This is a genomic window from Jeotgalibacillus proteolyticus (genome assembly GCF_050107735.1).
Classification (GTDB): domain Bacteria; phylum Bacillota; class Bacilli; order Bacillales; family Jeotgalibacillaceae; genus Jeotgalibacillus; species Jeotgalibacillus proteolyticus_A.
In genome coordinates this window covers 1-228,286 of record NZ_JBNILO010000001.1, presented here as the reverse complement: position 1 = coordinate 228,286, position 228,286 = coordinate 1, and the positions used below count along the sequence as shown (strand labels likewise).

The following is a 228,286-nucleotide window of genomic DNA, read 5'->3' as shown; positions in this document are numbered from 1 at the left end:
TACAGCGAGTTTAACGAACGCGGCTATTATTTTGCTGATCCGTTTGTGGATTCTTTTACCGTGTACCTTGTCAATATGAAGGAAGCGGGAAACTCTTCCCGCGCTGAACATAATGAAGAACTGAGCATGCGGGAAACGGCAAAGGATTTAGAAGCGATCCGGATGGCGCTGGGCTTTGATACGTGGAGTTTTGCAGGTCATTCTACAGGCGGCATGCTTGGGTTGGTGTATGCAGCGGACCATACTCACTCTTTAAAGCGTTTGATGGTGGGTGGTGCAGCCGCTTCAAACAAGTATATGAATCACAAGGACAGTATTTACAGTCAGAAGAATCCAGAAAATAAAAGGCTGAAAGACATCTTCTCGATTTTGAATTCACCCCATGCAGCAATAGAGGAAATAAGGCTTGCGAGCAGAGAATGGACGGAAATGTCATTGCATGATCCAAGCCGTTTTGAAGCGTATTTTACCAAACCAAGCAGCGGGAAGGTCGTACCGAAACGGTTAGATTATTATTCTTATAAAGAACTGCCTAGATATGATATTCGACATGACATTACGCAAATCAAGACACCAACTCTTGTTTACTGCGGAACCTACGACGCTCAGTGCCCGCTCCCTTTTTCAGAGGAAATTCACAAGCTGATTCCCGGTTCCTCCTTCTATGAATTTGAAGCAAGCAATCACCTTCCTCATTTAGAGGAAAAGAATGAGTTTAAGAAGATGATTGGAGATTTTACTGGATTGGGATCAAAATAGTTTACTTAAATAAGAACAAATGTTCTATAATAGAGATAGATTTCTATGGAGGTGACGTGGATGAGGCCGGAGCTTACGAAAGAAACAAAGACAGAAGAGTTTTACGATTATTATTGGCTAAAGGAAGAACTGCAGCTATTTTGCCGGAAGCATGGACTGAGTGCTTCCGGGTCTAAACGGGAAATTGCTGAGAGAATTGAGACTTTTTTGCGGACTGGTGAGATCATCAAGCCAGTTAAAAGGTCAAAAACACCAAAGAACGTGGAACTGGATTTACACCTGGATACGGTCATTCAGGAAAACCATCGCTGCAGCCAACACGTACGAGCTTTTTTAAAAACTGTGATCCCGAACTTTCATTTTTCTACCTACATCCAGCAGTACTTTAAGCACAACTCCGGTAAAACGTATCGTGATGCAGTGAACGCCTGGCATGAGGAAGAAGAGCGAAAGAAAGATCCACAGTTTACGAAAACCATTGGACCTCAATTTGAATATAATCGATTCATTCGAGACTTTTTTGCTGATCCAGTGAATAAAGGGAAAAGCCGGGACGAGGCGATCCAGGAGTGGAATGAAATCAAGAAGCTTCCGGGAAGCAATACATATGGCTCAAAGCCGCAATCTATTTAATGGAGGAATCGACTATGGCAGCTGCCACTACTGCTCCTATCGTAAAGCTAGTACCTTTCAGTGAAACCTATACAGAGCAGCTTTCAGGTTTTTATCTTCCTAAAGACCAGCTGGAATTCACCAGTCTTCCTTTGGATAAAATTTTCAGCCCCGCTATATCCAAAGATACGCTACACATTTTAATCCTGAATGGTGATGAAGCAGCAGGCTATTATGCTCTTGAAACCGGCGAAAAACTTCATGCTTATTCAACCAATAAACAAGCGAGATTACTTACCTCCTTTTCCATCGATGCTAAGCATCAGGGAAAAGGCCTCGCCAAAACGGGCCTGAAACTCTTGCCTTCTTTTATGGGAGAAACGGCGCCAGAAGTGAATGAAGTGGTGCTTGGTGTAAACAAACGAAATCAAGCGGCGATCAATCTTTATTTGCAAACAGGTTTTATAGATGAAGGAAAGCTGTATGAAGGGCCTAAAGGAGCTCAACATATCTTGCATTTGAAGTTATAAAGGAGGCGGTCAAAGTGAAAGTATCCATCTATACGAATCAGATACGACGTTCACGACCGCTACGAGAATCGCTAGAATGGAATGATTGAATTTTAATGATGATTGTATCGAAACTTCTCTTAGCTTTAAATTTCAATTTAGCTTAAAAAAAATAAAGCCCCAGTACGACTTAACGTTCTGAGGCGGTATTACTTAATAATCAATAGTTGATTTTAGAAAAAATTGTTATAACCGTTTAAGGAGAGATTTTCTGCGTGTAAGCCAAAGCCTCTACGCCTTATGCTAGTCGTTTATTCTATCACGAATTTGTTCCATCCACTTTTCGAGCAGATGATAATAGGTAGTTAAGTTTGACTGAATAAGCATTGCTACCTCTTCATTATAGGTGTGAACTGTCAGATTTCGGTCATTGACCATTTTTAGCCCCAGGGTCGTTTCATCCTCTTGCAGCAAGTTAACTTCGCGACAGCTGCGGATCACCCCTTTGGGAGAGCCAAGCGACGTTACCGCTTCCTGCACAGGCTTCACTCCGCCTACTACCTGAAATTCTTTTCCGATGGTTGAGTCGTTTTGGAGGACGGAAACAATGACGCTTGCTACGTCTTCTCTTGGGATCTCGCCCCGCTCCACTTTTTCTCCTGCCGTAACAGTACCCGCTGCAGGATCATTTGTAAGTGCACCCGGATGAATAATGGTGTAGTCAAGGTCTGTGTCTCTCAGCCAGACATCTGCATAATGCTTCGCTGCCACATATGGTGCGAATGATGACGGTGCAGACTGAATCGCTTCACGGGTCATGTCAAACGAGGTGATCATGACAAATCGCTTCACGCCTGCTTTTTAAATTGCTTCGATGGTTTTCTCGTTAGTTATAATTCTTCAGCAAGGGGTTGAATAGCATGTTCCAACTCTGCTAGCAGGTATTGGATGCAGTCATTATCTTTGAATTTATTATCATATGCTAAATACACCGTAAAATCCTCTGCTTCATCCTCAGTTAAGGTTAATTCAAGACCGTTAATATTCAAAAAAGTTTCAAAAACAGTAAGAGCGGTTCTCTTATTTCCGTTTTGGAAAATATGCCCCCCTCTTGCTATGGAGTGGTAATAACAGCATGCTTTTTCTTGAATGGTTGGAAAGGCTTCTTTCCCGTACAGTTCTGTTTTCGGCCTATTCAGCATAGCCTCAAACCGGTCTCTGTTCTTTATACCGGCTTGATCGCTGTCATGATATAAGTCCATAATCGTATAATGAATAATCTCGATTTCTTCTCCCGTCAAATACTCAACAGTCAAACCATTCACTCCTCCGATGAATATCTATCGGTCTTTCAAATTTCGAAGTGCATTATCGTATTTTCCAATAGCCCTGTTCATCGCTTTCAGCACATCTGGGCGAATTCCTTTTGGAACGGATCGGTTTGCTTTCTTCATCACAATCTCGCCCCTTTCTTCATCATAATAAACTTCAATTTCATCACCTTTTGCCATATCCAATGCAGTCGCAATTTCTTTAGGAATGCCAGCAGACAAGCTATTCCCAACTTGGCTGAGACGACGAGTATAGCGCTTTTCTTTTTGAGACACACTATTCACGCTCATTTCTTATTAGTCTCCCTTCAGTTTTAACGAATGATTTTTATTTTAAACTTCATCTGTATATATAGTTATTATTATACTAACAATTATAGTACTGATTATCATCAGTCACAAGCAAATCAATCCCTCTATTTAAATTGAAAACAGTTATATTCTAGCCAATACACTGAAACAAACACCATGGCCATGAACAGTTTTGATCATCTCGCTTATGCCAGCGTAACGCTGCTCGTTTCCCGGGGTTTTGATACTCAATCCGTCATTCTGTCCTTTTCCTTAGTTGGATTGTTGATTGCTTTCAACATTTTATGGAGCGAGAAGACATTTAGAAAATACGTGTTTATGGTTTATCAGGAGGAAAAAAAAACCCCAGGATCTAAATCCTGGGGTTCTTACCTCATTCATTTTCTATTAAAGCGACGTTACCGCTTCTTGCACAGGCTTCACTCCACCTACTACCTGAAATTCTTTTCCGATGGTCGAGTCATTTTGGAGAACAGAAACAATGACGCTTGCTACGTCTTCTCTTGGGATCTCGCCCCGCTCCACTTTTTCTCCTGCCGTAACAGTACCCGCTGCAGGATCATTTGTAAGTGCACCTGGATGAATAATGGTGTAGTCAAGGTCCGTGTCTCTCAGCCAGACATCTGCATAATGCTTCGCTGCCACATATGGTGCAAATGATGATGGAGCCGATTGAATCGCTTCACGGGTCGTATCAAACGAGCTGATCATGACAAATCGCTTCACGCCAGCTTTTTTCGTGGCTTCAATCGTTTTCACCGCGCCGTCAAGGTCAATTAGCATCGTTTTATCTGGACCGGTTTTAGGACCTGAACCAGCAGCAAACACGACTGCGTCCACACCTTCAGCTGCTTCTGAGATCGAATCTATATCGTCCTTCTCAAGATCTTTCAGAACCGTTTCAGCACCAAGCTCCTCAAAATAAGAAGCCTGCTCCTGCTTTCGGATCATCGCTCTCGCTTCCAGCCCTTCCTTTTCTTGAATCATCGATACGGTATGCTTACCAACTTGTCCATTTGCTCCAACTATTAGTATCTTCATTTCCTTCACCCTTTCAACTGTTTCTATTTTTTATAGGATAACGTTTGGGTTTGGGGTGTGTCTAAGGATCTGTTTGAGGAAGCGGTTTTGCTTCTGTGTTTTTCTTTATAGAAAGACGAGCTGCTAGATCGGCCATACTATTTTAATAATTACTAATAGTCAATTTTTTTTGACACTTTTTTCTATTATTGTCGTCTATTAATATGGGGAGGTGAAAAAATGTCAGATCATACTCAAATAAAAATTACTGAAATTTATCAGATCCAGTCAGATAACGTATTTAAATACATTTACTATATGGTGAGAGATCAACATGTAGCTGAAGATTTAACTCAGGAGACCTTCATCAACGTTTATAAAAGCATTAACGAGTTCCGGCATGACTCGAATATTCTTACTTGGATATTAAAAATAGCAAGAAATGTAACGTTCGATTACTTAAAGAAAAAGAGGATCAAAAACTTAATTGATATAGATAGGTTGGTCAACTCTCTAAAAAACGAGCAAGAAACCTTAAATGAACTGCTCATACAATCTGAAGATGTCAGAAACTTATACCAGTCATTAAATGCTTTGAAAAAAGATTATAAAGAAGTTTTAATACTTAGAAAAATAAACGAATGTTCTATTAAGGAAACCGCTAACGTTCTTAATTGGACTGAAGATAAAGTGAAATCGATGACCTCACGAGCACTCATACAACTGAGAAAAGAATATAAGAAAGGGGAGGAAAAAATTAATGAGTCATTTAGATGAATTTGATGCCTTATTCAAGGATTTAAGAAATATCGAGCGATCAACCTTTGTCAAAGAACAATCATTAACTAATATTCTTCAGTCTAAAAGGGTGAAAAAGTCGTGGTATAGTAAACAGCGATTTATCATTCCCCTAACATCATTAGTTGCTTGTTTTATTGTTTATTTCTTCTTAAATACTTATTTCAGCCATGACAATATGGGTGTGAGTGAAGAAAAAGTCGAACTACATATTTCTTCAGTTATGGTTAAAACATCTCAGTCAGATTTAACTTTCGAAATTAATTCAACCACAAAATTAAACACTTTAGAGATAAATAATGATGATTCTTTTATGAATTCACTTGAAAATTTTATTAGTGAAGCAGAACAAATAACTACAGCACCTAATAAAAATTTATACTCATACGATTTAAATATCGTGTTAGAAAATAGTCAAGAAATTAAAGTGGAGATATGGGAAAACGGAGATGCATTGTATATGTATGACTTTAGTGAGGATAGATATTATTCCTCTACTGGTCAAAGTGCTTCTAATTTACACTCTATGTTAGTAAATATCCCCTATCTTCCTCAATAAAAAATAGTTTTTCATGATCACTAAGAGGGTGATTATAATGCAAAAAACCAAAAACGAAGAAAAGAGCTTTGGACAAAGGCGGCTCAAGCTCTTTGACAGGTTCGCTGTGCTGCAGGCGGGCGCTTTCGCAGGGGCGGCGTTAAGCCTTTCCAGAGCCTTGCCCTGTAAAGTCTCAGCTTGCCGTCAAATCCTACTGGAGTCACTACCTTTAGCTCCGCTCATCTAATACTATTAATAAATACTTCCTCATTTCCTGAAACTTTCTTGAGATTTGTCCGAGACTCCCAGGAAATCTAACTTAACAGATCTAAGACATCATAGTTAAAGTATTCAATATTGCGCTTTTGACTTGAGTCTTTAAAAAGTAAACCTAATCCAGCCAGCTCATTTAATACATTGCGAGCTGTTGAAGCTGCAATGTTAAAGTGTGCAGCCACTTGTACTGCTGTTGTATTGGGTTCTCTGAATGTATATAAATATACGTCCTTTTGAATAGGTCTTTCACATTTTTCAAGACCTTGTGCTGCAGTAAATTCTGCACGATCAATTAGAACGGTCAATTTGTCTGCCATGCGATACGAGGCATTTAGAAAGAACTTCAACCAGCTATTCCAATCCGGATTTTGTCATCTCACTCCATTTAATAAATGATATTAGCGTAAACGTCGTTTTTCAAGCTCCTCACTCACAAAGAATATAGGGCTAGCAATAAGTTTAGATTGAACCATGTAGCGTGCAATTAAAATACGGCCAAGACGACCATTCCCATCTAAAAACGGATGAATAGATTCAAATTGTGCATGTAAAATTGCCACTTTTAAGAGAGGGTGACTATCTTCGTCGATCACAATCTCATCCTTCATAAGGTGTTTTGTAGGTAACTTATCTCCTTAAGGATGCTTATTCGCATAGATTTCCCCAATTCTCCATATACGATTCCACTTCATTTGCCGGTACCGGAATATAAACAGCATCTTCAATCTTGTTCGTTGGACCAATAAAGTTTTGAATCTTACGGAATTCACCACGTGCAGCGTTTGTACCGCGGGCACCTTCCATGAGGAAACGATGAAGGTCTAAAATGAGGCGGGTGGTAATGGGATAGCCGATTTGGATGCGTTCATGTCCAGACATTAATGCATGTTGATAATTTGTTACCTCGATATGTTCCGATTTGGGATTTGTTTTGTGCGTTTGTTCAACCATATCTATAAACATAACCTGTGCACCTTCAATCCGGGTCGATTGAACAGATTCTTTTAATGCAAGGGTATTAATAAAATCACTTTTTAAAATTGACCTTTTAAATTTCTCATCCAGACGTCCCGTTTTTCCTGATATATCCGCCAATTTCATGAGTAATTCGTAGTCATCTGTTTGTTTAATGGAAATGGGTAATTTCTTGATTTCTTGTATAGCACTCATCCCATCCATCCCTTTTTTAGCGATTAAAACCATTTTAAACATTTTTATGTTATTAATATTACCATCTCAAGAGCGAATACTGCCCCCTTTAATGTTTTTATTTAACACAACTGTATTGACAAGGAATTATTTAAAGATTAAATTTAATACAGTTGTACTAAATAAATGTCCGCGAGACGCGTCTCTGGTATACTAGGTCTATGCCAAAAAAAGTAGATCACACTCAACGTAAAAAACAAATCGCTGAAGCTGCCTTTCAAGTCATTTTAAATGATGGGATCGAAGGAGCTTCTGCACGTAGAATTGCTGCGCAAGCCGGGCTTTCTCTCGGTGCACTGCGCCACTACTTTCAAACACAGGATGAGCTCCTGCACTTTGCAATGGAGGAAGTAAAGGCCGGCGTCGGGGAAAGAATGCAAGCGATTATAAACCAGCCAATTCCCCTTTTAGACAAAACTGTCGCTTTACTGCTTGAGCTTATCCCATTAAATGATCAATCCAAAGTAGAAATGGAGGTATGGTTAGCTTTTACGGTTTATGCCCGTCATAAGCCAGGCTTCGCTCTTCATGATGACCAGATTTACGCCATTATTCTGCACCTTCTTCATCATTTAGATGAATCGAAACTGTTAAAAGATGAAATTGACAAAGAGCTTGAGGCTGAGAAGCTATATGCTCTGACAGACGGGCTTGCCCTTCACGCTTTACTTGACCCTTCCCGCCTGAATCTGGACATGATCCAGAACGTTATTCGAAGTCAGGTTCAAGGGATCTGTCATCCCAATACCTAAGCTAGACCCTCTCGCGGACAGGATGAGGAGAAAGGAATGAACCAATCAAAACGGATAAGATTACTTGATATACTTCGCGGATTTGCTATTATCGGAACACTCGGAACGAATATATGGCTTTTTGCTCAGCCAGGAGATTTTCTTTCTTTACTGTCATCAGATGGCTGGCTGAACAATTTAGAAGCATTCTTTGCTGCTATTCAAACGGTACTGATCAATGGCAAGCTGCTTGGTTTGCTTACGATTATGTTTGGAATAGGCTTAGAGCTAAAATACCGAAAAGCTCAAAGAGACAAATTGCCGTGGCTTCCCTTCTATAGTTGGACGATGGCCCTTCTTTTTCTAGATGGACTGCTGCATTACTTTTTCGTGTTTGAATACGACGTTTTAATGAGCTACGCTTTTACTGGTATCATCGTAGCTTTTCTCCTGTCAAGATATGAAGGTTCGTTGAATTTTTGGTTGAAAGTTTCTGCTGTTATTCATATTATCGGCGTTTCCATCGTTTCCTTCCTTTGGATGTTCATTCTTCGTGATGATGCGCTCCTTGCTGAAATCGCAGCCGGGTTCAGCGAAGTGGAAGATCTCTATACAACCGGGACTTATGTTGAACAACTTTCCTATCGTATGGGTGATTTTATCAGCTTACGACTTGAAGCTATTGCCATCATCTTCATGAATATCACCCTTTATATTGCCGGCATTCGACTCTTTAGACACGGGGGTTTTGATGACAATGAAAAAGGAAAACGCATACGAAAGCGTTTGTTGCGATGGGGACTTGGTTTGGGGATTCCGTTAAATATGCTGCTTCTTGTCCCAGGAGGATTATTTGACTTACCTGTACGTTATTTGTTTGCTCCTATTCTATCTTTAGGTTATATTGGTCTGCTGGCTTTCATTCTTGAACGCGGCTGGTGGAAATGGCTCCTGGCACGCTTTGAAACGATTGGAAAAGCAGCTTTAAGCTGTTACGTTTTGCAAAACATTGCCGCCTCCCTCCTGTTTTACAGCTGGGGACTCGGACTTGCACCAATCCATAATGTGTATGCTATTTACGCCGCCTGGATCGGCATCAGCATTGGGATGATGGCTGCAGCTCACCTGTTTGTTAAATACATGGGAACCGGTCCGCTTGAGTGGGTGTGGAGGAAGGTTTCTTATATGCCTTTTAAGTAGGGTGAACTAAATTTATTGAATAATTTTGTGAAAAAATGCATTTAAACCAACGGGGATGGATAGCTCAAGAAAACATATAAGGGGTGAGATTAAATGAATATTAGACTTGCTGAAGCAAAAGATATTAATCAATTAATTAAAATGAGATGGGATAATACCATTGAGTTTGATGAGAGCAAAAAAGATGAGTCCTATGAGGGATTTGAAAGAGAATGTCAAACGTTCTTAGAAAATGCATTGAATAGTAGTCAGTGGTTTATATGGGTTGCTGAGGATAAGGGAAGAATTATATCTCATATTTACATAGAATTAATACAAAAAGTTCCAAGACCTGGCAGGGTTACTCATCCATTTGTATATATGACCAACGTATACACCATTCCAGAATATCGAAAGGGAGGCGTTGGAAGTAGAGTGCTAAGTACAATAAACGATTGGATAAGAGAGAATAAATTTGAATTTGTAATTGTATGGCCGAGTGATGAAGCTGGTGATTTTTACAAGAAAAATGGTTACGTTTATTGTACTGAGCCAATGGAATACTTTCCTTCTTGAAATCTTGTATTTTCTAAATAAGAGCCGTAAAAGGTCGTTATTTGTAGGAGACATAAAAACCAAACGGTACTTCAGGTCTTTGGAGGATAAAGACCTTTCCTCCAACTGACTTTGTTCCGTTGTCTTTTTTTAAGAAGTTTCTACACAACGATTAATCAGAAGTAATTCTTAAAAAATATCCATCCGGGTCAGCAATTTTAAATCCTCTCATATCCCATGGGTATTTTTCAACCTCCACTTCAATTGGATAACTATGATCGAGGCATCGCTGGTACACTTCTTCTAATTTTTCTACCACAATAATTAACTCAAAGCCGTTTCCTCTCTTATCATTTTTGGCACTGCGTTTAAAATAATGGTTATGATCTAAAAGAGTGTCAGAAGTGATGAGTAATGAAAAACAATCATAATTAAAGCGTGCAGAACGCTCATTCCTTCCATAAAGTTCTAATCCGATTATATCTTGATAAAATTTGATGGATTCTTCGATATCCTTTGTGTATAGTTCCACTCTAAAAAGTACAGTCATAATAATCGCTCCTTTGGTAATTTTCGACTTCTTTTATACTAGAGAGTTGGGCTATCTATTTTTATCGTCTCCTTCTTTTACTACTTCTACTTGTTCATCTTCCTTACGCTCCTCATGGAATTCGTTGTGATCCTGTCCAGAAATGTAATCAAAAGGGGTATAAAAGTTAGTTGGGGTTGCCTTTCTTACAAACATTTTAAATGCCACTATTAAAACAACAAGACAAATTAATACTAATAGAGCAGACATCAAAGCAGCAAAAATATACATTTTAAAACCTCCCAAAAATAAGAAGTAGGAAGATGGTAAAGCATTTTTCCTTTCATTAATAAAATGAGGTGATATCTCACTATGTCATTATCAATTATTAATAAGTCAAAATTGTTTTCGTGTACTCCATAAAGTCAACAAGACGATCCTCAATTACATTCTGCAAGATAACAAGATTCATTTTCTGGTAGTCATGAACGGCTGTTTTTTGGAAGACGACCATTGCTTTCATTTTTTGACTAAGTGAGGAGGTGATGACCTCTTCCTTTTCAAGAAAAGTAAACGCATCAGAACGACTTTGAGGTAAGCCAAGCCTCTTCTCAGCTATAATATGCATGGCTATGCCAATGCTAGCTTCACAAGCTCTTTGGAGATTTAAAATGATGGAATCCTGCTTTGTAATATTGTTCAGATTTGCCGGCTGATTATCGTATACTTCTCGAATCCGGTGAAGGCAGCGCTCAATGATACTGAATTTATTTAAAATAATTTCATTCCTCATTTATTACCGACCCACTTTCTTCGATCTCATCTTGATGGTATCAACCCTTGTTTTTAAGCTGCATTAAACTAACCCATAAAAAGTCTTCACCAAATAATTCATCTGGTTGAGTTATCTTTTTCATTGTCCTGAAATTAACTATATTGAAGTCATTTACAAACACTTCTTTCAATCGTTCTTCTGTGTAACCTATTCCTCCATTTAAGCTGCCTTTTTTGTATACTTCCCAATCCGGTGTATCTAAGGCTCCATCAGTATTAAAGCAAACAATTCCGAAGTATCCATCTTTTTCCAATGCTTTTTTCAGCATTTCAAGATAGGTTAATCTCCGATGTGGTGCTAAATGGTGAAACAGCCCACAATCATAAATAAAGTCATAGGAGCGTGGCTTAAACTCGAAGTCAAATAAGGAAATACAATGAAAGTCTATCTTGACTTCCTCTTCTTTAGCTCTTTCTTTAGCCCATTCAATTGCATTATATGAAAGATCCAGGGCATCTACCTTACAGCCTTTCTTAGCCATATAAACAGCATTCCTGCCCGGTCCGCATCCTATTTCCAAGACTCTTTCAGGTGCCAGCCCGTTAGTAAAATACTCTACAAGATTCTCATCAGGACCCTTATTTTTAAAAAACGGAATATCTTTCGTTCTATCCATATAAAAATCATCCCAAAATACCTCTGACTCTCTTAGGAATCCATCCAACATTTCATTCAAGTCTTGATAATTCAGGATTGCCTTTTTCAAGTAGATCCCCCCTTAGTAAAAGTAATCTCTCTAACTATTTTACTAAAGTTTCCATTCCAGATGTTAAATAGTCGTTATTTTCATTTGTTAAAATTGAATATTCAGTTAAAAACGCCCACTACTTGGCTTCATTTTTTACTTATACTTAACCGTGTACATCAACTAGTTTTTTGTTTGTTATTTGCAAGTAAGCGGCTTTCTGATCGTAATAAAGTAGAAAAGAGATAATACAATCCAGGTAATACAATTGCTGCCCCGACAATCATATATATATGACGTGTACTTAGTCCTAAAAACGTTGAGGAAGCAAACAATATTCCCAGCGGCATTGTCACTCGAAGGAAAAGTAATCGAACTGCACTTAGTTGTGTCAAACGATCTCTAGGCGATTCCCGTTGAAAAATGGCAGCACTCTGGGCATTAAATAACGGAAACAACATGCCCCCAAACAATTCACACAACCAGGCAAGAGGAATTGAATGCACAAAAAACAAAAATACAAATGAGAGGCCGCCACCGATCAAACCCAGGTACATGGTTTCATATGTTTTTGGTAATCTAGTCAGAAGGATCATACCGAGCGCATATCCAACTGGAAAAGCTCCTGAAAAAACGGCGTATTCCCAAGATTGCCCATTAAGTTCTCCACGTATAAAGGGGACACTCAATACTAACGTGGCACCAACTGCAAACTGTACCGTTGAAGAAAGAATAGTGAGTCGTAAAAGATGCGGATATTTAAAGAATGCCCTATAGCCTTCCTGCATTTCTGCCCACCAAAATTTCTTCGTCCAAGTTGCCGCTTTCTTTGTACCTAGTAGAGGGATTCGTGACAGTGCGAGATAACTTGCGAGAAACATTAAGGATGAAAAACCATAAATGAAGTGCATAGGACTTATTAAAAGGAATAAGGAAGTGACACCTGGTGCAATAAAGCTCATAAGTCGAATCGTTCCATCCAATAAGCCGTTAGCATCCACCAGCTCTTCCTCTTTACAAATTTCCGGTAAAATTGAAAATGAAAGACTTGCATAAATGGGTTGCATTAACCCTAATAAGCATTGTAAAACAATTAACCACAATATGATTCCTAACTCGGAACCAATAAAATAACCAAACAGCGGCAGCAGGTAAGCGCCCGCTCGAATTAATTGTATATTTTTAAGCATCTTTTCTTTCACTACATGATTCAAAAATGGAGCACTTATGCCTTGCAAAACTAAGGACGGAATAAAATAAACCAGCCAAAGTGCCCCCATCCATTCCCTTGATCCCGTTAATTCATAAAGCAATAATCCATTAATGATTGCCCCGGCAGCTCCACCAAATTCAGAAATGATTTCACCTGCCCAAAGTGCTTTAAAAGATTTTGAAAATCTTTTCATTTTTTCACTCCAAGATATTGGGTAAGCCTCTCTGAGAAAGAATTAATTTGAGCATAATTTACTGAATAAATGCCTTTTTCAACTTGAACAAACTTTGCAGCTTTTAATAACGAGAGTTGATGATGGAGCGTAGTTTTAGAGGTATTAAACTGTACGCTCAATTCTTGGAGTGATAATGGTCCCTTTACTAATTGATATAGCAATTTTAAACGAAGTTCATCCCCTAAAGCTTTATGACCACTCACCAATCCTGTTGGAGGAATTCCTGGTTCTGTTAAATACTCTTCTTTCAAAGGATAAAAAAAGATCTTCGTGTCAGGAGTGCGTTTTTCTAAAAGCCACGGTCGGTATGATACATGTGGAATCATTTTGACAGTCCAAACAGACGGTTCAGGGTGATATTTTACTCCGCCAGTCACTTTTTCAATTTGTTCAATCGGTTTTGTCAGATCCAGTGAGCGATTTTGTTTTTGCTCAAATTCAAGTGCTTGAGTCCACTTTTCCCATTCTTGTCGCTTACTTATCCAGTTGTACCATCCTTCTATTGTATTGACGGAAAGATCACAAATTTTCTGATATGAATATTGGCCAAGACTACGTATATATCCTCCTAAAAATTCGTGACCCTCAAAATACGAAGAGTACTTTTCAAAAGATTGACTTTCATTATATCGTTGAGCTGTTTCTTTTCTGACCGGCTCAATATCTCGGCTTTTATAAGGTAGAAGGATCTCATAAAAGCAGTCAATCGCAAGTTCTGTAAGCCCGTTCGAAAATTCTTGAATTGTAGAAGCAGAAAGCCTATTTTGAAGCATAATTAAACCATGCCAAAAATTAGTTTCCGTAATTTCATGAAGATTCTCTATTAAAGAACTAGGCATGGAATCCTTGTTAAATGACCAATTTTTATCCATATCAAATGTGTGTCTTAGTTGTTCATGCGTGTACCCAGAAATGCCAAGAATCACTTCCCAAACCGGCGACCAATCTACTTCTAAAGATATCGTTTCAGGTGTTTCAGGGTTAAAAAGCTGCTTCAAATTAAGGACCTCCTCAAAGTATGTTAAGTTAATTCTATAATAACAGAATTATTAATTCAATTTATTTCGAATTATATGATGGACTTACAAAGTTTTGTACATATGTTAATAATGTTTCCCTTTTTTATGGTCAAAAAAAAGCATTCCTTATAAAAGAATGCTCACCGTTTCTTGGCAAAGTAACCGTTAAAGGTTACTCCTCTTCCACAATAATTTCACTGGCAAATCTATTATTAATCTTATTATTCCCCCTTTATCAATCACCCATAAATACACGATAGGGTCTTGTACTTTGCTTAGAAATTCGTTTAAATCCTCAAATTTTTCAACTTCTCCACTAAATTTAGTGTCATCATCAATTAGAACCTGGTATGTTGGATAGGATGCTTCAGGATCAATACCGTCTTCTGCAACGATGATGCTATTATCGTTTACTTCAAGGATTGTCCCCTGGAAGTCAGCGTTGTACTTATTGTCATCTTCACGACTACAGCCAAGTAGTAAAAGAAATAACAGTGACAGGATACTTTAATATATTCTTTTTCATACTAATCTCCTTGTGAACTATTGCTGGATAAAGTATTAAGCTTTCTAATTCTCTTCAGAAAAATACATATCCGCATAATACTCGATCTCCTTATCCTTTCGTATAACAGACACTATTTTCTCAACAGCTCCAGGAGACAAAACCTCTGTTTCATTGAAATGGTTCGCAACGTTGGCTGCTAATTGTTTAAATTCCAGTATTGGACTTTGAAGCAGTTTTAGCAGCTGTTGTTCAATGAAATATTCATTTCCTTTTGGGTTTTCATATAAGCGAAATAGCAAGAAACCTGAGACTATGATAATAAAACCTCTATTATTGTTGCTCCAGTCAAGTAATAAACAGGATAGATTGGAATGAAGTATTCACTTAAAAAGTAAGCCAACCCTTGACCAGATATTCATAACACGGCAGCCAGTAAGAATATGTTTCTTCAACAACGGGACCCTCTTCCTTATAAAAATCCATTTTTCGGACAATGGATGTACCTTGTCAGCAAGACATTAGTGTTAGCGATGTGATCTGTCTGTTGAACGCATTTCCATATTAATAGTTTAAATATATCAAATTTTGAAAAATATAGTTTGATTTATATATGTATAGGATAAATATGTATTGTTCGACAAGTATGGTTAAGGAGTTCTGTCTGTATTATAGAATGGTAAATATTATACTTAGGGTCAATATACTCAAGACCCAGTTGTACATTTTAACCAGAAAGGTATAGATAACTTTAATTTAGTCTTTTTCCCCTATTACAAACAATTCTCCTGTGGTTTTAAAAACACTATAAAGATCCTTCTAGGGAGTGAACGATGAGTGTATAAGAATAAACAAAATAAAATTCCAGTGATTTTTGCCGTTATTTCATCAGTAATCACGAGTATCATTCTTCACTATTCATCAGCCCCTCCTATTCAAACTTTTGGTTATGTACTTGTTTTTGCCGCATTGATTCCATACCTAATTTATCGGACATTCTTCTACCGTAAATGGAAAAAACAAGATGAATAGGTACTTGGATTGAAATAAATACTTTAAAATGCCGTCATTAGTATACCGGTTTTTTTGTGGAACCCATTAAACACTTCAAATGTCTAACTGAAAAATCCAATTCAAGATGATTGGACAGACTCTGATCTTAATTCTCCGACTTACATCGTTCCAGACTCTTGTTATCAATTGCTCTATGGCTCCCATCTAGGATAAATGATACACATATTCTATTAATGCCATTTTATGCCCAAGTTACAATTGCCTCTCTCGTTTGAAACCATTAGTTGAATATGTTAATTTTAGAGTGATCATTCTATCTAAGGTGGTTAGCTGATGAGCAAAAAGAGACAGGATTTAGTCGAGCGTGCTGAAGCGCTTTTTTATGAAAATGGATTTCATGCGATTGGTCTTAAGCGGATTGTAGGGGAAGCAGGCGTTGCTTTGATGACGCTGTATAATCATTTTGATTCGAAGGAAGATCTGATTTTAGAGGTGCTGAATCAGCGGGGGGAAAGATATTTTTCCTATATGGATGAGGCTGTTTCAAAAGGAAAAGCTGAGGACGCAACTTCCATCGCCCGTTTATTGGCTGACTCACATATTCGCTGGCTGCGCTCTGAAGGCAGCAATGGCTGTATGTTTTTACGCGCAAAGGAAGAGTATTCATTTGAGAATCAACAAATTGTGAAACAGGTTGTTGCGCATAAAGAGTCGCTGCGATCCTTTTTCCTCACACATGGCATGACGGAAAAGAAGGCTTTGCAGCTGGCCATGCTGTTTGAAGGAGCGACTGCTTTAGCTGAAGTGCATGATCTGGACGACGTTGCGAATGAATTTACAGATCTGGTTCGTATGCTGTTTAAAGAGTAAGCTGATGAAATTGCTTATTCTTTTTTTTGAAGCGAAAGTATAATGATCGTTCTATCTATTAAAGGAGGTTACCCTTATGTGGAGATTTGTATTGCCGGGAATTGCGATGATTGGTGTCACATTTGCATTTGCCCGTTTTAGCTTTGGATTATTTCTGCCCCCCATCTCTGAAACATTGAATCTATCGGAAAGCAATGCCGGATTTGTCGGCTCGACTGCTTATGCAGCCTATTGTTTAGCGCTGTTGACTTCCTCTTATTTTATTCAGAAATGGGGTCAATTCCGAGTCGTTCAATTTGCCGGCTTAAGCGTGATTATCGGTTTATTGGGCATCGCCTTTTCACCTAACTTTTATGCGTTGGCATGCAGCACGTTTATCGCCGGGCTTGGGAGCGGCTGGGCGTCTCCTGCCTATGCTCAAGTGGCAACAGAATCATTTACGAATAAGGATCAGGACAGAGGCAATACCTGGATGAACAGCGGAACAAGCTTTGGTCTTGTGGTGACCTCTCCCATCGCTCTCCTTTTTACTGACCAATGGCGGCTCGCCTTTATTCTTTTTGCGGTTATCGCACTTGCTGTAACGGTTTGGAATATGCGGGTTCTCCCATCAAAGAGGCCTGAATCTGTCCCCACAGAAAAGCCGAAGTCGTTTTCTTTTGTTAAACAGGCAAAATTTTTACTGGCAGCTTCTTTTGTGATCGGTCTCAGTTCTTCCATTTTTTGGACGTTTTCAAGAAGCTACTTAACCTCCGTGCATGAAATGAGTGAAGGAGAAAGTGTCCTCTTTTGGGTCGTGATGGGCCTGGCAGGGATCATTGGCGGAGCTGCGGGCGGCTTGATCCAGAAGGCAGGCTTAGGTTCCTCTTATCGTTTGACGCTTTTGATGATGATGCTTGGCGTTACGGGCATTACTATTCCGAATTCGGTAAGCATCTACTTTTCTGCCGCTTTATTTGGCGCTGCTTATATCCTGATGACGGGCATTTTCATCGTGTGGGCATCGCGGATCTTTCCCAATCTCCCATCGATGGGCGTTAGTTTATCCTTTTTATTCTTAGGAATTGGGCAATCCCTTGGCTCATCCGTTGCAGGCGGCATCATCCAGGCTGTTTCGTACCCTTTCAGCTTTCTATTATTTGCCCTAATTGGACTTGTTGGATTGTTTGTTCGAGTGAAGCATTCTCATTGAAAAAACTCTGTCATCGCACAGAGTTTTTTTACTCATATATCCTATAAATCCCTACCAATGCACTTGAAGTTTATTGCCATCCGGATCAGTAAAGTGGAAATAGGCATGTCCTTTATCTTCTATTATATCCTCCACCTTTACTCCATTTTCTTTAAGGTGCTGATGAAATTGGGTCAAATTCGGACTTGTAAAGCCAATCATAAAGGCTGGTTCATTTTGAATGGTAAAATGGGCAAATGTTTCATCATCTGTTGGCACTAAGATAAGTAAGAAAGATCCCTCATTTAGTTTTAAAATCGCATATGGATCTTCCGTTATGCTGACTAACTGCAGCCCTAAAACATCGCTATACCATTGTGCAGATTTTTCTAAGTCTCTGACCGGAATTCTTATGTAATGTACTTGTTCAATAAATGATTTTGCCATGTTCACCACTCCTTTAGTCGTTTTGTTATATCCACTCTTTCCCATGCTTACGAATGAATGCAAGATCCTTTTGATAATGTTCATAATGTCCTTCATCGATCATTTTTTGAAACGCCGGATCTCCCTCTTTGGCTTTCCTTTGCATGGTTTTGCATACACCTTCGACCCGCAGCAATACCATCTCTAAAAACCCTTCTTCCATACCATCCATCCCGTAGGAATCAAAAAACAGCTTCACCCTTTGTTTGACTCGCGCAGCATCCTTTTCTTGCTCATAATAAACAGCTTCGCCTTTCTCAGAATGATGAAGTCTGCTTAACGGGACGCATGTATATAAGGTGTAGGCTATATCCCAAAGCCTGGGCCCGGGTGCTGCAAGATCAAAATCAATTATCCCGACCGGCTGTTCGTGATTAAAAATAATATTGTAAATAGCAAAATCGTTGTGGCAAAGCACTTCAAATGGTTGAGGCGTGTTGTCTATAGGCTGCTGGGTTTCATCAACGGGAAAATCACTTACAGCATCGTGATAGTCTCTGAGCATTTTTGCAATCCTTTTAAGCACATCATCAGACCACATATATTTTTCCAAAGGATAATTACCCGCTTCGCCCTCAATAAAGGACAAAATCTCTCTATTTCTATCATCTATGCCTAAAAACTTCGGTGAATAGCTGAACCCTTTGTTCTCCAAATGCGTTAAGACCTTGTGGACTTCCTCACTGTTTTCCTTTATGTCCCGCCGCACTGTACCGCCTAAACGGTAGACATTTGATACGTTTCCGCCGGATAGTAGTTCTTCCTTTTCGGGCTGATTGCTCATTTTATTTCCTCCCTGTTTATACAAAAATATAAGAAATGGGAATTTTCTTCTATCGTTTTTCTATCAAAAAATGACTTCTATCTTATCTAAATACTAGATAAAAATAGACAAATAGGTACACCAAAAAAAGCCCTGTTATGAGTTTGCCATTGGGTCGATAGCGCTCTATAAGTTTTTCTGCAAGTACGCCGCCAATAAATAATAGCGCTGCGGCGGGTAAAAAAACGATCATTTTAAACCATTCAGGCTTATTTAATTCATCCGTATAAGACAAGAGACGCATGAATATCGAGGTGGCGACAAATATGATATAGAATCCATGGAGTGGGTCAATCTTCTTTTCTTTATTATCTTTTTCAACCGCTGTCTTCATACCAGAAACCACCTGCCTTTCTCGGAACATGAAATCTATGATCCTACCGGAAATTTATAGCTGTGAGAATTAAAAATTTAATTCATCCTATCCCATGATGACTCGAATTTTTCAAGTGATTTTTTAAATCCTACTAATGGAGTAATACTTTCCAATCGGTCCACAATTTCTTTTGCACATTCTATCATCGAGTTGGTGCTTGTATTAATTTCGACATCGTAAAATTCTTGCTGATGGACAAAATTGAGCTGAGAAATTGCTTGTCCAATCCGGCGGTCTTCTCTGTATTGTTCTCTACGTTTTAGTTCGTCGACAGGACAATGAACTCCAACAAAAAATATTGGGTAATTATTAAGAGCACTATAAAAGTTTTTTAATGTTAGAGGATCATGGAGAATTTGATCGAGTATTAAATTAATCCCTCGATCTGAGAACATTGCGACGTTTCTATAATAAAAATATTCTGTTTCAACCGGTATTAGCCGCTCATTATCTCTATCTTCCATTTTTTCTATGACCAAATCATAATCATCTACGCTAAAAGCAAAAAAGTCAGGTAGTAACTTCGTTATTTCCTTTGCTAACGTTGATTTTCCTGAACTTGATACACCATTTAGAACAATAATCATTCCCTTTTCCACGAAAACACACTCCAATAACCTCAGGTATAGAATTACATTCTCTAAAGTTCAATAATAAAGTGTATATTTCCTGCTTATGTAAGTAAGCTGATTTCCCTTTAATTCAGGATGTAATGACAAACATTCGAAGAACGTCGGCTCCCGTTCATCTGTAATCATTTCATGGTCCTTCACACGTGCTTATTCCGAAAATGAATTTAAAATCGTTCCGCTTTTTCTTATGACGTTTAAACCCCTCTTTTGAATCTGCGATTAGAACTGTTTTTCCAATCCACATTCTGATATACATAGAATTGAAATTTATGGGTCCCTTTATTCCTTTCTCTTCATATTCCGTCCCATCTTCAAACTCTGTTTCAGTTCTTATCAGCCATGTATTGCCTATTCCAAACTCAATGTATTTTTTCATCCTCTGACACCTATTCATTCACTATTTTCAATTTCCATTCTTGAGATTGCCAGTTAACTAAAGAAGATTCAATTGAAAATACAATTCAAATAATCTCCATGTCCCCTGATCAGTTCAACCTCATCCCCAGATGAAATCCAGAAGAAACGAAATGTTAGTCCTTCTTCTTCCCCACCACCTGTTGGTTTATAGTCCCATTCATCCCCTGCATTTGACACAGATAGTTTATAGAAAAACCGGTTATGTATGGTACCATCACCGTTCTCCCACAGATCTTCACCAAGCAGCTCTTCAACTTGAACGTTTCTTAACCCTGTTTCTTCTTCAATTTCTCGTATCACAGCATGACGAGTGGACTCTTCCGCCTTGACAGTTCCCTTTGGTATTTGAATGCCCGCTTGAGGGATGGGGTGCTGAAAGACTAACACCTGTGTTTTGCCTTCTTTTAATCGAGTTACGTAGCCATAGGCTTTTCTTATTGGGATCATGTCTGTTTCTCCTCGCACTAATAAGTCATTTTGGGAGCTTTAGTTTAATAGATCAAAATCTTTTTTGAGAATTCCATAATGAACAAGGTCTATGTATTTGCCTTCTTTGACGACATGTTCCTTCAGGACACCTTCTTTTTTCATGCCGATTTTTTCAATTACTTTTCCTGAAGCAGCGTCCGAATCAAAGTATCGTGCAAATACTTTATTGTAGTTCTTCTCCATAAAAGCGAATTCGAGCATCCCTTTAGCCGCTTCGGTAGCATAGCCATTTCCCCAATAGGCTTCCCCGACCCAGTAAGCCATTTCTCCATTTTTAAATGTGGGATTGTTGGATAATGCAATCGCGCCAAGCAATGTTCCTGTCACTTTATCTGTAATCGCAAGTTCGTATGATTTGTTTTCATTGAAATGGTCAAGATGATGTTTTATCCAGGATAATGCGTCCTCTTGATCATATGGATAGGGCAGGTACAGTGTATTGATATACAAATTGTAGTTATGGCAAAGATTCGCAACTTCCGGAGCATCTTTTTCGTTGAACAGACGAAGAAGCAGCCTCTTCGTTTCGATTGTTTTTTCTTTTTCTTTGTATATCATTCTTTTCCCCATTTCACGCTATTGCATAATATGAAACTGTAATTCACCCTATAATAAATTTACAAATTCACCTTCGTCGCAGACCGATATTTTCCCGGTACAGAAATGCCTTCAATCAGATAATTCCTCATACCCATCGTCAATTCCTCCATTTTTTTACATCATTTTATCTATCACCTTACAAAACTTAGTCCTGGATCCAATTGATTTACACATAAGTACTGAGTAAGCGCAGCAAAAAAAAAACAGACCCGGAGGAATCCGAATCTGTGCTATTGTAATGCTCCGCTTCTTTCTCTTACCAGGAGAGTGGTTGGCAGCATAACGTGGCATCATCATTCATGACCCTGGAAACGTCGCCATGGACAATCCTGCTTTTACCGCTATATCTTTTAACGTCGCCATTTACAACCACCTGCCTGCTTCAACTCCCTGCGATCATCCCTATTCTTTAAGCTTGATTACTTTTGACTCAAATGGAGCGAGGTTTTCCCCACATACCTTTTGACTTGAACCGGTGTGATTCATTAGGAAAAGATGCTCATTACGCTTAACAGCCTCTGTTCCTTCCGGTGTTTCGATATGCCAGATGCCATGATGTTCAATTATGTCTAACGCTAATGGTTCAAGGATAGACTCATTTAATCCTGTTGCCAGGTAGTACACACGGCCCTCGCCCGTCCGGTTGACTGTAAGTGCAGCTTTTTCATCATAAAATTTATCACTATACTGCCAAAGCACTTCTGCTCCTTTAGGCGTCACCAGGTCTCTCCAGACAGTGCCGCTGCTTGTATGACCGGACTGATCTTTGACAGGTACAGATTGATGAGCTGCAAGAGCTTCTGTTTCATAGATTTCAATGCCCGCCAGTTCTGCTACAGGCCCTGGCAGTGTTTGTTTAAAATGAATATTGTTATCCCGATCCTTTAGTCCTGCCCGGAAGGAAAACAGGATGGTCCCTCCAGCTTGGGCAAAGTTATGCAGCTTTTTGGAGAGTTCGTCATCTATAATCTGCATAACTGGAACGAGTAAAACTTTGTATGATTCAAATGACCGGTCTGCCGGAATTACGTCAATAGAGGCATTATGTTTGTAAAATGGCGCATACAGCCTTAGCAGTTCTGCATTAAAGTCAAAGCTTGAACTCTGCACCTGGGCCTTCCATGACCAGATATTGTCGTAGTCATACAAAACAGCGATATCAGAATGAATTTTTTTATTTAACACTTCTTCATACGGCTGGATTTCGCTAAAGAGTGATTGCACTTCTTTAAACTTTCGGCCATACCGGTTATCCTGATCAACCACACCGAAGCAAAATTGTTCTGCCCCTTTCGTCATCCCTCTCCACCTGAAATAAAGCATATTGGTACAGCCATGTGCGAATGCCTGATAAGACCACATCTTTGCCTGGCCGGGTCTTGGCAAATATCCAATAACGTTATGCCCCTGCGCACCCATTAGTTCTTCTACGATCCAGTAATTCTGGTCTTTTAATCCTCTGTTAAAATCATGCGTCATGGCAATTCCTGCAGGAGCAATCGGCTCTGTCAGTCCGCCCCAGACCGGATAATTATCATAGGAGACAAAATCCATTGGCCGAACGTTTTCAGCATGGTCGAATGCTTTATCAAAAAATCCGCCGGAGACGTTGGTGGTGACCGGCTGATGTTCTCCGGCAAAGTCACGCGTAATGTCTGTCATTTTATGAGTAAACTGATTGACAGACTGAGAACGGAATCGTGTGTAATCAAGTTTTAAAGAAGGATTGTGTGTGGTTACAGTTGGAACAGGCATCGGAATTTCTGAGAAGCTGTTGTACGTCTGGCCCCAGAAGATCGTGCCCCACCGCTGATTCAGCGCATCCGTTGTTTGATATTTTTCTTTAAGGAACTGATGGAAGCCACTGTGGCACTGTTCACAAAAACACCAGTCACTGCCTTCATGGCCAAACTCGTTATCAATCTGCCAGACAACGACTGCAGGCTCATCTGCATAGTGTTTGACTACTTCTTCCGTTATCTTTGCAGCATACTTGTTATAGTCGGGCGAGTTAAAACAGTATTGTCTTCTTCCGCCAAAAGCCCGCACCTGTCCATATTCATTTTGGGATAGGATCGACGGATGCTTCGCCGCAAGCCAGGCGGGGAAAGTGGCAGTGGGTGTGCCGAACATAACGGACAACTCTCTTTTTTTTGCTTCTTCGATCACTTTATCAAAGAATGAGAAATCAAATCTGCCCTCTTCAGGCTCCATTAAATGCCAGGCAAATTCCCCGATTCTGATCATGTTAGCACCAAGCTCCTTGATGCCATCCAGATCTTTTTCAAGCATTTCTTCCGGCCAATGTTCCGGGTAATAATCGACTCCTACGTACACACTAATTCCTCCATTCAATTAAATCTTAAATGCCAACGCTTCTGGTTTTGTTAATTCTCTTGTGCCTCCTCCTACTTTAACTGTGTAAAAATCAGCTTCCAGTGAGGTAAGGCGGCTATATTCTTTTGCGACATTTGTCTTAAATGCTTCAATGTGCTGATCTTCTACGATAGTAACGGTGCAGCCGCCAAAGCCAGCTCCTGTCATTCTTGCGCCGACTGTCCCTTTTTGACGGTTCGCAGCTTCCACTAACACGTCAAGTTCATGACAGGAAACTTCATAATCGTCTCTTAACGATTGGTGGGACTGATTCATCCTTTCCCCAAATGAAATCAGATCATTTTCTTCGAGCCTTTTAACGGCGTCAAGCGTCCGTTCATTTTCAGTCACCACATGTCTGACGCGCTTCATTTCTTTATCTGTTAAAAGACTTCCAACTTGTTTAAGGTCTTCAGATGACAAATGACACAATTCCGTAATCGGGAATGCTTTCTTTAATTTTTCCAGTGCAGCTTCACATGTTTCTCTCCGCTCGTTATAGGCGGAGTCAGCCAAGCCGCGTTTTTTGTTGGTATTCACAATCACAATGGAGTACGTTCCAAGATCAAGCGGAACATATTTGAAATCAAGGGTTTCGGAGTTTAATAGCACTGCCTGGTCAAGGGATCCGAAGCCGACAGCAAATTGATCCATAATGCCGCAGTTTACACCGACAAACTGATTTTCCACACGCTGACTCAGCTTGACCAATTCCAATTTTGACAGACCAAGGTGGTGCAGTGTATTAAGAGCATGTACAGTGACAAGCTCAATGGATGCTGAGGAGGAAAGCCCTGCACCATTTGGAATATCACCGTAAAAATACATGTCATATCCTGTTGCTGGGAGCAGGTCTCTGCATTCGTGCACGATTCCTTTAGGATAATTGGTCCAGCCATCTTTTTTGTCCTTTACTAAATGGTGCCTATCGATTTTTATTTGTCCTGCTTCTGGAAAGTTTTCCGAATAAAAAAAGATGTTTGAATCGCTTCGCTCTCTGATCGCAAGATACGTGCCGATCTCAAGTGCGCATGGCAGTACATGGCCACCATTGTAATCGATGTGTTCACCGATCAGATTGACGCGGCCCGGTGCAAAAAATACGCGTACATCCTCCTCTTTCCCGGAAAATTCATTGATAAATGCGCTTACAATTGAATTCAAACCAATCATCCTTTCGTACACTCTTTGAACTTCCAGACAGCGGATTGAAAATCACCATAAAAATGTGTGTTTCCTGTTTTTACTGTGCCAGTGAAAAACGGCGGAATTTGCCAGCCGATATTCATTAGTTCATCTCCGCCGTATTGACGGTGTCTGCGATTGCTCCCTTCCTGCCATTCAACCTCATACGTTTTATCTGCGTCTAATCCGCTCAGTTTAATTCGTTTCAACCCTGCATTGGGCTGGGAAAGCATTCGGTAAAACGCAAGCAAGGCTTCTGATCGATCCTGAGATACCGTCATCCAGGCGGTGTCATTTCCTTCAAAAGGGCTGATCAGCCTGTAAAAATCACCAAACTGAAGCAGGGCTCTTTCTTTTTTAACTAACGAGATTTGTTCAGCAACCACCTTCCGAATGTGATCATCCATTTCCTGGGGGTCAAGCTCGTAACCGAACGCTCCAAACATTGCGGCATGAAAACGGAAGTCAATCGGGGTTACCCTCCCTGTCTGATGGTTAGGGGATGCTGATACGTGTGCGCCAATCGAAGATATTGGATAAACGAGCGAAGTGCCGTATTGAATTTTCAATCGCTCTACAGCATCTGTATTATCACTCGTCCAGGTTTGCGGCATGTAGTAAAGCATACCTGGATCAAATCTGTTGCCTCCGCTCGCGCATGATTCAAACAGTACGGACGGAAAGCTTGATGTAATCTCTTCAAGCACCCGGTAAAGACCTACTATGTATCGATGCATGACTTCTCCCTGGCGGCTGGCAGGCAGTACGTCCGAGTAGACTTCCGTTACGGTGCGATTCATATCCCATTTCACATAAGAGGCTTGGGATTCTCTAAGTACGCGGGAAATAGCTTCAATGATATAATCCTGTACTTCTGTTTTTCCAAGGTCCAGTACCATTTGATTTCTTCCCCGCGTATGGGGACGATGGGGTGCTTTTAATACCCAATCAGGATGCTGCTGATATAACCTGCTTTTTTGGGAAACCATTTCCGGCTCTACCCAGATACCAAATGAAACACTGCGGCTTCGCACATCATCCGCCAGGACTTTTAAACCTTCAGGCAGCTTTTTCTTATCTGCAGTCCAGTCCCCAAGAGAAGTCGTGTCATCATTTCTGCCTTCAAACCAGCCATCATCAAGGACAAATAATTCAACCCCGAGTTCACTTGCAGAGGATGCAAGATCCGAGATTTTTTTATGGTTGAACGTAAAATAAGTGGCTTCCCAGTTATTCAATAACACCGGGCGTTCTTTGTTCTTCCACTGTCCTCTGATTAAATGATTCTGATATAAGGAATGAAAGCTCTGACTCATGTTGTTCAGCCCATTCGCACTGTAGACGAAGACCGCTTCAGGTGTATAGAATGTGTCCTCGGGTACAAGTTCCCATTTGAAGCCTGCGGGATTTATCCCCATCATGATTCGCGTCGTGTCATATGTGTCGACTTCCACACTCCCACGAAAATTCCCGCTGTAGATCAGGTTCAGTCCAATGACCTCTCCCTCATTTTCTGAAGTGTTCGGTCTGGCCAGCGCTAAAAACGGGTTGTGCGAGGAGCTGCTGACACCCTTTTTACTGTCAATCACATGAAGGCCCGGCTTAAGCTTTGAACGATGCAGGTGACGCTCTCTTATCCATGCGCCGTCGAGCTGAATCGACTCATAGTTGTGATCCGGCAAATCGATGGAAGCGCTCATCAGCCGGTGGATCGAAAATGGTTCTGTCCCGGTATTATTTAATTCACAGCGTCGTATGATCACATTCCTCTGATGAAAAACCGTGTAAAATAACGTTAACTCAGCCTCGAGAACCGCATCTTTTAGCGTGATTTGCAACGTCTCACATTCTTCCGCTCCCCCGTAAACAGCAGGCATTCCATTAAGCTCAGGCTTCCCCTTTATGACTTGATAATCATGGTAGATAAAATGAGAAAGTCTTGAACCCTGTTTCTCTTCTAGTTCAATCGCGGGTTCTCTAAAGTCCGATGTCCCGTAAGAAGGATACTCCTGCCTCGCCCACTCCAATGTGAATCCGCTGTTTTTCAGGGGGAAATTTGCATTGCCAAGCGGTTCGTTCGGCATAGGTGCCAACCCTGAGAAGTCGGCGCGGTCCGATACTCTTTTTCCAAAATACGTTTGTTCCAGCTGGCCATTTTCAAGGAGTCTGATGATGTAGCTTACATCTTGTCCCTGTAAATGAAATTGTCTGTCGTGCGTAAAGATGGGCATGCCGAACACTCCTTATTTCACTGCACTTCCAAGCATTCCAGAGATAAACTGGCGCTGAAGGAGCAGGAAGAAAATAATGATAGGAATTGTCGCGATTGTCACCCCTGCCATTACCTGCCCATAATCGATTCGTGATAGACCGAATAGGGTGGATAGGGCAACCGGGAATGTGTACATATCTGTAGTCGAGAGCGCGATTAACGGCCATAGGAAACTATTCCACTGGTAAAGGAATAAGAAAATCGCTGTTGCTGCAAGGGCCGGCTTCATAGATGGAAGCACGATCCGGAAGAAAATTTTCCATTCCCCCGCCCCATCAATCCGGGCAGCTTCAATCAGCGAAGTTGGAAATGCCAGCAGATTCTGTCTCATCAGAAAGATGGCAAATGGATAAGCGAGATTCGGAAGAATAATCGCTTGATACGTGTTCAGCCAATTAAGCGCTGCCATCATTTTAAACAAAGGAATAATTGTTGCATGATAAGGGACCATCATCGAAAGCAGGAAAATGGTAAAGATCGTATTTCTTCCTTTGAAATTAAATTTGGCGAATGCATAAGCAGCCATCGTACAGATAAATAGCGCTAAAATGGTGTAGGTAGTTGAAATAAATAAGGAATTAAACATCACTCGCCCGATGCCAATTGATTCATTAAGATTGCGGATATTTTCCATCAGCATGCTGCCTGGAATCAACGTAGGAGGCTGGGTAAACATGCTTCCACTTGTGTTCGTCGCACCGATTGCGGCCCAGTAAAACGGAAACAGGGAAACGAGCGTTCCAATGACTAAAGCAATATATAGCATGATCTTTTTAATCGTCTTGTTTTTCTTCATTCCTGATCACCCGTCACTTTGAATTGAATAAATGTCATAACCGCAATCAATATCACAATTACGTATGCAATCGTTGAAGCGTAGCCGAAATCATAGAAGCGGAAGCCTGTTTGATAAAGGTACATACCGATTGTCAGCGTCGCATCACTCGGCCCGCCATTCGTCAGAACGAACGGCTCATCGAAAAGCTGCAATGTTCCGATGGTAGAAAGGATCGTTGTGAATAAAATAACCGGCTTCAGACTTGGAATGGTGATATGGAAAAATTGTTTAATCCTGCTGGCACCATCCATGCTCGCTGCTTCATATAATTCCTCTGGAATATTTTGAAGTCCTGCAAGAAAAATGACCATATTATAGCCGACCCATCTCCATGTCATGGCGATCACAAGGGAAGCTTTCGCCCAGAAAGGATCCGAGAGCCAGGGAATTCTATCCAGCCCAACTGCTGAAATCACCTGGTTCACTACTCCATCGTTCATCAGCATGATAGAAAAGATAATAGAGTACGCGACAAGCGACGTAACCGCAGGGAGGAAAAATGATACGCGGAATAATCCTTTAAATTTTAATAGGGCAGAATTTAGCAAACTTGCAATAATCAATGCCAGGAAAATCATCACTGGCACCTGAACAATTAATAGAATAAATGTATTTTTCAATGCTGTGATGAAAATATCATCGCTCATCAGCCGGTGGAAGTTGTCCAGCCCCGTAAATTCAAGATTGCTTCCCTGCCCTGACTGAAAGCTCAAAATTAATGAATAAATGATTGGATAGGCCATAAAAATAGAAAATAAAATGACTGCCGGTCCGACAAACATGTAAGGTATCAATGCTTTTTGTTTCATACTCTACCTTCTTTCATTCCTTCATTTAAACGTTGCAACAAACCGTTTTAATTAACTATGTACCTGCAGCAGCCCTGCATTTTAAAGCCCTGCATAATTGCTTTTGAATCGATTGGAGCGCTGGGGTTTCCTACCCGGTTACACTACAATTAGATTTAGCCCAGCATTCCAAAACCTAAAAATGAATAGAATAAGAGATTTAGCAAGACGTCCTGCTAAACCTCTTTTTTTGTCAAATTCCGTTAGTTATTGATTTCTCGATCTGTTCTTTCCGCAAGTCTTTCTGCTGCTGCTTTTAAAGCTTCAGCAGGATCCGTGCCATTAAACGAATCTGCTTGTGCTTTTATTGCTTCATCAAGACCAAGTGCGTAATCTTCGGTGTAGTAAGGTGTTTCTACATCAGCCATTTCATCAGCAAACAATTCCCAGATTTTCTGACCGCCGAAGAACTCATCTTCACTTGTAAAGATCTCTTCTTCATAAGCCGAATTCAGCGATGGGAAAAGACCGTAGTCTTCCATTGCAATGACTTGTGATTCAGGGCTTGTAGAGAAGAATTCAAGGAAATCATACGCTGCATCCTCGTTGTCTCCGCCTGAAGGAATCATCCAGCTAGAACCCCCAAGGTTAGACGCACGATTGCCGTCTTCCTCAAAAGCAGGAAGTAAGAATACGCCCCAGTCCCCTGCAGTATCCTTAGCCTGGTCAATAATTGTTCCGTAGTACCATGCACCAAATGGAATGGTTGCAACGGATCCATCGACTGTTGCAGAAACCGTTCCATTCCAGCCGTCTACTTCTTTAATCAGGCCAGCTTCTTCGAATTCCAATTGTTTTTCCATTGCCATCACGGCTTCAGGGCTGGTAAGGTCAATGTTTCCGTTCTCGTCAAAGTAATACGTACCGAGTTGATTTAACATCATACGGAATGTTGGGTCGTCATTAAACTTATCAAGCGGCATGGCTGCTACACCCGTAGCTTCTTTAATTTGCTTACCTGCTTCTAAAAAGTCATCCCATGTTTCAATGTCTTCCGGATTTACATTTGCTTCTTCAAAAATACTTCTTCGGTAGAACATTCCACCCGGTCCTGCATCAAACGGCATTGCGTAATACGAATCATTTACCGTGGCAAGATCCTGTTTAAAGGAAGGGAACTGATCCGCATTATCTTCAAATCCCTTATCTGAGAGATTTAAGAAACCATCCGGAAATGCCTGTGCATATCCGCCGATTCGATCATCTTCCACTAGAACGATGTCAGGCAGACCCACGCCTCCTGCTGCAAGTCCAGTAGAAAGCTTGTCATACACATCCAGCCGCCCAATATCCTCGACTTCAATTTTCACGTTAGGATTTTCTTCCTGATATAAAGCCATCGCATCTTCCAAGGCGCCAACGTTTACATTCCAGGCCCATGCAGTCAATGTGGTGTCTCCATCTTCTCCACCTGAACCGCTGCCCCCGTCTGTACCTGTACATCCTGCAAGCATCATTGCACCTGCAGCCGCAAATCCTGCTGCCTTCCACCATTTTTTCATTTTCTTTCCCCCTTGTTTAAAATGAATACCAGATGCGAGCGATCTTTTTTTCGAAACGATGACTATTTAAGAAACCGCTTACATTTACTCTTACTTTAGTAAACAATCAAAATTAAGTCAATGTTTTTTTAGTAAACCGTTTTATTTATTTTTACTAGCCACACGATTTATTCAAATCAAAAGAACCCATTTTGAATTACAAATGTTTAAAATGAGTTCCTTTAATGTTATGGAGTGAATAGTTTTTCAATTTAGTAATACTAGTTCTTGATAAGTAATAATATAGTTTCTTCTTGAATTAACTATCCTATTCTCAAGTTTAGAAGGGGATGTTTGTTAATAAAAACTTTTTTCATTTCAGTAAATCCTTTATTATTTATTTAATTAAAAATAGTAAAAGAAATAAAAAAAATAAACTCTCTCAGCAACCGAATGTTTACTTTCACATTTTTGCGACCATTTTCATTCAATCAATTGTCGTCTCCTACAGAAAGATTCTATGAATGTACTAAGTAAGATTTATTTTTACCCATAAACAAATGCAGAACTATAAAAAGTTCATATTTTCGAGTAGGAATCCGTGTGTCACTTTTTCTGCAGACTGCCTCCCTAACTGGACAATACCTGTGGTTAAAAGTTTTACTTTTCTTCCTCATTTCTTACCACTATTAACTAACAGCGATTTTCACTCAAACAAATCCAACGACAGCTGTTCACCGCCTGATGAATCCTTTGCTTTTTTCTTTCCTGGAAACTGCCGGCTTCCATGCTTTTTTAATTTGGTCTCAGCAATTTCTTTTGCATCTTTGGTTTGTTTGACCGACCAAAGTACGCTTCGTGCATGCTGATTTGCTTGTTGTATATCTACCATTGGTTCAGGATAACCATTCAGCTCCTGTCCACTTTCCCAGGGAGTGTGAATGAACTCATTTGAGACTCCCCGAAGTTCAGGGATATATTTTCTGATAAAAGCACCAGTTGGGTCATGATCAATCCCTTGCTTAATCGGATTATAGATTCTAATCGTATTAAACCCTGTAGTGGCTGCCTGCATTTGAACCTGACTATAGTGAATGCCGGGCTCGTAGTCTAAAAAAAGTCCTGCTAAAGCGTCGGCCGGTTTACGCCAGTCCAGAAGCATCGTATTACAGATAAATGACACCACCATCGCACGGGAACGAAAATTAATCCAGCCAATTTCATGCAGTGCCCGCATAGAAGCATCAATCATGGGGATGCCTGTCTGTCCTTGATACCAACGATCAAAGACCTCTTCATTCCATTTTTCACGAACCTCATCAAATGCTTTATTGATCGTTACATTGGTGATTTCCGGATCGTCCTCGATTCGTTGAATAAAGTGACAGTGCCAGTGCATGCGCGACATAAACATATTCAGGTGATTTTTATGCTGATCATCCTCCAGCTTTGCCATTGTGGATTGTGTTTTCTGCACAATAAACCGAACTGATAAATTGCCCCATGCGATATAAGGAGAGAGCCGGCTGCAGGAAATAGATGAGCGCAGCGGTTTTGAAATATGAAACTGATATTTCTTTGAGCGTTCGCGCAAAAAACTCTTAAATATATCCATGGATTCTCTTTCTCCGCCAACTTGTCCTGACCCAAGCAGCGGCCCGCTGACTTCAAGCTGGTTCAGGATATCTATATTATATGTCAGTGGTTCTGGTAATGCAGCTGGATCAACGGTAGATAAAACATTAGGGCTGGGCAGAACTTTTTCCTTCATAAAGGCTTTCCATTTATCATGAAAATCATCTCTCGACTTTAACCGTCTGACCACACCATAATGCTGATATTCATTAAACGTGAGTTGACGTTCTTTCATCCATTTATGTACACGCAAATCTCGTTTAAATGTCAGAGGAGTCCCATTTTCTTCGTGGGCATGAAGGACAAAATCGCCGTATTTAGCATAAATGGCCTCTAAAATCTCCTCCATTTCCCCAACAGCAAATGCTAAAGATCCTCCTTTTTCCTTAAACTGATTTTGGAGATCGTTCAGACTTTCTTTTACAAACTGAAAATGCCGGGCAGAAAGCTCTGACTCCAGCCAAATAGAAGGCTCCGCTATATACATCACCAGTATGGGCTGCCCTGACTTTAACGCTTCTGTCAACGGCTTATGATCATGTAATCGCAGATCTCGTTTTAACCATACAACCTCTAGCATAAGCCTTCACCTCCGCTCTTTTGTTCTATCTTTACCCTTGATTGTGAAAAATAAAACGAACATGTGTTCTTACGGTGTTCTCCATCTTGCACTTTTATTTCTCCATGCAAAAAAAGCGCCTTTTTTAAAAAAGCGCTTCAACGTGTTATAACTCTTTGCATTATTGTTCTTTGAGCATTGAATACTTTTGATACGCTTTATAGTAACTGCTCGCAAATAAAACAGCCATGAATGCGGGAAGCAGCTTCAGAATGACGAATGGAGTTTCAAAGAGTAAGGCTTTCCAGAATAATGAACCGTCCATACTCCAAAGTCCTTCATGGTATAAGCTTGAGTCGCTGTAAAGCATAAAAGAATAAGCCAAACATAGCGCACCCAGCATAAAGGAATAAGCCATTAATCGCCTATAATAGTTCCCCTTGGATTGGCGATCCGAAAAAATTTCGTTTTGCTCATTGTCTTCTTTTTGCCAATACCTTATACCGCTGAGCCCGGACCCTTTTAGATACATCCACCCGAAATCTTCATACATTGCTTTGTATTCCTCAAGCTTGTTTTTCGGTAAAGAATCCTGACAATCAAGCCGCAAAACATATTTTTTCTCTGTTTTTTCGAAGGTGTATACGCCCAAGCTGCTGATGTTTGTGCAGCGATAGCCTTTTTGCAATTGCTCATTCAGCCATTTTTCTTCTTTTTCAATGTTAAAAAACACTTTAACTTTTTTCATTTTATTCACTTCCTTCATACAAGGATAGGATATGTAGCAGCCTTTCCTGCTCCATTTTCAGAACGGCTTCTCCATCTGTCGTGATCTTATAGATTTTTCTCCTGCCTGAGTTACCAACCGATTCAATCCAGCCATGTTTATTCAGATTTTCAATCGCACCGTATAATGTGCCAGCTGCCAAAATAACGGTGCCCTTACTGATTTCTTCTATCTTCTGCATGACGGCATAGCCATGGTGCGGCTCACGCAAAGCCAATAAAATATAATGCATGGTTTCAGACAACGGTAATAATTTATGCTTCATACTCTCAACCTCTATTCAGTCCAACTATATAGTACAACTTAATAATAAGTTATTACAGTTCAACTGAATAGTCAACTTATTTTCAGAAAAATTTTTGGTCAATTTAAAAAAGTCGATTGCCCATATGTTTGGAGAATCGACTCTTAGTAATAAAATAGACAAATATAAATCTTCCAAAAAAAGTTAAACAGGAAGGATGGAGTGATTGTTTTCAATCCTCATTCTAAAATGGTTCATGATTCTTATTTGTTCTTCCGTACGTTTTTCTTTATCCCCATACATATGCATTAAGCTGTATTCGAACAGCTCTTTTAATTTAATAAATAGAGGAAGTGTATCTGCCATTTCCAGGGACAGGTCATGTTCCTCCTGGTATCCTTCGAGGAGGGCTTTCTTAATCTGTTGTCCAAATTCAATGATATTTCCTCCGCCCACAAACGAATACTCCATCGCACTATAGATCGGAACGGCCAAATCAAAAATATGATAATGCTTCTCGCAATCCTGGAAATCCACCATGGTTAAATTCAAATCTTGATCAACGAGTACATTTTCTAACCAAATATCGCCGTGTATCAATCCATAATTTGATTTATTCTTAGGGATTTTCTTTATCGTTGATACAAGTTCCTCCGCGATGCCTCTAATAGCTGATTCCTCTTCAGGTATGTAGGTAAGAAAGTTATATTCCTCATTATCATGCCAATTATTGATATAGCGTATTTGATGAGCTTCTTCAAACTTTTTTGACAAACGATGCAATTTTCCAATTTGCCTGCCTAACTCTTTTAAAACATTTGCATTCCACTGTTCTCTTGGCAGATGAGCACCAGGCGCGGCTTTATAAAGAACGGTTAAGATTTCATTTTGTTCAAGCGTTATCTTTTCTACAGCCTTCCCATTTAAAGAAGGTATTACTGGGGACACACCTAGTCCTTCTTTATATAAGAACTCCGTATACGCAACTTCTTCAGCTTGTTCATCAAAGCTTTTATAATTTGTTAATCTGCCAAAATAAACACCGTCTTCAGCAGCGCATCGAAACATCTGATTCTGTTACGGATTCAATTTGTATGATATTTACTGGATATACGTTGTTAAGTTGTTCACGTATTTTATGTTCCATATTAACCCCACTTTCTAACATCAAAGGAATGGGTTATCCCTTCATCTCCTTTATATATTCATTCTTTATAAATTCCCGACTTTTCCTCTAACTCTTTTATTCTTTTTTCCAATTCTTTTACTTTATTATTACTAGTAAATACTGTTGTAAACGCAATGATACCGAAATTGAATCCTATTATTCCAAAAATAAATCCCATGATTGAAAAAGTTTCCATAAAATCACCCGCCTTCTTTAACGTCTGAAATTTCAGTTATTATTAGAGACTGGGATAAAAGTGTCTCAGCCAAGTTGGCCGGTTCCCTGCGCTTCAGGTGGACGCTTTCCGCAGGGACGGCGCTGAGCCTTCTTGGGCTTTGCCCTGCTAAGTCTCAGCTTGCCGTCAAATCCTGCAGGAGTCGCCACCTTCCGCTCCGTTCACCTCTTACTATTTATTAATACTTCCTCGTTTTTTAAACTTTTTAGTTATGTCCCAGGTTCTATTTCAACCCCTACATCTCCTCTTACTTGATCAATGTGTCTTTTACCTATCTTAAATTTACATAAAGTTAGCCATAGTAAACAAGACGATATAAAATAAAAGAGGCAAAAAGCTAATCACTAATCCGATCTTTACCGTTTTTTTCATGAATGAAAGAATTGCTCCTATCAACCATACAAGTATGGGCATGAACCAGATAGGATTTGGAAAAGGGGTATCCGTATAACTTTCACCTATTCCTCCAGCTGCAAAAAAGGTAGAAAGAACAATGACAAAAAAGCCAATCACTGCATGGTGGCAAATACAATATACTTTAAATCCCACTTTTAATCACTGCTTTCCTTTCAACTTCATCTAACCCCCAAATATGCCTCAAAGAGTTTTTTCCATTTTACTATTTGTTTCTCTATAACCTACCTTTTCATATAAGTCCCGCGCTTTTTTGTTGTGGCCAAAAACATGAAGTCCAATACTTTTTATTCCTTTATCTTTGGCAAAGGCTTCAATTTCCTGCATAGCCTTTTTACCGTAGCCTTTGCTTCGGTGTTCTTCCCAAATAGTAATGTCATAAATAGATCCTTTGTCATTTAATTTAACAGCCATCCAAATGACACCAACTTCTATGTCTTTATCTATGGAAAATGGAAGCCGCAAGAGGCAATAATAAATGCCGAAAAAGAATTCACAAAGATATCTGCCCCTTCGTTCTCCAAAAATTCCTCAGGTGTTGGATTGCCTTTAGCTTGAGTGTCCGCAAAACTATTATTGCATCCAATTAGAAAAATAAACAAAATACATATAGAGAATAAGCTTTTCGCAACTTTCATTTGGTATCCTATTCGTACAAATTCACATACGAAAAACTTGAGAATAACAATTAACCCTGGACTCTCTATCCATTCATATCTTTTTGACTTTTGAACCTCGGTTTACTAAAATATGCACCGATAAACATAAATAGCAAAGCCGTTAGTATTCCAGCAGCTTCCTGATTAACCAAGACAGAAACCGGAATTGATATAGCAGCTAATATAAAAAATAATCTCATCAACATATGTGTACCTACTTTCTTGTGTTATCTAATACAAATATTTGTTTAATAAGCTTTTTCCATCAACTCATAAATCTCATCAAGTTCTTCAAGAGATACAAATTCTCTAGATGGTAGAAGGACACAATAACCAGGTAGAAACTGAGTATCTCCAATGGCAGCTAAGGCACTTCTCATTTTGCAATTAACATAGGATTTTTCCCACGATTATAATCTCCATCTTTCTACTTTTAGTTGTCATCCCAACTGACCTATAAAATTCAATAGCAGATGTATTTGCATCGTATTTCATAAGGGACTCCTTCGATAGGTAAATTAAACCATTTAAGTAAGTTTATCATAGTTTTTATATAGAAGCAGAATATTCTAATTTCAGAGACGAGACATAATATTTAATTCCTTCTTACTGACAAATAAAAAAGCATTCCTAAGTGAAGGAATGCATGAGATGCCGCAATTAAGGAGCTGCAATTGTACTATTTTCCAGGTGTATAAGTACAAGCAACAGTTTTGTCTTTCAATGATGTTTCCGAACTTCCATTGCTTTTGATCATCGAATTAAAGGTACCTCTTACAGTTTTTTCACTTTAAGCCCTAGTTAATTTAATAACGTATCACCAAGAAATGATATTACAATAACAATAACTGTTGGTATGACTATATTTAATAATGACTTTTTATAAGAAGTCCGGTTTTTAGAATCAAACCTTCGAATTATCTCAAAAACAATAAATCCTCCAATGATTAGGAATGGTTCTTGCCAAAGCTTCAACATTAGTTGATCCCCTCCTAATACCTAGAAGCAGCTAACCCTTTTTAGAACACTAATGTATTGGATCATAGACCATGTATATGGTTTTAATTACCTTTATTCTCTTTTTTGAGATGGAGATGGAGTTAAGAATCCAATCAAAACAACGATCATTCCAGCCACTCCAATTATAAAACCATGCTTCAGACCAGGTTCATTTTGAAAAATTATACCTGTTAACATTATGGCAATGCCTACTAACATTACTTTAATCGAAAAATTCATTCTTTTCACCCCTAGAGTCACTCTACTACAACCGAAAAATGCCTTCAATAAGTTCAGTTACGTCTATGGAATTGCTACTCATTTTTGCTAATTACAGTAAGGCACCCTTTTGTTTTTCTTTACAACCCTCTCTAAAAGACTTGCTAAAACCACTGAGTTTTACTCATTTAGTAAATAACCACCATACAATAAGAAAGATACCCGCTATTCCCCAAACTATGGACTGGATAGTCGTACTTTTCTTACTTCCCAAATTTCTTGTTACAAAAGCGAGAATAAATCCCAGTGTAATCAACCCCACCGTCATCCATAGTAATAAGTCCATTTTTATATCCCCTTTTTCAAATTACTCTGAACCCTGTCAGGTTATTTGAAGAAAGAATGCTGACTACTTCTAAAAATTGAGCGTCCCTTTAGTGGGAAGACCGTATGACTCTATCTTCTATAATTTAGGTTAAGGGGCTTAAACGCGTATTGGATAATGAAAATAGGGAGAAATGCAGCTATAATCCATGTTAAAAATGGAAAAGGAAAACTTGCGAGTAAAGAAACAAGAGTAATATAGATAACATCGAAGAAAATCACATTACTTTTCTTACTATCAGGCACTTTTTTTATATTTTTATGTACGATCAAAAACAAGCCTGCGATAGCAAATAGTATGAAATACCATAAAGGGGAACTTTCACCCGAAAGATAATACCAAGAATATCCTTGTGCCGCAATCATAATCAACAAATATCCTAAAAAGTATTCTTTTATAAACCACATCATGACCTCTCCTAATTCAAAAATAATCTAATTATGCTACCGTATTAAGGAATAACGTTTCCTAGCTGCTCTTTTATTGCTTAAGTCTTTACCCGTATCTTAAGCCAGTTTTAGCATTTTTTTGGCTCTGTAAAAATTTATTTTTGATTTTACTTATTAAAGAAGGTTACTACTATTATTGAAATCTTCTTCGTATAGATTTGCTTGTTAAACTAAGACTTTACATAATAGCTTCAAACAGTCTTTGATAACCAAAAGGCAAAACTAAGGCTACAAACGTTCCAACAAAAATGGATACAGCCATCATAAGTCTATATTTTCGTTTAGATATCTCATCTCTATTTAAGGCTATATTTAAAACCTTTATTATTGAATGAACAGTGATGAATATGATTACTGCCGAAAAAAAACTAATCAAAAAAACTTCCATACTTCTACTCCTTTCCAATTATCAAGCGGAATAAAAATCACTTTTTGCTTGTTTATGTCTTTCAATTCCTCTTTTCATACGTTCACATATGAAAAAATGTTTCAATCACAGCCTTCTCTCGGAACTAAGTCTAGCCATTTTATCATCCTATTCAATATCGCATTTTCTTCTCCTGTTCTTGTTGATAAGCGCCACTTCCCGCGTCAAGTAAAATCATTTTTCATATTCAATCCTTTTATCTGGTATCTCTGCTTCTTCCTTCTTATTAAATAACCTTGTTACGTTCTCAATGGCCTCACTTAATCTAAGTGTTTTATTTTCAGCTGGCAGAAGCTGCTTCTCTTCTTTTAGCTTAACATTAATTTCCTTTTTGATGATAAAAAAAACACTCAAATAAATGAATGCTCGTCCTGGGCCTCTTAGCTTTTTTCCAAATACTTTTAACTCTATAAATAATAAAGTAAAGCTTTTTTAACTGACACGGTGTATAAAAGTTAGTGGTACTATTAACATATCCCTGATAACAACAATACGTACGTTGCGATAGAAAGGATTCTGCTTAATGGATCGTTCTGATTTTACTCAAGCTCATATACAAGAGCTTTTTAGTTTTATCCATGATCATATTGACGACAAATTAACCTTAGAAGAGCTGGCTAAAATCTCTTCCTATTCCCCATTTCACTTCCACCGGAAATTTAAAAAGTTTATAGGCGAAACACCCAATGACTATATAGTAAGGATTAGATTAGAATTTGCCGCTCATCTTCTTTGGTATCAACCTGAAGTTTCCATAACCGATATTGCTTATAGATGTGGTTTTTCATCACCTTCTCACTTATCCCGGTCATTCTTAAAGTATTTTCATATGAGTCCAAGCAAAATACGGGAGAAAGGATATCCCTCTCAAATGGACAAAGCTCAAAACAGCAAGATTATGCAAGTTATTGATGATAATTCTCTTTATACTACTACTGAAGATCCCTTTTCTCTTCTATTAAAAGAACATATTCAATTGGAATCATTTCAGGAGTTCCATTTAAAGGTCATGCTTGAGGTAAATGGGTATGAAGCTGATGCATTAAAAAAGAGTTGGAAGCAGCTGGCGCTGGAAACGAAAGCAACTCAGTTTGTGGGTCTACCTTTAGATAATCCTTTTATTACCCCAAAAGAGAAATGCAGATATTTGTGCGGAGCCATTGCAGCTGATAGGTCCAATGAAAAACTGCATGTTGTTCCCGCAACGGATGCCTTAACAGTGAATATACCAAATCAAATGATGACGAGAGATGAAATCGATTTGTTGTATTCTGACCTTTACAATACATTCCCTTCAACCTTTAATGCTGAACTCTCCTGGGAGTATCCGTTTGAATTTGTTTATATGACTACCCAAGAGGGAGAGTTTGAATTTTTCGTTCACAAGATTTGTGTGCCCGTAAAAAAACGGAAGGAGTGATTTGATGGTTTGGTCAATTTTGCTTGGTGTACTTATTTATATCGTTATCGGAATGGTCTATTATTCTCCATTATTATTCGGCCTTAAATGGGTCAACTTATTAAACATTCAGGACCCAAAGCCAAACTATGGCTTATTGTCACTCACAGCCTTATTAACCACAATCGTCCTTTATGCTTTATTGCAATTTGCCGCTGCAGATTCTTTTGCAAGTGGGGCTTTAATAGGCGTTGCGGCAGGGATCATTGTTACACTTGCATATGCCAAGGATTTTTTATTTGGCCTTGGGACCAACACGAAGCAATCCCGAATGGTTTTTTTAATTGGAGCTGGCTATCATGTTATTGCATTATCGATTATTGGGGGAGTTATGACGTTGTTTTAAAAGACATTGGATGTGAGACACTCTGCCCTAAACCTCTAAAATCCTGTTCTCTAAAGTTGAGAGAACAGGATTTTTTTATACCTTTAGAAAAAGCTGCCCTATTACAGGACAGCTTCACAAATTAAGCAGCATTCTTCTTTTCTTCTGTCTTATTAATCACACTGGATCCTACAAGATCTCCTGTGACGTTTAGCATGGTTGCACCCATTCCAACGAGTACATCAATGGCCGCAAGCAGAGCGACAGCTTCCATTGGCAAACCGAGCTGGGCAAATACGGTCGCGATCATGACGATGCCGGCGCCCGGTACACCTGCTGTTCCGATCGATGCAAGCGTTCCGACGAGAACCACCATCAGCATTTCAGAAAAACCAAGCGGCTCTCCAACTACATTGGCTGCAAATACGGCTGATACCGCAATCCGTACAGCTGCACCATCCATATTAATCGTGGCGCCAAGCGGTAGGCTGAAGCCATATAGACTCTTGGATAGGCCGAGATTTTTTGCTGCATTTAGCGTGATTGGCAGTGTGCCTGAACTGCTTTGCGTCACAAAAGCAGTCAGCATGGGGGTTCTGGCCTGCTTGAAAAAGGCAGCTGGGCTGATTTTAAACAGGACCAGCACAAGTGTATACAGGACAATTTGAACCGCAATGCCCACATACAACACCATGACGACATTCCATAATTCAAGCAGAATACCGCTGCCCTGCGTACCTACTGTGTTGGCAACAATGGCAAATACACCGATCGGTACATATTGAAGGACCCCTTTTACAATGAAGAGTGTTGCTTCATTTAATCCATTTGCAACACCATAGACCTGCTCTCCCATTGCTTGTGTCTCTTCTTTTGATCGCAGATACGAAATCGCAATTCCAAAAAGTATGGCCGTGAAAATGATTCCCAGCAGATTAAATTCAGAGAAGGCTGTCACAATATTTGAAGGAACAATACTGAGCAGTACACTCACCACACCCGGATTCTCAGGCGCTTCAAATGTTTCGCTCGTATCAAGCGTCATTCCTGTACCAGGTGAAAAAAGTGATGCAACCGTCAGACCGACCATTATGGCTAGTGCAGACGTACCAGCATAATAAAGAAACACTTTTCCGCCCATACGACCAAGGGAATTCAGCTTTGTCTGATTCACACCCACAATTAGTGTAAACAAAATAAGCGGCAGAATTAAGAAATTCAATAGATTCATCAGCAGATCGCCAAGTGGTGTCAGGACAGATGCCTGTTCACCGAAAATAAACCCGACGGCTACACCGAGCGCAAGGGCAATCGTAATTTTCAAAATGAGTGAGGTTTTCAGATAGCCCTTCCAGATTTTCTTCAATACAATCCCTCCTAAAATGTATTATTTACGTTTACTTCTTTAAAATCAGATTAATTAGGTCGGGATTAAAGGTAATACAAATAGTAGGCTATTGTCAAAGGAGTTGCTTAAGGATCATCGACCGGTTCACTTCGCTTCAGGTGGAAGCTTTCCGCAGGGACGGCGCCGAGCCTTTTAGGTCGTTGCCCTGTAAAGTCTCAGCTTGCTGTCATCTCCTGCTGGAGTCGCCACCTTCCGCTCCGTTCACCTCATACTAAAGATATACATTGCTTCAATGTTACTCTTTTAATTTATGTCCTGTCCTATATGGAATTATGACATAGTGTTAATAGTTTTTTCATTTTCCTCAATTTAAATGAGAAAAACCCAAATAGACAGCATTTAAGATTAAAATAACACCAGTCACTAAACAAACTTTCGATGCCCCGGAAGCAGATAAATCTTTCTTATCACTATGTAAAAAATAGATGACCGAGACTGCGATTACAATGATGATCGACATGATAATGTAGGAGATTGTTTGGTACAACCAGGTGTACATGACGAAGTGAATCGCTCCTGCAGTGCTAAAAACATATGGAATCAGAGAATAGTGATGCCTGCGAAACATCACAATTAAGAGTGGCAGGCTTAATAACTGACTCATCGAAATAATGATTACCAGACTGTCGAGTTCACCGGTATCCGGTCGGTTCGCAAAAGCACCCATTAAAAACATGATGAATAGTGCGAGGGGTAAAGCCACCATCCCTTGAAATAATGTGGCAATCGCAGCAACAGAAGCGCGTGATTTTGTCCATACTACTCCGCAGATCATCCATGTCATCCCATAAGCAAATAGAAAGGGTGCTCCGGATACATTTGTTCTTGCTAACTCTTTTAGTAAATCCTCCATATTCTTCTCCTCCTTAATATATTTCTCATGAGGATGACTAAAATGAGATTCTTTTTATTAAACGACTTATTCCAAAAACTATAAAGATCATTGAAATTGGCATGGTAATAAAATCACTTATTGGAGTTAGTAAGCCCGCGAAAAATATGATGATACCTAAAATAATTAAACTGACATTCATAAATTTATCCTCTTTTTAATACAATCGCCAGAAAGCAGTGATGGTGTATAGAAACTCTTTTCAACGGAACCGCCAGATGAAAGCTATTTTTTATGTATAACTTCTTCCTACCATGAAACCTACCCTTATAGCTTAACATTCATTTCCTTTTCATTAACAAGTAAAAAAGCATCCCTTATCGAAGGAATGCACTGTTTAGAAAAAAAAACGACTATGTATTCTGTTCGTTGACCTTATTGTTTTTAATGAATATTCCCCACCCTGCCACCATTCCTGCTAAAGCACCTAGTACACTGTAGCGAAGGATAGACATACTATATTCGAAAACTGGGACATACTCTGTCGTATAACCACCGTCAAAAGGAGTCGTTACTTTGTAATCCACCAATAAAATCCCGAGGGCTAATGTAATTAAGAATCCATACATACTCCCTTTTCTAATGCTTTTCTCCATTTGATCATCCCTCATTTAATCTATTTATACTGATTTATAGCCATCCATATCTCGCGACTAGGTCCTAGTAGAATTCAGTAAACCAAGCGATATACCTTGCTCCCCAAATAAACAAAACTTGAGCCAGTAACGTCCCTAGCAAGCGTGATATTACCATCATTAAAGAAATACTTTTCAGCTTTTCGTAGCTTCCTCTTTGATTCACAACATCATCTGCCAGGACGGATATTTTGGGATCAATTAACAAAACCAACAGGATTGTTGCTATTCCATTAATCAAACCGGAAGCCATAATTGCGGTACCTGCTCTGTCAGGTACTAGTAAAGCAGCATATAGTGCAGCTAATACACCTATCGTATAGATTGCTGTAATAACCATATTTGCAACAAATAGACTGATGGGAATATCCTTAACCCTGGTATTCTGCAGGTAAGAAAACTTCGGCAGACTAAAATGAGTGATGCCGCGCTTTATGTACTGTATGGATAAGATTCTTTTCATCAAAGAAGGAACTGACCCTTTTTCCTCTGATAAATGAATGATCGCTCTTGAAAACAAGGCTATGAAAGTTGGCAGCAGAATAATTCCAAATAGCGTCCCAACAGTAGATGCACCAATAAGAATACGAAATTGTGCTTCTACAAACTCCAGCGTATTTTCCTTAGGAGCCGTATCAATTAGATTGCCGGTGAATGGCTGCTGCATCATGTTTGCTAACCTTGAGACGATCACCATAATGTTAAAAAGAGATAAAGCAGAGGCTATCATTTTAACTCTTGCACCTGATAACCTCACCGCATAAGCTAATGTCTCTACCGAATGGATGATAAAAATAAACAAAGCTATAAAAATGACTTTTTCACTTATGAGTTCCATTCAGTACCCTTCTTTTCATATTATTTTTTAGATTTAAAATAGATAATCTCCGGGTCACCCTCATCCAAGTTTTCCACTATCCCGCTTGTAATGAAACCATTCGAATCAAATACCTTCTGCATACTAATGTTAGAGCGATTAGTAGAAGAAAAAACTTTTGAAGTGGGAGATTGCCTCATCATATAATCCAACAATAGACTTGCAAATCCCTTACGTCTGTAAGATGGTGAAATGACCACGAGTGATACAAAAGCACAATGAAAGAAATTTGTTTCGTAGATTAAAAAGCCTGCTATCTCCTTGTCACATTTTGCGATTAGACAATTTCCAAGCTCAATAGATTTCTTGAAATAGCTTAACCTGCTTGTATTGCCAATAAGCTCTTTATCTATGCGAGCGATCATGTCTAGATCCTCAATATTAGCAATATGAACGGTCTTCATTAGTTTTTCTCCTTATTAATTATTCGGTTTGAAACTAGACCTGATCTTATGATTTTCCACGGAATCACACTTAAACTTCCTTATATCTTGCCAGCCATATACAAGTTCATTTAACCTTTTTCCTGAAACCTCTATCTCAATAATATCAATCTGTTTGGCACCAAGGGACTCGTAAAATAAACGGGAATTGTTTTCTTCTAATACTAAAACAACCATTGAAAATATTTCGTTTTGTATTAAATCTTCAATGATAGGATTTATTAATAACTTGCCTAATCCTTTCCTATGATAATCCTCTAAAATATAGATTGCATATAATTCACCATTGTAAGCAGGGTACTTGCTTGTTCTTTCTTTTCCACCATTAGAGAAACCAATTATTTCACCCTCATCCGTTTCAGCTACAAATACTGCTTGGTCTGCTATTATAGATTTCCATATTTGTTCTCTACTCTCATATGTCATTATGTTTAAGTACTCATCTGGCACAATGTTTTTATAAGTGGTTTTCCAGCAGTCAACTTGTACTTTTGCAACGCCTCTCGCATCTTTAATATGTGCTCTCCTTATATTCATATGCCTCTCGCTTTCTTTGCTCTCTTATCTTTTCGTTCTAAAATTATAGGAATAATATTCAGCAGGATTGAAGCAATGGTCAAAAACCATAATACCTTCTCCATGGTAGGCACTACATCCAATAAAGCTCCCATATCTTCCACCACTACCCAATTCGATACAAGACTGTATTCAGCGCAGAGTGTGAGGGCTGTAAATGATAATCCCAACGCCATTGCAAGCTTATAATCTTTTCCTTTTGAGAACAAATAAATATTTATCAATGTTGCTATGATTGCAATAATTCCGAAAATTATCCACATAACTAGACCCCCATCGTCTGTTTCTTCTACAACTACTTCCAAATTTCATCTAATTTATTGGAGTAAAAATCAATTGCGTTTTTGTAACCCAGTAGTTCATCGTCTCTGGTTGTATCTGTTAAGCAATTTAACAGCAACTCCATCGCACAGCTATGTTGGTTTAAGTTATATAAGGTCATCGCGTAAAATGTTTGAATGGCTTTATTGTCTGGGAATAATTCAATTCCTTTTAGAAATGTAGTTTCTGACTTTTTATATTCACCTAATGATCGATATGTACTTCCTAATCCTAATAAGGCACCCTTTAATTCCTTTGAAGGCAACCCTAACTTGATTGCGCGTTCGTAATAGGGCACTGCTTTTGATTCTTCTCCTAACAAATCAAAACTCCAGGCACATTGGTAGTTAATAGACGCTGCATCTGGAAAATCCTGAACCAGTTTGATCAATAGTTTATTTGATTTTATTAGATTTCTATTTTTTCTTAATTCAATTGCTTGGTTTAACTCTTTCTCCATCCATTTGCTCCCCTTCAACCAGTTCTTTAATTAATTTCCTGTCATCCTTTTAAGAGAGTATAAAAGATCATCTTTTAATCGATTTAATAATCATAGTAGTCGGGAATCTCCTTGCCTTGTATAGAGAATAATATTGATCAGAAATCTCTTCCTTTACCTCGTCGTAGTTACTTGAAACATCACTTTCAATGACGAATTCAATGGTAAATCCTGCTTTTATTAACTCATTTATATACGTGGCCATCTTTCTTGTTGGAATGACCACTGGGGCCTCCTCGCCCTTAAAGTTCGGATACTTGATCACCCCTTCATTCTGATAGGCACCTTCTAAATAAATTTGGCCGTTCCCACTTTTTAAATGAGCATATAGGGGATGATCCCAACTAAATATAAAGGAACCTCCCGGCTTCAAATAAGAGTGGATCAGTTCGAACGCAGCTGAAAGATTTGTCGTCCAGCCAATGGCATAAATTGAGTAAACCATATCAAAATAGTGCTTGGGCAATCCACAGGCCTCTTCCATTGGGGAGCAGAATAAATGGGCATCTAATCCTTCTAGCGTTTCTTTTGCTGTTTTTATTTGAGTCTCAGATAAGTCAATCCCCCATAATTCGCTGGCACCCTGATTCGTCATATATTTCAATGAATGACCGCTTCCGCAGCCGATATCAAGAACTTTTTTATTTTCAATTCCATCAAATAGTCGCAATTCATCTTCAGTTTGTGCAAAAGGACCATAGCTTGGCAATGCATCCTTCCCATTAAAATGATGAGCTACCTTATCCCAGCTATTTTTGTTTTGTTTAAGAATATCAGCTGACAAACTAATTCCCCCATCCAGCTCAACTATTTTTTCAGAGATAACTACTTATTAAGTCTTTTGTTAGCTTCCATCGTAATGAACTCCGGCAAATAGTTGGGAGTACATCCTTTCGCTACAGTTTCATCTTTGTATAGACCCGTTTTCTCACCAATTTCAATACAACATGCGCGATTCTTTTCATCATAAACGCCTATCCAGCCTGCGGTAAAATTCATGGCCCATTGAACTTCAGGTTCTTCCTGCCCAATAGTCGCTTCTAACGCAGATAGCAGATCTTCTGTATTGTCAGGCGGTGTTTGTCCAGTCCATCTTAATCGCGCTTGATAATACCAGAAAGCCCGCCTTTGAAGAGCAGAAGGACTATTTTCCCACGACTCCATCAATGCAATGTTATTCTTGTGTTTGGTAAGCTGATTGGCCATTAACCAATCCATTAAGTAATTTCGCTCATCAACAGTATGAGTCTGCATATCCTTATCAAGCTTATCTAGCACATCTTGTGAGAGAAGTGTTTTGTCCATAATTAAGATGGCTAATAGCCTGGGCAAATACCCTTCGGTTGACCAAAGTTCCATCGCTAGTTCGTGATCTTTTTTAATGTCTTTCGCGATCTTTCGTAAGTCTCCCAGCTTCGTTTTGCTATTGATTTGAATGAGAATATTTTCTGCTTTTGAAGAGCGTTTTTCGTTCATTTTAAATAACTCCTTTCTTGAGCTTTTCATAATATGTTTTTGATAGAATATCTCGTATAAGTACAACAACTTGTAGTAGAAGGTCAGCCATCTTTAGTATACTACTAACATTTACTTCCTTTTAATAAGATACGAAAAGAGCATTTCTTTTTTTCAAGAAATGCCCCCAGGTCTACTATTTTGGTCGATAAATTCTGAAATGCGAACCAATCATTATTCAAGATTAGCCCCATTCTTTAAAGACTTGATATCAAGATTCAATCTTTGTCGTTAAAACTTTACAGCTCGTGTAGCAATGAAAGTCTTGATATGCTTATCTAAAATTCTTGATCCTCCAAAATCGTCTTCGTAATATCCAGTGATAGCAAAGCCGACATCGATTTGACCCTGGATCTGGTCTTCCAAAGTATGCGCATACTCAATTGTTTGATTTGATTGAATGTACCCTTCTACATCACCTTCTGGCAGGTAATCAAGAGTGGATGAAGGTATAGAGTATTTAACATCAAGAATGCCTGTTCTTTCTTTCTCATCGTCAAAAATCCATAAAAGAGGGTTTGTGAATCCAGTGATCAGTACACCATTCCTCTTCAAAACTCTGTATGCCTCTTTCCAAACAAGGTGTATATCTTTAACAAACAAATTAGAAACTGGGTTTACAATCAAATCAAATGACTCATCCTCAAAGTCACTGAGATCTATCATATCACCTTGTACTGTTTTTAAAGATAGCCCATCCCTTTCTGCAACTTTCTGATCTTGTTCTAGCTGCTTCTTAGAAATATCAGTCACCGTAACGTCTGCTCCTGCTGCTGAAAGTACTGGTGCCTGCTGTCCTCCTCCGGAAGCTAAACAAAGAATTTTCAAACCCTTCAACGTACTAGGAAACCATTTTCTAGGCACATGTTTTTCAGTAGTTACAGTAATTCCCCAATCATCATTTTTAGCTCTTTCAATAACTTCAGTGCTTACAGACTTGGTGTATCTAGACCCCTCTTTCACTTTCTCGTCCCAAGCAGTACTGTTTTGTTTCGTTGTATCCATAATTAATCCCTACTTTCTAAGTTCCATTAACCTGCACTAGTAGTGAAAAAGCGATTGCTCTTGTTGAACAATCGCCCCAGTTAGTTTAAAAGTTCATTTACTTTCTTTTCGTCTTTTAAAGATTCTTGTATAAGGCCTTTTAGCTTAACTTCGTTGTCAATTTCACTGAATTCTATTCCATACAACTCTTGAAGGTTCTCCCGCGTAATTTTATACTCGTACACTTCTTCAACCATTTCAAAATCAAATTTTATCCAGTCCACATTTTGTATCAATGTAAATAAATAAGACGCATTGTTAATAGCAGTTTCTTTATCATCTAATCCTGAGTCGAACCAGTTATAGTTTACAGTAATTCCATAGGGTTCATCTTTTGTTTTGAGTTCTACTCCACTAAAATGTTTTGCGCCTTGTAAATGATTAACAGAATTAATTACTGCGCTGTTATCACCTACATATGAACCTTTATATTGGAATAAATCAACATCAGCATTATTATCACTTGAATTACAACCACTTAAAAAGAGCATTATCAATGATGAAATCAGTAAAAAACTATTCTTTTGCCTCAACTTCAATTCCCCCTTATGAAAAAAATCATAGAAATTGTTTAACAATTTTGTTCCATTATCGCAAGAAGCAGCTACTCTTGTTGAGCTATCGCACCCGATAGTTTAAGTGCATTTATTCACAAAGTAATCTTATTTCTATTTATGCATTACCTTTTTTCTTTTTCAAGTTTTTTATTAGGTAGATTCCTCCTATTATAAGAATTAGAATGATAACTACTGTAATAGCTCCAAATTGTAAAAAAGCCTTGGCTATTGCTGATAAGAAACTCATATTAACCCCCCTTAACAAAAGTATTGTATGTAAAATTATAACAGTGAAAAAAAAGGAAATAACAAAGAGTAAGGATTTTGATGTTTTGTAAAAGTACATATCAACAAAAAAGACTGTAATATTTAAATTTTTTTAGCTAAACTGCTTCGTTAGCGTAAGAAGCAGCGACTCTAGTTGAGCAATCCCACCCTTTAATTCAACAAGATTAACCCTAATAAAGCGTGTCGAGAGGATCACATTGTACTTCGTTTAGTAAACCATCGTTAATGTTGAAAAGGGAAAAACCAGACTTAAAGTAAATTTAATGTGAGCACTATATTTAGGGGCGCCTTGTTTTTTCTCAAAAGAATGAACATAGCTTATAAGTAAACTCATACCGATAAATAGTAATGCAAATCCTATCTTGTCATTTTGAAGCAACAAGGCTCTCAAAGCCATATAACCTATTAGAAAATAACCCATGTATCCCATTATCATTTGAATGTCCTGCTTCATATCTGCACCCCTTTGTCGTTATGACCGAAACCAATTATTCATTAAATAATGCAGTACAGAAATCCGTCATTTTGATGAACTCGTTATTTCTTAAAGCACCCTTTACTCAAATATTAAAATACTTCAGTCATTAAATTTCTTCGTATGATTAAGTTTATTAACTTCTATAATTAAACAAACCAATAAACCTGAAACAATTCCGAAATAGATCGCAAAAAGTGCTGTTTCATCTGTTGCATCTATTGCACTACCTATAAGAAGACAACTTATAAAACCAAGTAATCCACCAACAATAATTCCAATTAATATTCTTATTATCATATAAGCCCTCCTTATAGTCTTTTATTGAAAATTAATGCCTGTTTGCTTTAAGTACAGGATACATATGAATGAAGGAATGCTTAAACATTGTTCCCTTTTAATTTTCCGTGATCTTTTCCCAATCACTTTTGATTATGCTATAAACAAATAAATTATGTAAATTGCCGTTTAAATAATAATGATCACGTAATATGCCTTCTTTAAAAAAGCCAAGTTTTTCTGGTAAAGCCCTGCTTCTTAAATTATCTTCTGCACAGCTTATTTCAAGTCTATTTAGATCTAGCTTTCTAAAAGCATAGCTTGTTAGCTCCTTGATACATCTCACTACGATGCCTTTCCCTTCGAAATCAGGTGATAACCAATATCCGAAGCTTGTCTTCTTTGCCTTCCAGTCTATTTCAGGAAAAGCCACCATTCCAACAAGTTCGCCTTTATAGAAAATCCCAGCATTTATCGCAGTATTAGATGTATATTTATCTCCCCATCTTTCAATCGAACTCTGAACGTCTTCAACCGTCTTTTTGCTATCCACCCATGGCAGCCACTCTCTTAAAAAATCACGATTCTTTTCAACAATTTTAAATAGATCAGCAGCGTTTTCTTTCGTCAATATTTTTAGCGTAATTTCTTCATCAACAGTAAGCAAAACATGATTTCCTCCTATCCTTCATTATTAAAGTAATCTCAATTAATACACGATTCTGCCACGTTAATTGAAAAAGGTACTAAATCTTTCTCCGTTAGAAACGACTCCTAATGAAAAAGTGGTACAGAGAATTACTAAGAAATAGTTTTTTCTAAATTGGGTTTTCTTCCACAAAAACAGATTTGTAAAAACAATTGTTAAGAAATAAATTACACTTGCAATTATTGCTAAAATTAGAATGGGGATTAATAAACCTTTTTCTAGTGTAGGGTCTAATGTCCAGCCGAGAGCTTCTGCAATATACAGATAAAGTAACACAAATAAAACGAATATATAGTGAAATATGTACCCATAAAGGAAATTGAAGACTGCAGTTAAAGAAAAATATAAAATTATGTTCACCTTCCTACTAAATAACCTGCCTGTTTGTTTAATATGGCTAAATCCATTTAGCAGACCAGGCGACATAGTACGCAGCTGGAATAAATATTAACTAGGCAGCAATAGTTCCGACTAATTTGGAGCTAACCATTGTCAGAGAATAACTTTTCAAGTATATATAGTGACTCTGGTTATTCACTACTCTATCAGCCATTACAGAAGCTTTAGGGTCTACAAATAAAGTCAGAAGAATTGTCGCTATTCCATTAATTATTCCAGAGGACATTAAAGCAGCCTGAGCATAATCAGTTGGAACTAACATAGAAGCATAAATCGAAGAAAGAACACCTGTTGTAAAAACTGCTGAAATAATAACATTAATCAAAAAAAGACGTTTAGGAATGGTCTGTAAAGTCACTCCGTTAAGGTATGACCACCTTGGTATCCTGGAACATTTAATAATTTTCTTAACCCCTGATACATTGAATTGTTTAACAAATAACGAAACTATAGAACCACGCTCGTTTGATAGCTGAATAATTGCTCTCTAGTAAAACACCGATCGAAGTAACCCCGATTAAAATTCTGTATTGTTCCTCAATGATTTGAAGTTTATTTGTATCAGGAGCCTCTGCAATCAGCTTAGCAGTCAAGGGTTGCTGTAACATCGTTGAGGCCCTCGAAATGATCACTAGCGTACTGAATAAAGATAAGGCAGTAGCAATTAACTTCACCTTTGCCCCGGAAATTCTAGTGGAATACGCTAATGTTTCTATCGTCGTTACTACCAATAAGAATACTGATATTAATATGATTTTGTTTGTAATTAGTTCCATCTTTAGACTCCTTAGCGAAATGGTATTAAATGTATTATAACTTAAATTATTGTCTTTGGAACTAATTAACATAAATAATCTATTTTACCTAACCTGCGCCTTTAATCTAACATTACTTTCCTTTTGTTGGACAAAGAAAAAAAGCACTCCTGATTGAAGGAATGCACTCCGTTAGTTAAAGAAGAATCGATTACCCAACACTCTTTTACTACATTGATTCTCTAACTTTCTTAGAAATCATTATTACTTCAGGTTGTAAATCAATTGGTCTATACGTTTCATCAATACATTCATTCCAATATGAAAGGTGTTTTCTATCAATCATTTTCAGCGCTGCCATCATCCGAGGATCCTTCTTCCGTGTCTCCGCTGTCATCGCTATCAACAGTATCTCCACCGTTATCCTCCTCAGTGGTGCCCTCAACCTCTTGTGAATCAGCCGTTTCTTTTTCAGCGGATTAACTTCAAAAGTTTATCAATGTGATTTATGTTTTTTTCCACGTGAGTCTCCTCGTGGAAATTTCTAAAGAAATTTATGCATCGCATTTTTACTATTAGTATAATTTATGATCGATATATGTAGTTATAATCTTTAATGAGGCCTTGCTAGATAAACAGCAAAAAGAACGAAAATGATTCCAAGCACCATAAGAAACTTGTATAAAAAGTTCCGTTTCCACCGAGCAACACCAATAATATTTAAGAATATGCCAAGTATGAATGACATGATCATTATATAGAGTCCCAATTTACTCATTCCTTTCAAGAGTAATGATTCGTTCATGACGATTGGCTACATCTAAATCATGGGTCACTGTTATAATAGTAGTATTAAATTCTTTATTCATCTCAAAAAGTAGATTGATAATATTTTCTTTATTTTTTGAATCTAAAGACGCCGTTGGTTCATCTGCTAAAATGATTTGGGGATTCATGATGACAGCCCTGGCAAAAACAGCTCTGGATCGCTGGCCGCCAGAACACTCAAGCGGTTTTTTTTTCAGAACGGACTCAATTCCAATCTTAGTACTAATTCGTTTAAAGTGATCCTGGGCAGTTGGGTCTTTTTTAAGGTTCGCATATAGAAGGGGCAATTTGATATTCTCCTCTAAGGTCAACGAAGGTATGAGTGCGGACTCCTGAAGAACAAAACCAATTTTTCGATTGCGCCACTCAGCCAGTTTATTTTGTGATAAATCCTTAACAGAGGAATCAAACAGCTTATAGCTCCCTTGATAGTGTGTATCAAGCAGCCCCATAATATTAAGCAAAGAAGTTTTTCCCACTCCAGACTCGCCTATAATAGAAAGTCTTTCTCCAGGTTCAACTTCCAGCTCAAAATCTTGTAAGATAGAAAACTCTTTTTTCTTGAATGTTTTTTTCTGGATTTCCAGTTTAATTATACTCGTCAATTTAAAACCCCCACGGAGATCGGAATCCGTCTAATCTTTTTGATCGTAAGTTCAACAATCGTAAATCCAATCATCAAATCAATAAAAAGTACAATCAGTAAAGCAAGCCAATCCATACTTATTAAGCCAAATATTCCGTAAGTAGCAAACATGTTCTCTTTTCTTAACCAAAAGCCATATCTATTGAAAGCGGTTATTGCAAATAATAGCGCCAGATTAATAGTAATTAATAGTCCAAAATAACTATAAAAAATGGCTCTTAGTTTTGCATAACTTAATCCAACTACTAAATTGATCGTAAAATCTTTTATCATTAATCGAATACTTATCAAGGTATTCCAGGTGGCTAGACATATAATGACTATGAGTAAAAGTAAGGTGATCGTACAGATGATTTTGAGTGAATAAACATAATAATCTTCAAAGTATTTAATGTTTTCCTGTTGAGTAAATAAGTTGAATTCCATCCCTAGATTTTCCTGGATCTGTTTTTTAACATTCATTGCTTCCTCTTCTGTCGAATCAAGAAGCGCAATGTCCATCAGACCATTCACGTGGAGGTCAAGACCCGCACTTTGAACAAATTCTTCATTCACAGGGAGAATCATTGCAAAATTGAAGTAATTCTTTGAGTTGGGAGCATAAAAATTAGAACGATAAGTATTCTTCTCTAAGACTCCTTGAACGTGTAAATTGACTACTTGCTTGGTGACAGGGTTTTTAATCTTGATTGTTGACCCTATAGGGTAGGTTCCGGCCAGACCTGCACCTACTAAAACAGGTATTTGATTTTGATTTAAATGATAATTGAAGGTTAAGTGGTTTCCTTGGGATAATCCCAATTGATTGAGTTTATAAGCCTCTTCGTTGATATAGCTGAAAGTAACTTCCATATCATGTTCATTCTCTAATGAAGTAACAAAACCATCGACTTGAAGAGCATAAGTATAATTTTTGTCTAAATACTCATATAATTTTCTGGTTTTATCTACATTAATTGTCTCATCTTCCGTTTTACTATCCGGGTCTAGATTAGCAATAAACGTTCCTTCTCGATTCAGCATTTCTATTTGTTCATAACCTTGAAAAGTTGAAATAATGGAACGAGCAGCAGTAAAAGTAAGATAATTCGCAAGAAAAAGTAATAGGACCATTCCCAAAACAAGGATCCATCTTTTTAAAAAGATTCTTGTTATAAAAAATCGTAAAATACTCATTCTTTTTTCACCTGACCTGCACTTATTACTATGTACAAAATAAAAATAAAAACTAAGTAGAGATTGCTGGCTGCATTCAGTTCTAAATAGAGATTTAATAAAAGTGATAGTAAAAAACTAAACCCTACTATAGCTAGACTATTCAAGACATATCGGATGATAATATTTGCCATTGTATCTCCTACAAGTATTCGGCAAGATATTTCTGTTTTCTTTCGGTTTAAAAATTGATAGTGAAAGACGATGATTAAAAATGTAAGAAGAATATTTATTATAAGTTGATAATCAATAATACTTTTAATAAAAGTCTCTAAAATAAAGGGAACTTTTAAGGTCATTGTTTGTACATAAATAAATAATAAGTTTGAAGCAAAACAGATTAAGTAGATAGCAGACGCCTCAAAAACGTCGATAAATCTAAATAAAGAATATTTCATAAAGTACTCCTTTAAAATTGTATCTAGAAACTAGATTCACCTAAATACCAACTACGCAGCTGTAAAAACAACAAGTTATAATTCAAATTTTTTCGTACACACTTTGGGATTCGCTACTCGAATGAATGGTTATCCTTTCCTTTTTTATAATTAGATAATATCACCAATTTTATTGAAAAACAATAAATAATTATTAAATATTGATAAGTGATTTGATTCGAGAATCTTATATAAGGAAAACTCTTTTATAACTGTGGTTTTTAATATGATTGGAGAGTCATGAATTGAAGTATTAGGGAGTAAAAAAATGCGGAGTTGAAATAATAAATTTAGCTACAAGCAAAAAAGTAGTATTGCACTTACCCCATAAATTGATTTTGTGAATGTTGCAGTTGCAGAAGAATAACACGTTAAAGGAATAGGCAAACCAATAATTGTTTGACATAAAAACGTCTATTCTTGTTTCACAGTAAATACTCTCTCCTTAACTGATTTAACCCTTTCCCCATATTCTTTCAACATGAACCAATTGCTGTTCGTTGAATTCCATTCTATAAATATCGGGTTTGGACGTACTATGTAAAAAATTCAAGTCATAAGTGCTATCGAAATACCTCATCATTAAGGTCATAACAACACCGTGAGTACCTATCACTATTTCCTTATCTCTATACGTGTCTAACAGTTTTTTTAAAACGTTTATTGCTCTTTTTTGACAATCAGCATTTGATTCTCCTCCTTCGAAAAAGTAATTCATGTCTATAAACGACTCTTCCAATATTGGAAGTAGTTCCGAATCAGGTAATCTTCTTTCATTAGAAGAAAAGACCCTCTCTTTTAAATCCTCGAAGACTAAAACTTTCTTCCCGATCTGTTCTGCTATCTCTTTGACAGTCAAAATTGAACGTATGTATGGACTTGAAACAACTACTTCAATTCTTTTATCTTTCTTCAGTATCTTAGTTACTCGTAGAGCATCCTTAGAACCTTTTTCTGTCAATCCTCTTGTTCTTTCATTACCCTCTTTCGGCGATTCACCATGTCTCACCATATAAACCACTGTACTCAATATATCTCCCCCAACATGCGACTCATATTTTGTGCCATATCGAAACTTAGTTTCAAATAACCTTCCCTGTAGTTCAATACACAATTACTCCTCTTTGACTTTTTTAGGCTTTACTAAAAAAAGTAACAAAAAGCTTACCCACGAAATACTTATCAATATTACATATATCGTATTCCAAGTAGATTTTTCTTTCACTAGCGCTTTAACCTCACTAATCAGCAAAATAGAAATAATTATGAATGATAACCTATTTGCATTTAGAAGTATAAACCTCCTCATATTAATTCCCCCTTAACCTTAACTTCTTGTTACATTAACGCACCTGACTATTTTAACATTAATTTCCTTTAATTTTTAAAAAAACGTTTCTTTTTAAAGAAACGCTCACCGGTAGCTGAAGTATTTTATTTAACATACGAATTACATTTCATTGATTTGTTCCCATTCACTCAAATACATACGCTGCTTAATTTTGCGGGGGTTTTCTAGTTTACAAATTAACTCTAAACTGTTTCCGTCTGGGTCATTAAAATGAATTTTAGCGTGTGCATGTTCTTCTAGAGACATTACAAAAGGCTCAATGGGATCGAAACCAAAAGCCTCTCTTGGCTGACAACCTTTGCTTTTTAGCCAGGCAACTGAGTTTTTTATGTCTTCTACTGTTACTTGAAATGCAATATGTCTTATTGATGGATGATACTCAAGTTCTACTTTATCTGTTTCCCATAACCCCAACCAACTTTTATCTTTTTCAATCCATAGGAAAGCCAATTTGTCTTCAACCTTGTGATCAAATAGCAAACCAAGTCCTTCATAGAATTCAATTGAACGATTTAAATTACTTACAGGTAAATGTGCTTCGTATAAGCCTTTTATCATTATTAAACCCCTTTTATCGATTGCTCCCCTTAATTTAAGTACATATTTACAAAAAGTTCTCTATTTATTTCTCAATATAACTGATTGGAAGTGGAGTTTTCCGCCAACTGTGTCTTTAGGCACCACTTCAAAGTATTCTATAATAAACAGTTCTGATAACAATTCTTTTAAAGATGCATCATCATAAAAGGAAAAAAATCTTTTAGGAGTATAAGGGTCATCATCCCAAATCCCCTCTGAGTTCTCACCACCATAAACTCCTAAGTAAAATAATCCAGATGGTTTTAAAATCCTTTTTATTTCACTCAATACACCTTTAATGTCATCTTTAGGAACGTGCAGTAGGCAATTAAGACTCCAAATGGAATCAAAGTGGTGATTAGGAAAATCAAGATTGTAAAAGCTCATAACCGCAGCATTCAAGCCCTTATCCTTGCACAGCTTAATCATTTCAGATGATACATCGATACTGAATGTAGTTAATCCTTGCTCTTTAAAAAAAAGACTATCTTTCCCTGTCCCTGCTCCAATCTCCAGTAAATGACTATAACTTTCATTATGTATGTTATTCAAGAAAATCTCTCTTTGTTTAATCTTCCATTCGGGTATATCAGATGAATTTCGTTCAACTGCTTTTTTATTATATGACTCAGTAATATTTTTGGATAATGTGCTTTTCATTTTATTCCCCCTTTGGTTTATCTTTTTTACTAACCTACCGTTAGTTGTACAGGATTCAAGCTAATAAAGCATGTCGCAAGGATCGCATTGTACTTCGTTTAGTAAACCATCGTTAGTGTTGAAAGAATAAAAACCAGACTTAAAGTAAATTTAATGGGAGCACTATATTTAGGGGTGCCTTGTTGTTTCTCAAAAGAATGAACATAACTTATAAGTAAACTCATACCGATAAATAGTAATGCAAATCCTATCTTGTCATTTTGAACCAGCAAAGCTCTCAAAGCCATATATCCTAGTAGAAAATAACCAATGTGTCCCATTACCATTTGAATATGCTGCTTCATATCTTCCCCCTTTGTCGTTATGCCAGAAACTAGTTATTTATTAAATAATGCAGTACAGAAATCCTTCATTTTGAGGAACTTGGTTATTGCGTTAAAGCCCCTTTTTAGACTGATTTTCAAGACATAGAGATATTATGAAGTTAGACTGAATCCCAGTTGCACTCCAAGCGGAATTGAAGCCCAAGTGATCAGAATAGATATAAACAAAAATTTTCCTGGATTTTTACTTTTATAAATAAACAATCCTAGTAGAAACCCTAAAGCCCAAATAGGTAAAATTACAAAAAACTCTGGGGCTACCCAAGTCTCATCAGTATAGTTCTCTGATATCGTACCACCAGCAAAGAAAGTAGATATGAGAATAGCGATTAAACCACTGAACACCGTGTTAAGGACATATCCAACCTTTATTTTTTTCAAAAAATCCCCCACCTCTATCTAATGTACTGACAAACTTTTATGAAGTTTTATAAGTTTGAAAGTTGATTGATCATCTTTTCATCTTTTAAAGATTCCTGTATAACATTTCTTAGTTTAACTTCGTTGTCAATTTCACTAAATTCTATTCCATACCACTCTTGAAGATTCTCCCTCGTCATTTTATACTCGTATACTTCTTCAACCATTTCAAAATCAAAATGTATCCAGTCCACATTTTGTATCAATGTAAATAAATAAGAGGCATTGTGAATAGCTGTTTCTTTATCATCTAATTCAGATTCGGACCAATCATAGTTTACAGTAATTCCATAGGGTTCATCTGTTGTTTTAAGTTCTAATCCTTTAAAATGTTCTGCACCTTGTAATTGAATAACTGAATTAATTACTGCACTGTTATCACCTACATATGATCCTTTATATTGGAATACATCAACATCAGTATTACGATCATTTGAGTTACAGCCAATTAAAAAAAGCACTATCAATAATGAAATCAGCAAAAATTTATTCTTCTGCCCCAACTTCAATTCCTCCTTATTAAAAATTCACATATTTTGTTTAACCATTTTGCTCCGGTATCGCATAAGCATCCACTCTTGTTGAGCTATAGCACCTGTTAGTTGAATATAGCTTCAATCACGCTGTTCTTTTGTTGTAAATTTTAATTAAGGTTACTAAAATAGCAATGATAAAAGCGATGATACTATTAATTAATAAAAAGTATGCCACTTGTAAGCCGTAAAAGACTGCAAAAGGATCACGAATAATCAAAAGTGCCACTACGCCACCGATCCCCCCAAATGCAGCTGCTAATAATAAGATGATAAATGCGGCAGAGTATAAATTTCTCTTTTTCATGTAGGAAAGAACTGCGATAATATTTGCGGATACAATAAAAACAACCATAATGAATATCAAAAAACCGCTCATTTAACTCCTCCTATATGAAAATTTATGACCAGCCAAAATATTTCTATCTCTAACCTGCCCCGTTTGTTTAATAAGAACTTCAACAAAAAAGGCGGTTAATCCTTCCTGGACCAACGCACCCGTTAATTAACCATTAGTTAGCTTGCTCATTCTAAAAATAAATTTAAAACGAAAGGGTATATGAATTGATAAGTGAGAATGAAAAAAGCAATCAGGCCTATTACGGATATTAAAAATACCTTAACTTTTTTTATCCTTAACTGTACATAAGCAGATACCCAAACAAGAATTATAAATAACCCAATCATTGAACCCCAAACCCAATTATAAATGGGGTCACTTCCAGGGTCTGGTGCAGCAATGCTAAATAGTGGAGCTATACCGACAAGGGCTACCAATATGAATATCAATCCGTGTACCAAGAATACTGCTGCCTTAAACAATTAAACCACCCGCTCTCTCCAGTTTCGAAAGTTACCTAAGCTGCTTCTTTAGTTTAACATTAATTTCCTTTTTGAGAGTTAAGAAAAGTAGCTAGTGAAACAGTTTAACGACTTCCTTCGACTTACTTCGCTTTATAATTAATCGAAATATCTTTACTCAAAGAATCTGATATATTATCAAATCGATATTGAATTGTTAGTCGATTTGGTTCTTCCCATTCTAATTTATATGAACCATTTGAAAATGGTTTATATCCATTGTCTGTCTCAATGTCAGTTAAATACGTCATATATAACCCTAAGTTTGATAGTTGATACAGGCGGCCGTAACCTCTTTCAACGACTACAAATTCCTCTTGATTATCTGGAGAAGAAAACGTTGTGTACTCTTTCTCAAATAGTAGATTTGGCAGTGATGGTATTCCTATAAAAAATATCGCCAGCACGATTATAACTGCTTTAATAACTCTATCTTTAAACAGATGAGTAAAAGATGCGATCGCCACAATGATAAGCAAGTTAGATATTACATTATGACTAATCCCGACTGGTGGTGCCCCTATATATACCGATACACCATTTATTTGTAATGCTAGTAAGGTGAAAAGTAATAAAACACTTGTCGCTAACGTTATACTAGCCATCTTTATCGATTCTTTTCTGTTACTATTTTTCACTCTAAATCACCTTCGAACAATTTTTCGAACAGGAATAATTTACGGAACACATATCTTAACAATTTAACCTGTTAATCTTTACGCATCAGATGTGTGTACACTATTTGGAACGACCATCGATATCCTCCTAAAATTCACCCTTGTCTTTTCGCACATTCAAGAATCTCCTGATACAATTCTCCAATCATTAATCCCACAACTTACTCTCATACATTTTAACATTAATTTCCTTTAATGACAGAAAAATTACCTTTAAGTGGTAAGGTTGTAATCGATTTGTTCATCATTGTAGGAGGAAATCTCCTCGTTGATCACCCCTTCATTCTGATAGGATCCCTTCAAAATAAATTGGGTCATTTCGTTTTTCTTGTTTTTTTACTTTTACTATTCACCTAATTTCAAGCACTCTTTAGCGCTGAAGACAAACCCATCCTTTTGCAATAGAGTTCTGGAACCTGTCCCTTAGTCTCGTTTTAAGGTAGACTTCAAAGAAACCAGATGAAAAGGATGACCCTAAAAATGTATTTAACGGAACAACTTGCTCAGGAAATCGTGGATCGAACCATGGCGATTCTTCCCTATAATATAAATGTGATGGACCAAGATGGAAAAATTATTGGTTCAGGAGATCAGCAGCGCCTTTCAACAAAGCATGAAGCAGCGAGCGAAGTTTTAAGGAGAAAAAAAGCAGTTGAAATTGGATTTTCTGACACGGAGAACTGGAACGGGGTTAAAGAGGGAATCAATTTACCCATTCTTTTTCAAGGTGAGATCCTAGGTGTTGTTGGGATTACCGGGTCTCCTGATGTAACGAGAGGGTACGGAGAATTAGTAAAGATGACAACAGAAATGATTATTGAACAAGCCTATATGCAAAAGCAGTTACAGCTTGATGAACGAATAAAAGAAGAGTTTGTGCATCAGTTGCTTAACGGCTATAAGCTTGATGAAAATATATTTTTTGAAAAGGCTAAGGCGTTACACGTTGATTTATTGCTTCCTAGGGTAATCATCGTCGTAAAAAGCTCTTCTTTTGAGGTGGATCGAAAACAGAATTTAGAGCGAATGATCAACCATCTCCTCGAATCAGACGACCTCGCTGTTACCACTTATACCGGAGAAATTGTGATTGTTAAAGCAGTATCCATCAAGTATGACCGGTGGGAAAAGGAACGTACCATCAGTACGGTAGAAAAGTGGCTCGCGCACCTGAGTAAAATTGATCCTACCGTTAAAATAGCGATTGGAAATTATTATTCAACATTTAAACGTCTCGATCAATCTTTTAGCGAGGCGAAGGACACCCTAACCGTTGGAGAAAAGTTAACCCCAGAAAAGTATATGTTTGTATATGATGACCTTTCTATTTATGTGTTCATGAGTAAATTAGCAAAACAAATGGAAAACAACCCATTTGTTGAATTGATTCATAGGTTAAAGGAAGACGATGAGTCAGGACACCTTCAGATGACCCTGAAAATGTATATTCAGGAAAATGGAAAAGCGATAAATACTGCAAATAAATTATTTATCCATAGAAATTCCCTACAGTATCGCTTAGAAAAAATAAAGGAAATTACCGGCAAGGATTCTAGAAACTATCAGGATTTGTTTGAATTGTATTTCTCTCTTGTCATTAATACTTTAGTGAGTGAAGATCATTGAGTTGTTCATATGAACAAAAAAAGCGGATATGAATACGCTTTATTCTTTTCAACTGCACAATGTATTAAAAATATAAAACGCTTACAATGGGATGAAGATTAAGATTCATCAAGGAGGGACACCAATGGATGTTCAAGTAAGCGCTTTAGGTGCCATTGTAGGCTTAGTATTAGCAATTGTTCTTATATTTAGGAAAGTACCGCCAGTCTACGCTTTAGTAGGAGGAGCCATGGTTGGCGGCTTAGTCGGGGGAGCTTCTGTTCCTGAAACTGTCGATTTAATGATGGGGGGAGCTCAGGACATCATCCCCGCTGTTCTGAGGATTTTAGCAGCTGGTGTACTTGCAGGAGTTCTCATTGAGTTGGGTGCAGCTGCTTCCATTGCAGAAACTATCGTAATGAAAATCGGGGAGAAAAAGGCGTTATTCTCTCTAGCGATTGCGACGATGATCTTAACAGCTGTCGGGGTGTTTGTCGATGTTGCTGTCATTACCGTTGCTCCCATTGCTCTAGCGATTGCCAGCCGTGCAAATCTATCAAAAACGGCGATTTTACTCGCTATGATTGGTGGAGGTAAAGCAGGAAATATTATGTCGCCAAATCCAAATACGATCGCAGTATCAGAGGCTTTTGGCGTATCATTAACCTCGGTCATGGCGGCTGGAATCATACCGGCGATAGGTGGATTAATCGTCACATATATCCTTGCAAAAAGGTTAGTGAATAAAGGTTCGAAGGTATCACTTGATGAAATCACCCAAACAGATGGTCAAAAACTGCCATCTTTCGCGCTTGCCATTATTGCCCCGCTCGTAACCATTGTTTTACTCGCATTACGTCCGTTATTTGAGATCGTAATTGATCCGATGATTGCCCTTCCACTGGGTGGACTTGTGGGTGCGTTGGTTATGGGGAAAATAAAGTCGATTAATACATTTATTGTTTCTGGATTAAACAAGATGTCCGGTGTGGCTGTTTTACTTTTAGGAACAGGGACGATAGCCGGGATCATTTCGAATTCTGGACTTCGAAATGTTTTAATCGATGGGATTGACGTACTTGGATTGCCCACCTATATGTTAGCGCCAGTATCAGGTATCTTCATGTCTGCAGCAACGGCATCAACGACGGCAGGGGCGGCAGTTGCAAGCAGTGTATTTAGTACCACGTTAATTGAATTAGGTGTAGCAAGTCTTGCCGGGGCAGCGATGATTCATGCAGGTGCAACCGTCCTGGATCACCTCCCGCACGGAAGCTTCTTTCACGCAACTGCAGGAAGCGTGCTGATGAATTTCCAGGAACGATTAAAGCTGATTCCATATGAGTCACTTGTTGGATTAACGATTGCCATCATTTCAACACTCATCTTTGGCGTATTTAAGCTGTTTTTATAAATAAGGGAGGAATTGGTCATGAAAAAAATCGTGATTGCACCAGATTCATTTAAAGAGAGTTTAACAGCGTTAGAAGCTGCCAATGCCATTGAAGATGGATTGAAAGAAGTACTGACTGACGTCGAATTAATTAAAATCCCTATGGCCGATGGGGGTGAAGGTACGGTTCAATCATTAGTCGATGCGACAGGTGGCAAGATCGAGTATGCAACGGTAACCGGCCCTTTGGGAGAAAAGGTTCAAGCGTTTTATGGGCTGCTTGGAGACGGAAAAACAGCTGTCATAGAAATGGCCGCTGCCTCGGGGCTGGAGCTGGTACCTGTCCAAAAGCGTGATCCAATGTTTGCAACCACTTTCGGAACAGGTGAATTGATATCCATTGCTCTTGATAAAGGTGTGGAGCGGTTTATAATCGGAATTGGTGGAAGTGCGACCAATGATGGTGGCGCTGGAATGGTTCAAGCATTAGGAGGAAGATTACTAGATCAAGATGATGAGGATATTCCATTTGGAGGAGCAGGTCTGGTCAAACTCAGCCGAATTGACCTGACTACTCTCGACAAGCGCCTTAGTCGTGTAGCCATCGATGTGGCCTGTGATGTTGACAATCCATTAACGGGTCCTTTGGGGGCATCAATGATATACGGTCCACAAAAAGGAGCAACCAAAAAGCAAATTGAATTATTAGACGCTTATTTAGCACATTACGCGAACGTAATCAGTCGCGACGTGGGGAAAGATATTAAAGATATACCAGGAGCTGGAGCTGCGGGTGGATTAGGAGCAGGAATGCTTGCCTTTTTATCTGCAGACTTAAAACGCGGCGGGGATCTTGTGATCAACGAAACGAAACTAGCTGAAGCGGTTCAAGATGCAGATCTGGTCATTACGGGTGAAGGCGGCATTAATCATCAAACGATTCATGGGAAAACGCCCATTTGTGTAGCAAAAACAGCAAAGAAATATAATGTGCCAGTCATTGCTTTTGCAGGAAGTTTAACTAATAATTATTCAAATGTATATGACCACGGCATTGATGCAATCTTTAGTATAGTGCCAGGAGTGATGACGTTGGAGGAAGCGCTTGAAAGTGGGTATGAAAATTTAAAAAATACAGCCCGTAATCTTGCTGTGTTAATGAGGTAGTAGACGCAGGGGCCTCGAACAACTGGAAAAACCTGTTGCGAAAAAGCAGCAGGTTTTTTATAAAGGTCTGCTTCTATTAAAGTGCAGCTAGTTAACGGGATCAGCTTCTCACGCACCCGTTCGTTCAACCATAGCTCATGATTTAATAGATCTTATCTATAACAGTCAGTCAGTAAAAACTAGTTGACCTTAAATTACGTAACATTCGCTAGCTCAAAACATTTCTATCATCTAATAAATCGTTTTACAACTTGCTTATTCTAGCAATCTCACCAGCATTGTGTCCTACCCAAGCCCCGAAAAGTGGGAAATAAAAGCTGGGGAACTGAAGTGGTATAGGGTTAAATCCCAAGAGAATTAGATATCCTGCTGCAGACCCCTCACCCAAAACCCTGAAGATGACCGTTTCTATTATTTTATTCCGCTTCCATCGTTTCTCTCCCAAATGATTCTTATCAAATTCCTGTACACGTCTGCTCGTCTTCGTACCAATTGTTCTTCCCGTTGCAAGTGTGTATGCATTAATGGCTACCAATATCCATATCAGGGCAAATAATATTCCAATGATGAAAGTGTCGTATCCATTATCAGCTAATAAAGCAATAAGCATGATAAACAACAACATTCCGATATTGAATTGAATGAGCTGTTTCCTTTTTAAGCTCTTTACTTCTTTTATATCCCAATTAGCTTCATCCATCTTACCCTCCCTTTCAATTCGACAATCTATTAAACTCTATTTTAGGTTCGTTTAATAACTCTATAATCTCTTTCTCCATTATGCCTGTCATTTTATCCCTAACTTCCTTTTCAACGAAAGAAACTTACACCCGCCTTTTTTTGGTTACCTCAAGAGCACCCGCGACTAGAACGGAAGCACTCATTCCCAAGAGAAAAGTATACGGATTAAAATAGAGAGAATTTAAATGGATGCTTTTCCACCAGCTCCACCAGCTGCCCAACGGATAGTATAGCTCTTCTTTTATTGTAGATATAAAGTCTAACTGGTAGACAAAAGAAAATTAACTGATCGTAAAAGCAATGACCATGATGAATAGAATCAGCAATCTACTTTTTTGTCTTAGGGTATCCGCCATTTTCCTTGTAAGGACAACACAAAATGAGAGAAACAGGAGGAATGAAACAAAGATATACGGGATATTCGGGTTGCCGTTGCCAGAAATAGATTGTGGTGAAGGTGTCAGTAAATCATAGATAATATAGAAATTAAAGGCATGAAATAATATAGCTGTAAGGAGGATTACCGATTTAATCGTCTTTTTTGTTCCTTTACCAACATGATGGTTATGACTACGCCTGTCAGGAGAAGCGCAAATAAACTTAAGAGAATGACCTCAGCCGGTAAGTCCCCTATTCATCTCACCCTCTTATGTTCCTATTAAAACCCTAGTTCTTCTTTAAAGTTTAATGATGCATCTGGACGGCCATCCAACTAATATCGTACAGACAAGATTCGCATTTCATAATATTCAAACTATTTTTTCGTTAAGAAAATTAAAGTTAGAAATTATTCCTTAGTCAAGAAACTTATGTATTCATTTTTCAGGCACTCCAATTTTATTTATCTGTAAAATCATCCCTATATTAACACCTATCCAAACTCCAATAAACGGACCCGGACTAATAGGAGCGTCATATCTTTCATGGTTAAAATCTGTACTGAAGAAAAAAACGGAAATAATTACACCTAGTACACTGATGATGAGAATCTGCGCTAATCTATTTTGCTTCCAACGCTTCTTTCCCCAGTGTCTTTTGTCAAATTCCTCTAAACGTTTACTTGTTTTTGTCCCGAAAACCCTTCCTGTCACCAGGGTGTATATCGAAATAGCTACGTATATCACCATCAAACCTAAAATTATTCCAGTAATAAACGGAGAAAATACGTTTATGTCAAAATAAACGACCAGCACAATAATCAGCAGCATAGCAAGATTGTACTGGACTAGTCGTTTCTTTTTTAACTTCTTAATTTCTCGTAGCTCCCTTTGTGATTCTTCCATTATAATCACCCTTTCACAAGTTGATCTTTAAATTTCCTGATAATCAATCATTGGCAGTTACTCATTAAAATTCCCAACCGAAAGTCGAATGAAGAACATCACCCTTTCAGATCCTATTATTAGAAAATTTACTGCGTCTCGTTCACGTTTTCTCTAGTACGTATACAATCTACGCATTTTATACGATCCCCTCTTAAACTTATCCTACCATATAGAACTAGATTTGGTACAAGATACCTATTATTATATACGGATGTCCGTATCATCTTTTACTTCGTTTAGAAACACATCTGTTTTATAACGGGAGATCTTTGCGCTTAAAAACCACTAGTCCCACGAGGTAAAGGACAATGGCCAGTCCCCCCAGAATGAATAACTGCGCACCATACTCTCCGCCCTGAATAATGGCCTCCGAATCAAACAGCGTAATGATCGTGGCATTTTTAAGAATGTCCAGACTGTCGCTCATGCCGGAAAGCATATTCGCCGCGAAGAAAAAGACGGTCAGCCCGGCACCGAGCGCAAGGGAATAGCTTGAACGGTTAAATAAACATGATGACAAAAATGTAATGCCCGAGATGGCCAGATGCAATAGGAAGGATCCTGCAGTCAGCATGAAGAAGGTGTCAATCGGCAGCTCCCCCGGCTGAACCAGCTCTGCCACCCCAACCCCTGCCACAAAAATCAGTATAAATAGGGCGAGGAGTGAAGAAACAAAGTAAATGAGGCTTGTCACGGTGTATTGGGTTCGTGTGATGGGCATTGACAGATGGTACGCCATGCTGCCTTTGTCCACCTGCGCCGCGATCAGTTTATTTCCTATGATAATGGAATAAATCATGGCAAAGATGAGAGCAAAATTCCCGAAATATTGATTTGCCGTAAAGGCAATTAAGGTTGAAATATCGCCTAATGGATTGATCGGCGCATCCATGCTGGTTTGCGCAATTTCTTTCATCGTGTCCGGTGTGAAAACACTCATGATAATCCCAATCAGCAGCATGAGCGCACCCGCTATAATCGAGAAAACTTTTGCGTTTGATTTTATGAAGTGAATGAATAATGGCTTACTAAACATGGTCATTGCTCCCCTTTATAGAAGTTCATGAAATTATCTTCCAGTGAGTATTTCATTTCCCGAATGGACGTCACATTTCTGGCAGCCAGTGCTCGGATCAGGCTGTTTAGTTGACCATCTTCAATTTCGATCACGAGCTGCAAGCTGTCTTTTTGAATCTGTGAGATTTGAAAATGTTCCTGTTGAAAGGATTGAAAATCTTCCTGGTTTTGAAATGTTATGCTGAATGAGGTCTTCTCAGCGTTTTTAAATTCTTCGGCATCCATGATCGAAATGATTCTGCCTTGCTTAATCATGGCTATGCGGTCGCAGGTCCCTTCAATTTCCTCAAATAAATGGGACGACATCAGGATGCTTTTTCCCTTTTGTTTTTCCTCATGAATCAGCTGCACAAAGACCGATTGCATCAGAGGATCCAGTCCTGTCGTAGGTTCGTCCAGAATGAGAATTTTAGGATTATGCATAAAGGCACAAACGATCCCCACCTTCTGCTTCATCCCTTTCGACATCCGCTTAATGGGTGCGGAAGGATCCAGGTTGAACATGCGGATTAATTCCTCCGCTCTCTTCCTGTCATTAAGCCCTCGCATTTTTGCTGTATGCTCAATAAGCTGGGTGCCTGTCATATTTTCCGGAAATGCCATTTCTGCCGGCAGATATCCAAGATACTGCTGAATTTCCTTCGCCTCGTTCCAGCAATCCATTTGTAAAATAGCAGAGCTTCCGCTTTGTGGTTTAGTGAATCCAAGAAGGTGACGAATGGTGGTGGTCTTTCCTGCACCGTTTGGCCCAAGAAATCCAACGACTTCTCCTTCTTCTATTTGAAAGGAAACATCAAAAATACCCTTGTTGTTTCCATAATCCTTCGTAAGATGCTCGATGTTGATCGCTGTCATCTACAATCACCCGCCATTTCTTCTTTATTTATCCGACAACATGTCGTATGATTCAATTGTAGGGTGTACCAACGGCTCTATCAACCGACAGTTTGGCTTCAATGTCGGATTTAGCAGCACCATCTGGGAGGAACAACAATGAAAAAGAATCCAGCAATTACAGCACAAACAAGACAAAATTTAAATGATGCCTTCTGGGAACTGTATTGCACGAAGCGGATTGAAAAAATCACGATCAAAGAAATTACAACAAGAGCAGGCTATAACCGGTCCACCTTTTATGAGTATTTTACGGATGTGTATGACGTGCTGGAGCAATTGGAAAACCATTTAATTTTCAAGCTGCAGGAGATGCCGATGCAGCAGCTGTCTTCTTCAAGCGATCCATTTCAGCTCGACGCCCTGGTCCGCTTGTATTCTGACCACAGCGGCTATCTCTCCGTCTTGCTTGGAGATCACGGAGATCCTGCCTTTCAGCGGAGAATCAAAGCCAGCATGAAGCCGATGATGAAAGAAGCCCTTCTTGCACAAGGTGCCAAAGACGGCTATGAGCTTGACTACACACTTGAATATGCTCTGTCTGCGATGATCGGCATTTTAAGTTATTGGTTTAACGAGGATAATCCTCCTTCACTTGAAGAGTTAACAGCGCTGCTTGGAGAGCTTTCGAGTAGTGGTGTCATGGGAAAATTGATGGGGTTGAGAGATTAGCTAGTTAATCGTAACAGCACAAAAAAAGAGCTTGGGTGTCCAGGCTCTTTGCAAGAAGGAATTTTTTACAATCTGTAAAAAAATAATCGCCAAATGGCATAGGTTACGCCATAGGAGGCGAAATGAACGAGTCCATACAGGAAAAGATTTTCTTCCCGAAACTCACTAACTGCTGGAACAAAAATACGAATTGCATTCATCGTCGTGATCGTAAAAAGCATAAGAATACCTAATACGATCTTGCTTTTTTTCGAAGCGTGTCCAAAAATCCCTTGTTTCTTATTAGAAGATGCAACCATTACGATCCCTCCTTACACTATTGTAATGAAAAACTGGAACATCATTTTCTAAATCTGTAAGTATGTTATTCTAATTGCAGGTAAATCAGGTAGGCTTAGTCTTTCTAGTGATATTGATAAAACACGCAAGAATAAAGCTTATTTTTCTATGATGGGAGTTTATCATGCAAAAAATCTTTTCAATGCTTTTTAGTGTACTGGCTCTTTTGTTTTTAGTTGGAACATTTTTATTTCAGTATGAGTATTTGTTTGTAACTCGAATTAGTTTAATTGTATTTACAACACTGTATCTAGTAATTGAAATAAAAAAAGATTATTTCACAGAAAACAAAATGACCTTTGTGTTTATTGGTATTTTTAGCATACTTTCTGTAGCGGTAAGTATCATAGCAGACATTAGTTTGGAAAAAAATGTATGGAATAATCGAGTTTTCTTTATTCCCCTGTACGTTTTTATTCTTGTCGTTATTATGTACAAAGATTTGTATGATAAAAAGAGGCAATAAAACATTCGCGTAAAGTTCAAGCGCATTATAATCAGAAATGAGTATAGCTAGTAGTCGTTCTATTGATCATGATGAGATACTTATTAAAGATGAGATTGAGCTGAAAAAGAGTTTGACTGGTTTATATAAAGCTAGGAGTGAAGTGATTTAAATTTCAAAGATGAAGGAAAAACAGATGAAGGTTGCAGTCTCGATGTTTATGCTTGTGTTCTATTGATACGGTTATGGTGGATCTGAAATTCTCTAATTTCTTCGCTGCCAAGCATTATGACGTGGATTGTTTTGATCGTGATGAGGTATCTACGGTGAGGAGCACTGCCTATTTTATATCCTATAAAAAAACATTCTCCAGATCAGCAAAGGAACTAACCAGGTAAAGATCGTAAAGAGAACAGAGTTAAGTACATGAGCTTCTCTAAATTCACTAAGCGTTTCATTATAATTACCAAACGCAGTTACCGAGATTAAAGAAATGATAAATAGAATTCCTAATACAATCTTACTTTTTTTCGAGGCGTTTCCAAACATCCCTCGTTTTTTCTCAGAAGCCTGTCTCATGCTCATCCCTCCTATAAGTCCTATGCAGTTTGTTATATAATAGTCCTTATATAACCTTTTTTTCCATAAATAAACCAGAGTTAACGAGGTGAGCTAAATTATGAAAAGAAAAAGCCTTGCTGTCTTCACCAATATTTCGTTCATAGCAGCCCTTATCACATTATCTGTCCTTCCTCTTTCTATTTTTGCTTGATCTTTCACCTCACATAACGGATTAAAAACTATTCTGAGTATACTGGCGTTGACTGCTGTTTCAATATCCATAATCAGTATCCCGTTTAGTATTGTATCGTTATTTAGCAGAGAGCCAGTTTTAGAAAGAGCCTTCTCTTTATTTGTCAATATTTCTCCACTGGCAGTTCTTATTGCAGTCTTAGTCATTGAGTATATGGATGAATTTCACAAAATACCTGCTTGATAAAAAGTTTTTAACGTGAAGCCGTTTTTTAAATGCTTCTATACGATTATGAGTAAAGAGCCTCATCCACTTTGAATGAGGCTCTTTACTATCTACTCTAAACCGGTCCCCAGTTAATAAAGACAGCGAAAACGAGCATGGTGACTGCAATGAACGTCCAGATCAGAAGTAAGGGCAGCATCCATTTTGCCCATTTGATCCAGGACACTCCGGCAACTGCCAGACTTGCCATCAGCGGGCCTGAGGTTGGGAAGATGCTGTTTGTGAAACCATCTCCAAACTGATAGGCCTGAACGGCGATTTGCCGATTAACGCCGATCATGTCAGAAAGAGGTGACAGAATTGGCATCGCAATCATGGCCTGGCCGCTCCCTGAAGGAATCAAAAAGTTCATAACACCGTTGGCGACAAACATGCCGAGCGTAGCAAAAACCGGTGACATCCCTTCAAGCGGAACGGACAATGCTTGCACGAATGTATCCAGAATCGCCGCATTTTCCATGACGATCAGAATGGCGCGAGCCACCCCGATGATCAGTGCACCGTAGACCAGATTTTTACAGCCATCTAGGAATGTAATGGCTATTTTGTTGTAATTCATTCCTGCAATGACGCCTGATACGAGTCCAATGACAATGAAAAATGCCGCCATATGATCAATCGTCCAGGCGAACTCAATGGTCGCGTAAATAAAGAATAACAGCATAAGTCCAACAAATGAGAGAATGATTTTATGCCGGGCGGTAAACGGTGCTTTCAGGTCATCGCCTTCATCAGAGCCCTCATCCAGCACACCGATTAGGCTTTTGGACGGATCTTGTAGTATTTTTTTCGCGTAGGACCAGGTGTACCAGATTGTCGCGCCCACAATCACGACAAAAGCAATGACACGAAGCAGCATGCCTGAAAAGAGCGGCACTTCCGCGATCGATTGAGCGATTCCGACTGTATAAGGATTTAAAAATCCCACATTAAAGCCGGCAAATGTCGCACCGAATGTAATGGCAACTGCTACAATCGCATCGAGCTTAAGCGCTCTTGCGATGATGACCCCAATCGCGACGAAAGGAATAACAGAATTCGCGACTGCACCCACCGCTCCACCAAGTGCAAACAGCAATGAGACAAATGCGATCAGGTAAAACTCTTTTCCTTTTGTTTTGTTCACAGCACGCAAGATGCCGCCTTTAATGGCACCGGACCGCTCAATGACTTCAAATGCGCCACCTGCAAATAGCACAAGAAAAATCAGTCCGCCTGACTCTACCATTCCCATTTGAAGGGCGAGGAAAATGTCCATAAAGCCTGTTGGACTTCCATCCACCTCGCTGTAAGTTCCCGGCACGACCCTTTCTACTCCATCTGCCATTTCACGTTCGAATGAACCGGCTGGAACAAAGTAGGTCGCGATCACCGCTGCTAAAAGGACAAGAAATAGAATGACGTATGTATCGGGCATTTCCCATTTTTTCTTTTGTGGTTCATTTTCCTCAATCTTCGTACTCATCTACTTTTTATGCCTCCTTCTGTATAAGTAATCAATTTTTCTTTTCTACTTCTCCTTTTCACCCCTATTCTAGTAATCTCTTTGATTGATAAAAAAATTGATGTTGTATAGTATATAACTCATACTCTATTTTTGCAAAATTTAAAATAAAGTGTCAAATAAGCTGGAGGTTTGTCATGTTAGTTGAATTAAAGAAAAGATTAGAAGACTTGCAAACGGAAATGGTGGAACTTCGCAGGGATTTTCATATGCATCCTGAAGTTTCCCATGAAGAAAAACGGACGCCGGAAAAAGTGGCTGCTTATTTGAGCGAACTTGGAATTGATGTAAAGACGGGTGTCGGAGGAAGAGGCGTTGTTGGTTATTTAACTGGAGGGCGTCCTGGAAAAACCATTGCACTTCGGGCAGATTTTGATGCCCTGCCTATGCAGGATGAAAAGGATGTTTCCTATAAGTCAAAAGTGGAAGGCGTAACGCATGCATGCGGACATGATGTGCATACTGCTGCTCTTCTTGGCGCAGCTAAAGTCCTCAGTGAAAAGCGTGAGGAGCTTGCAGGGACGGTGGTATTTATTCATCAATTTGCAGAAGAAGTAAGTCCCGGAGGAGCTGAAGCCATGATTGCAGACGGCTGCTTAGAGGGAGTCGATGCGATTTACGGTGCTCATGTGTGGTCTGAAAATGATGTGGGCGAAATTCTGTTTCAATCGGGCTACACGATGGCTGCTGCTGACACATTTCATATCAACGTTCAGGGAAAAGGCGGTCATGGTGCACTGCCGCATTTAACGATTGATCCGGTGGTGGCGGCAAGTCAGCTGGTGGTGAATTTGCAGCAGATTCCAAGCAGGCGTGTCGATCCGCTAAAAGCCATTGTCCTCACAGTGGGTTCATTCCACAGCGGAAAAGCCGCCAATGTGATTCCGGATTCCGCGATCATTGAAGGAACGGTTCGGACATTTGATGAAACTGTGCGAAAAGATGCGGAGAAAATGATTACGTCAACTGCTCAGGCTCTTGAGATGCAAACCGGGGCAAGCGTTGAAGTAACGTACCATTTTGGTCACCCCGCTGTGTACAATCACCCGAAGGAATCCGATTCGTTAAAGCAAATGACAGAGAAGCATCTTCCCTCTTTTCATGTGAAGGAAATGAAGCCATTTATGGGGGCAGAAGACTTTTCATACTACCTCAAGGAAAGACCGGGCACCTTTTTCTTTGTAGGCGGACGAAATGAAGATCTTCATGCCAATTTCCCGCACCACCATCCAAAATTCGATGTGGATGAAGAGGCGCTAGGAACAATTGGAAAGGTTTTTCTGCTTACCTTAAAAGATCAAGATGTTATAGATTAATCTGCGTACTTCTGCATTCCAGAGTAGCTGCTGCTCTGGAATGTTTTTATAGGCGCTGAAACGCTTCCGGATAGTCAACGACCAGTCCGTCTTTGTCTACTGTAATTGTTGTTTCATAGTCACGGCACTGATACAGGAAGGTTCGATACTCTCCCTGTTCCCCTGTATAGGTATACACCTGCTCTACTTTTTGGCAGGTCAGTGCGGGTACGTCTATGTATAAAACATCAAGCTTTCTACTTTGCCCCGTTTCCCATAAAAACCGGTTGATGGGCAGTGTATTTGAAAACGGTGTGGCTGAAATATCAACGTCCACCACTCCCTCTGCATCTACGAGCGTGGCTCCGTCTTTACTCCAGCATCCTTCTCCATTTGAGGAAAGAGTGAGTGTTTTTTCTCCATGGTTAATCTCAACCTTTTGGACCGCCCATTTTGGGTCCAGTTGAAGATGATACGTGACAGAATAAGAGTATTCGGAAACAATTACACTGCTTGTTACCGTAACGCCATCGTTCGTTTTTTTGAGAAACGCTTCTTCCCGTCCGTTTGTTTCGAGATTTTTCCAAATGATTTTTTTCATCCAAATTCCCCTTTTAGCGAACTTTTACTTGCATGGATTTGCTTTAATGGTACCTTAAGATGAAGATACCGTATTAGACAAGTAAATGACAGATAAAAGGTACTTTTTGACATAAGCCTGCGTGCGCTTGACAATCGAATATGTTCCAGCTATATTTAGTTTAGTTAACTTAACTAAACTATTATTCTTGTGAGGTTTCTATGAAGCTACTTACTAATAAAAGATTTATTTTCACCTGGCTGTCCGGCATGTCTCTGACACTCGGATTTTCCATTTTCTTTTTAAGCATCTCCTGGCTGACAATTGATGTATTGAAGCAGCCGGGTCTTCTTGGAATTATTATGGCCGCCGTGTCACTTCCGCGTGTGGTGATGATGGTGTTTGGAGGTGTCTTTGCGGACCGGTTTCAAAAGAGCCGCTTGCTTTTCCTGACTAATCTTGCGCAAGCTGCTTTGATGCTCGCGATCGTGGGACTTCATTTGGCAGACGCCTACTCGGTAACCGCTCTCCTTGTGATTGCTGTGGTTTTTGGAATTTTAGACGGCATGTCATATCCGGCACTTTCATCTCTCATCCCTTCAATCGTGAAAAAGCAGGATCTTCAGCGTGCCAATTCACTCTTCCAGGGTTCCCTTGAACTTATGTTTGTTCTTGGGCCTTTCCTCGCTGGTGTCCTGCTGACGTTCGGCGGTTTCGCACTCAGCTTTGGAACATCTGCAGGATTGATCCTGCTTGCGGCTGTCCTGATTTTGCCGCGCTTGATCCAGGATGTGATTCCTGAATCTGCAACCTTGACGTTTTCAACGGTTATCTTTGATTTAAAAGAAGGAATCTCCTACGTCTCCCGGACGCCTATTTTGCGAGCGGGGACATTGGCAATTGCCATCGTTAATCTCTTTATTATGGGACCGCTGATTATGAGCATTCCCATCCTCGTCGGTGAACGCGGAGGAACGCCATTTGACTTGAGTCTTATTGAAGGCGGACTTGCTTTAGGTACATTTGTCGCAAGCTTCCTTGTTCTTGCGCTCCGATCTGTTCAGCGCGGGCGGTTCGTTTTTCGTGCACTCTTTTTGACGGTTCTGGCTTTCTTGTTTTATACGCAGGTCGAGTCCATTCCGCTTCTTGCCATCGCTTCAGCCATGAGCGGTTTTATGCTGATGCTGGTTTATTTGCCGGCAGTGACACTGATGCAGGAAAACAGCGATAAAAACAAGATTGGCCGTGTGATGAGTATCATGGCGCTCGCCGCCTCAGGACTTGAGCCAATCGCTTTTGCGGTCTTATCCGTACTCGTCGCTCTAGCTGTTCCCATTCAAACACTGCTTGTCGTCTTTGGGGGAATTGCCCTGGCCGCAAGTATTCTCCTCTTTGTACGAAGCGGCACGTTCCGAAAAGCGGCATAGATGAAAAAGGAAAGGAATGAGAGAGTTGAACCAGGATAAAAAACAGCGAATTCATCAAATATATCATCAAATAAATGAGCTCGATCTGCTATTGACACAATACTTTACGGACTTAAATGAATTTGAACTGACCTATCAGCAGGAGCAGGTGCTGATGCTTTTTAAGCGGCAGGATACGTGGACGACGACGGAGCTTGCGTTGCGTATGAACATCTCGAAAAGCGGAATCAGCCAGGTGCTCAAGATCCTGGAAAATCGCGGCTTTGTAAAAAAAGAAAAAAACCCGAAGAATCTCCGGGAAAGCTTTATCCAGCTAGACGTGCAGGGCCATGCTTTTTCTGCACGAGTCAATGAAATTGAAGAACGACTCACAGAGGAATTGTTCAGTGTTCTCAGTGATGAAGAAGTGGGTTCACTCACAAATTCGTTTCAGCATATCATCACGTATTTAACAGAGAAGAACAAAAGAGAAGGAAAGGCAGAGGAATAATGTGGGAGGTATTTTTTGAAACAATGGGACAAAAGTATCTGATACTCTATGATCGGCTCGCTGCGCTTTAGGTGGACGCTTTCCGCAGGGACGGCGCTGAGCCTTTCCAGGTAGGCCCTGCAAAGTCTCAGCTTGCCGTCATCTCCTGCTGGAGTCCCCACCTTCCGCTCCACTCTCCTCATACTATTTATAATTACTTCCTCATAAAATTTTATTGCCTTTCAACCCTCACACTCCCGTTCAAGCATTTGTGCTTTATTTAATTACTGGGGTCTTAATTCCCGCTGCCCAGTCCTCAATAAACGGGGATTGATGAGGATTAACCTCCTGTGGAATATCGTTTTTATGTCTGAAGCTGAGTTCCCTGCCTTCATCACTCGGCTGAAGCACACCGGTAAAATGGGTGGTGTGAAAGATGAGCTGAACACTGAATACCTTATCCCCATTCTCATATTGTGCCAATCCCTTTTCACCCGAATAGATGCCAAATAGCGAGACGTCTCTGATCGTCAGCCCTGTCTCTTCCAGCACTTCACGGATCAACGCGTCCTCTATCCTTTCTCCAATCGCCGCCGGGAATCCCCCACTGTCCGTAATCGGATCGCTTCTGAAACAGCGCACGCCCAGCTGCATCTTCAATGATGGCACCACACCCGACCGTTAGTAATGTTTTGTGTCCGATCATTTTTCTCATTGTTGCTATGTAGTCATTCACTTTTTTCTCCCACTTCCTTTTCCATTCTTTAAAAAAACATCAGCGACCAAGGAAGGAATTGAAAAAAGCTATAATAGGGTGAAGACTCACAGCTTCAATCAATTATCTTTGATGTATTAATCAAAAAATTGTTCAATAGCAACCGCAGCACACAGGACCTTTGTTCTTTTTGAAGATAGAAAGCGAGAAACCGTTCATATTTAGAATCGGCAGGCGACTTTTCTTCTTTGCTGTTACGCATTTCCGGTGATAAGTAATGCCTCTTTTTATCTCTTCTCTTTGCATTCTTAATACTTCGCGTTCCAACTGAACCTCTCCTTTTATCAATTATTTTTGATATATTAATGACTTATCATCAAATTATTTTGATCTAAACTCATCGTACAGTTTTCTGAATTTTAAGTCAAGATGTATGATCAACTTTTTTTGATTTAATGTAACTGGTAAAGAACCTGAGCAGCCCACAAGCCGCTCAGGTTTCTTTCTTCTATTTTTCAATCACCAATTTCCCTCGATGCTCCCCAATATCAAAGTCCTTCATCTCTTCTGCCTTACCGATCGTCAGTGTTTTCACAAGAACGTTTTGGCGGATGAGTTCTTCATTTTGACGAATGGCGTTCGTCAGTTCTTCGTCTCCGCTTAGTGTGATGTGGACGCGAAGATCGATTGGGAGGTCCTGTGTTTTCCGTTCGTCCTGTATGACGCGGATCAGTTCACGCGCAAGGCCTTCTAATCGAAGCTCTTCTGTGATCACGGTATCTAACATGACGTGGAAGTCTTTGCTTGCGCCCATGGAAAGTCCAGGGTCCGCGATGCGTTCTGGCTGAAGCAGGTCCATTGGGACATCAATCGCTTCACCTTCTATTAATACGACAGCTTTTCCTTCTTCTATCACATTGGCAGCCTCGGAATCGGTCAGGCTTTCAAGATAGGCTTTCACTTTGCTGACATTTTTTCCGAGTACAGGTCCTGCTGCGCGGAAGTTTAGCTTGATTTCCCAGCGTACAAGATCATCAGAGGATTGCTTAACTGTGAGCTGTTTAACATTCAGTTCATCTTTAATAATGTCACTGTATTTTTCAAGTGCTTTGCCCTGATCCGGATTGACTGGAATGACGGTCAGCTGGGACAACGGCTGCTTGGTTTTAATTGCTTCTGCATTTCGCACACCGCGGGCAAGTTCAACGACTTGAAGCACGGCTGCCATATCCTGTTCCAGTTCTTCATCTCTTTGATCAGGACTGCTTTTCGGGAAAAGTGCCAGGTGGACGCTTTCCCCTGTCAGATTCACATGAATGTCGTCTGCCACAAACGGGATAAATGGCGCGAGCAGCTGACTTACTTTCACAAGCACTGTGTGAAGTGTGTGATACGCTGCTTTTTTCGATTCATTCATGCCTTCTTTCCAGAAACGGTCACGTGAACGGCGGATGTACCAGTTGCTGACTTCTTCGATATACGCTTCTAGTTCTTTTGCAGCTTTTGTAAAATCGTACTGATCCAGTGATTCTTTTACGACTGCGGCCACAGCGTTCAGCCGCGAAATCACCCATCGGTCAAGCAGCGTTTTTTCGCCTGTATCTGCTTCGTTAAACTGATAGCTGTCGATGTTGGCATAAAGCGTGTAGAAGCTGTGCGTGTTGACGAGTGTATCAATAACTTTTGATTTTGCTTCCATCACGACGCGCTCTGAGAAGCGTTTGTTGTTCCACGGCGCACTGTCAGCTAAAAGTGCCCAGCGAAACGCATCTGCGCCGAATTGATTGACAAGATCCATCGGATTTAGTGCGTTGCCCTTACTTTTGGACATCTTGCGGCCTTCTTCATCAAGGATGTGGCCGGTAGATAAAACGCGTTTGTAGGGAACCTTGCCAGTGAAAAGCGTGGAAACAGCAAGCAGACTGTAAAACCAGCCGCGTGTCTGATCGATTCCTTCACAAATTACATCTGCCGGGAACTGCTTTTCAAATTGCTCTTTGTTTTCAAATGGGTAATGCTGCTGGGCAAACGGCATGGAGCCGCTGTCGAACCAGACATCAATCACTTCCGGAACACGGTTCATCGTGCCTGCACATTTTTCACATGTAAGCTGAACTCGGTCAACATACGGCTTATGAAGCTCAACGTCTCCGACATCTCCGATTGCTTTTTCCTGCAGATCGGCCTGGCTGTTTGGCGCATATTGATGGTCGCAAGTATCACAGATCCAGATCGGAAGCGGCGTGCCCCAGTAGCGGTTTCGACCGATATTCCAGTCCACCATGTTTTCGAGAAAGTTGCCAAAGCGGCCGTCTTTAATATGAGCAGGATGCCATATCACCTGCTGATTGTTTTGCAAAAACTGATCCTTCAGCTGGGTGGTTTTGATAAACCAGCTTTCGATTGCATAATACAATAGCGGAGAGTCACAGCGCCAGCAATGCGGATAGCTGTGCTCATACTTTTCTTTATGAAACAGAAGTCCTTCATTTGCGAGGTACTTCACGATATCTACATCGCAGTCTTTAACAAAACGCCCTGCAAACGGCGGGATGTCCTCAGTGTATCGGCCCTGTGAATCTACTACATTAAAGAAGGAAAGATTTTCTTTCTTCACTAAGTTGTAGTCATCTTCCCCGTAGGCCGGGGCAATATGAACAATTCCGGTTCCGCTCTCTGCGTTGACAAAGTCTGCTGTGACGACAAAATGACCCCGCTCTGGTTTTACAAACGGAAAGGGTGCGTGATACTCCAGGTCCTTTAGCTCGCTTCCTTTATGTTTGGACAGGATTTCAACTTCTACTCCCAGATTTTTTTCAGCCAGTGCTTCAGCCACAATAAAGATTTCTCCGTCTTTTTTCGCTTTCACATACGTCAGATCCGGATGAACGGCCAGCGTAACATTTGCGGGCAGGGTCCATGGGGTGGTCGTCCAGCCAAGGAAGAATTCATTGTCGGTGCCTTTTACTTTAAATTTTGCTGTGGCGGACAGATCCTTCACGGTTTCATAGCCTTGCGCTACTTCATGTGAGCTCAATGTTGTCTGGCAGCTCGGGCAATAAGGCGACACGCGGTGACCTTTTGTCAAAAGATCGCGGCCGTGCAGATTGCTTAAAATGTACCACACACTCTCGATGTAGCGGTTTTGCAGGGTGACATAGGGATCGTCCATATCGAGCCAGTAGCCGATCGCTTCTGTAAATTCGCGCCATTGCTTTTCATAATTAAACACACTTTTTTTGCATTCCTCGATGAATTTTTCCACACCAAAGTTTTCAATTTCCTGCTTGCCTGAAATACCGAGCTGCTTTTCCACTTCAAGCTCAACTGGCAGACCATGCGTGTCCCAGCCGCCTTTTCTCAGTACCTGATAGCCCTGCATCGTTTTATAGCGGGCCACAAAATCTTTAATGACGCGGCCGAGTACGTGGCCGGCATGAGGAAGACCGTTTGCGGTTGGCGGTCCTTCGTAAAACACAAAGGTCTCCTCACCTTCCCGTTCATGCATCGAGCGGTTAAAAATCTGATGTTGATTCCAATAGTCTTTGACGCGGTTTTCACGATCGACCGCGGCTTCTTTTGTATTTACACTGCGCATTGCTTTCACCTCAACCATTCAATTTTTTCAAGCAGTCAGCAGCAGAGACTTTTTTGCATTAAAAAAATCCGTCCCTGCTTCATTAATAAACAGGGACGGATTGGATCCGCGGTACCACCCATATTCCATGTGAAAATCACATAGCACTCGGTTAAAATCGGATAACGGCCGTCAGCCGGTTTTCCCTACTTCAAGCGTTTCAGGAAAACGTCTCAGAGATGATTTTCGGCTGATTCCCGCCGCCGCGTCCCAGCATTTCACGGCTCTCTTTGGGTCAGGTGTGTCAGCTTACTTTTCTCGTCATCGATACAATCAATTATTTCCAATATCGTATAACGAAATACCCCGGTTGTCAAAGTGCGTGCTGCACGTGGCTGATGTCGTGCATCGCTGATTATCGCTTTTTTTGAACAGGGATCCAGATTTCGCTTTTAAACGTTTGTGAGGTCAGATCTTTGTCTTCATTCCATAATATTTCCGGTCCTGCAATTTGTTGATACGTGGAGGATGGAAACCACTCGGAATAAATGCGTCCCCATACATCCTGCAGCGTATCCGGAAACGGTCCGATTGCCTCGAATACCGCCCAGGAGCCCTCAGGAACTTCAAGCTGTGTCAGGTTTTCAGGGCACGCTTTTGTTGTAGCCGCTCCGATATAATGGTCAAGCTCTCCTTTTTCATCCATTCGTCCTTCGGAAAAATTAGTTGAGGCACTCAGCAGGCCAAAAGGTGCGGTGTTGGAAAGACTTTTAAGCTGATTAATTGCTTCACCATCGATGCTTTCCCACATGGAAGCAATATGCGGATTCACCCCGCTGAAAATAATCGGAACTCTTTTTTGGATCCCCACAATGCGAAATGCTTCTTTTTGTTCAATTCGATAGTTCATTTCAATTCCTCCTTTAACGGATAATTGGAAGGTCATCCTCGGGTAGGCTTTTAATGAATGGACATTTTTTCTTGCTTCTGACGGTGTCGTGCCATGCATCTGTTGAAAAGCACGGGTAAACGAATCGGCTGAATTGTAGCCGTATTTCACTGCAAGGTCAATAATCTTTGCATTGCTGTTTTTTAGCTCAAACGCAGCGAGCGTAAGCCTCCTCCTGCGGATATATTCCGATAAAGAAATGCCTGCAAGAAAGGAAAACATTCTTCTGAAGTGATACTCAGAGCAAAGAGCAAGTTTTGCTGCTTCTTTTATATCTATTTCATTTGCAAGATTTTCTTCAATATACGCTAGCCCTTGATTCATTTCTTTTAATGATCCCATTAGTATGACCTCCTTGATCTAAAGAATAGCAGGAGCAGAATGCTTCCAACCGACTTTTCATGCACGATTATGCAGGTGTATTAAAGTGTGATAAATTTTCTCCAGTTCATTTTCAGTTCATATTAGACTGGTAGTATTCAGTTATCAGGAAGAGCAAAATAATACCTGATATAATGAACAGTCTAATTAGGAGGAATACGATGAAGCTAGTAGAAATTAAGCATCTAAATAAATCATATACCCTTTCCGGGAAAGAAAAAATACCTGTCCTTCGGGATGTGAATGTAAGCTTTGAAAGCGGTGAGTTTGTTTCCATTCTCGGGGAATCGGGCTCAGGAAAATCGACGTTAATGAATATCATCGGCGGGATGGACTCTGACTATGAAGGGGACCTTATCATACAGGGGCAAACGCTGAGATCGATGAATGAAAGAGAAGTGGATGCCTATCGAAAAGATAAAATCGGCTTCATTTTTCAAAGTTTTAACTTAATCCCCCATTTAACAGTGCTTGAAAACGTAACGATTGCGATGCAAATGATGGCGAAAAGCGAAAAAGAACGGACGAAGCGCGCGCTGGATATTTTAGGGGAAGTCGGCTTGCAGGATCATGTTAAAAAGCGCCCAAATCAGCTTTCAGGCGGACAAAAACAGCGTGTCGCCATTGCACGCGCTTTGGCTAATGACCCTGATATTATTCTGGCAGATGAACCAACCGGAGCACTGGATCAGGAAACGAGTGAACAAATTCTTGAAATTCTCAATTCCATTGCAAAAAAAGGCGTTCTCATCATCACAGTCACCCATTCAGAAAAAGTTGCCCAATTTGGAAGCCGCATTGTATCTGTAGACGACGGGCGAATCAAAGATGACCAAACTTCAAGAGAGCGCTACACTGCTCCAAGGGAAACCAAGCAGAAAAAAGGAAAAAGTTTAAGCATGGCGGCCTCATTTAAAATGGCTCTGCGAAATATGCAGTTAAAAGGAAAACGAAATGCGCTGGTGGCCATAGGAGGATCGATCGGAATTATTAGTGTTCTCCTTATGCTTGCATTAGGAAATGGTGTAACTGGCTATATGAATGATGAAATTAATGAGAGCATCAATCCACTGCTTGTCGATGTTGTGAAAGAGACTGAAAGCGCCGAGGAAAATGGACCTCCACAGCCGCAAATGGGCGGCGATCCGTTTACAAATGAGGAAATCGATCAAATCAATGAAATAGAAAAAATTGATCGTGTAGAACCCGTCACAACCGTCAATGGAAAAGCCACGATTGTATCCAATGATGAAAGCCATGAGCTCTCCTCACTTGGCACTGTGACCGATTCAATTTCTGAAGATGCGATTGAAACAGGATCATTACCATCACAAGATGAAGTACTGCTGACAGCCTCATTTGCACAAAGTATTTCCAGTGAGGATACGTACGAGTCGCTTGTAGGGGAAACCATTCAGCTGTTTGTCAACGAGATGGATGATACGAATCAGCCAGTCACCGTTGAACGTGATCTTGTTGTGTCAGGCATTTATACGCAGGAAAGTGCAGGACCGATAGCGGGAGCAGGGGCATTTGTTTCTTATTCAACGCTTGAAGCAGCTTACAACACCCAAAATTTAACCCTGCAGCCCACACAGATCAATGCGTACGCTTTCGATCAGGATGATGTGGAAGGCATAAAAGATGATGTAGAAGAAGCCGGATTTGTCAGCTCACCTGTTTCCGCTATGCTCGATCAGGTCACACTGTATCTTGATATGGCCACATGGGTGCTTGCCGGAATTGCAGGGATCTCACTTCTTGTGTCGGGTATAATGATTTTAGTAGTTCTTTATATCAGTGTGGTGGAACGGACGAGAGAAATCGGTATTTTACGGGCGATTGGTGCACGAAAAAAAGATATTCGCCGTATTTTCTTTACCGAGTCGGCACTTTTGGGCCTTGTGAGCGGTGTGATCGCCGTGACCGGTGCCTATCTTATCAGCATTGGGTTGAATATCTTTTTAGCAGATGCCTTTGAAGTTGAACTAATTCAGCTCACTCCGCAATACATGCTGTTTGGAATTGGAATCAGCACCTTGATCAGCGTGATTGCAGGAGTACTTCCTTCTTCAAAAGCTGCTAAACTGGATCCAATGGAATCGCTGCGATACGAATAACTCTTGCGGTAGAGTAAAAGAAGGGCATAATTAGATGAGCAGATGAGGGGAGGATGCTGAATGACCACGATTTTAGTTGTCGATGATGACCCGCATATTCTAAAATTAATTAAGCTTTATCTGGAAAATAGTCACTTCACAGTGGTTGAAGCAAAGGATGGGCAGGAAGCACTTGATCTTGTTGCCCATTCTAAGGTCGATTTGATGATTGCTGATGTGATGATGCCCCGTATTGATGGAATTGAATTAACAGAAGACATCAGAAGGTATCTGGATATCCCGATCCTTCTGGTAACAGCAAAAGGCGAATCAATCGACAAAGTAAAAGGATTTCAGGCGGGATCGGATGATTATTTAGTGAAGCCCTTTGATCCTGTTGAACTTGTCCTGCGTGTAAAATCACTCTTAAAGCGGTATAACGTTTCTTCATCAAAAGCAATTCTGCTGGGCGACGTAAAAATGGATCTTGATACATTAACGGTTTCTTCACCTGAAGAAGCCGTCCAATTAAAAAAGAGAGAATTTGAATTGCTTTTTATGCTAGCAGGGTCTCCCGGCCGGATTTTTACCCGAACCCAGCTAATTGAAAGCTTATGGGGGATGGATTACGATGGTGACGAACGGACTGTGGATGTTCATATAAAACGTTTGCGTCAGCGCATCCATTCTTTCCCGTCCTTATCCATCACGACTGTCAGGGGCCTTGGGTACCGTTTGGAGGACAACTAACGTGCTTAAAAAAAGTCTTCGGGCTCAAATTGTCAGTATTTTTATCGTTATCGTCCTGATCAGTGTCTTTATTTCATTTTTCATTGGCACATTGCTTTCGCAAAGAGAAGTGGCCATTGATCAGCCGGTGTTGAACATTGCACGGGACGTTTCTTCTCTTCTTGACCTGACAGAACCGGATCGCCGCGAGCAGGTAGCAGCGATTTTATCCCGCTATAATGTTCATATTGAATCGATACAGGAAGGAGATCAGCTGCCTTTTTCTCTAACTGAAGAAGAAGCGGCTCCCCTCTTTGCTTCTGAGGATCAGGAGCCGTTGTTATTAAGCAGGGGTGAAGGTCCTGTAGCTATCATCGGTGTCCCAAGTTTAGGAAATGAACAAGACTCCTTGCTCGTAAAGGTTGATTTTACAGGCTTTCTGCACATTATGCAGCGGATTTTGATTGGGGGCCTTTCGAGTGTCATCATTATTGGCAGCTTGCTTATTTTGCTGGCATCCCGCTATATCGTCGGGCCTGTGAAAAAACTGACAAACGCAGCAAAAGAAGTGGCAAAGGGAAATTTATCGTTTCGGCTTCATCATAAGAAGAAGAATGAGTTTGGAGACTTGATGGACAGCTTTAATCAAATGGCGGTTGAACTGCAGAAAATTGATAAAATGAGGGACGACTTTGTCACGAGTGTTTCCCATGAAATTCAAAGTCCTATCACTTCCATACGGGGGTTTACACGTGCCATTCGGGATGGCGTCATTCCCGTTGAAAGTCAGAAGGAATATCTTGATATTATTTATCAGGAAACCCTGAGACTCTCAAAGCTCAGTGATCATCTGCTTCGTCTTGCTTCCCTGGATTCCGATCATCATCCCTTCCATCCAGTAGACTATCCGCTCGATGAACAGCTGCGGAGAATCGTTCTCGTCTCTGAGCCATTATGGATGGAAAAAAATCTCGATGTGGAGCTTGACCTCTTTCCTTGCTCCGTTACGGCTGATCGTGATTTATTTGAACAGGTCTGGCAAAACTTATTGACGAACGCGATTAAATTCTCAAATGAAAACAATCAAATTATCGTGCAAATGGAACGTTCGGAGCAGGAAGTTCTAGTTCATATCAAAGATAACGGCAAAGGCATTCTAAAAGAAGATTTGCCTTATATATTTGACCGGCTGTATATGGCCGATCAAGCAAGAGGCCGGTCCGGTGAAGGAAATGGACTTGGATTGTCCATCGTCAAAAAAATAATCGAACTCCATAATTGTAAAATAGATGTTACAAGTGCAGAAGGAAAAGGAACCTGCATGACAGTAACGATTCCTGTTAAAACAGCTTCACTCAACTGACACTGCCTTTACATGGGCGGTGTTTTTTTTGTATCCCGGGAGTTTGTCTGAGGAGAGGAGTAAAGCGCTTCCTTAAATAACAAGTAATGATTCCGTATAAAAGCAGCTTTCCATTTTCTTTTTACAGATGTTTTTCCGGCGCGTTGCCTCTTTTACAAGTTCTTCTGCACTGCTAAATGCTTCAGAGGTATAGGTGACAACTGCAATAGAGATAGAGACCAGCGCGATTTCCTCAAACTGGCCTTTGCGGTTTTCTGCGTAAATGAAACGCTGCTGAACGTGCTCGTCTGAGTAAAAGGTGCGAATGAGGTCATTAAATTGTCTGATGATCGAGCTGCACGCAGGTTCATATTCCGCGCCTGGAATCATGACCACGAAATCATCTCCTCCAATATGACCGAGAAAACTGTCTGTCCGTTCAAAGCAGCTGCGAAGAATAGAGGCCGTTGCCTGAAGGAGTTCATCTCCCTTTTTAAAGCCATAGGAGTCGTTGTAAGCTTTAAAACGGTCCAAATCAATATACAAAAAAGTGAAGGGCTGCTGCTGCTCAACGGATGCGGCGAGGTGCTCGTCAATCAATGTATTACCTGGCAGGCGTGTGAGGGGATTCAAATAGCTGGCAAGCTCTGTTTGAATATCTGCCACTGTTGTCAGAAGTTTTTTAATGCTGACCACACCGTACACCGTTCCTTCTTTCTTCACTACGACATCGTCATACACTTCATGATCCGGTCGTTCCATCGCCCATTTGCTGACCTCGATCACGGATGCGAAAAAATCAACCGTCAAAGGAGAGGGATTGGCCAGTAATTCAATGGGTCGCTTTACATAAAGATTGTAGCCATAGCGGGTGCCCATTTTCTGATAAAACTTTGTTCGGGTCATTAAGGCAGGCTGTTTATCAAGATCCATTATCACAATGCCCTGCAAACCCGGCTCCTGCTGAAAAAGCTCATCTACTTCACTGCACATCGTGCTGCCCTTCATACAGCTGATCCCTTTGGCGATGTCCCCTATATATGCCCTCATTCGTTCATCCCTCTTTCACAGGAAATCAATTTTCATCCAAGTGCTTTAACCGGTCTTTCCTGCTGTATTGTCGGCGCTGTCGGCAGAATGCCCGGCTCAAGATTGATTTTTGGCTTGCCGAGTGCATAGCCCTGCCCGAAGTGAACCCCTGATTTTTGCAAATAAAGAAGCTCCGGCAGAATTTCAATTCCTTCGGCAATAATCTCTGTATTAGATTGCCCGGCAAAGTTCACTAACAGCTCGACCAAATGCTGCTGAGCCGGATTTATATGAATGTTGCGAATTAATGATTTATCAAGCTTCAGAAATTCCGGCTGCAGCGACAAAATCGTCTTTAAGCTGTTGTAGCCTGTTCCCGCATCATCAACAGCAATGCGAAAGCCCTGATGGCGGTAATTTTCAATCGTTCGCACAAACTGGCAGTAGTCCGTAACGGTCTCTTTTTCTGTCAGTTCAAGCACGACCTGGTCTGGAGACAAATGATATTTATTTAGCAATTCAAGTGTGTGACCGCTGCGATAAAAAGGATCCTCTAAAATCTGCGGCTGGATATTAAGAAAAATAAGCCCGCCGTTATACCAATCTGATCCCTTTAGTCCTTCCTCATACCGCTCAAGAGAAAGATTGCGAAGAAAGCGTTCAAACGCAAACACCTTTCTGCTTTTGCCAATATGATCATAAAATGTTTCTGTTGTCGGAAAAAGCCTCGTGCTTTTTGGCCGGTTCAATATTTCAAAGCCAATCGTTTCGCATTGAGTAAGCGATAGTATCGGCTGAAAAAAAGTCGTCATCTGCTCTTTTTTCATCAGCTCACGAAGCTCTCCATCCTTCTGGCTTTCCTTATAAAGATAGCTTCTATTCGCCTTTAAATATTTCATATAGTGTAAAACATCCCTAAGCCCATTCATCATTATAAACTCCCTTTACCCATACTGAATATCCCATGCTGTCAGGTCATTATAAGCTATGAGTTTTATTTTTCATGGGAGAATAAATTAAGATTTGGTAAATTTCGAAAAGGGACAGGCGCATGACAAACAAAAGGGGATGTTCTAAGGAGAAAGAACCTATGATACACTTATTCTATCATAATTTACCAGATATTTTTGTGAGTATTCAACCATTATTTTATAAGTAAGGGAGATATCCTATGACAAAAGCGCTGCTTGTGATTGATGTGCAAAAAGGGATGTTTAGACTAGGCGAAGAAGTAAATGAGTCAGATCATCTACTCTCAACCGTTAAAAGCTTACTTGGAAAAGCCCGCGATTCAGCCATACCTGTTATTTATGTTCAGCACAATGCTCCTCCAGGAAAACCCCTGGAAACTGGACAGGAAGGCTGGGAGATACATAAAGAGATCACCCCTCACCCAGAGGATACGATTATCCAAAAAACAACTCCAAACTCTTTTTTAAATACTTCATTAGAAGAGGAATTGATGAGGAAAAAGATTACCCATCTTTATATTGCGGGTATTCAAACAGAAGTGTGCGTGGATACCACTTGCCGCGCGGCTTTCAGTTTGGGGTACAAAGTAACTCTCCTATCAGATGCACATAGCACATGGGACTCGAGTACGCTGACAGCCAGACAAATCATTCATCACCATAATGGAGTGCTGAGATGGTTTGCAGATGTTCTTCCTTGTGAAGAAGTGGCGTTTGTGTAAAATACCCGGTCATAGTTATTGGGTTTAAGGTAACTGGATATTCTCATTTTAAACGCCATTCATTTTACTAGACTGTAAGAGAAAGGAGAATTGAACGGTGTACCTATTTGAGATCATGACCCAAAAACAGGCCATGGAAATTGCATACAATTGGCACTATGATAGAGAATACTCTTTTTACGATATGGAAGCCGATCAAGAGGATTTAAAGGAATTTATTGATCCTGTAAAGCGGGGAAGTTCCGTCTATTCTGTAATGAACCATCATGAATTGATCGGTTATTTTACTTTCACTCAAACAGATGCAGAGACGTATGACATTGGGTTAGGCTTGAGGCCCGACTTAACAGGGCAAGGGTTGGGTTCAGCTTTTTTACGCTCCGGTATATCATTTGGGGAACGCAGCTTTAATCCTAAACGATTAACTCTGTCAGTAGCGACTTTTAATCAAAGAGCTATCAAACTTTATAAGAATTTTGGTTTTAAAGAAACAGACATTTTCCTACAGGACACAAATGGGAGTACGTTTGAATTTTTTAAAATGGTATATGAGTACTGAAAAGTATTCTTCATATCAAATAGTTTATAGTTCATCCGAAATACGAGTGATTTGGTTGATCACATCTACAATATCATGATTGTCTTTAACTACAAATAAGTGATCTGCTTCCTCTTCATCGGGATCAATAACGTCGTGCAAATCCGATTCGCCCTGCTGTCTCAAGAGCACATCCTTGAAATTTGAATTAGGATTCCTGAAGATATTTGTGCTCCGATCGCTGCGAATAACACGCTCGTGGAGGATTTCATTCGGCAGATTAAAATGAACTATTATACGGACAAATTTATCTGGTCCATATATTTCTTCCAGCAAATATTTTCTGCCACTTTTAGTACGGTTTGAGTTGCACACGATTATATGTAAATCCGTATGTTCCTTTGCATAATCAACAATACATTTTGAGAGGGAGTATTTTAATAGATTAGGTCCATTTTGAAACTGCAACTTTTTATAATATGTATTGATAAATTCGGCATGGTTATCCTGATCCATTATGAAAGAGTTGTTTAACTTTTTTTCTAACTCATTGGCAAATATAGTTTTTCCACTATGCGTTTTCCCTACTGTAATAACCGCTAACCGCTTAATAATTCCCCCTTAAGATGTAAATATTTTAACTATATAGACTTAAAGATGAGCAGATATTATATTAAAACTCAAATTCAATAACTTTATTCATTTATGGAAGGGCAGTGGCTTCATCTCCCCGTGCACAAAATCTTGCCTTTAAGAGGAGATGAACCCGCAACATCTGAAACCTATCTGACGTTCTTATTCGCTTTTCTTTTCGCCATCTCTTTTTTGACCATCGGCACTACTTTTTCCTTCACGGTTCTTTGAACCTTAGGGTCACTCATTAGCTTTTTTATCTTTTTAATCATGTGGTTTCCTCCGTTCAAGCATTTTGCTTTCTATCTATCCATACCACAAAAGCCGGTCTTTTAGTCATCCGACTCCCTTTTCTTATGTTGAATCAGACAGAAGTCGAATGCTTGGGGATTATGTTGAAAAAATTTTCGAGATTTGTCATACGATTTTTACAGGTAATTTGAAGGCTATGTCGAATTGATAGTATAAGTGAACCTGCATCTATTCTAAACCAGATAAAGTGAGGCGAGCGTAATGTTCAACTGGATGCCGCATAAGGAACAAAGTGTGTGTGAAAAGAAGCTTACTAGAGTTATGAAGCGTTTGAAGATTGATTATTTTAATTTTAACTGGGATCGCAACAGCTGTTTTATTGAATTCACATACCACGATGAATCTTATAAGCTGAAGCACTCGATTGAAAAAGCGAAAAAGAGAGGCGTCATTTTAAAAAACGGAATGGACTGCCTGGTGGATTTGACGCAGTCGCTTGAGGATCTTTGCGGGATTATTGACCGTGGTACGTATAATTTTGAAACCTGGATTGCCGGTATGAAGCAGCCCGCTGCAAAGCCGGTGTTGCAGGAAAGAGTGCATATTAAATATAAATCGTTTGATCAGGAGCAGCCTGAATTCATTCAGAACGAGCGTTTGATTCCGTTTGCGTCGGGCTCAAACGCCAGTAACTTCGATTCACCCGGACAGGGCAGGCAGTTTAAACTGATTAAAAAGAACAGCAACTGAAAACGGGTAATTGGCTTACGCCATGAAAAAAGCTCAGAATAAATTCTGAGCTTTTTATTATGTAAACCTAGAACTGACTTTGGGAACTCCGTTCGTTTAAAATACGCTCGTATAGTTCGTCTGTTATGTCAGATGACGCTTGTGTGCCATCCACTATGATGTCCGAATCGGGTTTAATCGTTTTCAGCATCTCTACATACCCGCGCCTGCCTTGTATAAGATAATTTTCCATATCAAGCAGGATGTCTTTAGATGACCGGTCGGAAAAATCTCTTATCATCCGCCGCGCCATAGCGATATCCAGCGGAGTGTCAATGAATACAGCACAGTCAATCCATTCACTTGTCCTGTGATGTTTATACGCAAATGGATAGTCCAAAATAAGATAATCAAAGGCTTCTTTGCTGTCTTTAAGGTCTTGTATGAGTGGATCCAGATTCCACTCATTACAATCCGCTCCCCTGTCCACCCATTCTATTATATTTTGGGGACCTTCAAAATCATATTCATCGAAAAAGAAAACCGTTGAGCGCGGCAGTTTTGAAGCTAACTGCTTTGCTGCGGTGGTTTTTCCTCCGCCAGATACACCTGCGATGGCAATGATGTAGGGTTTCTTCACTGTTTTCCCCCTTCAGCCAATTTTCGTTAACGGCTTCCTATTATACCCTCTTTATCTAACAAGGTAGATTTCAACGGTTCCTTTACAGCTTTAAAAACGATAAAGTCCGGCCTCCGCAGATCTGATTTGAATGACGGGTATTTTTCCAGCATATGGTCAGAAGGTCTAGGTTCCACCACTTGCTCAAGTGTGAATCCTGTCTGTACGATCTGATTTACATAGTTTGATAGTGTGCGGTGAAAAAGCAGCATCTTCTCTTTTCCGCCAAGCGGCTGCTCGAACACTCCTTCATCAAAGTAGCGATCAACCTTCCAGAAAAGCTTTTCGCCTGATGGCGTCCTTTCCCAGCTGCTGACTGGTGTTATGAATGCAGGATGCAGGATGGAAAAAATGAGCGTTCCCCCTGGTGAGAGCACTTGGTACATCTGCTGCAGCGCTTTTTCATAGTCTTGCAGATCATGAAGAACCATATTTGAAATCACAAGGTCAAACTGCCTCTCTTCTAGAAATGACAGATTCTCGAGACTGCCGTGAAAATAGTTAACCGCCGCCCCGCTGATTGTTCGGTTCTGTGCAATTTCAAGCATTTTCTCAGAATAATCCACTGCCGTGACGGTTGCTCCCGCTTTTGCCAGCAATCTGCTTAAATAGCCTTCTCCGCAGCCGGCATCCAAAAGCTTTTTATTTTGTATATCCCCTGCAAGCTCCATAATAACCGGGTTTAAAAGGACTTCTTTATGTAAATCTCCAAGCTCACTATGTTTTTCTGCATAATCCTCTGCGAAATCATTCCATCTTCTTGCCGCTTCTTCCGACCCCATCTTGTTCATCGACCATCTCCCACCTTTTTTAAACCAAATGCTTTGAGCAGTTAAACAGCGAACAGTCCCATTTTGTCTCATCATGCTTCAAAATGGTGATGGAGGTATTTTCCAAAAGTGTTTCCGTGAATTGTTCAGGAAGAAGATGCTTCAATGTCAAACCGATGAGCCCGCCATGGCTGACGACCAGTATCTTTTTGCCATTATGCTCCTCAAGGATCTCTTCTATAAAATCTGCTCCGCGTTGTGCAACGGCTTCTTTTGTTTCAATGCCAATCTCCTGCTCACGCCAGTTGTCTCCCCATTGAGTCACCCGTTCGTCTAACGTCAGGCCTTCAATTTGGCCAAGATGCATTTCTCTTATGCGCCCATCCTGAATTGGTGCAGGCAGCCCTAATTTGTTCGCAATTGCTTCAGCTGTTTCTCTTGCACGTGATAAGTCACTTGAAATAACCAGATCCCATTTTTCATCTTCTGAAGCGATTCGTTCTGCCACTCGTCTGGCTTGCTCTCTTCCTTCCTCACTTAACGGAATATCCGAATGCCCCTGTGCCCTGCCTGAAGTGTTCCATTCCGTAACCCCATGTCTGATTAAGCCGATTGTTGTCATATTCATCTTCCTTTCTGCTTTATCATTTATTTCTGTCCTTATTTTACCATACGTGTTCCATACAGCGTTTAAGCCATGCTATAATTTAATGTAATTTTCAGTTATTTTTTACTGGAAATTTATACGTTTAGAATGGGGGAAATTATATGGAACCAAGTAAACCTGATACCTATTCTCCACCAAAACATTTTGTTTCTGCAGCCACCATCGTCCTGAATGATCAACAGGAAATTTTGTTAATTAAAGGTCCCAGAAGAGGGTGGGAAATGCCCGGCGGACAAGTGGAGGAGGGCGAATCATTAAAAGATGCCGCCATCCGGGAAACGAAAGAAGAGTCCGGTGTGGACATCGAAGTAGTAAAATTCTGCGGGATCTTTCAAAATGTGGACCGCTCCGTTTGCAACACGCTGTTTCTAGCGAGAGCGGTTGGCGGAAGCTTAACAACCTCACCGGAAAGCCTGGAAGTTGGATTTTTTCCAATAGAAGAAGCTTTAGAAATGGTGACCTTTAAAAATTTCAGACAGCGGATTGAATACAGCCTCAACACAGACTTGCAGCCTTTTTGCATTGATTTTTAGTTATGGGTGACTCAGCAGGATTAAGCCTCTTCCTGCCATACAGCAAGTCTCTGGATGAAGCATAAACGAACTTCATCTGGAGAACTGGTTTGTTAATGGTTTCTTTTTTGGAAGATTTCTTTAACAAATGCTTCTTTCCGATTAGTATATTCTTCAATTCCAGTGGACGCTGTTTTCAAGTAATCCAGCTTAATCTCAAGATATTTTTTTCGTGCCAGCTCGTTTGAGTTCAAATAATCCCGAAAGAAAAGTAAGTTGTTCCAGAATTCCTCTTGGAATTCGACTAAATGGATATAATGAGTTTTCTTCTCGTATGTTTCATTTGAAAATTTAGCAAGAACGATCTCGTTTGGCCGTTCTACTTTCAGCCTCAAAAACCCTGCAAGCTTTAAGCCTGCGAACAGGTCGTCCTCCACATTTTGTATATCGTTTACGCCAACAACCATATCCAGGACGGGCTTTGCGGCCATTCCTTTAATCGCCGTGCTGCCGATATGTTCAATGCGAGTTTCTTCAATCGCAGCGTTTTGCATGATCTCTTGTTTTATTCTGGTAAACTCCTCTTTCCATTCTGGTGTATAATCTTCCAGTTTAACTTCATTTCTTTTCAATCCAAGCTTCATTCCTTCATCCCCCTTTTTTAATGAACCACCTTCAATAATGTTAACATAAATTGCCCCCTTTTTATTCCAGAAAAAAGAAGCTAGAACAAAAGTGTCTCAGCCTCTTTGACCGGTTCACTTCGCTTCAGGTGGACGCTTTCCGCAGGGACGGCGCTGAGCCTTCTCGGGCTTTGCCCTGCGAAGTCTCAGCTTGCCGTCATATCCTGCAGGAGTCGCCACCTTCCGCTCCACTCACCTCTTATTAATTACAAATATCAAATCGTTTTTTTAAACTTTTTTGAGTTTTCCCCAATCTCCTGGCAAGTTATTAGTCGTCGTCTCGTTCCATTTCAAACTCCATTACTTCTCCTGTCTGGCCATTGATGTCGATTTCGTATTCATCATCTCCGTCTTTCATTTCGATCTCATAATGACCGTCATCCAGTTCAGATTTCACGATGTCGCCTTTTCCTTCTGTTTTAGCAATTTCCTCTGCTTCTTCTTTTGTGATCTTCACGTCTGCATTTGCTTGATCATCGCCGGTGCTGTCGTCATCATCACGGTCCACTTTCAGGACTTCACCAGAATTTGCGTCCACATCTACGCCCGCTTCTCTGCCATCCTCCCTTGTTCCATCTACCTCATATACATAGCGGCCGTCATCTTCATCCTTTTCCACTTTCGTGATCGTCAAGCCATCCACTTCTTCTGTCGCAATGGTTTCTGCTTCTTCCTGTGTCAGCTTAGCATTGCTGTCATCCCAGTTATTGTCGCTGTCAGCGAAGGCATTTACACCAAATGCACCCCCGCCAAGAATGACTGCTCCTGCGATTCCGCCAATTAGTAATTTGTTTTTCATGTTCATTTCCTCCTCTTGTGTGTTTGTTGTTTCTAGTTATAGATTACACACGCAAGATGAGAAACCACGGAGAGGAAAATGAGAATTTGATGAGAATTTAATCCTCCCAGCTGACAGACATGATTTCGCCAGTGATGGCATTGATCTGAACAGTTGCTTCAAGCTCATCGCTCCGTTCAATTTCCACGAGAAAATACGAACCATCTTCGTCGCTTTCATACTCCACATCATCGACCGTTCCTTCTATCTGCTCCATCGCAATATTGACTGCTTGATCTTGAGTGATGGGTTGATCAGAATCCTTTGGTTCTTTTGTATTAGAAGCTGGTTCTTCTTCAGAGGTTGGAGGATCTTTTTCCGGTCTGCTTTCTGACACGCGCTCCATGCCTAGTATACTGCCGTCATCTTCCGCCACTAAAAGTTCATAAGAGCCCGTTTCAAGTGTCATGGATACAAGATAGCGGTCTTCTGAGCGTTCTATGGCTGTAATTTCACCCTTGTACTGCTGCTCAACCTTTTGCTGGACTTCTTCAGCCGAAACCGTTTGTTCATTCTGCAAAAGCATTGCACCCTGCCAGATTAAAATCGTCAGCACGGCCACTCCTGCAATGGTTATACTGGTTTTTTTCAGTAAAGGACTCATTTCAGATCCCCCCTTGGTCTTCTTCCTTTTATTTGGCTATAGGCAGCAGGATGGCGGCGGTTGTTCCTTTTCCCTGCTCGCTGGTTAACATAATTTCCGCTTCAAGCACACGGGCTAATTCTTTTGCCAAGGAAAGGCCCAGGCCATATCCTCCAGATGTACTCGTTCTCGCTTCATCGACCTGGTAAAAACGGTCAAACACCTTTTTTACATGCTCACTTGAAATTCCAATGCCGGTATCTTTTATTTGGATTTCCACGAAGCCTTCAGTTCGAAAAGCATGAACCTCAATCTTTTCTTCACTGTACTTGTGTGCATTGTCCAATAAAATATACATCAGCTGCTTAAGCTTTTGAGGGTCTGTTTTGACCACCATCTCTTCCTCTGCGTGAAGCGTAACCTGCCGCTGATAAGCCCGCTCAAAGGAGGACGAAGCAGCTTCAAGAATGGGTGTCACCGTGTGATTTGAAAGAGTAACGCTTCCTTGTTCATCCTGCTTGGCTAAAAGCAGCAGCTGCTGGGTCAAATCCCTCATTCTCAAGGCTTCTGAATGAATGGCTTCCACCGATTCATCAAACAGTGCTTCATCGTTTTTACCCCGCCGCTTTAATAAACTCGAGTAGGATTCAATGATCGTCAGTGGTGTTTTTAACTCATGAGATGCATTGGAAACAAACTGCTCCTGTTTTTCATAATTCGTTTCCAGCTGCTCAATCATCTTGTTAAAGGTTTCGGTCATCTGGTCCAATTCGTCCTTTGAACTGGATGTGCGTTCAATTTGCTGGAAGCGTCCGCTGCTCCGGATGTCGTTCATGGTCCGAATCAGTGAAAGGATCGGGTTTGTAATGAGCTTGCTTAAAATTCGTGCGGAGATAAATAAGGGAATAATGGCCCCAATGGAAACGACCAACAGAACGATTCTCAGTACATTCAGGTTTTCTGCTGTAGCCTGGAGTGATTCTGTCAGCTGAAGCGCCGCGACATCTCCATCTGTCCAGACAATCGGAAGCGAAATAAACGCGTGGGGAATATCATTTATGGAGCGAACCTCAGCCCGCTCACCGGGATAAAATTCTGTCTCCTCCTCTGCCAGGCGCTGGCCGCTCCCGCCTGTCACTCTTGCATCTCCACGATCGTCTCCTTGCACAATCGTGATCATGCCGCGCGGTGGAACATATGCACGAAGTAAATCCTGCGGGGCTGCAGCGCTTTGAACAGCACTGATCCCTGCCTGCACCTGGTCTGCCTGTGCTTTTGTTTGCTCCAGTTCGCTGTCATACATAATGCGGCTGAACGAAAAATAAATGGCGGTATTAATTAAAGCAAGAAGGACAATAAATAATACCGTTGTAAACACATGAATTTTATTGGTCAGCTTCATCGCGGATCCTTTAACACGTAACCTACGCCACGAACGGTATGAAGCAGCTGCGGCTCATACCCTTTGTCGACTTTGTTTCGCACATAGCGTACATACACATCGACAATATTCGTATCGCCGTAGTAGTCATAGCCCCAAACATGATCTAAAAGCTGCTCGCGGCTCAGCACCTGCCGCTGATTTTTCATAAAGTAAGCAAGCAGCGCGAATTCTTTTGCCGTCAGCCCAATCGCATCTTCTCCGCGGAAAACTTCATGAGTCGTTTCATTTACCTTTAAATCTGCCAGCTGCATTCCCTCTTCTTCTCTTTTTTCAATTGGTGCTTTTGTGGATCTCAATGCTGCACGGATTCTTGCCATTAATTCTTCAAATTGAAAGGGCTTTGTGACATAGTCATTTGCTCCAAGATCAAGTCCTGTTACCTTATCCTCAATTTCACCCTTTGCTGTCAGCATGATCACAGGCGTCTGATCGCCGCTGTGCCGGATTCTCTTCAGCAGATCGACTCCATTCATTCCCGGCAGCATGATATCGAGTAATATCAAATCCCATTTTTCTTCCCTAAACCTCTGAAGGCCTTCCAGCCCGTCTTTCGCTTTCACTACGGTATAGCCTTCGTATTCAAGCTCCAGCTCTAACACCCGTGCAATTTTCTCTTCATCTTCCACAACCAGAATCGTTTGCTTGCTCATCTTCATCCCTCATTTATCTGGGTTCATTTTTTTGTCATTGCCTAAGCATCATTTTCCCTGCCCGTTCAACAAATTCAGACGAACATTTCCCAGGAAATTGTTCATTCCCCTTCTTTCGACCTTTGAGATTTACTTATACTATTTCCATTGTACAAGGTGAAAATGAGGATTTGATGAGAAAAAGCTTGGATGTGTAAAAAGTTTTCGTACCGGCGGTTTATAATTCTTGAAACAGAACTAATACTATAAACTAGATAAAAGATGATTTTAGTTGAAACCAAAGTCACTTTACCTTTTTTTACTTATTTACGTTACACTATAAGTGTAAATTGATGAGAGTACTTTTCTGCTAAACCATTCACAAGAGGTGACTACTATGGATAAAAAAGACCTTGAACAAAATTCGGAAGAAATAATTGAGGTCGTTACAGAGATTGATGAAGAATCTTGGAATGTCATAAAACGTCTTTACGATGGTACGTTTAAGGCGTTAGTTGATCGATGAAAAAGATATCATTTGAAGTGGCACAAGAGATTAATTAAATGGAACAAAACTATCTCAGACTCTTTGCCCGGCTCACTTCGCTTCATAAGGCCATAAAAAGTCTCAGCTTCCCGTCATATCATGCTGGAGTCGCCACCTTCCGCTACGCTCACCTCATACTAAGAAATATATTTCGCCTCATTTTAAAGCTTTTTTTCATTTATGTAGAAGCCTCTTTCTTTAGCAAAGATGATATCCTTGATAAAAAACTTTCTAAAGCAGCTGTGCGCTTTAATATATTCTTTTTCCTCTTATTATTCAATATTTCATCATTGAGGAATCCTTATGGTAAGCTTAAGATATCAGAATTTACCAATAAAGGGGGTTGAATGTGGAATATTCATTCTCAAACATCTTCTTTGGCTTTGTATTGCCAATCCTGATCATCACCATTTTTGTATTTTGGACAATCAAAATTTCCTATACTAATCGATTTCTTCCTTCCATCACTCTCTTTTTTCTATCTATTTTCGTCTTTCTGCTTCCTACAATTCTTGCTTATTTTGAAGTTATTAAGGGTTCTATGGGCTTTGCCGTGGCAATCATGAGTATTTATTATTCAGTTGCTTTGTTAATTGGAGTGGTGGTGAATCTCGTTGTACTTTTTACAATCAAAAAAAAGTAATCGTCCGGTTTAAGTGAGGTGAAAGCATTAATGGCTAATGTCGTTATTGAGGAATACAACCCGCAATGGATAATCCAATTTGAAGAGGAAAAAGGAAGACTTGAGTCTATTCTGAATGATAAGGCAATTTGTATTGAACATATCGGGAGCACTTCTGTGACTGGACTTGGTGCCAAACCAATTTTAGATATTGCAGTTGCTGTACATGCTTTTTCAGTGGTTCATGAATTCTTTGAGCCTTTAAGGCGGATAGGCTATGAATTTGTTGATCACGCTGCTTTTCCTGAACGACGTTTTTTCAGAAAAGGACCGTGGGGCGCTGGTACACATCATCTGCATATCTATCTTTTTGATGAAGAGCCGTGGAAAAATCAGCTTATATTCAGAAATTTTTTGCGTAAACATCCTGAGGTATTAAAAGAGTATTATCAATTAAAACTGCGGTTGTCCCAAGACTTTCAATTTGACAGAGCTTCCTATACGGAAGGGAAAACTGAGTTTATCCAGGAAATGCTGAGACAAGCAAAAATAGAATGTGGGAAATTTAATTAGATGATTAGAGCTTGTCCACCTTTCTATCAGGAGGGAAATTAGGATGAAGTTTGCTCCATGTCAGCGGATCAACGCTGTTATGACCCATTATCAAAAACCCTGGTTTTTTGCAGGGGGCTGGGCGATTGATCTTTATTTGGGAAGTGAAACCAGGGATCATGAGGATATAGAGATTGCTATTTTCCGAACCGACCAAAGATGCTTGAAGAATTTTCTGGTTGATTGGGAGTTTAAAAAAGCAATCCGCGGAAAGCTTGAGCCCTGGTATGGTGAGTTTTTATCTCTTCCTGTGCACGAATTGCACGCTCTTAACAGGACAACCGGAGAATCTATTGAGGTGCTGCTTAATGAATCCTCAGAAAATGAGTGGCTGTTTAGAAGAGATAGGACGATCACAACCCCCTTAACAGCCGCTATTAGCCAAACCCATACAGGTCTTCCTTATTTAAGTCCTGAAATTGTCTTGTTGTTCAAAGCAAAACACACTCGTGACAAAGACCACCAGGACTTCATCCTTGTAAAAGATAACCTTGATGACGAACAGAAAAGCTGGCTGTGTCATTCCATCCAGTCTCAACATCCTGGACATGAATGGTTAAGCTATTTACTTTAGTATTTTGATAATGAATGATTATGGAGACGATTACGTTGAAGAAAACTCTATCAAATGTTGTACGTAAGAAAAAGAAATTTAGTAAGGTTTTAATGGCAATTATGCTCACTGGCATAATATTTATTAGTCTTGCTGGAAATGGAATTTACTGGGCGTTTTTCGATATGGCACGTTTACCGGAAGGAGAATTTCTCACAGAGGAAACGTCACCTGATGGCTTGTATACATTAAAGGCTTATGTCACGAATGGCGGTGCCACTACTTCCTATGCAGTGCGTGGTGAGTTGGTTTTTAATAACAATGAAAACAAAACAAAAAATATCTACTGGAATTACCGGGAAGAAACAGCTCAAATTAGGTGGACGGATAAGAATACAGTGGTTATCAATGGTGAGACACTGGATGTGCCGGGGGAAATATTTGATTATAGAAATCAGTAAGAAACGAATCAGATACATTAAAAAGGAGGCTCTATTCTTTATGAAAGAATGTGAAAAATGCCAGACTACATTTACGTGGATTGACATTTATAAACTTCAGTGGAAGAAGAAAAACAGCCACCTACTTCGATGTCAGAACTGTGGTACAGAACACGAACAAACGAGATCTTCAAAAATTGCGTTTTCCCTTTTATTAGGATTAGCTTCCGGGACCGTTGTATTTCTTACTGCTTCATTACACTTCCTGATTAGTATATTATTAATCATTCTATTTTATATTGTTTTATCAGCTCTCTCGGTATTCATTATCGACTATCGCTCCAAGTATCATTCTAATTATAACAATGATTTTTAAGCTCAAGTAGTAACTACTCCTGCCACCTGACCTAATATCAAATAGTTGTTTATATAATACTTATCCGCTCCCGTACCTCTTTTCACATTTATCTGCGCACTGAGAAATCATTGCCGTTTGTTTATTAGGCTGAGATGACGAAGCTGTCCGCAGAAATGTAAGATTGCATTTCATCCAATTTCCATGCAGCCAACCTCGCCTTGGGTTTGATTCATGGGCGCGTTCTTCCTTTGTCCCCTACTCATCTACTCGCTCTGAATACAAGTTATTCTCCAACGCATACTCCAATGATTTATCCGGGACCAGGTAGCGGACACTCAGACCATTTAGAATCCTGGAGCGAATAAAAGCAGAGCTTGTCTCCACTGTTACCCCTTTACTCAGGAAATCAAATCTATCTTCATTTTTTGTGAGAAGAGCATCTCTTGCAATAATGTCAGACATATCAAATCCTTCTCTGCCCATAACTACAAACCTATTACTTTCAATTAATTCTTTACCGTACTCCCATGTTGGCAATCCAGGCAAATTATCGGCTCCCATTACAAAATACAACTCGTCGTCAGGGTATTTTGCCTTCAATGTTTTCATCGTAAAGTAAGTATATGAATGCCAGGCGGCAGCTTCCATTTCCGTGGCATCTGTCACAAATTTAGGATTATCCTCAATGGCTAATTCAACCATCTTCATACGATGGTGGTTTGCTGTGAGCTGTCTCCCCTTATCAATCCTTGTATCTGACGAAGGAATTAATAACATCTTATCAAATCCTCTTCTGTCTGCTATCATTTCCATGGAAACCATATGTCCTAATGTAATCGGGTCAAACGCTGAACCAAAAACGCCAATTTTCATTGTTCATTTCCCCTCTCCACTGGTTTGAATTTGCATCGGAACTTCTTTCAATCTTGGATTGCTGTTGAATTTCCTTCCCGCTTTCGCTTCGTGTTTCCCGTCTAATAATACATCATCTCCGGTAAATCCAATGTTCACCTTTAGTAAACTGCCTCCAACGCCATATACATCTACAGGCGCCTCTTCTTTTTCAAACCGTTTAATTTTATCAGACGTGAACCCGCCGCTTACGACAATCTGAACATGGTGAAGTCCTTCGCCATCCAGTGCTTCCCGCAATGCTTTCACTAAAGGAACATTGACACCGCTTGCGTCAAAGGAACCCAGCATTTCCTGGTTTCGGATAAAGTACTGATCCATCATGGTTTTCGACGTATCTATTCGAACTCCTTTAAGTTTTTGTCCGAATGCTTTCCCGACTTTCAGAGAATCCGTAATGACATCGTTGTTATAATCCACCAGGGCAATTAAATCGTCCTCATGGAATGTCTCTAAGTAGGCTTTTGAGGCTTCTACGATGTCACCATTAAATAACTGAATCATAGCATGAGGCATCGTGCCAAGACCTTATTCGCCCCACCATTCGTTCATGGCATGCGTTGCCTGAGCACTCATTCCGCCTATAAAGGCTGCGTATCCGTCCCCTGCCTGGTTGCTGAAATGGTCATCCCGGTCTCCCATGAAAATGACTTTTTTATCTCCCGCAGCTTTTACCACCCGGTACACATTTGTAGCAACGCTGGTTCTTCTTGCCAATATACCATCTATGACCCCTTCTAAGTAGCCAAACTGGTGGTAATGACCTTTTATAGTCAGGACGGTTTCAAAGGGACTGATGCTTTCTCCATCCTGCAGTGCGTAAATTTCCAGGTTCTCTGGTTCCTCTGCAAAGGTGTGAATAAGAGCGATGACTTCGTCCATTCCGCATAAAACGGCTTCTTCTTTTTGAAAAAACTGCATGGTGACGACTTTATCTGATTTGTATTTCTTCGCAATTTCTCTGGTTTTCAGGAAATAAACTGCTGAATACCAGCCTTCTCCAACCCGTTCATCAAAGTTGAATGTTTCGTTTGTAAGTCTCTCGATTTTCCCTTGTATTTTTAATTCAATTTCTTTTTCCATGTTCCCTCTCCTCCTATCAGTAATCTTTATAGGACTGGTCATAATTGCCTAATGGAAAACCAGGTCCATACGTTGCTGAACCCTTGAGCTTAGTCAATGATTTCGGTGTGAAAGCATAGCTTCATATGCTGCATCATCGTTTCTCCAAGGTCCGTGAACGTCGCCGCTCCTCTTTTATGAATGGCTGTTTTAAACCCTTCTGCATCTGCCCCTGCTACTGTTAGAAAATCACAGATATCCGTGCAAACGCCGGTAACATGTACCTTTTCAACATCTAGCTGTTTTAGTGTCTCAGCCAGATCTGTTTTGAAAAATGCATTATAGTTTGATTTCGGGACATAAAGAAGGTTTTCGTTTTCGGCATTCACTTTATACCAGTCAGTAAGCTCACCATATAACTGTTGACCTTCAGTACCGACAATATTATGAGGTGTCCATAGGTCAAAATGCGGGTCATCGGGCTGGTGAGCGTCCATCGCAACCACTACCACATTACCCTCTTCGAGAAACGCTGATGCTAACCCTTTAATGTAAGGAACAATTTCCTGTGCCGTTTTGCCGGCGGTGAGTGTACCTTTGTCTGCCACAAAATCATTACTCATATCAACAATTAATAGAGCTTCTCTTGCTTTACCTGTGTTCATTATCATCTTTCTCCTCTCTATTATGCTAATTAACTAAATGTTAATTAGTTATGCTAAAAAATTAGTAGAGTGATGGGACCGGCACTTCTTTGTCTACGAATTTGAACAATGCAGATGGCCGGTCTGAATAGCGCTGGGTCGTTTTTGGCATTCCCTCTTCAGTCAGTACGGGTTCAATAAAGCTTAGGTTTTTGATTTTTCTGGACCAGGCTGATTTACCTTTGATCGACGATTTGTCAGTAACAGTCAATAAGACATTTTGCAGCTCAGAAGCGATAAATTCTTTTGGCAGAAATTCTTTTGCTAATGTGGTTTGAATCATTTCTCTTTTAATAATATTAAAAGCATCTTTAATGATCCTTTCATGGTCAAACGCTAGATTCAGGGAATCAATTTCTTCCATACTGAATAGTTCAACCTCCTGGGCATCGTCATTGGCTTTTTTATTGTCCAGATACTGTTCTTTTACAATGGCGTAATGAGCATTGGAAATAATCCATCCTCTTGGGTCTCTGCCTGGTTGATCATACACTTGGTAATGCTCTAAATGGATATCCTTAACACTTGTTTCTTCTTCCAATTCCCGTACTGCTGCTTTAAAAGCTGTTTCATCAGGCTGCACAAATCCTCCAGGCAATGCCCACTTCCCGCCTTCTATGTTAGGATTGCCTTCATGATCTTTTGTGTGCCTTTTTATAAGCATGAGCTTCAGCACGTTTTTGGGTATTTTGGATCGCGTGTTCTTTTCAGAAACAATCGTGAAAACAGCTATGTCAGAGGTATACCCGTCCGGTGTCACATACTTTTCGGAGTCATATATTTGCAGAAATTCTTCTTCCGATCGATCGGTCAACGCCTTCACCCATCCTTCCTATTTTCTTCTAAAAGGTTTATCGAAGTATGCCTTGAACTAATTAACTTTTTGTTAATTAGTTATTTCCTATAGGTTACCTTATTTTTGTAATTCCGTCAATGAATAAGTTATCTAATTAATTCCTTTTCCAGACAGTCATGCAGTTTACCTGCCAACGTCACTTCCTTGAACTTAGTAAATCCCATCTTTGTCCAAAACACGACTGCTTTCTCGTTTTCTTTATGAACGGCCAGACGCAGGTTGTCTTTTCCCTGCTGTTTAATCAGTTGTTCGAGCTGGCGGTACACTTTTGTCGAAATGCCAGCTCCCTGTTTATCCGCATGAATCACAAACAAACTGATCCATGGCAGTTTGTCAGAAGGGTTTTCCAGGCAATAATCAACGAGCCCTATGTACTTTTCATTTTGCTTAACCATTAGACGGACAGTCTTCAGACGGTGCGATTCTTCATATTCATCCTGTATGTCCTGAAATTGGACTGTGGCTTTGTTTTTAGACATCCGATTATACGAAGGATTCGAATTCATAATGTCCACTTCAATCTTCCATTTATGTATGGTGTTTTCTTCAAAGCTGATCACGTGCATCCCTCTTCATAACGGTTATTTGTCCTGCATCATTTTCCTCTCTCTCCACTCATTCTCTAATATACTCATTTCCCACAAGCTCCAATATTCATTTCCCATGTTTCTTGCATCTCTCAGCAATCCCTCTTTTTTAAATCCGGCTTTTTCATAGCAGGAAATAGCAGAGGAATTAAACTCAAAAACGCCAAGGCTGACTCTATGTAAAGCGAGTTCGTCAAATGCAATTTTGAGGATTTCAATTATCATTTGCTGACCGATGCCTCTTCCTCTGACACTCTTGTCTCCAAGTAATACCTTGCCAACGCGGGCCGATCTATTTTCCCGGTCTATTCTCCCTAATGAAATATGTCCAATGGCATTTCCCGTTTCTTTGTCAGCAACGGTATAAATCAACGCATTAGAATCGTGCCCGTTTGCCTCTTTCAGATACTCATCCAGCTGCTTCTCATCTAATGGAAAACGAAATCCCGGTCCGCTCCACTGCATTAAAAAGGCCGGACTTTCTATCCAGCTTATTAGCTGCTGATAATCGGAACGGTTGAAAAATCTTAATTCAATCATTACAGCACCCTCCTTCATTCAACTTATACGCTTTGACGACCTATTTTATATGGCTTTTTCTGCAGGCTTCAACGATCTCTTCCTTTAATTGTTGACCTTTTCTTTCGTTTATTAAGGATTTTTCGACTTTTGCCCATCCGACGATGTATCTAAGATGCTCATCCTTCGTAAATAAATCTTTGTTCCTCGTATAAATCGGCTCAAACCACTCTGCTTTTTTTAACAGTTCTATATTTCTGAACACTTTTTCATCGCTTGGATTTCCGCGGATGAACATTGCCATGGACATACAAATATTAGCAACTATCTCAAGAATCACTTGATGCCCCCTTTTTTAAGCAGCCTTTCATAGTTAAATAATAACTTAAATAGGGAGGACGAAAAGCAAAATTCTCAAGATAAGTAACGAATTTAACATTGTACATAAGATTAGGTCTGGAGGATTCCAAGTCATCATCATCTTCCCAAGCCATATCCATATAGAATGGTAAATCCATCATTCCTTTTTTGCCTTTTTACTTATCTTGCATCTGCCGGTTCGTTTTTTACTGGAAATAGAGTATAATAAAAGGTACGTTTTTTTTGATTACTAAAGGTGGTAGGTATGCGATGAGTTTTCAATCTCAATCATTTACAAGCGGTATTGAAAAGCTGGAGCAAAAGCTTTTTCAGCAATTTATGCCGTCGAACCAGCAAGATGAACGCCTGATTCAAAAAGGGCTTTTCTTATATAGACAAGGCACCGTATATGACGGCGGGTATGATCCGTCTATGAATATGCTGCGTGCTAAAGTACGGGATGTGTATCAGGTGAATGTCCGCATTTCGCTTGATCCCGAGAAATCGAGCTCCTGCAGCTGTCCGGAGGAAAATTGGTGCCGTCACCGCATGGCAGTGTTTTTTAAATTTTATCAGCAAACTTCAAGCGTCAGTCAATGGATAACAAAATGGAGAAATCAAAAGCCTGCCATGATCAAGATTGAAAAGTCTCCACAGGCGTGGAAGCAGATTGTAAAAGAAGCAATCTCCACCATGAACTATTCACAGCTTCTTGAGCAGCCGTTTTTGTTTGATCATTACATTAAAAATGCACAGCTGACGATTCAAAAGAAAACGCCAATGGAAAAAGAATGGAAGCCTTTGTATGAGCTGCATTCTTCCTTTTGGCTGTTTATTTATGTTTCGCGGGAAATTCATTCACACAATCCTTCTGTCTTATCAAATGAAAGTGTGATGGAAATACTGGGAATGATTCTGGAGGAAATGGAAGATGCGCTGTCAGATCTGGCGGTGTATGCCCGTCCTTTTGCCTTTGATCCGTTTTTAGAGGATTTGCGTACGGGGTCTCATGAGCTTCTTGAAGCGATCTCATCTCCCGTTTCCTACTCGGTCTATTCCTTGCTTTGGTTTCAGCTTTTTACTTCCAAAGCGTGGAGAGAAAAAGAGCTCGACCGCATTTCTGAGCTTTCAGAAGAAAAAGATGAATTGTATTTTGCACGCACGGGTCTTGCCCTGCTGCTGATGAAAAACGATGTGTGGAAAGAGCAATTCCGCTTGTCCTCTCCTTCTGTCCTGCCTCATGCTGTGCGGTGGATGGAATGGATGATGTGGGATGACCGGATGGATGCGGCGGTGACGATTTTACAGGAGCTGCCGAAAAAAATCCCCGCTCACGTTGAAAAGTTTGAGACGGAATCAGAAAAAAGATCGTTTGCTCATTGGCTCATCCGCAAGCTTGAAACGGGTAAGCTGCGTTTGCATACGGCGGATTCCACCATTGCGGTTTATGAATCCCTGCTTCCTTACAGCGCACGCCATTTAGGCTCACTGCTGCTTGATGCAGGCCGTTACAAAGAATGGGTGGAGCTGGTGGACTGGATTGGGTTTACGCCGGAAGAACTGGAGCTTGCAGGATTTAAGCAGCTCATTACCAAGCGTCCGGATTTTGCTGTACCGCTTCTTCACCAGTGGGTTGAACAGCTGATCGCAGGCCGTCAGCGGGAGACGTACCGAAAAGCGGTGAGTTATTTAAAGAAGCTTAAGAAAATCTATACACAAAGCAATCAAACGCAAAAATGGGAGCATTATTTTGACGCCATCCTGCTTCAACACAGGCGGCTTCGGGCTTTTCATGAAGAATGCAGAAGGGGGAAGTTGATTCATGTGGATGAGTGAATACAAAATGATCGACGTTCAAAAGCTTTCAAATGGTCATTTTTCCCTTCAGGTTATCAATCACGATGGTGAGCTGCTGGAGCCGGAAGCCTGGCAGCGCCATCTTCTTTTATGGCATAAAGAAAGCTATCACGGAACGATGGTGAAAACGCACGAGGATGCGTCCGATCACAGCGTGGTGCTCGACAGCTGGGCGGTTCTTACACTTTTTGCGCAGCCAAGCTTTCATGGGCGTATCAATTGGGATTTTTCTCCCTCAGCGCAGTTTTTCTATGATGCTGCACCTCTTCTTTTTGAGTGGATTACAGAGGGCAAATGGCTGAATGAATGGCAGCCCCATGATGAAGAAACGGAAGAATCGTTTTCGATGGTTCTTGGCGATGATTTTTGGGAAGAGTGGACGGATATGAGTGGTGAAGATTCCACTCCCATACAAGAAGAAGCAAAAGAGCAAATGAACGACTGGTATCAGCAGGCGATTACGTATTTTTTTGAACATCACCACAGAAGCCAGGGACTTGCCAAACGTATATTCAATGAAAACCATGCCCTGACGCCTGAAGATCTGTCTATTTATTTTGATGAAGAAAAATGGGCCAATTGGGTGCAGGAAAAGGATCTCGTTTCCCCTTACCGTTTTGGCATACGATTTGAAGAGCCTGTGTCACAAGACGGTCTGTGGACCATGCAGCCATTCCTTCGTGACCAGCGACGGGCTGACTGGACATATGATTTAAACCTGGCACTCCCGCTTGAGCGTTCGCTTCCGGACCGGTGGAAGGGAGAAAAAGTTCAGATAGAAAAAGAACTGTCACGCTGGGTGCGCCTAATCCCTTATTTAAAAGATGAAGGTGTCTGGCAAACTGAAATGTCGGAAGAACGTGCGTGGCTGTTTTTAACAGAAGGCAGCCAAAAGCTTTTGGCGCTCGACGTAGAGATTCTTCTTCCTTCATGGTGGAAATCTATTCAGCAGTCTAATGTAGCGCTTAAAGCCGCCGTCAAAGGCGATCACAGCTACCGCCCTTCTTTTGTCGGGCTCGATTCGCTTGTGGAATATGACTGGAAGGTTTCCATTAACGGCAGTGATATGACCGATGATGAATTTAATGATCTTGTAAATGAGAAAAGACGTTTCATCCAGATAAACGGGAATTGGATTGCGCTGGATCCCGCGTTAATTATGCGTATTCAGCAGGCCATGGCCGATGCCAAAAAACGCGGCATCCGGATGCGTGATCTGCTTGAGCAGGAACTCGATCAGGCAGCAGGACATGAAATAGAATCAGAAGAGGATGATCTCCGCATTCAGTATCAGCTTAACCGCTCGATGAAGGCAATGCTTGATACATTAAATGACGTTGGAAAAATCCCGCTCATTCCTGCTCCTGGAGAATTATTGGGAACACTTCGTCCGTATCAGCAGCAAGGGTACAGCTGGATGCATTTTCTTCGCACCAATCACTTTGGCGCGTGTTTGGCTGATGACATGGGGCTTGGGAAGACCATTCAGCTCATTTCATACATGCTGCATGTCAAAAGGACCGAAAAATTGGAGACACCGTTTTTAATTGTCTGCCCGACTTCTGTCCTTGGAAACTGGCAAAGAGAAATAGAACGGTTTGCTCCTTCTTTATCGCTTCATTTGCATTATGGACCAAGCCGGGCTAAAGGAGATGGCTTCACCTCTGCGATCGATCAGGCCGACGTTGTGCTGACCTCTTACGGGCTGTGTCATGCTGACCAGGAGGAGCTTACCTCTATCCGCTGGTCCTCTGTTGCGCTTGATGAGGCCCAGAATATTAAGAATCCGCATACGAAGCAATCAAGAGCAATTCGTCAGCTTCAGGGGCTGCATCACATCGCACTTACGGGGACTCCAATGGAAAACCGGCTTTCTGAGCTTTGGGCGATCTTTGATTTTATTAATCATGGCTATCTTGGCTCGCTCGCTTCTTTCCGTCATCACTATATCGTGCCAATTGAACGGGATAGCTCGGAGGCACTTACTAAGAAGCTTCAGGGTAGAATCCGACCGTTTCTGCTGCGGAGGACAAAGAATGATCCGGCAGTCGGCTTAAATCTTCCTGCAAAAATTGAGCAGAAAGAATTTTGCCCGCTGACCACTGAGCAGGCTTCCCTTTATGAGCAGCTTGTGAAAGATACACTGGAAAAGCTTCCTACTTTAAGCGGTATTGAACGCAAGGGCATGGTGCTGCAAATGCTGAACCGGCTGAAGCAGCTGTGCGATCATCCTGCGCTATTTTTACGCGAGGCGGATCCTGAATATGTAACAGAGCGTTCTGAAAAAATGCTTAAGCTGATGGATCTTGTGGAGCAGATTATGGAAGCAGAAGAAGGCACTATTATTTTCACTCAGTATATTTCAATGGGCAATATGATCAAAGACGTACTTGAGAAAAAATATGGTGTCAATGTTCCCTTTTTAAATGGGTCGACGCCTAAAAATCGCCGGGACGAAATGGTTGAGCAGTTCCAAAACGGAACCTTCCCCATTTTTATTCTATCATTAAAGGCCGGAGGGACCGGTTTAACGCTGACTGCAGCGAATCATGTGATTCACTACGACCGCTGGTGGAATCCAGCTGTCGAAAATCAAGCTACAGACCGGGCATACCGGATCGGTCAGACGCGTTTTGTTCATGTTCATAAATTTATTTCTTCCGGAACCGTTGAAGAAAAAATTGATCTGATGCTTGAGAAAAAACAATCATTAAATGAGGAAATTATAAAAGGCGATCAGTGGATCACCGAGCTTTCGAATCAGGAGCTTGAGGATTTGCTTGTGTTGTCCCCGTAACAAGAGGAGCCCCAGTGAAATGCATCTGGGGCTTTTTTATTGCAGAGGAATGGATGGCACTCTGGGGAGGAGCTGCCAGTAATAGGGTCGTGCGGGTGTGTAGCGGGGTAGTTTATTCATATAGGGTTTATTGCGTGGATGGTTCAGGGATTATTGAAAGGTTTCGACATGAAGTGTTTGACTGGATGCAGGATAATGAGCTGGAGATTCAGCCGGTGAAAACGAGGAGCGCCTCGACTCTAGAAAACGCACGGATTCAGCAATGACCTCCGTGACATATTGTCTCGATCCTTCTTTTTCAAACGAACTGGTTTGAATTCTGCCTGTAACGCCGACAAGCGAGCCTTTTGAACAATATTTTGCCGTGGACTCAGCTGTTCGGTTCCAGATCGTGCAGCGCACAAAATCTGCTTCCTGTTCGCCCTGATTATTTTTAAATGGACGATTTACGGCAATCTGAACGGATAAAACATATTTTCCGTTTTGTGTAGCTCTCAGGTCCGGATCCTTCGTTAATCGTCCGACAAGCGTTACATGATTGATCATTTTTTTCCTCCTTTCTTAAGGCTGAGATCATCATACTTCACGGTTTTTGAATTGTAAAATATGGATTAGGGAGAATTCTCCCTAAAGATCGGAGTGAAAAATTCCTTTTTTTCTGACTATTTTAGGTCTTTTTACCTCGATGTCCACAAGGAAAATGGAAAAGAATGCGTTATAGCTTTTTTTCCGCGGCAGCCAATATGCTATAATAAAGCGTATAAAAGTTAGAAGGAGGCTTTAGGATGAAGACGTTTAAGCTTGTAAATCTAAAGATTGCCGAGGAAGACTCGGTCCGTTCCTTTCACCTTTTTGACGGCCTTATTATCAATAAGGAAGATGATAAACAAACGTGGATCCTCGAAGCTTTTTTAGAAGATACTGAACTCGATTATTTCAAAAATGCCCAGCAGAATCGTGAAGACTTAGAGGTCCTCGCTGTTATTTCAAGCGAAAAAAATGATCCTGCGTCTTTCTACGCCCACGTCCATAACGTGCGCCACATTGGAGATAAAATCAGTGTGCTTTTCACTGGAAACCTTCGCAATCAGCGGAACGAATACGCCGAAAATCTGCTTGATCACCTGGTATCGAAGTCTGATTTAACAGGGAACGACCTGCTGCATGAGTTTCGTACACAGATGAAGGAACGGCCAAGGCTGAAAAAGAGCTAAGTATTTAACACATTTCTGTCTAAAAACTTTTCTTCAATTCATTTTTGTCTTTTATCGTTACTTGTAATATGATCTTTAAACCATGTTTACATTTCCTAAACAATTTTTCGTTATCCTATAAGTGAAGCGAATATTCTTTAGGAGGTATACTTTATGCGTTTACGACAAAAATGGCATCAATTCTGGTATTTCAATTATAATTACTTGCTGGAAAGCGCGAATCGCAAATGGATCAAGTCCTACCTCTGCAAAAAATCAAGCTATCATGGAGGAAAGCTGGTTCAGCTTATAACATTTTAAACAAAAAGCTAGTCCCGTAACTGTAAAAGTAGTGTGATCTACGTCATATGAATCGCAAAGATAAGTGAGCAGAGAAGAAGGCTGCAACTCCTTCTTTATATAATGGCTGCATGAGACTCCATCATGCCCTGTCTGTGGAGAATTCAAGCTTCTAAAAGCGTCCACCTGATGACAGAGAAACCGGTAAAAAACCTGAGACAAGTGTCTCAGGTTTTTACTTTGCGGCTTATTACTCGTCGCGGTTGTCGCGATCTTCACGGTCTTTATTTTCTTCAATTACGTCTTCTCTGTTTCCTTCTTCGTCATCCACGATGCCATTATCATTTTCTTCAATGTTCTCGTTTAACGAGTTCTGGTCTTTGTCTTCCATCATATCCATGTCTTCTGTTTCACGGTCAAGTACGTTGTTGGTTTCGTTTACCGCATCATCCATCATGGATTCGTTGGCATTGTCGTCTTTTGCATTGTCGTCCATGTTACAGCCAACCATCAATGCTGCTGCAAGCAAAGAACCTGCAGTGATCTTAAGAAACTTATTCATGTGTGTCCCTCTCCTTTCGATTGGATTGATGACCAGTTGTCCGGTCTTCACGTAGTTTCTCCAGAGAGAGAGGGATTATGTATGGTTGACAGGACATAATAAAGACGAAAGCAGCCATTCTTTCATAGCGCTTTCGTCCGGCAGAATTATTTTATTGCGAACGTGATTTCCGTTTCGCAGGCGATTTCCCCGTCTACTGTTGCAGTTGCTTTCCCTTTTCCAATCGGCCCTTTAAAGCGGACAATTTCCACTTCAAGACGCAGCTGATCCCCAGGTTTTACCTGACGTTTGAAACGGCAGTTATCAATGCCGGCGAAAAAAGCCAGTTTGCCTTTATACTCTTCCTGTTTGAGCATTGCAACAGCGCCTGTCTGGGCCAGTGCTTCTACAATCAGGACACCTGGCATAACCGGATAGTCCGGAAAATGACCATTGAAGAATTCTTCGTTTGCCGTTACGTTTTTAATGCCCACTGCCCTCTTGCCTTCATCAATTTCAATGATTTTATCGATCAGTAAAAATGGATAGCGATGTGGAATAATTTCTTTGATTTGTTGTGTATTCAGCATAGCATTTCCTCCTGATTAAAGCAGATTTATTATTCAGTATCTTTTGTGACGATATCCATGATATGCGTCCAGGTTTCTTTCTTGAGCGCATCCTGCGGGTTTCCGTCACCTATCACTCCGTAGCCCACCATAAGTCCAAGCAGCAAGCATCCTGCAGCAAGGACCAATACGATGATCACTCGGACAAAAATCGGCAACAGACGAACCTGTACCCATCTAGGCGTAGTGCCGCTGCTGCTTTCTTTTTTTGCTGCCGCTTTCTCCTGCTTTGCTTTCACTTTTTCTTCTTTGGTTAGCCTCGGGGTCTTTTTCATTTTAAAATCTCCTTTAACGCATTCCGTTCACAAGACCGGACATCTGGTCTGAAATCGATATCGCTCTTGAATGAAACTGGTAATTTCTTTGTACCTCTATTAGGTCGGTAAACGATTGAGAAAGGTCCACATTGGATTGCTCCAAAGCTCCCTGTTCAAGCCCAATCTCACCGCGTAATGCTCCTTCAAGCTGGACCATGATTTCCCCAGGCTCAACGCCAAGCTCTTCACGATTGTCCGGCATACCCAGATAAACACTTGAGACGCGGTCCATCAGCTGCGGCCGCTGCAGATCAACGATTCCAAGTTCCACCAGCTGTTCAGTGCCGTTTGCATTCACGGCCAGGACACCGTTGTCTCTAAGCTGAATATCATTTACAGGTCCGTCAAACGTGATGATTTGATCGTTTTGATTGAGGATGGCATTTCCCTGTCCGTCCACAAGCATCACTTCATCATTATTAATAGGCGAAAAGAAAAAATCGCCTTTACGGGTATAGTTCTGCTCTGTGCTGCCCTCTGCATCCTGAACGAGTACTTTAAAATACTGGTTTTCCGCATTAAATGCAAAGTCCAGCGGGCGGTCGCTTCGCTGAAGACTGCCCTGCTGCCCGAGAAGCTGTGATTGAGCGATTCTTGCTCCATTCCCCATACGGACTCCAGGGGGTGTTAGACGCTCTCCTGTGTCTCCGCGCTGATTTTGAACCTGCTGCGTCAGCAAGGAATTAAAAGATGCCGTAGTCTGCTTGTAGCCAGTTGTAGACGAATTGGCGATGTTATTTGAAATCATGTCGAGCTGTTTTTGCAGCTGTCCCATCGTATTTGTGGCTGTTACCATTGTGCGGATCATAAAACGTCCTCCTTCACGTGCATTTAGTTCACCCGTCCGACTTCGTTTACCGCTTTTTCCATGCTGCGGTCATATGCCTGCAGGACCTTTTGGTTGGCTTCAAATGCACGGTAGGACGTCATCATATCCGTCATGGTGCGTGCACTGTCCACATTGGACCTTTCGAGAGACCCCTGCGAGACTGAAAAGGAAATTTCTTCACTAGCATAAGCATTTTCAAGCACTGCGTCATCAGGCGCCCGCAGGAGACCGTTTCCTTCTTTAATCAGATTCATCGGGTCTTCCGAATACGTGACACCGATTCTTGCCACATTCTGTCCATCCTGTGTCACCACACCATTTTCCTGAACAGTGAACCGGTCGTTTTGCAGTTCAATGCGGTTTCCCGCTTCATCCAGTACATAATACCCCTCAGAGGACGTTAAAAACCCTTGTCCATCAAGCGTAAAATTTCCGTTTCTGGTAAAACGGTCCGCTCCATCTTCATTTTCAAGGGCAAAAAAGATCGCTCCTGCTCTTCCAGTGTCTTCATTGATCGGCATATTCCCTTGAACAAGGGCTATGTCGGTTGATAAGCCGGTCTCTCTAACATCTCCCTGTGTAAAATGCGGCATGGTTTCCTGCATATATACACCCGTGTTCAAAGCGCCGACGACTGGGCTGTTTGACAGAGTTCCCCCATTTTGGGATGGTATCTTTGATTCGCCAAGGCTTGATAGCAGCATGTCGGGAAAAGCTCTCATGGAGGATTGGTCCGCCTTGAAGCCGGGTGTATTCACATTGGACATATTATTGGTCAGCATTTCTGTTTTTCTTTGTTGTGCGATCATTCCGGTCGCAACTGTGTAAAATCCTCTAAACATTTCTTCACCTCTTGTGTAGCTCACGTATTTTAGGGCTTGCTTATTTGGGATGACGAATATTTCTCCACTGATTCGTGCCTTTATTCTCACGCATCGCTCCACTGATATCGCGAGTCGGGCACTGCAGCAAAGCCTATTGATTAAAAACGGTGGCTCTTTATGTATCGGTCAGTTTACAGGTTTGTTTAGATGGACGTGCTCGGGAGGAGAACACAATCCTATCCTATTATACCTTGATTCTGTCGAAATGTGGATGGCTATTCGGGATGGTTTTTGCTTATCCGACATTAGATGGACAAACAAAAACCAGCCTTTTCGCTACCGCTTATCAGCCAATGCGCCGGTGAGGGATTTTGTCGATATTTTCAAGCATTACGCCTGTACCGATCGCAACACAGTCCATTGGGTTTTCGGCTACAAATACAGGAACTTTCAATTCTTCTGCAAGAAGCTGGTCGATTCCGTGAAGAAGCGCTCCGCCACCTGTCAAAATAACACCGCGGTCAATAATATCCGCTGACAGCTCAGGCGGTGTTTTTTCCAGCACGTTTTTCGCAGCCTGAACAATGACAGAGATGGATTCACGAAGTGCGCCTTCGACTTCACCTGATGTAATCGTAATGGTGCGCGGCAGTCCGCTGACCATATCCCTTCCCCGAATCTCGAGCTCTTCATGACGCGAATCAGGAAAGACCGTAGCGATATTTACTTTAATATTTTCTGCAGTACGCTCACCAATAAGAAGCTTGTACTCTTTTTTAACATAGTTTAAGATGTCTGCGTCAAATTGATCGCCTGCCATTTTGATTGATGAAGAAGTGACAATGTCCCCCATAGAAAGGACCGCTACGTCTGTTGTTCCGCCGCCGATATCTACGACCATATTGCCGCTGGGCTGAAAAATGTCCATTCCGGCTCCGATTGCTGCCACTTTCGGTTCTTCTTCAAGGAACACCTTTTTTCCGCCGCTTTTTTCGGCTGCTTCACGGATCGCTTTTTGCTCAACACTCGTGATGTTTGTCGGGCAGCAGATTAAAATGCGCGGCTTGGATAAAAACCCTTTTACGTTCAGCTTGTTGATAAAATGCTTAAGCATCGCTTCTGTCACATCAAAATCCGCAATGACCCCATCTTTCAGCGGACGGATTGCAACGATGTTTCCAGGGGTTCTCCCGACCATATTGCGGGCCTCTTCACCTACAGCAAGCACCCGATTGGTATTTTTATCAATGGCTACAACGGACGGTTCGTTTAAAACAATTCCTTTTCCTTTAACATGAATCAGCAGGTTGGCTGTTCCGAGGTCAATCCCAATATCTTTAGCAAACATTTCTTGTCTTTTCTCCCTTCTACTCTACCCGTACATATGTATCGATCTATTTTCCTAAGCGCTTTGGATTCCGATCAGCTTATTTATGTATGGAATGCGTGACCAGATAAGGCTCACCGCATTATTGCATGTAAGCATAGTCCAATAAGTATATATTACCACAACAAAGACAAGAGGTCATGAACCAAACAAATGTTTGATTCATAACCTCTTATCCCTTGTACTTTTGTTTTGTAGCTTGCCCGCCCCTAAGATGCCTTATCGATTTATGATAGTCGAGAATAATTTTTACTTCGTTGGCTAATGCCGGATTTAGCTCAGGCAGTCGCTCGGTCAGATCCTTGTGCACGGTGCTTTTAGATACACCAAAGGTTTTGGCAGTGACGCGTACGGTTTGTCTCGTCTCCACTATATGCTTTCCAACCAAGAGCGTTCTCTCCCTGATGTAGTCGTGCACTGCTCCGGCCTCCCACAGGGGATCAATCCAGGGGAGTGACCCCCTCCATTTGTCCCATTATATGCAGGGTGGTGACACAGGTATGCTTGATTTTTTCAGTTAATTTAAATCGTTTTCAAAGAATGTCTGGATACCTTTTTGGATGCGCAAAAAGACCGTATAATCCTTTAGGATTATACGGCCCTGCTGTGAATTATTCTGCAAATGAAACCGGATTTACTGCTACACCATCTTTATATACTTCAAAGTGAAGATGTGTGCCAGCTTCTGTGTTTAATTCACTTACACCAGCTTTAGCAATTGGCTGTGCTTGCTTTACCTGATCTCCAACTTGTACAGAGATGTCTTTAATTGCACTGTACTTTGTTACAAGACCGTCCGCATGCTGAATTTCCACTAAATTACCGACAAATGGGTCTTCCTGTACCAGTGTAACTTCGCCGCTTGACGCAGCCGTTACATCAAACTCTTTTCCATCCTGAACAATGTCAATTCCAAGATTGGTTGAGTAGCTTTGATTCACAACAACAAGTGATTCCTGCTGTTCCTCGGCAGATGCATCCTGATCATAAAAAGAACGATGAATTGTGATTGCAGATGGATCTACGACCGGCATTGCCATTTTTTCCGTTGGCTGATTAACTTCTGTTACTTCACCGTCTGATTCCTGAACCCAGTCGGTACGGTTCTGGTTTGTTGAAAATTCCTCTGTGACTGTTGCTACTTCTTTATCACCAGGACTTTGCAGCACAAAAACGGTGGACACTACAACTGCTGCACATGCCAGATATAAGACAGGCAGCGACCAGCGCTTTTTCATAAAACCTTTCAAGTTTGATTTTAGGGTAGAATTGTTTTTGTCTCCCTGACTCATTTTCATCACCTCAGCAACCATTTTGAACGGTTAAAGGAAATTCTATACATTGTCACAAAATTTTTCTTAAAAAAGTGTATCTCCGTGATACAATCCACTAGAATAACTTTCATTGAGAGGATAAGCTGCATGAAAAATTGGGTGAAGATTTTTTTTACCGCTCTGCCTTTTCTTTATATGAGTTTGATCTGGTTCCTTTCGAACCGGCCTTCGGATACGGTCTTTGCCTTACAGAATGAATCGCTTGATTTATTTATAAAAGAATCTCTGCATTTAGTGGAATTCGGGATTCTCCATTTTCTTTTTATTATTGCCTTGCTCGCCCACGGAAAACTGACCACTGCCACACACACTGCTGCAGCCGTTTTTGCCGCTTTTTACGGTCTCCTGGATGAAATTCATCAGGCGTTCGTTCCATCGCGCTCAGCGACGGTGATAGATGCAATTAAGGACTTAATGGGAGTAATTATCGTGTATGTGGTGATTCAGCGCGCTTATTTTTCCAAGAAGAATGGATGGGTGGCAAAAAGGCTCCAGGGATTTGAAATGTGGTTTAAAGCAAATTAAAAAGATCAAGCATTGGGCGCTTGATCTTTTTTTATTACCTCTGTGCAAGCAAGGAGGGAAGGACCGTTTCAACAGACGCAATTTCCACCCCTTTAAAATAGTGAGTTACGATCTCTCCGTAGGTTTTTCCTTCCTTCGCCATGCCGTTGGCTCCATACTGGCTCATTCCTACCCCGTGGCCATAGCCTTTCGTTTGGATAATGATAGAGTCCCCTTGCTGTGTCCAATGAAAATCAGTTGATCTTAGCCCGAGTTTTTCCCGAATATCTCTGCCGGTAAAGGTCTGCCCTGCAATGTCCACCGTTTTCACACGATGACCTGGCGTCCGTTCCATGACCGTTCCGATTTCTCCCTTGCTTAGCGTAATCCCGAGCTTTTCTTCAAATTCGCTTACCGGAATGGTGACTTCATGTAAAAATTCAGGTGCCACCGATTCATCCCAGCTGCTTTCAACTGATTGCAAATAAGGGATGTCTTCTGTCCAGTAGTCTTTAGCATTTTCAGTCCAGCCGTTGCTGGTAGAGAAGAAAGACGCTGTAATCGGCTTGCCGTCATATGTCAGTACTTCTCCTTTTGTAGCTGAGACTGCTTCAGCAATCTTTTCTTTTTTCCATTCAAACTCATCCGACCAGAGACTTTTTAGTTCTTTATCGTTTTTAAATACTTGATGAGCGGTAGTATCGGTAATGTCTGCTTTTTCCGGCAACCCTTCTGCACCGCCAGCTGCTATCAGGCGTGTTACATAGGTTCTTGCAGCGAGCGCCTGAGCTTTCAGCGCCTCTTCTTCAAAGGAAGCTGGCATTTCGCTTGCCACAACTCCTGCTACATATGTTTCAAGCTCGAACTCTTCTACTGTTCCTGACTGATCTCTGAAAACAGAAACGGTCAGTTCAGAGGAAACTGGAGCATTTTCATTTTCTTTCACTTCGGTGTCCTCCGTTTGTTCACTTGTTTTTTGTTCCTTCGACGAAAATGGGAGAAGGATTACAGCTGGGATAAGTAGCAGGATGATCATGTACGAAATTGGTATGATCCATAGCGGCTTCTGTTTCTTCAAATAACTCCCTCCTTGACATTTCTTACTCATGAAACTCTATGCGTACGGGAAAATTATAGAACACGAGACAAGCAGTCAAATAGAAGAGAAAATTATTCACTTTTATACGACTCCCAGCAGAAAAATAATAGGCTTTCAAACTAAAAAGCAGTATACACACGATGATACGTGTATATACTGCTAATAAGATTACGAGTATAATTGAGCATGCTATGAAAAAAATAGGATAAGTTCTTATGCTCGAACTGCTTCTTCTTCTTTTACTTGCACTTCTTCATTGATGCGTTCTACATCTGCACCAAGTGAGACAAGTTTTTCATGGAAATTAACATATCCACGATCCAAATGCTTCAGTTCTGTTACCTGTGTATAGCCGTCAGAAACAAGACCAGCCAAAATCAGTGCAGCGCCTGCACGCAAATCCGTTGCAGCTACTTCAGCTCCCTGAAGATCGCTAGGTCCTTTCATAATGACAGAACGTCCTTCTATTTTAACATTTGCATTCATGCGTCGGAATTCTTCCACATGCATAAAGCGATTTTCAAATACGGTTTCTGTAATCATTCCTGTGCCCTGCGCCCGAAGCATAAGAGCCATCATTTGGGACTGCATATCCGTTGGGAATCCAGGATGCGGCATCGTTTTAATATCGACTGATCTTAAATTGGGCTGTCCAATTACACGAAGGCCTTCATCTTCTTCTTCAACCGATACACCCATCTCTTTGAGTTTAGCTGTAACGGATGCAAGATGTTCAGGCACCGCGTTTTCAATCAGCACATTACCGTTTGTAATAGCCGCAGCAATCATGAATGTCCCTGCTTCAATACGGTCAGGAATAATATTGTGAACTGCTCCTGTCAGGTGGCTTACCCCTTCAATACGGATGGTATCTGTACCTGCGCCTTTAATTTTAGCGCCCATCTTATTCATGTAGTTTGCCATATCAACGATTTCCGGTTCTTTCGCACAATTTTCAATCGTGGTTGTACCCTCAGCCAGCGTTGCAGCAGCCATAATGTTTTCAGTTGCACCTACACTTGGAAAATCAAGATATATTTTAGCACCTTGCAGACGTCCGTCTACTTTTGCTTCAATAAATCCATTTCCTACTGTAACCTGAGCACCCATTGCTTCAAAGCCCTTAAGATGAAGATCGATGGGACGAGAACCGATTGCACAGCCTCCAGGAAGCGCTACACGAGCATGGCCGTTTCGTGCTAATAGAGGACCCATTACCTGAACGGAAGCACGCATTTTACGAACGTATTCGAAAGGCGCCTCTACTTCCAGCTGTTCCTGAGCATCCACGACAATTTTGTTTTCATCCGCAGAGTATTCCACGTCCGCATTCAAATGACGCAAAACCTCGTTGATCGTATTTACATCCGACAAAGCCGGTACATCTAAAAGTGTGCTTTTTCCTTCGCTTGCAAGTAAAGCTGCTGCGAGAATAGGAAGGACTGCATTTTTCGCTCCTTCTACTTTAACTGTTCCTTGCAGCGCATTTCCGCCGCGTACGATAATTTTATCCAATTGATTTCCCCTCCGCGTCTTAATTCTGTACTATTATTCATATTCAACATTAGCGGCTAAAGTGAAAATTGGTCGTCTTTTCCTTGTAGCCTGTCATTTTCTATTGGCAAGGTTGCAAGCAATCAATACATTTCATATACAAGTTATCTTGTAGTTTATAAAACTAAAACATCACAAATCATATCACTTTGAAACTCTTTAATACAAGAGAAAAAAGTCACGTCTTGCCTAAATACGTCGAAAATGACTGTCGAATTTTCACCGGGTTGTTTTATCCGCCCCGGTTTAAAACTCTCCACATCAATGCAATACATGAAATCTCTTATATATAGAGAGCTTCAATTTCTGATGAATTTTGTAATGACCCAATGGTTGAGTATTCCACCCATAGATAAAAATAAACCATTAAAGCATAATTTAATAGTGCAAAACAACACTTTTTACTTAAAAAATCAAATTTTTAAAATGAAAGAGCTTTCATTGTTCACAATTTATCTTTTACCATATATAAGGCAGCTGCTGTGCCCAGCTCGAATATGAAAGAAAAAAGTCTGCTACACTTGAACCGATTGCTACACTGAGTAAAATAAGCAAAACCCTGGCCTGCATGACTTTATTGACCCTGAGTGCCTTGTCAATCCGAAGCGCCTGAAGTGACCAAAAAGCTAATGCGATAAACGTTAAATGAATAATCATGCTCACTAAAGCCTGCTGTCCAAAAACATCCACTGGAATTTCCCCCTGTCACAATTTAAATAATACAAGATGCCTTCTCCTTCTTTTGGCTTGTTTCAAAGATGAGGGCAAATGTACCTTTTTAAAAATAAAAATACCGGCTCCATCCGAAAAGCCCATTGGCTGAATCCGGAATAAAGAGCCGGTATTGGAATACTGCTTGACATGCAACTGGAAGTGGTTCTCCTTATTGGGAAGAGCCAACTCTCTCTTAACTTTTTTTACCGATCATGCTGGTGTACTTCAATCCGGTTCATCGCACGACGAAGTGCCAATTCAGCTCGTTTGAAGTCAATGTTATCCTGGTTTGCTTGAAGGTTTTTCTCAGCACGCTGCTTCGCTTCCTTCGCACGTTCAACGTCAATCTGGTCTGCCGGCTCTGCAGCTTGAGCAAGGATGGTTACCTGCTCAGGACGAACTTCCAGGAAGCCGCCTGTTACAGCTACATAATCCGTGTGTCCTTCTCTTTTAAGTCGGACAGCACCAATTTCAAGCGGCGCAACCATTGGGATGTGCCCTGGTAAAATGCCAAGTTCACCGCTTTGAGCTTTTGTGCTTACCATTTCCACATCAGACTCGTACACAGGGCCATCGGGAGTGACAATACTGACTTTAACGGTCTTCATTTTTTCCCCTCCTGGTCCCTAATTATACCTCTACGCCCATTTTCTTCGCAGCTTCGATAACCTCTTCAATGCGTCCCACCAGACGGAATGCATCTTCAGGAAGGTGATCATATTTACCGTCAAGAATAGCTCTAAAACCAGAGATTGTTTCAGCTACTGGTACGTAAGAACCTTTTTGACCTGTAAATTGTTCTGCTACGTGGAAGTTTTGAGATAAGAAGAATTGAATACGGCGTGCACGGGACACGATCTGTTTATCTTCATCTTGAAGCTCATCCATTCCAAGGATTGCAATAATATCCTGAAGTTCTTTATAGCGCTGAAGTGTCTGCTGCACTTCACGTGCAATTGCGTAATGCTCTTCTCCAACGATTTCAGGTGACAATGCACGTGAAGTTGAAGCAAGTGGATCCACCGCAGGATAAATACCCATTTCTGAAAGCTTACGCTCAAGGTTTGTCGTAGCATCCAAGTGGGCAAATGTCGTTGCAGGAGCCGGATCTGTATAGTCATCGGCTGGTACGTAGATCGCTTGAATCGATGTAACAGAACCGACATTTGTAGATGTGATGCGCTCTTGCAGCTGACCCATTTCTGTAGCAAGTGTCGGCTGGTAACCAACGGCTGATGGCATACGGCCAAGAAGTGCCGATACCTCTGAACCTGCTTGAGTGAAACGGAAGATGTTATCGATGAAAAGAAGAACGTCCTGTCCTTGCTCATCACGGAAATACTCAGCCATTGTCAAACCGGAAAGGGCAACACGCATACGTGCACCAGGCGGCTCATTCATCTGGCCAAATACCATGGCTGTCTTTTTAATAACGCCAGAATCCGTCATCTCATGGAAAAGGTCATTTCCTTCACGTGTACGCTCTCCTACACCGGCGAAAACAGAGATCCCGCCGTGCTCTTGAGCGATATTGTTGATCAATTCCTGAATCAGTACGGTTTTTCCAACACCGGCTCCTCCGAAGAGACCGATCTTTCCACCCTTGATATATGGAGCCAGAAGGTCTACAACCTTGATTCCTGTCTCAAGAATTTCCGTATCAGTTGAAAGCTGTTCAAATGTTGGTGCCAAACGGTGAATCGGGTCGCGACGGGTTGTCGGCGCCAATTCCTCCGCTAAGTCGATTGCTTCTCCCAGTACGTTGAAAACACGTCCAAGTGTTACATCTCCTACCGGTACAGAGATCGGAGAACCAAGGTCAGTAACCTCAGCTCCACGCGTTACTCCATCTGTAGAGGACATCGCAATCGTACGAACTGCGTCATCACCAAGGTGAAGCGCAACTTCTAACGTAAGCGTCACATCGCCTTTGGCACCGACAGGCACCGTTAAAGCGTTAAAAATATCAGGCAGCTGGCCGTTATCGAACTTTACATCGATAACCGGACCCATTACCTTTTGAACGCGTCCTTTATTCATGTTTTTCCCTCCTAGCTTGCTATTTTATTAACGTATGGTTAAACGGAGGCGGGGTTGCCCTGATATCACAAGTACAATTTCCATATGAACAAACTGCGTTCATAAGGCCTTCATGCCTTATGCTTGCCGGGGCTGATCGGCCGCCTTCGCTTTTCTATTGTCCAGCTCCGGCGGCCAACCCCTCGAGGTCGTAAGTCATGACGTCCATGTGAACAAACTGCGTTCACAAGGCCTTCATGCCTTACGCTTGTCGGGGCTGATCGGCCGCCTTCGCTTTTCTGATTATTCCAGTGCGGCTGCTCCGCCGACGATTTCTGTGATTTCCTGTGTAATCGCGGCTTGACGTGCACGGTTGTAGGATAGAGATAACGAGTCGATTAGCTCTTTCGCATTATCAGTTGCACTTCTCATTGCTGTCATACGCGCAGCGTGCTCACTCGCTTTTCCGTCAAGCAGCGCCCCATAGATCAGGCTTTCTGCATATTGAGGCAAAAGCACTTCAAGAATAGCTTCAGCAGAAGGTTCAAACTCATAGGATGTCAGCTTGTTGGAAACAGAGGCTACATCTGTAAGAGGGAGAACTTTTCTTTCCGTTACTTCCTGAGAGATTGCACTGACAAAGTGATTGTAATACATATAAAGCTCGTCAAACGCTCCATCTGCATACAAGCCTACTGCCTTGCTTGTAATTTCCTTGATGTCAGCAAAGATTGGCTGATCTGGTAATCCAAGGATGCTATCGATAATGTTAACCTCTTTTTTCGCAAAAAAGTCGCGGCCTACACGGCCTACAGTCATGACCACATACTCATCTGTGCTTGTATGGCGGCTTTGGATTGCATTATAAGCAGCGCGCAAAACGTTTGAATTGTAAGCGCCGGCAAGTCCTCTATCCGATGTAATCACCAGGTAAGCAGTTTTTGAAACAGGGCGGGATACAAGCATTGGATGCGTTGCATCTTTCGCTCCTACAGCGATGGATGCTACTACTTCTTCTACTTTCTCCATGTAAGGGACGAATGCTTTAGCGTTCGACTCTGCACGGCTCAGCTTGGAAGCAGATACCATCTCCATAGCCTTTGTGATCTGACTGGTCTTTTTAGTCGATGTAATCCGGTTTTTTATATCGCGTAACGATGCCATTGGTTCTCACCACCCTTTTGGTTAAAAATGTGGATCCAGTGAGTTCTCACCGATCAACATGGTTTCTTTTATTGCCGCTTAGCGAGTTCGCTTACTCACTTTTCGCAAACGTCTTTTTGAATCCGTTGATTGCCGCTACCATTGCCTCGTCTTCAGGAAGACCATGAGTAGTGCGGATTTGATCCAACAAGTCAGTGTGGTTTGAATCCAACCAGCTGAGGAACTCGTTTTCAAAACGGCGAATATCTTTTACAGGAATGTCATCCAGGTGTCCGCGTGTTAATGAGTAAAGAATCATAACCTGCTTTTCAACCTTTAGCGGTTTATTCAAGTCCTGCTTCAGTACTTCAACTGTACGCGCACCCCGGTTAAGCTTTCCTTGTGTTGCTTTATCAAGGTCTGAACCAAACTGAGCAAATGCTTCAAGTTCACGGTAAGCAGCAAGGTCAAGACGCAGTGTACCGGAAACTTTTTTCATTGCTTTAATTTGAGCGGAACCACCAACACGTGATACAGAAAGACCGGCATTGATCGCTGGACGAACACCCGAGAAGAATAAATCAGACTGAAGGAAGATCTGTCCATCAGTAATTGAGATAACGTTTGTTGGGATATAAGCTGAAATATCGCCCGCCTGTGTCTCAACGAATGGAAGAGCTGTAATTGAACCTGATCCAAGTGTTTCGTTTAATTTTGCTGCACGCTCAAGCAAACGGCTGTGCACATAGAATACGTCACCAGGGTATGCTTCACGACCTGGAGGACGGCGTAGAAGTAGGGAAAGCTCACGGTAAGCAGCTGCCTGTTTAGAAAGATCGTCATATACAACAAGAACATGCTTGCCGTCTAACATGAAATCTTCAGCCATTGTGATTCCTGTGTATGGAGCAAGGTACAGCAATGGAGAAGGCTGAGATGCAGATGCTGTTACAACGATCGAGTAGTCAAGTGCTCCATGCTTACGAAGCGTTTCAACTGTTCCGCGGACCGTTGATTCTTTTTGACCGATGGCTACATAAATACAAACCATGTCCTGGTCTTTTTGATTTAGAATTGTATCGATGGCAACAGACGTTTTACCTGTCTGACGGTCACCGATAATCAGCTCACGCTGGCCACGGCCGATCGGCACAAGAGCATCGATTGCTTTAATGCCTGTTTGTAGCGGTTCGTGAACAGATTTACGCGCCATAACACCAGGTGCCGGGCTCTCGATTGGACGAGATTTTGATGTTGAAATTGGTCCCATTCCATCCACTGGCTGTCCAAGTGGATTTACTACACGTCCGATTAGCTCAGGGCCAACCGGAACTTCCATGATACGGCCTGTACGACGAACTTCATCGCCTTCTTTGATATCACGGTATGGTCCAAGAATAATAATACCAACATTATTTTCTTCCAGGTTTTGCGCCATACCCATAACACCATTGGAGAATTCAACAAGCTCTCCAGCCATGACGTTATCAAGGCCATGAGCACGGGCAATACCATCACCGATTTCGATAACGGTACCAACCTCTGTTACTTGAATGTCCGATTGATAGTTCTCAATCTGCTGTTTGATCAGCGCACTGATTTCTTCAGCTTTGATGCTCATGAATGTCACCCCTCATTTAGTGGATCTTATCGCTTTAATTCACGCTCTAAGCGGTTCAGCTTACTGCGCAGGGTTCCGTCAAAAATACGGTTTCCGATGCGGACTCGCATGCCGCCAAGCAGCGTTGGATCTACAATATTGTGAATTTGCAAGCTTTGTTTGCCTACTCTTTGTGCAAATGCCTGTGAGATGGACGCTTTGTCCGTTTCACTAAGCTTTGTGGCAGAGTGTACATGTGCTACTGCTGTTCCTCGGTTTGCCAGGGAAAGTTCAATAAACGCATCCGCCATAGGTGCGATTTCAGTTTCGCGGCGGCGGTCGATTAACATCGACAGTGTATTAACGACGTTGTGGGAAAGTCCGCTGAACGATTGATGAACAAGCTGTTTTTTTTGTTCTTTTGTTAATTTTGGAGATTGAAGGAGCAGGATGTAGTCAGGATTGTCACTTAGAACCTGCTGTACGGTACGCAGTTCAGACTCCACTGTTTCTACTTGTCCGTGCTGATTCGCAAGCTCAAAAAGAGCCTGGGCATAACGATTTGCGACTGTTGATTTGCTCATCGCAGATCGCCTGCCTTCGCAATTGTCTCATTGATCAGCTGCTGCTGTTCTTCAAGAGTCAATTCTTTCTCAATCACTTTCGATGCTACTAAGACAGATAAGGTAGCCACTTGCTCGCGAAGTGCGGCAACTGCCTGATCTTTTTCCGTCTCAATTTCACGAAGCGCGGTTTGTTTCAAACGCTCTGATTCTGCACGAGCTGCAGTAATGATCTCTTCGCGCTGAACGTCTCCTTGCTTTCGTGCATTTTCAATTAATTCCTGTGCGTCCTGACGCGCCTCTTTTAAAAGCTGACGCTGTTCTTCAAGCTGTTGTTTTGCTTCAACACGACTTTTTTCAGCCGCTTCAATTTCGCCTGCAATGTGATCTTCACGCTGCTTCATGATGCCCATTAATGGACCCCATGCGAATTTCTTTAGAAGAGCCATTAAGATAATGAACATTAACAATTGGAAAGCTATATCTCCGCCGTTAAAGCCCTCACCTGCTCCCAGAATAAATGCATCAAGTGTGAACACGCCCGTTTCACTCCCTTCAAGAGTCAATCATTATACGATGTATGGTCTATCTTTCTTTCTATTAAGAAAGATTATAGTCTGACTAAGATAAGAATTTTGCAGATAGGAGCGAGCCTTTTCCGCTGACTTCATGATGAAGGCGAAGAAAAGTTCTTCGCCTTTTGGATATTCTTACGTCTGTCGGACCTAATCGCCCGCTTCCGCTTTAATTAATTATTGACCTTGTACGATAAACGCGATTACTACAGCGATGATCGGAACGGCCTCAACTAGTGCTACCCCGATAAACATTGTAGTTTGAAGCATACCGCGTGCTTCTGGCTGGCGTGCGATACCTTCTACTGTTTTTGATACGATCATTCCGTTACCGATACCTGCACCTAGTGCTGCTAAACCTACTGCTAATGCTGCTGCTAAAAGACCAATTGAACCTGTCATTTGGGTAAATCCTCCTTGTATTGGATAGTAGTTTTTTTAAAAATTCATGTTTGTTCAGCGGACTGAACAGGTATTATATTTAATGGTCATGACTCACCTTGTGCGCCATATAAACCATCGTTAACATAACAAAGATAAATGCCTGAATTCCTCCGATAAAGACTGAGAACGCAAGCCAGGCAAGCGTTGGGACGGAAGCTGCGATCCAGCCGACGGCTCCGGTAGCTGCCAAACTTCCTGCAAGAAGTCCAAGTAGGATCTCACCTGCATAAATGTTACCGTAAAGACGCAAACCAAGTGTTAATGTGTTTGCGAATTCTTCAATGAGCTTCAGCGGGAAAAGGAAACCCATGGGGCGGAAAAAGTCTTTTCCGTATTCCTTGAAACCCTTCATTTTTATGCCGTAATAGTGCGTAAGCGCAATTACCATTACAGCAAGAGTCAATGTGATAACCGGATCAGCGGTTGGCGACTTCCACCATAATTCATGGTTGTACGTGATGGCAAACGGCAGTCCCAAAAAGTTGGAAATGGCCACATACATCAATAATGTAATCCCAAGAATATGAAAGCTCCCACCTGTTTTCCAATCCATATTGCTCTTGATAATGTTTCGTACAAAATCCATGATCCACTCCATGAAATTTTGCATTCCAGTCGGCTTCATTGCGAGTGCTCTTGTCGAAAGAACTGCGATAAGGAACACGATTGCACTTGCAACTGTCACCATTAGAATATTGGAGAGATTAAAGGTCAGCCCCAAAAAATCAACCAATGGCGCTTCATGATTCATTTATTTCACCTCTCTTCCCGCTTCTTATGTAGGATAATTTGCTGCCAAAAATAATCTATCATAATGACGAAATAAACCATCATTAATCCAAAGACAGTGGAAATCAAATGAATGAATTCCGGAAACTCCAGGGCGATTAACACCGCGATTCCTGCTGAGGCCATGCGAGAAAACGTCCCAAGTGAACGCACTTTTTTCCCTTCGTCAATGGCACGGTCAAACCGCTCCATTCTTTTTCGGATCAGCCAAAGATTAAAAAGGCTGAGAGAAGTTCCCAGGATAAGTCCGAGAAATACTTCCGGATACGGGGTAAAGCCCCATCCGAGAACGAAGATGGATAGCAAGTAAAATATGTACTTGGTATACCGTTGGAAATGCTGTTTAAGGTCAGGCATTCGACTACTCTCCTGAATAGAAATGATTTACTGTGCGAAGCATGGCGTAAATTCCAGTGGAAAGTCCAAGGAGCAGGCCAATAATCAAAAACAGCGGTTCTGTGTTCCATTTCTGATCCAACCACCTTCCGGCGAAAAGACCGACCAGCATGGAACCAGCTAGTTGTGACAGAATGGCAGAATACAATGCCATCGCTTGGTACGGACGTCTTTGATGACGCATAGGCGCATCCTCACAATCTGAGAATGGAATCGGGGTTCGGGTAAAATAGCATCTTTAAAAGAAGCGATATTCCGTTTCTCTAAAAGACTATGAAAACCTTATCATTATACCCTTTAAAAGCATACAATAGGCACTATTGTATGTCAACGAGTACTCGACAAAAAGTAGACACGATCACAAATGGAAGTTCAGCTGTTCACATTTTGGACAAAACGCACTTTAACTCACTAAAGGGGCCTGGCCCCTTTAGTAAGATGAAGGTGTAAAAAGCACTGTAAAATAAGGGTTTTTATGATGATCTATCTTCTCAGTAAACGATGGCTCCCGGAAGCTTTCTTCTTTTTATAGCAGCGAATAAATGGAAAAAAACACCTCTGAATGATTACCATTCAGAGGTGTTTTCAGCTTACTTTTCGACAGTAAACGGAGCGGGACGTTCGTGCAGCTGGTTAAAGTGAAAACGGATGGCTTCTGCGATTCTTTTAGAAGCATGACCGTCACCATATGGATTTGAGGCTTTTGACATTTTTTCATGGGCTTTTGAATCTGTCACAAGCTCTTTTGCCATACTGTAAATCTGTTCTTCTTCGATACCCGCGAGCTTAAGCGTACCGGCATCAATCCCCTCAGGGCGTTCGGTTGTATCGCGCAGCACGAGCACAGGCACACCGAGTGAAGGGGCTTCTTCCTGCACTCCACCTGAATCAGTCAGGATCAAGTATGCTTTTGAAGCGAAGTTATGAAAATCAATCACATCAAGTGGTTCAATCAAATGAATCCGATTGTCTCCCCCTAAGATCTCCTGTGCAATTTCCCGTACAGCAGGATTCATATGAACCGGGTAAACAACTTGTACATCTTCATGCTCATCTACAATCCGCTTAATGGCTCTGAACATATTTTTCATTGGCTCACCAAGGTTTTCGCGGCGGTGGGCTGTTAGCAGAATCAAGCGGTCTTCCCCAAGGTTTGTCAGGATTTCGCTTGTGTAGTCTTTTTGAACCGTCGTAGAAAGAGCGTCGATCGCTGTATTTCCTGTTACAAATATGCTGGATTCCGGCTTGTTTTCACGCACCAGATTTTCTGCAGACTGATCTGTAGGAGAGAAATGAAGATCAGCCATAACACCCGTAAGCTGGCGGTTCATCTCTTCCGGAAACGGAGAGTATTTATTCCATGTACGGAGTCCTGCTTCCACATGACCGACTGCAATTTGATTATAAAATGCAGTAAGGCTTGCCACAAATGTGGTGGTGGTGTCGCCATGGACTAACACCATATCCGGTTTGGTTTCCTTCATCACACGATCCAGCCCTTCAAGGCCTCTCGTCGTAACATCTATAAGCGTTTGGCGGTCTTTCATGATATTGAGATCATGATCCGGGGTAATATCAAAAATGTCCATAACCTGGTCCAGCATTTGGCGGTGCTGTGCTGTAACCGTCACAATCGGTTCAAAAAACTCGCTCTGCTTTTTTAACTCAAGAACAAGAGGCGCCATTTTAATTGCCTCAGGCCTTGTCCCAAAAATCGTCATCACTTTAATTCGCTTTGACATACATGCTCCTCCTTTAGTGAATTAACGCACAAAAAGGGCCAGACCCCTTCTGTGCGTTAATGTGTCAAACAATCACTTAGTACCGAATAAGCGGTCGCCGGCATCGCCGAGTCCAGGGACGATGTAGCCTTTTTCGTTCAGTTTTTCATCGAGAGCTGCGATATAGATATCGACATCTTCATGCTCTTTCTGAATTTCTTCGACGCCTTCTGGTGCTGCTACGAGGCAAAGGAACTTTATGTTTTTCGCTCCGCGCTTTTTAAGAGAGTTGATCGCTTCAACAGCCGATCCTCCTGTCGCAAGCATCGGGTCAACTAAAATAAAATCGCGTTCTTCCACGTCTGATGGCAGCTTCACGTAGTACTCAATCGGTTTTAATGTTTCAGGATCCCGGTACAGGCCGACGTGACCAACTTTTGCAGCCGGGATCAGCTTTAGAATTCCGTCCACCATGCCAATGCCTGCGCGAAGAATCGGAACGATGGCCAGCTTCTTGCCGGAAAGAACTTTTCCTTTCGCTTCGCTTACAGGTGTGTGAATATCTGTTTCTTCTAAAGGAAGATCACGTGTAATTTCAAATGCCATAAGTGTAGCGACTTCGTCTACAAGCTCACGAAATTCTTTTGTACCGGTTTTTTCATCGCGGATGTGCGTTAATTTATGCTGAATTAATGGATGTTCAAAAACATACACTTTTCCCACTGCTGCCACTCCTTTTATGTACTCTGTATTTTCACTTCTATTTATTATAAAACAAATCCTTACGAAAGTTACCATACTTCTTGCTAATTGACAAGATATCGCCTAAATTCAGGAGAATACCGCGCGAACTGACAGTGGTGCGGCCAAGCCTCTTTTGAAACAAAAAAGAGCGTCCTCACGAATCAGCTTTCTTGTTCGCGAGGACACTCCCTTTCTATTTTTAATTCTATATTTGCTTATTCATAGAGAGCAAAACGGCTAGTGATGGCTTCAACGTGCTGTGATGCTTCTTGAAGCTTCGCTTCATCTTCGTGGTTTTTCAAAGCAAATGCAATGATTGATGCGATTTCTTCCATTTCAGCCTCTTTAAATCCGCGTGATGTAACAGCTGGCGTTCCAATTCGGATTCCGCTTGTTACAAACGGACTTTCCGGATCAAATGGAATCGTATTTTTGTTTACAGTAATGCCGACATCGTCCAGTACTTTTTCCGCAATTTTCCCAGTCAGTTCAAGAGATCGCAGGTTTACTAGCACCAAATGGTTGTCTGTTCCGTCTGACACAATGTCGATGCCTTCTTTTTTGAAAGCTTCTGCCATCGCCTGCGCATTTCGGATGATTTGCTTAGAGTACTCTTTAAATGACGGCTGGAGCACTTCGCCGAATGCTACTGCTTTTGCTGCGATGACATGCATAAGAGGTCCGCCCTGAACACCCGGGAAGATCGACTTATCAATTTTCTTTGCAAATTCCTCTTTACATAAAATCAAGCCCCCGCGAGGCCCGCGAAGTGTTTTATGAGTAGTTGTGGTGACAAAGTGCGCATGCGGCACCGGGCTCGGGTGGTCCCCTGTTGCAACCAGGCCGGCAATATGAGCCATGTCCACCATCAGGTACGCGCCAACTTCATCTGCAATTTCACGGAATTTCGCGAAATCAAGTGTTCTCGAGTATGCACTGGCACCTGCTACAATCAGCTTTGGTTTGTTTTCAAGTGCTTTTTGGCGGACGTCTTCATAATCCACCCGCTCATCTTTTTCAGAGACCCCGTACTCAACAAAATTGTAGAGCTGTCCACTAAAGTTTACTGGACTTCCGTGCGTTAAATGACCACCGTGAGATAGATTCATCCCTAAAACGGTATCTCCCGGCTCAAGAATCGTAAAATAAACCGCCATATTGGCTTGTGCTCCGGAGTGAGGCTGAACATTTGCATGCTCTGCGCCAAAAATTTCTTTTGCACGGTCTCTTGCCAGGTTTTCGGCAACATCGACGTGCTCACAGCCTCCGTAGTAGCGGCGGCCTGGATAGCCTTCAGCGTATTTATTTGTTAAAACCGATCCTTGCGCTTCCATGACTGCTTCACTTACAAAATTTTCAGAAGCGATCAACTCTATTTTCGTGCGCTGACGCTTCAGTTCATTTTGCATCGCTTCAAACAATGCTTGATCCTGCTGTTGAATCTTACTCATTGTATGTGTTCCCCCTCATGTCCTCGGGACGGTTCCCGTCATTGGTCAAAAATCATCTTCATCTTATCATGTTTTTGATAGAGGGGAAATAGATTTCGAGAAAGGCGTGGAGGATGAAAGATTCATAGACTCTTTCCCAACAAGCAATTGGAGAGCACTGATTATAAATAAAAAACCTGTCCCTGCTGCAGGAAGTCCGTACAGCAGGGACAGGTCATGATTATTCGTATACGGCTCTTACGCCGCCAATCAGCTTCGGACGGGTTCTTGCGAGTGTTACGTGCGCTTCGCCGAGGGTGCGCTCTGAGACGCGAACAGGTACCGCTACGTGTTTTAAGTGCATACCGATAAAGGTGTCTCCAATATCAATTCCACCGTGAGCCTGAACATGCTCCACCATTACCGCATCCTGCATGTTCTTGAATGCATAAGAAGCCATCGCACCGCCAGCCTGCCTGACCGGAATAACCGTTACTTCATCATAGCCCAGAGATTCCGCAGTATTTCTTTCCATCACCAGGGACCGGTTTATATGCTCACATCCTTGAAATGCCAAATGAATACCGGTATCTTCTGCGAACCTTGTGAGTTCTGTATATAATAAGGAAGCGACATCATCTGTTCCGGATGTGCCGATTTTTTTCCCAATGACTTCTGAGGTGGAGCAGCCTACCACAAATAATTGGCCTGGTTTCAGCTGCGCCTGCTGCTGGTATTCGAATAAAATCGTGTTCAATTGCTCTTGCAAAGGAACCCCTCATTTCATTTAGAGTGTTGATTCGTAAGTGGCGATTTTGCCGATTCTTGTCTGGTGTCTGCCGCCTTCAAAATCTGCAGACAGCCAGATTTTCGCGATTTCCCTTGCCAAACCGGGGCCAATGACACGCTCGCCCATCGACAGCATATTGGTATCGTTATGCTCGCGTGTAGCCTTTGCGCTAAAAGTATCATGAACAAGTGCACAGCGGATTCCCTTTACTTTGTTGGCTGCAATGCTCATGCCAATGCCTGTGCCACAGATGAGGATTCCCCGGTCAAATTCACCGGCTGCCACTTTTTTTGCCACCGGAAGAGCGTAATCGGGATAATCCACGGACCCTTCACAGTCGCACCCAAAGTCCTCATACGCTATTCCCAATTCGTCCAGCACTTCAGCAATTTCCTTTTTTAAATTCACGCCGCCGTGATCTGATGCCAGTGCAACTTTCATCAAAAATCCCTCCTCTGCCTTAAAAACCCTGCGTTTGTTTTTCTATATTATCAACCAGACCGTCCATCAGCCTGTTGAGTTCTTCATAGGTTGCCCTGTACATATCAAGAGATCCGCCAAAAGGATCTGAAATATCCAGCCCTCTTCCTCCTGCGAATTCTTTCAGGGTGAAAATCCGATCCATCGCAAAAGGAAATTGATCGACCAGCATTGCTTTATGTGCACTAGTCATTGCAAAAACATAGTCTGCCCAGTGAACATCTGCCTGCGAAACGATTTGCGACCGATGGTTGTGAACAATGCCGTTTTCGTCCAATACATCCTTCGTTTGCTGGGAAGCCTGTCCGCCTTCCATTGCAAACAACCCTGCTGAACGCACGTCAATGGAGTCAAGCTTTTTATGTTTTAAAATGGCTTCGGCCATGGGGCTTCTGCATGTATTTCCAGTGCAAACAAATAAAATATTCATGGTTTTTCCTCCCGTGCAATGGCTTGCGATATAGCACTTCATTTGCTATCCATTATATCACAAAACCGGTGCCATTTCGCTTATTTAAACTGACTATTGAACTTGCTCCATTCAGGTTAGCGCCGCCATTGTAGATGCATTAAGCCCATGTTTTACTAGCATTGCCAGATTGGGATTCGCTAATCAGAAGCAGTCTCCACAAAAATACATACAGGATCTTAATCAGCCATTCGATCACATCTACCTTCTCATTTTGCGCTATACGAATGAAACTTCACCTCTAATTAAAAATCACTTATTTAAGCTTAACACTGTAAAATCTCATCGCTCTTGGGACCCCTTCTATTTCAAATCGTCCGCTCATGATTAAATGTCTCAGCCGGTATTCAATATACTCGTCGCCGATATACTGGTCTAAATGTCCGTACACTTCTCCGATCAGCCTGGCAGATTTAACAAATTCATCTTTTTGCAGCTTTTCAGCTTTATGAATAATCATCTGATCGTAGTAAGCTTCATCTACACTTTTGATTTCATGGCAGTTCCAGATTCTCAGCACTTCTTCAGAAGAGGCTAATTGCATCCACTCCTCTTCATAATGGCTGCGTTGCCTCTTGTTCAAAGGATGAATATGAGCGTTTGCATCAACGAGCTTCGTTAATTTTTCCGGGATCAACTCACCAGTATGCAGCGGAACGTACCCAGTGTCTGACGAAAGCAGGTGACTTGTCGTATCTACTAGAAAAATTTCATTCTTTTGCTCTCTTAACAAATACAGGACATATCGCAAGCCGGTTTGTTCATGTGCGTTTTCCCCTGCCCATATTTTAACTGCTGTTTCTTCGGGAATCGATCGTATTCTAGAGACTGTTTGGGTAAAACGGGACACGTAATTATCCAAATACTCTTCATCTGCTAGGAGATGATTGAGTATCCATTTATGTCTTTGTTCTATGCCTTCTTTTTCATGCAAATGCCAAATCGGACCAATGGAGAACAGATCGTCTACTGAGAGTACGTGTTCTTTTTCCTGCGCACCTTTCTCCTGCAAGATCCTTTTCACGCTGCCTGCTGCTGCGTCGCCAAATAAAATATGTACGGTTTCGGCCTTTTTTAAACGGTTTAGTTGGTTATCCCGATCGGCATGAATAAAAGCTTTGTACGTTTTATTCAAATCTGCCACAAACTGTTTTTCTGTATATTGATCTGTTTCCTCAAGCATATTGAGCCGGATAAATGTTTGAAACAACATCGCTTTCACCTCTTTTTCAGAAGCATCCCGGATTATTCTTTTTAGTTTATCCATCAAGTGTTTTCCTCCTCCACTCAGAAAAAACAGCTTGGGACAAAAGTGTCTCAAGCTCTTTGACCGGTTCCGCTGCGCTTCAGGCGGACGCTTTTTAGCAGGGACGGCGCTGAGCCTTTTCACGGCCTCCCCCTGTAAAGGCTCAGCTTGCCGTCATTTCCTGCAGGAGTCCCCACCTTCCGCTTTGCTCACCTACTACTAGTAATAAATATATCCTCTTTTTTAAAACTTTTTTGGGTTTTGTCCCAGCCTCTTTTCGACATTTAAAAATAGATGATGAGCATTACGATCAGACTGACAACGGTATATAAGACGAGACCGTAAAATATTCCACCTAAATAAGCATTATGTTTATTATCCTCCTGTACTTTTCCAACCGAAGCACTTGCTTGGAAGGTCGCTATTCTTGATAAGAAACCTCCGCTCCCGCTGAAAAAGAAAAAAAATACAGTCAGACCTAAACCGATAAAGAAACTCCATTCCCCATATGAAAAGGGTACCAGGGTGCTTGCTGCCCATACGATCAATCCAACTGCCACTGCTGTAATCAGTGACCAGGTAATTGTTTTTTTCATGCCTGCACCCCTTTTATCCTTCACTTGTTTCTTCTATTAATTCAGCATATTTACTTTCTTGCCGGATGACGCAGGAGCCTTGCCGCTGCTTTCGCGGATCAACAGCTTAGTTGGTATAACGATTTTTTTAGCAATCTGCCTTTTGGTAGAAATCTGATCGAGCAATAAATCCAATGCGGATTCACCCATAAACTCTGTGTGGACCTGTACAGTTGTGAGCGAGGGCTGTAAATATTTGGACATTTCAATATCGTTAAAGCCAATTATAGAGGCTTGCTCCGGCACTTTGACCCCCTGTTCATGCAACGCTCTCATTGCTCCGATCGCCATGGAATCACTGCCTAATATAAACGCTGTTGGACCATTTTCCAGCTTGAGCGCTTCCTTCGTTAAGGTATAGCCGTCCTCTGCAGTGAATTTCCCGGTCCAAATGAACGACGGGTTGAATTTTTGATGGAGAGTTAAGTACTCAATAAAGGTGGTTTCCCGCTCATCATGAATGGGCCTGTTTTCCTGCAGATATTCGTGTCCGCCAATGTATCCGATCCGGTCATGGCCAAACTGAATTAAATGCTCCAACACATTAATCATGGCTTTTCGGAAATCCACCACAACTGAATCCAGCTCATCAGTGGGTGAAAAATCTACTGCCACGATCTTGTCGCTCCATGTTTTAAAATACTGGATGTCTTCCGGACTGAACTTGCCAATCGCGATTAGCCCATCCAATTCATCCTGCTTGCTCATTCGGAAAGGCTGATCATTTTTGTAAAGCTTTACGAGGTCGACGCCTCGATCAAACCCCGCTTTTTCCACTCCAAGACGAATCGAAAGATAGTAGGGGTCTTCGCGCTCCTGCTCTTCGGAGTACCAGTAAATTAAGCCGATTTTCGCTTTTTTCCTTTTGCCCTGGACGTTTTTTCTTTTTATCGTCCGGTAATTTAATTCCTGCGCGATCGAATTGATCCGTTCTCTCGTTTCGTTAGTGACCGAAAGACTTTCATCCTCACTTAATACACGTGAAACAGTTGCCAGTGAAACACCTGCTCTTAAAGCTATATCTTTTAATGTTGCCATTTGCATACCCACCCGCCTGTTATTTGACCGTGAACGTACCCGTCGGTTTTCCTATCGCCAACATCAGCCAGCGAATCCATCCTGCTGATTTATATCATGTGCTAGATGAAAGGGATCCGCAAGGTAATCGCTTACATAATTCTATATTTTAGTAAAATAAAGTTCTCTCTAATAAACATTTTACTAAAAGAGCAGTCAAATGTCCAAAAAAATTCTAGCTGCTGCTAATTAGCTCTCTTACCGTACTCTTCGTTTTTCAAATTCATCTTATCAGCACAACCTGTTTTTAATGTATCTTCACCGCCATGGGAAAATCTGTTAAAATACAGGACAAGTACCTGCCCAAGAAAGGATTGGTTCGATGAAAAAACCCCTATCCATATTTCTGCTCAGTCTTGCTGCGGTTATAGCTGCCGGGGTCGTATATTTTGAGGCAAAACTTTTTAATGTGAAAGAGAAGGTGATGGAGCAAAACCCTGAAATTACGAGTGTCCAATCGATTGCGGTTTTGGGCGGCTGGGGTGAATGGTTCTCGGAATACTCTCTAGTAGTTGTTCAGGATCGGGAGACCGTTCGGGTGTGGACAAATGGGGACGGGAAACTAACAGATCAGCTGCCATTGTAAACTTCAGGAAACCGTTTCGTTTTTGCTGGACGAAGGCGAAACGGTTGTATTGGACTGTTTGTCTTTAATTTTCACAATCACTAAAATGACACTTCACTTTACGTATTCCTCACGCAGCATGCTCATCATTATTTCATCTGAGTATTCGTTATGCAGTAATATTGATTGTCTTAGGCGTCCCTCTATTTTAAATCCAGCTTTTTCATACGATTTGATCCCACGGAGATTGTGAGAATAGACTTCGAGCTGCAGGCGGTTTAAATTGAGTTTTTCAAACGCAAAATGCAGGGCGAGTGAAAGAGCCTCTGTTCCGTAGCCCTTGTTGAAGAACTCAGCCTGGTGGAGGGCAATTCTAAAGCCTGCTTTTTTATTTTCTTCACAGATATCCATAATGGACATATCCCCTATTAAACGGTCTGTATCTTTGAGGCAAATAGAAAAATCATGGCGCGTTTTGTCATGCAGTGTGCGGTTGTAATGGGCTTCGACATGCTCCATTGTAAAGTGCTTTGTTGTACCGGTCATGTAACGAATTTCGTCATTTTGCGTTGCCCGATGCATACTTTCAAGATCTTCTTTTTTTAAAGGTCTTAAATATATCTTTTTTCCGTTCACGGTGATTGCTCCTTTCTTAGCTGAGGTGATTTAAAAAAGAGAACAGAAAAGATCTGTTCTCTACATTTTCAGCGGCCGCTTAGCGTTTCAATAAATCGGGTAAACGCCTGTTGTCCTTCCCAGTCCCGCTTAAACACACCTGCATCTTCGAGGACTCTTGAAAAAACGATGCCAACATGTTTCCGCAAAACGTCCTGGATGTTCTCAGATGAGAGATTTTTTTCTACTGCCGCGATTTTTTTTGCCCAGTCAAGATGCTTTGCCGTCCGCTCATCTTCCCCTGCCTTATCGAGATTTCCTTCAACAAGGTAATTCCCAAGGACGGTCAGTTCTTCTTTTAATCTGCCAGGAAGAACGGCAAGGCCCATTACTTCAATCAGGCCAATGTTTTCTTTTTTGATGTGATGAACGTCTTGATGCGGATGAAAGATGCCAAATGGATGTTCTTCACTCGTACGATTATTTCGAAGAACGAGGTCCAGTTCGAATTTTCCGTTTCGCATACGCGCGATTGGAGTGATCGTATTATGAGGCTGCCCGTCCGACTCCGCATAGACGCCAACGGCTTCATCACTGTGTGCCTTCCATGTGTGCAAGATCAAATCTGCCATCTCGAGCAGGCGATCCTTGCTTTTTCCGCTTAATCGAATGACGGACATGGGCCATTTCACCGCACCTGCATTTACGTCTTCAAAGCCATCAATTTTATACTCTTTTTCAACTAGTGCCAGTGCCATTGGAAAGTCATGCTGCCCTCCCTGGAAATGATCATGGCTTAAGATTGAGCCCCCGACAATCGGCAAATCTGCATTGGAGCCCACAAAATAATGCGGAAACTGCTCCACAAATCCAAGCAGCCGGCTAAATCCGCTTTTAGAAATGCTCATGGGACGATGCTCGGAGGAGAATATGATGGCATGCTCGTTATAATACACATAAGGCGAATACTGCATAAACCAGCTTTCTTCTCCAAGATTTACAGGCATAATCCGGTGGTTATGGCGGGCGGGATGATTCACCCGTCCGGCGTAGCCCACGTTTTCCTTGCACAGCAGACAAAGCGGATAGCTGATCGCTTTTGCTTTTTTTTCTGCCTCAATCGTGGTCGGATCCTTTTCGGGCTTGGACAAATTGATCGTGATTTCAAGATCCCCGTATTCTGTTTCGCTGTACCAGTGCTCATTTTTTGCAATTCTGTCAGTGCGGATGTAATTTACCTGCTTGGACATGGAGTAAAAATAATCCGTAGCCTCAGCAGGCGAGGATCGGTACCGCTGTTGAAAGGCTTTCGCCGTCTCAGAAGGACGGGGCATAAAGCAATCCATTAAAGCGGCATCAAGCTGATCCTTTTCCGTAATGGTCGAAATATTTAAATCCTGCTGCTGCGACGCCCACTCTACGATGTTATTCAGAATCTCAACCGGGTAGTCAAGTGCTTCCTCCGGGGTTTCCACCTGTTCCATCGCATCTAAATGCAAAAGATTCAGCAGCCGGTTTCGAACATAGTCTGAGTCTAAAGGCTCGATTAGTTTCTTTTGCAAACCGAATTGAAGCAATCTCTCCAGCTGAATGAAAATAAACACAGGGTTCCCTCCTCTACGGTTTTAATTGCCTGCTTTGTAGCCCTCAGGATGCGCCTGATGCCAATTCCACGCGCTCTGAATAATATCCTGAAGCTCCGGAATTTTAGGCGACCATCCTAGCTCCTGTTCCGCTTTTGCAGAAGAAGCGACAAGCATGGCAGGATCTCCTGCTCTTCTTTTTTCGATTGCAGCGGGTATGCTATGTCCTGTTACTGCACGGGCCGCCTCAATCACTTCCATCACACTGAAGCCTTTTCCGTTGCCAAGATTATAAACGGCCGCTTGTTCAGGAAGGTTTCCAAGCTTTTCAATCGCAAGAAGATGTGCTTCCACCAAATCCGCTACATGAATATAATCGCGGATGCATGTGCCGTCCGGTGTTGGGTAATCATTGCCAAACACACTGATTTTTTCTCGCTGGCCAAGCGCTACCTGAAGAACAATCGGAATCAAATGGGTTTCCGGATCATGGTCTTCTCCCCGTTCTCCCTCAGGATCTGCTCCTGCCACATTAAAATAACGCAGGGAAATCGAGTGGATTCCGTAAGCGTCCGCTGACCATTTCAGCATTTTTTCAATTGCGAGCTTCGTTTCACCGTATGGATTTGTCGGCACGGTCGGAACCTTTTCTTCAATAATAGAAGATTCCGGCTCGCCATAGGTCGCTGCCGTTGATGAAAACACGATCTTCTTCACTTCATGCCGGTTCATGGCCTGCAAAAGAGAGATTGCCCCTCCAACATTGTTGTCATAATATTTTAGCGGGTCTGTCACGCTCTCACCAACTAACGAGTTTGCAGCAAAGTGAATGACAGCATCAATCTTATGAGCCTCAAACACCTGGTCAAGAAAAGCACTATCGCGAAGATCACCTGAATAAAAAGGCACTTCCGGGTCAACAGCTCCCTCGTGTCCTGTCTGCAGACTATCGAGCACAACAACCTTTTCCTGCCTGCGTTTTAATGCGAGTACGGCATGGCTGCCAATGTAGCCTGCTCCGCCTGTTACGAGGATTGTCATGATTCATCCTCTCCTTTCAGCTTTTTAACTTCTTCATGCCATTGCAAATTGATCTCTCGAATAATTTTCAAATCACATTTGGGCTTTCGGTCGTAGGTTAGTATGCCGTTGATCTCCTGCTCGACATCCGTCAGCTGGGTATAGCAATAGCCATGCAACGCCGAAGCATCCGAAACCGGTTCAAGCCAGACCGGCTGCCAAATGCCGGTTGTATTGGTATACCAGATCGATTCAATCTCTTCTTTCCAAAACTGCTTTCCGCGGGGAATGGTTTCATCACGAGATGGATCCTCCGCCCGCACAACAATTGAAGCCTGCCGATCGTTTAGTGCATGAGTAATATCAAACGAAAAAGAAGTATGCCCCCCTCCATGCTCTCCTGCGAGCTGCCCATTCACAAACACTTTAGCTCTATAATCGACTGCACCAAAATGAAGGATGATTTGCTTACTGCCCCATTTCTTTGGAACTTCAATCGTTCGCTCATACCAAACGACATCATGAAATTCCTGCTCATTAATTCCACTGAGCTCTGTTTGAAAAGCAAAGGGCACATTGATTTTTCTCGTCAGCGCAGAAGGATTTTGGTACCAGCGTTCCTTCATCCCAATATTTTTGTCATCAAATGCAAAGTTCCATTTCCCATTCAGGCCGTGCCACTCTTTTCACTGAAGCTGTGGACGAGGATATTCTGTTCGCAGCATAAAAAACACTCCTTTTTATTGTTCATTACTATTCAATGCTAATTTACTGTCCATATGTATCGGGTTTTAGCCCTGTACGTTTCTGAAGGCTCGAGCTTTGTAGATGGAAATGTCGGTTCATGAACGGCATTCGGAAAATTTTGTGTTTCGAGACAAAGGGCCATATGCTTTTGCGTCTCACATCCCCGAATCGTCATGTTTGCATCCATTTGATTTCCAGAATAAAACACGACTGCTTTCTGATCCGTTTCAATCGTCAAAGTCCGGCCTGATACCGGCTCTGTTACAATAATTTCCTGATTAAAATTCTCATCCAGCACAAGCGGGTGATCAAACCCGTTTCCGCCTATTTTTATTTGCTTATCATCAGAATGAATGCCCGATGCAAGCGTCTTTTTGCTTCTGAAGTCAAAAGCCGTTCCTTCAACAGAAGCCAGTTCGCCTGTTGGGATCAAGTTGTCTTTTAATGGAAGGTAACGGCTTGCTTTCAGCTGCAATTCATGATCTACTACCGATTTGCTAAGGTCTCCGTTTAAATTAAAGTAGGAATGATTCGTCATGTTAACAATTGTTGCCTGGTCGGTTGTTCCTTCGTATTCAACCTCGAGTGTATCATCTTCAAGCAGCCGGTAGACGACTTTTAATTCAAGTGTTCCAGGAAAACCACCTTCAAGATGAGGACTTGTACGCGTGAAGACAAGCTCCTGATTTTCACCAACGGTTCCCTTCCATATCCTTTTATCAAATCCCTGTTCTCCGCCATGAAGGGTGCTTTCCCCCTCATTTGCTTCGAGGTCATACGATTTCCCATTCAGCTCAAAAGCAGCCTTGTCGATCCTGCCAGCCACACGGCCAATCACAGCACCAAAGTATGGAGACTGAGTAAGGTACGGGTCAAATTCATCAAATCCGAGTACGATATTTTCATAGACTCCGTTTCGATTCCGTGCTGTCCACTTCGTAATAATACAACCGTAATTTAATACCGTTACTTCCATGCGATTGCTGTTTTTCATGGTGTATTGAATGATTTTTTCTCCATTATGTTCAGCCAATTCATGAGTTTTGATAAGATTCATTGGTTTCCCTCTTTTCAATTAAAGTAATTCCATTTTATCCTACTAATACCTTCTATGCCAAAATCTCATGAGCTCCTTCACCAACATTAGCTGTATAAAACGAAGCGTCCAGGCCGCATTTTTCTTTATAATGGTCATTTAACTGGTTCATAAAGTCTTTCAGATGTTTATTTTTAACGATTGCGATCGCACATCCCCCAAAGCCTGCACCCGTCATTCTGGCGCCGATCACTCCATCCTGCTTCCAGGCAAACTCGACGATTGTATCCAGCTCTTTTCCGGTTACTTCGTAGTCATTTTTTAATGAGCGGTGTGATTCATTCATTAAATGGCCGACCGCCTTCAAATCTCCTGACTTAAGCTGCTTCAGCGCTTTTTCAGTCCTTTCGTTTTCATAGATTACGTGGCGGGCCCGCTGAACAAGCGTTTGGGTTGAAAGATATTGCTTAAACTGCTCAAACTCAGCAGAAGATATTTCACCCAACGCATCTGCTCGGACATAGGTCTGCATTTCTTTTAATGCCTGCTCACATTCGGCTCGTCTTTCATTATATTTAGATGAAGCCAGCTCTCTTCTTTTGTTTGTATTGATAATGACAATCTGTTCATCTTGTAATTGAAGGGGAGCGTACTCATAATCCAACGTGTCGCAGTTTAACCAGATTGCATGGCCTTTTTTGCCCATCCCGATTGCAAACTGGTCCATAATCCCGCTGTTAACACCGATGTATTCATTTTCTACTTTTTGACACAGCTTAATTAATTCAATCCGGTCTATCTCAAATTCAAACAGTGTCTGAAGCATGACCCCTGTGGCTAATTCGATAGAGGCTGAAGAAGAAAGTCCGGCTCCATTCGGAATGTTTCCATAGAATAATACTTCAAATCCAGTAGTAATTTTCTGGCCATTTTCTAGTAAGAACTTCGTCACTCCCGAAGGATAATTCACCCAGCCTTTATTTTCATCATACTCAAGGTCGTCTAATGATCGTTCAATGACGCCCTCTTCCTTGAAATTCAAGGAGATCATGCGGATTTTCCGGTCATTCCGTTTCCTTGCCAATGCGTATGTACCATTTGTAATGGCTAACGGGAATACATTTCCCCCATTGTAATCCGTGTGTTCACCTATTAAATTAATTCGGCCCGGAGCAAAAAAGTATTGCTCTGCGTTTGTATGAAAATAGTCATTAAATGAGTTCCTCAGCGATTCCAGTTCCATCGCAAACCCTCCTTCATCTTTCTTCATCTCATCCGCTCATTTGAAAACGATTACAACTTCATTTTAAGTTAAATTCAGTTAAAGTCAATAAATATACTAATTTTTTTAGTAAAAAATATAGATAGATATATCTATTATCCATTCCTAATTCCTCTTCAGATCCTATATTACAAAAGAAGAAAAAGTAATAAATTGTCAGAAATATCGCTCTATTAATCTCTTAAGCTTTCTACTAACCTATTAATAGTTAATGCATAATCCAATTAATATTTTTAGTTAACTCTTTAATTAATTAACTAAAAATTAGTAAGGGGTCTTATAATAAATGTAATCGAAGAAATCGTTAACTCGCTGAACGATTCTCAGGAAGAGGTTCAAGTAGATATGCAGATTGTGCCGCAGTTAGAGAATTATACGAAAGTCATGTCAGACCCGGCAACGCTCAATACAGAAAGAGTTGAGCTGTCACGCCCTGAATTTGAATGGGAGACAAGAGGCGGTTCTCCATCCATCAATGAAGGTCCTCAGATTCTTGAATCCGAAGATCATACCCATATCGTATTTTCAGGAAGCGGCAGCTGGAGCGACTTTTACAACCTTGGAATTTTGACTGACCGTAAGGATTCTGATTTATTGGACCCTGCATCATGGAGCAAAAAAGAAGAACCTGTATTCCAAAGCGGCAATGGCGTTTTTGGACCTGGACATGCCTCTTTTACGAAGTCGCCGGATGATTCAGAGGACTGGATTGTCTATCATGCCGCCAAAGCTGAAGGATCCGGATGGAGCCGCAATGTACGCATGCAGCCGTTCACATTCGATGAAGAAGGCAATCCTGAATTTGGCGAACCTATCGCTGCAGACGAATCTATTCCTCTGCCTGCGGGAAGCGAGGAAAAAATATACAGGATTACTGGAGAAGAAATGGAGTCCGAAGCAGCGCGTGAAGAGGATCTTATTCGTTTGACTGCTGGAGATTCTGTTCAATTTAAATTTGATGCTCCTGAAGACGGGACGTATACTCTTTATCTTTATGGAGAAAATCAACAGGAGGTTTCATTAACTGGGACCATTCAGGAGGAATCACCTTTTAAAGTTTTTAAGGCAGCCAACGATGGTTCTGCCGAATCATTTGGCATGACATATACCACAGTCGAGCTTGAAAGCGGGTCAAATACCATTAATCTTGAGGTTCAAAGCGGAGATATTCTGCTGTATCATGTAGATCTGAGGGACTAAAAAGTTGCCAAAACGCATGAGGAAAAGACGGTCAGCTGAAGTAAAGAGCTGACCGTCTTTTTTAGGCAGAAACTTATTGTTCTTTCTCTTCCACACTACTAATCTCCTGATTTGTCAACGTCCCCTGATGAAAATAAAGCTGCCATCTGCCGTCGATTTTTTTCCAAATGGAACTGCGAAGCGTATTGCGCTGTGTAGTATGATTTGCTATAAGATAGGTGGAGAGCATCAGACTTTCTGAAAGAGGATGGATTTCGTATTGATGGATGGACATTTCGGCTTGTGATACTCCATCATCCAGACACTCCTGCTTTGTAAACATGCTGCCGGAACTGCCGATCTCAAAAAAGTCATCCGCCAGAATTTTGTCCAGTTCTTCTCTGCTTTTCCGTACTTCCGGATTAATATGCCATTCTTCTAGTTCTCTAAATTTACTTATTAATAATTCGTTCACGTATACTCCTCCTTTCCTCAGTTGGATTTCGTTCCCAGTCCCTTTTAATCCTTCTTTCATCTAAAAAAAGCCTCATGGGTTTCCCATGGGCTTATTTTAGCGGCTAACTCACCAGCATTCTGATGGCGATGCCTATTAAAATACTTCCGCCGATTACTTCACTGTAGCGGCCGACTGTATGTTTCAGTACTTGTCCTATTTGAAGACCGATTAAGGTCATAAAGCTCGCAAAAAAGCCAAATAAAATGACGGCGATCCAGGTTTCGGATTGATTGATGCCAAGTGAAATTCCTACGGATAAACTATCTACACTGACTCCAAATGCAAAGACAATCCAACGCACCCATGACATCATCATAACAGGGACCGTTCTGCCCACCATTCCAGAACGAATCATCTGCAGACCGACTGCAATCAGCAGTGCCACCCCGACCCAGCTGATGGTGTGAGAAAGCGCACCTCCAATTAAAATACCGATAATTGGCATAATGATATGAAACAGCCCAACAAGCATACTGCCGCTCCATTTTTTCCGATTGGTTACTCCCTGTGAGCCTATCGCAATACTTGCTGAAAAAGCATCCATCCCAAGACCAATGGCCAGCCAAATAATGAGGTCCACAACATCCCCCTCTCCCCTTGCACCTACATTGACTTTATGCGTTTAGCTGAAAATGAAGAACACACCAACTGCATTTCCTATAGCACTACATCTCTCTCAGGGAAGCTGTTTAGAATAATGTTTCAAAATAAAAAAAGCTCCTAAAATCAGAAGCTTGTTGGATCGTTCTTTTCAATCAGCCATTTATGACCTGCTGCTTTGACGAGACGGTTCATAATGGCAACCCCAATCCCTCTCAGTTCCACACTTTGCGCAAGGATAATGTCAACGGCTTCGTTATCAAAAGCGCGAATGCTATCGTAAAGTGAGTGAGCGGTTGTGGATAAATCGTCTTCACTTCCGCATGCCACCATAAAATCAGCCTGCATATGGCTGATCGTTTCCATGGGAGCCAAGAGACCGACTTTTTTTCCATCCTGCTGAAAGGATACGATGGTTTCCTGCAGCCATAGATCCGACCCTTTCGTGATATATAAAGGAGCCACCGGGGCGTAATGTGTATATTTCATTCCTGGTGATCTCGGCTGTTCGGCTTGTTCGTCCAGGGACGGGTCCACATCCACAGGACCGATGCAGGCTGTAAGCTGTTCATAGGAAATGCCCCCCGGCCGCAGGATCATCGGAGGTGTGACCGTACAATCAAGCACAGTGGATTCAACTCCTACACCGGTCTCCCCTCCATCCACAATACCTGAGATCCTGCCGTTTAAATCGTGATAAACGTGCTCTGCAGAAGTGGGACTCGGTTTGCCGCTCCGGTTGGCACTAGGGGCTGCAATAGGCTTTTGAGCAGCCTCTATTAAAGCAAGCGCGACTGGGTGATCAGGCATGCGGATGCCTACCGTATCCAGTCCTGCTGTCACCTTTTCTGAAAAGACGCCCTCTTTTTTTGTAAAAATCAGCGTGAGCGGACCGGGCCAAAATTGCTCAATCAGGGCTTGGGAAAGGTTATCCACATGCTGAACGAGATCGGAGAGTTGGTTGGTGGAGTAGATATGAACAATCAGAGGGTTATCAGAGGGTCTTCCTTTCGCTCTAAAAATACCGCTGACAGCCTGGTCGCTCGTTGCATCCGCACCAAGTCCGTATACTGTCTCTGTGGGGAAGGCAATTGTATGACCATCGCGTAATAATTGTGCTGCTTTTTTAATCTGTGGATAATCATTATTTTTATCCACATTTTTATCCACACTCCACATCGTGGTATTCATGTGAATCAACTCCTAAACTATTTTATAAATTTACGTTATTCTTTACGTTTAAAGTGAATTTTTTTAATATACTGTGGAGGTCTCTCAAATTATTAGTATATTATACTTGTTTTAATCAACAGTGTTGTCACAGTTGTCCACAAAGTGTGTATAACTTTCTCTGTATTGTGCACAACTTTGTGAATAAATCAGTTTAATTCTGACTTATCCACTAATTAACGAGCAAGTCCCATCCTTTTTGAAACCAGTTGACGATTATGGAATCTACTACCACTTCTTCGTCACGCAGATCTTTTTTAGGGGATAAGTCTGATTCACAGTCTTTTTCCTCCTCCACATCTGCGGCTTTTGCTTTTTTAATCAGTACTTGTCCACATAGATCCGGGAAAATAGAACACCACCAGTTTGTCCCCTGGCCCTCTCCAAGTGTAACGATCACTGTATCGAAGACACCTTCAGCATACACACCATCCTCCGTGTGTTTCTCAGGAAAACGGTGCTTTTCAAATCGCACAGTAGCAGAATAAGTAAAACCGTTTGCTTCTAGTTCTTGTTGAACGAGCTTTTCCCACTTTTCCACATGACTATCAAACTTTTCACTGAGTTCTTCTCTTTCCCACAGTTTATCTCCGGCAAGTGTTTGAAGAATTTGATCCTGAACAAGAAGATAAACCGATTCTTTTATAGCAAGATCCTGTACTTCGTCACTGTTGGCAAGTACCCGAAAACGGATATCCTGGTCTGCATGAGCTTCTGCTGTCTGCACTGGGACTAATAATGAACTTGATAGAATCGTTGCGATCAGCCACTTTGTTTTCATCGTCGTTCCTCCACAAGGTTTGTTACACGTCATTGTGGACGAACTTATTCTTTTTTAAACATGAGGCGAAAGTCGACAAAATACCATGCGATCTTTTCCATTTATATCATAGACGACCTCAACATGATCGTTTGGAAAAGATTCAGCGAGCAGCGCAGACACGATTTCCCCTTGCCCTGCACCAACTTCAAAGCCGACAAGCCCCGGCCGATTCATCCGCTCCGGAAGCTGTTCACACATTTTCCGGTACAGGATCAATCCTTCTTCGTCTGCAAAAAGAGCAAGATGCGGCTCGTGATCCACCACGACCTCAGACATCGACGTAAGGTCGCTGTGCGGAATGTAAGGCGGATTTGAAAGCACCAGATCGAAGGTTTGTTCAGGCTTTAAAGAAGAAAACAGGTCACTTTGAATCAACTCAATCTTTGCATTTAAATTTTCTGCGTTCTCTTTTGCTACACGGAGTGCATCATCTGAAAGGTCAGCCCCTGTCACCGTCCAGGACGGCCGTTCGAGCTTCAATGTCACAGCGATGATTCCGCTGCCGGTTCCGATATCTGCAGCTGTTACCTTTTGATCGGTTGCAAATATGGAATCACATCGCTCGAGTGCATAATATATCAGTTCTTCTGTTTCAGGGCGCGGAATTAACACATCCCGATTCACACGAAAAGTCCGGCCGTAGAATGACTCTGAGCCAATGATGTGCTGAACGGGAATTCCTTCAGCATGTTTCTGGATGGCCTCTTCAAAAAGGGAGAAATCTTCTTCCTCAACTCCCTCACGCAATTGCATATAAAGCTGGGTCCGGTCCAGTTTTAGAACAAATCGTAATAAAAACTCTGCAGCAAATGGCTCGCGGTTATGTTCTTCTAAATAAGAAGAAGCCCAATTAAGGGCCTCATAGAGTTTACAGGTTGTCGCCATTATTCATGGACTCCATTCTGGCTGACTGTTCTTCCATAATCAGCGCTTCAATCACTTCATCCATTTTACCTTGGAGGATTTGATCAAGCTTTTGAATGGTCAAGCCGATTCTGTGGTCGGTTACACGGTTTTGCGGGAAGTTGTAGGTGCGGATTCGCTCTGAACGGTCACCGGAACCAACGGCCGATTTACGAACAGCATCATACTCCGCCTGTGCTTCCTGCTGAAATTTGTCGTACACTCGGGCACGAAGCAGCTTCATTGCTTTTTCTTTGTTTTTGATTTGAGATTTCTCATCCTGAATGGATGCAACTATTCCTGTAGGAACGTGTGTTAACCGGACGGCAGACATGGTCGTATTAACAGACTGCCCCCCTGGTCCGCTTGAAGCAAATGTATCCACGCGAATGTCTTTTTCGTGGATCTCGATCTCCACTTCCTCAGTTTCGGGAAGGCATGCCACAGTCGCCGTTGATGTGTGAATACGTCCGCCGGATTCTGTTTCAGGAACACGCTGTACGCGGTGAGCCCCATTTTCAAATTTCATATGAGAGTAGGCGCCATTTCCATTTATGATAAAAATAATTTCTTTGTAGCCCCCAACACCTGTTGAGCTGGCTTCAATGACTTCAATTTTCCAGCCGCGCGATTCAGCATATCGGCTGTACATGCGATATAAGTCCCCGGCGAATAAAGCCGCTTCATCTCCTCCAGCTGCTCCACGGATCTCCATGATTACGTTTTTATCGTCATTCGGATCTTTAGGAATTAAAAGAACATGAAGTTTTTCTTCCAGCTGCTCAATTTCTTTAGCGAGCTCATTCACTTCTTCCTTCACCATTTCGCGCATGTCAGCATCAAGCTTCTCATTCAGCATTTCTCTGGCTTCTTTATGCTGCTGGTACACTTCTTTATATTGACGGTAGGTTTCAACCGTTTCAGTCATATCGGACTGTTCCTTTGAATACTCACGAAGTTTATTCGTATTGTTTACTATTTCAGGGTCACTCAGCAATTCATTTAGCTTATCGTAGCGGTCTTCTACCGCTTGTAATCGATCAAACATCTCTCTTCACCTCTTTAGTTAGTATATCCGATGGCTGATGGGTAGACAATGATTTTAACGGAAATGGGCGGTTTGCCTGATACTTCCGCTTAGCAAACTTTTCTTTACACGAAAAGAACTCCCCTGAAAAAGAGAGTCACTTTATAAAATAATCCGGTAAATAAACTGCTTATGTTTGAGGCCGCTTAAGAATTTTATACCCATAAGAAGGCAGCACGACAGATTCCGGTACAGGTTTTTCATCGAGCAAGTCGATATACATTTCTTTTTCAAGCTGGAGCGTCTGAGACTGATTTGTAAAGTTCATCAGAAAAATAAATTCATTTTCGCCATCACAGCGCTTTTGAGCAGTCACGCCATATGGAAGTTCGGTTTCAATGGTTCTTTTAATTTTATGCTTGCGGATGATAGACAGAAGAAAGTCAGCGTAAAATGGTTCCTGATTTCGTGACGCAGCATAATAGGCGGTTCCGTTTCCAAAATGATTCTCGGTTATTGCAGGGCGGCCCTGATAAAAATCTTGCTCATAATAAGCAATCGCTTCTGCTCCTTCAAGGTGGATCAATTCACACAATTCATGCGCTTCGTACATTCCCGTTAATCCAAGTGAATTATTGTCTGTCAAACTGATTTGATTTTTTTCATGATCATATAAAGCATCGATTTCTTCGGACCAGATGCCAAGCGTTTTGCGGAGTGGTCCGGGAAATCCGCCTAAAAAACAAAGGTCGTGTTCGTCCACGATTCCTGACCAGTAGGTGGTGACAAAAATACCGCCTGCTTCTACAAAGGCTTCTATTTTTTCTCCTGCTCCCGCCCTCAGCATATAAAGCATCGGAGCAATTACCAATTTGTAGCTGGATAAATCGCATTCCATGTCAATGATATCAACGGGTATTCCTTCGTCCCATAATGGTTTGTAATGCCGGCGGATCTGCTCCTCATAGTGCATTCCGCTATTGCGCGGACCCTGCGCGTCATTGATGGCCCATCTATTTTCCCAATCAAACAGAATGGCTGTTTCCGGCTGAACCGAGGTCCCAACGACCTCATCCAGTTTTTGAAGCACGCCGCCAAGCTGGGATACTTCTTGAAACACCCGTGTATTTTCGCTGCCGTAATGGTCTACAACCGCACCGTGCAGCTTTTCACTCGAGCCTCTGCTTTTGCGCCACTGAAAATATTGAACGGTATCGGAGCCGTGCGCCACAGCCTGTATAGACGAGAGCGCGTGCATGCCGGGCTTTTTCAGTTTGCTCACCTCCTGCCAATTCGTTGCACTTGGCGTACTTTCCATGAGCATGAATGGCTGGCCGTTTTTGATGGATCGCTTTAAATCATGAAGAAGCGAAAACCATGCAGCAAGCTTACTTTCGTCCCTTTCATCGTGCCAGGTTGGGTAGGCATCCCAGGACACCACATCCACCGACTCTTTAAATTTCCAATAATTAAGACCTTCATATGCTTCCATGAAGTTTGTCGTTACCGGCAGATCCTGACTGTGCTTTTTTAAGGCGTTCACTTCATGATTAAAAAAATCCAGGGTTTGGTCTGTCACAAAGCGCTTCCAATCCAGGTTCATGCCGTGCACAAAATTTTCACCATGCGGGGCAGGAGACTCCACCTGCGACCAGTCAGTAATTGTATGGCTCCAAAAGGTTGTCCACCAGGCATGATTTAACTCTTGTAAAGAAGTGTATCTTTTTTGGAGCCATTCCCGAAATGCATTCTGACAGTAAGTGCAATGACAATCTCCGCCATATTCATTTGAGATATGCCAGCCAATAACAGCGGGATGATTCCCGTACCTCTCTGCCAGTTTCGTGTTTATAACCTCTATTTTTTCCCGGTAAATGGGCGACGTATAACAGTGATTATGTCTGACACCATGTAAATTGCGCACTCTGTTTTTTTCTACACGGAGCACTTCTGGATATTTTTGCGACATCCAGGCCGGTCTCGCTCCACTTGGCGTGGCAAGAAATGCAAACAGTCCATTCTCTGCAAACGTATCAAGTACATGATCCAGCCATTTGAAATCAAATGTGCCCTCCTTCGGTTCAAGCATTGCCCATGAAAAAATGCCGACGGACATCACATTGCAATTAGCCAGCTTCATTAAACGGATATCCTCTTCAAACACCTCAGGATACTCAAGCCACTGTTCCGGATTATAATCTGCTCCGTGAAGCATCCTCGGAACCTTAGAACTTATCGGTGGAAATACTGTCATCACACTCATCCTTTCTGGTTAAAGCGCTTACTTTTTCCTTTTTAGCTCTCCCGTTAAAAGGGATTTATATGTATCTTTTTTTGGTTATCCACAAACTACTGTAAAATCAGTTTACCACATCTATCCTGTTTCTTTGTTTATCTTATTAAGAGGTACCTGTACATTCTTTTTTTACAAGAAAGATTTTCGCAGGCGGAAGGTAACGTCCGATGATTGATTGGGAACTTAGAGAAAAGAAAAAAGAACGGCATCTTCAAGCCGTCCCTTTTTTGATTTCTTTATTTTGAAGTTGAGGTTTGAGAAACGGTTACGCCTGTCGGAACTTCATGGTGGTGTCGGCAGCGGGGCTCATAGGCCTCAGATGCTCCTACTAATATGACCGGATCATCGTAGCCTGCCGGCCGGCCTTCAATCAGACGCTGCGTTCTGCTTGCCGGTGAACCGCATACCGCGCACACTGCCTGTAATTTTGTTACTTGCTCTGCCAGTGCCATAATATGAGGCACAGGTCCAAACGGCTCTCCTTTAAAATCCTGATCAAGACCGGCAGCCACGACACGGTAGCCCTGGTCAGCCAGCTGAGTAATGACATCTATGATGCCGTGGTCAAAAAACTGAACTTCATCGATCGCAATCAGATCTGCCTTCGCGGTTACCTGTTCAAGAATTTCAGAGGAATCCTCAACCGGTACTGCGATCACAGAGGCTCCATTATGGGAGACAATGGCCTCTTCACTATACCTGTCATCCAGTTTTGGCTTAAAAACTAATATATGCTGTCTGGCAAACTGTGCTCTTCGAACCCTTCGGATCAATTCCTCTGACTTCCCTGAAAACATACTGCCGCAAATAACCTCAACCCAACCTGTCTGTTTCATTACATACACCAGAAATCAGCTCCTTCCTTGCTGTTGCTCTTGCTTTACAGCACTAAAGGGGCCTGGCCCCTTTAGTGGTTTACATCACTGCCTATCTTTGCTCATGCCACACATCTTTAACTGAAAAGATCTATGTAAAAAAGAAAAGAATGAGCTCCTTGCTTTTTTTGTCCGCAGGAGTCATTCGCCTGTTGTTTCATTGCCTGTTATTCATTTTAAGGGCTTGATTATTAAGCGGCAAGGGGTTTTTTTGACCCTTTTCGACGTTGTTTTTCTTTATTTTCCCCAATTTGACCGTAAAAAAACAGGCAAGAAGTTTCTTGCCTGTTCTGATATTACTGTTGCTTAAGACCGTATTTTTTGTTGAAGCGATCAACACGGCCATCCGCTGCTGCGAATTTCTGACGGCCTGTGTAGAATGGGTGACATTCCGCACATACCTCAACGCGAATGTCTTCTTTCACAGAACCAGTTTCAAATTCGTTACCGCAAGTACATGATACTTTTGCGAGTTTGTAATTTGGATGAATTCCTGCTCTCATCTCTTTCATCTCCTTCCGCCCTGAACCATCTGGAACAGAGTAAGTACTTACTATACTACCATGTAGTCATGCGCTGTACAAGCACAATGCTTACATTATATCAGGGGTACATCGGTTAATCAATACAAGTTATTTATTTCGTGAGGAACCGTTGGACTGATGGGTCTTCATCTCGTCTGTCAGCGTATCAAAAAATTCATCATTAGTTTTGGACTGGCGCAGTTTACGCAGGAAACGTTCAGCGAAATCATGCGAATCAGACAGCGCACGACGGATGGCCCAAAGCTTGTCCAAATGGCCGGCCGGTACGAGAAGCTCTTCTTTGCGCGTACCGCTTCGTCGGATATCGATCGCCGGGAAAATACGGCGTTCAGCCAGGTTGCGGTCAAGGTGAAGCTCCATATTTCCTGTTCCCTTGAATTCTTCATAAATGACTTCGTCCATACGGGAACCGGTGTCCACAAGAGCTGTGGCAAGAATGGTTAAGCTGCCGCCTTCTTCAATATTCCGCGCTGCACCAAAGAAGCGCTTCGGACGATGAAAGGCTGCAGGATCAATTCCTCCTGAAAGAGTACGTCCGCTTGGCGGGATGACAAGATTGTAGGCACGCGCAAGCCGGGTAATGCTGTCCATCAGGATGATAACATCGCGCTTATGCTCCACTAAACGCATGGCCCGTTCAAGGACCAGCTCAGCTACTTTAATGTGATTTTCAGGAACTTCATCAAAGGTAGAGCTTACTACGTCCGCCTGAACAGAACGTTCGATGTCCGTTACTTCCTCCGGACGCTCATCAATCAAAAGAACGATTAATTCTGCTTCAGGATGGTTCGTGGTAACGGAGTTGGCAATTTCTTTTAACAGCATGGTTTTACCAGCTTTTGGCGGTGCAACAATAAGTCCCCGCTGACCAAATCCAACAGGCGAAACAAGATCCATGATTCGAGTAGAAAGGGATTTCGGTTGTGTTTCCAATGTGATCTGACGGTCCGGATAAAGCGGAGTCAGAGCAGGGAAATGAACACGTTCCTTTGAGGTTTCCGGATCATCTCCATTTACCGCTTCAACATGAAGAAGTCCAAAATACCGTTCATTCTCTTTTGGCGGGCGTACTTTCCCTGATACCTTGTCCCCATTTCTCAGATCAAATCTGCGGATCTGGGAAGCTGAGATATAAATATCCTCTGAGCTTGGCGAATAATTAATCGGGCGAAGGAAACCAAAGCCTTCCGATTGAATGATTTCAAGAACGCCTTCCATGAAAAAGAAGCCTTCCTGCTCTGCACGGGATTTTAAAATTGAAAAGATCAGTTCTTTTTTTGTCAGTTTACTATAATAGGACACCCGATATTCTTTAGCTAATTCATATAACTCTTTTAGCTTCATATTATCAAGTGACGACATTTTTAATTCTTCCATAAGGACACCACACTTTTTAAATTTTCAGTTCTCTAGCCATACGTTCTGCTGGTTTGGTAGTAAATAAGGGTAAGGGCGTGTTGCTAGAAGAAAAGAGGTTGAATGATTAAAACGTTGAAAAAACATGAAGATTTTTTAAGCCATATCTATTCTACCTTTTATTAGGCAGACAAGCAATCAAAAAAAGAAAAGAGCTTCGATTGGCCTGCAAATCCGAAGCTCGTGGTCTGTTTAGAAGGATGCTTTGTTTTTAAAAATGGATCTATTGCTACAGATAATGCCTATTCTTAACGGATAAGGACTGCATTATACAATACAGACTTGTTCCTTTTACGATTTCATTACAAGATTCGGTTTTTTATTTAAACTGTGATTTCCTTCAATAAATCGAACAGTGCCGGACTTGGCACGCATAACAAGGGAGTGTGTTTCACCGTATGTGGCTTTAAACTGAACCCCTTTTAAAAGCTCCCCGTCCGTCACACCTGTAGCAGCAAAAATCGCATCGTCCCCGCGCACTAAATCCTCCATTAACAGCACTTTATTAACGTCAAGATTCATGGCACGGCACCGGTCCGCTTCTTCATCATTTTGAGGAAGCAGTTTTCCTTGGATTTCTCCACCGAGACATTTTAAACCAACAGCTGCAATGACGCCTTCAGGTGCGCCACCTGAACCAAACAGGATATCCACACCCGTCGCATCAAACGCTGTATTAATGGCACCCGCTACGTCGCCATCTCCAATCAGTTTGATTCTTGCCCCTGCGCTGCGAAGTTCTTCAATGATTTTAGCATGGCGATCCCGATTCAAAATCGTTGCCACCACATCTTCAATATTTTTGTTTTTTGCTTTTGCCACTGCTCTAAGATTGTCCAATACAGACGCATTAATATCAATTTGACCAACGGCTTCAGGACCGACAGCGATTTTATCCATGTACATATCCGGCGCATTCAGCAAATGACCATGATCAGCTACGGCTAAAACGGCAATAGCATTCCATCCTCCTGATGCGACAATATTAGTGCCTTCAAGAGGATCTACCGCAACATCCACTCTGGGTCCATATCCTGTGCCAAGCTTTTCCCCAATGTAAAGCATGGGTGCCTCGTCCATTTCCCCTTCTCCAATAACAACTGTGCCTTTCATTGGAATGGTGTCGAATACGTCTCTCATAGCAGTGGTCGCCGCATCATCTGCTTCATTTTTTAATCCGCGCCCCATCCACCTTGCAGATGCAAGGGCTGCTGCTTCAGTTACACGAACAAGCTCCATCGATAAACTGCGTTCCATCTTTCCATCCCCTTTACCTTGTTTCTCGGGGATTAGTATAACACATTACAGGTCTAATGTGTCATACTTTTGAAGCTATTGATTTTTCACCTGTTCAAGCTCTTCTTCTGTCATGGCTTCACGCCAGATCACAGCGCCAAGTCCTGTAAGCTTTTCAATGAGGTCACTGTAGCCTCTGTCTATATGCTCAAGACCCGTTACTTCCGTGACGCCCTCTGCCATCAGTCCTGCAATGACAAGTGCTGCACCTGCCCGCAAATCGGAAGCTTTCACCCGGGTGCCTTGCAGTTTGGAAGGTCCATATACAATGGCAGAGCTTCCTTCAGTTTTGATGTTCGCATTCATTCTTCTTAATTCATCAATATGTTTAAAACGTGCAGAATAAATCGTATCGGTTACTAAAGCAGTCCCTTCTGCTTTTGTTAGAAGAGCCGTCATAGGCTGCTGGAGATCAGTTGGAAACCCTGGATAAACCAGCGTCTTGATATCCACTGACCGGAGTTTATCTGACTTTCCAATGTAGATGTCTTCATCACTTTCTTCAATCGGTACACCCATTTCCCGCAGTTTGGCTGTGAGGGACTCCATATGAAGCGGGATCACATTTTCAACCGTCAGTCCGCCTCCGGCCGCTGCTCCCAAAATCATATATGTACCTGCCTCGATCCGGTCCGGTATAATGGTGTGTCTAGTTCCCGAAAGTGAATTTACGCCATCAATTCGAATGATGTTGGTTCCCGCTCCTTTGATTTTTGCTCCCATATTATTTAACAGGGTGGCTACATCAATAATTTCAGGTTCCTTCGCTGCATTCTCAATCACGGTTTGGCCAGTGGCCCGGACAGCTGCAAGCATAATATTAATGGTGGCGCCAACACTAACCACATCAAGGTAGATTCTTGCACCTTTTAATTCATCCGCTCTAAGATATATGGCTCCCTGCTCGTTTGTAACGGTTGCTCCAAGGGCTTCAAAGCCTTTAATATGCTGATCGATCGGACGAGGTCCAAGATGGCAGCCTCCAGGCAGTCCAATGGCTGCTTTTTTAAAGCGTCCCAGCATGGCTCCCATCATATAGTAGGAAGCCCGCAGTTTTTTTACACGGCCGCTTGGCAATGGCATCGCAACCATGCCTTCCGGGTTTACATGCATTTCTCCGTCATTGACTGTTACCTCTCCACCGATTTCTTCGAGAAGCTCTTTCAGTGTCTGAACATCTGAAATATCAGGAAGACCTTCAATAACGGTTGGTGAATCAGCTAAAATGGTTGCTGGAATTAGTGCCACAGCGCTATTCTTAGCACCGCTTACTTTAATTGTGCCTTTTAAAGGGTGGCCCCCTTCAATCTTAAGTTTTTCCATCGTAAAGCTCCTTCCCCTGTTCCATTAAGCGCAATTGAGCCGGTTTTTATAGAACGGCTACATCGCGTATTTGATCGCACACTCGAGACTAAACTATCTTTTCCGTTAGTGTGCGCACTCTTCTTTCGAATCATGTGAAAGAATTGAGTAAACAGGTAAAAAATTTATTTCTGTTTGTTCCAGTCGTTTAAAAATGCTTCAATTCCTGAATCGGTTAATGGATGATTAAATAATTGCTTTAATACTTTTATTGGGCAGGTAGCAATATGCGCGCCATTTAGCGCTGCCTGGGTAACATGTTGAGGATGGCGAATGGACGCGGCAATGATTTCTGTGTCAATATCATGTATTGCAAAAATATCAGATATTGTATTGATCAGCTGCATGCCGTCATGTCCAATGTCGTCCAGTCTTCCAAGGAAAGGAGATACATATGAAGCACCTGCACGGGCTGCCAGCAGCGCCTGATTCGCATTAAAGATCAGTGTCACATTCGTTTTAATGCCTTTCTTTGCAAACGCAGCCGTCGCTTTTAAGCCGTCTGGTGTCATGGGGACTTTAACCGTAATGTTTGGGGCGATCTCAGCCAGTTTTGTTCCTTCTTCGATCATGCCTTCTGCTTCCAACGAGATGACTTCTGCACTGACAGAACCTTCTACAAGCTCCGTGATTTCTTTCAGCCGGTCATGAAACGATATGTTTTCTTTTGCCACCAGCGATGGGTTCGTTGTGACCCCCGACACAATCCCCCAGCTGTGTGCTTCTGTTATTTCATCCATATTAGCTGTATCAATAAAAAATTTCATTTTATCCCATCTCCCCTTGTTGGTTTACATAGTTCAAATTTTCAAAATACGGTATGTACAGGAAAAGCTGACCCTGTGAAATTGCCAGTTCTAATTGAAAAGGCATGGTTTTGCCATGCTTGTCCTTTATCCTTTAGTACCTGGTTTACTTCCCAGTGTCAGCTTTTATCCCTCAGTACGGCTGCAAACATTCATCTGCTGTTCGTGACGATGATGCTCAGCCCAACTGCAGTCCCCTGTATTTCTTATGCCTGGTTTGAAGAACCAAACTCACGCATTTTCCCTGCAACAGTCGTTTTAATCGCTTCACGAGCAGGTCCAAGATATTTACGCGGATCATACACTTCAGAATCGTTCGCAAGCACTTCACGGACTACTTTTGTAGAAGCAATCTGATTTTCAGTGTTTACGTTGATTTTTGCTGTTCCGTATGAAATCGCTTTTTGGATATCTTTTGTTGGAATTCCAGTACCTCCGTGAAGAACGATCGGAACTTGTGCTTCGCGGCCGATTTGTTCCATTTCAACGAATCCAAGGTTTGGTTCACCTTTGTAAGGACCGTGAACAGAGCCAAGCGCCGGAGCCAATGTATCAATTCCAGTACGTTCTACAAGCTCTTTACATTCAATTGGATCTGCATAGATCACGCCGTCTGCAATGACGTCATCTTCCTGTCCTCCGACAACTCCAAGCTCAGCTTCAACAGAAACGCCTTTAGAGTGTGCATACTCAACCACTTTTGAAGTGATTTCGATGTTTTCTTCGAATGGTCCGTGAGACGCATCGATCATAACAGATGTAAAGCCTGCATCAATTGCTTCTTTACATTTTTCGAAGCTTGAACCGTGGTCCAGGTGAATCGCAACTGGAACTGTGATTTTCAGATCTTCCAAAAGACCTTCAACCATTTTTACAACGGTTTTAAAACCGCTCATATAACGTGCTGCACCTTCAGAAACACCCAGAATAACAGGTGATTTTTCTTCTTCAGCTGCTTGAAGAATTGCTTGAGTGTACTCAAGATTATTCAGGTTAAATTGTCCTACAGCATATCCTTTTTCTTTTGCTGTATTCAACATGTCTGTCATTGATACTAATGGCATAATCGAAACTCCTCCTTGAAATATGTGTTTAATCACACACTGCTGCACAAAAAAATTTTCATGCACTCAGCATCTATTTTCCATAGTATCATACCAAAAGAAACAGCATTTGACTATGCTTGCGCCTCACCTGGTAAAAGAAACAAAATTCGGGATATTCCTACTTATCACCCTGTATGCTGTAAATATTTTTTTACAAGCTGTCGAATGTCCTCAATGTCAAAAGGCTTCGCAATATGCGTAAGCGCTCCCAAATCTTTCGCTTCCTGAATCATATCCAGTTCACCATATGCAGTCATAATAACAACTTTAATGTCTTCACGCTGTTTTTTCATTCTTTTCAGGATCTCGATTCCGTCCATGCCGGGGATTTTCATATCGAGCAAAACAAGATCCGGATGCTCATTCAGTAAAGAAAGTGCTTCGTAGCCGTTCGCCGCCTGAAACGTTTTATACCCCTCTTTATTCAGCACTTCATTTAACAAAATCCGAATGCCGAACTGGTCGTCCACGATTAAAATCTTTTCCTCCACGATCTCCCACCTCTTTAACCAGATTATCCCTTTTCTATGTATCTCTTTGTTTTTATTTTCACCCTGTATTATGGTACATTCTACAAATAAAGTACAGTTCCTTCTTTGGGGCTGGAATATGAGTAAAAACCTTATTACATAATTCGACAAAAATAATGGGGGAATGAAATTTATGTTAAAAATGTTTACCACGCAGCTATCGGGTCTTTTCTCCCGGCTGCATGGAAAAGAAGAACTGTTAATGGAGGATGCTGCCCGCCTTCTTGCTCAGGCTGCTGTCGGTGAGGGCACGATTTATATTAAGGGCTTTGAAGAAATGCAGGGTGTTGCAGAGGAAGCTCTGAACGGGGAAGAGCCGATGGCATGCGCCCTGCAACTCCAGAATGTTGAAGATCTAGATGGTGCTGACCGCGTGCTGATTATAACGAGGCGTTCTACAGATGAACCTGCCCTTTCGCTTGGAAAAAAGCTTCAGGACAAGCAAATTCCGTTCACTGTCATTTCAGGTGTGGTGAAAGACGCTGAAAATGATTTAACAAGCCTTGCCGATGTTCATTTAAATACTCAGCTGGTGAAAGGCATGCTGCCAGATGAAGATGGAAGCCGGTTTGGTTTTCCGTCCCTGATGGCTGCATTGTATTTGTATCATGGCCTCAAGTTTTCGCTTGATGAAATGATTATTGAAAATGAATAGACAAAAAAAGAGGTTGGGACAAATTGTCTCAACCTCTTTGACCGGTTCGCTGCGCTTCAGACGTACGCTTTCCGCAGGGACGGTTGCTTGAGCCTCTCCAGGCCCTTGCCCTGGATAGTCTCAAGCAACTGTCAAATCCTGCAGGAGTCACCACCTTCCGCTCCGCTCACCCTCTTACAAATGCTATAAACTGCATCATCTTATGACACCTATCACGCAGCTCTACTTTAATGCTGATTATCGTTTAAGTGTTGCCTGTACAAAATCCCTGAACAGCGGCTGCGGGCGCGTTGGACGGGAAGTGAATTCCGGATGGAACTGGCAGGCTACAAACCATGGGTGGTCTGCAAGTTCGATAATTTCCACTAAACGGCCATCCGGGCTTGTTCCTGAGAATAGGAATCCTTCTTTTTCCATTTTCTCGCGGTACTGGTTATTAAATTCAAAACGATGGCGGTGACGCTCGTATACAACTTCTGAGTTATACGCTTCACGTGCTTTCGTTCCACCATTCAGTTTACATGGGTAAAGACCAAGACGCAGGGTTCCTCCAAGATCTTCGATATCTTTTTGCTCAGGAAGCAAATCAATGATTGGAAAAGGAGTAACCGGGTTAATTTCTGCTGAGTGTGCACTCTCAAGTCCAAGTACATTTCTTGCAAATTCAACAGATGCCAGCTGCATGCCAAGGCAAATCCCGAAAAACGGCATTTTCGTTTCACGCGCGAAACGAATTGCTTCCATTTTCCCTTCAATTCCCCGGTCTCCAAATCCTCCAGGTACCAGAATGCCATCCACATCGCTTAACTCTTCTGCAATATTTTCTGCGTTCAGCAGCTCAGAATTGAGCCATTTGATTTCTACGTCTACATCAAATTGATAGCCTGCATGCTTTAATGATTCTACAACCGAAATGTAGGCGTCCTGCAGCTCCACATATTTACCAACGAGGGCAATTCTTGTTTTACCGGACAGATTTCGAACCCGGTCTACAAGTTCATTCCACTCCGTCATTTCAGGCTCACGCACATCAAGTTTCAAATGTTCGCATACGATGCTGTCCATTCTCTGCGCCTGCAGGGCAAGCGGCACAGCATATAATGTATCAGCGTCAGCTGCTTCAATGACTGAAGCTTCGTCGATATCGCAAAATAGAGCGATTTTATCTTTCATGTCTTGTGAAATCGGCATTTCTGTCCGCACCACAATAATATTCGGCTGGATTCCAAGGCTGCGCAGCTCTTTTACACTATGCTGCGTCGGCTTTGTTTTCATTTCACCTGCTGCCTTAATATAAGGGACCAGCGTACAGTGAATATACATAACATTGTCACGGCCGACATCACTCTTGATTTGACGGATCGCTTCAAGGAAAGGAAGTGACTCGATGTCTCCCACTGTCCCCCCAATTTCCGTGATCACTACATCCGCATTTGTTTCACGGCCCGCACGGTAAACACGTTCCTTCAGTTCGTTGGTAATATGAGGGATAACCTGCACTGTGCCGCCAAGATAATCGCCCCGGCGCTCTTTTTTCAAGACAGTAGAATAAATCTTCCCTGTCGTAACATTGCTGTATTTGTTCAGGTTAATATCGATAAAACGCTCGTAATGGCCTAAGTCCAGATCGGTCTCTGCACCATCATCTGTTACAAATACCTCGCCGTGCTGATAAGGACTCATCGTTCCAGGGTCCACGTTGATGTAAGGATCAAATTTTTGAATGGTTACATTTAACCCTCTGTTTTTTAATAGACGTCCAAGGGATGCAGCTGTAATCCCTTTTCCGAGTGATGAAACTACGCCGCCTGTCACGAAAATATACTTTGTCATGCTTTTTCTCCTTTCGATGATGCCTGTATAATTTAAAATAGGCTTTAACGCCTCATAATAAAGGTGGGAGTTCAATCCATATTGAACGAATAATGACCCGATCAACGTGCAATCGAGTCCTTTTAAAAAACAAAAAGCGCCCCCTCCTACGTTTAAAAACGCAAGGGAGCGCGAATATCTGCGATTGTTCCTTTTTCAAGGAGCCCAAATAAAATACTACCATCATTCGAAAAATAGTCAAGGATAAAAATAAAGACCTTGTCGAAAACAGGCGGATAAGCGGGCATTATTTATCTTAACGTAAAAAAGCAGAAGTGCATGTCCGCGCTTCTGCCGTGAAGGATGTTATTTATTCTCGTCGTCCAAATCTTCTTCGTCTTCGTCTTCTTCGTCCTCATCAAGGTCAAAGTCATCATCTTCGATCAGCTCTTCATCGAAATCTTCGTCTTCATCTTCATCATCAATGTCATCGACATCTTCAAGGTCGTCGTCAAGCTCGTCATATACAAGGTCTTCTTCTTCATCATCAAGATCATCGTAATCAAGATCTTCGTCTGCAAGTTTTTTCTTTTTAGACTTGGATTTTAATTTTTTCTTCGTCTGAATTTCACTTGTTACATGCTCATCCTCTACCTGATCAAGCGGATACCATGTACGAAGCCCCCACTGGTCCTCGCCGATTGAAATAAAACGGCCATCCATATTGAGGTCCGTGTAAAATTGAACCATGTGTGATTTTACATCTTTATCAGTTAAGCCGAGAAGCTTCTTCCACTCATTTAACATTTCCTTAAACGACATCGTCGCATGACGGTCGACTAATAGGTAATGAGAAACTTCTATAAAAGAATATTCGCGGACTTCTTCTTTTGTAAGACTTTTAAGTTCCATTCCCTGCAACTCCTTTTTATCAAATATGCACGTATACTTCCTTTATCAATAACGCCTTTTTTCCTCATTGAAAGCATATTACCCATTATAACCAAAGTATCAGCTAAAATGCCATACCTACCCTTTTAAATTATCAATTAGTCGCTCGACGATTTTCGATATTTATCTTTTTTCATTTCTAAGTATGCCATGTAATAGAGTGCAAAAGATAAAATCAAAAGAGGAATTGCGCCAAGCATTCGACTGTAAAGTGTAAAGGTGATGACGATCATGAGGATTAATGTTCCATAGTACATAAGTGTTTTCGCCATCAGGGCCACTTCCTTTTCGGCTGGGGTTAGATTCCCTTTATTATAACCGAAAAAAAAACACCTGACGCAGGAATTCACCTTTCGTCAGGCAATTTACGAAGATTTTACATATTTCGACGGTATTGGCCGCCTACTTCATAGAGAGCGTGCGTAATTTGACCAAGACTTGCCACTTTGACCGTTTCCATCAGTTCAGCAAAAAGATTTCCACCGGCAACAGCGGTTGCTTTCAGCTTCTCCAATGCTTCTGCCGTTTCTTTATTGTGGGCATCCTGAAACACTCTTAAGTTCGTGATCTGGCTTTCCTTTTCTTCTCTGGTCGCACGTGCAAGCTCCATGCTGTCCATTTCTTCTTCAGAAGGCGGCGTCGGGTTTAAGTAGGTGTTCACGCCCACAATCGGGAGTTCTCCTGTATGCTTTTTCATTTCGTAAAACATGGACTCTTCCTGGATCTTTCCGCGCTGATACTGTGTTTCCATAGCGCCAAGTACTCCTCCACGGTCGTTAATGCGTTCAAATTCCTGGAGGACCATTTCCTCAACTAGGTCCGTCAATTCCTCCACAATAAACGATCCCTGAAGCGGATTTTCATTTTTGCTTAAGCCGTGTTCTTTTGTAATAATCATTTGAATGGCCATTGCCCGCCGCACTGACTCTTCTGTAGGGGTTGTAATGGCTTCGTCGTATGCATTTGTGTGAAGAGAGTTGCAATTATCCTGCAAAGCCATTAGCGCCTGCAGCGTGGTACGGATATCATTAAAGTCAATTTCCTGTGCATGCAGTGAGCGGCCAGATGTCTGTATATGATATTTGAGTTTCTGACTGCGCTCATTTGCTCCGTATTTGTCTCTCATGACGGTCGACCAGATTCGGCGTGCGACTCTTCCAATCACCGTATATTCAGGATCAAGTCCATTAGAGAAAAAGAAAGAAAGGTTTGGTGCGAACGCATTAATATCCATTCCCCGGCTTAAATAATATTCCACGTACGTGAAGCCATTGGCAAGAGTAAAAGCCAGCTGGGAAACAGGATTTGCACCGGCTTCTGCGATATGATAGCCCGATATGGATACAGAGTAATAGTTGCGCACTTTATGATCAATAAAATACTGCTGAATATCCCCCATCATTCTCAGCGCAAACTCCGTTGAAAAGATGCAGGTATTCTGTCCCTGATCTTCTTTTAAGATATCTGCCTGGACTGTTCCGCGAACGACCTGAAGCGTTTCTTCACGGACCGTGGTGAATTCGTCCATTGTTAACGTTCGGTCCAGCTCTTCTTCTTTTTTCCTGACCTGCTGATCTATTGCAGCATTCATAAACATCGCCAAGATGATCGGCGCGGGACCATTAATGGTCATCGAAACGGATGTGCTCGGTGCACAAAGATCAAAGCCCGCATATAGCTTTTTCATGTCGTCGAGTGTGCATATACTGACGCCGGATTCCCCGACTTTCCCGTAAATATCCGGGCGGTGATCCGGATCTTCTCCGTATAGGGTAACAGAGTCGAATGCTGTACTTAGTCTTTTTGCGTCATCATCTTTTGACAAATAGTGAAAACGGCGATTCGTCCGCTCAGGCGTTCCTTCCCCGGCAAACTGACGTTTCGGATCCTCGCCTTTTCGTTTAAATGGAAAGACGCCTGCTGTGTAAGGAAAAGAACCTGGAACGTTTTCTTTGTATACCCATTTTAAAATTTCACCATAATCTTGGTATTTAGGAAGTGAAACTTTTGGAATGGACAAACCGGATAAGCTTTTTGTCGTCAGCTCCGTTACGATTTCCTTACCACGGATTGTGGTGGTGAATTTGTCTTTTCCGTATAATTCCTTTTGATCCAGCCATCCTTCAAGTATTCTTTTAGATGAGTCGGAAAGCTGATCCCACACAGTTTTTCTAAGTGATTCAAGCGGCTGAAGAGTCTCTTCTGCTCCGCCTTCTTCTTTCAGGGCGGCGATGGCACCTTCAAGCTGGAAAAAGCGGCGTGCGAGTTTTACCTGATTGTCAGCGGTTTGATGATAGCGCCGCACTGTTTCAGCAATTTCCCGCAAATAATAACGCCGGTCATTTGGAATGATAACATTTTGTTTTTCAACATCAGCTGTGGTGGAAAAAGCCGTAGTCCAGCTGCTTGAAGTCTTTTCGCTGATGGTGTGCATAAGTGCAGCAAAGAGAGCGTTGGTTCCTGCATCGTTAAATTGGGAGGCGATCGTTCCATAAACAGGCATGTCATCCAAGTCGCGATCAAACAGCATATGGCTCCGCTGATATTGCTTCTGCACCTGACGCCTCGCATCTTCAGATCCCTTGCGTTCAAATTTATTGATGACAATTAGGTCTGCATAATCGATCATATCTATTTTTTCAAGCTGCGATGGCGCGCCGAATTCACTTGTCATCACATACATTGAGACATCTGCTATATCGGCTATTTCCGCATCGCCTTGTCCAATCCCGCTCGTTTCTACGATTATAAAATCAAACTTCGCAGCCTTTACAACGGAGATGGCGTCACGAATGGCGAGTGAAAGCTCACTTTTGGATCCCCGGGTTGCAAGGCTTCTCATGTAAACGCGATCCGAAAAAATGGCATTCATACGAATACGGTCCCCAAGTAGCGCACCGCCTGTTTTTTGCTTAGTAGGATCAATGGAAAGAATCGCAACTTTTTTGTCCGGTATCTCATTGATAAAACGCCGGATAAGTTCATCCGTCAGCGAGCTTTTTCCCGCTCCGCCAGTGCCCGTGATTCCGAGTACAGGCGCTTGCTGTTCAATGGTTTTTACCTCATTGACAATGGTCTGCCATTGTTCCTTTTGATCTGTCTGCTGCATGCGGTATTCAGCAAGTGAAATGAATTTGGATACTACAGGCGTCTTTCCGTTTTGTAGTTCTTCAAGCTGATGGGTCATGTCTGCACTGACAGTGGAAAAGTCACATTCCTCAAGCATTTGATTAATCATACCCTGCAATCCATGCTGTCTGCCGTCCTCCGGCGAAAAGATGCGCGCAATCCCATAGTCATGAAGTTCTTTAATTTCACGCGGGATAATGACGCCGCCACCGCCGCCATACAGCCGGATATGAGGTGCTCCACGTTCTTTCAGCAGGTCAAACATATATTTAAAATACTCAACATGTCCTCCCTGATAGGAAGAAATCGCAATCCCCTGTACGTCTTCCTGAATCGCTGCATTCACCACTTCCTCCACCGACCGGTTATGGCCCAGATGAATGACTTCTGCTCCGCTTGACTGTAAAATTCTGCGCATAATATTAATCGACGCGTCATGACCGTCAAATAAGCTCGAAGCGGTCACAAAACGGACCGGATGAACCGGTTTATAAATAACGGGTTCTTTCATTGCCATGTTTACTCCCCCTTTTTCACTCCTGCCTGGTAGCCTGTAATGCCCGACAGCAGAAGCTCTGTTTGCCGCTGAATATATTCATCAATCGTGTAGGCATGATGCAGCGCCCATCTTCGGAAGCCCCACATCTGCCCCTGAACGAAGATGTTTTGCGCCAGAAGATGCACCTGCTTTTCTTCCATTTCAAGCTCACCCTGCTCGACGCATTTTTGAATTAAGGTTTCAAACATTTTTACCATTTCAAGCTCTTTTTTCAGTACGTAAGGCAGCGCATCCTTAGAAAGGGACTTTGCTTCCTGATACATCACAAGCACTTCATCCTGCATTTCATCCACTACTTTAAAATAGTGCGCGATGCCGAGCGATAAATTTGAAATGGTTCCTGCATTCAGGTCCATGCCATGCAGCTGCGCCCGTACCTCATCATAAATCCGGTCACAGACCAGATACAGCACATCTTCTTTAGCCCGAATGTATTCGTACAGCGTTCCGATGCTGAAGCCGGATTCACGGGCGATTTCTCTTGTCGTCGTCCGATGAAATCCTTTTTGCTTAAAAAGCGCCACCGCTCCTTTAATCATCTGATCGCGACGCATTTCCACGAGCCGTTCATCTTTAACCGACGACTGTACTTCACGCCGTTTCTCCAAGCGCACCCCCGCCTTTCCAGCTAAATTGATTTTCTTCCCTCTATTGGTTTTCAGGGCAATCCCTTACTTCGTCACAGTCCGTCCGATTACAAGACGCTGGATCTCCTGTGTACCCTCATAGATTTGTGTGATTTTCGCATCGCGCATGAAACGTTCAACCGGATAATCCTTCGTATAGCCATAGCCGCCGAATACCTGAACGGCTTCTACCGTTACTTTCATGGCCGTGTCTCCAGCGAACAGCTTTGACATCGCGGACTCTTTTCCGTAAGGCAGTCCTTCTGACTCAAGCCAGGCTGCCTGATACGTCAGCAGGCGGGAGGCTTCAATGCCTGTGGCCATATCGGCAATCTTAAAGGAAACGCCCTGGTTGGCAAGAATCGATTTCCCGAATTGCTCCCGGCCTTTTGCATAGTCAATGGCTGCATCCATTGCCCCCTGCGCGATTCCTACAGCCTGTGCGGCGATCCCATTCCGGCCGCCGTCAAGTGTCATCATCGCGATCTTGAAGCCTTCTCCTTCTTTTCCAAGGAGGTTTGCAGCAGGGACTTTCACATGATCAAAAATCAATTCGGTGGTTGGAGAAGAGCGAATGCCCAGCTTTTTCTCTTTTTTACCGACTGAAAAGCCCTCATAGCCTGCTTCCACAATAAATGCGCTCATGCCGCGGGTTCCCTGAGATGGATCAGTAACGGCAAAAATGATATACAAATCGGCTACTCCGCCGTTCGTAATCCACACCTTTGAACCGTTTAATACATAATGATCTCCATCCTTCACCGCTTTTGTTTTCATCGATGAAACGTCCGACCCCGCTCCCGGCTCAGATAATCCATAGGCGCCAAGCATTTCACCCTGAGCAAGTGCAGAAAGGTAATGCTTTTTTTGTTCCTCTGTTCCAAATTTAAAGATCGGCCAGCTGGCAAGGGAAAGATGCGCAGACAGTGTCACACCTGTTGATGCACATACACGCGAAAGCTCTTCAACTGCAATGACATACGCTAAATAGTCACTGCCGATTCCGCCGTACTCTTCCGGCCACGGAATGCCTGTCAGGCCAAGCTCAGCCATTTTATCGAAGATGCCGCGGTCAAAGCGCTCTTCTTCATCCCGCTCGGCAGCTGTTGGCGCCACTTCTTTTTCAGCAAAATCACGGACCATTTTCCGGATCATTTTGTGCTCTTCTGATAATGTAAAGTTCATGGTTTTTCCTCCTAGCAATCTCGTAAATTATTTTGTGACATGTTTGCTGATGACGATGCGCTGAATTTCACTTGTTCCCTCATAAATCTCACTGATTTTCGCATCTCTAAAATAGCGCTCAACAGGATAATCTTCTGTGTAGCCATTTCCTCCGAAAACCTGAACAGCTTCGATCGCATTGTTCATGGCGGTGGTTGATGCAAACAGCTTGGCAATGGATGCCTCTTTCCCGCACGGCTTATCCTGTGCTCTAAGGGAGGCCGCCTGATAAACGAGCAGACGCGCTGCTTCTGAGGCCGTTGCCATATCCGCTAGCTTAAACCCGATGCCCTGCTGCTGCGCGATCGGCTTGCCGAATTGGACACGTTCTTTTGCATAAGCACACGCCGCTTCATAGGCAGCTTCTGCAATGCCCAGTGATTTGGCTGCAATGCCGATTCTTCCTGTATCCAGGTTTCCAAGAGCAATCTTAAAGCCCTCTCCCTCTTTGCCCAGCAAATTCTCAATCGGCACCTTCATATCTTCAAAGGTTAGCTGTACGGTGCGTGAGCCATGCAGTCCCATTTTTTCTTCGTCTTTCCCGACAATAAAGCCTGCCGTCTCTTTTTCTACGATAAAAGCAGAAATCCCTTTTGTTCCTGCAGCAGGATCCGTAATCGCAAAAACAATATACGTATCTGCTTCTCCGCCATTTGTAATGAAGATCTTTGATCCGTTCAGTACATAGTGATCATCTTTTTTCACTGCTTTGGTTTTCAGGCTTGCAGCATCAGAGCCTGCGCCGGGTTCTGTTAAACAAAAGGCTCCCAGGTGCTCACCTGATGCAAGCTTTGGCACATACTTTTGCTTCTGCTCTTCATTGCCATAATAAAGTATCGGATTTGTGCCTACAGATGTGTGGACAGAAAGGATGACCCCTACCACCGCACTTACTTTAGATAGTTCATGTACGGCAATGATATAAGAAATAAAATCCATTTCAGACCCGCCGTATTTTTCCGGAACGGAGATGCCCATTAAGCCCAGCTTCCCCATTTTCTTTACGATATCACGGGGAAATTCCCCTTTTTCCATTCGTTCTATAAAGGGTGTGATTTCTTCGCGAGCAAAGTCGCGGACCATTTTTCTCATCATTTTTTGTTCTTCCGTAAATCTCAGTTCCATCCCCGGTTCCCCCCTGATGTTAGTCGTACACGTAAAAGCCTCGGCCTGTTTTCTTGCCCAGCCAGCCGGCTTTTACATATTTTCTGAGTAATGGACAGGGACGGTATTTGCTGTCGCCAAATCCTTCGTGCAGGATTTCCATAATGTATAAGCATGTATCAAGACCGATGAAATCTGCTAATTGCAGCGGACCCATGGGATGATTCATGCCCATTTTCATGACATCATCTATCGCTTCTTTCGTGGCCACTCCTTCAAAGAGGGTATAGATCGCTTCATTGATCATGGGCATCAAAATGCGGTTTGACACAAATCCAGGGAAATCATTGACTTCAACGGGTGCTTTATTTAATGTTCTCGTCATTTCTTCAACCGCCAGATAGACTTCATTTGCAGTGGCAAGGCCCCGGATAATTTCTACGAGTTTCATAACCGGCACCGGGTTCATAAAATGCATGCCAATAACCTTTTCAGGACGCTTCGTTGCGGCAGCTATCTCCGTAATCGGGAGAGATGACGTATTTGTCGCAAGGATTGCGTGAGCCGGTGCAGCCTGATCAAGCTTCTTAAAGATCTCCGTTTTTACTGTCATATTTTCCACAGCCGCTTCAATAATGATATCCGCAGCGGAAGCATCCTGAATATCAGTGGATCGGCTGATTCGTGACAGACAGGCGTTTTTTTCTTCCTCTGTCATGCGGCCCTTTTCTACGGAGCGGGAAAGATTCTTTTCGATTCCAGCAATGCCGCGCTCTAAAAAATCGTCTTTAATATCATTTAACGTTACTTCATATCCCGCCTGGGCACAGACCTGGGCAATCCCTCCGCCCATCTGCCCTGCACCAATAACCATTACTTTTTTGATCGTCATCAAATCTCTCCCTTCACTTCAATCAGAACAGCATCTCCCTGACCGCCTCCGCTGCAAATAGAAGCGATGCCGAGTCCGCCGCCTCTTCTTTTCAGTTCATAGGCAAGTGTCAGGATCACGCGTGCACCGCTTGCTCCAATCGGATGGCCAAGTGCGACCGCTCCTCCGTTTACATTTACTTTTTCAGGATCGAGATTGGCGATTTTCGCGCTGGCTAAAGCGACGGCTGAGAAAGCTTCATTAATTTCAATCAGCTTCACTTCTTCCAGGCTGCGTCCTGTTTTTTCAAGAAGTTTATTAATCACAAGACCAGGTGTTTGCGGAAAATCTTTCGCTTCAACCGCAACCTCTGCATGACCTAAAATCGTCGCAAGAATTGATTTGTTTTCTCTTTGTGCGCGCTCTTCACTCATTAAGACCATTGCACAGGCCCCATCGTTAATTCCCGGCGCATTCCCCGCAGTAATGGAACCGTCTTTATCAAATGCCGGACGCAAACCTGAAAGTTTTTCTAAGGAGGTATCGAGCCTTGGCGATTCGTCGTTTGCGATGGTCACAGGTTCTTTTTTGCGCTGGGGCACTTCAAGCGCTACAATTTCTTCAGCAAAGATGCCTTTCTCGATCGCTTTTCCGGCCCGCTGATGGCTTCGCAGCGCCCATTCGTCCTGCTGCTCTCTCGTCAGACCGAATTCTGCAGCTGTTGAATTTCCGTAGTTGCCCATATGAACATGATTAAATGAACAGGTTAATCCGTCGTGCACCATCATGTCTTTTACCGCCGCATCTCCCATTCTAAATCCGCTTCTTGCTTTATCCATAAAGTAGGGAGCATTCGTCATCGATTCCATTCCGCCTGCCACGATTAACGATTCGTCCCCTAAACGAATCAGCTGATCGCCTAATGTGACACTTCGCATCCCAGAAGCACATACTTTGTTAATGGTTTCGGTTTTCACTTCCCATGGTATTCCGGCTTTTTGCGCTGCCTGTCTGGAAGGAATCTGCCCCTGCCCTCCCTGAAGAACAGTGCCCATAATCACTTCATCTACTTCTGAAGGTTCGACTTTTGCACGCTCCAAAGCTTCTTTAATCGCAAAGCCCCCTAAATCTGATGCAGAAAATGAAGACAGACCACCTCCAAATTTTCCAAAAGGAGTTCGTGCCCCATCAAGAATTACCGTTTTCCCCATTGTTCGTTTCCTCCCTGTTTATAAAGTAAATTGACTGAGCGTTCGCTCATAAAGCGTTCAAAAGAAAAGGGACACCCTGCGTCCCTCGGTTATAAGAAATGTTTTGCTTCCGTTTTAATTGTAAGCGATTACATCATTTAAAAACAAGCAGGTTAAGCGAATTTCCGCTTAACCTCTATGATTAGGCAATGTCTACTTTCCCTGTTCCTATAATGCTTCTTTCCAGGAGTTCCGCTACGTCGTACGTACCGACCTCTTCTTCCACTTCTTTTGCTTTTGTTCCATCCGACAGCATCGTCAGACAGTATGGACAGCCGGAGGAGATGACTGAAGGCTGCACTTCAAGCGCCTGTTCAGTACGGGCGACATTTACGCGATGCCCTTTATCTTCCTCCATCCACATTAAACCTCCACCTGCGCCACAGCACATGCCGTTTTCCCGGTTTCGTTTCATTTCAATCAGCGTTACACCCGGGATGGCTTTCAGGATCTCACGCGGTGGATCATATACTTCGTTGTATCTTCCTAGATAACATGAATCATGGAACGTTATTTTCTCGTTTACTGCATGAACCGGCTTCAGTCGGCCGTCCTTCACAAGCTGTGCGAGGATCTCAGTGTGATGGTATACTTCTGCTTTTAAGCCAAAGTCCGGATACTCATTTTTAAATACATTGTACGCATGCGGGTCAATGGTGATGATCTTTGTAATTTCATTTTTTTCAAACTCGGCAATATTCGCGGTCGCAAGTTCCTGAAATAAAAACTCATTTCCAAGTCTTCTTGGCGTATCTCCGGAGTTCTTTTCCTTGTTTCCAAGAATCGCAAATTTTACGCCTGCCTCGTTCAGCAGCTTTGCAAAAGAAAGTGCGATTTTTTGGCTGCGGTTGTCAAATGAGCCCATTGAGCCGACCCAGAACAAGTACTCAAAGTCTTCGTCGGCTTTTTTCATTTCTTTAATCGTTGGAACGATGACATCTTCACGGGCTTCACGCCAGTTTTCACGCTCTTTCCGGTTCAGCCCCCATGGATTGCCCTGACGCTCAATGTTTTGTATGGCTCTTTGTGCATCCGGATCCATTTTTCCTTCTGTTAACACAAGGTAGCGGCGCAGATCGATTATCTTATCAACATGCTCATTCATCACCGGGCACTGGTCCTCGCAATTGCGGCAAGTTGTACAGGCCCAGATTTCTTCCTCCGTGATCACATCGCCGATCAGGCTTGGGTGATACATATCAAAGGCTGCTTCCTGACCTCCGCTCTCAGAGGCAGCTGCCACCTGATTGCCTTTTGTATTGGCAAAAGCAGGCACCGGCACCCATGGAGATTGAGAAGTAATCGCTGCGCCTGTAAAAGTAAGATTGTCGCGAATTTTTGTAATCAAATCCATCGGCGACAGCATCTTGCCTGTTCCGGTGGCAGGACACATATTTGTACAGCGTCCGCATTCCACACAAGCATATAAATCAATCAGCTGAAGCTGTGTAAAGTCCTGAACCTTCCCAACTCCGTAGGTTTCCTGCGTTTCGTCTTCAAAATCTATTTTGTTCAGTTTGCCCGGATTATCAATGCGGTTAAAATACACATTGGCCGGACCGGCAATTAAGTGAGCATGCTTAGATTGCGGAACATACACTAAAAACCCAAGCAGGAATAAAAGATGCGCCCACCATGCAACATAAAACAGCACAACTGCAAAGCCTTCACCAAGCCAGCCTGTAGCCCCTGCAATGAGGGAAGCAACCGGCTCCGTCCACGTTAAATCATGGTTCAGCCAAACAAGTCCTGCACCATTTCCGATTAAAACAGACAGCATTAATCCGCCAATAAAAATCAGCACAAGGCCTGATTTAAATCCCCTTTTCAGACGGACAAGCTTCTCCATATATCTCCGGTAAAACGCCCAGCCTACTGCCACCAGGATCATCAGGGTGACAAGTTCCTGAAAAAACGTAAATCCAGGATAAAAAATACCAAGCGGCAGATGCGCTCCAGGAACGAGACCTTTATAAATAAAATCTATCGCACCAACCTGCACCAGCAAAAATCCATAAAAGAACATAACATGAATGATGCCGCTTTTTTTGTCTTTGAGCAGCTTTTTCTGGCCAAATACCTGAACGATAAACTTCTTCATTCGCACTTTGACATTATTATCAAACTCAGTTTTCTTCCCAAGCCTAATGAATTCATACCGTGTTTTCACTAAATAGCCGAACAAATAAATTGCGTAAGCGGTTACAAGAATAAACGCAATCCAATTGATAATAAGCAATATATTCCCCATGATTGATGCACTCCTCCCCTTTGCTGCTAAATTAAAAAAATTCTGTCTATGTCTATTATATAATGAATGAGCATTCAGTCAATGTTTTTTCATTGATTTTCTTCTATCCGCTGCTTCATTTCACCTTGCTTAAAGACGTGTTTCAGGCTCCTTTTTCCCGCTGTTCCTGCCTTACATGGGCTGGATTCTTTTGTAATCTTCTGCTTAAGAGCTATTTTTGAAAAGAATGGGCATGCTAAAAAAGAGGAACAGGAGGTAGTCGAATGAAGGTTCTAAAAGTTTTTGCTATTCTACTTATGATTATTGGCTGGCTGAGGCTGGATTGGCTTATGGGCATGCATTCCCTTAAACGTAAGCGCAGATCCTCTGTTTATCCTTGGAGAAAAGGTGAAATGAATTTTTATGATGACGGAGTTGCATGGATGAAATCGCTTGAGCTTGACATCATGGAAGCAAAGCGTTCAATTTGTCTTTTATTTTATATTATAGAGCCTGATGAGGTAGGAAGACGGCTTTTTTCTCTATTGGAGGGCCGGGTAAAAGATGGGATTGAGGTTCGAATCCTATGTGATGCGCTCGGCAGTAAGAACATGAAAAAATGGGTTAAACCCTTGCAGGAAGCAGGGATTCATATTGCCCTCAGCCGCCCGCTGATTTTTAAAGGTTCCCTGTTTTCCCTGCAGCGGAGAAATCACAGAAAAATTGTCATCATTGATGGGGAAATCGCGCATGTTGGCGGCTTTAATATAGGGAGGGAGTATGTGAACCTGGATCCTGTCCTTTCTCCCTGGCGTGATTATCACCTCCGCATAACAGGCTCCGGTGTAGAAGATTTGCTTTCTGAGTTTCAGATTGATTGGCAAAGGGAGTTTAAGAAAACTCAGAATCACTTTGAGGCGGTTTCTCATGAAGCTAAAGGCTCTTTTTCTTATCAGATCGTACCTTCAGAGCCGGTCAATATGGAAGCCTTTATGCTGGACCTATTTGATCTGGCGCAAAAATCGATTTTTATTGGCACACCTTACTTTATTCCAACTGAGAAGCTCTTCTCTTGCTTAAAAAATAAGCTGGCACAGAATATTAGTATTACGATCCTTGTACCGGGCACACCGGACCATGCACTGGTTCAGCCTGCATCCTATCATTTCTTGAGAGAATTGATTGACCTTGGAGCGCATGTTTATCAGTTTGAGCATGGATTTTACCACGCAAAAGTGCTGCTGATTGATGAGAAACTTTGTGATGTGGGAACGACCAATTTTGATCGTAGAAGCATTTTAATAAACGATGAATTAAATGTGCTGACAACAGACCAAAGAATTATTCTTCAGGTTCAGCAAAGCATTCAAAAAGATCTGCAGCATTCAGTGCGCATTTCAAAGGATCAGCTAAAGCCGGAGGGAATCGGCGGCTCGGCGATGGAACTCGTTGCGCGTTCTTTTTCCCACCTTCTTTAATTTCTAATTAAAGAAGATGCTTTTAAAGTCTTTTTCCTAGCATGAAACATGTTGCCGGGCCGGCTGATTTAACAGGATCAGACTGAAAAGGCAAGTCTGCCTGCTGCCAGCCGTACTGAATATGCATTCTCTCCCATTCGAACGCAATTCCCTTTGATCCCACCGGCCATAAAACAGCTGTGTTGGGGTCTTTTGCTAACTCTGCGGCTTTTGACAGAGAAGCAATCTTATCAGGAAACATCAAAACCTCTTTTCCAACAAGCGGCTCTCCTTCTAATGTCCACTTCAGCTCTTGAGAAGGCTCGAAATGGCGGAACCGCTCACCGATGACGGTAACGGAAATGGCTGACTGAAGCATATTAACATTTGATTCTGTACTGCCGGACACGCTAACATCCGCCAGTCCCATTTCCTGAAGACCAAGGCTGATGCCATTACAAAGACCCTCCCATGCTTCGTTACCGCAGAAATTATTTAAAAGAACGAGTTTGGGCAGTGCACCGGCAGAAAGAGCATCCAGCACAGCGGTGCGAAATGAAAAGTACGCGACGGTCTCATAAGGAGCCTGGACTTCGTCCAGCTCCTTTTCGCCGATGCCGCCGCTGTTGTCAGTGGTAACCACCCAGTCATTTTTTCCTGCGTTCCATTGGACTGCATTCCTTCCGGTCATAGACGGTTTCATTGCTCTTCTTTAGGTGAGCGTTTACCGGTGCGAAAAACCTTTGCACTCCGTATATATTCCACATCCGCTACACCGTCTCTTGCATTAACTGCACGAGCACAGGCAAAAAGGTAGTCAGAAAGACGGTTCAGGTACTGCTGCGGCGCCGCTGGAAGTGCCGGATCTGCCTTCGCAAGCTTAACTGTCAGTCTTTCCGCTCTTCTCGTAACCGTCCGGGCAATATGCAGCGATGCAGAAGCGGCTGTTCCTCCGGGAAGCACAAATCGCTCAAGCTCAGGAGATTCGTCCATTAACTGGTCAATGCGGAGCTCGAGCTGATCAATTGCTTTGGCATCCAGCTTCCATTCCTTTTTCGAAGAAACATTCGCCAGGTCTCCCCCCGCATCAAATAGTTCATGCTGAATCGCTTCAAGGTCTTCCACAATGTCCTTGAACTTTGTTTTGTCGAGTTCTGCTACTGCCTTCCCTACAAAGCTGTTGACCTCGTCAATCGTGCCGTAAGCTTCCACTCGGATATCATCCTTGTCTACTCTCCCGCCTATCAGACTTGTCTGGCCTTTGTCTCCTGTGCGTGTGTAAATTTTCATGTTTCTGCCTCCTCCTGTTTTAGCTCTTCTCCTATACCATACCAGACTCGTGTAACTCGGCAGGACATTTGTGCGCTGTGTTGAAAGCACCAGCCTGAAAGATCCCGGGCCCTTCTCATGGTATGATCCAATGGTACAATTCCTTTTGACTGATCTGTTCCCACAAGCATGACGCTTCTCGTTTGGTTCTTCTTTTCCCATAGATTCAATTGATCAATCCAGTTCTTAAAAGCTTCCACAATCTCATCATCCTGTAACGGTCCATGGCATTGATGCAGCACCCAGTCTTCCATAGAAAACCACACTAAAACGTCATGCTGCAGTCCCTTTAATGACTTCTCAGGTGACCATTCCATTACTTTTTCATGAGGACGCTTTGTCCTTTTGAGCTCATCTTTTACCCATTGCTCCTTTCCGTTATAGGCACCGCCGATAATGAAGTGCATCTCTCACCCCTCCTAAAGGCTTCGCGATCAGCCCAATAGAGTGTCATTCCCTGCCCATGCAGCGGTTTCCAATCCCAGAAGGATTTTTTCTCAGGAGCAAGCGCTGTGAGCAGCTGTCGAATGGGGCCGCCATGTGAGACAACCGCTATTTTTTCTATGCCGTCCTGATAACACCATTCACGGATCATGTCCCATGCGGCTTCTATACGTTGGGAAAATTCAGCAAACGATTCTCCGTTTTCCGGGCGCATTTCCTGAGGGTTTTCCAGCCACATTGAAAAATCCTCTCTTTTGGATAATTCATCTGCCTTTTTGCCTTCCCAGCTCCCAAAATGTATTTCGCGCAGCCCTTTATGGTAAATCTTTTTATCATGAGGGAACAGAAAGTCTGCAGATTGTACACAGCGTTTCAAGTCACTTGAGATGATCCGGTCAGCTTCTGGACGGAACCTCTTTGTACGCTTGAGAAGCTCAATCCCTTCTTCAGCTACTTCAACATCTGTCCAGCCAATATATACCTTTTCAAGATTTTCTTTTGTTACCCCGTGACGATAGAGAGATAGCTCCACACCAGTAACAGACTCCATAATTCTCCTCCTTCTAATCCGGCGCCAAGCAGGTCACCGTTGATTCCGCCAAATTGTTTAACTGCAAAACGCCAAAGGATCACCGAAAAAATAAGAAAACCGGCCACCAGAAGGATTAACAGCTTCCAGTCCATCAAGCCAAATGCCAGCGCAGGGAGTACTAAGGCCCCAGTCCCCATGATTAGCGGAATTTTCATATGTTTGGGATGAAGCGACTGCCTTAGATAATAAGCGATACCCTCTTCTTTGGCGAGTGGAGCGGCAATTAGTAGTACGCCCATCATCACTCTGGATAAAATCGGGATCCAAATCAGCCAGATTACAGATTCCTCAAACTGACTAAAAAGATCTACTAGCAGTACACCTTTCGCCGCAAGCAGCACCACTAAAGACAGCACACCAAACGCCCCAACATGCGGATCCTTCAAAATATCTACTCGCTTTTCAAGGCTGCTGTATGAAAAATAAGCATCGCTTGCGTCTGTCCAGCCATCCAGATGCAGCCCGCCAGACCAAATGATAAATAAGACCCAGACAAGAAATGCTTTCATGAGCGGACTCATGGAAAATATAGATTCAGCTGCTTCGGCCGTTCCAACAATCGTCCACCCAATTATAAATCCGACAGCCGGCAGCATGCCAATCATCCACGGAACGGTTCGCTGATTTAGCTCTATTTCTTTGGTAATGGGCACAACAGTGAAAAACTGAAAAGACAGCATTAACCCTTTAAAAGTATTCTTCATACAGGCAGCCCCATGATTTCCCGGATTTTCTCCCAATCAAGATAAGGCTTCAGCTTTTCCGCCAGATCATCATACACATCTTCTTTAGGATCCTCTCCCATTGTACGGGTTAGACCTTTTGATACTCTGATTTCATTTAATAAATAGTTTCTTGCTTCTTTTTCGCGAAAGATATCGTGAAGATAGGTGCCGATGACTCTGTGCTCCGGTGCCCAGATTCCATCTTTTTCACCATTTTCATAAACGATCAGGGCCCGGGAAGAAAAAGAAGGCTCCACTATTGTTTTGCCTAAATGTATTTCATAGCCGCTTACGCTTACAACCGGCTGCTTCTCCATAGGAAGGATCACGCCGGTGCGGCGAATGACGGTCTTTTTTTCTTCAAAAATCGTTTTGGATGGAATCAGGTTAAAGCCTTTTTCCTGTAAATGAACAATTCCTGAATCCACGCCATGCGGATCGATCAGTTCTGTGCCCATCATCTGAAAGCCCCCGCATATTCCCATTATCCAGGCGCCATCCTCATGAAGCTGTTTCATCGCCTTCTGCCAGCCGTTTTGTTTCAGCTGCTTCAAAGAATGAATGACACTTTTTGTCCCGGGTATAATCAGAAGATCAGGCTGTGCGGTCAGCTCCTCAGGACGCCTTACCCATTGAAGTGAAACATCCTCTTCGTCCAACAGCACTTCTATATCTGTAAAATTTGAGATATAAGGAAGATCAATCACTGCAATTTTCAGCGCTTTGGACGGATCACCCCGCCCTGCTTTCAGTGCTTTGACGCCAAGAGAATCCTCCTGTTCAATGCCGTGATGAGAAAGCTTTGGCAGCACCCCCACCACCGGCAGACCGGTATGCTCTTCAATCCATTTTACCCCATCATCAAATAACGCTTTATCACCGCGGAACTTATTAATGATGATTCCTTTCACTCTGCTCCGGTCTTTTTCACGAAGCAAGGAAAGTGTGCCTGAAATACTGGCAAAAACGCCTCCTCTTTCAATATCTGACACAAGCAGAACCGGCACATCCGCCATTTCAGCAACCATCATATTAACCAGCTCCCGGTCGAGCAGATTCATTTCAACCGGACTTCCGGCGCCTTCTATTACGATGGCATCAAAGGATTCTTCAAGAGTGTTTAAAGATGTCTCAATTGCTTTCTTTGCTGTGTTGTAAAAGTCACTGCGATAAGACATGCCGCTTAATGAATCGACTCGTCTCCCAAATAAGACCACTTCTGATGCACGGTCATTTTGCGGTTTCAGCAAAATCGGATTCATCCAAACGGAAGCCTCAACTTTCGCTGCTTCAGCTTGAATCCCCTGTGCCCTGCCTATTTCAAAACCGTCCGTTGTGACATATGAATTATTCGACATATTTTGAGATTTAAATGGAACGGTATTTATACCGTCTTGGACAAGCAGCCGGCAAAACAACGTTGCGATCAGGCTTTTCCCGACATCTGATGACGTACCTTGAAGCATGATTCCCTTCAATCCTTCCACTCTCCCTTCCGGATCAGCGGAAGTCCCGCTTCCATTTCAATCGCGATGTCTGAAATGCTTACCGCCGCCTGATGAAGCTCCCCTATTTTCTTTTGATAAACAGCTGTCATGCCTTCAGTAAAGACCGGCTCCATCAATACTTCATTCGAGACGATAAAAAGAGTGTCCACTTTTTGTTTAATACAGTTAGCCCATTCTGTCCATTCGTCCATTAAAGAAAACAACCGGTCTTTGTGATCATGCCTGATTAATTCGTTCGTCAGCCAGGTTGTCAGGCAGTCCCAGACCACTACATCATTCGGGTTAATGGCATCGATCGCCTCTATCAGGTTAACCGGCTGTTCGATCGTGAGCCAGTGATCCTTTGAACGATCGCGCTGATGCCGCTCGATCCGGCTTCTCATTTCGGCATCAACCCCAACACCGGACGCAAGATAGACGAGCCGCCGGTTATATTCCCTTGCCCTGTGAAGCGCTGCCTGCTCCGCCCAGGTTGTTTTGCCGCTTCTAACCCCGCCGATAACGGTGATCATCCTTCCTGCTGCCATTTTTTCACCGCCTGCATAAACTGATCATTTTCTTTTTGTGATTTAATTCCCGCTCTGAGCCAGCGGCCCTCCAACCCTAGGTAATTTTCGGTGTGGCGAAGCACAATTCCCTTACCTAAGAGCCATTTAAATAAATGGGGTGTTTTTTCAGGGTCAGGCGGCTGTAATAAAAAATAGTTTGCTTTACTTTCAGAGGTGCGGAACCCTATAGTTCTAAAATAATCCAGGATCCGCTGACGCTCTGCTTTTATGTAAGATCGGGTCTTTTGCTGAAAGGCAGAATCCTGTAAAACCTCTTGACCTGCGAGCTGTGCGAGCGCATTCACATTCCAGTGCGGCAAAAGCGCAGAAATTTCACTAAGCACGTCTTTATTGCCGAGCACGTACCCAAGCCGAAGTCCCGCCAGACTGAACATTTTTGTCATGGATCTGAAAATCAGCAGATTCGGGCTGCCGGTCCAATCGCTCATGGAGTGTTCTTCCCCCAGCATATCAATAAACGCTTCATCCAGCAGGATCATCCCATTGGAACGTTCTGCAAGGCTTAGCCATTTTTCCAGAAGTTCAACTTGATAGACCATGCCGGTCGGATTTACGGGATTACAGATAAAAAGAGAATGTCCCTGGGACAGAAATGCTTCAATTTCCACTGAATCAACCTGCCAATTGGCGTGCTCATCTGTATAAAATCGTTGAAGCTTCGCGCCGTTTGCCAGAATGACTCGTTCATATTCACTGAATGCGGGATGGATGACACCGATCGTTTTGTGCTGCCAAAGCTTTGCAGCCACCATCATTAATTCTGCTGCCCCATTTCCCATCACCACCTGGTTTGCTTGGACGCGATGAAATGATGCAACTACCCGTTTCACCGTCTGTCCTTCAGGATCCGGATAAGATGAAATCACCTCAAACCACTCAGACCAGCGCTCTTTCATGATTGACGGCGGTCCAAGCGGGTTTGAGTTCTCACTTAAATCAATAATAGATGATGGAATGGGTAGATTCATTTTCTCATAAAGCGTCTGGGGATTAGCCCCATGGGAAGGCAATGACATACAGTATTCCCCCTAACCAGCAAATAAGTAAAAACAACATAATCGTCCGATTCATGATGAGCAGCGATTGATGAATATGATGAACGGTTAATTTGTCTGTTCCCAAGCCGATAATCGGCCTATTGGAGGGAATCCCCTGATAGGAATTCGTGCCTCCGAGCTTTATATTAAGCAGCAGCGCAACCGCTGCTTCACCCCACCCGCTGTTAGGGCTAGGGTGCTTTTTTGCTTCTTTAGGAAGTCTTTTGAATAAATCTTTAAGCGAGTGCACTGATTTTTTCATAGTTAAAAGCATCACCCAGCCCGTTATTCTCGCGGGCACCCAATTTGCTAGATCATCCATTTTTGCCCAGGCCCAGCCATAGTCATGAAATCGCTCATTTCGATACCCAACGATTGAATCACCAGTGTTAATCGCTTTGTAAAGCCAAATGCCAGGCGCTCCTCCAAGAAAAGCCCAGAAAAGCGGAGCGGTGATTCCGTCGCTGGTATTTTCGGCCACCGTTTCAACGGTTCCTCTGACAATCTCCTTTTCCTTGAGCTCGTCTGTATCTCTTCCGACGATCCAGGAAAGCTTTTTTCGTGCTTCTTGCAGATTCCCTTGTTCTAATGGCTTTGCCACTTCAAGCGCTGCTTCTTTTAAGCTTTTAGCTGCAAGTGCAGAGGTGATCAAAATAACTTCACTAAAAAAGCCTGCCAACCAATGAATCCAGTACGCAGTCCAGATTAGTCCACCAGTGAAAAATAAAACCAGAAGGAGAGCGAAAGCAAGATGCAGCACGCCTTTTGTTTTTCTGTATTTCCCTTTATTCCATTTTCGTTCTACAAATAAAATAAAAGACCCGATCCATCTGACAGGATGCGGCCAGGAAGGCGGATCTCCGATTATACGATCTGCCGCAAGTGCAAGCGTCATGGCAGCCAAATGCGCGATGATCATTTACGTGCCGCTCTTGCGTTTTCTGTAGACTTCAATGGCTTCAACGGTGCACTCAACGATTCCTCTTCCAATCATTTTACCGAGGGCTGTAACTGGTCCTGCGTACTGTACATATTCCCCCTTTTGAGTGGCTGCTACCAATAAACTGTCTGTTGAGGTGCCTGTTGCAAGAGTTTGTGTAATGGGATCTTTGACGTTCAGCTGCTGCAGCGCTTTTACTTTTGCTTCTGTAGCTGTCATCATCGCCTGAATAAAAGCCTCATCAGACAATTTTCCATTGACGAAAATCCAGCTGTTTATCGTGCCGGCTGTCTGCTTATCATTCCGCTGATGCGCAAGGGATACATCCACTGCATTTCCCACTCCGGCCGTAACGGCCACAACGATTGAGAGTTTTTCATGTTCAAACTCCCGGATCACAACATCTTCCACCACGACAGCGGTCATCATTCCAACTGTGTCTGCCGCACTCCATCCATTTTCATCCGCATAGCGGCACATATCCTCATAGCTGTCCGCACATTCATAATCCATCGGCACATGCCGGTTAACAAAGTGACGGTGCCAACCAAGTCCTGCACCAATGACAGCAGAAGATAGTGTTTTTAAGATGTGGGGGGCAGTTAAAAGAACGTGCTGGCTGCTCACCTGAAAAAGGTCTTTTCGTATGATTGAACTGCTTTCTTGACCATGCTCAGGCAAAAGCGTAATCTGAGGCTTTGGCAGCTCGGGATGGATCTGGGTCTCTACCCGCGCCTGATACACCTTTTCAACAATGTCTTTTTTCAGCACATCGCCTGGTGAAGAAAGGCGAACGGTTTTCCCGTCATGCAGCAGCAGCAGACGGTCGCAATATAAGGACGCAATATTCAAATCGTGAAAAATGGAGACGACCGTCAATTCATGCGTAGCAGTCCATTCCTTCAGTAAATCAAGCAGCTGTTTCTGATAGGAAAGATCAAGATGGTTGGTCGGTTCATCAAGCAGGAGCAGCTTCGGTTCCTGCGCCAGTGCCTGCGCTAAAAACACACGCTGTCGCTCCCCGCCTGAAAGGTCCTGAATCGACTGGTGCTCAAATTCGCTCACACCGGTCTGATTCATAGCCTCAGTCACCGCCGCTTCGTCTTTTTTTGTCCACGGCGCAAACATTCCTTTTTGGTGCGGGTATCTGCCCATGGATACCGTTTCTCTTACCGAATAATCAAACGTATGGCTGTGAAGCTGCGGCAGGACGGCGATTTCTTTTGCCAGTTGCTTAGATGAGTAGGCACCCAACTCTTTTCCCCTGAACGTAATGGCCCCTTCCTTTACTGGCAGAATTCCACTGATCATTTTCATCAGCGTTGTTTTCCCGCTTCCATTCGGGCCCAATATTCCGAGTATCTCCTGCTGTTCTACTTCAAAAGACACCTTTTCCACTACCGTCCGTTCACCGTATCCACCGCTTGCATCTCGTACATTCAGCATAGCTACCCTCTACTTTCCCGTCGCTTTTTAATCAAAATCAGTCCGAATACAGGTGCGCCAATTAATGCCGTAATCACACCGATCGGCAGCTCTGTCGGGGAAATAATGGTTCTCGCTGCTAAATCACAAACAATCAGCAGACTTGCCCCATTGATCACAGAAAGGGGAAGAACATGCCGATGATCAGCCCCCCATGCCATTCGGACCATATGAGGCACCACCAGGCCAACAAAACCGATGGTGCCAGATACCGCTACTGCCGCTCCTGTCAGCAAAGAACCGGATGCCAGCACGACATATTTTCTCAAACGGACATTCACGCCAAGATGCTGCGCACGTTCTTCGCCAAATGCCATGGCATTCAACTCCCGCGCATTCCACATCAACAGGAAAGACCCAATTATGAAAAAAGGCGCAATCAGACGGATATATTCCCAGCCGCGCATTGACACGCTCCCAAGCAGCCAGTTAATAATCTGCCTGAGTTCTTCTCCCGTTAACGCAATCATTAAAGATAAAATGGAGCCCAGAAAAGAACTGAATATGATTCCTGTTAAAATGATGGTTTCCATTTTCATCGACCGCTCTACAAAACGGGCAAACCCTAACACAATAAAGAGCGTTGCAAGAGCTGCTAAAATACTGACTACAGGCAGCGTAAAACTGCCCAGTCCAGGCAGTGTAATCCCAAAAAAGATCGTCATCACTGCCCCGACTGATGCCCCTGAAGACACACCCAGTGTATAGGGGTCTGCCAGTGGGTTTTTCAGCAAGCCCTGAAAGGAGGCACCTGCAATCGCCAGCGATGCCCCTACCAGCGATGCCAGCACTACCCGGGGAAAACGAATATCCACCACGATGGTTTTAAGCGTTTGGTCCAGTTCCCCGTGAGTGCCAAAAAGAGAGCCCCAAAATATCTGGAGCATCTCTTTTAAGGGCACTTGTACCGATCCTATCGTGATCGCCAGACAAAAAGCGATCACCAGGAAAATCGATGAAAGTGAATAGCCTATCCATACTTTATTCGCCAAAGACGTCCGGGTAGATGGCTTCAGCAAGCTCTTGTGCTCCTTCTACTAATCTTGGACCTGAGCGATTAACTGGGTCAGATGAAACCACGTGAAGATCTTCGTTTACGACTGCCTCCACTTCACTAAAGCCTCCGTGACCTGTCCATTGTGCAATCGGATCTTCTACGAATTCACCATATGTTAATACGACGGTTTCCGGATTGCGGCTTACGATTTCTTCTTCAGACAACAGCACAAACCCTTCCTGATCCTCTGCCACATTATCGGCTTGAATCAAATCAAGCATTTCCTGCATAAAGGTATTGCTTCCTGCCACATACACTTCCGGCAAGCCTGACACATCAATCAACACCTCTTTGCGATCTTCTTCTGAAAGATCAGCTGCCTTCTCTTCAATCTCAGCAAAACCATCCTGCATATCTGTTACGACCTGTTCTGCTTCATCATTTTTTCCTGAAATCTCGCCAATCATGGAAATCGTTTCATAAACCTGATTAAATGAAACGGCGTTTTCAATCACAACCACCGGAATTCCAGCTGCTTCAATTTGCTGCAAGCCGTCTTCCTGCATCGAATTTGAGTCATGCGCAAGAACGACGTCCGGCTCAAGTGAAATAATTTTCTCCACATTAAATTCCATTCCGCCTATTTTCTCTCTATCCTGCACTTCTTCAGGGTAGTTATCAAAATCAGAGACTCCTACAATTTCTTCGTCCAGTCCTAGTGCAAACGCAATTTCTGTGTTGCTCGGAATCATCGATACTATTTTTTCAGGCTGCTCCTCAATGGTCACTTCCTGGTCTCTGGCATCCGTCACCGTTACAGGAAATTCTCCTTCAGGTGCCGCCTCTTCTGTCTGCTCCGTCTCATTTTCTGTATCAGGCTCTGCTGCAGGCTCCGCATCACTGCAGGCTCCTAAAAGACCTAATGCTACAATAAAGCTGCTGATCCATTTCCAATTCTTCATGCCTTTTCCCCCTGTTTATACTCTCTTTTTTGCCATGCAGCGAATCGTAAAAGCGTCGTACATCAAAGAATATCCGCCAGTATCTTTGCCAGCCGTAAACACAAAAAAACATCTCACCGGAAGGAGATGCTGGGTTGCATAAAGAATCGCTTAAGCAAAGTGCTCAATAAAACGAAGCCTGCAACACCGGCCTATCCTCGTAGGCTGTCTGGTGTGATGAATGCAGGCAGGTTTCCTGGCTTAATGGCTCTGTTCATCGCCCCTTCCCATAGCGCAGTGCTACAGTGGTGACCGGCAATTCACTTCCATTTTACAGTGGCGGGACCGCGCTGGGTTTTCACCAGCTTCCCTTTTAACTCTTTCCTTAAAAAAAGAGCACCTGCATCCGTCCGTATCAAAATGTTTTTTCTATTAGCATTATAGCAAATATCGACAGATGAAGCACACTAATTTAAAAAGCGCTTGAAAAGGAGATCAGCTCACTTCCATTGCAGGCGTATTCTTATCGTTTAATCAGGAGGTGGCACCCTTTGATTTTATGGCATCTTCACGAGTTCACCATTCTTTTTACCACTTGAGCCAGAGCCTTAATTAGATTGTTTTCCTTTTTAAAGGCTTCAATATTCATTAAATACATACTAATTGTTAAAAAAGCTTGACTGGAGGTAAGGCCTGAAGCGCAGCGAACCGGTCAAAGAGCTTGAGACATTTTTGTCCCAAGCTCTTTGTTGTTTTCTCCACTCTTATTTTTTAATTTCAAGCGGGCGCAGGGATGCTTCGATTTCTTTGCGGCGGGGCTCTAAAAATGGCGGCAGCGCCAGCGATTCACCGAGGTGGTCCATGTCTTCGTCTGTTGCAAAGCCTGGCTGATCCGTCGCGAGTTCAAAAAGAATGCCATTGGCTTCTCTGAAATAAATCGAACGGAAATAAAAACGGTCTACCTCACCTGATGTCTGCAGACCGAAGCTGCGCAGACGGTCATCCCACTTATCATACTCTTCATAGGTTGGAATGCGGAAGGCAACGTGATGAACACTTCCTCTTCCCGGACGCTCCGGTGGAAGGTCCGGCCGTTCTTCAATATGCACTTCGGCTCCTGTGCCGCCTTCTCCAACAGACATCACCTGAATCGCGGGGAAATCTCCTGCATTTGATGCATATTCACCTGCTTTTTTAAAGCCAAGCACTTTTTCCAGTACTTCAATGGTGCGGTCTGCATAGCGCACCGTCAATGTGACGGGACCAAGTCCAACGATTGCATGCTCCTCAGGGATGCCAGCGCCAGTCCAGGGGATCCCTGGTGCTACCCCTTCTTCTCCGTTATCCGCTACCAGCATCAAGCGCGATCCCTCATTGTCTTCAAAATAAAGCGTGTCGCGATTCGCACGTTTTTGAATATCCTCATGCTTAATAGAAAGCTCTTCAAATCTCCCTTTCCAGTAGTGAAGCGAATCGGTAGTTGGTACACGGAAAGCCGTATTTGAGATACTTGAAACTCCCGGATACGTTCTTCCTGCCATCGGAATATCAAAATACGTCATATCTGTTCCGGCACTTCCTACCGCATCAGCGTAAAACAAATGATAGGAAGATGTACTGTCCTGATTTACGGTTCTTTTAACTAAACGCATCCCAAGCACACGGGTGAAGAAATCATAATTTTCCTCCGCTTGTCCTGTTATAGCAGATACGTGGTGAATTCCGGTTACATTCATAATTAGCTCTCCTTTTTAATTATCTTGAATTCGAGATGTTTAAATTGATTATAATATGCTTTCCCTTATAATGCAAGCAGTTCGATTAGTTGATGCATGAAAAAAAGCCGACCCCTCTTAAACGAGCACGGCAGGCTTGTTTCTGCACATATGAAAGGTTTGAACATTATTGGTTCTGTAGCTGATCAAGCGTCTCTTCTGCAAAATCATGATAGGGACTATGAGGAAGTGAGGATAATTGGGCAACCGCTTTTTCTGCGTAAGGAATGGCTTTTTCCCGCTGGCCTTTTTGAGCAAAACAGCGTGCACGGTAGCTGTCGATTGTATAAATCATCGCCAAATCAAAAGGGTGTGTGGCGTAGCTCGGGTGCTTAAATAAAGCAAACTGTTCTAAAGCCTCATCGATCATTCCTTTTCCGTAAAGGGCTTTTCCTTTTTCCAAATAGAAATAGCCGCCCATTTTATCTGTAGCTTCCTTAATTAATTTCTTTAACTCCTCTAAAATGGTTAATGCCTTATCATGATTTTTTGTATACTCATTGTGATAGTGCGCCTCAATAAACAAAGCGGAGCCCAACGTATCTTCATTATCTGTAAAAAGTGCGAACTGCCTTGACTTTTTAAGATAATGCTTAAAACTTTCTTCATCCATGTTTACCAGTGCATTAAATGCAGCTAACCGGTATATATCATCCATTAAATAATAAACACGTTTATGTTTCGAGTATTTAATAAGGCGGCTTAGCACTTCTTTCCCACGACTGTATTCGCCAAGGCCAAATAAAATGATTATTTCAGCATAATCCAATTCGATCTGCACGACAGGTTCAATGACGATGTTGTTCAAATCGTATTCTTTTTTAAATGTATGGAGATAGTCCAATGCTTTTTTAAAGCGCCTCATCTTCATATCTGCATGTAATAATAAGATTTTCGCTTTGAGCGCTTGATTGTGTAAAAGTAATGATTCATAAATCCGTATAGATTCCAAAATGGTGGTATTTGCTTCTTTAAATTTTTCTAGCACTAATAAGCATCTTCCCCCGATTTCATAAAGACGTCCTGTTTCATAGGTCGTGGGTAGTTTTTGTTTATATAAAGATTGAATCTCTCCATAGATCTTCTCGATCGGATATTTTATTTCTTCTATAGAAAATTCTTTTTCCGTTTCTTCAATTTGATTTTCTATTTGAACTAAAAATTGTTTAATTTCTTCAGTGGAACGTTCCTCTAATAATAGATGCACATCCACTCCAAGCTGACGTGCAATATGCGCTAAGCTTTCCATCGAGGGCTTGGCTTTGCCGTTTTCAATTAAACTCAGCATTCCTTTTGTGAGCTGATCACCCGCAACTTCAACCAGCGTCATTCCTTTTTCTTTACGAAGCTCTTTGATGCGTTCTCCAAGTTCATTCATGCTGCCACCACTGCTTTCTCTAAACTAACTACTTTTGTATAGTTTAATTATATTAAACTTTATCTTGAATTGAAAGAAGTAAGATGCTACGATAAGTTTAATTAAATTAAACTGTAAAAAATAGGAGATGAAATTGATGAGTGAAACTCAACGAATCAAGCGAGCCACCCGCAATCTTTTCCTTTTTACCGGAAGTGAATTTGTCGGAACAATCGGCGCTCATATTTATATGTTCGGAATCGGGTTATTTGTTTTAGGATTGACAGGTTCTGCTTCCAGCTTTGCCATCACGATGCTTTGTTCCATGATTCCCCGTATTATTTTTTCACCGATCGCCGGACACATTTTGGACCGTCTGCCTAAAAAACCTGTTGTAGTAGCTTCTCACGCTCTCATGACTGTGACGATGGCGATCGTTCTCATTTATACCTTACTCAACGGTTTGTCCCTGCCCGTTATTTATCTTACCTCCGCTTTTTTGTCTGTCTTTGCCACTTTTTCAGGAATCGGATTAACAGCTGCTATTGCGAACTTTATTGATGAGCCGCGTATACAGCGTGCAGTATCTCTGACCCAGTCCTCTACCTCACTTGCCAGTATCCTAGGACCCATTCTTGGCGGTGTGATGTACGGATACTTTTCAATTGAAGTTTTTTTACTTTGTCACGCTGCAGCGTATGGGATTGCCACCATTCTTGAAGCAAACATCCATTTTACTTTATTTAAAAAGCCTGCTGCAGAAGAAAATGCTTCTTTGGCCAATAATCATTCCATGTTTAGCAGCATTAAGGATGGAGCCATTTATGTAAAAAATCATCACGTTCTTTTCGCGATTATGACGGTAGCCCTTTGGGTGAATTTTTTCTTTATGGCAATGGCTGTCGGTCTTCCTTTTATTATCATCGAAGTGCTGCAGGCTTCTTCTCAACAATTAGGGTTAATTGAAGCAATGCTGGGAGTTGGTACCCTGTTAACATCCATTTTTATCGCAACTCGTCCTGAATTTAAAAAGCCCATCAGGACTATACGCGGAGGTCTTCTGTCGCTGGGAATCATGTTTGCTTTGATAGCCGTTCCATTGCTCGTATCCATGCCTGACTTTGGCTTTGTTGGTTTTTACATGGCAACCGGATTTATGATAGGTTTACTAATGGTGATAATTAACACGCCCATTATGGTTATTATTCAAAAAACAACTCCTGAAAGCTACAGAGGACGTGTATTCGGGTTACTGGAAATGCTTGCTACTGGCATCTCCCCAATTGGATTAGTCCTTTATGGATTCCTGTATGATGTTGTGTCCCCTCAATGGATTATACTCGCTTCTGCCGGGATGCTTTTCTCAGTCACATTATATGGCTTGCGAGCATCCAGGATAAAGGATCAGCCTCTCCCGGCAAATCCCGCTCTTCAGGAGGTTTCAGAAAGTCTATCATCCTGACCAATCGCTAATAAAGCACCTCAGAAGACAGATTTCACTTCTGCCTTCTGAGGTGCTTTATAGGGTTAAACGTTAATCCATAAATTCCACTTCATATTGGTTCACAATTTTTCCTTGAGCATCAAAGTAGGAAACGGGCAGAGTCTCCATTTCCTCCAGCGTTTCCGGCAGATCGAATAAAATCCAATAGCCCGCTCCGTCTTTTGTTTTAAATACTTTCGCTTCTTCATCCTTCAGTGACACTTTATCTGTGTTTTCATTGACTTTGGCATAAAGCAGCTTGGACTCTCCATCATTTTCAATAACTGTAGCGTAGTCCTGAGGGCGGTTGTCGCCAAAGCTGTGCTTCCACCCGAATACCCCTTTTCGAAAGATATTAACGCTGTTTTCTGTAAACACAGCTGCCACCGTGTGGTCCCTGTTGTATTCAATCGTATAGTCTGCTGCAGCTGAAACTTCAGCTGCCACGGCTTCTTCCGGGGTTTCAAATGTTCCGGCCATAGTTTCAATGATGGCCATAACGCCGTAAAATACTGAAAAGAAAAAGATAATGGCTAAAATCATTCTTCGCCTCTGCTCTTTCATCCGGTCCCCTCCGCTCTGTTTTTCTTACGTTCTAAAAGCAGCGTTCGCTTTGTTTTTTGATTATACCTCTTATTCTTTCCTGATCCTGTCGAAAAAAATCATAAAAAAAGCCGCCAAATGGCGACTTTTTTCATCAGGCTAATGCCTGTTCCAAATCTATGAGTAAATCTTCAATGTCTTCAATTCCTACTGAAATTCGAACCAAACCGTCCGTAATGCCCAGTTCAGCACGGCGCTCCGGAGGAATGGAAGCATGCGTCATTTTAGCCGGAAGAGAGATCAGGCTTTCGACAGCTCCAAGACTTTCTGCCAGCGTGAAGTAGCGCACTTTGTTCAATACAGCTTCTGCTTTCTCAGCACTTCCTACATCAAACGAGATCATCCCGCCAAATCCGCGCGACTGCTTTTGAGCAATCTCATGGCCGGGGTGTGATTTAATGCCGGGATAGTGAATTTTTGAAATGCCTTCGTGCTTTTCTAAGAAGGCAACAATTTCTTTCGCATTTACTTCGTGCTCTTCCATTCGGAGTCCGAGTGTTTTCAAGCCTCTAATTAGCAGCCATGAATCCTGTGGTCCAAGTATGGCTCCCACTGAGTTTTGCATAAAATGCACTCGTTCAGCCAGTTCACTTGAGTTTACAACGACCAGACCTGCTACCACATCACTGTGTCCGCCGATGTATTTTGTAGCGCTGTGAAGAACAATATCAGCACCATGATCAATAGGTGTCTGCCAGTACGGAGTCGTAAACGTATTGTCCACAATCGTCAGTAAATCGTGCTCTTTAGCCACTGCTGATACAGCAGCAATATCTGTTACTTTCAATAATGGATTCGTCGGCGTTTCAATGAATACAGCTTTTGTATTTTCCTGTACGGCAGCTGCTACATTTTCCGGATTACTCGTGTCAACAAACGTCGAATCAATGCCTAGCTGGTTTAACACTTTCGTCATGACACGGAAAGAGCCGCCGTACACGTCATCGGTCATAATAATGTGAGATCCTGCGCCAAACATCATCATGACAGAGGAAATGGCCGCCATGCCTGATCCAAATGCAAAGCCTGCGACCCCGTTTTCAAGGTCCCGAATCAATTCTTCCAATGCGTGGCGGGTCGGGTTGCCTGTACGGGAATACTCATACCCGTTGCGAAGTCCGCCAACGCCGTCCTGCTTATATGTGCTCACCTGATAAATAGGTGTAGAAACGGCGCCTGTGGCTTCATCGCCAAAAATCCCGCCGTGAATTAATTTTGTTTTTGGTTTCATATTCTAAATTCCACCTTCGTATATGTTCTGACTTAAGTACCGTTCACTGCTGTCGGCAAAAACGGTAACGATGTGTGCGCCAGGCTCCGCTGACTCTGCTTCCTTCAGGGCTGCATGAAACGCTGCACCTGACGAGCTGCCGACAAGAAGACCTTCTTTTGCGGCGAGCTCTTTAACCCAGTAAAAGGCATCCGCATCATCGACTGTGTGAATTGCATTAAAATACGACCGGTCCATGTAATCCGGTAAAAACTCCATGCCGATTCCTTCTGTCTTGTGGGGACCGTTTTCCCCGCCATTAATCGTTGAACCTTCAGGCTCGACAATTACGGTTTTAATCTTGCTGTTCTGCTCTTTTATATAACGGGCAGTTCCCATGAATGTTCCGCCGGTGCCAGCTCCTGCGACAAATACGTCTACATTGCCGTCCATGTCCTGCCAGATTTCAGGACCCATCGTTTTATAATACGTCATTGGATTAGCTGGGTTGCCAAACTGAGCAGGAGAAAAGGAGCCTTCTGTTTCCCTTACCAGCTCTTCTGACTTTTGAATGGCTCCCCGCATGCCTTTTTCAGTTGGTGTATTTACCACCGTCGCGCCAAGTGCACGCATCAGCGTTTGCTTTTCCACACTGAACTTTTCCGGCACAACAAACACTACCTGAAAGCCCCTGCCTGCTGCTGCAAGAGCCAGACCGATTCCTGTGTTTCCTGCGGTTGGCTCAATGATGGTGCCGCCGGGCTTCAGCTTTCCTCTTTGAATCGCATCCTCAATAAGCTCCAATCCAAGGCGGTCTTTGACACTTCCGCCCGGATTGAAGAATTCCAGCTTGGCGAAAATGCGTACACCATTTGGAATAGAAATATTAGATAGTTCAACGATTGGTGTTTTCCCAATCAAAGCTTGCACATTTTTTGCTACATTCATTTACGCTTCCTCACCAAAAACATCCTTCCACTCATCACGCTTCGCCAGCATGTCACGGGCAATTTCCTTCGCACCTTCTAAGCTGTGATTCGCTGCCCAGCCGCATTGCACTTCATTGCAGGCAGGCACTTCCGTGGCTTCGAGTACATCGTTTAACGTTTTTTCCAGCACGTCCAGAACTTCATCGTAGTTGTCATGATTGATGACAGATAAATAAAACCCTGTCTGGCAGCCCATAGGACCGATATCGATCACATTTGTCATATGATTGCGGATATTCTCTGCCATTAAATGCTCGATTGAATGAAGGCCATCCATTTTCATATGCTCTTTATTCGGCTGTTTAAAGCGAACATCGTACTTATGAATTTCGTCTCCGTTGTGTCCTGACGTTACACCTACAAGTCTTACATATGGAGCTGCTACTTTTGTATGGTCAAGGTTAAAGCTTTCTACATTCATTTTTTTAGTCATGGTTGATTCTCCCCTTTTCGCAAATTTAGTTCGTTGTCTTTATCTTATAGCTTCATTTATTCGCTGTACAGAGAAAGCCATTGAATTTAGCCGGTGAAATCCTCCGCTTTTTTAGCGTGGATCAGCCACACGTAATCATTTAGTTGAGTAAAGGAAACAGTAAAACCGGCTTCCTGAAACAATGCCTCCATGATCGGCTTAGTTGTATAATACTCCCTCTTTAAATCTTCAAGAAGGTTGATGTACCCTTGAGCCTCTACTTTTTCCCACTGCTTTTTGCGGGCAATGTCATTTTCGAACATCGTATCTGCAAACACAACCTGACCGTCCTCAGAAAGTACTTTTCGGTAGTAAAGCACGGCTTCTTTCTTTTCCTCATCAGTTAGATGATGAAACGCATACGTGCTGACCAGAGTTTGCACCGGCTCTTCAGGAAGCGGAAAGCTCGTGAAGTCGCCGTCCTCTATCTGCAGCTCTGGAAAACGCTGTTTGGTATGCGCTCTCATTGCCGCATTCGGTTCAATGCCCACTACCTTAATCCCTTTTTTCAAAAGCTTCTCTGTTAAATTCCCGGTGCCAACGCCAAACTCCACCGTCAGCCCCTGCGCTGCATCCGCAACTTTTTGCAATATAGTATCGTAGCCGGCAAATACTTCACGGTACTCCTCGTCTTTGCCGCTTACAGATTCATCATAGCTATCGATCCACTCATCAAAAATTTCTACAAATTCACGACCCATGATTTGCACGCTCCATTCAATTTTAAGTATTCTTACCAATATACTCGGAATAAGAAGGGTCGGTGCTTATTTTAGCAAAAAAGAAAGGCCCTGTCATCTTTCATGACAGAAGCCCTCTTATGGTTAATCCTTTTGGAAATCCTATGAGTAATCCTTTAAAGTACAAAAGGGGCCAGGCCCCTTTTGTACTTTAAAGCAACACACCATCACACTTTAAAAGGATGGCAGGCAGTGACGGTGAGGTAGCTGGACCATTCTTTTTTTGCCTGCTGCCATTCCACGGGATATTGTCCCCACTCCCACGCTGGTTCAAAGCAGCCATCTTGGGTGAGCTTGGCAGCGTACCAGTAGGCATTTTCTTCCACTACTTCCTCCAATTCGCTGTACAAAAATGACTGTTTCTGATTGATTAGTGCGATAGGCTGCAAACCGTATGATGACCATTGATCCTTGGAAAGAGCGAATATATCGTGCAGATGATCAGACATTTTTGCTATAATCCGCTGCTGAATTTCTTCTGTGTCTGTAAGCTGGGCAAGCCGGTAATAGCATTGAACTTCATGCATATCCCATTTTTCAATGTCGTCCCATCTCTTCATAACCAGCTGTTCCACTCTTTCTATTAGTTCAGGCGATATCTGGTCCCGATAAAAGTGTAGATAGCCCAGTATTTCTGCCGCCGGATTTCCAGGTGTTTTTTCAAAGGCTGTTTTGCCTGTTTCACTTACATTCCACCAGGGAGCCCTTGGTACATGATTAATAGTCGGTGGAACGATAGGCCAGATTCCCTTTTCACTGTCAAATTGCGAAGTCAAATACTCAAGTGCCTGCTTAATCATAGGGCGAGAACTGTCGACTGGCAGCTGGACGAGAAATTGAAGCGCTAAAGTCGTATTCAGGACTGAGGAATCCAGCAGCCGGCTGTCAGGTTCAAGTGCATGGCCAAATCCACCGTCTGCATTTTGATAGTGCTGCAGTGCGCGGACTACTTCTTCACCTGTTCCCTCCCCCTGCCGAAAAAAATGGAAGGCTCTATCCAGTTCGCGTGCCTCCCGTTGAATATATAAATGAATGGCTGTCACCTGATCCTTAGTTAAATGTTTAGCCAGTATATTCATCTAATCCCCCCTTTTTTATACTACTTCGTGAAAAATTGCTGGAATCCTTTTTTCTTACATCCTTCAATAACATGTTCTTCCAATAAGAAACAGCATTAAATCCAATGGATTCAATGCTGTCGGTCATTACATTTTGTCAGGTGCTTCCACGCCAATTAATTTCAGCGCGTTCTTAAGAGTCTGACGAACAGATTGTATTAATTGCAGGCGCGCCTTGGTGCGTTCAGGCGAGTCTGCATCGAGCACTTTGTTTGCATTGTAAAAACTGTGAAATGCCGCTGCTGTTTCGTTGATATACGTAGCAATTCTATGCGGTGTGCGCAGTTCGGCTGCATCTCCAACAACCTGTGGGAAGTCGCCAAGCTTTTTCAGCAGGTCTACTTCTTTTTCTGTGCCAATTAACGATAAATCAGCCGGTGTTGACAGGTCGATTCCTTGTTCTTCTGCCTGACGGATAATGCTGCAGATGCGGGCATGTGCATACTGTGCATAGTAAACCGGATTTTCATTGGATTGTGATACAGCCAAATCGAGATCAAAGTCCATATGTGAATCTCCGCTGCGCATCGCAAAAAAGTAACGGACAGCATCAAGACCAACCTCATCTACCAGCTCACGCATTGTTACCGCTTTTCCGGTACGCTTGCTCATTTTCATTTTCTCTCCGTCTTTATACAGCTGAACCATTTGAATAACCGCTACTTCAAGGTCATCACGATTATAGCCAAGCGCTTCGACTGCCGCTTTCATGCGTGGAATGTAGCCGTGATGGTCTGCTCCCCAGATATTAATTACTTTATCAAATCCACGTTCAAATTTATCCCGGTGATACGCAAGGTCCGGCGTCAGGTAGGTGTAAGAGCCGTCATTTTTAATCAGCACACGGTCCTTGTCGTCTCCAAGCTCAGTAGAACGGAACCAGGTGGCGCCATCCTGTTCATATACATGACCGCGCTCTTTTAAAGTGCGTAAAGCTGCGTCAATTTTGCCATTTTTGTATAAGGATGTTTCTGAAAACCATACGTCAAATGGAACACGGAATGCTTCAAGGTCATCCTGAAGCTTTTTCAGCTCGTACTTTAATCCGTATTCACGGAAAAACGCATATCGCTCTTCTTCCGGCGCATCAATGTATTTGTCTCCAAATTCATCTGCGAGCATCGTACCAATCCCAATGATGTCTGCTCCCTGATAGCCGTCTTCAGGCATTTCTTTTTCCCGGCCAAGCGCCTGGAAGTAGCGCGCTTCCACTGAAATAGCTAAATTGTGTATTTGATTTCCTGCATCATTAATGTAATATTCCCGTGAAACATCATAGCCCGCTTTAGCAAGAACACTGCAAAGAGAATCTCCTACAGCGGCTCCCCTTGCATGACCAAGGTGAAGATCGCCTGTCGGATTTGCTGAAACAAATTCCACCTGTATTTTCCGGCCTCTGCCGGCGTCCGTGTCCCCGTAAGCTTCACCTGCTTCGAGAATTGCTGGAATTAAGTTATTTAGATAAGTATTATCCATATAAAAGTTTATAAATCCAGGTCCGGCAATGTCGATTTTTTGAATGGAGGCTTTGGATGCATCAAAATGCTCTACAATGCCTTCTGCAATGGCACGCGGGGCTTTTTTCGCAATTCGCGCGAGCTGCATCGCCATATTGGTTGAAAAGTCTCCATTTGCTTTATCTTTCGGTGTTTCAAGCACCACTTCCGGCAGCTGCTCTTCTGACGCTAAACCCGCTTTTATTACCGCTGCTTTGATTTCCTGCTTCACATTTTCCTGGACATTTAACACAATGGTCATTTTGATACAGCCTCCTTATACTTAATTGTCATATCGTAGTTTCCGACCGGGCTTCCAGCCATCTCCAGGCCGTAGTTCACGTGAAATGTTCCTGCATTGCCTCCGGTTGCGCGGTGAGTGTAGCGCTTCGTTTCCGTAACAAGAGATAACGTGCCATATTCACTTTCATATGTACTCATCATGGCCTCCCCTGTGCGGAAAGCGAGTCTCATTTTCAAAGCGCCGCTGCGCAGGATTACTGCCTGGTCTTCTTCCATTTTAACAATCGTCCGCACCGTTCCCGCTTCCTGTGATTCTTCATATTTTAAATAATCAATTTTGTTTTTTGTCATCCATTCACCGGCTGAAGTAAGTGTGAACTCTTCCTTAGAACCGTCTGGCTGAGTAATCACCGTTGTCAATTCAATATGGACGGGTGTTGAGTTTTCCACTTTTTTCACTCCTTTCACCGAACATACTGAAAGTAAAACTTGTATATTCCAGTATGCCTTTTTTCTAACCTTTCCATTATAAGAATGTTTGTTATGAATTGCAATGTACATTTTTAGCAGCAGAACGTAAACAATCTGCCGGAGGCTCATCCGGCAGATTGCGGTTTTCTTATTTAATCCATCCTAAGATCATTTCGCGCAGCAGCTTGCTTGCTGTGTTCGCTGTTTGTTCGGAAGGATCATAAATTGGTGCCACTTCTACAAGGTCTGCCCCAACTACCTTTACGTCTGATCCTGCTATTGCATGAATAGAGGCAAGCAGCTCACGTGACGTAATGCCTCCAGCGTCCACTGTGCCTGTGCCAGGTGCGTGAGCAGGATCAAGTACATCGATGTCAATGGTTACGTACACCGGGCGGCCTTTGAGAGATGGCAGAATTTCTTTTAATGGCTCAAGTACCTCAAATTTGGAAATATGCATGCCATTTTCTCTGGCCCAATCAAACTCTTCTTTCATTCCGGAACGGATTCCAAATGAATAGACGTTTCGGGGACCGATATGCTCGGCTATTTTCCGAATTGGCGTAGAATGGGAAAGCGGCTCTCCTTCGTAATCTGTACGAAGGTCCGTGTGGGCATCCATATGAATAATCGCAAGATCCGGGTATTTTTTCGCCACTGCCTTCATGACCGGCCAGGAAACCAGATGCTCCCCGCCCATTCCTAAAGGAAATTTGCCATCTGCCATTAAACCATCAATATACTCTTCAATTAAATCAATACTCTTATAAGGATTTCCAAATGGAAGTGGAATGTCCCCAGCGTCAAAATATTTTACCTCTTCAAGCTCGCGATCCAAATACGGGCTGTATTCTTCAAGTCCAATGGATACTTCACGGATGCGCGACGGCCCAAAACGGGAGCCTGGACGGTAGCTGACCGTCCAGTCCATCGGCATTCCGTAGATCACGGCCTGCGCGTCCTCATAACTTGAATGGCTTTTTATAAACACATTTCCAGAATAAGCTTCATCAAAACGCATCTCGTTTCCCTCCTATTCCGTCAAATCTTTCACGAATTTCGGCAGAACAAATGACGCATTGTGTAACTCTTTGGTATAGTATTTCGTCTCAATGTCATGAAAGCGTTCTTCAGCAACTTTTAGCGGATCATGTTTTTTGGACCCAAGAGTAAACGCCCAAAGACCGCTTGGGTAGGTTGGAATATTGGCTGTGTACAGGCGTGTTATTGGGAAGATCTCCTTCACATCGCTCATAACCTGCTTAATTAAATCCGCCTTAAACCATGGGTTGTCTGATTGAGCAACAAAAATTCCATCTTCTTTTAACGCTTTTGAAATACCTGAATAAAAGCCTTTTGTAAATAGATTGACAGCAGGTCCAACAGGTTCCGTTGAATCGACCATAATCACGTCAAATTCATTTTCACTCTCAGCAATATGCATGAATCCGTCGCCTACGATCACTTCAACACGTGCATCGTCAAGACCGCCGGCAATTTCCGGCAAAAACTTTTTCGAGTACTCTATCACTTTGCCGTCAATTTCAACTAAAGTAGCTTTTTTAACGGAAGGATGCTTTAATACTTCACGGATGACACCGCCGTCTCCTCCGCCTACAACAAGAACGTTCTCAGGATTCGGATGAGTGAAAAGCGGTACATGCGCCACCATTTCATGATAAACAAATTCGTCGCGCTGAGAGGTCATAACCATGCCGTCAAGAAATAGCATATTGCCCCATTCAGCAGTTTCAGCCATTTCAAGATGCTGAAAATCCGTTTTTTCTGTGTGAAGAGTTTTATTTACTTTCATTGTAATACCGAAGTTTTCTGTTTGTTTTTCTGTAAACCAAAATCCTGCCATTTTGCATTCTCCTTTATTACTCTATATTTATCATCGGGTTTGTTCTTGGATTTGTGTCGTTCTATGCATTGTTTTCCACTCTCACAAAATAAAAAACACACATCAAAAATTATAGAGATATCCAGCAGAAATACAAGTGATATTTTACTGGGTCAGTACTGAAATATGAATCTGTTCACACATGGAAATACCTGGACTCCTCTTGGTACTTGCTGAGCTGACTGGGACCCTGTGTTAAAGCAATTTTTAACAGAGGAGTCGTCTTCTGTTCTTGAAATGATAGAAAAAGCACTAAATCTATCTCTAACATGACTCGACCAATGGAATCAGAGTTTAAATTTTGCTCATTCCGCTCATACTAACGTAAAAGACGCCTGGGGGTAGGAATTATGGGAAGATTAGAAAGGAGAAAGCGCAGAAAAGCTGGCAAAGCGCTGCGATATAGTTTGTTGTCCATCGTTCTCGCGGCAGGATTATGGAGCTTATTAGTCGTCGGCTTATATTTTTACGCGAAAACGACCGGTCCGCCATCCGTGGCAGTCAGTCAGTCCACGATCCTTTATTCTGCCGGTGACGAACCAATCGGGGAGCATCATTCAGGGGAAAAACGATACTGGCAGCCGCTGGATAAAATAGCACCTGATGCGATTGATGCGACGATTGCGATAGAAGATCGAAAGTTTTTCTCTCATAACGGGTTTGATTATAAGCGGATCGCCGGAGCTGTTGTAGCTGATATTCAGGCCATGGCCAAGGTTCAGGGAGCGAGCACGATCTCTCAGCAGTATGCCCGGAATCTTTATCTTTCACATGATAAAACCTGGTCCAGAAAATTTAATGAAGCACTTTATACCGTTCGGCTGGAATGGAATTATGATAAAGACACCATTTTAGAAGGTTATTTAAATACCATTTATTACGGTCATGGCGCTTACGGGATTGAAGCTGCCAGTCAGTTTTACTTTGATAAAGCAGCAGAAGATCTCACATTAGCGGAAGCCGCCATGCTTGCCGGCATCCCAAAATCACCTTCCGGCTATTCACCTGTCAATTATTATGACAACGCAAAGGAGCGTCAGGAGCTGATCCTGGATGAAATGATATCCAACGGAGCGATTTCAGAAGCGGAAGCAGACGAAGCGAAACTGGAAGAGGTTAAGGTGACAGGTGTCCATGCAGATGAAACGGAGGATCTTGCTCCTTATTTTCAAGACGCGGTCTGGGCCGAGCTTGAAGGAGAAATTGGACTGGAACCTCATTACTTAAAGTACGGCGGACTGAAAATTTACACCACGCTGGATCCTGAAAAACAGAAAATTGCTGAAGAAGTGATGAGTGAGGTTGTACCCGAAAAATCAAAAATTGAGGTTGGCTTTGCTGCATTAGATCCCAAAAACGGGTATGTAGAGGCTTTAATAGGCGGTAAGGACTATGATTCAAGCCCCTTTAACCGCATGACCCAAGCCGTCCGTCAGCCAGGGTCAACGCTAAAGCCCATTTTATATACAGCGGCACTCGAGCATGGCTTTACACCGGCAACGACCATGCGAAGTGAACCAACGACTTTTACGTATGATAACGGCAACAGCGAATATTCACCCTTGAATTTTAATCATAAATTTGCAAATGACGACATTACTTTAGCCCAGGCGCTTGCCATTTCCGATAATATTTACGCGGTCAAAACGCATGAGTTTCTAGGCCATAATGTGCTGAGTCAAGCTGGTAAACGGTTTGGACTGGAAACAAAAATAGACAACCGCCCTGCAGCAGCTCTCGGAACCTCTGAAGTAGTTCCGCTTCAAATGGTCAATGCATACAATGTTTTTGCTAATGGAGGAAAACGTACAAAGCCTGTTTTTGTCCGCAGAGTGGAAACAGCAGATGGGAAAGTAATCTATGAGCATAAAGAAAAACCGGTCAAAGCGGTTGATTCAGACATCGCCTTTGTGATGTCTCATATGCTGACAGGCACATTTGACCCGGCTTTAAATGATTACTCCACTGTTACAGGCATTACCCTGCTGAACGAAAAAACGAGAGAATACGGCGCAAAATCGGGCACCACTAATTCTGATCAGTGGATGATTGGATTCTCCCCTTCTCTCACAGCGGGAATCTGGACAGGGTATGATGAAGGAACAGAGATTACATTAAATGAGGATAAAGCAATCTCTAAATTAGTCTGGATCCGTTTTATGGAGCGGGCTTTAGAAGGTTCAAAGGAAGAATACTTTGTTCCGCCAGACGGCGTGGTCGCTGTTAATATCGACCCGCACTCCGGACTGCTTTCATCTGAAGAGTGTGAAGGACAGCGCACTGCCTACTTTTTATCAAAAACAGAACCCGTTGAGGCCTGCTCAAATCAGACTGGTGAGGAAAGCGAAGCACCGGGAGAGCCGGTCATGACACCTCCGGAAGAGCCTGAGGAGATTGAGGAAGCAGATGCCGATACCTGGTTTTTAGATCGATGGTTTTAAGGCTTTACTGACATAAAAATTAAATAGAAAAAACCCCGAGGTGTGCGGCCTCGGGGCTTTTTTGTCCTAGTTACACATTCATGCAACTGTATTAGTAGTGTACTCCGTTTCGACAATTAGAGCAATATAGGATACCATTTTTACGGAAAACGTCACAATTTGTTCACGTGATTTATTCGTCAATTCGTTTGAAGCGCTTCATGTAAGGCTGCATCCGAGTGCTTCCACATCTCTTCATTATGAGCCTTTAAAAATTCTGACAGGATTTTCTTTGATTTGTCATCCATTTTATCGACAACGATTTTCCTTTTCATTGATTTGTCCATCAAATTTACATGCTCCGGCAGCAACTTGTAGCCTCTTCTTTTTTCCCGGTTTACGATCATTTCACAGGCTGTAACACCCGCATAATAGGGGCCTTCCTGTTTCCGGTCAATCGTCACCCAGACCAGCCAGTACGGCTTGCCGCCTTCAGAGTCTTCACGATTTTGCGTAAACTTCACGCCTCTTTCTGCCTTGGATCTTGCATGCATGGCGCCAACATCGATTTCTGCTTCTCCTTCATTTACATCGACGATAACCGGAGAAACATTGTCCAGGCTCAGTGCGCCAATGCCAAACCCTCCATGCCCGTCTGTCGGATCATTTTTAATTATGTTAAACCCTATATTTTTTTTCTTTTTTTCGGTCATTTTCGTTCACTCCTATTCCGTTATAATCCCAGCAAAAGTGCAATGAACATCGTAATTGTGTCACGAACAGCCGGGACGACTGTATTAAAAAGGGGTGTTATCGTGTAACTGCTGAGCGGTGTAATGGCAATAATGAGAAAAAGAATTCCGCCGTATGGTTCATATTGAGTCAGCTTCGGCCTGATTCTGGCAGGCACTAAATCCTCAATAATTCTGTAGCCATCCAATGGTGGGAGAGGAATTAAATTAAAGACAAATAACACAATGTTCAACCCCACCATGGTCATGAGAAGACCGGAAAAAAACGCCGGCACCTGAACACCTGAAACAACCAGTGCTATGTAAACCCCTTGAGCGGCAAATGCTATAAGAAGATTTGTCAGCGGCCCCGCAATTGATACGAGTACACCTGCGAACCGGGGCTGTTTAAAATAAAACCGGTTAACAGGCACGGGCTTCGCCCAGCCAAACCCAATGATAAAAATTAAAATCGTTCCTATAGGATCAAGATGCTTTAACGGATTAAACGTCAGTCTCCCCTGATTTTTTGCTGTTGGATCGCCAAATTTCCATGCGACATACGCATGAGCAAATTCATGCAGGGTAAAAGCCACTAAGAGCGTAATACTTATATAAACAATTTGTTCCGGTTGATTAAATAAAGAAAACACACTGCCACTTCCTTTCCTCCGACCGTCATGCGTGCATCCTGCTTGTGTTATCGTCAAGGTCGTTTACACTAAAAGAAGCAGCGGCTGATTGATTTGATTGTATCATATTTTGAATCAAGAACACGATGCTGAAATTCATCTAAAGAGAGGAGATACTTACATGCCTTATGTAACCGTTAAAATGATTGAAGGCCGTTCTGAAGAACAGAAAAAAGCGCTGGTGGAGAAAGTAACCGAAGCTGTAACCGAAACAACAGGTGCACCTGTAGAAAAAGTAGTCGTCTTTATTGAAGAAATGACGAAGAGCCATTATGCTGTCGGAGGCAAGCGTCTGAGTGATGAGGACTGAAAAAACTATACCCGAATTAATCTAAATTCGGGTATAGTATTAGTCTGTATCAATAATTGAATGAAGGGAGGAATTCAGAATGCCCCCTGCTTTATTACTAAATATAGGCTGTCTTTTTTTGTTCATTACTATTTTATCAGGATGTACACAAATGTCTAATCCAGCTCCTGAAGAGGATCACCAGAAAATTCCCGACACACCATTTCCTTCTGACTTCTTCGCTGAAAGCAGTGTCAATCAGATTTCAACGGGACTTTCTCATGAATTTATCAGCATCCCCGCTTCTTCCAATTCTGCATATTATACGGTAGATGCCGGTTTTTACGAGGATAGGACGAAAGCAGAAAATATAAAAATCGAGCTTGATGCTAAGGGATTTGATACCTGGATTCACCCTGTGTCTGACCCAATTTCACCTGAGCGAATGATTGGCTATGTTGTGAGAAGTGGAAAATTTGAGAATTCCTCACAGGCCGAAAAACGGCTTAGTGACCTTCAGGATCATGGTTTTGAAGCTGCCCAAATTACTTACTCTTTATATGAAGGAACCACACAACTTTCAGGTCCTTTGGAAATACATATACTTGAGCTTAATCCTACTAAATTTAAAGGCACTATAAAAAACGGACTGGCGCTTGATCAAATTTCAGGACGAGAAAAACTGACTAAAATATCATCACGTAAAAATGCTCTGGCAGCAATAAATGGTGGTTATTTCGTGATGGAAGAAGAAGATGGCGTCCCAGGGACACCTGCAGGACTGACTATCTTAAATGGTGAGATCATAAGTGAAGCAGCCGGTAATAGAACTATTTTATCCTTTAAGGGAAACACTCCAGATATTAAGGAGGCACGTTCCAGCTTAAAGGTTGAAACCCCAAACGGTGATTTTAAAAGGATTCATGGCATTAATCGCCAGCCGGGGCTTATTCGAAATTGCGGCGGTTTTATTCATGGGGAGTTAACAAAACCTAAACATGATGTAACCTGCACAAAAAAGAATGAATTGATCGTCTTTACTAGCTTGTTCGGTGAAAGAACACCCGAGGGCAACCAGCTTGAAATTGTTCTTGATGAAGCTGGCTTAGTTACAAGCATACATGATAATGGAGACAACCCAATCCCTGAGAATGGGAGCATCATTTCAGCCACCGGAGAAGAAACCCAGTGGTTTGATCAGAATGCAAAAGTTGGAACCCGCTTTAAGGTCCATTCTTCAGTTTACACAGATGGCTCAGAGATGGAAATTTCTGAAGAGGCATTTATCGTAAATGGAGCTCCTGCCCTGATAAAGGACGGATCGATATCTATTTCACCTCAAAGAGAAGGTTTTCAGTGGAGTTCTTCGTTTTACTACTACTTTGGCCTGAACCGCCATCCCCGGACTTTAGTTGGGATAAAAGATAATGGGAATGTCTTATTTATCACAGCAGATGGGCGAAACCCTGAGAAAAGCATAGGGCTCAGCTTTTACGAAAGTGCCCTATTGCTTAAAGAATTAGGCGCTATCGATGGAATGAATCTAGACGGAGGAGGTTCGACGTCGATGGTTATCGATCATAAACTCGTCAATTCCCCTTCAGATCAAGCAGGTGAGCGCGCGATTGGAGATGCACTCATTTTCACACGTCCAGTTGCATTAGATGATCAATAAACCTAAATACTATTTCCTGCAGCTCAATACTCCTTGGATTATAAAAACAGTTTTACTTTATATGAGATACTTAAGAGTTTAGAGCATCTTCAAGGTAAAACAGCGCATTATATTCACCACTATAACCATGAACAAATTAAGGCAATATAAAAAGGCATGAGTCCGGTGCAAAACCGAACTCATGCCTAAGCAGCTGTCTACATTTTCTGTCTAGCGGGAGGAGTTCAGATCAAACTTAACTGCCTCCTCTTTTCTAAACATTTTCAATTCCCATCGTACTTCTTTTTTGCTGGAGTTACCCAAGTCTGATTAGAAATTATCTTTGTTCAACCGGTTTTTTGAGCAATCCAACCATGATGGCCGTCACCACTGCTCCGACTGCGATCGCAAGCGTATACAGCAGCACGCTGATTAAGCCGTCTTCAAGTGTAGCAAAAACGAAGATTCCTCCGTGCGGTGCGCGCAAAGCAAGGTCAAACCAAAGCGTCATCCCCCCTGCTATAGCTGAACCGACGACTGCTGAAGGAATGACCCGAAGCGGATCTGCAGCAGCAAATGGAATCGCTCCTTCTGTAATAAAGAAGGCACCAAGGAAGTAAGCAGAAAAACCAGTCTTTCTTTCCTGGTCATTAAATTTACGTTTAAAGAATGTGGTTGCCAGTGCCAAACCAAGCGGCGGCACCATTCCTCCTGCCATAACGGCTGCCTGCGGTCCAAACTGTCCGTCTGCAGCAACAGCAAGTGCGAAGGCATAAGCAGCTTTGTTTATAGGTCCTCCCATATCAATCGCCATCATACCGCCAAGCAAAAGTCCTAGAAGGGCAAGGTTTCCAGTCCCAAGACCGCCAAGCCAGTTAATTACACCCTGATTCAGAGCACTGAGGGGCTGAATGGCCAGGTACATAATCAAGCCGGTCGCAAGGACGCCAAGCAGCGGATAAATTAAGACCGGTTTAAGACCGTTAAGGATTGCAGGCAGATTTTTAAAGAGCGCCTTTAATCCGACCACTATATAACCAGCTAAGAAACCGGCGATAATTCCGCCTAGAAATCCTGCTTCGCCATTTGCAGCCATTAAACCGCCGACCATACCTGGCATGAATCCAGGACGGTCTGCAATGCTCATCGCGATAAATGCGGCAAGCACCGGTACAATAAGGAAGAACGCTTCTCCGCCAATCATGCTTAAAATATCGCCTAAAGGTGATCTTTCTCCTGTAAGCTGATCTTCAAAAGCAAAGGAAGCAGCTATCAAAATTCCGCCTCCGACGATAAAAGGAAGCATATTGGAAACACCGTTCATCAGATGCTTGTAAATTCCTGACCGCCCTTTTCCCCCGCTTGATTCTTCCCCGTCATCCGATTTGGAAGAGCCTGAACCTTTGTATATCGGCGCATCCTGTTCGATTGCCCGATTAATCAGCTGTTCTGTTTTGCGGATGCCGTCTGTAACAGGCACTTCTATGACGTGTTTCCCTTTAAAACGATCCATTTCCACTTTTGTATCAGCCGCTACGATAATCGCGACAGCCTGCTCGATATCAGCAGCAGTCAGCACATTTTTCGCACCATCAGAACCATTTGTTTCTACTTTAATGTCAATATTCATTTCTTTTGCTTTATTTTTTAACGCATCTGCTGCCATATACGTATGAGCTATCCCTGTTGGACAGCCTGTCACAGCCAGTACTTTGCCTGTTGGAGCAATTGCTGCATTTACATCGGTTTCCTGATCTCCGCCAGAAGCGACGTTCTCCGCCTCATTCTCAGCTGCTTCTTCTTTTTCTTTTTCATCTTCAAAATGAGAAATAAGAGCCAATACTTCATCCGGGGTTTTTGCATCCAGCAGCCCCTGCTTGACTTCTTCTTTTAGCAGCAGCATAGACAAACGGCTTAGCGCTTTCAAATGCGTATCGTTTGCCCCCGCTGTTGCAGCAATCATAAACACCAGGTGAGCCGGCTGACCGTCAAGTGATTCATAGTCAAGCCCCTGAGCGGAACGTCCAAACGCTATGGCAGGTTCTTTAACTGCTTCTGTTTTTGCGTGAGGAATGGCTATGCCTTCGCCAATTCCTGTTGTTGTCTGATCTTCTCTTGCCAGAATGGCCTTTTTGTACCCTTCACGATCTGACAGTTTCCCAGCCCTATCTAAGACCGAGACCATTTCTTCAATCGTATCTCTTTTTTGAGTGGATTGAAGATCCAGCTTGATCGTACTTTTCGTTAATAGATCTGTAATTTTCAATTGGTACCCCTCCTCTATTTTAACGTATGGATCGTAACATCCTGAACTAACCGTTCTATTTCTCCCGCTGCAGCAAGTCCCTCTGAAAAAGCAGTTGCCGAACCTGTTGCAACGCTTAAGCGGAAGGCTTCTTCAATGGGCAAGCCTCTTTCTTTCCCTGCTAAAAAGCCTGCGACTGAAGAGTCTCCTGCCCCAACACTGTTTTTAACCTTCCCTTTAGGCACTTCAGCCCGATAAGAAGCTTCTTTCGTAAGCAAAAGCGCGCCATCGCCCGCCATGGAGATCATGATGTTTTCAATGTCATAGGAAAGCAGTTTTTTTCCATATGCAAATGCATCCTCAATTGAGTTGATCTCCACTCCAAAATATTCACCAAGTTCGTGATGGTTGGGTTTAATAAAATAAAGGGGTGAGTGCAGAGCTGGTTCAAGAAGAGCCTTTTCTGCATCAATCACAACTTTCATTCCTCTTGATGTTGCGCGTTTGGCAAGTGTGCCATATAAGGCAGGCGGCAAAGAAGAAGGGATGCTTCCGGCCAGTACGAGCGTATCTCCCTCTCCATATTGATCGAGACTGGTGAGAAACGAATCAAGATTCTGTTCTGTAATCGCAGGGCCGGCGCCGTTAATTTCTGTTTCCTGCCCCGTTTTTAATTTAATGTTAATTCGCGTGGGTTCCTGCACGTCAACAAAATGTGTGTGAATCCCCTTTTCTGCCAGTGAGTCCACGATAAACTTTCCGGTGAATCCACCTACAAATCCAGTTGCTGTATTGTGAATGTTCAGTTCCTGCAAAACCTGAGAAACGTTGATTCCTTTACCGCCTGCAAAATAAGCAGTGTCCTCCGTTCGGTTTAAAGAGCCTACCTTCAACTCCTCCACTCTTACGACGTAATCCACCGAAGGATTCAATGTTACAGTGACAATCACGACCCCACCACCTTTACTGTTGTTTGTTTTTGATACAGCGTTTCCATTTCTTCTTCGAGTTCATTTACAATAAGATACGCATCCTGAATGTTTCCAAATGAAGCAAAAGCAATCTCTCCTATTTTGGAGTCATCTGCAAGCATAAAGACTTCTCTTGAAAGTGAAATCGCGAGCTCCTTTACTTGGGCTTCCTCCGGATCCGGTGTTGTATACCCAAATTCCGGGTGAACACCATTTGTACCCATAAACGCTTTATCAAACCGGTAAGCTTTGATGGATTCAAGCGCTCCTCTTCCTACCATTGCATTTGTACGCGGCTTTACAGCACCGCCGATCAGATAGGTTTTAATGCCCCGTTCAAGCAGCTCCTCCACGTGCATCAATCCGTTCGTGACCACCACAATTTCTTCGTGAGACAGATAGCCGATCATTTGCTGTGTTGTTGTGCCTGCATCTATAAAAATACAATCCCCTTTTTCTACCTTCGAAGCAGCAAATTGAGCAATTCTTTTCTTTTCATGAAGGCTTTCGGATGATTTTTCAGGAACACTTGCTTCCTGCAGCTTGCCCTTCAGCAGCCTTGCTCCTCCATGAACACGTTTGATAAACTTTTTATTTTCCAATTCGGTTAAATCTCTTCGAATGGTAGATTCTGAAGCTCCTGTCCGTTCAACCAGCTCTTGGATTTTCACGATGTCCTGTTGTTTAACGCATTCTAATATCAGTGCGAATCTCTCATCGGTCAGCATCGTTTCTGCCTCCAATTCTTTAACTTATCCTTAGTATAAAGAGAACGCTTTCAAAAATCAATCAAAAAGTTTCAAAATCAATCATAAACGATCAAAATGTGGTAAGAATATGAACGTTTTTTCAAAATTAAATAAAAGGATGATTTAGCTAAATTCATCAAGAATATCCTCTTTCTTTACTTAAAATTAATAATAAGACTCCTATATTAAGTTATTGTAAATCGACTGTACCTCACCATAAGAAAGTTTTATACTAAATTGCGATTTAAATATTTTTTAAGGATGAGATATATGAAACAACAAAGTCAAATCTTTGACGTTCATGTTTTACGAGCGGTTGGCTGTTTATTGGTGGTACTCGTTCATGTATCTGCTCTTTTTTATGTTGAACGTGGAAACTGGGAAGATGTCATTCTATTTATTAATCAGGCAAGTCGCTTTGGAACGCCTATTTTTGCTGTAGTAAGCGGACTTTTATTATTTTTGCAGGTGAAGAAAAGAGGTTTTCTCTTTAATAAGTTTTTCAAATCACGTGTAAATAAGATTGTCATCCCTTTTTTGTTCTGGACAGCTTTTTATTTACTTTATATATGGCTGATATTCGGCACCAGTCCTTTTGAGAGCGGCCTCAAGCATTTCATTTTTGATGTAGCGTTCGGAAAAACATATTCCCACCTTTACTTCATTTCAATTGTTCTGCAATTCTATTTGGTTTTTCCATTATTGCAGTTTATTAAAAGTAGAGGTGCGTGGATTGGATTATTAATTCTCTCAGCATTAGTTCACATTTATTCCATGAAGTTTATGGGAGACTTTGAGGGTTTGTTTGGCTTGATTGCTGAACAAAGGGCATTTTTGCCAAAGTGGTTTTTCTTTTTCATTTTTGGCGGTTTCCTCGCTTACCATTGGGAGACGGCTAAAGAATGGGCTTATAAAATTCGAGTGCCATTATTCTTTGCCGTATTGCTGGTCTTTTATTTTGCAGCAGTGGAATACGAGTGGGGCAGATATATAGGATCTAACAGAGTGACAAATATCATTAATCTGCCTGTTATTATTTTGTTCGTGATGGCAATTTCAGAAAAAATTGCAAGCAATCCATCCCTGAATTACTTAGCCTCAAGACTTGGCTCAATGTCGATGGGAATTTACCTTATTCATCCTTTTGTTTTAAGTGTGCTGCAAAGGAACTTACCTTCGGGTGTGTGGACTCTCTCTCTATTTCCAGTTTGGTTCGCTGTAGTCATGTTTCTGACGATTGGAATGATCTTACTGATAAAAAAGCTGCCATTTGGCCACATTATTTTAACGGTTCCTTCAGTAGAAAAGAAATCCGCTGAAAAGAGCAAAAAAGAAGAGCTGCAGAAAAGTGTTATTTAATAGTTCACATTCATTTTATATAAAAAGGTCCTCACGAAGTTTGTTCGTGAGGACCTTTTTGGGGTGAATTCGTTCTGAAGTCTGCTGCATGAACTTTTACGAAACAGTAGAAAGATGCTTTATGTATGATAAAGCCTGCACGATTTCTTCTGATGTATAGTTTTGCTTGCTTTTTACTTTTTGGACTTTTTCGATCAGCTCCTGCTCGTCTAAGCCTTCAAAGTAAAGCATGGTGGATACCAGTTCCAGAAAGCGGGAGGATTGTGTATTGAGGTCTTTCAAACAGCCCTCTACTTCCGGCATGGGATTAGCAGCCTGTGCATTTAAAAATGCCTGGCCATCTTCTGTAATCGAGTAGCGATACTGCGTATAGCCGCTCTTTTTTTCTTTTATTTCGTTGATAAACCCCATATTGCACAGCTCTTCCACCCGCAATGTTAATTCTTCTGAGTAGGGGCCGAAAAAATGAAACTGATATTTTTCCTGAAAAGGAAAGGACAGCTTTTTAGCAATATAAATCATCTTCTGCAGCTTTTTCCGTCCAACGATCTCCCCCGAAACGAAAAAGGCCTGCATAAGCTTTGCATGGTCCTTCATCATGGTTCTTCCACTCCTTTAAGCGCCTTGCTGGGTTATTCCAGACTGAGAATGCTCTTAATTTTTGCTTTTACTTCCTTATGTGACGAATCATCTAAAATACAATCCTTTGGATAATAAAGTTTGTGGTCTGTTCTTCTTTTACCCGATATCGCATCCACAATATCCGATTGTCTTGATAATTCTTTCAGTTCTCCATTTGGCATCATTAAATGAATTGGGACCCTCTCTTCTTCTTCACCCGGTCTGTAAAAATCGTACGGAAGATCAGACGAAGAATCCACGACAAGATAATAGTCGGGATTTAAGCCGGCCAGTTCAAACAATTTTTCAAGTTCATTTAACTTCTTGTATTCTTTAGACGGGTCAAACTCGACATATTTAAATAGATTGCGATTCATAAAACGTCTGCAGAGATCGCGCAAGATCGGATCTTCTTCGTCTTCCCACATTTGAAAATAATAGAGGATGATCGATTCATCGAGCTTGACGTAATCCTTTAATGTGACTGCACCTTTAAATATGGAAAGGAAATGATAAGGCTCATACGCAAATGTATAATTATTTTCACTTAGTTCCTTTGCTCTGTGGAGAATTTTAGTCAGAATCACTTCAGAGCTTCGCGTAACGGGATGAAAATAAACCTGCCAATACATTTGGTAACGGCTCATAATATAATCTTCCACTGCATGCATCCCGCTCGATTTGATGACTACCTGGTCTTCTCTTGGACGCAAAACCCGCAATATTCGCTCCATATCAAAATGACCGTAGCTGACACCTGTGAAATAAGCATCGCGTTGAAGATAGTCCATTCGGTCAGCATCAATTTGACTTGAAATTAATGAAATGACCTGTTTGTTTTCGTATGTTTTGGCAATTACATCGGATACATTCTGTGGGAACGAGGGTGAAACTCTTCTCAGCACCTCATTGACTTCCGTTTCTCCCAGAATAATCGCTTGAGTAAATGCTTCATGGTCCAGTTCAAACACTTTTTCAAATGAATGGGAAAATGGACCATGCCCCAAATCATGAAGCAGAGCAGCACACAGGGACAGCAGGCGCTCATCTTCGTTCCATTCAGGCCGGTTGGCGAAAACATCATCTGTAATTCTTCTTATAATTTCATATACACCAAGCGAGTGGTTAAACCGGCTGTGTTCTGCTCCGTGGAAGGTTAAATAGGTAGTGCCAAGCTGACGGATCCGGCGAAGCCGCTGAAATTCCTTTGTGCCGATTAAATCCCAGATCACTTGGTCTCGTACGTGGATATAGCGGTGAACAGGATCTTTAAATACCTTTTCTTCATGAAGTTTCTGCTTGGAATACACCATCTTTTCGCCTCTCCCTGCACATCATTATTCTTATTATACCGATTAATTTTTTTGTTGCACTACTTGACATATTTAGATCATTTCCAAATGCCGGCATCTCAATTTTTGAGACTAAAAAATTATTTTTATTTCATCTTCTTTCTCTCATTCTGCCAAAAAGAAAAACCCGCCCCTCTTATAAGCCGCTTCTGAAACCCGAAACCGGGAGTGAAAATGCTTATTTACAAAGGGTGCGGGAAGGGTTCTCTTTTAAACATCTTTGCAGATTGAATTTATACAAACGGATGCGTCTGCTGCTGCAATCTCACAGCGCTATTTTTTCAGCTTTGCGCGTACTTTATCCATCAGTTCTTCTTCTGTCAATGCCGCGACAGGGCGATTATTGACAAAGGCAAATGTCTTTTTGCGGCCTGGACCACAATAAGACTGGCACCTAATATCAACAGAAGCCTCCGGATCAATGTCCTTTAGCTTTGGAATCAGTGTCTTCAGATCAACGGCTTGACAGTCATCGCAAACCCGGAATTCGTTTGCCATATGCCAACAACCCTTTCCTCATGTGTTCATTTGTTTACTATCAGATTGTACCGATTTAGCCTCTTGTTTTCAAGGTAAATAGCATAACGAGCCTATGGTTTACTATTTCTATTTCCTGCTGATGTATGAAATTTCTAATTTTAGGAGAAAATATCGATATGGATAGATGTCCAAATGAAAGATTCATGGAACAGGAGTGAATAGAATGAAACAACGACAAGATGCGTGGATGGAAGAAGACGATCTGGTTCTGGCCGATACTGTGCTGCGTCATGTGAGAGAAGGCAGTACACAGCTTAATGCTTTTGAAGAAGTAGGAGATAAACTTAACCGCACCTCAGCCGCCTGTGGATTCAGATGGAACGCCGTAGTCCGTCAGCAGTATGAGAAAGCACTTGATCTAGCAAAAAAGCAGCGTAAACAGCGTCATCGTCTGCTTGGAAAAGAGCAAAGCGGCAAAAAGAAAATCCTTTACCAGCCGCAAATGCCTTCTATTGAAGAATTTGAATCCATTGATCTGCCATTCTCGGATTTACCGCCAACTGAACCGGATGATCGTTCCGGCTACAAGCCTTCATCTGAGTATCAGCAGGAAATCGCAAAAGAAGAAACCTTTACACCAGTAAGAGATTTCCAGGCAGCTCAATCAGCCAGACAGACACCGATCTCTTCTCTTTCTCTTGAAGTCGTCATTGCTTATTTGCAGCAGCTTGGTCAAATGCGCGGCCAGGATGCACAGGCCCGCCGTCAGGTAGAGCGCCTGTTGAATGAAAATCGTGTACTGCGCGATCAATGCCGTGATCTTGAATTACAGGTTCGAAAACTGGAAGATCAGGAAACCACTATGCAGGAAGACTACGAAACCCTGATGAAGATTATGAATCGCGCCAGAAAGCTCATTTTATTTGATGAAGAAGAAATGCCTGCCAATACATTTAAAATGGATCGGAACGGCAATTTGGAAAAAGTCGTAGAAAACTAATTAATAAAAAACTGTCAGGCTGCAAATCGGGCCTGACAGTTTTTTGGTTTATACTTTTTTAAATGCAAGCTAGAAAAGTATAAAAATGGAACCTTTCACATCACAAATCGTATTTTTATGAAATTACTGAGTAAATTCCATTAGACTACCAATGTAAGGAGGTGACTAAATTGAAGAAAATGCATATGGGCCTAATCTTTGTTTTAACAGGCATCACTTTTTTAATGGTTTCTTTAACCGTGTCTGCGCCGCCTGTATTGTGGGCTATTCTACTCGGAACAAGCATCTTGATGAACCTGGCAGGCACTGCCATTTTAATGACGTTTATCAAAACAGCAAAAGTAAGCTCCTAATATTGCAGAGCCTGGGACAAAAGTGTCTCAAGCTCTACGACCGGTTCACTGCGCTTCAGTCGGACGCTTTCCGCAGGGACGGCGCTGAGCCTTTTCAGAGCCTTGCTCTGTAAAGTCTCAGCTTGCCGTCATGTCCTGCAGGAGTCGCCGCCTTCCGCTCCGCTCACCTACTACTATTAATAAATATATCCTCATTTTTAAACTTTTTTAAGTTTTGTCCCAGCCTCTTTTTGTCTTGAAAGAGCATTTGTAAAGTAATCCTACCGTTTAAGGGATTTTACATTCCGGTCTATCACCCTTGTTAAATAGCCATCATAAAGCAGCGTTTCTTTTTCATTCAACGCACCGCTCTGCAATGTGCCGCTGACATTTTTAAGAGACTGCAAGAAGCGAAGCATTCCATCCTGAATCGTAAGCTCAGTTTTGAGCAGCTCAGAAAGGGAGGCCATGACCTCCGGCTTGATGTCGGGATACGTATGCTTTGTTACCTCTCCTTTAACCGCCTCTTCATAAAAGGCCCCGATCAGTTCTGCACGTTCACTGCCGCTGCCTGCCATGCACAAATAAATTTGCACTGCCACTCCACCGCGGATCCGCCGCTGTGAAATACCTGCAAATTTTCTTCCTTTAATGCTTAGATCATAACTGCCCGGGCAATAAGAGCCTTCCACTTCATATGCCTCAATCTCAACACCAAAGTCCGAGAACATCATACGAACAAGCTCCACCATGGCATCATACCCTCTATTAATGTCAATTCCTTTTTCATTTTCTGAAAAGATAAGGGAGATATTCAGCACATCTTTATCGAGGACTACTGCCAAACCCCCGGAGTTGCGAACAATATAGCGAAAACCTGCTTCTTCAAGTACAGACAGACCATCCTCCAGATAAGGCACCCTTGTATCCTGAATCCCCATCACGATCGTATCCTCATGAACCCATGCCCTGGCTGTTGCAGGCGCTTCTCCAGCCCCCACTGAGGTGCACAGCGTATCATCCATCGCAAACGACTGCAGCCCTTCAAACATCCAGCCCAGACTCGACTGATCTATCACCCGCCACACGGACTGCTGCAGCAGTTCAAGTGATCTCATATCTCTCATACTTCATCGATCTCCTCTATTCAACAAACTAAAACTGAACAAATTATACCATACTTTAGTACACGAAAGGGGCCAGGCCCCTTTCGTGCGTTAAATCAAAAAAGCCCCCCGCTTGAACTACTCAGCAGGGGGCATTACTTTAAAGTGCCTGCCCGGCGGTGATAAGGGCAAGCTTATAGACATCTTCTTCGTTGCAGCCGCGTGAAAGGTCATTTACAGGTGCATTCAGTCCCTGCAGAATCGGTCCCACTGCTTCGAAATTACCGAGACGCTGAGCAATTTTGTATCCAATATTCCCTGCTTCGAGGCTTGGGAAAACAAAAACATTGGCATCTCCCTGGATCTCAGAACCTGGCGCTTTGCTTTTTGCTACTGATGGAACAAACGCTGCATCAAACTGGAACTCACCATCGACAACAAGATCAGGCGCCTGTTCTTTCGCAATTTGAACTGCGTCTGTTACTTTCTCTGTTTCAGGTGATTTTGCTGAACCTGCCGTTGAAAAACTGAGCATTGCTACGCGTGGATCAAGGTCAAACATTTGAGCTGTTTTCGCACTTTCAACCGCAATCTCAGCTAAATCCTGGCTGTCCGGAGAAATATTGATCGCACAATCTGCAAAAACATATTTCTCATCTCCACGCACCATAATGAAGACACCGGATGTTTTTTTTATGCCTGGTTTTGTTTTAATTATTTGCAGTGCAGGGCGTACCGTATCTGCTGTTGAGTGTGCAGCTCCGCTAACGAGTCCGTGGGCCTGTTCAGTATACACGAGCATCGTTCCGAAATAATTTTCGTCGAGCAAAATTTTGCGTGCATCTTCTTCCGTTGCCTTCCCTTTGCGCCGTTCAACAAATGAGGCAACAAGCTCGTCCATTTTTTCGTAGGTTGAAGGGTCTAATATTTCCGTGCCGTTCAGCTTAACATTCATTTGCTGCGCTTTTTCTTCTACAGCTTTTTCATTGCCGATTAGAACGGGTGTCAAAATACCTTCTGCAGCCAGTCTGCTTGCTGCACGCAGGATCCGCTCATCCTGTCCTTCCGGAAACACAATTCGCACATTATTTCCTTTTACTTTTTCCGTCAATGTTGTAAATAAATCGCTCACATTGCGACCTCCTTAAAACGTCATACCGTTAGCATACCCCATCCGGACAAGAATTCAAGAACAAGCCATTATGTCAGCGGTTACACATTAAAATTCTGTCTTTTCAAACAAATAACACAGGAAATTCAGTACGTATCAATGAAAATCAGGGGGGTTAGCGGCTCCGTCCGGGTGCGTTCAAGTAAGATATGATATGATAAAACGGAGAATCGAAGTAATTTTCAAGGAGTGACTTTGAATGAATGAAGCAGCAACAACTTTAGACGGCTGGTACGGCCTTCATGACTTCCGCAAGATGGACTGGACTTCCTGGAAGCGCCTTTCCAGCGATGAACGGGCTCTCGCCATTTCAGAATATCAGCAATTCCTGAAAAAACTGGATGCGGTTCAGAGTGAAGAACAGGGCAGTCATTCTTTTTATTCAATCGTTGGTCAAAAAGCAGATTTTATGCTGTTTATTTTGCGCCCTACGATGGAGGAATTAAACGATCTTGAAAATGAATTTAACAAATTAACGATTGCTGAATATACAATTCCAACGTATTCGTATGTTTCAGTGGTTGAATTGGGAAGCTATGGCTCAAAAGATTCAGATGAAGATCCGTATGACAACCCTTATGTCCGTTCCCGCCTGTACCCACAGCTTCCAAAATCAAAGCATGTGTGCTTTTATCCAATGGATAAAAAACGGGAAGGCGAAGACAACTGGTACATGCTTCCCATGGAAAAACGCAAGCAGCTTATGTATGACCATGGCATGATCGGCCGCGGCTATGCAGGCAAGATCAAACAGATTATTTCCGGTTCTGTCGGATTTGACGACTGGGAATGGGGCGTAACGCTTTACGCCGATGACGTTTTGCAATTTAAGAAAATTGTATACGAAATGCGCTTTGATGAAGTAAGTGCACGCTACGGCGAGTTTGGATCGTTTTATGTAGGCAATCTGCTTGAAGCAGAAGAACTGCCAAGATTTTTACACGTTTAATCTACCTATGACCGTTCCCTCACGAAGGGGCGGTTTTTTATTTTGGTTTCATTTTATTCCTTCCTTTTAGCATACAAGCTTTCTTCTTCGCATATGTTGGAATCGATGGGGGAGGAGTGAGTCCGGATGGCTGTTATTGCCCATACTGAAAAGGATGTTGACCTTCTCGCACGCTTAATGCGGGCAGAAGCTGAGGGCGATGGTGAACTCGGCATGCTGATGGTGGGTAACGTAGGTGTGAACCGTGCAAGAGTTAACTGCATGGATTTTACAGATATACGCACAATTGAACAAATGGTCTTTCAAAGCCCGGGAGGATTTGAGGCTACACAGAAGGGCTACTTTTATCAGCGCGCCCGCGAAAAAGACAGGCAGCTGGCAAGACGTGTACTGAGAGGCGAAAGATTTCATCCTGCTACCAACAGTCTATGGTTCTTCCGGCCGGATGGTGACTGCCCAGCTCAATGGTATGGTCAGTGGAATACAGGCCGTTTTAAATCTCATTGCTTTTTTTCACCCACTGCAGCCGATTGTCCAGATGTTTATTAGCTCTTCTACATTTTTAAGGAGGCGGAATTTTTATGAATAATCCTTCACAAAATTCGAATCAGCAAAATCCAAGTCAACAAAATCCGGGTCAGCAAAAACCACAGCAGCAGATGCCCCAGTCAACTCAAAATTACTCTCAGCCTTATTACCAGCCACAATCCTACCCCAGCTACTCGTACCCTTCTCAAAGTCACCAAACGTACCAGACTCCGACTATTCCAATGGGTGGCCAGCAATCCATGCTGCCAAATGAGGAGTCGTATATCGAAAACATCCTCCGGTTGAATCGAGGAAAGCCAGCCACCGTTTACATGACCTTTGAAAATAATCGGGAATGGAATGCAAAAATTTTTAAAGGAATTGTTGAAGCAGCTGGACGGGATCATATTATTTTAAGCGATTCAAAAACAGGACTACGTTATATTTTACCAATGATCTATCTTGACTATGTGACGTTTGAAGGCGAAATTCAGTACTCATACCCTCTTAATTCTATGAGCAATTATTCTCCGCGTTAAGGGATGCTTCCCCCTGCGGCATTAAAGATTTCTATAAGAAAAAAGAGCTTGGGACCATGTCTCAAGCTCTTTGACCGGTTCGCTGCGCTTCAGGCGGACGCTTTCCGCAGGGACGGCGCTGAGCCTTTCCAGGACGTTGCCCTGTAAAGTCTCAAGCAACCGTCATATTCTGCAGGAGTCGCTACCTTCCGCTCCGCTCACCTACTACTAGTAATAAATATATCCTTATTTTTTAAACTTTTTTGAGTTTTGTCCCAGTCTCTTACTTTAAAATTTACAGCCCTTTCACAGCAGCGGCTATCAAGCAAATCCAGGCAGCTAAAAAGGCTACGCCGCCTATTGGCGTGATGGCCCCGAGAACGCTGATCCCTGATAGGCTGAGAACGTATAGACTTCCTGAGAAAACCAGGATGCCCACAAGCATCAGCCAGCCTGCCCAGCTTAGTAATCCAGTTGCCGGGAGTGTGCCCATTAAAATGCCGATAATTAAAATGCCAGTTGCATGAAACATCTGGTATTGAACGGCCGTATTCCAGGTATCCAGATACTTTGCCTCTACTCTGCCTTCTAATGCATGAGCCCCAAATGCTCCAAGACCTACAGACAGAAGTGCATTGATTGCACCAATGATAATAAATAATTTCATTGAGTCATTCTCCTCTTCTTAAAAATCAAATAAAGAATCCCCGTTCGCTCCGTCTTCCATTTTGACCGGCTTTTCCTGTGGAAGCGAAACAGGCTGGGCAGGAGCCGAATAAGCAGGTGTCTGCTTTAACGGAATCCGCACGTTTTCCACGCTGTTTAAAGCTTCAGTGCGGGGCGCATTGTTATCTAGAGCAAGATCACATAAGGTTCGGATCGCATGGAGATGCTCTCTTTTCTGGGCAGAAGAAGCATTCTTGGCCTGTCCAAGCTGCTGCTCTATTTTCGCCAGAAGCTGTTCTTCACTAATACTCATGATGCTACACTCTCCTTCCGTCCGATGAATGAGTCAGACGGTCCTTTTTTTCAAACGCCAGACAAGGCCGTCCGGAGGCACGAAATACTTGCAATGAAGGCAGATGATTCGTTTTAAATTGATGGGCTCTGCAGCCCTTGGGGAATTTCGGATCCCATGTAATATAGTAGTGCTTGCAGGCAAGGCAGTTTATGCGTTTCGATTCCATACTCCATCTGCCTCCCTTCATTCAAAATATACTATATTACTCCTCTAATGACCAATCGACTTCGGCGATGCCTTTTTCACGCAGGAAAGCATTTGCTTTGGAAAAAGGACTGCTTCCAAAAAAGCCCCTGCTTGCAGATAACGGACTCGGATGCGGAGCAGTCAGCACACAATGAATCTCTTCATTAATTAAGCTTCTTTTAGATTCAGCAGGCTTTCCCCATAAAATAAATACTGCTGGCTCCTCCCGGCTGCCGATAAGGGAGATAATTTCATTTGTTAATGTTTCCCACCCTTTTTTCCGGTGCGAGTTTGCTTCGCCCTGTCGAACGGTCAGCACAGTATTTAACAGCAGAACGCCCTCTTTTGTCCACTTTTCCAAATTGCCATTACGGGGAATCGAAATGCCTAAGTCCTGCTGCAATTCTTTATAAATATTTCGTAAAGACGGAGGAATTTTCACACCCGGCTGTACTGAAAAGCTCAGCCCATGTGCCTGTCCCGGGCCATGATAAGGGTCCTGGCCTAAAATAACGACTTTCACATTGGAAAAAGGCGTGTTCTGAAGAGCCTGATAAATCTGATCCATTGGCGGATAGACCGTTTCATACGAGTATTCTTCTTTTAGAAATTCTCTTAGTTCCAAATAATACGGCTTGGCAAATTCTTTTTCAAGCAGAGGCTGCCAGTCATTTTTTAAGATTGTTTTTGCCATGGTTCACGCCTCCCTTTCTGGTTTTAAGCGTTAATCAAATACGATGGTTGCTTCATAGCCTGCATATTCAAAAAACTGTTTTAATACTTGTTCTGCATTGGTTTCAGCCTGCTTAAGAATCCCCTGCTGCTCTGCTTCTTTTTTAATCAGCGCCTGGGCCTCCGAAACAATTTCAAAGCCTTCTTCCCAATTCACATTGCTTCTGAACATCCCTTCAACTGAAAACGCTCGGACATTTTCCATATCCACTGCCGGCTCCTGGAGAAATGAAGCACGGGGGATCGTTATTTGGATTGTCTTTGCTTCTTCATTCAGCTGAATATCCTGTTCATTAATTGCTTCAAGATCCACTCCTGCAAGAACAGTGCCTGGCACGATCAGTAATATGCGCCGCTCTGTGCCCGGAAGATTGATCCCTATTTCCTGGCCGAAAAGCTGGTTATCCGTTTGTTCGACCACCGCTTTTATAAAAGCCTGAGACGTTGCGAGTGCACTCATATCTCTTACCTGTTCTACAAAAGCAGCCGACTCCTGTTCTTTCGTGTCGCCTGACAGCCACACCTTGGAGGCAAACAATCCCCCAAAGACAATAAAAATAAGCAGCAAAGCTAGTAAAATATATCTTAAACGCCAAAATATATATAGGGTTTTACCCATCTTCATCATTTCGCTTCACCAGGTACTTCGGCTATATGTTTCGAAAGAAAATCAATCATCATTTTTTCTCCCTTCTTTTCTTTCTATTCTATTATTATACGAAAAAGGGCGGATATTGGAAACAGATTCCACGACATCCTGCCGGGGTCATCAGGCTATGTCCATATTTCCGACAAAACCCCTGCTGTCTCTTTAATTCACGACGAAATATTTCCCAGGAAATCGCGAAATAAACCGAAAGCGGAATGATTTAAATCCAGCGCCTTCCATGCTATCATTGTACATACTAACGAAAGCGAACCAAGGAGGAGATTGAGATGAGTTTACCTAAAACATTAACGATTGCCGGCTCTGATACGAGCGGAGGCGCAGGCATACAGGCAGACTTAAAAACCTTTCAGGAGCACGGAACTTATGGAATGACAGCCTTAACGACGGTTGTCACAATGGACCCTGAAAACCACTGGCACCATAACGTACATCCATTGCCAATTGAAACACTCAAGGCCCAGTTGGATACTGCCCTGTCCACAGGCGTAAATGCGATTAAAACCGGCATGCTTGGTTCAGTTGAAATCATTGAAACTGCAGCTGCTGCGATTGACCGCTCGGGGGTTCGCAATGTCGTGATCGATCCGGTTATGGTTTGTAAAGGAGAAGACGAAGTCCTGCATCCTGAAACCGTAGGCGCCATGCAGGAATTTCTGCTTCCACGAGCAGCTATCGTCACACCTAACTTGTTTGAAGCAGGCCAATTATCCGGAATGGGTGCTTTGCGTACGATTGAGGATATGAAAACGGCAGCACAAAAAATAATGGATTACGGTGCACGCTCAGTCGTGATTAAAGGCGGCAAACAACTTGAGCATGACAAGGCGCTCGATCTGTTTTATGATGGTACCACCTACTTTATGTTAGAGGCAGAAAAAGCCAAAACCTCTTACAATCATGGAGCTGGCTGTACGTTTGCTGCTGCTATTACAGCCAACCTGGCAAATGGCAGTGAAATGAAGGAAGCCGTAACGAATGCGAAGCAATTTGTGACGGCTGCCATTCATCATGGCTGGAAGCTGAATGAATACGTTGGTCCCGTCATGCATGGAGCATTCAGCCGGTTCGAAAAAAGTTCAATTCAGGAGCAGACCATTCAGTCATAATGCATGTTTTACCTATATTTGCCGATTCATGTGTTTAAGCATCTCACTTTAAAGGAATATATGGAGTAAAATGTATTCCAATGAGGTGAAGGTATGATTAATTTTGTGATTGCGATCGCTGTCGGTGTAGGTGTATTTATTGGAATTTACCTGATCTCCGGGTCAGCAGGAATTGCAGCTCTTGTTGCCGTCATTGCAACCGTTATTGCTATAATTGCAGTCGGTTTTTATGCAGGCCAGCGAAAAGAGCAGATTAACAAAAATAATGAGGTTCCCCTGCAAAAAGAGCGGACACCTGAAAATGCGAATAATCAAGATTACAATCCAGACGATCGGAACGAAAATCGAATTAAGGATCCTGGAAAATAGCTTCTCCGCTGCCCTCATCTGAGAGCAGCGGTTTTTGCTTTCTATTCTCTTTTCAAGTCTCATTTTTCGCATTCTTATCTTTTTTCAAGTACTATAAGTGAAGAACAAAATTATTAGCCGCCAAAGGGGGTTACTTACATGGAGCCTGTCAAAATTGAAGAAGTGCAGACACTTATTGACCGTTATGCAGGTAAAGAAGTTTATATACATTTAGAAACAACCAACGGTTCCTACGCCACTCATGTAGACGAAGCCTTTTTTAATGCCGGCGCTTTTATACGCAATGCAAAAGTAACGTATGAACTCGGCAAGATCATAGGAGATTCTCCTTCCCGGGTCGGATTGAAAATCGAGCTTGGATGGATCTACGCACAGGGAATCACCCACTATGAACTGGATTCAAACAAACGTTTGATTATGGCTGGCCACGACCATGAGGGCAAGCTCGCTGTTGCGCTTCAAATCAGTGAAACGCCTTTTGATTAATATCGAGGAAGGAGATCCTGTAATGATAGAAAAAGAAAAGCACGTCCTTGTTGTTTTCCCACACCCCGACGATGAAGCATTTGGCGTATCGGGCACCATTGCCACCCATCTTCAAATGGGGACCGGGGTCACTTACGCATGCCTCACACTTGGGGAAATGGGAAGAAATCTTGGAAACCCTCCCTTTGCAACGCGTGAGTCTCTCCCGCTTATCCGTAAACAGGAGCTGCAAGGTGCCGCTAAGGCGATGGGACTAACAGATCTTCGCATGATGGGGCTAAGGGATAAAACAGTGGAGTTTGAGGATGATGAAAAAATGGTTGGGATGATGAAAGATCTGATCGATGATACAAATCCTTCTCTTGTTATTACGTTTTATCCGGATTATTGCGTTCACCCCGACCATGAAGCGACGGCCCGTGCTGTTGTTCGGGCAGTTGGCCGAATCCCTGAAAGTCAGCGGCCAAAGCTCCATTGTCTGGCTTTTGCCAATAATACACAATCAGAGCTTGGTGCTCCGGATGTGATTCATGATGTCAGCAATGTAAGAGAGCTGAAGCTGAACACAATGCGTGCCCATCTTTCCCAGACGGCCTGGATGCTTAAAGATTTGGAAAAACGCCTTGCACAGAACGAACCCGAAGCCATTGAATGGGTGACAAAAGAACGTTTTTACAACTACCGTTTTGATCAAGGATATAACTAAAAAAGAGAATGTCTTCACGTAAACGTTTCGTGAGGACATTCTCTTTTATTATGGATTTTTCTCCTACTAAAAACTTAAGAGAATCAGCCGTACTTATTTTTGATGAAAATGCTTTACTTCCTCTATGGTCGGAAGAGCGGTCATTGCCCCTTTTGTAGAAGCGGCAAGAGCACCGGAATTAGATGCCAGCTGAACAATGGCAGCGGCTTCTTCAATCGTCATGGATTCAAGATTTCCCTGATATTCATGTAGTCCATACAAGACGCCCGATACGAATGCGTCTCCTGCACCTGTTGTATCGACAGCTTGTACTTTACGCGCCGGGACGTGCAGATGACCTTCCTTTGTATACAAGTGGCTTCCTTCTGCCCCCATCGTGATCAAAATGAGTGGAATAGGATAGTTCTGAAGTACTTCCACACCTTTTTGAATGTCAAAGGTACCTGTTAAAAACTCCAGCTCTTCCTCTGATATTTTTAGGACATCCACTTGATCGAGCATGGAAACAATCGTTCTGCGTGCCTGCTCCGGGCTTTCCCAAAGACTTAAGCGGAGATTGGGATCGTAGGAAATCATAAGTCCGTGTTTTTTTGCTAATTCCACTGCTTTTTGAGTAGCTGCTTTAGAGGGTTCGCTGATCATGGAAATCGAGCCGAAGTGAAAGATCTTTGACTGTTCAAATACAGACTCATTTAACTCTTCTGCCGTTAAAAAACGGTCAGCACTCGGATCAATGTAAAAATCGAAGCTTCTTTCTCCTCCCTCTGCCAATGTAACAAAGACGACACCTGTGCGATGATCTCGGGTCAGCTTCATAGAATCCGTATTTACTCCATAATTATTTAAAGTGTCCTTTAAAAATCGGCCGAGGACATCTTCTCCCACTTTTCCTATAAAGTGAGATTCAATTCCGAGGCGGGCCACTCCCACGGCGACGTTTGCAGGTGCACCACCTGGGCTTTTGTGGTAGCTGCTGTTGCTTTCATCTAAAGGGATAAAGTCAATCAATGCTTCCCCAAGGGTGATAATTCCTGATTTCATATTGTTCCTCCTACAGGTCATAAGTATTTGAATGATCTCAGTTTATCATACTCTTTATCTGACCGTCCTTTTCTAACCGGAGACCTGTTCATTTCCGCACCAGGCGGACGCTTTCCGTGTGGCGGGAGGTGAGCCATGTCAATGCTCCCGCATTTTCCTGTTTCACCCTTTGCGCTTCAATGAACCTATTCTTTCTATTTTGGCTTTGTTAAAGATTAATGTTGTTTTTATTATGATAAAAAGAGCTTGGGACAAGGTGTCTCAAGCTCTGCGACCGGTTCACTCCTCTTCAGGCGGACGCTTTCCGCAGGGACGGCGCTGAGCCTTTTCAGAGCAAGGCTCTGTAAAGTCTCAGCTTGCCGTCATATCCTGCGGGAGTCGCCGCCTTCCGCTCCGTTCACCTACTACTAATAAATAGATCCTCATTTTTTAACTTTTTTGAGTTTTATCACAGCCTCTTCTTCATTTGTATTAATGCCTTATTAAACTAACGTTAGCAATAGGTAAGCATTTGAAGTTATCTCCAGCTTTTCCCCTGCTCCGCACCGAACGTGCTAGTTTCCCAGCATTCGGCGGTCCATCTACCGATGTATACTAGATTATAAGTTCTTCGTTACTT

The 228,286-nt window shown here is 42.3% G+C and carries 254 protein-coding genes, 4 pseudogenes, 1 riboswitch and 1 other annotated feature (1 of these 260 cut by a window edge); of the genes and pseudogenes, 57 read left to right on the top strand and 201 right to left on the bottom strand.

From position 1 onward, the window contains the following. The 3 genes in view from ACQCT8_RS01290 to ACQCT8_RS01280 are tightly spaced (at most 60 nt apart) and all read left to right on the top strand, a layout consistent with a single transcriptional unit that may run on beyond the window. Nucleotides 1-759: the 3' portion of an alpha/beta fold hydrolase gene (locus ACQCT8_RS01290; RefSeq protein WP_426867882.1), read on the top strand. 90 nt of this gene lie to the left of the window's left edge; the window shows 759 of its 849 coding nt (coding positions 91-849); the start codon falls outside the window, past its left edge; the stop codon is at nt 757-759. Between the two features lie 60 nt (nt 760-819). Then, entirely contained in the window at nt 820-1,392 is a 573-nt protein-coding gene (locus ACQCT8_RS01285; RefSeq protein ID WP_426867881.1) for a DUF6434 domain-containing protein, read from the top strand. A gap of 14 nt (nt 1,393-1,406) precedes the next feature. Beyond that, nucleotides 1,407-1,901: a GNAT family N-acetyltransferase gene (locus ACQCT8_RS01280; protein WP_426867880.1), complete on the top strand. Its 495-nt coding sequence runs from the start codon at nt 1,407-1,409 to the stop codon at nt 1,899-1,901. Between the two features lie 282 nt (nt 1,902-2,183). On the opposite strand, the gene ACQCT8_RS01275 is transcribed toward ACQCT8_RS01280, so the two are convergent. The 5 genes and pseudogenes from ACQCT8_RS01275 to ACQCT8_RS01255 form a co-directional block, all read right to left on the bottom strand. Continuing rightward, nucleotides 2,184-2,420: a nucleotidyltransferase substrate binding protein gene (locus tag ACQCT8_RS01275; RefSeq protein ID WP_426868294.1), complete on the bottom strand. Its 237-nt coding sequence runs from the start codon at nt 2,418-2,420 to the stop codon at nt 2,184-2,186. Next, nucleotides 2,397-2,741, bottom strand: a pseudogene (locus tag ACQCT8_RS01270) (NAD(P)-binding oxidoreductase); the annotation flags it as partial. The gene ACQCT8_RS01275 and the pseudogene ACQCT8_RS01270, both read right to left, overlap by 24 nt. A 29-nt stretch (nt 2,742-2,770) precedes the next feature. Beyond that, the gene (locus ACQCT8_RS01265; RefSeq protein ID WP_426867879.1) at nt 2,771-3,196 is read right to left on the bottom strand and encodes a type II toxin-antitoxin system death-on-curing family toxin; all 426 of its coding nucleotides are present in this window, start codon (nt 3,194-3,196) and stop codon (nt 2,771-2,773) included. Nucleotides 3,197-3,220: 24 nt separating this feature from the next. Next, entirely contained in the window at nt 3,221-3,502 is a 282-nt protein-coding gene (locus ACQCT8_RS01260) for an AbrB/MazE/SpoVT family DNA-binding domain-containing protein (protein WP_278240033.1), read from the bottom strand. 408 nt (nt 3,503-3,910) lie between these two features. After that, nucleotides 3,911-4,564, bottom strand: a complete 654-nt coding sequence (locus ACQCT8_RS01255) for an SDR family oxidoreductase (RefSeq protein WP_426867878.1) — start codon at nt 4,562-4,564, stop codon at nt 3,911-3,913. 219 nt (nt 4,565-4,783) lie between these two features. On the opposite strand from ACQCT8_RS01255, the gene ACQCT8_RS01250 reads away from it, so the two are divergent. Together ACQCT8_RS01250 and ACQCT8_RS01245 are read left to right on the top strand one after the other, a co-directional pair. Then, a complete protein-coding gene (locus tag ACQCT8_RS01250; RefSeq protein ID WP_426867877.1) occupies nt 4,784-5,320 on the top strand; it encodes an RNA polymerase sigma factor in 537 nt (178 codons plus the stop codon). Beyond that, nucleotides 5,304-5,900, top strand: a complete 597-nt coding sequence (locus ACQCT8_RS01245) for a hypothetical protein (RefSeq protein ID WP_426867876.1) — start codon at nt 5,304-5,306, stop codon at nt 5,898-5,900. Before ACQCT8_RS01250 ends, ACQCT8_RS01245 begins: the two co-directional genes overlap by 17 nt. Nucleotides 5,901-6,193: 293 nt before the next feature. Here the strand turns inward: ACQCT8_RS01245 and ACQCT8_RS01240 are convergent, their stop codons facing one another. Genes ACQCT8_RS01240 through ACQCT8_RS01230 form a run of 3 tightly spaced genes read right to left on the bottom strand, consistent with a single transcriptional unit; the run spans nt 6,194 to nt 7,325 of the window. Further along, nucleotides 6,194-6,502, bottom strand: a complete 309-nt coding sequence (locus ACQCT8_RS01240) for a hypothetical protein (protein WP_426867875.1) — start codon at nt 6,500-6,502, stop codon at nt 6,194-6,196. Between the two features lie 51 nt (nt 6,503-6,553). Further along, nucleotides 6,554-6,748: a Fic family protein gene (locus tag ACQCT8_RS01235; RefSeq protein WP_426867874.1), complete on the bottom strand. Its 195-nt coding sequence runs from the start codon at nt 6,746-6,748 to the stop codon at nt 6,554-6,556. A gap of 52 nt (nt 6,749-6,800) precedes the next feature. Beyond that, complete coding sequence (locus tag ACQCT8_RS01230; protein WP_426867873.1) at nt 6,801-7,325, bottom strand: Fic family protein; 525 nt, start codon at nt 7,323-7,325, stop codon at nt 6,801-6,803. Between the two features lie 200 nt (nt 7,326-7,525). Here ACQCT8_RS01230 and ACQCT8_RS01225 point away from each other — a divergent pair, with 200 nt between their 5' ends. From ACQCT8_RS01225 to ACQCT8_RS01215, 3 genes are all read left to right on the top strand, one after another. Then, entirely contained in the window at nt 7,526-8,116 is a 591-nt protein-coding gene (locus tag ACQCT8_RS01225) for a TetR/AcrR family transcriptional regulator (RefSeq protein ID WP_426867872.1), read from the top strand. A gap of 36 nt (nt 8,117-8,152) precedes the next feature. Beyond that, a complete protein-coding gene (locus ACQCT8_RS01220) occupies nt 8,153-9,295 on the top strand; it encodes a DUF418 domain-containing protein (RefSeq protein ID WP_426867871.1) in 1,143 nt (380 codons plus the stop codon). Between the two features lie 93 nt (nt 9,296-9,388). Next, nucleotides 9,389-9,850 (top strand): GNAT family N-acetyltransferase, encoded by a 462-nt coding sequence (locus ACQCT8_RS01215; RefSeq protein WP_426867870.1) that lies wholly within the window; start codon nt 9,389-9,391, stop codon nt 9,848-9,850. A gap of 151 nt (nt 9,851-10,001) precedes the next feature. Here ACQCT8_RS01215 and ACQCT8_RS01210 read toward each other — a convergent pair whose 3' ends face one another. The 6 genes from ACQCT8_RS01210 to ACQCT8_RS01185 all read right to left on the bottom strand — a co-directional run bounded on the left by ACQCT8_RS01210 (nt 10,002) and on the right by ACQCT8_RS01185 (nt 14,324). Then, nucleotides 10,002-10,379, bottom strand: a complete 378-nt coding sequence (locus ACQCT8_RS01210; RefSeq protein ID WP_426867869.1) for a VOC family protein — start codon at nt 10,377-10,379, stop codon at nt 10,002-10,004. 51 nt (nt 10,380-10,430) lie between these two features. Next, nucleotides 10,431-10,649, bottom strand: coding sequence for a DUF3951 domain-containing protein (locus ACQCT8_RS01205; RefSeq protein WP_426867868.1), 219 nt, complete (start codon nt 10,647-10,649; stop codon nt 10,431-10,433). Between the two features lie 97 nt (nt 10,650-10,746). After that, nucleotides 10,747-11,151, bottom strand: coding sequence for a type VII toxin-antitoxin system HepT family RNase toxin (gene hepT, locus ACQCT8_RS01200; RefSeq protein ID WP_426867867.1), 405 nt, complete (start codon nt 11,149-11,151; stop codon nt 10,747-10,749). A 40-nt stretch (nt 11,152-11,191) separates the two neighbouring features. Continuing rightward, nucleotides 11,192-11,899 (bottom strand): class I SAM-dependent methyltransferase, encoded by a 708-nt coding sequence (locus tag ACQCT8_RS01195; RefSeq protein ID WP_426867866.1) that lies wholly within the window; start codon nt 11,897-11,899, stop codon nt 11,192-11,194. 158 nt (nt 11,900-12,057) lie between these two features. Further along, a complete protein-coding gene (locus tag ACQCT8_RS01190; protein WP_426867865.1) occupies nt 12,058-13,284 on the bottom strand; it encodes an MFS transporter in 1,227 nt (408 codons plus the stop codon). Continuing rightward, nucleotides 13,281-14,324, bottom strand: coding sequence for an ArsR/SmtB family transcription factor (locus tag ACQCT8_RS01185; RefSeq protein ID WP_426867864.1), 1,044 nt, complete (start codon nt 14,322-14,324; stop codon nt 13,281-13,283). Before ACQCT8_RS01185 ends, ACQCT8_RS01190 begins: the two co-directional genes overlap by 4 nt. 1,873 nt (nt 14,325-16,197) lie before the next feature. Between ACQCT8_RS01185 and ACQCT8_RS01180 the strand changes: the two genes are divergently transcribed. Both ACQCT8_RS01180 and ACQCT8_RS01175 read left to right on the top strand, forming a co-directional pair. Continuing rightward, nucleotides 16,198-16,734, top strand: a complete 537-nt coding sequence (locus ACQCT8_RS01180; protein ID WP_426867863.1) for a TetR/AcrR family transcriptional regulator — start codon at nt 16,198-16,200, stop codon at nt 16,732-16,734. 76 nt (nt 16,735-16,810) lie between these two features. Continuing rightward, complete coding sequence (locus ACQCT8_RS01175) at nt 16,811-17,926, top strand: MFS transporter (protein WP_426867862.1); 1,116 nt, start codon at nt 16,811-16,813, stop codon at nt 17,924-17,926. Nucleotides 17,927-17,977: 51 nt separating this feature from the next. Here the strand turns inward: ACQCT8_RS01175 and ACQCT8_RS01170 are convergent, their stop codons facing one another. The 24 genes and pseudogenes from ACQCT8_RS01170 to ACQCT8_RS01055 all read right to left on the bottom strand — a co-directional run bounded on the left by ACQCT8_RS01170 (nt 17,978) and on the right by ACQCT8_RS01055 (nt 38,869). Further along, entirely contained in the window at nt 17,978-18,352 is a 375-nt protein-coding gene (locus ACQCT8_RS01170; protein ID WP_426867861.1) for a VOC family protein, read from the bottom strand. Between the two features lie 25 nt (nt 18,353-18,377). Then, nucleotides 18,378-19,175, bottom strand: a complete 798-nt coding sequence (locus tag ACQCT8_RS01165; protein ID WP_426867860.1) for a phosphotransferase — start codon at nt 19,173-19,175, stop codon at nt 18,378-18,380. Nucleotides 19,176-19,257: 82 nt separating this feature from the next. After that, on the bottom strand, nt 19,258-19,548 hold the full coding sequence (locus ACQCT8_RS01160) for a hypothetical protein (protein ID WP_426867859.1): 291 nt from the start codon (nt 19,546-19,548) through the stop codon (nt 19,258-19,260). A gap of 77 nt (nt 19,549-19,625) precedes the next feature. Beyond that, on the bottom strand, nt 19,626-20,189 hold the full coding sequence (locus tag ACQCT8_RS01155) for a chloramphenicol phosphotransferase CPT family protein (protein WP_426867858.1): 564 nt from the start codon (nt 20,187-20,189) through the stop codon (nt 19,626-19,628). 160 nt (nt 20,190-20,349) lie between these two features. After that, nucleotides 20,350-20,598, bottom strand: a complete 249-nt coding sequence (locus tag ACQCT8_RS01150; RefSeq protein ID WP_426867857.1) for a DUF3977 family protein — start codon at nt 20,596-20,598, stop codon at nt 20,350-20,352. A gap of 68 nt (nt 20,599-20,666) precedes the next feature. After that, nucleotides 20,667-21,086, bottom strand: a complete 420-nt coding sequence (locus tag ACQCT8_RS01145) for an NUDIX hydrolase (RefSeq protein ID WP_426867856.1) — start codon at nt 21,084-21,086, stop codon at nt 20,667-20,669. A gap of 39 nt (nt 21,087-21,125) precedes the next feature. Next, the gene (locus ACQCT8_RS01140) at nt 21,126-21,686 is read right to left on the bottom strand and encodes a GNAT family N-acetyltransferase (protein ID WP_426867855.1); all 561 of its coding nucleotides are present in this window, start codon (nt 21,684-21,686) and stop codon (nt 21,126-21,128) included. A gap of 444 nt (nt 21,687-22,130) precedes the next feature. Continuing rightward, nucleotides 22,131-24,065 (bottom strand): beta-galactosidase, encoded by a 1,935-nt coding sequence (locus ACQCT8_RS01135; RefSeq protein ID WP_426867854.1) that lies wholly within the window; start codon nt 24,063-24,065, stop codon nt 22,131-22,133. A gap of 18 nt (nt 24,066-24,083) precedes the next feature. Continuing rightward, nucleotides 24,084-25,268 carry a galactokinase gene (locus tag ACQCT8_RS01130; protein WP_426867853.1) on the bottom strand — a complete coding sequence of 395 codons (1,185 nt, stop codon included), beginning with the start codon at nt 25,266-25,268 and terminating at the stop codon, nt 24,084-24,086. A 5-nt stretch (nt 25,269-25,273) separates the two neighbouring features. Continuing rightward, nucleotides 25,274-27,520, bottom strand: coding sequence for an alpha-galactosidase (locus ACQCT8_RS01125; protein ID WP_426867852.1), 2,247 nt, complete (start codon nt 27,518-27,520; stop codon nt 25,274-25,276). 12 nt (nt 27,521-27,532) lie between these two features. Continuing rightward, nucleotides 27,533-28,357 (bottom strand): carbohydrate ABC transporter permease, encoded by an 825-nt coding sequence (locus ACQCT8_RS01120; protein ID WP_426867851.1) that lies wholly within the window; start codon nt 28,355-28,357, stop codon nt 27,533-27,535. Continuing rightward, nucleotides 28,354-29,208, bottom strand: a complete 855-nt coding sequence (locus ACQCT8_RS01115; protein ID WP_426867850.1) for a carbohydrate ABC transporter permease — start codon at nt 29,206-29,208, stop codon at nt 28,354-28,356. The genes ACQCT8_RS01120 and ACQCT8_RS01115 overlap by 4 nt, the downstream gene beginning before the upstream one ends. Nucleotides 29,209-29,450: 242 nt before the next feature. Then, complete coding sequence (locus ACQCT8_RS01110; RefSeq protein WP_426867849.1) at nt 29,451-30,749, bottom strand: ABC transporter substrate-binding protein; 1,299 nt, start codon at nt 30,747-30,749, stop codon at nt 29,451-29,453. 685 nt (nt 30,750-31,434) lie between these two features. Next, nucleotides 31,435-32,943 carry a deoxyribodipyrimidine photo-lyase/cryptochrome family protein gene (locus ACQCT8_RS01105; RefSeq protein WP_426867848.1) on the bottom strand — a complete coding sequence of 503 codons (1,509 nt, stop codon included), beginning with the start codon at nt 32,941-32,943 and terminating at the stop codon, nt 31,435-31,437. A gap of 160 nt (nt 32,944-33,103) precedes the next feature. Then, entirely contained in the window at nt 33,104-33,670 is a 567-nt protein-coding gene (locus ACQCT8_RS01100; RefSeq protein WP_426867847.1) for a DUF2812 domain-containing protein, read from the bottom strand. Between the two features lies 1 nt (nt 33,671). Beyond that, nucleotides 33,672-33,974, bottom strand: coding sequence for a PadR family transcriptional regulator (locus tag ACQCT8_RS01095; RefSeq protein WP_426867846.1), 303 nt, complete (start codon nt 33,972-33,974; stop codon nt 33,672-33,674). Between the two features lie 183 nt (nt 33,975-34,157). Beyond that, nucleotides 34,158-35,100 (bottom strand): annotated as a pseudogene (locus ACQCT8_RS01090) (phosphotransferase enzyme family protein). A 58-nt stretch (nt 35,101-35,158) separates the two neighbouring features. Next, nucleotides 35,159-35,317, bottom strand: a complete 159-nt coding sequence (locus tag ACQCT8_RS01085) for a hypothetical protein (protein WP_426867845.1) — start codon at nt 35,315-35,317, stop codon at nt 35,159-35,161. A gap of 321 nt (nt 35,318-35,638) precedes the next feature. Next, nucleotides 35,639-35,905: a hypothetical protein gene (locus tag ACQCT8_RS01080; protein WP_426867844.1), complete on the bottom strand. Its 267-nt coding sequence runs from the start codon at nt 35,903-35,905 to the stop codon at nt 35,639-35,641. A 48-nt stretch (nt 35,906-35,953) separates the two neighbouring features. Next, nucleotides 35,954-36,235: a GNAT family N-acetyltransferase gene (locus tag ACQCT8_RS01075; RefSeq protein ID WP_426867843.1), complete on the bottom strand. Its 282-nt coding sequence runs from the start codon at nt 36,233-36,235 to the stop codon at nt 35,954-35,956. A gap of 1,265 nt (nt 36,236-37,500) precedes the next feature. Further along, complete coding sequence (locus ACQCT8_RS01070; protein ID WP_426867842.1) at nt 37,501-37,668, bottom strand: hypothetical protein; 168 nt, start codon at nt 37,666-37,668, stop codon at nt 37,501-37,503. A 163-nt stretch (nt 37,669-37,831) separates the two neighbouring features. Continuing rightward, nucleotides 37,832-37,993 carry a hypothetical protein gene (locus ACQCT8_RS01065; protein ID WP_426867841.1) on the bottom strand — a complete coding sequence of 54 codons (162 nt, stop codon included), beginning with the start codon at nt 37,991-37,993 and terminating at the stop codon, nt 37,832-37,834. A gap of 110 nt (nt 37,994-38,103) precedes the next feature. Next, nucleotides 38,104-38,439, bottom strand: coding sequence for a hypothetical protein (locus tag ACQCT8_RS01060; RefSeq protein WP_426867840.1), 336 nt, complete (start codon nt 38,437-38,439; stop codon nt 38,104-38,106). Between the two features lie 220 nt (nt 38,440-38,659). Then, entirely contained in the window at nt 38,660-38,869 is a 210-nt protein-coding gene (locus tag ACQCT8_RS01055) for a hypothetical protein (RefSeq protein WP_426867839.1), read from the bottom strand. A gap of 562 nt (nt 38,870-39,431) precedes the next feature. On the opposite strand from ACQCT8_RS01055, the gene ACQCT8_RS01050 reads away from it, so the two are divergent. Beyond that, the gene (locus ACQCT8_RS01050; protein ID WP_426867838.1) at nt 39,432-40,328 is read left to right on the top strand and encodes a helix-turn-helix domain-containing protein; all 897 of its coding nucleotides are present in this window, start codon (nt 39,432-39,434) and stop codon (nt 40,326-40,328) included. Nucleotides 40,329-40,332: 4 nt separating this feature from the next. Continuing rightward, the gene (locus ACQCT8_RS01045) at nt 40,333-40,713 is read left to right on the top strand and encodes a DUF1761 domain-containing protein (protein WP_426867837.1); all 381 of its coding nucleotides are present in this window, start codon (nt 40,333-40,335) and stop codon (nt 40,711-40,713) included. 121 nt (nt 40,714-40,834) lie between these two features. On the opposite strand, the gene ACQCT8_RS01040 is transcribed toward ACQCT8_RS01045, so the two are convergent. The 29 genes and pseudogenes from ACQCT8_RS01040 to ACQCT8_RS00900 all read right to left on the bottom strand — a co-directional run bounded on the left by ACQCT8_RS01040 (nt 40,835) and on the right by ACQCT8_RS00900 (nt 60,915). After that, nucleotides 40,835-42,058 (bottom strand): dicarboxylate/amino acid:cation symporter, encoded by a 1,224-nt coding sequence (locus ACQCT8_RS01040; protein WP_426867836.1) that lies wholly within the window; start codon nt 42,056-42,058, stop codon nt 40,835-40,837. 346 nt (nt 42,059-42,404) lie between these two features. Next, nucleotides 42,405-42,953 carry a DUF7010 family protein gene (locus ACQCT8_RS01035; protein ID WP_426867835.1) on the bottom strand — a complete coding sequence of 183 codons (549 nt, stop codon included), beginning with the start codon at nt 42,951-42,953 and terminating at the stop codon, nt 42,405-42,407. 392 nt (nt 42,954-43,345) lie between these two features. Then, nucleotides 43,346-43,588, bottom strand: coding sequence for a hypothetical protein (locus ACQCT8_RS01030; RefSeq protein WP_426867834.1), 243 nt, complete (start codon nt 43,586-43,588; stop codon nt 43,346-43,348). Nucleotides 43,589-43,652: 64 nt separating this feature from the next. Beyond that, nucleotides 43,653-44,465 carry a lipid II flippase Amj family protein gene (locus ACQCT8_RS01025; protein WP_426867833.1) on the bottom strand — a complete coding sequence of 271 codons (813 nt, stop codon included), beginning with the start codon at nt 44,463-44,465 and terminating at the stop codon, nt 43,653-43,655. Between the two features lie 20 nt (nt 44,466-44,485). Next, nucleotides 44,486-44,908: a GNAT family N-acetyltransferase gene (locus ACQCT8_RS01020; RefSeq protein WP_426867832.1), complete on the bottom strand. Its 423-nt coding sequence runs from the start codon at nt 44,906-44,908 to the stop codon at nt 44,486-44,488. A gap of 15 nt (nt 44,909-44,923) precedes the next feature. Further along, a complete protein-coding gene (locus ACQCT8_RS01015) occupies nt 44,924-45,484 on the bottom strand; it encodes an N-acetyltransferase family protein (RefSeq protein ID WP_426867831.1) in 561 nt (186 codons plus the stop codon). Further along, complete coding sequence (locus ACQCT8_RS01010; protein ID WP_426867830.1) at nt 45,481-45,786, bottom strand: hypothetical protein; 306 nt, start codon at nt 45,784-45,786, stop codon at nt 45,481-45,483. The genes ACQCT8_RS01015 and ACQCT8_RS01010 overlap by 4 nt, the downstream gene beginning before the upstream one ends. 32 nt (nt 45,787-45,818) lie before the next feature. After that, nucleotides 45,819-46,304: a tetratricopeptide repeat protein gene (locus ACQCT8_RS01005; RefSeq protein ID WP_426867829.1), complete on the bottom strand. Its 486-nt coding sequence runs from the start codon at nt 46,302-46,304 to the stop codon at nt 45,819-45,821. Between the two features lie 67 nt (nt 46,305-46,371). Then, complete coding sequence (locus ACQCT8_RS01000) at nt 46,372-47,127, bottom strand: class I SAM-dependent methyltransferase (protein WP_426867828.1); 756 nt, start codon at nt 47,125-47,127, stop codon at nt 46,372-46,374. Nucleotides 47,128-47,168: 41 nt separating this feature from the next. Next, the gene (locus ACQCT8_RS00995; protein ID WP_426867827.1) at nt 47,169-47,819 is read right to left on the bottom strand and encodes a DNA alkylation repair protein; all 651 of its coding nucleotides are present in this window, start codon (nt 47,817-47,819) and stop codon (nt 47,169-47,171) included. 270 nt (nt 47,820-48,089) lie between these two features. Continuing rightward, entirely contained in the window at nt 48,090-48,863 is a 774-nt protein-coding gene (locus ACQCT8_RS00990; RefSeq protein ID WP_426867826.1) for a class I SAM-dependent methyltransferase, read from the bottom strand. A gap of 80 nt (nt 48,864-48,943) precedes the next feature. Then, nucleotides 48,944-49,435, bottom strand: a complete 492-nt coding sequence (locus ACQCT8_RS00985; protein ID WP_426867825.1) for a DUF4825 domain-containing protein — start codon at nt 49,433-49,435, stop codon at nt 48,944-48,946. Nucleotides 49,436-49,955: 520 nt separating this feature from the next. Beyond that, complete coding sequence (locus ACQCT8_RS00980; protein WP_426867824.1) at nt 49,956-50,201, bottom strand: hypothetical protein; 246 nt, start codon at nt 50,199-50,201, stop codon at nt 49,956-49,958. A gap of 123 nt (nt 50,202-50,324) precedes the next feature. Then, on the bottom strand, nt 50,325-50,522 hold the full coding sequence (locus ACQCT8_RS00975; RefSeq protein ID WP_426867823.1) for a hypothetical protein: 198 nt from the start codon (nt 50,520-50,522) through the stop codon (nt 50,325-50,327). 97 nt (nt 50,523-50,619) lie between these two features. Beyond that, nucleotides 50,620-51,168: a GNAT family N-acetyltransferase gene (locus ACQCT8_RS00970; RefSeq protein ID WP_426867822.1), complete on the bottom strand. Its 549-nt coding sequence runs from the start codon at nt 51,166-51,168 to the stop codon at nt 50,620-50,622. 493 nt (nt 51,169-51,661) lie between these two features. Further along, a pseudogene (locus ACQCT8_RS00965) lies at nt 51,662-52,385 on the bottom strand (lipid II flippase family protein). A gap of 208 nt (nt 52,386-52,593) precedes the next feature. Continuing rightward, entirely contained in the window at nt 52,594-52,782 is a 189-nt protein-coding gene (locus tag ACQCT8_RS00960; protein WP_426867821.1) for a DUF6176 family protein, read from the bottom strand. Between the two features lie 352 nt (nt 52,783-53,134). Continuing rightward, nucleotides 53,135-53,797, bottom strand: a complete 663-nt coding sequence (locus ACQCT8_RS00955) for an ABC transporter ATP-binding protein (protein ID WP_426867820.1) — start codon at nt 53,795-53,797, stop codon at nt 53,135-53,137. After that, entirely contained in the window at nt 53,794-55,014 is a 1,221-nt protein-coding gene (locus ACQCT8_RS00950) for a peptide ABC transporter permease (protein ID WP_426867819.1), read from the bottom strand. Before ACQCT8_RS00950 ends, ACQCT8_RS00955 begins: the two co-directional genes overlap by 4 nt. Further along, nucleotides 55,011-55,451: a hypothetical protein gene (locus tag ACQCT8_RS00945; RefSeq protein WP_426867818.1), complete on the bottom strand. Its 441-nt coding sequence runs from the start codon at nt 55,449-55,451 to the stop codon at nt 55,011-55,013. Before ACQCT8_RS00945 ends, ACQCT8_RS00950 begins: the two co-directional genes overlap by 4 nt. A gap of 493 nt (nt 55,452-55,944) precedes the next feature. Further along, entirely contained in the window at nt 55,945-56,520 is a 576-nt protein-coding gene (locus tag ACQCT8_RS00940; RefSeq protein WP_426867817.1) for a histidine phosphatase family protein, read from the bottom strand. Nucleotides 56,521-56,940: 420 nt separating this feature from the next. Beyond that, nucleotides 56,941-57,399, bottom strand: coding sequence for a VOC family protein (locus ACQCT8_RS00935; protein ID WP_426867816.1), 459 nt, complete (start codon nt 57,397-57,399; stop codon nt 56,941-56,943). Between the two features lie 60 nt (nt 57,400-57,459). Beyond that, a complete protein-coding gene (locus tag ACQCT8_RS00930; RefSeq protein WP_426867815.1) occupies nt 57,460-58,080 on the bottom strand; it encodes a class I SAM-dependent methyltransferase in 621 nt (206 codons plus the stop codon). 98 nt (nt 58,081-58,178) lie between these two features. After that, on the bottom strand, nt 58,179-58,424 hold the full coding sequence (locus tag ACQCT8_RS00925) for a hypothetical protein (protein ID WP_426867814.1): 246 nt from the start codon (nt 58,422-58,424) through the stop codon (nt 58,179-58,181). A gap of 132 nt (nt 58,425-58,556) precedes the next feature. Next, nucleotides 58,557-58,844 (bottom strand): hypothetical protein, encoded by a 288-nt coding sequence (locus ACQCT8_RS00920; RefSeq protein ID WP_426867813.1) that lies wholly within the window; start codon nt 58,842-58,844, stop codon nt 58,557-58,559. 47 nt (nt 58,845-58,891) lie between these two features. Continuing rightward, nucleotides 58,892-59,386 (bottom strand): DUF4825 domain-containing protein, encoded by a 495-nt coding sequence (locus tag ACQCT8_RS00915; RefSeq protein WP_426867812.1) that lies wholly within the window; start codon nt 59,384-59,386, stop codon nt 58,892-58,894. A 115-nt stretch (nt 59,387-59,501) separates the two neighbouring features. Next, entirely contained in the window at nt 59,502-59,795 is a 294-nt protein-coding gene (locus ACQCT8_RS00910) for a 3-isopropylmalate dehydrogenase (protein ID WP_426867811.1), read from the bottom strand. A gap of 146 nt (nt 59,796-59,941) precedes the next feature. After that, entirely contained in the window at nt 59,942-60,238 is a 297-nt protein-coding gene (locus ACQCT8_RS00905; protein WP_426867810.1) for a hypothetical protein, read from the bottom strand. Between the two features lie 122 nt (nt 60,239-60,360). After that, the gene (locus ACQCT8_RS00900; RefSeq protein ID WP_426867809.1) at nt 60,361-60,915 is read right to left on the bottom strand and encodes a hypothetical protein; all 555 of its coding nucleotides are present in this window, start codon (nt 60,913-60,915) and stop codon (nt 60,361-60,363) included. A gap of 519 nt (nt 60,916-61,434) precedes the next feature. Here ACQCT8_RS00900 and ACQCT8_RS00895 point away from each other — a divergent pair. From ACQCT8_RS00895 to ACQCT8_RS00885, 3 genes are all read left to right on the top strand, one after another. Beyond that, nucleotides 61,435-62,580 carry a sugar diacid recognition domain-containing protein gene (locus ACQCT8_RS00895; protein ID WP_426867808.1) on the top strand — a complete coding sequence of 382 codons (1,146 nt, stop codon included), beginning with the start codon at nt 61,435-61,437 and terminating at the stop codon, nt 62,578-62,580. A 124-nt stretch (nt 62,581-62,704) separates the two neighbouring features. Beyond that, on the top strand, nt 62,705-63,973 hold the full coding sequence (locus ACQCT8_RS00890; RefSeq protein WP_426867807.1) for a GntP family permease: 1,269 nt from the start codon (nt 62,705-62,707) through the stop codon (nt 63,971-63,973). Between the two features lie 18 nt (nt 63,974-63,991). Further along, a complete protein-coding gene (locus tag ACQCT8_RS00885; RefSeq protein ID WP_426867806.1) occupies nt 63,992-65,119 on the top strand; it encodes a glycerate kinase in 1,128 nt (375 codons plus the stop codon). Between the two features lie 244 nt (nt 65,120-65,363). On the opposite strand, the gene ACQCT8_RS00880 is transcribed toward ACQCT8_RS00885, so the two are convergent. The 4 genes from ACQCT8_RS00880 to ACQCT8_RS00865 form a co-directional block, all read right to left on the bottom strand. Further along, complete coding sequence (locus ACQCT8_RS00880; RefSeq protein ID WP_426867805.1) at nt 65,364-65,819, bottom strand: hypothetical protein; 456 nt, start codon at nt 65,817-65,819, stop codon at nt 65,364-65,366. Between the two features lie 856 nt (nt 65,820-66,675). Continuing rightward, nucleotides 66,676-67,143 (bottom strand): hypothetical protein, encoded by a 468-nt coding sequence (locus ACQCT8_RS00875; protein ID WP_426867804.1) that lies wholly within the window; start codon nt 67,141-67,143, stop codon nt 66,676-66,678. A gap of 295 nt (nt 67,144-67,438) precedes the next feature. Continuing rightward, entirely contained in the window at nt 67,439-68,221 is a 783-nt protein-coding gene (locus tag ACQCT8_RS00870) for an ABC transporter permease subunit (protein ID WP_426867803.1), read from the bottom strand. 2 nt (nt 68,222-68,223) lie between these two features. Beyond that, nucleotides 68,224-69,117 (bottom strand): ABC transporter ATP-binding protein, encoded by an 894-nt coding sequence (locus tag ACQCT8_RS00865; protein ID WP_426867802.1) that lies wholly within the window; start codon nt 69,115-69,117, stop codon nt 68,224-68,226. 138 nt (nt 69,118-69,255) lie between these two features. Here ACQCT8_RS00865 and ACQCT8_RS00860 point away from each other — a divergent pair, with 138 nt between their 5' ends. Beyond that, nucleotides 69,256-69,828: a TetR/AcrR family transcriptional regulator gene (locus tag ACQCT8_RS00860; protein ID WP_426867801.1), complete on the top strand. Its 573-nt coding sequence runs from the start codon at nt 69,256-69,258 to the stop codon at nt 69,826-69,828. A gap of 65 nt (nt 69,829-69,893) precedes the next feature. On the opposite strand, the gene ACQCT8_RS00855 is transcribed toward ACQCT8_RS00860, so the two are convergent. Further along, on the bottom strand, nt 69,894-70,127 hold the full coding sequence (locus tag ACQCT8_RS00855; protein WP_426867800.1) for a hypothetical protein: 234 nt from the start codon (nt 70,125-70,127) through the stop codon (nt 69,894-69,896). A gap of 164 nt (nt 70,128-70,291) precedes the next feature. Between ACQCT8_RS00855 and ACQCT8_RS00850 the strand changes: the two genes are divergently transcribed. Further along, on the top strand, nt 70,292-70,633 hold the full coding sequence (locus ACQCT8_RS00850) for a hypothetical protein (protein ID WP_426867799.1): 342 nt from the start codon (nt 70,292-70,294) through the stop codon (nt 70,631-70,633). Nucleotides 70,634-70,957: 324 nt separating this feature from the next. Here ACQCT8_RS00850 and ACQCT8_RS00845 read toward each other — a convergent pair whose 3' ends face one another. Continuing rightward, on the bottom strand, nt 70,958-71,191 hold the full coding sequence (locus tag ACQCT8_RS00845) for a hypothetical protein (protein WP_426867798.1): 234 nt from the start codon (nt 71,189-71,191) through the stop codon (nt 70,958-70,960). Between the two features lie 515 nt (nt 71,192-71,706). Then, the gene (locus ACQCT8_RS00840) at nt 71,707-73,116 is read right to left on the bottom strand and encodes a YfcC family protein (RefSeq protein ID WP_426867797.1); all 1,410 of its coding nucleotides are present in this window, start codon (nt 73,114-73,116) and stop codon (nt 71,707-71,709) included. A gap of 176 nt (nt 73,117-73,292) precedes the next feature. Here ACQCT8_RS00840 and ACQCT8_RS00835 point away from each other — a divergent pair, with 176 nt between their 5' ends. After that, on the top strand, nt 73,293-74,471 hold the full coding sequence (locus ACQCT8_RS00835; RefSeq protein WP_426867796.1) for a M20 metallopeptidase family protein: 1,179 nt from the start codon (nt 73,293-73,295) through the stop codon (nt 74,469-74,471). Between the two features lie 46 nt (nt 74,472-74,517). On the opposite strand, the gene ACQCT8_RS00830 is transcribed toward ACQCT8_RS00835, so the two are convergent. Further along, entirely contained in the window at nt 74,518-75,051 is a 534-nt protein-coding gene (locus ACQCT8_RS00830; protein WP_426867795.1) for a putative glycolipid-binding domain-containing protein, read from the bottom strand. A 200-nt stretch (nt 75,052-75,251) separates the two neighbouring features. Here ACQCT8_RS00830 and ACQCT8_RS00825 point away from each other — a divergent pair, with 200 nt between their 5' ends. Next, nucleotides 75,252-76,457: an MFS transporter gene (locus ACQCT8_RS00825; RefSeq protein ID WP_426867794.1), complete on the top strand. Its 1,206-nt coding sequence runs from the start codon at nt 75,252-75,254 to the stop codon at nt 76,455-76,457. A gap of 16 nt (nt 76,458-76,473) precedes the next feature. Then, nucleotides 76,474-76,947, top strand: coding sequence for a MarR family winged helix-turn-helix transcriptional regulator (locus tag ACQCT8_RS00820; protein ID WP_426867793.1), 474 nt, complete (start codon nt 76,474-76,476; stop codon nt 76,945-76,947). 255 nt (nt 76,948-77,202) lie between these two features. Here ACQCT8_RS00820 and ACQCT8_RS00815 read toward each other — a convergent pair whose 3' ends face one another. From ACQCT8_RS00815 to ACQCT8_RS00795, 5 genes are all read right to left on the bottom strand, one after another. After that, nucleotides 77,203-77,490 (bottom strand): hypothetical protein, encoded by a 288-nt coding sequence (locus tag ACQCT8_RS00815; protein WP_426867792.1) that lies wholly within the window; start codon nt 77,488-77,490, stop codon nt 77,203-77,205. Then, nucleotides 77,480-77,662 (bottom strand): hypothetical protein, encoded by a 183-nt coding sequence (locus ACQCT8_RS00810; RefSeq protein WP_426867791.1) that lies wholly within the window; start codon nt 77,660-77,662, stop codon nt 77,480-77,482. The genes ACQCT8_RS00815 and ACQCT8_RS00810 overlap by 11 nt, the downstream gene beginning before the upstream one ends. A 132-nt stretch (nt 77,663-77,794) precedes the next feature. Next, a complete protein-coding gene (locus tag ACQCT8_RS00805) occupies nt 77,795-77,968 on the bottom strand; it encodes a hypothetical protein (protein ID WP_426867790.1) in 174 nt (57 codons plus the stop codon). Between the two features lie 181 nt (nt 77,969-78,149). Further along, nucleotides 78,150-81,239 carry an isoleucine--tRNA ligase gene (gene ileS, locus ACQCT8_RS00800; RefSeq protein ID WP_426867789.1) on the bottom strand — a complete coding sequence of 1,030 codons (3,090 nt, stop codon included), beginning with the start codon at nt 81,237-81,239 and terminating at the stop codon, nt 78,150-78,152. 88 nt (nt 81,240-81,327) lie between these two features. Then, nucleotides 81,328-81,552: a binding site (T-box leader), on the bottom strand. 81 nt (nt 81,553-81,633) lie between these two features. Next, on the bottom strand, nt 81,634-82,509 hold the full coding sequence (locus tag ACQCT8_RS00795; RefSeq protein ID WP_426867788.1) for an AraC family transcriptional regulator: 876 nt from the start codon (nt 82,507-82,509) through the stop codon (nt 81,634-81,636). A gap of 200 nt (nt 82,510-82,709) precedes the next feature. Between ACQCT8_RS00795 and ACQCT8_RS00790 the strand changes: the two genes are divergently transcribed. From ACQCT8_RS00790 to ACQCT8_RS00780, 3 genes are read left to right on the top strand one after another with little or no spacing between them, the layout of a single operon-like run. Further along, entirely contained in the window at nt 82,710-84,668 is a 1,959-nt protein-coding gene (locus ACQCT8_RS00790) for an ATP-binding cassette domain-containing protein (protein WP_426867787.1), read from the top strand. 60 nt (nt 84,669-84,728) lie between these two features. Further along, nucleotides 84,729-85,397: a response regulator transcription factor gene (locus ACQCT8_RS00785; protein ID WP_426867786.1), complete on the top strand. Its 669-nt coding sequence runs from the start codon at nt 84,729-84,731 to the stop codon at nt 85,395-85,397. 1 nt (nt 85,398) lies between these two features. Further along, nucleotides 85,399-86,739, top strand: a complete 1,341-nt coding sequence (locus ACQCT8_RS00780) for an ATP-binding protein (RefSeq protein ID WP_426867785.1) — start codon at nt 85,399-85,401, stop codon at nt 86,737-86,739. A gap of 72 nt (nt 86,740-86,811) precedes the next feature. On the opposite strand, the gene ACQCT8_RS00775 is transcribed toward ACQCT8_RS00780, so the two are convergent. Together ACQCT8_RS00775 and ACQCT8_RS00770 are read right to left on the bottom strand one after the other, a co-directional pair. Further along, nucleotides 86,812-87,768 (bottom strand): GGDEF domain-containing protein, encoded by a 957-nt coding sequence (locus tag ACQCT8_RS00775; protein ID WP_426867784.1) that lies wholly within the window; start codon nt 87,766-87,768, stop codon nt 86,812-86,814. Nucleotides 87,769-87,800: 32 nt separating this feature from the next. Continuing rightward, complete coding sequence (locus tag ACQCT8_RS00770; protein ID WP_426867783.1) at nt 87,801-88,676, bottom strand: EAL domain-containing protein; 876 nt, start codon at nt 88,674-88,676, stop codon at nt 87,801-87,803. A gap of 242 nt (nt 88,677-88,918) precedes the next feature. On the opposite strand from ACQCT8_RS00770, the gene ACQCT8_RS00765 reads away from it, so the two are divergent. Then, nucleotides 88,919-89,440, top strand: a complete 522-nt coding sequence (locus ACQCT8_RS00765; protein ID WP_426867782.1) for a cysteine hydrolase family protein — start codon at nt 88,919-88,921, stop codon at nt 89,438-89,440. A 115-nt stretch (nt 89,441-89,555) separates the two neighbouring features. Further along, on the top strand, nt 89,556-89,999 hold the full coding sequence (locus ACQCT8_RS00760) for a GNAT family N-acetyltransferase (protein WP_426868292.1): 444 nt from the start codon (nt 89,556-89,558) through the stop codon (nt 89,997-89,999). A 24-nt stretch (nt 90,000-90,023) separates the two neighbouring features. Here ACQCT8_RS00760 and ACQCT8_RS00755 read toward each other — a convergent pair whose 3' ends face one another. After that, entirely contained in the window at nt 90,024-90,590 is a 567-nt protein-coding gene (locus tag ACQCT8_RS00755) for an ATP-binding protein (protein WP_426868290.1), read from the bottom strand. A 170-nt stretch (nt 90,591-90,760) separates the two neighbouring features. Continuing rightward, nucleotides 90,761-90,883, bottom strand: a complete 123-nt coding sequence (locus ACQCT8_RS00750; protein WP_269746114.1) for a hypothetical protein — start codon at nt 90,881-90,883, stop codon at nt 90,761-90,763. A gap of 241 nt (nt 90,884-91,124) precedes the next feature. On the opposite strand from ACQCT8_RS00750, the gene ACQCT8_RS00745 reads away from it, so the two are divergent. Next, nucleotides 91,125-91,613, top strand: a complete 489-nt coding sequence (locus ACQCT8_RS00745; RefSeq protein WP_426867781.1) for a hypothetical protein — start codon at nt 91,125-91,127, stop codon at nt 91,611-91,613. Nucleotides 91,614-91,680: 67 nt separating this feature from the next. On the opposite strand, the gene ACQCT8_RS00740 is transcribed toward ACQCT8_RS00745, so the two are convergent. The 3 genes from ACQCT8_RS00740 to ACQCT8_RS00730 are packed head-to-tail and all read right to left on the bottom strand — an operon-like array spanning nt 91,681 to nt 93,669. Next, a complete protein-coding gene (locus tag ACQCT8_RS00740) occupies nt 91,681-92,232 on the bottom strand; it encodes a hypothetical protein (RefSeq protein ID WP_426867780.1) in 552 nt (183 codons plus the stop codon). 26 nt (nt 92,233-92,258) lie between these two features. Continuing rightward, a complete protein-coding gene (locus tag ACQCT8_RS00735; protein WP_426868289.1) occupies nt 92,259-93,053 on the bottom strand; it encodes a class I SAM-dependent methyltransferase in 795 nt (264 codons plus the stop codon). Between the two features lie 28 nt (nt 93,054-93,081). Next, complete coding sequence (locus ACQCT8_RS00730; RefSeq protein WP_426867779.1) at nt 93,082-93,669, bottom strand: histidine phosphatase family protein; 588 nt, start codon at nt 93,667-93,669, stop codon at nt 93,082-93,084. A gap of 140 nt (nt 93,670-93,809) precedes the next feature. Here ACQCT8_RS00730 and ACQCT8_RS00725 point away from each other — a divergent pair, with 140 nt between their 5' ends. Further along, on the top strand, nt 93,810-94,241 hold the full coding sequence (locus tag ACQCT8_RS00725) for an NUDIX hydrolase (RefSeq protein ID WP_426867778.1): 432 nt from the start codon (nt 93,810-93,812) through the stop codon (nt 94,239-94,241). A 92-nt stretch (nt 94,242-94,333) separates the two neighbouring features. Here ACQCT8_RS00725 and ACQCT8_RS00720 read toward each other — a convergent pair whose 3' ends face one another. The 5 genes from ACQCT8_RS00720 to ACQCT8_RS00700 form a co-directional block, all read right to left on the bottom strand. Beyond that, entirely contained in the window at nt 94,334-94,864 is a 531-nt protein-coding gene (locus ACQCT8_RS00720) for a GrpB family protein (protein ID WP_426867777.1), read from the bottom strand. A gap of 307 nt (nt 94,865-95,171) precedes the next feature. Continuing rightward, nucleotides 95,172-95,702 (bottom strand): PepSY domain-containing protein, encoded by a 531-nt coding sequence (locus ACQCT8_RS00715; RefSeq protein ID WP_426867776.1) that lies wholly within the window; start codon nt 95,700-95,702, stop codon nt 95,172-95,174. A gap of 97 nt (nt 95,703-95,799) precedes the next feature. After that, nucleotides 95,800-96,345: a PepSY domain-containing protein gene (locus tag ACQCT8_RS00710; protein WP_426867775.1), complete on the bottom strand. Its 546-nt coding sequence runs from the start codon at nt 96,343-96,345 to the stop codon at nt 95,800-95,802. A 28-nt stretch (nt 96,346-96,373) separates the two neighbouring features. Then, on the bottom strand, nt 96,374-97,726 hold the full coding sequence (locus ACQCT8_RS00705) for a sensor histidine kinase (RefSeq protein WP_426867774.1): 1,353 nt from the start codon (nt 97,724-97,726) through the stop codon (nt 96,374-96,376). Continuing rightward, complete coding sequence (locus tag ACQCT8_RS00700) at nt 97,723-98,418, bottom strand: response regulator transcription factor (RefSeq protein WP_426867773.1); 696 nt, start codon at nt 98,416-98,418, stop codon at nt 97,723-97,725. Before ACQCT8_RS00700 ends, ACQCT8_RS00705 begins: the two co-directional genes overlap by 4 nt. Nucleotides 98,419-98,794: 376 nt before the next feature. Here ACQCT8_RS00700 and ACQCT8_RS00695 point away from each other — a divergent pair, with 376 nt between their 5' ends. From ACQCT8_RS00695 to ACQCT8_RS00665, 7 genes are all read left to right on the top strand, one after another. Continuing rightward, complete coding sequence (locus ACQCT8_RS00695; RefSeq protein ID WP_278239927.1) at nt 98,795-98,923, top strand: hypothetical protein; 129 nt, start codon at nt 98,795-98,797, stop codon at nt 98,921-98,923. Between the two features lie 38 nt (nt 98,924-98,961). Next, nucleotides 98,962-99,291, top strand: coding sequence for a hypothetical protein (locus ACQCT8_RS00690; RefSeq protein ID WP_426867772.1), 330 nt, complete (start codon nt 98,962-98,964; stop codon nt 99,289-99,291). A 2-nt stretch (nt 99,292-99,293) separates the two neighbouring features. Beyond that, complete coding sequence (locus ACQCT8_RS00685; RefSeq protein WP_426867771.1) at nt 99,294-99,587, top strand: hypothetical protein; 294 nt, start codon at nt 99,294-99,296, stop codon at nt 99,585-99,587. Nucleotides 99,588-99,617: 30 nt separating this feature from the next. Further along, nucleotides 99,618-100,139: a GrpB family protein gene (locus ACQCT8_RS00680; RefSeq protein ID WP_426867770.1), complete on the top strand. Its 522-nt coding sequence runs from the start codon at nt 99,618-99,620 to the stop codon at nt 100,137-100,139. Nucleotides 100,140-100,182: 43 nt separating this feature from the next. Beyond that, nucleotides 100,183-100,752 (top strand): nucleotidyltransferase domain-containing protein, encoded by a 570-nt coding sequence (locus ACQCT8_RS00675; RefSeq protein WP_426867769.1) that lies wholly within the window; start codon nt 100,183-100,185, stop codon nt 100,750-100,752. A 92-nt stretch (nt 100,753-100,844) separates the two neighbouring features. Further along, complete coding sequence (locus tag ACQCT8_RS00670) at nt 100,845-101,192, top strand: DUF5412 domain-containing protein (protein WP_426868287.1); 348 nt, start codon at nt 100,845-100,847, stop codon at nt 101,190-101,192. Continuing rightward, nucleotides 101,140-101,547 (top strand): TIGR04104 family putative zinc finger protein, encoded by a 408-nt coding sequence (locus ACQCT8_RS00665; protein ID WP_426867768.1) that lies wholly within the window; start codon nt 101,140-101,142, stop codon nt 101,545-101,547. The genes ACQCT8_RS00670 and ACQCT8_RS00665 overlap by 53 nt, the downstream gene beginning before the upstream one ends. Before the next feature lie 237 nt (nt 101,548-101,784). Here the strand turns inward: ACQCT8_RS00665 and nadD are convergent, their stop codons facing one another. The 7 genes and pseudogenes from nadD to ACQCT8_RS00630 all read right to left on the bottom strand — a co-directional run bounded on the left by nadD (nt 101,785) and on the right by ACQCT8_RS00630 (nt 106,509). After that, a complete protein-coding gene (nadD, locus tag ACQCT8_RS00660) occupies nt 101,785-102,402 on the bottom strand; it encodes a nicotinate (nicotinamide) nucleotide adenylyltransferase (RefSeq protein WP_426867767.1) in 618 nt (205 codons plus the stop codon). A 3-nt stretch (nt 102,403-102,405) separates the two neighbouring features. After that, nucleotides 102,406-103,524, bottom strand: a pseudogene (locus ACQCT8_RS00655) (nicotinate phosphoribosyltransferase). Nucleotides 103,525-103,613: 89 nt separating this feature from the next. Further along, nucleotides 103,614-104,174: a cysteine hydrolase family protein gene (locus ACQCT8_RS00650; RefSeq protein ID WP_426867766.1), complete on the bottom strand. Its 561-nt coding sequence runs from the start codon at nt 104,172-104,174 to the stop codon at nt 103,614-103,616. 55 nt (nt 104,175-104,229) lie between these two features. Beyond that, on the bottom strand, nt 104,230-105,021 hold the full coding sequence (locus ACQCT8_RS00645; RefSeq protein ID WP_426867765.1) for an NUDIX domain-containing protein: 792 nt from the start codon (nt 105,019-105,021) through the stop codon (nt 104,230-104,232). Nucleotides 105,022-105,149: 128 nt separating this feature from the next. Further along, on the bottom strand, nt 105,150-105,623 hold the full coding sequence (locus tag ACQCT8_RS00640) for a GNAT family N-acetyltransferase (RefSeq protein ID WP_426867764.1): 474 nt from the start codon (nt 105,621-105,623) through the stop codon (nt 105,150-105,152). Nucleotides 105,624-105,644: 21 nt separating this feature from the next. Beyond that, a complete protein-coding gene (locus tag ACQCT8_RS00635) occupies nt 105,645-106,190 on the bottom strand; it encodes a GNAT family N-acetyltransferase (protein ID WP_426867763.1) in 546 nt (181 codons plus the stop codon). A gap of 40 nt (nt 106,191-106,230) precedes the next feature. Beyond that, nucleotides 106,231-106,509 carry a hypothetical protein gene (locus ACQCT8_RS00630; protein ID WP_426867762.1) on the bottom strand — a complete coding sequence of 93 codons (279 nt, stop codon included), beginning with the start codon at nt 106,507-106,509 and terminating at the stop codon, nt 106,231-106,233. A 290-nt stretch (nt 106,510-106,799) separates the two neighbouring features. Here ACQCT8_RS00630 and ACQCT8_RS00625 point away from each other — a divergent pair, with 290 nt between their 5' ends. Together ACQCT8_RS00625 and ACQCT8_RS00620 are read left to right on the top strand one after the other, a co-directional pair. After that, entirely contained in the window at nt 106,800-108,365 is a 1,566-nt protein-coding gene (locus tag ACQCT8_RS00625) for an SWIM zinc finger family protein (RefSeq protein ID WP_426867761.1), read from the top strand. After that, the gene (locus ACQCT8_RS00620) at nt 108,352-111,183 is read left to right on the top strand and encodes a DEAD/DEAH box helicase (RefSeq protein WP_426867760.1); all 2,832 of its coding nucleotides are present in this window, start codon (nt 108,352-108,354) and stop codon (nt 111,181-111,183) included. Before ACQCT8_RS00625 ends, ACQCT8_RS00620 begins: the two co-directional genes overlap by 14 nt. A gap of 150 nt (nt 111,184-111,333) precedes the next feature. On the opposite strand, the gene ACQCT8_RS00615 is transcribed toward ACQCT8_RS00620, so the two are convergent. Next, nucleotides 111,334-111,729: a single-stranded DNA-binding protein gene (locus ACQCT8_RS00615; protein ID WP_336618986.1), complete on the bottom strand. Its 396-nt coding sequence runs from the start codon at nt 111,727-111,729 to the stop codon at nt 111,334-111,336. A 239-nt stretch (nt 111,730-111,968) separates the two neighbouring features. Between ACQCT8_RS00615 and ACQCT8_RS00610 the strand changes: the two genes are divergently transcribed. Together ACQCT8_RS00610 and ACQCT8_RS00605 are read left to right on the top strand one after the other, a co-directional pair. Continuing rightward, complete coding sequence (locus tag ACQCT8_RS00610; protein ID WP_426867759.1) at nt 111,969-112,397, top strand: YwpF family protein; 429 nt, start codon at nt 111,969-111,971, stop codon at nt 112,395-112,397. A 153-nt stretch (nt 112,398-112,550) separates the two neighbouring features. Continuing rightward, entirely contained in the window at nt 112,551-112,697 is a 147-nt protein-coding gene (locus ACQCT8_RS00605; protein ID WP_426867758.1) for a hypothetical protein, read from the top strand. Nucleotides 112,698-112,926: 229 nt separating this feature from the next. Here the strand turns inward: ACQCT8_RS00605 and ACQCT8_RS00600 are convergent, their stop codons facing one another. The 8 genes from ACQCT8_RS00600 to ACQCT8_RS00565 form a co-directional block, all read right to left on the bottom strand. Further along, nucleotides 112,927-113,238, bottom strand: a complete 312-nt coding sequence (locus ACQCT8_RS00600; RefSeq protein ID WP_426867757.1) for a hypothetical protein — start codon at nt 113,236-113,238, stop codon at nt 112,927-112,929. Between the two features lie 146 nt (nt 113,239-113,384). Continuing rightward, nucleotides 113,385-113,807, bottom strand: coding sequence for a 3-hydroxyacyl-ACP dehydratase FabZ (gene fabZ, locus ACQCT8_RS00595; RefSeq protein WP_041061690.1), 423 nt, complete (start codon nt 113,805-113,807; stop codon nt 113,385-113,387). 29 nt (nt 113,808-113,836) lie between these two features. Next, nucleotides 113,837-114,121: a DNA-directed RNA polymerase subunit beta gene (locus ACQCT8_RS00590; RefSeq protein WP_426867756.1), complete on the bottom strand. Its 285-nt coding sequence runs from the start codon at nt 114,119-114,121 to the stop codon at nt 113,837-113,839. 13 nt (nt 114,122-114,134) lie between these two features. After that, a complete protein-coding gene (locus ACQCT8_RS00585) occupies nt 114,135-114,971 on the bottom strand; it encodes a flagellar hook-basal body protein (protein WP_426867755.1) in 837 nt (278 codons plus the stop codon). A 23-nt stretch (nt 114,972-114,994) separates the two neighbouring features. Further along, the gene (locus ACQCT8_RS00580; RefSeq protein ID WP_426867754.1) at nt 114,995-115,834 is read right to left on the bottom strand and encodes a flagellar hook-basal body protein; all 840 of its coding nucleotides are present in this window, start codon (nt 115,832-115,834) and stop codon (nt 114,995-114,997) included. Nucleotides 115,835-116,162: 328 nt separating this feature from the next. Continuing rightward, nucleotides 116,163-117,164, bottom strand: coding sequence for a rod shape-determining protein (locus tag ACQCT8_RS00575; RefSeq protein ID WP_426867753.1), 1,002 nt, complete (start codon nt 117,162-117,164; stop codon nt 116,163-116,165). Nucleotides 117,165-117,375: 211 nt separating this feature from the next. Then, complete coding sequence (gene spoIIID / locus ACQCT8_RS00570) at nt 117,376-117,621, bottom strand: sporulation transcriptional regulator SpoIIID (protein ID WP_278239908.1); 246 nt, start codon at nt 117,619-117,621, stop codon at nt 117,376-117,378. Nucleotides 117,622-117,814: 193 nt separating this feature from the next. Continuing rightward, nucleotides 117,815-118,495 carry a peptidoglycan DD-metalloendopeptidase family protein gene (locus ACQCT8_RS00565; protein ID WP_426867752.1) on the bottom strand — a complete coding sequence of 227 codons (681 nt, stop codon included), beginning with the start codon at nt 118,493-118,495 and terminating at the stop codon, nt 117,815-117,817. Between the two features lie 129 nt (nt 118,496-118,624). Here ACQCT8_RS00565 and ACQCT8_RS00560 point away from each other — a divergent pair, with 129 nt between their 5' ends. Then, nucleotides 118,625-119,062 (top strand): VanZ family protein, encoded by a 438-nt coding sequence (locus ACQCT8_RS00560; RefSeq protein WP_426867751.1) that lies wholly within the window; start codon nt 118,625-118,627, stop codon nt 119,060-119,062. Nucleotides 119,063-119,096: 34 nt separating this feature from the next. Here ACQCT8_RS00560 and spoIID read toward each other — a convergent pair whose 3' ends face one another. The 22 genes from spoIID to ACQCT8_RS00450 form a co-directional block, all read right to left on the bottom strand. Beyond that, nucleotides 119,097-120,119: a stage II sporulation protein D gene (gene spoIID / locus ACQCT8_RS00555; protein ID WP_426867750.1), complete on the bottom strand. Its 1,023-nt coding sequence runs from the start codon at nt 120,117-120,119 to the stop codon at nt 119,097-119,099. 234 nt (nt 120,120-120,353) lie between these two features. Next, nucleotides 120,354-121,655: a UDP-N-acetylglucosamine 1-carboxyvinyltransferase gene (gene murA, locus ACQCT8_RS00550; protein WP_426867749.1), complete on the bottom strand. Its 1,302-nt coding sequence runs from the start codon at nt 121,653-121,655 to the stop codon at nt 120,354-120,356. A 498-nt stretch (nt 121,656-122,153) separates the two neighbouring features. Next, complete coding sequence (locus ACQCT8_RS00545; protein ID WP_426868285.1) at nt 122,154-122,351, bottom strand: DUF1146 family protein; 198 nt, start codon at nt 122,349-122,351, stop codon at nt 122,154-122,156. 260 nt (nt 122,352-122,611) lie between these two features. Continuing rightward, on the bottom strand, nt 122,612-123,016 hold the full coding sequence (locus ACQCT8_RS00540; protein WP_426867748.1) for a F0F1 ATP synthase subunit epsilon: 405 nt from the start codon (nt 123,014-123,016) through the stop codon (nt 122,612-122,614). Between the two features lie 22 nt (nt 123,017-123,038). Next, nucleotides 123,039-124,448 (bottom strand): F0F1 ATP synthase subunit beta, encoded by a 1,410-nt coding sequence (atpD, locus tag ACQCT8_RS00535; RefSeq protein ID WP_426867747.1) that lies wholly within the window; start codon nt 124,446-124,448, stop codon nt 123,039-123,041. A 282-nt stretch (nt 124,449-124,730) separates the two neighbouring features. Then, on the bottom strand, nt 124,731-125,591 hold the full coding sequence (gene atpG / locus ACQCT8_RS00530) for an ATP synthase F1 subunit gamma (RefSeq protein ID WP_426867746.1): 861 nt from the start codon (nt 125,589-125,591) through the stop codon (nt 124,731-124,733). 91 nt (nt 125,592-125,682) lie between these two features. Next, a complete protein-coding gene (gene atpA / locus ACQCT8_RS00525) occupies nt 125,683-127,191 on the bottom strand; it encodes a F0F1 ATP synthase subunit alpha (protein WP_426867745.1) in 1,509 nt (502 codons plus the stop codon). A 26-nt stretch (nt 127,192-127,217) separates the two neighbouring features. Continuing rightward, entirely contained in the window at nt 127,218-127,754 is a 537-nt protein-coding gene (locus tag ACQCT8_RS00520) for a F0F1 ATP synthase subunit delta (protein ID WP_426867744.1), read from the bottom strand. Beyond that, a complete protein-coding gene (gene atpF, locus ACQCT8_RS00515; protein WP_278239898.1) occupies nt 127,751-128,272 on the bottom strand; it encodes a F0F1 ATP synthase subunit B in 522 nt (173 codons plus the stop codon). Before atpF ends, ACQCT8_RS00520 begins: the two co-directional genes overlap by 4 nt. Before the next feature lie 213 nt (nt 128,273-128,485). Further along, nucleotides 128,486-128,698 (bottom strand): F0F1 ATP synthase subunit C, encoded by a 213-nt coding sequence (gene atpE / locus ACQCT8_RS00510; RefSeq protein ID WP_039813889.1) that lies wholly within the window; start codon nt 128,696-128,698, stop codon nt 128,486-128,488. A 91-nt stretch (nt 128,699-128,789) separates the two neighbouring features. Next, entirely contained in the window at nt 128,790-129,503 is a 714-nt protein-coding gene (gene atpB, locus ACQCT8_RS00505; RefSeq protein ID WP_426867743.1) for a F0F1 ATP synthase subunit A, read from the bottom strand. A gap of 5 nt (nt 129,504-129,508) precedes the next feature. Beyond that, a complete protein-coding gene (locus tag ACQCT8_RS00500) occupies nt 129,509-129,898 on the bottom strand; it encodes an ATP synthase subunit I (RefSeq protein WP_426867742.1) in 390 nt (129 codons plus the stop codon). Between the two features lie 4 nt (nt 129,899-129,902). Then, entirely contained in the window at nt 129,903-130,121 is a 219-nt protein-coding gene (locus tag ACQCT8_RS00495) for an AtpZ/AtpI family protein (RefSeq protein ID WP_041061730.1), read from the bottom strand. Nucleotides 130,122-130,527: 406 nt separating this feature from the next. Continuing rightward, the gene (wecB, locus tag ACQCT8_RS00490; protein WP_426867741.1) at nt 130,528-131,679 is read right to left on the bottom strand and encodes a non-hydrolyzing UDP-N-acetylglucosamine 2-epimerase; all 1,152 of its coding nucleotides are present in this window, start codon (nt 131,677-131,679) and stop codon (nt 130,528-130,530) included. Nucleotides 131,680-131,751: 72 nt separating this feature from the next. After that, a complete protein-coding gene (gene upp, locus ACQCT8_RS00485; RefSeq protein ID WP_426867740.1) occupies nt 131,752-132,381 on the bottom strand; it encodes a uracil phosphoribosyltransferase in 630 nt (209 codons plus the stop codon). A gap of 236 nt (nt 132,382-132,617) precedes the next feature. Continuing rightward, nucleotides 132,618-133,853 (bottom strand): serine hydroxymethyltransferase, encoded by a 1,236-nt coding sequence (gene glyA / locus ACQCT8_RS00480; protein WP_426867739.1) that lies wholly within the window; start codon nt 133,851-133,853, stop codon nt 132,618-132,620. 220 nt (nt 133,854-134,073) lie between these two features. Further along, entirely contained in the window at nt 134,074-134,601 is a 528-nt protein-coding gene (locus ACQCT8_RS00475; protein ID WP_426867738.1) for a TIGR01440 family protein, read from the bottom strand. An 18-nt stretch (nt 134,602-134,619) separates the two neighbouring features. Next, nucleotides 134,620-135,063, bottom strand: a complete 444-nt coding sequence (gene rpiB, locus ACQCT8_RS00470) for a ribose 5-phosphate isomerase B (protein ID WP_426867737.1) — start codon at nt 135,061-135,063, stop codon at nt 134,620-134,622. A gap of 19 nt (nt 135,064-135,082) precedes the next feature. Continuing rightward, a complete protein-coding gene (locus ACQCT8_RS00465) occupies nt 135,083-135,532 on the bottom strand; it encodes a low molecular weight protein arginine phosphatase (protein ID WP_426867736.1) in 450 nt (149 codons plus the stop codon). Between the two features lie 295 nt (nt 135,533-135,827). Then, a complete protein-coding gene (locus ACQCT8_RS00460; protein WP_426867735.1) occupies nt 135,828-136,838 on the bottom strand; it encodes a DUF1835 domain-containing protein in 1,011 nt (336 codons plus the stop codon). Nucleotides 136,839-137,101: 263 nt separating this feature from the next. Continuing rightward, the gene (locus tag ACQCT8_RS00455; protein WP_426867734.1) at nt 137,102-137,413 is read right to left on the bottom strand and encodes a hypothetical protein; all 312 of its coding nucleotides are present in this window, start codon (nt 137,411-137,413) and stop codon (nt 137,102-137,104) included. A 36-nt stretch (nt 137,414-137,449) separates the two neighbouring features. Beyond that, on the bottom strand, nt 137,450-138,490 hold the full coding sequence (locus ACQCT8_RS00450; protein WP_426867733.1) for a LacI family DNA-binding transcriptional regulator: 1,041 nt from the start codon (nt 138,488-138,490) through the stop codon (nt 137,450-137,452). A 361-nt stretch (nt 138,491-138,851) separates the two neighbouring features. On the opposite strand from ACQCT8_RS00450, the gene ACQCT8_RS00445 reads away from it, so the two are divergent. Then, nucleotides 138,852-139,115, top strand: coding sequence for a hypothetical protein (locus ACQCT8_RS00445; RefSeq protein ID WP_426867732.1), 264 nt, complete (start codon nt 138,852-138,854; stop codon nt 139,113-139,115). Between the two features lie 93 nt (nt 139,116-139,208). Here the strand turns inward: ACQCT8_RS00445 and ACQCT8_RS00440 are convergent, their stop codons facing one another. From ACQCT8_RS00440 to ACQCT8_RS00415, 6 genes are all read right to left on the bottom strand, one after another. After that, nucleotides 139,209-139,736 carry a GNAT family N-acetyltransferase gene (locus ACQCT8_RS00440; RefSeq protein WP_426868283.1) on the bottom strand — a complete coding sequence of 176 codons (528 nt, stop codon included), beginning with the start codon at nt 139,734-139,736 and terminating at the stop codon, nt 139,209-139,211. 62 nt (nt 139,737-139,798) lie between these two features. Continuing rightward, the gene (gene galT / locus ACQCT8_RS00435; protein WP_426867731.1) at nt 139,799-141,313 is read right to left on the bottom strand and encodes a UDP-glucose--hexose-1-phosphate uridylyltransferase; all 1,515 of its coding nucleotides are present in this window, start codon (nt 141,311-141,313) and stop codon (nt 139,799-139,801) included. A 21-nt stretch (nt 141,314-141,334) separates the two neighbouring features. After that, nucleotides 141,335-142,333 carry a UDP-glucose 4-epimerase GalE gene (galE, locus tag ACQCT8_RS00430; protein ID WP_426867730.1) on the bottom strand — a complete coding sequence of 333 codons (999 nt, stop codon included), beginning with the start codon at nt 142,331-142,333 and terminating at the stop codon, nt 141,335-141,337. Then, nucleotides 142,330-142,983, bottom strand: a complete 654-nt coding sequence (locus ACQCT8_RS00425; RefSeq protein ID WP_426868281.1) for a sugar-binding domain-containing protein — start codon at nt 142,981-142,983, stop codon at nt 142,330-142,332. Before ACQCT8_RS00425 ends, galE begins: the two co-directional genes overlap by 4 nt. A 92-nt stretch (nt 142,984-143,075) precedes the next feature. Continuing rightward, complete coding sequence (locus ACQCT8_RS00420; RefSeq protein ID WP_426867729.1) at nt 143,076-144,116, bottom strand: aldose epimerase family protein; 1,041 nt, start codon at nt 144,114-144,116, stop codon at nt 143,076-143,078. Nucleotides 144,117-144,168: 52 nt separating this feature from the next. Further along, complete coding sequence (locus ACQCT8_RS00415; RefSeq protein ID WP_426867728.1) at nt 144,169-145,338, bottom strand: galactokinase; 1,170 nt, start codon at nt 145,336-145,338, stop codon at nt 144,169-144,171. Nucleotides 145,339-145,722: 384 nt separating this feature from the next. Between ACQCT8_RS00415 and ACQCT8_RS00410 the strand changes: the two genes are divergently transcribed. Beyond that, nucleotides 145,723-146,577, top strand: coding sequence for a family 43 glycosylhydrolase (locus tag ACQCT8_RS00410; protein WP_426867727.1), 855 nt, complete (start codon nt 145,723-145,725; stop codon nt 146,575-146,577). A gap of 73 nt (nt 146,578-146,650) precedes the next feature. Here ACQCT8_RS00410 and ACQCT8_RS00405 read toward each other — a convergent pair whose 3' ends face one another. The 15 genes from ACQCT8_RS00405 to ACQCT8_RS00335 all read right to left on the bottom strand — a co-directional run bounded on the left by ACQCT8_RS00405 (nt 146,651) and on the right by ACQCT8_RS00335 (nt 161,852). Further along, the gene (locus ACQCT8_RS00405; RefSeq protein WP_426867726.1) at nt 146,651-147,031 is read right to left on the bottom strand and encodes a DUF4440 domain-containing protein; all 381 of its coding nucleotides are present in this window, start codon (nt 147,029-147,031) and stop codon (nt 146,651-146,653) included. Nucleotides 147,032-147,134: 103 nt separating this feature from the next. After that, nucleotides 147,135-147,653, bottom strand: coding sequence for a manganese efflux pump MntP family protein (locus tag ACQCT8_RS00400; protein WP_278239874.1), 519 nt, complete (start codon nt 147,651-147,653; stop codon nt 147,135-147,137). Nucleotides 147,654-147,799: 146 nt separating this feature from the next. Continuing rightward, complete coding sequence (locus tag ACQCT8_RS00395) at nt 147,800-148,864, bottom strand: L-threonylcarbamoyladenylate synthase (protein WP_426867725.1); 1,065 nt, start codon at nt 148,862-148,864, stop codon at nt 147,800-147,802. Between the two features lie 211 nt (nt 148,865-149,075). Next, entirely contained in the window at nt 149,076-149,684 is a 609-nt protein-coding gene (locus ACQCT8_RS00390) for a stage II sporulation protein R (protein WP_426867724.1), read from the bottom strand. 54 nt (nt 149,685-149,738) lie between these two features. After that, entirely contained in the window at nt 149,739-150,611 is an 873-nt protein-coding gene (gene prmC / locus ACQCT8_RS00385) for a peptide chain release factor N(5)-glutamine methyltransferase (RefSeq protein WP_426867723.1), read from the bottom strand. Beyond that, entirely contained in the window at nt 150,595-151,677 is a 1,083-nt protein-coding gene (gene prfA / locus ACQCT8_RS00380; RefSeq protein ID WP_426867722.1) for a peptide chain release factor 1, read from the bottom strand. The genes prmC and prfA overlap by 17 nt, the downstream gene beginning before the upstream one ends. A 169-nt stretch (nt 151,678-151,846) precedes the next feature. Then, a complete protein-coding gene (locus ACQCT8_RS00375; RefSeq protein ID WP_426867721.1) occupies nt 151,847-153,910 on the bottom strand; it encodes a beta-galactosidase in 2,064 nt (687 codons plus the stop codon). A gap of 278 nt (nt 153,911-154,188) precedes the next feature. Further along, nucleotides 154,189-154,797, bottom strand: a complete 609-nt coding sequence (locus ACQCT8_RS00370; protein ID WP_426867720.1) for a thymidine kinase — start codon at nt 154,795-154,797, stop codon at nt 154,189-154,191. Between the two features lie 326 nt (nt 154,798-155,123). Beyond that, nucleotides 155,124-155,330 carry a 50S ribosomal protein L31 gene (gene rpmE / locus ACQCT8_RS00365; protein ID WP_041053330.1) on the bottom strand — a complete coding sequence of 69 codons (207 nt, stop codon included), beginning with the start codon at nt 155,328-155,330 and terminating at the stop codon, nt 155,124-155,126. A gap of 129 nt (nt 155,331-155,459) precedes the next feature. After that, a complete protein-coding gene (rho, locus tag ACQCT8_RS00360) occupies nt 155,460-156,749 on the bottom strand; it encodes a transcription termination factor Rho (protein ID WP_426867719.1) in 1,290 nt (429 codons plus the stop codon). Between the two features lie 330 nt (nt 156,750-157,079). Beyond that, a complete protein-coding gene (glpX, locus tag ACQCT8_RS00355; protein ID WP_426867718.1) occupies nt 157,080-158,045 on the bottom strand; it encodes a class II fructose-bisphosphatase in 966 nt (321 codons plus the stop codon). Nucleotides 158,046-158,120: 75 nt separating this feature from the next. Further along, nucleotides 158,121-159,407, bottom strand: a complete 1,287-nt coding sequence (locus ACQCT8_RS00350; protein ID WP_426867717.1) for a UDP-N-acetylglucosamine 1-carboxyvinyltransferase — start codon at nt 159,405-159,407, stop codon at nt 158,121-158,123. A 164-nt stretch (nt 159,408-159,571) separates the two neighbouring features. Continuing rightward, nucleotides 159,572-160,213 carry a fructose-6-phosphate aldolase gene (gene fsa, locus ACQCT8_RS00345; protein WP_426867716.1) on the bottom strand — a complete coding sequence of 214 codons (642 nt, stop codon included), beginning with the start codon at nt 160,211-160,213 and terminating at the stop codon, nt 159,572-159,574. Nucleotides 160,214-160,458: 245 nt separating this feature from the next. Beyond that, entirely contained in the window at nt 160,459-161,316 is an 858-nt protein-coding gene (locus ACQCT8_RS00340) for a class II fructose-bisphosphate aldolase (protein WP_426867715.1), read from the bottom strand. 167 nt (nt 161,317-161,483) lie between these two features. After that, entirely contained in the window at nt 161,484-161,852 is a 369-nt protein-coding gene (locus ACQCT8_RS00335; RefSeq protein WP_426868280.1) for a response regulator, read from the bottom strand. Between the two features lie 169 nt (nt 161,853-162,021). On the opposite strand from ACQCT8_RS00335, the gene ACQCT8_RS00330 reads away from it, so the two are divergent. Then, on the top strand, nt 162,022-162,543 hold the full coding sequence (locus ACQCT8_RS00330; RefSeq protein ID WP_426867714.1) for a DUF2529 domain-containing protein: 522 nt from the start codon (nt 162,022-162,024) through the stop codon (nt 162,541-162,543). Nucleotides 162,544-162,780: 237 nt separating this feature from the next. Here the strand turns inward: ACQCT8_RS00330 and ACQCT8_RS00325 are convergent, their stop codons facing one another. The 10 genes from ACQCT8_RS00325 to ACQCT8_RS00280 form a co-directional block, all read right to left on the bottom strand. Further along, nucleotides 162,781-164,376, bottom strand: coding sequence for a CTP synthase (locus ACQCT8_RS00325; protein WP_426867713.1), 1,596 nt, complete (start codon nt 164,374-164,376; stop codon nt 162,781-162,783). A 345-nt stretch (nt 164,377-164,721) separates the two neighbouring features. After that, complete coding sequence (gene rpoE, locus ACQCT8_RS00320) at nt 164,722-165,267, bottom strand: DNA-directed RNA polymerase subunit delta (protein ID WP_426867712.1); 546 nt, start codon at nt 165,265-165,267, stop codon at nt 164,722-164,724. Between the two features lie 137 nt (nt 165,268-165,404). Continuing rightward, on the bottom strand, nt 165,405-165,578 hold the full coding sequence (locus ACQCT8_RS00315; RefSeq protein WP_278239858.1) for a hypothetical protein: 174 nt from the start codon (nt 165,576-165,578) through the stop codon (nt 165,405-165,407). A 104-nt stretch (nt 165,579-165,682) separates the two neighbouring features. Beyond that, on the bottom strand, nt 165,683-168,946 hold the full coding sequence (icmF, locus tag ACQCT8_RS00310) for a fused isobutyryl-CoA mutase/GTPase IcmF (protein ID WP_426868278.1): 3,264 nt from the start codon (nt 168,944-168,946) through the stop codon (nt 165,683-165,685). 8 nt (nt 168,947-168,954) lie between these two features. Continuing rightward, nucleotides 168,955-169,602 carry a TetR/AcrR family transcriptional regulator gene (locus ACQCT8_RS00305; RefSeq protein ID WP_278239857.1) on the bottom strand — a complete coding sequence of 216 codons (648 nt, stop codon included), beginning with the start codon at nt 169,600-169,602 and terminating at the stop codon, nt 168,955-168,957. A 63-nt stretch (nt 169,603-169,665) separates the two neighbouring features. Next, nucleotides 169,666-170,805: an acyl-CoA dehydrogenase gene (locus ACQCT8_RS00300; protein ID WP_426867711.1), complete on the bottom strand. Its 1,140-nt coding sequence runs from the start codon at nt 170,803-170,805 to the stop codon at nt 169,666-169,668. A 27-nt stretch (nt 170,806-170,832) separates the two neighbouring features. After that, nucleotides 170,833-171,969, bottom strand: a complete 1,137-nt coding sequence (locus tag ACQCT8_RS00295) for an acyl-CoA dehydrogenase (RefSeq protein ID WP_426867710.1) — start codon at nt 171,967-171,969, stop codon at nt 170,833-170,835. 19 nt (nt 171,970-171,988) lie between these two features. Next, a complete protein-coding gene (locus ACQCT8_RS00290) occupies nt 171,989-172,840 on the bottom strand; it encodes a 3-hydroxybutyryl-CoA dehydrogenase (RefSeq protein WP_426867709.1) in 852 nt (283 codons plus the stop codon). Further along, nucleotides 172,840-174,030: an acetyl-CoA C-acetyltransferase gene (locus ACQCT8_RS00285; RefSeq protein WP_426867708.1), complete on the bottom strand. Its 1,191-nt coding sequence runs from the start codon at nt 174,028-174,030 to the stop codon at nt 172,840-172,842. Before ACQCT8_RS00285 ends, ACQCT8_RS00290 begins: the two co-directional genes overlap by 1 nt. A 181-nt stretch (nt 174,031-174,211) precedes the next feature. Next, nucleotides 174,212-176,320 (bottom strand): (Fe-S)-binding protein, encoded by a 2,109-nt coding sequence (locus ACQCT8_RS00280; RefSeq protein ID WP_426867707.1) that lies wholly within the window; start codon nt 176,318-176,320, stop codon nt 174,212-174,214. A gap of 263 nt (nt 176,321-176,583) precedes the next feature. Here ACQCT8_RS00280 and ACQCT8_RS00275 point away from each other — a divergent pair, with 263 nt between their 5' ends. Beyond that, nucleotides 176,584-177,777: a phospholipase D-like domain-containing protein gene (locus ACQCT8_RS00275; protein ID WP_426867706.1), complete on the top strand. Its 1,194-nt coding sequence runs from the start codon at nt 176,584-176,586 to the stop codon at nt 177,775-177,777. 22 nt (nt 177,778-177,799) lie between these two features. Here ACQCT8_RS00275 and ACQCT8_RS00270 read toward each other — a convergent pair whose 3' ends face one another. The 14 genes from ACQCT8_RS00270 to ACQCT8_RS00205 form a co-directional block, all read right to left on the bottom strand. Further along, nucleotides 177,800-178,459: an ATP-binding protein gene (locus tag ACQCT8_RS00270; protein ID WP_426867705.1), complete on the bottom strand. Its 660-nt coding sequence runs from the start codon at nt 178,457-178,459 to the stop codon at nt 177,800-177,802. Further along, nucleotides 178,456-179,046, bottom strand: a complete 591-nt coding sequence (locus ACQCT8_RS00265; protein WP_426867704.1) for a cob(I)yrinic acid a,c-diamide adenosyltransferase — start codon at nt 179,044-179,046, stop codon at nt 178,456-178,458. Before ACQCT8_RS00265 ends, ACQCT8_RS00270 begins: the two co-directional genes overlap by 4 nt. Further along, nucleotides 179,043-179,492, bottom strand: coding sequence for a hypothetical protein (locus ACQCT8_RS00260; RefSeq protein ID WP_426867703.1), 450 nt, complete (start codon nt 179,490-179,492; stop codon nt 179,043-179,045). The genes ACQCT8_RS00265 and ACQCT8_RS00260 overlap by 4 nt, the downstream gene beginning before the upstream one ends. Beyond that, nucleotides 179,444-180,079, bottom strand: coding sequence for a histidine phosphatase family protein (locus tag ACQCT8_RS00255; RefSeq protein ID WP_426867702.1), 636 nt, complete (start codon nt 180,077-180,079; stop codon nt 179,444-179,446). The genes ACQCT8_RS00260 and ACQCT8_RS00255 overlap by 49 nt, the downstream gene beginning before the upstream one ends. Further along, on the bottom strand, nt 180,031-180,825 hold the full coding sequence (locus ACQCT8_RS00250; RefSeq protein WP_426867701.1) for an adenosylcobinamide-GDP ribazoletransferase: 795 nt from the start codon (nt 180,823-180,825) through the stop codon (nt 180,031-180,033). The genes ACQCT8_RS00255 and ACQCT8_RS00250 overlap by 49 nt, the downstream gene beginning before the upstream one ends. Next, a complete protein-coding gene (locus ACQCT8_RS00245; RefSeq protein WP_426867700.1) occupies nt 180,822-182,333 on the bottom strand; it encodes a cobyric acid synthase in 1,512 nt (503 codons plus the stop codon). The genes ACQCT8_RS00250 and ACQCT8_RS00245 overlap by 4 nt, the downstream gene beginning before the upstream one ends. After that, nucleotides 182,321-182,881, bottom strand: coding sequence for a bifunctional adenosylcobinamide kinase/adenosylcobinamide-phosphate guanylyltransferase (locus tag ACQCT8_RS00240; protein ID WP_426867699.1), 561 nt, complete (start codon nt 182,879-182,881; stop codon nt 182,321-182,323). Before ACQCT8_RS00240 ends, ACQCT8_RS00245 begins: the two co-directional genes overlap by 13 nt. After that, nucleotides 182,863-183,939 (bottom strand): pyridoxal phosphate-dependent aminotransferase, encoded by a 1,077-nt coding sequence (locus tag ACQCT8_RS00235; protein WP_426867698.1) that lies wholly within the window; start codon nt 183,937-183,939, stop codon nt 182,863-182,865. The genes ACQCT8_RS00240 and ACQCT8_RS00235 overlap by 19 nt, the downstream gene beginning before the upstream one ends. Then, nucleotides 183,914-184,879: an adenosylcobinamide-phosphate synthase CbiB gene (gene cbiB / locus ACQCT8_RS00230; RefSeq protein ID WP_426867697.1), complete on the bottom strand. Its 966-nt coding sequence runs from the start codon at nt 184,877-184,879 to the stop codon at nt 183,914-183,916. The genes ACQCT8_RS00235 and cbiB overlap by 26 nt, the downstream gene beginning before the upstream one ends. After that, nucleotides 184,880-186,346, bottom strand: coding sequence for an adenosylcobinamide amidohydrolase (locus ACQCT8_RS00225; protein WP_426867696.1), 1,467 nt, complete (start codon nt 186,344-186,346; stop codon nt 184,880-184,882). It abuts the gene before it with no gap. Between the two features lie 2 nt (nt 186,347-186,348). After that, on the bottom strand, nt 186,349-187,404 hold the full coding sequence (locus ACQCT8_RS00220) for a FecCD family ABC transporter permease (RefSeq protein ID WP_426867695.1): 1,056 nt from the start codon (nt 187,402-187,404) through the stop codon (nt 186,349-186,351). Next, the gene (locus tag ACQCT8_RS00215; RefSeq protein ID WP_426867694.1) at nt 187,367-188,344 is read right to left on the bottom strand and encodes an ABC transporter substrate-binding protein; all 978 of its coding nucleotides are present in this window, start codon (nt 188,342-188,344) and stop codon (nt 187,367-187,369) included. The genes ACQCT8_RS00220 and ACQCT8_RS00215 overlap by 38 nt, the downstream gene beginning before the upstream one ends. Before the next feature lie 208 nt (nt 188,345-188,552). Continuing rightward, nucleotides 188,553-188,742: riboswitch (cobalamin riboswitch) on the bottom strand. Nucleotides 188,743-189,087: 345 nt separating this feature from the next. After that, on the bottom strand, nt 189,088-190,059 hold the full coding sequence (locus tag ACQCT8_RS00210; RefSeq protein WP_426867693.1) for a ring-cleaving dioxygenase: 972 nt from the start codon (nt 190,057-190,059) through the stop codon (nt 189,088-189,090). Between the two features lie 166 nt (nt 190,060-190,225). Beyond that, nucleotides 190,226-191,476, bottom strand: coding sequence for a helix-turn-helix domain-containing protein (locus ACQCT8_RS00205; RefSeq protein WP_426867692.1), 1,251 nt, complete (start codon nt 191,474-191,476; stop codon nt 190,226-190,228). Between the two features lie 136 nt (nt 191,477-191,612). On the opposite strand from ACQCT8_RS00205, the gene ACQCT8_RS00200 reads away from it, so the two are divergent. Beyond that, nucleotides 191,613-192,917, top strand: a complete 1,305-nt coding sequence (locus tag ACQCT8_RS00200) for an MFS transporter (RefSeq protein ID WP_426867691.1) — start codon at nt 191,613-191,615, stop codon at nt 192,915-192,917. A 72-nt stretch (nt 192,918-192,989) separates the two neighbouring features. Here ACQCT8_RS00200 and ACQCT8_RS00195 read toward each other — a convergent pair whose 3' ends face one another. The 10 genes from ACQCT8_RS00195 to speE all read right to left on the bottom strand — a co-directional run bounded on the left by ACQCT8_RS00195 (nt 192,990) and on the right by speE (nt 202,144). Further along, a complete protein-coding gene (locus ACQCT8_RS00195) occupies nt 192,990-193,502 on the bottom strand; it encodes a hypothetical protein (RefSeq protein ID WP_426867690.1) in 513 nt (170 codons plus the stop codon). 133 nt (nt 193,503-193,635) lie between these two features. Next, nucleotides 193,636-194,772 carry a bifunctional cystathionine gamma-lyase/homocysteine desulfhydrase gene (locus tag ACQCT8_RS00190; protein ID WP_426867689.1) on the bottom strand — a complete coding sequence of 379 codons (1,137 nt, stop codon included), beginning with the start codon at nt 194,770-194,772 and terminating at the stop codon, nt 193,636-193,638. 3 nt (nt 194,773-194,775) lie between these two features. After that, entirely contained in the window at nt 194,776-195,699 is a 924-nt protein-coding gene (gene cysK, locus ACQCT8_RS00185; RefSeq protein ID WP_426867688.1) for a cysteine synthase A, read from the bottom strand. Continuing rightward, on the bottom strand, nt 195,700-196,173 hold the full coding sequence (locus ACQCT8_RS00180) for an S-ribosylhomocysteine lyase (RefSeq protein WP_426867687.1): 474 nt from the start codon (nt 196,171-196,173) through the stop codon (nt 195,700-195,702). 86 nt (nt 196,174-196,259) lie between these two features. Further along, a complete protein-coding gene (locus ACQCT8_RS00175) occupies nt 196,260-196,913 on the bottom strand; it encodes a class I SAM-dependent methyltransferase (protein WP_426867686.1) in 654 nt (217 codons plus the stop codon). Nucleotides 196,914-197,119: 206 nt separating this feature from the next. Beyond that, nucleotides 197,120-198,031, bottom strand: a complete 912-nt coding sequence (locus ACQCT8_RS00170; RefSeq protein WP_426867685.1) for a hypothetical protein — start codon at nt 198,029-198,031, stop codon at nt 197,120-197,122. 126 nt (nt 198,032-198,157) lie between these two features. Beyond that, nucleotides 198,158-199,828: an arginine--tRNA ligase gene (gene argS, locus ACQCT8_RS00165; protein WP_426867684.1), complete on the bottom strand. Its 1,671-nt coding sequence runs from the start codon at nt 199,826-199,828 to the stop codon at nt 198,158-198,160. Beyond that, on the bottom strand, nt 199,825-200,259 hold the full coding sequence (locus ACQCT8_RS00160; protein ID WP_426867683.1) for a DUF1934 domain-containing protein: 435 nt from the start codon (nt 200,257-200,259) through the stop codon (nt 199,825-199,827). The genes argS and ACQCT8_RS00160 overlap by 4 nt, the downstream gene beginning before the upstream one ends. Nucleotides 200,260-200,428: 169 nt before the next feature. Next, entirely contained in the window at nt 200,429-201,301 is an 873-nt protein-coding gene (gene speB, locus ACQCT8_RS00155) for an agmatinase (protein WP_426867682.1), read from the bottom strand. Between the two features lie 12 nt (nt 201,302-201,313). Beyond that, the gene (speE, locus tag ACQCT8_RS00150) at nt 201,314-202,144 is read right to left on the bottom strand and encodes a spermidine synthase (RefSeq protein ID WP_278239826.1); all 831 of its coding nucleotides are present in this window, start codon (nt 202,142-202,144) and stop codon (nt 201,314-201,316) included. Between the two features lie 389 nt (nt 202,145-202,533). Between speE and ACQCT8_RS00145 the strand changes: the two genes are divergently transcribed. Continuing rightward, entirely contained in the window at nt 202,534-204,624 is a 2,091-nt protein-coding gene (locus ACQCT8_RS00145) for a transglycosylase domain-containing protein (RefSeq protein ID WP_426867681.1), read from the top strand. A gap of 179 nt (nt 204,625-204,803) precedes the next feature. Here ACQCT8_RS00145 and ACQCT8_RS00140 read toward each other — a convergent pair whose 3' ends face one another. Further along, nucleotides 204,804-205,316, bottom strand: coding sequence for a YwhD family protein (locus ACQCT8_RS00140; RefSeq protein WP_426867680.1), 513 nt, complete (start codon nt 205,314-205,316; stop codon nt 204,804-204,806). 20 nt (nt 205,317-205,336) lie between these two features. Beyond that, nucleotides 205,337-205,987, bottom strand: a complete 651-nt coding sequence (locus tag ACQCT8_RS00135; protein ID WP_426867679.1) for a site-2 protease family protein — start codon at nt 205,985-205,987, stop codon at nt 205,337-205,339. A gap of 133 nt (nt 205,988-206,120) precedes the next feature. Between ACQCT8_RS00135 and ACQCT8_RS00130 the strand changes: the two genes are divergently transcribed. Together ACQCT8_RS00130 and ACQCT8_RS00125 are read left to right on the top strand one after the other, a co-directional pair. After that, nucleotides 206,121-206,336 (top strand): 2-hydroxymuconate tautomerase, encoded by a 216-nt coding sequence (locus tag ACQCT8_RS00130; protein ID WP_426868276.1) that lies wholly within the window; start codon nt 206,121-206,123, stop codon nt 206,334-206,336. A gap of 151 nt (nt 206,337-206,487) precedes the next feature. Further along, nucleotides 206,488-207,990: a phosphodiester glycosidase family protein gene (locus tag ACQCT8_RS00125; RefSeq protein ID WP_426867678.1), complete on the top strand. Its 1,503-nt coding sequence runs from the start codon at nt 206,488-206,490 to the stop codon at nt 207,988-207,990. Nucleotides 207,991-208,306: 316 nt separating this feature from the next. Here the strand turns inward: ACQCT8_RS00125 and ACQCT8_RS00120 are convergent, their stop codons facing one another. Genes ACQCT8_RS00120 through ACQCT8_RS00110 form a run of 3 tightly spaced genes read right to left on the bottom strand, consistent with a single transcriptional unit; the run spans nt 208,307 to nt 211,913 of the window. Then, nucleotides 208,307-210,235 (bottom strand): PTS fructose transporter subunit IIABC, encoded by a 1,929-nt coding sequence (locus ACQCT8_RS00120; protein ID WP_426867677.1) that lies wholly within the window; start codon nt 210,233-210,235, stop codon nt 208,307-208,309. Nucleotides 210,236-210,249: 14 nt separating this feature from the next. Continuing rightward, a complete protein-coding gene (gene pfkB / locus ACQCT8_RS00115; RefSeq protein ID WP_426867676.1) occupies nt 210,250-211,164 on the bottom strand; it encodes a 1-phosphofructokinase in 915 nt (304 codons plus the stop codon). Then, nucleotides 211,161-211,913 carry a DeoR/GlpR family DNA-binding transcription regulator gene (locus ACQCT8_RS00110; protein WP_426867675.1) on the bottom strand — a complete coding sequence of 251 codons (753 nt, stop codon included), beginning with the start codon at nt 211,911-211,913 and terminating at the stop codon, nt 211,161-211,163. The genes pfkB and ACQCT8_RS00110 overlap by 4 nt, the downstream gene beginning before the upstream one ends. A 291-nt stretch (nt 211,914-212,204) precedes the next feature. Here ACQCT8_RS00110 and ACQCT8_RS00105 point away from each other — a divergent pair, with 291 nt between their 5' ends. Next, the gene (locus ACQCT8_RS00105) at nt 212,205-213,293 is read left to right on the top strand and encodes an acyltransferase (protein WP_426867674.1); all 1,089 of its coding nucleotides are present in this window, start codon (nt 212,205-212,207) and stop codon (nt 213,291-213,293) included. 96 nt (nt 213,294-213,389) lie between these two features. Here the strand turns inward: ACQCT8_RS00105 and ACQCT8_RS00100 are convergent, their stop codons facing one another. From ACQCT8_RS00100 to ACQCT8_RS00090, 3 genes are all read right to left on the bottom strand, one after another. Next, nucleotides 213,390-213,893, bottom strand: coding sequence for a YwgA family protein (locus ACQCT8_RS00100; RefSeq protein ID WP_426867673.1), 504 nt, complete (start codon nt 213,891-213,893; stop codon nt 213,390-213,392). A 32-nt stretch (nt 213,894-213,925) separates the two neighbouring features. After that, complete coding sequence (locus ACQCT8_RS00095) at nt 213,926-215,227, bottom strand: HD domain-containing protein (protein ID WP_426867672.1); 1,302 nt, start codon at nt 215,225-215,227, stop codon at nt 213,926-213,928. Between the two features lie 312 nt (nt 215,228-215,539). Further along, nucleotides 215,540-215,764 (bottom strand): DUF1450 domain-containing protein, encoded by a 225-nt coding sequence (locus ACQCT8_RS00090; RefSeq protein ID WP_426867671.1) that lies wholly within the window; start codon nt 215,762-215,764, stop codon nt 215,540-215,542. Between the two features lie 205 nt (nt 215,765-215,969). Here ACQCT8_RS00090 and ACQCT8_RS00085 point away from each other — a divergent pair, with 205 nt between their 5' ends. Both ACQCT8_RS00085 and ACQCT8_RS00080 read left to right on the top strand, forming a co-directional pair. Further along, a complete protein-coding gene (locus ACQCT8_RS00085; RefSeq protein WP_426867670.1) occupies nt 215,970-216,746 on the top strand; it encodes an RsfA family transcriptional regulator in 777 nt (258 codons plus the stop codon). Between the two features lie 170 nt (nt 216,747-216,916). Next, nucleotides 216,917-217,099 (top strand): hypothetical protein, encoded by a 183-nt coding sequence (locus tag ACQCT8_RS00080; RefSeq protein ID WP_426868314.1) that lies wholly within the window; start codon nt 216,917-216,919, stop codon nt 217,097-217,099. 260 nt (nt 217,100-217,359) lie between these two features. Here ACQCT8_RS00080 and ACQCT8_RS00075 read toward each other — a convergent pair whose 3' ends face one another. Together ACQCT8_RS00075 and pta are read right to left on the bottom strand one after the other, a co-directional pair. Further along, nucleotides 217,360-218,196, bottom strand: coding sequence for a lipoate--protein ligase family protein (locus ACQCT8_RS00075; protein ID WP_426868274.1), 837 nt, complete (start codon nt 218,194-218,196; stop codon nt 217,360-217,362). 148 nt (nt 218,197-218,344) lie between these two features. Beyond that, on the bottom strand, nt 218,345-219,316 hold the full coding sequence (pta, locus tag ACQCT8_RS00070; protein ID WP_426867669.1) for a phosphate acetyltransferase: 972 nt from the start codon (nt 219,314-219,316) through the stop codon (nt 218,345-218,347). Between the two features lie 238 nt (nt 219,317-219,554). Between pta and hemQ the strand changes: the two genes are divergently transcribed. The 3 genes from hemQ to gerQ all read left to right on the top strand — a co-directional run bounded on the left by hemQ (nt 219,555) and on the right by gerQ (nt 221,371). Beyond that, the gene (gene hemQ / locus ACQCT8_RS00065) at nt 219,555-220,304 is read left to right on the top strand and encodes a hydrogen peroxide-dependent heme synthase (RefSeq protein WP_426867668.1); all 750 of its coding nucleotides are present in this window, start codon (nt 219,555-219,557) and stop codon (nt 220,302-220,304) included. 126 nt (nt 220,305-220,430) lie between these two features. Then, complete coding sequence (locus ACQCT8_RS00060) at nt 220,431-220,853, top strand: cell wall hydrolase (protein ID WP_426867667.1); 423 nt, start codon at nt 220,431-220,433, stop codon at nt 220,851-220,853. A 32-nt stretch (nt 220,854-220,885) separates the two neighbouring features. Then, on the top strand, nt 220,886-221,371 hold the full coding sequence (gene gerQ / locus ACQCT8_RS00055; RefSeq protein WP_426867666.1) for a spore coat protein GerQ: 486 nt from the start codon (nt 220,886-220,888) through the stop codon (nt 221,369-221,371). A gap of 274 nt (nt 221,372-221,645) precedes the next feature. On the opposite strand, the gene ACQCT8_RS00050 is transcribed toward gerQ, so the two are convergent. The 5 genes from ACQCT8_RS00050 to ACQCT8_RS00030 are packed head-to-tail and all read right to left on the bottom strand — an operon-like array spanning nt 221,646 to nt 223,914. After that, nucleotides 221,646-222,017 (bottom strand): DUF423 domain-containing protein, encoded by a 372-nt coding sequence (locus ACQCT8_RS00050; RefSeq protein ID WP_278239810.1) that lies wholly within the window; start codon nt 222,015-222,017, stop codon nt 221,646-221,648. Nucleotides 222,018-222,035: 18 nt separating this feature from the next. Continuing rightward, a complete protein-coding gene (locus ACQCT8_RS00045; RefSeq protein WP_426867665.1) occupies nt 222,036-222,329 on the bottom strand; it encodes a YwdI family protein in 294 nt (97 codons plus the stop codon). 4 nt (nt 222,330-222,333) lie between these two features. Continuing rightward, nucleotides 222,334-222,537, bottom strand: coding sequence for a uracil-DNA glycosylase (locus ACQCT8_RS00040; protein WP_426867664.1), 204 nt, complete (start codon nt 222,535-222,537; stop codon nt 222,334-222,336). A 36-nt stretch (nt 222,538-222,573) separates the two neighbouring features. Next, complete coding sequence (locus ACQCT8_RS00035; protein ID WP_426867663.1) at nt 222,574-223,251, bottom strand: uracil-DNA glycosylase; 678 nt, start codon at nt 223,249-223,251, stop codon at nt 222,574-222,576. Between the two features lie 30 nt (nt 223,252-223,281). Further along, on the bottom strand, nt 223,282-223,914 hold the full coding sequence (locus ACQCT8_RS00030) for a DUF4230 domain-containing protein (protein ID WP_426867662.1): 633 nt from the start codon (nt 223,912-223,914) through the stop codon (nt 223,282-223,284). Nucleotides 223,915-224,225: 311 nt separating this feature from the next. Between ACQCT8_RS00030 and pdxK the strand changes: the two genes are divergently transcribed. The 4 genes from pdxK (at nt 224,226) to bshB2 (ending at nt 226,626) form a co-directional block, all read left to right on the top strand. Beyond that, entirely contained in the window at nt 224,226-225,065 is an 840-nt protein-coding gene (gene pdxK / locus ACQCT8_RS00025) for a pyridoxine/pyridoxal/pyridoxamine kinase (RefSeq protein ID WP_426867661.1), read from the top strand. Nucleotides 225,066-225,158: 93 nt separating this feature from the next. Further along, entirely contained in the window at nt 225,159-225,434 is a 276-nt protein-coding gene (locus ACQCT8_RS00020) for a hypothetical protein (RefSeq protein WP_426867660.1), read from the top strand. Between the two features lie 138 nt (nt 225,435-225,572). Then, the gene (locus tag ACQCT8_RS00015) at nt 225,573-225,920 is read left to right on the top strand and encodes a YojF family protein (RefSeq protein WP_278239803.1); all 348 of its coding nucleotides are present in this window, start codon (nt 225,573-225,575) and stop codon (nt 225,918-225,920) included. A 25-nt stretch (nt 225,921-225,945) separates the two neighbouring features. Next, the gene (gene bshB2, locus ACQCT8_RS00010) at nt 225,946-226,626 is read left to right on the top strand and encodes a bacillithiol biosynthesis deacetylase BshB2 (protein WP_426868272.1); all 681 of its coding nucleotides are present in this window, start codon (nt 225,946-225,948) and stop codon (nt 226,624-226,626) included. Nucleotides 226,627-226,719: 93 nt separating this feature from the next. On the opposite strand, the gene ACQCT8_RS00005 is transcribed toward bshB2, so the two are convergent. Beyond that, nucleotides 226,720-227,667 (bottom strand): aminoimidazole riboside kinase, encoded by a 948-nt coding sequence (locus tag ACQCT8_RS00005; protein ID WP_426867659.1) that lies wholly within the window; start codon nt 227,665-227,667, stop codon nt 226,720-226,722. Between the last annotated feature and the right edge of the window lie 619 nt (nt 227,668-228,286).

Excerpts from the sequence above, each read along its gene's own strand:
- ACQCT8_RS00775 (WP_426867784.1), bottom strand. The coding sequence starts at position 87,768 with ATGAGGGCATATATAGGGGACATCGCCAAAGGGATCAGCTGTATGAAG.
- ACQCT8_RS00950 (WP_426867819.1), bottom strand. The coding sequence starts at position 55,014 with ATGAGTATTTTACGATTTTTTATAACAAGAATCTTTTTAAAAAGATGG.
- ACQCT8_RS00545 (WP_426868285.1), bottom strand. The coding sequence starts at position 122,351 with ATGATTATTCATTTAACGTTTATCGCATTAGCTTTTTGGTCACTTCAG.
- ACQCT8_RS01255 (WP_426867878.1), bottom strand. The coding sequence starts at position 4,564 with ATGAAGATACTAATAGTTGGAGCAAATGGACAAGTTGGTAAGCATACC.
- ACQCT8_RS00455 (WP_426867734.1), bottom strand. The coding sequence starts at position 137,413 with ATGAAAAAAACAATTACCTGGTCACTGATTACAGCAGTGGCAGTTGGA.
- ACQCT8_RS00710 (WP_426867775.1), bottom strand. The coding sequence starts at position 96,345 with ATGAGTCCTTTACTGAAAAAAACCAGTATAACCATTGCAGGAGTGGCC.
- glyA (WP_426867739.1), bottom strand. The coding sequence starts at position 133,853 with ATGAGTAAGATTCAACAGCAGGATCAAGCATTGTTTGAAGCGATGCAA.
- ACQCT8_RS01215 (WP_426867870.1), top strand. The coding sequence starts at position 9,389 with ATGAATATTAGACTTGCTGAAGCAAAAGATATTAATCAATTAATTAAA.
- ACQCT8_RS00785 (WP_426867786.1), top strand. The coding sequence starts at position 84,729 with ATGACCACGATTTTAGTTGTCGATGATGACCCGCATATTCTAAAATTA.
- ACQCT8_RS00205 (WP_426867692.1), bottom strand. The coding sequence starts at position 191,476 with ATGAATGAACTTGGAGAACGCATCAAAGAGCTTCGTAAAGAAAAAGGA.
- ACQCT8_RS01070 (WP_426867842.1), bottom strand. The coding sequence starts at position 37,668 with ATGAATTTTTCGATTAAAGTAATGTTAGTAGGCATTGCCATAATGTTA.
- ACQCT8_RS00620 (WP_426867760.1), top strand. The coding sequence starts at position 108,352 with ATGTGGATGAGTGAATACAAAATGATCGACGTTCAAAAGCTTTCAAAT.
- ACQCT8_RS00910 (WP_426867811.1), bottom strand. The coding sequence starts at position 59,795 with ATGAGCGGTTTTTTGATATTCATTATGGTTGTTTTTATTGTATCCGCA.
- ACQCT8_RS01145 (WP_426867856.1), bottom strand. The coding sequence starts at position 21,086 with ATGATCCCAATAAGAAAAGCCTATGGCTACGTAACTCGATTAAAAGAA.
- rpoE (WP_426867712.1), bottom strand. The coding sequence starts at position 165,267 with ATGGAACTTAAAAGTCTTACAAAAGAAGAAGTCCGCGAATATTCTTTT.
- ACQCT8_RS00040 (WP_426867664.1), bottom strand. The coding sequence starts at position 222,537 with ATGGAATCGAAACGCATAAACTGCCTTGCCTGCAAGCACTACTATATT.
- ACQCT8_RS00265 (WP_426867704.1), bottom strand. The coding sequence starts at position 179,046 with ATGAAAATTTACACACGCACAGGAGACAAAGGCCAGACAAGTCTGATA.
- ACQCT8_RS00290 (WP_426867709.1), bottom strand. The coding sequence starts at position 172,840 with ATGACGATCAAAAAAGTAATGGTTATTGGTGCAGGGCAGATGGGCGGA.
- glpX (WP_426867718.1), bottom strand. The coding sequence starts at position 158,045 with ATGGAACGCAGTTTATCGATGGAGCTTGTTCGTGTAACTGAAGCAGCA.
- ACQCT8_RS00250 (WP_426867701.1), bottom strand. The coding sequence starts at position 180,825 with ATGAAGAATACTTTTAAAGGGTTAATGCTGTCTTTTCAGTTTTTCACT.
- ACQCT8_RS00395 (WP_426867725.1), bottom strand. The coding sequence starts at position 148,864 with ATGAATACCACGATGTGGAGTGTGGATAAAAATGTGGATAAAAATAAT.
- ACQCT8_RS01165 (WP_426867860.1), bottom strand. The coding sequence starts at position 19,175 with ATGAGCAATCAGCCCGAAAAGGAAGAACTACTATCCGGCGGAAACGTA.
- ACQCT8_RS00930 (WP_426867815.1), bottom strand. The coding sequence starts at position 58,080 with ATGAAAAGCACATTATCCAAAAATATTACTGAGTCATATAATAAAAAA.
- ACQCT8_RS00125 (WP_426867678.1), top strand. The coding sequence starts at position 206,488 with ATGTCTAATCCAGCTCCTGAAGAGGATCACCAGAAAATTCCCGACACA.
- ACQCT8_RS01140 (WP_426867855.1), bottom strand. The coding sequence starts at position 21,686 with ATGATATACAAAGAAAAAGAAAAAACAATCGAAACGAAGAGGCTGCTT.
- ACQCT8_RS01280 (WP_426867880.1), top strand. The coding sequence starts at position 1,407 with ATGGCAGCTGCCACTACTGCTCCTATCGTAAAGCTAGTACCTTTCAGT.
- ACQCT8_RS00750 (WP_269746114.1), bottom strand. The coding sequence starts at position 90,883 with ATGATTAAAAAGATAAAAAAGCTAATGAGTGACCCTAAGGTTCAAAGA.
- ACQCT8_RS00565 (WP_426867752.1), bottom strand. The coding sequence starts at position 118,495 with ATGAGTCAGGGAGACAAAAACAATTCTACCCTAAAATCAAACTTGAAA.
- ACQCT8_RS01170 (WP_426867861.1), bottom strand. The coding sequence starts at position 18,352 with ATGGCAAAATCATTTATTGAACAAGTACATTACATAAGAATTCCGGTC.
- ACQCT8_RS01085 (WP_426867845.1), bottom strand. The coding sequence starts at position 35,317 with ATGGAAACTTTTTCAATCATGGGATTTATTTTTGGAATAATAGGATTC.
- ACQCT8_RS00885 (WP_426867806.1), top strand. The coding sequence starts at position 63,992 with ATGAAAAAAATCGTGATTGCACCAGATTCATTTAAAGAGAGTTTAACA.
- ACQCT8_RS01010 (WP_426867830.1), bottom strand. The coding sequence starts at position 45,786 with ATGTGGATAATTTTCGGAATTATTGCAATCATAGCAACATTGATAAAT.
- ACQCT8_RS00635 (WP_426867763.1), bottom strand. The coding sequence starts at position 106,190 with ATGATTGAATTAAGATTTTTCAACCGTTCCGATTATCAGCAGCTAATA.
- speB (WP_426867682.1), bottom strand. The coding sequence starts at position 201,301 with ATGCGTTTTGATGAAGCTTATTCTGGAAATGTGTTTATAAAAAGCCAT.
- ACQCT8_RS00600 (WP_426867757.1), bottom strand. The coding sequence starts at position 113,238 with ATGAATAAGTTTCTTAAGATCACTGCAGGTTCTTTGCTTGCAGCAGCA.
- ACQCT8_RS00625 (WP_426867761.1), top strand. The coding sequence starts at position 106,800 with ATGAGTTTTCAATCTCAATCATTTACAAGCGGTATTGAAAAGCTGGAG.
- ACQCT8_RS00895 (WP_426867808.1), top strand. The coding sequence starts at position 61,435 with ATGTATTTAACGGAACAACTTGCTCAGGAAATCGTGGATCGAACCATG.
- ACQCT8_RS00410 (WP_426867727.1), top strand. The coding sequence starts at position 145,723 with ATGCAGATTGTGCCGCAGTTAGAGAATTATACGAAAGTCATGTCAGAC.
- ACQCT8_RS00240 (WP_426867699.1), bottom strand. The coding sequence starts at position 182,881 with ATGGCAGCAGGAAGGATGATCACCGTTATCGGCGGGGTTAGAAGCGGC.
- ACQCT8_RS00460 (WP_426867735.1), bottom strand. The coding sequence starts at position 136,838 with ATGGATAAACTAAAAAGAATAATCCGGGATGCTTCTGAAAAAGAGGTG.
- atpG (WP_426867746.1), bottom strand. The coding sequence starts at position 125,591 with ATGGCATCGTTACGCGATATAAAAAACCGGATTACATCGACTAAAAAG.
- ACQCT8_RS00690 (WP_426867772.1), top strand. The coding sequence starts at position 98,962 with ATGGAACAAAACTATCTCAGACTCTTTGCCCGGCTCACTTCGCTTCAT.
- ACQCT8_RS00765 (WP_426867782.1), top strand. The coding sequence starts at position 88,919 with ATGACAAAAGCGCTGCTTGTGATTGATGTGCAAAAAGGGATGTTTAGA.
- ACQCT8_RS00100 (WP_426867673.1), bottom strand. The coding sequence starts at position 213,893 with ATGATGAAGGACCATGCAAAGCTTATGCAGGCCTTTTTCGTTTCGGGG.
- ACQCT8_RS00015 (WP_278239803.1), top strand. The coding sequence starts at position 225,573 with ATGGAGCCTGTCAAAATTGAAGAAGTGCAGACACTTATTGACCGTTAT.
- ACQCT8_RS00465 (WP_426867736.1), bottom strand. The coding sequence starts at position 135,532 with ATGAATATTTTATTTGTTTGCACTGGAAATACATGCAGAAGCCCCATG.
- fabZ (WP_041061690.1), bottom strand. The coding sequence starts at position 113,807 with ATGCTGAATACACAACAAATCAAAGAAATTATTCCACATCGCTATCCA.
- ACQCT8_RS00285 (WP_426867708.1), bottom strand. The coding sequence starts at position 174,030 with ATGGGGAAAACGGTAATTCTTGATGGGGCACGAACTCCTTTTGGAAAA.
- ACQCT8_RS01050 (WP_426867838.1), top strand. The coding sequence starts at position 39,432 with ATGGATCGTTCTGATTTTACTCAAGCTCATATACAAGAGCTTTTTAGT.
- rpmE (WP_041053330.1), bottom strand. The coding sequence starts at position 155,330 with ATGAGAGCAGGAATTCATCCAAATTACAAACTCGCAAAAGTATCATGT.
- ACQCT8_RS00990 (WP_426867826.1), bottom strand. The coding sequence starts at position 48,863 with ATGGATACAACGAAACAAAACAGTACTGCTTGGGACGAGAAAGTGAAA.
- ACQCT8_RS00095 (WP_426867672.1), bottom strand. The coding sequence starts at position 215,227 with ATGGTGTATTCCAAGCAGAAACTTCATGAAGAAAAGGTATTTAAAGAT.
- ACQCT8_RS00280 (WP_426867707.1), bottom strand. The coding sequence starts at position 176,320 with ATGGGGAATATATTGCTTATTATCAATTGGATTGCGTTTATTCTTGTA.
- ACQCT8_RS01205 (WP_426867868.1), bottom strand. The coding sequence starts at position 10,649 with ATGTATATTTTTGCTGCTTTGATGTCTGCTCTATTAGTATTAATTTGT.
- ACQCT8_RS00840 (WP_426867797.1), bottom strand. The coding sequence starts at position 73,116 with ATGAGTACGAAGATTGAGGAAAATGAACCACAAAAGAAAAAATGGGAA.
- atpA (WP_426867745.1), bottom strand. The coding sequence starts at position 127,191 with ATGAGCATCAAAGCTGAAGAAATCAGTGCGCTGATCAAACAGCAGATT.
- ACQCT8_RS00715 (WP_426867776.1), bottom strand. The coding sequence starts at position 95,702 with ATGAAAAACAAATTACTAATTGGCGGAATCGCAGGAGCAGTCATTCTT.
- ACQCT8_RS00925 (WP_426867814.1), bottom strand. The coding sequence starts at position 58,424 with ATGAAGCAGCATATTCAAATGGTAATGGGACACATTGGTTATTTTCTA.
- prfA (WP_426867722.1), bottom strand. The coding sequence starts at position 151,677 with ATGTTTGATCGATTACAAGCGGTAGAAGACCGCTACGATAAGCTAAAT.
- ACQCT8_RS01160 (WP_426867859.1), bottom strand. The coding sequence starts at position 19,548 with ATGAAGACAGCGGTTGAAAAAGATAATAAAGAAAAGAAGATTGACCCA.
- ACQCT8_RS01125 (WP_426867852.1), bottom strand. The coding sequence starts at position 27,520 with ATGCCCATCTTTACGCACGACAGACAATTTCATTTACAGGGACAAGAT.
- pdxK (WP_426867661.1), top strand. The coding sequence starts at position 224,226 with ATGAGTTTACCTAAAACATTAACGATTGCCGGCTCTGATACGAGCGGA.
- ACQCT8_RS00875 (WP_426867804.1), bottom strand. The coding sequence starts at position 67,143 with ATGGAAGAATCACAAAGGGAGCTACGAGAAATTAAGAAGTTAAAAAAG.
- ACQCT8_RS01025 (WP_426867833.1), bottom strand. The coding sequence starts at position 44,465 with ATGGAACTCATAAGTGAAAAAGTCATTTTTATAGCTTTGTTTATTTTT.
- ACQCT8_RS00300 (WP_426867711.1), bottom strand. The coding sequence starts at position 170,805 with ATGAACTTTACATTATCAGAAGAGCACAAAATGATCCGGAAAATGGTC.
- nadD (WP_426867767.1), bottom strand. The coding sequence starts at position 102,402 with ATGAAAATTGGCGTTTTTGGTTCAGCGTTTGACCCGATTACATTAGGA.
- cbiB (WP_426867697.1), bottom strand. The coding sequence starts at position 184,879 with ATGATCATCGCGCATTTGGCTGCCATGACGCTTGCACTTGCGGCAGAT.
- ACQCT8_RS00585 (WP_426867755.1), bottom strand. The coding sequence starts at position 114,971 with ATGATCCGCACAATGGTAACAGCCACAAATACGATGGGACAGCTGCAA.
- ACQCT8_RS00615 (WP_336618986.1), bottom strand. The coding sequence starts at position 111,729 with ATGATCAATCATGTAACGCTTGTCGGACGATTAACGAAGGATCCGGAC.
- ACQCT8_RS01105 (WP_426867848.1), bottom strand. The coding sequence starts at position 32,943 with ATGCTAGAGGTTGTATGGTTAAAACGAGATCTGCGATTACATGATCAT.
- ACQCT8_RS01175 (WP_426867862.1), top strand. The coding sequence starts at position 16,811 with ATGTGGAGATTTGTATTGCCGGGAATTGCGATGATTGGTGTCACATTT.
- ACQCT8_RS01110 (WP_426867849.1), bottom strand. The coding sequence starts at position 30,749 with ATGAAAAAATGGTGGAAGGCAGCAGGATTTGCGGCTGCAGGTGCAATG.
- ACQCT8_RS00795 (WP_426867788.1), bottom strand. The coding sequence starts at position 82,509 with ATGGGATCATTAAAAGAAATGAATCAAGGGCTAGCGTATATTGAAGAA.
- ACQCT8_RS00790 (WP_426867787.1), top strand. The coding sequence starts at position 82,710 with ATGAAGCTAGTAGAAATTAAGCATCTAAATAAATCATATACCCTTTCC.
- ACQCT8_RS00145 (WP_426867681.1), top strand. The coding sequence starts at position 202,534 with ATGGGAAGATTAGAAAGGAGAAAGCGCAGAAAAGCTGGCAAAGCGCTG.
- ACQCT8_RS00060 (WP_426867667.1), top strand. The coding sequence starts at position 220,431 with ATGGCTGTTATTGCCCATACTGAAAAGGATGTTGACCTTCTCGCACGC.
- ACQCT8_RS00005 (WP_426867659.1), bottom strand. The coding sequence starts at position 227,667 with ATGAAATCAGGAATTATCACCCTTGGGGAAGCATTGATTGACTTTATC.
- rpiB (WP_426867737.1), bottom strand. The coding sequence starts at position 135,063 with ATGAAAGTTGCACTGGCATCAGATCACGGCGGCGTGAATTTAAAAAAG.
- ACQCT8_RS00255 (WP_426867702.1), bottom strand. The coding sequence starts at position 180,079 with ATGGAGTCTGTTACTGGTGTGGAGCTATCTCTCTATCGTCACGGGGTA.
- ACQCT8_RS01250 (WP_426867877.1), top strand. The coding sequence starts at position 4,784 with ATGTCAGATCATACTCAAATAAAAATTACTGAAATTTATCAGATCCAG.
- ACQCT8_RS00420 (WP_426867729.1), bottom strand. The coding sequence starts at position 144,116 with ATGAATCTTATCAAAACTCATGAATTGGCTGAACATAATGGAGAAAAA.
- ACQCT8_RS00890 (WP_426867807.1), top strand. The coding sequence starts at position 62,705 with ATGGATGTTCAAGTAAGCGCTTTAGGTGCCATTGTAGGCTTAGTATTA.
- ACQCT8_RS00830 (WP_426867795.1), bottom strand. The coding sequence starts at position 75,051 with ATGAAAAAAATCATTTGGAAAAATCTCGAAACAAACGGACGGGAAGAA.
- ACQCT8_RS00090 (WP_426867671.1), bottom strand. The coding sequence starts at position 215,764 with ATGGCAAACGAATTCCGGGTTTGCGATGACTGTCAAGCCGTTGATCTG.
- ACQCT8_RS00050 (WP_278239810.1), bottom strand. The coding sequence starts at position 222,017 with ATGAAATTATTTATTATCATTGGTGCAATCAATGCACTTCTGTCTGTA.
- ACQCT8_RS01120 (WP_426867851.1), bottom strand. The coding sequence starts at position 28,357 with ATGAAGAAAAACAAGACGATTAAAAAGATCATGCTATATATTGCTTTA.
- ACQCT8_RS01005 (WP_426867829.1), bottom strand. The coding sequence starts at position 46,304 with ATGGAGAAAGAGTTAAACCAAGCAATTGAATTAAGAAAAAATAGAAAT.
- ACQCT8_RS00945 (WP_426867818.1), bottom strand. The coding sequence starts at position 55,451 with ATGAAATATTCTTTATTTAGATTTATCGACGTTTTTGAGGCGTCTGCT.
- ACQCT8_RS00275 (WP_426867706.1), top strand. The coding sequence starts at position 176,584 with ATGAAGGTTCTAAAAGTTTTTGCTATTCTACTTATGATTATTGGCTGG.
- ACQCT8_RS00700 (WP_426867773.1), bottom strand. The coding sequence starts at position 98,418 with ATGAGCAAGCAAACGATTCTGGTTGTGGAAGATGAAGAGAAAATTGCA.
- cysK (WP_426867688.1), bottom strand. The coding sequence starts at position 195,699 with ATGAATGTAGCAAAAAATGTGCAAGCTTTGATTGGGAAAACACCAATC.
- ACQCT8_RS00675 (WP_426867769.1), top strand. The coding sequence starts at position 100,183 with ATGAAGTTTGCTCCATGTCAGCGGATCAACGCTGTTATGACCCATTAT.
- ACQCT8_RS00705 (WP_426867774.1), bottom strand. The coding sequence starts at position 97,726 with ATGAAGCTGACCAATAAAATTCATGTGTTTACAACGGTATTATTTATT.
- ACQCT8_RS01095 (WP_426867846.1), bottom strand. The coding sequence starts at position 33,974 with ATGAAGCATAAATTATTACCGTTGTCTGAAACCATGCATTATATTTTA.
- ACQCT8_RS00140 (WP_426867680.1), bottom strand. The coding sequence starts at position 205,316 with ATGACCGAAAAAAAGAAAAAAAATATAGGGTTTAACATAATTAAAAAT.
- hemQ (WP_426867668.1), top strand. The coding sequence starts at position 219,555 with ATGAATGAAGCAGCAACAACTTTAGACGGCTGGTACGGCCTTCATGAC.
- ACQCT8_RS00590 (WP_426867756.1), bottom strand. The coding sequence starts at position 114,121 with ATGAAAAAGACCCCGAGGCTAACCAAAGAAGAAAAAGTGAAAGCAAAG.
- ACQCT8_RS00035 (WP_426867663.1), bottom strand. The coding sequence starts at position 223,251 with ATGGCAAAAACAATCTTAAAAAATGACTGGCAGCCTCTGCTTGAAAAA.
- ACQCT8_RS00835 (WP_426867796.1), top strand. The coding sequence starts at position 73,293 with ATGTTAGTTGAATTAAAGAAAAGATTAGAAGACTTGCAAACGGAAATG.
- atpD (WP_426867747.1), bottom strand. The coding sequence starts at position 124,448 with ATGAATAAAGGACGCGTTCAAAAGGTAATGGGTCCGGTTATCGATGTA.
- ACQCT8_RS00415 (WP_426867728.1), bottom strand. The coding sequence starts at position 145,338 with ATGGAACTGGAATCGCTGAGGAACTCATTTAATGACTATTTTCATACA.
- ileS (WP_426867789.1), bottom strand. The coding sequence starts at position 81,239 with ATGCGCAGTGTAAATACAAAAGAAGCCGCGGTCGATCGTGAAAACCGC.
- ACQCT8_RS01115 (WP_426867850.1), bottom strand. The coding sequence starts at position 29,208 with ATGAAACAAAAAGCATTGATACCTTACATGTTTGTCGGACCGGCAGTC.
- ACQCT8_RS00225 (WP_426867696.1), bottom strand. The coding sequence starts at position 186,346 with ATGCTGAATGTACGAGATGCAAGCGGTGGATACGGTGAACGGACGGTA.
- ACQCT8_RS01015 (WP_426867831.1), bottom strand. The coding sequence starts at position 45,484 with ATGAATATAAGGAGAGCACATATTAAAGATGCGAGAGGCGTTGCAAAA.
- ACQCT8_RS00605 (WP_426867758.1), top strand. The coding sequence starts at position 112,551 with ATGCGTTTACGACAAAAATGGCATCAATTCTGGTATTTCAATTATAAT.
- ACQCT8_RS00520 (WP_426867744.1), bottom strand. The coding sequence starts at position 127,754 with ATGAGCAAATCAACAGTCGCAAATCGTTATGCCCAGGCTCTTTTTGAG.
- wecB (WP_426867741.1), bottom strand. The coding sequence starts at position 131,679 with ATGTCAAAGCGAATTAAAGTGATGACGATTTTTGGGACAAGGCCTGAG.
- ACQCT8_RS00695 (WP_278239927.1), top strand. The coding sequence starts at position 98,795 with ATGGATAAAAAAGACCTTGAACAAAATTCGGAAGAAATAATTGAGGTC.
- ACQCT8_RS00995 (WP_426867827.1), bottom strand. The coding sequence starts at position 47,819 with ATGAACGAAAAACGCTCTTCAAAAGCAGAAAATATTCTCATTCAAATC.
- ACQCT8_RS00745 (WP_426867781.1), top strand. The coding sequence starts at position 91,125 with ATGTTCAACTGGATGCCGCATAAGGAACAAAGTGTGTGTGAAAAGAAG.
- ACQCT8_RS00575 (WP_426867753.1), bottom strand. The coding sequence starts at position 117,164 with ATGTTTGCTAAAGATATTGGGATTGACCTCGGAACAGCCAACCTGCTG.
- ACQCT8_RS00580 (WP_426867754.1), bottom strand. The coding sequence starts at position 115,834 with ATGTTTAGAGGATTTTACACAGTTGCGACCGGAATGATCGCACAACAA.
- ACQCT8_RS00855 (WP_426867800.1), bottom strand. The coding sequence starts at position 70,127 with ATGGTTGCATCTTCTAATAAGAAACAAGGGATTTTTGGACACGCTTCG.
- ACQCT8_RS00045 (WP_426867665.1), bottom strand. The coding sequence starts at position 222,329 with ATGAGTATTAGTGAAGAACAGCTTCTGGCGAAAATAGAGCAGCAGCTT.
- ACQCT8_RS01045 (WP_426867837.1), top strand. The coding sequence starts at position 40,333 with ATGGTTTGGTCAATTTTGCTTGGTGTACTTATTTATATCGTTATCGGA.
- ACQCT8_RS00200 (WP_426867691.1), top strand. The coding sequence starts at position 191,613 with ATGAGTGAAACTCAACGAATCAAGCGAGCCACCCGCAATCTTTTCCTT.
- ACQCT8_RS00210 (WP_426867693.1), bottom strand. The coding sequence starts at position 190,059 with ATGAATGTAACCGGAATTCACCACGTATCTGCTATAACAGGACAAGCG.
- icmF (WP_426868278.1), bottom strand. The coding sequence starts at position 168,946 with ATGAAAGAACCCGTTATTTATAAACCGGTTCATCCGGTCCGTTTTGTG.
- rho (WP_426867719.1), bottom strand. The coding sequence starts at position 156,749 with ATGGAAGAATTAAAAATGTCGTCACTTGATAATATGAAGCTAAAAGAG.
- ACQCT8_RS00500 (WP_426867742.1), bottom strand. The coding sequence starts at position 129,898 with ATGCCTGACCTTAAACAGCATTTCCAACGGTATACCAAGTACATATTT.
- ACQCT8_RS00105 (WP_426867674.1), top strand. The coding sequence starts at position 212,205 with ATGAAACAACAAAGTCAAATCTTTGACGTTCATGTTTTACGAGCGGTT.
- ACQCT8_RS00850 (WP_426867799.1), top strand. The coding sequence starts at position 70,292 with ATGCAAAAAATCTTTTCAATGCTTTTTAGTGTACTGGCTCTTTTGTTT.
- ACQCT8_RS00870 (WP_426867803.1), bottom strand. The coding sequence starts at position 68,221 with ATGTTTAGTAAGCCATTATTCATTCACTTCATAAAATCAAACGCAAAA.
- hepT (WP_426867867.1), bottom strand. The coding sequence starts at position 11,151 with ATGAGGAATGAAATTATTTTAAATAAATTCAGTATCATTGAGCGCTGC.
- ACQCT8_RS00845 (WP_426867798.1), bottom strand. The coding sequence starts at position 71,191 with ATGAGACAGGCTTCTGAGAAAAAACGAGGGATGTTTGGAAACGCCTCG.
- atpB (WP_426867743.1), bottom strand. The coding sequence starts at position 129,503 with ATGAATCATGAAGCGCCATTGGTTGATTTTTTGGGGCTGACCTTTAAT.
- ACQCT8_RS00075 (WP_426868274.1), bottom strand. The coding sequence starts at position 218,196 with ATGAGATCACTTGAACTGCTGCAGCAGTCCGTGTGGCGGGTGATAGAT.
- ACQCT8_RS00760 (WP_426868292.1), top strand. The coding sequence starts at position 89,556 with ATGACCCAAAAACAGGCCATGGAAATTGCATACAATTGGCACTATGAT.
- ACQCT8_RS00730 (WP_426867779.1), bottom strand. The coding sequence starts at position 93,669 with ATGAATATGACAACAATCGGCTTAATCAGACATGGGGTTACGGAATGG.
- prmC (WP_426867723.1), bottom strand. The coding sequence starts at position 150,611 with ATGGCGACAACCTGTAAACTCTATGAGGCCCTTAATTGGGCTTCTTCT.
- ACQCT8_RS00680 (WP_426867770.1), top strand. The coding sequence starts at position 99,618 with ATGGCTAATGTCGTTATTGAGGAATACAACCCGCAATGGATAATCCAA.
- ACQCT8_RS00665 (WP_426867768.1), top strand. The coding sequence starts at position 101,140 with ATGGTGAGACACTGGATGTGCCGGGGGAAATATTTGATTATAGAAATC.
- ACQCT8_RS01150 (WP_426867857.1), bottom strand. The coding sequence starts at position 20,598 with ATGAAAAAATACATTGAGTTTGGAATAGGCAATACATGGCTGATAAGA.
- fsa (WP_426867716.1), bottom strand. The coding sequence starts at position 160,213 with ATGAAATTTTTTATTGATACAGCTAATATGGATGAAATAACAGAAGCA.
- ACQCT8_RS01100 (WP_426867847.1), bottom strand. The coding sequence starts at position 33,670 with ATGAAAAAAGTTAAAGTGTTTTTTAACATTGAAAAAGAAGAAAAATGG.
- ACQCT8_RS00770 (WP_426867783.1), bottom strand. The coding sequence starts at position 88,676 with ATGAATGGGCTTAGGGATGTTTTACACTATATGAAATATTTAAAGGCG.
- ACQCT8_RS00880 (WP_426867805.1), bottom strand. The coding sequence starts at position 65,819 with ATGGATGAAGCTAATTGGGATATAAAAGAAGTAAAGAGCTTAAAAAGG.
- ACQCT8_RS00720 (WP_426867777.1), bottom strand. The coding sequence starts at position 94,864 with ATGAAGCTTGGATTGAAAAGAAATGAAGTTAAACTGGAAGATTATACA.
- speE (WP_278239826.1), bottom strand. The coding sequence starts at position 202,144 with ATGGCAGGATTTTGGTTTACAGAAAAACAAACAGAAAACTTCGGTATT.
- ACQCT8_RS00975 (WP_426867823.1), bottom strand. The coding sequence starts at position 50,522 with ATGATAATAAGAATATTAATTGGAATTATTGTTGGTGGATTACTTGGT.
- ACQCT8_RS00340 (WP_426867715.1), bottom strand. The coding sequence starts at position 161,316 with ATGCCATTAGTATCAATGACAGACATGTTGAATACAGCAAAAGAAAAA.
- ACQCT8_RS01065 (WP_426867841.1), bottom strand. The coding sequence starts at position 37,993 with ATGGACTTATTACTATGGATGACGGTGGGGTTGATTACACTGGGATTT.
- ACQCT8_RS00980 (WP_426867824.1), bottom strand. The coding sequence starts at position 50,201 with ATGAAGCAGGACATTCAAATGATAATGGGATACATGGGTTATTTTCTA.
- ACQCT8_RS00260 (WP_426867703.1), bottom strand. The coding sequence starts at position 179,492 with ATGCACTTCATTATCGGCGGTGCCTATAACGGAAAGGAGCAATGGGTA.
- ACQCT8_RS00350 (WP_426867717.1), bottom strand. The coding sequence starts at position 159,407 with ATGGAAAAACTTAAGATTGAAGGGGGCCACCCTTTAAAAGGCACAATT.
- ACQCT8_RS00670 (WP_426868287.1), top strand. The coding sequence starts at position 100,845 with ATGGCAATTATGCTCACTGGCATAATATTTATTAGTCTTGCTGGAAAT.
- ACQCT8_RS01055 (WP_426867839.1), bottom strand. The coding sequence starts at position 38,869 with ATGGAAGTTTTTTTGATTAGTTTTTTTTCGGCAGTAATCATATTCATC.
- ACQCT8_RS01260 (WP_278240033.1), bottom strand. The coding sequence starts at position 3,502 with ATGAGCGTGAATAGTGTGTCTCAAAAAGAAAAGCGCTATACTCGTCGT.
- ACQCT8_RS00935 (WP_426867816.1), bottom strand. The coding sequence starts at position 57,399 with ATGATAAAAGGCTTATACGAAGCACATTTACCTGTAAGTAATTTAAAT.
- ACQCT8_RS01030 (WP_426867834.1), bottom strand. The coding sequence starts at position 43,588 with ATGGAGAAAAGCATTAGAAAAGGGAGTATGTATGGATTCTTAATTACA.
- ACQCT8_RS00175 (WP_426867686.1), bottom strand. The coding sequence starts at position 196,913 with ATGGGTCGTGAATTTGTAGAAATTTTTGATGAGTGGATCGATAGCTAT.
- ACQCT8_RS01060 (WP_426867840.1), bottom strand. The coding sequence starts at position 38,439 with ATGTGGTTTATAAAAGAATACTTTTTAGGATATTTGTTGATTATGATT.
- ACQCT8_RS00330 (WP_426867714.1), top strand. The coding sequence starts at position 162,022 with ATGTTAAAAATGTTTACCACGCAGCTATCGGGTCTTTTCTCCCGGCTG.
- ACQCT8_RS00825 (WP_426867794.1), top strand. The coding sequence starts at position 75,252 with ATGAAGCTACTTACTAATAAAAGATTTATTTTCACCTGGCTGTCCGGC.
- ACQCT8_RS00110 (WP_426867675.1), bottom strand. The coding sequence starts at position 211,913 with ATGCTGACCGATGAGAGATTCGCACTGATATTAGAATGCGTTAAACAA.
- ACQCT8_RS00560 (WP_426867751.1), top strand. The coding sequence starts at position 118,625 with ATGAAAAATTGGGTGAAGATTTTTTTTACCGCTCTGCCTTTTCTTTAT.
- ACQCT8_RS00215 (WP_426867694.1), bottom strand. The coding sequence starts at position 188,344 with ATGAAGAATTGGAAATGGATCAGCAGCTTTATTGTAGCATTAGGTCTT.
- ACQCT8_RS00725 (WP_426867778.1), top strand. The coding sequence starts at position 93,810 with ATGGAACCAAGTAAACCTGATACCTATTCTCCACCAAAACATTTTGTT.
- ACQCT8_RS00495 (WP_041061730.1), bottom strand. The coding sequence starts at position 130,121 with ATGCGTCATCAAAGACGTCCGTACCAAGCGATGGCATTGTATTCTGCC.
- ACQCT8_RS00190 (WP_426867689.1), bottom strand. The coding sequence starts at position 194,772 with ATGAAACCAAAAACAAAATTAATTCACGGCGGGATTTTTGGCGATGAA.
- ACQCT8_RS00085 (WP_426867670.1), top strand. The coding sequence starts at position 215,970 with ATGAAACAACGACAAGATGCGTGGATGGAAGAAGACGATCTGGTTCTG.
- ACQCT8_RS00865 (WP_426867802.1), bottom strand. The coding sequence starts at position 69,117 with ATGACAGCGATCAACATCGAGCATCTTACGAAGGATTATGGAAACAAC.
- ACQCT8_RS00390 (WP_426867724.1), bottom strand. The coding sequence starts at position 149,684 with ATGAAAACAAAGTGGCTGATCGCAACGATTCTATCAAGTTCATTATTA.
- ACQCT8_RS01210 (WP_426867869.1), bottom strand. The coding sequence starts at position 10,379 with ATGACTGTACTTTTTAGAGTGGAACTATACACAAAGGATATCGAAGAA.
- ACQCT8_RS01285 (WP_426867881.1), top strand. The coding sequence starts at position 820 with ATGAGGCCGGAGCTTACGAAAGAAACAAAGACAGAAGAGTTTTACGAT.
- ACQCT8_RS00735 (WP_426868289.1), bottom strand. The coding sequence starts at position 93,053 with ATGGGGTCGGAAGAAGCGGCAAGAAGATGGAATGATTTCGCAGAGGAT.
- ACQCT8_RS00325 (WP_426867713.1), bottom strand. The coding sequence starts at position 164,376 with ATGACAAAGTATATTTTCGTGACAGGCGGCGTAGTTTCATCACTCGGA.
- ACQCT8_RS00020 (WP_426867660.1), top strand. The coding sequence starts at position 225,159 with ATGATTAATTTTGTGATTGCGATCGCTGTCGGTGTAGGTGTATTTATT.
- ACQCT8_RS00195 (WP_426867690.1), bottom strand. The coding sequence starts at position 193,502 with ATGAAAGAGCAGAGGCGAAGAATGATTTTAGCCATTATCTTTTTCTTT.
- ACQCT8_RS00610 (WP_426867759.1), top strand. The coding sequence starts at position 111,969 with ATGAAGACGTTTAAGCTTGTAAATCTAAAGATTGCCGAGGAAGACTCG.
- galE (WP_426867730.1), bottom strand. The coding sequence starts at position 142,333 with ATGACAATCCTCGTAACAGGCGGAGCAGGCTACATTGGCAGCCATGCC.
- ACQCT8_RS00820 (WP_426867793.1), top strand. The coding sequence starts at position 76,474 with ATGAGAGAGTTGAACCAGGATAAAAAACAGCGAATTCATCAAATATAT.
- ACQCT8_RS00235 (WP_426867698.1), bottom strand. The coding sequence starts at position 183,939 with ATGTCATTGCCTTCCCATGGGGCTAATCCCCAGACGCTTTATGAGAAA.
- ACQCT8_RS01020 (WP_426867832.1), bottom strand. The coding sequence starts at position 44,908 with ATGAAGACCGTTCATATTGCTAATATTGAGGATCTAGACATGATCGCT.
- ACQCT8_RS01180 (WP_426867863.1), top strand. The coding sequence starts at position 16,198 with ATGAGCAAAAAGAGACAGGATTTAGTCGAGCGTGCTGAAGCGCTTTTT.
- ACQCT8_RS00180 (WP_426867687.1), bottom strand. The coding sequence starts at position 196,173 with ATGACTAAAAAAATGAATGTAGAAAGCTTTAACCTTGACCATACAAAA.
- ACQCT8_RS00375 (WP_426867721.1), bottom strand. The coding sequence starts at position 153,910 with ATGACAGTATTTCCACCGATAAGTTCTAAGGTTCCGAGGATGCTTCAC.
- ACQCT8_RS01230 (WP_426867873.1), bottom strand. The coding sequence starts at position 7,325 with ATGAGTGCTATACAAGAAATCAAGAAATTACCCATTTCCATTAAACAA.
- ACQCT8_RS01245 (WP_426867876.1), top strand. The coding sequence starts at position 5,304 with ATGAGTCATTTAGATGAATTTGATGCCTTATTCAAGGATTTAAGAAAT.
- ACQCT8_RS01225 (WP_426867872.1), top strand. The coding sequence starts at position 7,526 with ATGCCAAAAAAAGTAGATCACACTCAACGTAAAAAACAAATCGCTGAA.
- ACQCT8_RS01035 (WP_426867835.1), bottom strand. The coding sequence starts at position 42,953 with ATGGAGGATTTACTAAAAGAGTTAGCAAGAACAAATGTATCCGGAGCA.
- ACQCT8_RS00295 (WP_426867710.1), bottom strand. The coding sequence starts at position 171,969 with ATGGAACTGAGATTTACGGAAGAACAAAAAATGATGAGAAAAATGGTC.
- ACQCT8_RS00860 (WP_426867801.1), top strand. The coding sequence starts at position 69,256 with ATGAAAAAGAATCCAGCAATTACAGCACAAACAAGACAAAATTTAAAT.
- ACQCT8_RS00650 (WP_426867766.1), bottom strand. The coding sequence starts at position 104,174 with ATGATAATGAACACAGGTAAAGCAAGAGAAGCTCTATTAATTGTTGAT.
- argS (WP_426867684.1), bottom strand. The coding sequence starts at position 199,828 with ATGACCATTGTGTTAAATGTCCAGGAAAATGTGAAGCAGGAAATCAAA.
- ACQCT8_RS00030 (WP_426867662.1), bottom strand. The coding sequence starts at position 223,914 with ATGAAGATGGGTAAAACCCTATATATATTTTGGCGTTTAAGATATATT.
- ACQCT8_RS00445 (WP_426867732.1), top strand. The coding sequence starts at position 138,852 with ATGAAAAAACCCCTATCCATATTTCTGCTCAGTCTTGCTGCGGTTATA.
- gerQ (WP_426867666.1), top strand. The coding sequence starts at position 220,886 with ATGAATAATCCTTCACAAAATTCGAATCAGCAAAATCCAAGTCAACAA.
- ACQCT8_RS00170 (WP_426867685.1), bottom strand. The coding sequence starts at position 198,031 with ATGAATATACTGGCTAAACATTTAACTAAGGATCAGGTGACAGCCATT.
- ACQCT8_RS01220 (WP_426867871.1), top strand. The coding sequence starts at position 8,153 with ATGAACCAATCAAAACGGATAAGATTACTTGATATACTTCGCGGATTT.
- ACQCT8_RS00540 (WP_426867748.1), bottom strand. The coding sequence starts at position 123,016 with ATGAAGACCGTTAAAGTCAGTATTGTCACTCCCGATGGCCCTGTGTAC.
- ACQCT8_RS00450 (WP_426867733.1), bottom strand. The coding sequence starts at position 138,490 with ATGGCAACATTAAAAGATATAGCTTTAAGAGCAGGTGTTTCACTGGCA.
- ACQCT8_RS01190 (WP_426867865.1), bottom strand. The coding sequence starts at position 13,284 with ATGAAAAGATTTTCAAAATCTTTTAAAGCACTTTGGGCAGGTGAAATC.
- ACQCT8_RS00270 (WP_426867705.1), bottom strand. The coding sequence starts at position 178,459 with ATGAAACCGTCTATGACCGGAAGGAATGCAGTCCAATGGAACGCAGGA.
- ACQCT8_RS00315 (WP_278239858.1), bottom strand. The coding sequence starts at position 165,578 with ATGGCGAAAACACTTATGTACTATGGAACATTAATCCTCATGATCGTC.